The sequence below is a fragment of the Vibrio splendidus genome, from assembly GCF_002873455.1.
GTDB classification, from domain to species: domain Bacteria; phylum Pseudomonadota; class Gammaproteobacteria; order Enterobacterales; family Vibrionaceae; genus Vibrio; species Vibrio splendidus_J.
In genome coordinates, this window is the sequence record NZ_MCUN01000001.1 from 57,672 (window position 1) to 288,357 (window position 230,686).

187 protein-coding genes, 2 tRNA genes, 1 pseudogene and 2 riboswitches (2 of these 192 only partly in view) are annotated in these 230,686 nt (G+C 43.4%); of the genes and pseudogenes, 115 read left to right on the plus strand and 75 right to left on the minus strand.

The genetic code is table 11. The annotated features are described in order from the left end of the window. Positions 1-239, minus strand: partial view of a YchE family NAAT transporter gene (locus BCU75_RS00255; RefSeq protein ID WP_004734056.1) — the beginning only. 400 nt of this gene lie to the left of the window's left edge; 239 of the gene's 639 nt are visible here — the first part of the coding sequence; its start codon is at positions 237-239; the stop codon falls past the left edge of the window. A gap of 639 nt (positions 240-878) precedes the next feature. Between BCU75_RS00255 and adhE the strand changes: the two genes are divergently transcribed. After that, positions 879-3,584, plus strand: coding sequence for a bifunctional acetaldehyde-CoA/alcohol dehydrogenase (gene adhE / locus BCU75_RS00260; RefSeq protein WP_076678328.1), 2,706 nt, complete (start codon positions 879-881; stop codon positions 3,582-3,584). Between the two features lie 226 nt (positions 3,585-3,810). Here the strand turns inward: adhE and BCU75_RS00265 are convergent, their stop codons facing one another. The 3 genes from BCU75_RS00265 to sodB all read right to left on the minus strand — a co-directional run bounded on the left by BCU75_RS00265 (position 3,811) and on the right by sodB (position 6,112). After that, entirely contained in the window at positions 3,811-4,494 is a 684-nt protein-coding gene (locus BCU75_RS00265) for an SDR family oxidoreductase (RefSeq protein ID WP_076656923.1), read from the minus strand. 266 nt (positions 4,495-4,760) lie between these two features. Then, positions 4,761-5,264, minus strand: coding sequence for a VC2046/SO_2500 family protein (locus BCU75_RS00270; RefSeq protein WP_277868891.1), 504 nt, complete (start codon positions 5,262-5,264; stop codon positions 4,761-4,763). 263 nt (positions 5,265-5,527) lie between these two features. Beyond that, positions 5,528-6,112: a superoxide dismutase [Fe] gene (gene sodB / locus BCU75_RS00275; protein WP_004734050.1), complete on the minus strand. Its 585-nt coding sequence runs from the start codon at positions 6,110-6,112 to the stop codon at positions 5,528-5,530. A 269-nt stretch (positions 6,113-6,381) separates the two neighbouring features. On the opposite strand from sodB, the gene BCU75_RS00280 reads away from it, so the two are divergent. After that, a complete protein-coding gene (locus BCU75_RS00280; protein ID WP_017076187.1) occupies positions 6,382-6,720 on the plus strand; it encodes a Grx4 family monothiol glutaredoxin in 339 nt (112 codons plus the stop codon). Positions 6,721-6,817: 97 nt separating this feature from the next. Continuing rightward, a complete protein-coding gene (locus BCU75_RS00285; protein WP_102465526.1) occupies positions 6,818-7,447 on the plus strand; it encodes a DsbA family protein in 630 nt (209 codons plus the stop codon). A 183-nt stretch (positions 7,448-7,630) separates the two neighbouring features. Here BCU75_RS00285 and BCU75_RS00290 read toward each other — a convergent pair whose 3' ends face one another. Beyond that, complete coding sequence (locus BCU75_RS00290) at positions 7,631-8,956, minus strand: Na+/H+ antiporter family protein (RefSeq protein WP_102472638.1); 1,326 nt, start codon at positions 8,954-8,956, stop codon at positions 7,631-7,633. Between the two features lie 64 nt (positions 8,957-9,020). Further along, positions 9,021-9,665: a ribonuclease T gene (rnt, locus tag BCU75_RS00295; RefSeq protein ID WP_102472639.1), complete on the minus strand. Its 645-nt coding sequence runs from the start codon at positions 9,663-9,665 to the stop codon at positions 9,021-9,023. 188 nt (positions 9,666-9,853) lie between these two features. Between rnt and motY the strand changes: the two genes are divergently transcribed. Further along, a complete protein-coding gene (gene motY / locus BCU75_RS00300) occupies positions 9,854-10,735 on the plus strand; it encodes a flagellar protein MotY (RefSeq protein ID WP_076679086.1) in 882 nt (293 codons plus the stop codon). A 107-nt stretch (positions 10,736-10,842) separates the two neighbouring features. Here motY and BCU75_RS00305 read toward each other — a convergent pair whose 3' ends face one another. From BCU75_RS00305 to BCU75_RS00350, 10 genes are all read right to left on the minus strand, one after another. Further along, positions 10,843-11,277, minus strand: coding sequence for a DUF2753 domain-containing protein (locus BCU75_RS00305; protein ID WP_017076183.1), 435 nt, complete (start codon positions 11,275-11,277; stop codon positions 10,843-10,845). Between the two features lie 196 nt (positions 11,278-11,473). Next, the gene (gene gloA / locus BCU75_RS00310; RefSeq protein WP_004734046.1) at positions 11,474-11,890 is read right to left on the minus strand and encodes a lactoylglutathione lyase; all 417 of its coding nucleotides are present in this window, start codon (positions 11,888-11,890) and stop codon (positions 11,474-11,476) included. Positions 11,891-12,043: 153 nt separating this feature from the next. Beyond that, positions 12,044-12,679 (minus strand): endonuclease III, encoded by a 636-nt coding sequence (gene nth / locus BCU75_RS00315; RefSeq protein ID WP_076679085.1) that lies wholly within the window; start codon positions 12,677-12,679, stop codon positions 12,044-12,046. Positions 12,680-12,885: 206 nt separating this feature from the next. Continuing rightward, positions 12,886-13,578, minus strand: coding sequence for an electron transport complex subunit E (locus BCU75_RS00320; RefSeq protein WP_102472640.1), 693 nt, complete (start codon positions 13,576-13,578; stop codon positions 12,886-12,888). Further along, positions 13,578-14,207 carry an electron transport complex subunit RsxG gene (rsxG, locus tag BCU75_RS00325; RefSeq protein ID WP_076679083.1) on the minus strand — a complete coding sequence of 210 codons (630 nt, stop codon included), beginning with the start codon at positions 14,205-14,207 and terminating at the stop codon, positions 13,578-13,580. The genes BCU75_RS00320 and rsxG overlap by 1 nt, the downstream gene beginning before the upstream one ends. Positions 14,208-14,219: 12 nt before the next feature. Next, a complete protein-coding gene (gene rsxD, locus BCU75_RS00330) occupies positions 14,220-15,266 on the minus strand; it encodes an electron transport complex subunit RsxD (protein ID WP_102465534.1) in 1,047 nt (348 codons plus the stop codon). Beyond that, positions 15,266-17,818, minus strand: a complete 2,553-nt coding sequence (gene rsxC / locus BCU75_RS00335; protein WP_102472641.1) for an electron transport complex subunit RsxC — start codon at positions 17,816-17,818, stop codon at positions 15,266-15,268. The genes rsxD and rsxC overlap by 1 nt, the downstream gene beginning before the upstream one ends. 7 nt (positions 17,819-17,825) lie before the next feature. Continuing rightward, positions 17,826-18,419 (minus strand): electron transport complex subunit RsxB, encoded by a 594-nt coding sequence (gene rsxB / locus BCU75_RS00340; RefSeq protein WP_004734040.1) that lies wholly within the window; start codon positions 18,417-18,419, stop codon positions 17,826-17,828. Between the two features lie 2 nt (positions 18,420-18,421). Beyond that, entirely contained in the window at positions 18,422-19,000 is a 579-nt protein-coding gene (gene rsxA, locus BCU75_RS00345) for an electron transport complex subunit RsxA (RefSeq protein WP_004734039.1), read from the minus strand. A gap of 503 nt (positions 19,001-19,503) precedes the next feature. After that, positions 19,504-19,579: transfer RNA gene (locus BCU75_RS00350), tRNA-Asn, on the minus strand. Between the two features lie 509 nt (positions 19,580-20,088). On the opposite strand from BCU75_RS00350, the gene uvrB reads away from it, so the two are divergent. The 3 genes from uvrB to luxU all read left to right on the plus strand — a co-directional run bounded on the left by uvrB (position 20,089) and on the right by luxU (position 24,195). Further along, positions 20,089-22,119, plus strand: coding sequence for an excinuclease ABC subunit UvrB (uvrB, locus tag BCU75_RS00355; RefSeq protein WP_102472642.1), 2,031 nt, complete (start codon positions 20,089-20,091; stop codon positions 22,117-22,119). A 318-nt stretch (positions 22,120-22,437) separates the two neighbouring features. Continuing rightward, positions 22,438-23,826 carry a quorum-sensing sigma-54 dependent transcriptional regulator LuxO gene (gene luxO / locus BCU75_RS00360; RefSeq protein ID WP_017632950.1) on the plus strand — a complete coding sequence of 463 codons (1,389 nt, stop codon included), beginning with the start codon at positions 22,438-22,440 and terminating at the stop codon, positions 23,824-23,826. Between the two features lie 24 nt (positions 23,827-23,850). After that, on the plus strand, positions 23,851-24,195 hold the full coding sequence (luxU, locus tag BCU75_RS00365) for a quorum-sensing phosphorelay protein LuxU (RefSeq protein ID WP_102472643.1): 345 nt from the start codon (positions 23,851-23,853) through the stop codon (positions 24,193-24,195). 90 nt (positions 24,196-24,285) lie between these two features. Here the strand turns inward: luxU and BCU75_RS00370 are convergent, their stop codons facing one another. Beyond that, a complete protein-coding gene (locus BCU75_RS00370; protein ID WP_076679073.1) occupies positions 24,286-25,173 on the minus strand; it encodes a YvcK family protein in 888 nt (295 codons plus the stop codon). A gap of 195 nt (positions 25,174-25,368) precedes the next feature. Then, positions 25,369-25,521: riboswitch (molybdenum cofactor riboswitch) on the plus strand. On the opposite strand from BCU75_RS00370, the gene moaA reads away from it, so the two are divergent. The 11 genes from moaA to BCU75_RS00425 all read left to right on the plus strand — a co-directional run bounded on the left by moaA (position 25,510) and on the right by BCU75_RS00425 (position 35,854). Continuing rightward, a complete protein-coding gene (gene moaA / locus BCU75_RS00375; RefSeq protein ID WP_017632500.1) occupies positions 25,510-26,499 on the plus strand; it encodes a GTP 3',8-cyclase MoaA in 990 nt (329 codons plus the stop codon). Its footprint overlaps the riboswitch before it by 12 nt. A gap of 92 nt (positions 26,500-26,591) precedes the next feature. Then, positions 26,592-27,104: a molybdenum cofactor biosynthesis protein B gene (gene moaB, locus BCU75_RS00380; RefSeq protein ID WP_102472644.1), complete on the plus strand. Its 513-nt coding sequence runs from the start codon at positions 26,592-26,594 to the stop codon at positions 27,102-27,104. Between the two features lie 12 nt (positions 27,105-27,116). Next, positions 27,117-27,596, plus strand: a complete 480-nt coding sequence (gene moaC / locus BCU75_RS00385; protein WP_004734026.1) for a cyclic pyranopterin monophosphate synthase MoaC — start codon at positions 27,117-27,119, stop codon at positions 27,594-27,596. After that, positions 27,593-27,838, plus strand: coding sequence for a molybdopterin synthase sulfur carrier subunit (gene moaD / locus BCU75_RS00390; RefSeq protein ID WP_065103215.1), 246 nt, complete (start codon positions 27,593-27,595; stop codon positions 27,836-27,838). The genes moaC and moaD overlap by 4 nt, the downstream gene beginning before the upstream one ends. A gap of 2 nt (positions 27,839-27,840) precedes the next feature. Beyond that, positions 27,841-28,314: a molybdopterin synthase catalytic subunit MoaE gene (moaE, locus tag BCU75_RS00395; RefSeq protein ID WP_102472645.1), complete on the plus strand. Its 474-nt coding sequence runs from the start codon at positions 27,841-27,843 to the stop codon at positions 28,312-28,314. A 663-nt stretch (positions 28,315-28,977) separates the two neighbouring features. After that, the gene (locus BCU75_RS00400) at positions 28,978-30,609 is read left to right on the plus strand and encodes an ABC transporter substrate-binding protein (RefSeq protein ID WP_102472646.1); all 1,632 of its coding nucleotides are present in this window, start codon (positions 28,978-28,980) and stop codon (positions 30,607-30,609) included. Between the two features lie 116 nt (positions 30,610-30,725). Further along, complete coding sequence (gene oppB / locus BCU75_RS00405) at positions 30,726-31,646, plus strand: oligopeptide ABC transporter permease OppB (RefSeq protein ID WP_004734022.1); 921 nt, start codon at positions 30,726-30,728, stop codon at positions 31,644-31,646. Between the two features lie 15 nt (positions 31,647-31,661). Continuing rightward, positions 31,662-32,564 carry an oligopeptide ABC transporter permease OppC gene (gene oppC, locus BCU75_RS00410; protein WP_004734021.1) on the plus strand — a complete coding sequence of 301 codons (903 nt, stop codon included), beginning with the start codon at positions 31,662-31,664 and terminating at the stop codon, positions 32,562-32,564. A 42-nt stretch (positions 32,565-32,606) separates the two neighbouring features. Continuing rightward, entirely contained in the window at positions 32,607-33,578 is a 972-nt protein-coding gene (locus tag BCU75_RS00415; RefSeq protein ID WP_102436980.1) for an ABC transporter ATP-binding protein, read from the plus strand. Then, entirely contained in the window at positions 33,575-34,561 is a 987-nt protein-coding gene (gene oppF, locus BCU75_RS00420; protein WP_198593381.1) for a murein tripeptide/oligopeptide ABC transporter ATP binding protein OppF, read from the plus strand. The genes BCU75_RS00415 and oppF overlap by 4 nt, the downstream gene beginning before the upstream one ends. A gap of 354 nt (positions 34,562-34,915) precedes the next feature. Then, positions 34,916-35,854: a glutathione S-transferase family protein gene (locus tag BCU75_RS00425; RefSeq protein WP_102472648.1), complete on the plus strand. Its 939-nt coding sequence runs from the start codon at positions 34,916-34,918 to the stop codon at positions 35,852-35,854. Positions 35,855-35,946: 92 nt separating this feature from the next. Here BCU75_RS00425 and pta read toward each other — a convergent pair whose 3' ends face one another. Together pta and BCU75_RS00435 are read right to left on the minus strand one after the other, a co-directional pair. Further along, positions 35,947-38,112 (minus strand): phosphate acetyltransferase, encoded by a 2,166-nt coding sequence (gene pta, locus BCU75_RS00430; RefSeq protein ID WP_017088569.1) that lies wholly within the window; start codon positions 38,110-38,112, stop codon positions 35,947-35,949. 147 nt (positions 38,113-38,259) lie between these two features. After that, entirely contained in the window at positions 38,260-39,456 is a 1,197-nt protein-coding gene (locus BCU75_RS00435; RefSeq protein WP_004734016.1) for an acetate kinase, read from the minus strand. 342 nt (positions 39,457-39,798) lie between these two features. Here BCU75_RS00435 and yfbV point away from each other — a divergent pair, with 342 nt between their 5' ends. From yfbV to BCU75_RS00450, 3 genes are all read left to right on the plus strand, one after another. Beyond that, positions 39,799-40,251: a terminus macrodomain insulation protein YfbV gene (gene yfbV / locus BCU75_RS00440; RefSeq protein WP_076679067.1), complete on the plus strand. Its 453-nt coding sequence runs from the start codon at positions 39,799-39,801 to the stop codon at positions 40,249-40,251. A 348-nt stretch (positions 40,252-40,599) separates the two neighbouring features. Beyond that, positions 40,600-41,565 (plus strand): ABC transporter substrate-binding protein, encoded by a 966-nt coding sequence (locus BCU75_RS00445; RefSeq protein WP_102466617.1) that lies wholly within the window; start codon positions 40,600-40,602, stop codon positions 41,563-41,565. A 251-nt stretch (positions 41,566-41,816) separates the two neighbouring features. Next, positions 41,817-43,283, plus strand: a complete 1,467-nt coding sequence (locus BCU75_RS00450) for a sensor domain-containing diguanylate cyclase (protein ID WP_102472649.1) — start codon at positions 41,817-41,819, stop codon at positions 43,281-43,283. A 41-nt stretch (positions 43,284-43,324) separates the two neighbouring features. On the opposite strand, the gene dusC is transcribed toward BCU75_RS00450, so the two are convergent. After that, positions 43,325-44,281 (minus strand): tRNA dihydrouridine(16) synthase DusC, encoded by a 957-nt coding sequence (gene dusC / locus BCU75_RS00455; RefSeq protein ID WP_102472650.1) that lies wholly within the window; start codon positions 44,279-44,281, stop codon positions 43,325-43,327. A gap of 196 nt (positions 44,282-44,477) precedes the next feature. Here dusC and BCU75_RS00460 point away from each other — a divergent pair, with 196 nt between their 5' ends. After that, positions 44,478-45,098 (plus strand): YecA family protein, encoded by a 621-nt coding sequence (locus BCU75_RS00460; protein ID WP_076679063.1) that lies wholly within the window; start codon positions 44,478-44,480, stop codon positions 45,096-45,098. A 127-nt stretch (positions 45,099-45,225) separates the two neighbouring features. Here BCU75_RS00460 and dsbB read toward each other — a convergent pair whose 3' ends face one another. Then, positions 45,226-45,735 carry a disulfide bond formation protein DsbB gene (gene dsbB / locus BCU75_RS00465; protein ID WP_032545975.1) on the minus strand — a complete coding sequence of 170 codons (510 nt, stop codon included), beginning with the start codon at positions 45,733-45,735 and terminating at the stop codon, positions 45,226-45,228. A 412-nt stretch (positions 45,736-46,147) separates the two neighbouring features. Next, positions 46,148-47,740: a Na(+)/H(+) antiporter NhaB gene (gene nhaB, locus BCU75_RS00475; protein ID WP_102466551.1), complete on the minus strand. Its 1,593-nt coding sequence runs from the start codon at positions 47,738-47,740 to the stop codon at positions 46,148-46,150. A gap of 639 nt (positions 47,741-48,379) precedes the next feature. Between nhaB and fadR the strand changes: the two genes are divergently transcribed. Beyond that, entirely contained in the window at positions 48,380-49,219 is an 840-nt protein-coding gene (gene fadR / locus BCU75_RS00480) for a fatty acid metabolism transcriptional regulator FadR (protein ID WP_017084025.1), read from the plus strand. A 195-nt stretch (positions 49,220-49,414) separates the two neighbouring features. On the opposite strand, the gene BCU75_RS00485 is transcribed toward fadR, so the two are convergent. Together BCU75_RS00485 and metG are read right to left on the minus strand one after the other, a co-directional pair. After that, a complete protein-coding gene (locus BCU75_RS00485; RefSeq protein ID WP_102465482.1) occupies positions 49,415-49,894 on the minus strand; it encodes a DUF1456 family protein in 480 nt (159 codons plus the stop codon). Between the two features lie 221 nt (positions 49,895-50,115). Then, on the minus strand, positions 50,116-52,176 hold the full coding sequence (gene metG / locus BCU75_RS00490; protein WP_102472651.1) for a methionine--tRNA ligase: 2,061 nt from the start codon (positions 52,174-52,176) through the stop codon (positions 50,116-50,118). Between the two features lie 158 nt (positions 52,177-52,334). Between metG and apbC the strand changes: the two genes are divergently transcribed. From apbC to BCU75_RS00505, 3 genes are all read left to right on the plus strand, one after another. After that, on the plus strand, positions 52,335-53,411 hold the full coding sequence (gene apbC, locus BCU75_RS00495) for an iron-sulfur cluster carrier protein ApbC (RefSeq protein WP_102465484.1): 1,077 nt from the start codon (positions 52,335-52,337) through the stop codon (positions 53,409-53,411). A gap of 258 nt (positions 53,412-53,669) precedes the next feature. After that, positions 53,670-54,311: a uridine kinase gene (gene udk, locus BCU75_RS00500; protein WP_004734002.1), complete on the plus strand. Its 642-nt coding sequence runs from the start codon at positions 53,670-53,672 to the stop codon at positions 54,309-54,311. Between the two features lie 106 nt (positions 54,312-54,417). Then, on the plus strand, positions 54,418-56,544 hold the full coding sequence (locus BCU75_RS00505) for an AsmA family protein (RefSeq protein WP_102472652.1): 2,127 nt from the start codon (positions 54,418-54,420) through the stop codon (positions 56,542-56,544). 237 nt (positions 56,545-56,781) lie between these two features. Here the strand turns inward: BCU75_RS00505 and cobO are convergent, their stop codons facing one another. Then, positions 56,782-57,387, minus strand: a complete 606-nt coding sequence (gene cobO, locus BCU75_RS00510) for a cob(I)yrinic acid a,c-diamide adenosyltransferase (protein ID WP_048610567.1) — start codon at positions 57,385-57,387, stop codon at positions 56,782-56,784. An 84-nt stretch (positions 57,388-57,471) separates the two neighbouring features. Here cobO and BCU75_RS00515 point away from each other — a divergent pair, with 84 nt between their 5' ends. Next, positions 57,472-57,921: a low molecular weight protein-tyrosine-phosphatase gene (locus tag BCU75_RS00515; RefSeq protein ID WP_102472653.1), complete on the plus strand. Its 450-nt coding sequence runs from the start codon at positions 57,472-57,474 to the stop codon at positions 57,919-57,921. A gap of 114 nt (positions 57,922-58,035) precedes the next feature. Here the strand turns inward: BCU75_RS00515 and BCU75_RS00520 are convergent, their stop codons facing one another. Both BCU75_RS00520 and rne read right to left on the minus strand, forming a co-directional pair. Beyond that, positions 58,036-59,583 (minus strand): SulP family inorganic anion transporter, encoded by a 1,548-nt coding sequence (locus tag BCU75_RS00520; protein ID WP_102472654.1) that lies wholly within the window; start codon positions 59,581-59,583, stop codon positions 58,036-58,038. Between the two features lie 258 nt (positions 59,584-59,841). Next, positions 59,842-63,036 (minus strand): ribonuclease E, encoded by a 3,195-nt coding sequence (gene rne / locus BCU75_RS00525; protein WP_102472655.1) that lies wholly within the window; start codon positions 63,034-63,036, stop codon positions 59,842-59,844. 617 nt (positions 63,037-63,653) lie between these two features. Here rne and rluC point away from each other — a divergent pair. After that, positions 63,654-64,598 (plus strand): 23S rRNA pseudouridine(955/2504/2580) synthase RluC, encoded by a 945-nt coding sequence (rluC, locus tag BCU75_RS00530; RefSeq protein WP_017078123.1) that lies wholly within the window; start codon positions 63,654-63,656, stop codon positions 64,596-64,598. Positions 64,599-64,854: 256 nt separating this feature from the next. On the opposite strand, the gene BCU75_RS00535 is transcribed toward rluC, so the two are convergent. Continuing rightward, on the minus strand, positions 64,855-65,436 hold the full coding sequence (locus tag BCU75_RS00535) for a Maf family protein (protein ID WP_102472656.1): 582 nt from the start codon (positions 65,434-65,436) through the stop codon (positions 64,855-64,857). Between the two features lie 149 nt (positions 65,437-65,585). On the opposite strand from BCU75_RS00535, the gene yceD reads away from it, so the two are divergent. The 15 genes from yceD (at position 65,586) to BCU75_RS00610 (ending at position 78,697) form a co-directional block, all read left to right on the plus strand. Beyond that, positions 65,586-66,113: a 23S rRNA accumulation protein YceD gene (gene yceD / locus BCU75_RS00540; RefSeq protein WP_004733994.1), complete on the plus strand. Its 528-nt coding sequence runs from the start codon at positions 65,586-65,588 to the stop codon at positions 66,111-66,113. Between the two features lie 44 nt (positions 66,114-66,157). Continuing rightward, the gene (gene rpmF / locus BCU75_RS00545; protein ID WP_004737376.1) at positions 66,158-66,328 is read left to right on the plus strand and encodes a 50S ribosomal protein L32; all 171 of its coding nucleotides are present in this window, start codon (positions 66,158-66,160) and stop codon (positions 66,326-66,328) included. A gap of 9 nt (positions 66,329-66,337) precedes the next feature. Continuing rightward, positions 66,338-67,363, plus strand: a complete 1,026-nt coding sequence (plsX, locus tag BCU75_RS00550) for a phosphate acyltransferase PlsX (protein ID WP_076679054.1) — start codon at positions 66,338-66,340, stop codon at positions 67,361-67,363. Positions 67,364-67,368: 5 nt separating this feature from the next. Beyond that, positions 67,369-68,319 carry a beta-ketoacyl-ACP synthase III gene (locus BCU75_RS00555; protein WP_010437276.1) on the plus strand — a complete coding sequence of 317 codons (951 nt, stop codon included), beginning with the start codon at positions 67,369-67,371 and terminating at the stop codon, positions 68,317-68,319. Positions 68,320-68,398: 79 nt separating this feature from the next. Beyond that, positions 68,399-69,322 carry an ACP S-malonyltransferase gene (gene fabD, locus BCU75_RS00560; protein WP_102472657.1) on the plus strand — a complete coding sequence of 308 codons (924 nt, stop codon included), beginning with the start codon at positions 68,399-68,401 and terminating at the stop codon, positions 69,320-69,322. 25 nt (positions 69,323-69,347) lie between these two features. Next, positions 69,348-70,082, plus strand: coding sequence for a 3-oxoacyl-ACP reductase FabG (gene fabG, locus BCU75_RS00565; RefSeq protein ID WP_010437280.1), 735 nt, complete (start codon positions 69,348-69,350; stop codon positions 70,080-70,082). 166 nt (positions 70,083-70,248) lie between these two features. Continuing rightward, positions 70,249-70,482 (plus strand): acyl carrier protein, encoded by a 234-nt coding sequence (gene acpP / locus BCU75_RS00570; protein ID WP_012603569.1) that lies wholly within the window; start codon positions 70,249-70,251, stop codon positions 70,480-70,482. A 93-nt stretch (positions 70,483-70,575) separates the two neighbouring features. Next, positions 70,576-71,820, plus strand: a complete 1,245-nt coding sequence (gene fabF, locus BCU75_RS00575; protein ID WP_102472658.1) for a beta-ketoacyl-ACP synthase II — start codon at positions 70,576-70,578, stop codon at positions 71,818-71,820. A gap of 104 nt (positions 71,821-71,924) precedes the next feature. Further along, positions 71,925-72,803 carry an aminodeoxychorismate lyase gene (pabC, locus tag BCU75_RS00580; RefSeq protein WP_102472769.1) on the plus strand — a complete coding sequence of 293 codons (879 nt, stop codon included), beginning with the start codon at positions 71,925-71,927 and terminating at the stop codon, positions 72,801-72,803. Further along, a complete protein-coding gene (gene mltG, locus BCU75_RS00585) occupies positions 72,800-73,816 on the plus strand; it encodes an endolytic transglycosylase MltG (RefSeq protein WP_102466087.1) in 1,017 nt (338 codons plus the stop codon). The genes pabC and mltG overlap by 4 nt, the downstream gene beginning before the upstream one ends. Positions 73,817-73,826: 10 nt before the next feature. Next, complete coding sequence (gene tmk, locus BCU75_RS00590) at positions 73,827-74,459, plus strand: dTMP kinase (RefSeq protein WP_076679050.1); 633 nt, start codon at positions 73,827-73,829, stop codon at positions 74,457-74,459. A gap of 6 nt (positions 74,460-74,465) precedes the next feature. Then, on the plus strand, positions 74,466-75,431 hold the full coding sequence (locus tag BCU75_RS00595; RefSeq protein ID WP_102472659.1) for a DNA polymerase III subunit delta': 966 nt from the start codon (positions 74,466-74,468) through the stop codon (positions 75,429-75,431). Continuing rightward, a complete protein-coding gene (locus tag BCU75_RS00600; RefSeq protein ID WP_102472660.1) occupies positions 75,422-76,189 on the plus strand; it encodes a TatD family hydrolase in 768 nt (255 codons plus the stop codon). Before BCU75_RS00595 ends, BCU75_RS00600 begins: the two co-directional genes overlap by 10 nt. A 444-nt stretch (positions 76,190-76,633) precedes the next feature. Continuing rightward, positions 76,634-78,064 carry a PTS glucose transporter subunit IIBC gene (gene ptsG, locus BCU75_RS00605; RefSeq protein WP_004736562.1) on the plus strand — a complete coding sequence of 477 codons (1,431 nt, stop codon included), beginning with the start codon at positions 76,634-76,636 and terminating at the stop codon, positions 78,062-78,064. A gap of 228 nt (positions 78,065-78,292) precedes the next feature. Continuing rightward, positions 78,293-78,697: a hypothetical protein gene (locus BCU75_RS00610; RefSeq protein WP_102472770.1), complete on the plus strand. Its 405-nt coding sequence runs from the start codon at positions 78,293-78,295 to the stop codon at positions 78,695-78,697. Positions 78,698-78,807: 110 nt separating this feature from the next. Here the strand turns inward: BCU75_RS00610 and BCU75_RS00615 are convergent, their stop codons facing one another. Beyond that, on the minus strand, positions 78,808-79,401 hold the full coding sequence (locus BCU75_RS00615) for a hypothetical protein (protein ID WP_102472661.1): 594 nt from the start codon (positions 79,399-79,401) through the stop codon (positions 78,808-78,810). A 145-nt stretch (positions 79,402-79,546) separates the two neighbouring features. Between BCU75_RS00615 and BCU75_RS00620 the strand changes: the two genes are divergently transcribed. Together BCU75_RS00620 and BCU75_RS00625 are read left to right on the plus strand one after the other, a co-directional pair. After that, positions 79,547-79,636, plus strand: a complete 90-nt coding sequence (locus tag BCU75_RS00620; protein WP_102466665.1) for a YnhF family membrane protein — start codon at positions 79,547-79,549, stop codon at positions 79,634-79,636. Positions 79,637-79,677: 41 nt separating this feature from the next. Continuing rightward, on the plus strand, positions 79,678-80,889 hold the full coding sequence (locus BCU75_RS00625) for a patatin-like phospholipase family protein (RefSeq protein WP_102472662.1): 1,212 nt from the start codon (positions 79,678-79,680) through the stop codon (positions 80,887-80,889). A 218-nt stretch (positions 80,890-81,107) separates the two neighbouring features. Here the strand turns inward: BCU75_RS00625 and pyk are convergent, their stop codons facing one another. Beyond that, the gene (gene pyk, locus BCU75_RS00630) at positions 81,108-82,556 is read right to left on the minus strand and encodes a pyruvate kinase (RefSeq protein ID WP_102472663.1); all 1,449 of its coding nucleotides are present in this window, start codon (positions 82,554-82,556) and stop codon (positions 81,108-81,110) included. Between the two features lie 319 nt (positions 82,557-82,875). On the opposite strand from pyk, the gene mlc reads away from it, so the two are divergent. Then, positions 82,876-84,093 carry a sugar metabolism global transcriptional regulator Mlc gene (gene mlc, locus BCU75_RS00635; RefSeq protein WP_102466667.1) on the plus strand — a complete coding sequence of 406 codons (1,218 nt, stop codon included), beginning with the start codon at positions 82,876-82,878 and terminating at the stop codon, positions 84,091-84,093. Between the two features lie 169 nt (positions 84,094-84,262). After that, positions 84,263-85,204, plus strand: a complete 942-nt coding sequence (locus tag BCU75_RS00640) for a chemotaxis protein CheV (protein WP_004736572.1) — start codon at positions 84,263-84,265, stop codon at positions 85,202-85,204. A 348-nt stretch (positions 85,205-85,552) separates the two neighbouring features. Here the strand turns inward: BCU75_RS00640 and BCU75_RS00645 are convergent, their stop codons facing one another. From BCU75_RS00645 to BCU75_RS00660, 4 genes are all read right to left on the minus strand, one after another. Beyond that, the gene (locus BCU75_RS00645; RefSeq protein WP_102472664.1) at positions 85,553-88,630 is read right to left on the minus strand and encodes an error-prone DNA polymerase; all 3,078 of its coding nucleotides are present in this window, start codon (positions 88,628-88,630) and stop codon (positions 85,553-85,555) included. A gap of 113 nt (positions 88,631-88,743) precedes the next feature. Next, positions 88,744-90,213 (minus strand): Y-family DNA polymerase, encoded by a 1,470-nt coding sequence (locus tag BCU75_RS00650; RefSeq protein ID WP_102472665.1) that lies wholly within the window; start codon positions 90,211-90,213, stop codon positions 88,744-88,746. Positions 90,214-90,216: 3 nt separating this feature from the next. Further along, on the minus strand, positions 90,217-90,924 hold the full coding sequence (gene imuA, locus BCU75_RS00655) for a translesion DNA synthesis-associated protein ImuA (RefSeq protein ID WP_076679041.1): 708 nt from the start codon (positions 90,922-90,924) through the stop codon (positions 90,217-90,219). 155 nt (positions 90,925-91,079) lie between these two features. Then, positions 91,080-91,820, minus strand: a complete 741-nt coding sequence (locus BCU75_RS00660) for a YciK family oxidoreductase (RefSeq protein ID WP_076679040.1) — start codon at positions 91,818-91,820, stop codon at positions 91,080-91,082. A gap of 143 nt (positions 91,821-91,963) precedes the next feature. Between BCU75_RS00660 and sohB the strand changes: the two genes are divergently transcribed. Then, complete coding sequence (sohB, locus tag BCU75_RS00665; protein ID WP_009849001.1) at positions 91,964-93,025, plus strand: protease SohB; 1,062 nt, start codon at positions 91,964-91,966, stop codon at positions 93,023-93,025. A gap of 218 nt (positions 93,026-93,243) precedes the next feature. Here the strand turns inward: sohB and BCU75_RS00670 are convergent, their stop codons facing one another. The 8 genes from BCU75_RS00670 to BCU75_RS00705 form a co-directional block, all read right to left on the minus strand. After that, positions 93,244-94,824, minus strand: a complete 1,581-nt coding sequence (locus BCU75_RS00670; RefSeq protein ID WP_076679039.1) for a SpoVR family protein — start codon at positions 94,822-94,824, stop codon at positions 93,244-93,246. Between the two features lie 11 nt (positions 94,825-94,835). Beyond that, the gene (locus tag BCU75_RS00675) at positions 94,836-96,107 is read right to left on the minus strand and encodes a YeaH/YhbH family protein (protein WP_017078142.1); all 1,272 of its coding nucleotides are present in this window, start codon (positions 96,105-96,107) and stop codon (positions 94,836-94,838) included. Positions 96,108-96,234: 127 nt separating this feature from the next. Beyond that, positions 96,235-98,169, minus strand: a complete 1,935-nt coding sequence (locus BCU75_RS00680) for a PrkA family serine protein kinase (protein WP_102472666.1) — start codon at positions 98,167-98,169, stop codon at positions 96,235-96,237. 431 nt (positions 98,170-98,600) lie between these two features. Beyond that, positions 98,601-99,101, minus strand: a complete 501-nt coding sequence (locus BCU75_RS00685) for a YfbU family protein (RefSeq protein WP_017111072.1) — start codon at positions 99,099-99,101, stop codon at positions 98,601-98,603. Between the two features lie 400 nt (positions 99,102-99,501). Then, entirely contained in the window at positions 99,502-100,242 is a 741-nt protein-coding gene (gene pflA, locus BCU75_RS00690) for a pyruvate formate lyase 1-activating protein (protein ID WP_017111071.1), read from the minus strand. 164 nt (positions 100,243-100,406) lie between these two features. After that, positions 100,407-101,408 carry a lipid A deacylase LpxR family protein gene (locus tag BCU75_RS00695; RefSeq protein WP_102472667.1) on the minus strand — a complete coding sequence of 334 codons (1,002 nt, stop codon included), beginning with the start codon at positions 101,406-101,408 and terminating at the stop codon, positions 100,407-100,409. A 209-nt stretch (positions 101,409-101,617) separates the two neighbouring features. After that, entirely contained in the window at positions 101,618-103,894 is a 2,277-nt protein-coding gene (pflB, locus tag BCU75_RS00700; protein ID WP_102472668.1) for a formate C-acetyltransferase, read from the minus strand. Positions 103,895-104,201: 307 nt separating this feature from the next. Then, on the minus strand, positions 104,202-105,743 hold the full coding sequence (locus BCU75_RS00705; protein WP_016767646.1) for a DUF3360 family protein: 1,542 nt from the start codon (positions 105,741-105,743) through the stop codon (positions 104,202-104,204). Positions 105,744-106,535: 792 nt separating this feature from the next. Between BCU75_RS00705 and BCU75_RS00710 the strand changes: the two genes are divergently transcribed. From BCU75_RS00710 to BCU75_RS00725, 4 genes are all read left to right on the plus strand, one after another. Then, positions 106,536-107,306: an ABC transporter ATP-binding protein gene (locus tag BCU75_RS00710; protein WP_004736532.1), complete on the plus strand. Its 771-nt coding sequence runs from the start codon at positions 106,536-106,538 to the stop codon at positions 107,304-107,306. Positions 107,307-107,537: 231 nt separating this feature from the next. Then, positions 107,538-108,308, plus strand: a complete 771-nt coding sequence (locus BCU75_RS00715) for an ABC transporter substrate-binding protein (RefSeq protein ID WP_017078148.1) — start codon at positions 107,538-107,540, stop codon at positions 108,306-108,308. Positions 108,309-108,387: 79 nt separating this feature from the next. After that, entirely contained in the window at positions 108,388-109,128 is a 741-nt protein-coding gene (locus BCU75_RS00720) for an ABC transporter permease (protein ID WP_012603591.1), read from the plus strand. A gap of 2 nt (positions 109,129-109,130) precedes the next feature. Beyond that, the gene (locus BCU75_RS00725; RefSeq protein ID WP_004736535.1) at positions 109,131-109,808 is read left to right on the plus strand and encodes an ABC transporter permease; all 678 of its coding nucleotides are present in this window, start codon (positions 109,131-109,133) and stop codon (positions 109,806-109,808) included. Positions 109,809-110,247: 439 nt separating this feature from the next. Here the strand turns inward: BCU75_RS00725 and BCU75_RS00730 are convergent, their stop codons facing one another. The 4 genes from BCU75_RS00730 to emrD form a co-directional block, all read right to left on the minus strand. Next, a complete protein-coding gene (locus BCU75_RS00730) occupies positions 110,248-111,711 on the minus strand; it encodes a DUF4041 domain-containing protein (protein WP_241905336.1) in 1,464 nt (487 codons plus the stop codon). 668 nt (positions 111,712-112,379) lie between these two features. Further along, complete coding sequence (xthA, locus tag BCU75_RS00740) at positions 112,380-113,186, minus strand: exodeoxyribonuclease III (RefSeq protein ID WP_102472670.1); 807 nt, start codon at positions 113,184-113,186, stop codon at positions 112,380-112,382. Between the two features lie 169 nt (positions 113,187-113,355). Further along, on the minus strand, positions 113,356-115,521 hold the full coding sequence (locus BCU75_RS00745) for a S9 family peptidase (RefSeq protein WP_102472671.1): 2,166 nt from the start codon (positions 115,519-115,521) through the stop codon (positions 113,356-113,358). Between the two features lie 272 nt (positions 115,522-115,793). Continuing rightward, a complete protein-coding gene (gene emrD / locus BCU75_RS00750) occupies positions 115,794-116,999 on the minus strand; it encodes a multidrug efflux MFS transporter EmrD (RefSeq protein WP_102472672.1) in 1,206 nt (401 codons plus the stop codon). A 498-nt stretch (positions 117,000-117,497) separates the two neighbouring features. Between emrD and BCU75_RS00755 the strand changes: the two genes are divergently transcribed. Further along, positions 117,498-119,615, plus strand: coding sequence for a methyl-accepting chemotaxis protein (locus BCU75_RS00755; RefSeq protein ID WP_102472673.1), 2,118 nt, complete (start codon positions 117,498-117,500; stop codon positions 119,613-119,615). Between the two features lie 175 nt (positions 119,616-119,790). Here the strand turns inward: BCU75_RS00755 and BCU75_RS00760 are convergent, their stop codons facing one another. The 5 genes from BCU75_RS00760 to dinG all read right to left on the minus strand — a co-directional run bounded on the left by BCU75_RS00760 (position 119,791) and on the right by dinG (position 124,656). Then, positions 119,791-120,924, minus strand: a complete 1,134-nt coding sequence (locus BCU75_RS00760) for a cupin domain-containing protein (RefSeq protein WP_102472674.1) — start codon at positions 120,922-120,924, stop codon at positions 119,791-119,793. Between the two features lie 22 nt (positions 120,925-120,946). After that, the gene (rsmS, locus tag BCU75_RS00765; protein ID WP_009846328.1) at positions 120,947-121,117 is read right to left on the minus strand and encodes a pleiotropic regulatory protein RsmS; all 171 of its coding nucleotides are present in this window, start codon (positions 121,115-121,117) and stop codon (positions 120,947-120,949) included. Continuing rightward, the gene (locus BCU75_RS00770) at positions 121,107-121,655 is read right to left on the minus strand and encodes a primosomal replication protein (protein ID WP_076679027.1); all 549 of its coding nucleotides are present in this window, start codon (positions 121,653-121,655) and stop codon (positions 121,107-121,109) included. The genes rsmS and BCU75_RS00770 overlap by 11 nt, the downstream gene beginning before the upstream one ends. A 22-nt stretch (positions 121,656-121,677) precedes the next feature. After that, positions 121,678-122,457 carry a sulfite exporter TauE/SafE family protein gene (locus tag BCU75_RS00775; protein WP_076679026.1) on the minus strand — a complete coding sequence of 260 codons (780 nt, stop codon included), beginning with the start codon at positions 122,455-122,457 and terminating at the stop codon, positions 121,678-121,680. A 123-nt stretch (positions 122,458-122,580) separates the two neighbouring features. Beyond that, positions 122,581-124,656 (minus strand): ATP-dependent DNA helicase DinG, encoded by a 2,076-nt coding sequence (dinG, locus tag BCU75_RS00780; RefSeq protein WP_102472675.1) that lies wholly within the window; start codon positions 124,654-124,656, stop codon positions 122,581-122,583. A gap of 513 nt (positions 124,657-125,169) precedes the next feature. On the opposite strand from dinG, the gene BCU75_RS00785 reads away from it, so the two are divergent. After that, entirely contained in the window at positions 125,170-126,135 is a 966-nt protein-coding gene (locus BCU75_RS00785) for a porin (protein WP_076679024.1), read from the plus strand. 93 nt (positions 126,136-126,228) lie between these two features. Further along, complete coding sequence (locus tag BCU75_RS00790) at positions 126,229-126,891, plus strand: DUF2057 domain-containing protein (protein ID WP_198593382.1); 663 nt, start codon at positions 126,229-126,231, stop codon at positions 126,889-126,891. 64 nt (positions 126,892-126,955) lie between these two features. On the opposite strand, the gene BCU75_RS00795 is transcribed toward BCU75_RS00790, so the two are convergent. After that, positions 126,956-127,684 carry a pseudouridine synthase gene (locus BCU75_RS00795; RefSeq protein ID WP_102472677.1) on the minus strand — a complete coding sequence of 243 codons (729 nt, stop codon included), beginning with the start codon at positions 127,682-127,684 and terminating at the stop codon, positions 126,956-126,958. Positions 127,685-128,023: 339 nt separating this feature from the next. Here BCU75_RS00795 and BCU75_RS00800 point away from each other — a divergent pair, with 339 nt between their 5' ends. After that, complete coding sequence (locus tag BCU75_RS00800; RefSeq protein ID WP_102472678.1) at positions 128,024-130,249, plus strand: NADP-dependent isocitrate dehydrogenase; 2,226 nt, start codon at positions 128,024-128,026, stop codon at positions 130,247-130,249. A gap of 323 nt (positions 130,250-130,572) precedes the next feature. Here the strand turns inward: BCU75_RS00800 and cspD are convergent, their stop codons facing one another. Continuing rightward, on the minus strand, positions 130,573-130,794 hold the full coding sequence (cspD, locus tag BCU75_RS00805) for a cold shock domain-containing protein CspD (RefSeq protein ID WP_017105782.1): 222 nt from the start codon (positions 130,792-130,794) through the stop codon (positions 130,573-130,575). 585 nt (positions 130,795-131,379) lie between these two features. Between cspD and clpS the strand changes: the two genes are divergently transcribed. Next, complete coding sequence (clpS, locus tag BCU75_RS00810; RefSeq protein WP_076679020.1) at positions 131,380-131,700, plus strand: ATP-dependent Clp protease adapter ClpS; 321 nt, start codon at positions 131,380-131,382, stop codon at positions 131,698-131,700. A gap of 39 nt (positions 131,701-131,739) precedes the next feature. Then, complete coding sequence (gene clpA / locus BCU75_RS00815; protein ID WP_076679019.1) at positions 131,740-134,013, plus strand: ATP-dependent Clp protease ATP-binding subunit ClpA; 2,274 nt, start codon at positions 131,740-131,742, stop codon at positions 134,011-134,013. A 247-nt stretch (positions 134,014-134,260) separates the two neighbouring features. Here clpA and infA read toward each other — a convergent pair whose 3' ends face one another. From infA to aat, 3 genes are all read right to left on the minus strand, one after another. Continuing rightward, a complete protein-coding gene (gene infA / locus BCU75_RS00820) occupies positions 134,261-134,479 on the minus strand; it encodes a translation initiation factor IF-1 (RefSeq protein WP_001040192.1) in 219 nt (72 codons plus the stop codon). Positions 134,480-134,560: 81 nt separating this feature from the next. Next, positions 134,561-135,259 (minus strand): arginyltransferase, encoded by a 699-nt coding sequence (locus BCU75_RS00825; RefSeq protein ID WP_076679018.1) that lies wholly within the window; start codon positions 135,257-135,259, stop codon positions 134,561-134,563. After that, on the minus strand, positions 135,259-135,969 hold the full coding sequence (aat, locus tag BCU75_RS00830) for a leucyl/phenylalanyl-tRNA--protein transferase (protein WP_102472679.1): 711 nt from the start codon (positions 135,967-135,969) through the stop codon (positions 135,259-135,261). Before aat ends, BCU75_RS00825 begins: the two co-directional genes overlap by 1 nt. Positions 135,970-136,022: 53 nt before the next feature. Here aat and BCU75_RS00835 point away from each other — a divergent pair, with 53 nt between their 5' ends. Both BCU75_RS00835 and aroA read left to right on the plus strand, forming a co-directional pair. Beyond that, entirely contained in the window at positions 136,023-136,478 is a 456-nt protein-coding gene (locus tag BCU75_RS00835; protein WP_102472680.1) for a glycine zipper 2TM domain-containing protein, read from the plus strand. 162 nt (positions 136,479-136,640) lie between these two features. Further along, positions 136,641-137,921 carry a 3-phosphoshikimate 1-carboxyvinyltransferase gene (aroA, locus tag BCU75_RS00840; protein ID WP_102472681.1) on the plus strand — a complete coding sequence of 427 codons (1,281 nt, stop codon included), beginning with the start codon at positions 136,641-136,643 and terminating at the stop codon, positions 137,919-137,921. Positions 137,922-137,983: 62 nt separating this feature from the next. On the opposite strand, the gene BCU75_RS00845 is transcribed toward aroA, so the two are convergent. Continuing rightward, positions 137,984-138,229, minus strand: coding sequence for a YciN family protein (locus BCU75_RS00845; protein WP_009846345.1), 246 nt, complete (start codon positions 138,227-138,229; stop codon positions 137,984-137,986). Positions 138,230-138,668: 439 nt separating this feature from the next. On the opposite strand from BCU75_RS00845, the gene topA reads away from it, so the two are divergent. From topA to BCU75_RS00865, 4 genes are all read left to right on the plus strand, one after another. Beyond that, complete coding sequence (gene topA / locus BCU75_RS00850; RefSeq protein ID WP_102472682.1) at positions 138,669-141,299, plus strand: type I DNA topoisomerase; 2,631 nt, start codon at positions 138,669-138,671, stop codon at positions 141,297-141,299. Positions 141,300-141,824: 525 nt separating this feature from the next. Next, positions 141,825-143,054: a glucose-1-phosphate adenylyltransferase gene (glgC, locus tag BCU75_RS00855; protein ID WP_076648142.1), complete on the plus strand. Its 1,230-nt coding sequence runs from the start codon at positions 141,825-141,827 to the stop codon at positions 143,052-143,054. Beyond that, positions 143,044-144,498 (plus strand): glycogen synthase GlgA, encoded by a 1,455-nt coding sequence (gene glgA, locus BCU75_RS00860; RefSeq protein WP_102472683.1) that lies wholly within the window; start codon positions 143,044-143,046, stop codon positions 144,496-144,498. Before glgC ends, glgA begins: the two co-directional genes overlap by 11 nt. Positions 144,499-144,783: 285 nt before the next feature. Next, complete coding sequence (locus BCU75_RS00865; RefSeq protein WP_102472684.1) at positions 144,784-145,581, plus strand: alpha/beta fold hydrolase; 798 nt, start codon at positions 144,784-144,786, stop codon at positions 145,579-145,581. Between the two features lie 148 nt (positions 145,582-145,729). On the opposite strand, the gene BCU75_RS00870 is transcribed toward BCU75_RS00865, so the two are convergent. Then, a complete protein-coding gene (locus BCU75_RS00870; RefSeq protein ID WP_102464234.1) occupies positions 145,730-146,047 on the minus strand; it encodes a DUF2007 domain-containing protein in 318 nt (105 codons plus the stop codon). Positions 146,048-146,111: 64 nt separating this feature from the next. Continuing rightward, positions 146,112-146,792 (minus strand): TVP38/TMEM64 family protein, encoded by a 681-nt coding sequence (locus tag BCU75_RS00875; RefSeq protein WP_102472685.1) that lies wholly within the window; start codon positions 146,790-146,792, stop codon positions 146,112-146,114. 318 nt (positions 146,793-147,110) lie between these two features. Here BCU75_RS00875 and BCU75_RS00880 point away from each other — a divergent pair, with 318 nt between their 5' ends. Further along, on the plus strand, positions 147,111-147,470 hold the full coding sequence (locus BCU75_RS00880) for a DUF3316 domain-containing protein (protein ID WP_102464357.1): 360 nt from the start codon (positions 147,111-147,113) through the stop codon (positions 147,468-147,470). Between the two features lie 105 nt (positions 147,471-147,575). On the opposite strand, the gene BCU75_RS00885 is transcribed toward BCU75_RS00880, so the two are convergent. The 3 genes from BCU75_RS00885 to torD form a co-directional block, all read right to left on the minus strand. Further along, the gene (locus BCU75_RS00885; RefSeq protein ID WP_076679007.1) at positions 147,576-148,166 is read right to left on the minus strand and encodes a TfoX/Sxy family DNA transformation protein; all 591 of its coding nucleotides are present in this window, start codon (positions 148,164-148,166) and stop codon (positions 147,576-147,578) included. 127 nt (positions 148,167-148,293) lie between these two features. Then, positions 148,294-148,379: riboswitch (cyclic di-GMP riboswitch) on the minus strand. 170 nt (positions 148,380-148,549) lie between these two features. Next, positions 148,550-149,554 (minus strand): HTH-type transcriptional repressor PurR, encoded by a 1,005-nt coding sequence (gene purR, locus BCU75_RS00890; RefSeq protein WP_076679006.1) that lies wholly within the window; start codon positions 149,552-149,554, stop codon positions 148,550-148,552. A gap of 316 nt (positions 149,555-149,870) precedes the next feature. Beyond that, positions 149,871-150,518, minus strand: a complete 648-nt coding sequence (gene torD, locus BCU75_RS00895; protein WP_102464380.1) for a molecular chaperone TorD — start codon at positions 150,516-150,518, stop codon at positions 149,871-149,873. A 285-nt stretch (positions 150,519-150,803) separates the two neighbouring features. Between torD and torR the strand changes: the two genes are divergently transcribed. Then, on the plus strand, positions 150,804-151,517 hold the full coding sequence (gene torR, locus BCU75_RS00900; protein WP_076679004.1) for a two-component system response regulator TorR: 714 nt from the start codon (positions 150,804-150,806) through the stop codon (positions 151,515-151,517). Between the two features lie 162 nt (positions 151,518-151,679). Here the strand turns inward: torR and elyC are convergent, their stop codons facing one another. Further along, the gene (elyC, locus tag BCU75_RS00905; RefSeq protein ID WP_102472686.1) at positions 151,680-152,558 is read right to left on the minus strand and encodes an envelope biogenesis factor ElyC; all 879 of its coding nucleotides are present in this window, start codon (positions 152,556-152,558) and stop codon (positions 151,680-151,682) included. A gap of 115 nt (positions 152,559-152,673) precedes the next feature. On the opposite strand from elyC, the gene cmoM reads away from it, so the two are divergent. From cmoM to fdhF, 5 genes are all read left to right on the plus strand, one after another. Next, on the plus strand, positions 152,674-153,459 hold the full coding sequence (cmoM, locus tag BCU75_RS00910) for a tRNA uridine 5-oxyacetic acid(34) methyltransferase CmoM (protein WP_076679002.1): 786 nt from the start codon (positions 152,674-152,676) through the stop codon (positions 153,457-153,459). 125 nt (positions 153,460-153,584) lie between these two features. Beyond that, complete coding sequence (gene mukF / locus BCU75_RS00915; protein ID WP_076679001.1) at positions 153,585-154,922, plus strand: chromosome partition protein MukF; 1,338 nt, start codon at positions 153,585-153,587, stop codon at positions 154,920-154,922. After that, on the plus strand, positions 154,903-155,703 hold the full coding sequence (gene mukE / locus BCU75_RS00920; RefSeq protein WP_076679000.1) for a chromosome partition protein MukE: 801 nt from the start codon (positions 154,903-154,905) through the stop codon (positions 155,701-155,703). Before mukF ends, mukE begins: the two co-directional genes overlap by 20 nt. After that, entirely contained in the window at positions 155,700-160,160 is a 4,461-nt protein-coding gene (mukB, locus tag BCU75_RS00925; protein ID WP_102472687.1) for a chromosome partition protein MukB, read from the plus strand. Before mukE ends, mukB begins: the two co-directional genes overlap by 4 nt. 335 nt (positions 160,161-160,495) lie before the next feature. Further along, the gene (gene fdhF / locus BCU75_RS00930; RefSeq protein WP_102472688.1) at positions 160,496-164,725 is read left to right on the plus strand and encodes a formate dehydrogenase subunit alpha; all 4,230 of its coding nucleotides are present in this window, start codon (positions 160,496-160,498) and stop codon (positions 164,723-164,725) included. A gap of 111 nt (positions 164,726-164,836) precedes the next feature. On the opposite strand, the gene BCU75_RS00935 is transcribed toward fdhF, so the two are convergent. From BCU75_RS00935 to BCU75_RS00960, 6 genes are all read right to left on the minus strand, one after another. Then, complete coding sequence (locus tag BCU75_RS00935; RefSeq protein WP_076678997.1) at positions 164,837-165,817, minus strand: alpha-L-glutamate ligase-like protein; 981 nt, start codon at positions 165,815-165,817, stop codon at positions 164,837-164,839. A 3-nt stretch (positions 165,818-165,820) separates the two neighbouring features. Continuing rightward, complete coding sequence (locus tag BCU75_RS00940) at positions 165,821-167,326, minus strand: inactive transglutaminase family protein (RefSeq protein ID WP_076678996.1); 1,506 nt, start codon at positions 167,324-167,326, stop codon at positions 165,821-165,823. Between the two features lie 17 nt (positions 167,327-167,343). Next, positions 167,344-168,084: an ATP-dependent zinc protease family protein gene (locus BCU75_RS00945; RefSeq protein ID WP_076678995.1), complete on the minus strand. Its 741-nt coding sequence runs from the start codon at positions 168,082-168,084 to the stop codon at positions 167,344-167,346. 266 nt (positions 168,085-168,350) lie between these two features. Continuing rightward, positions 168,351-169,322 (minus strand): tRNA 5-methoxyuridine(34)/uridine 5-oxyacetic acid(34) synthase CmoB, encoded by a 972-nt coding sequence (cmoB, locus tag BCU75_RS00950; protein WP_102465792.1) that lies wholly within the window; start codon positions 169,320-169,322, stop codon positions 168,351-168,353. A 113-nt stretch (positions 169,323-169,435) separates the two neighbouring features. Continuing rightward, positions 169,436-170,164 (minus strand): carboxy-S-adenosyl-L-methionine synthase CmoA, encoded by a 729-nt coding sequence (gene cmoA / locus BCU75_RS00955; RefSeq protein WP_102472689.1) that lies wholly within the window; start codon positions 170,162-170,164, stop codon positions 169,436-169,438. 139 nt (positions 170,165-170,303) lie between these two features. Next, the gene (locus BCU75_RS00960; protein WP_102472771.1) at positions 170,304-171,209 is read right to left on the minus strand and encodes a DUF72 domain-containing protein; all 906 of its coding nucleotides are present in this window, start codon (positions 171,207-171,209) and stop codon (positions 170,304-170,306) included. Between the two features lie 312 nt (positions 171,210-171,521). Here BCU75_RS00960 and aspS point away from each other — a divergent pair, with 312 nt between their 5' ends. The 17 genes from aspS (at position 171,522) to nadA (ending at position 188,136) form a co-directional block, all read left to right on the plus strand. Continuing rightward, on the plus strand, positions 171,522-173,294 hold the full coding sequence (aspS, locus tag BCU75_RS00965; RefSeq protein WP_102472690.1) for an aspartate--tRNA ligase: 1,773 nt from the start codon (positions 171,522-171,524) through the stop codon (positions 173,292-173,294). 193 nt (positions 173,295-173,487) lie between these two features. Continuing rightward, positions 173,488-174,009, plus strand: coding sequence for a crossover junction endodeoxyribonuclease RuvC (ruvC, locus tag BCU75_RS00970; RefSeq protein ID WP_004736470.1), 522 nt, complete (start codon positions 173,488-173,490; stop codon positions 174,007-174,009). Positions 174,010-174,204: 195 nt separating this feature from the next. Beyond that, a complete protein-coding gene (locus BCU75_RS00975) occupies positions 174,205-175,665 on the plus strand; it encodes a methyl-accepting chemotaxis protein (protein ID WP_102472691.1) in 1,461 nt (486 codons plus the stop codon). A 92-nt stretch (positions 175,666-175,757) separates the two neighbouring features. Next, positions 175,758-176,369, plus strand: a complete 612-nt coding sequence (ruvA, locus tag BCU75_RS00980) for a Holliday junction branch migration protein RuvA (RefSeq protein ID WP_017076435.1) — start codon at positions 175,758-175,760, stop codon at positions 176,367-176,369. A gap of 103 nt (positions 176,370-176,472) precedes the next feature. Further along, complete coding sequence (gene ruvB, locus BCU75_RS00985) at positions 176,473-177,489, plus strand: Holliday junction branch migration DNA helicase RuvB (RefSeq protein ID WP_017105751.1); 1,017 nt, start codon at positions 176,473-176,475, stop codon at positions 177,487-177,489. Positions 177,490-178,041: 552 nt separating this feature from the next. Then, on the plus strand, positions 178,042-179,628 hold the full coding sequence (cydA, locus tag BCU75_RS00990; RefSeq protein WP_102472692.1) for a cytochrome ubiquinol oxidase subunit I: 1,587 nt from the start codon (positions 178,042-178,044) through the stop codon (positions 179,626-179,628). 13 nt (positions 179,629-179,641) lie between these two features. Beyond that, entirely contained in the window at positions 179,642-180,778 is a 1,137-nt protein-coding gene (cydB, locus tag BCU75_RS00995; protein WP_076678988.1) for a cytochrome d ubiquinol oxidase subunit II, read from the plus strand. A gap of 31 nt (positions 180,779-180,809) precedes the next feature. Then, positions 180,810-180,917, plus strand: a complete 108-nt coding sequence (gene cydX, locus BCU75_RS01000) for a cytochrome bd-I oxidase subunit CydX (RefSeq protein WP_000270284.1) — start codon at positions 180,810-180,812, stop codon at positions 180,915-180,917. Beyond that, entirely contained in the window at positions 180,910-181,212 is a 303-nt protein-coding gene (gene ybgE / locus BCU75_RS01005; RefSeq protein ID WP_017089569.1) for a cyd operon protein YbgE, read from the plus strand. The genes cydX and ybgE overlap by 8 nt, the downstream gene beginning before the upstream one ends. 172 nt (positions 181,213-181,384) lie before the next feature. Further along, entirely contained in the window at positions 181,385-181,822 is a 438-nt protein-coding gene (ybgC, locus tag BCU75_RS01010) for a tol-pal system-associated acyl-CoA thioesterase (RefSeq protein WP_076678987.1), read from the plus strand. Next, a complete protein-coding gene (tolQ, locus tag BCU75_RS01015) occupies positions 181,812-182,495 on the plus strand; it encodes a protein TolQ (RefSeq protein ID WP_004736480.1) in 684 nt (227 codons plus the stop codon). The genes ybgC and tolQ overlap by 11 nt, the downstream gene beginning before the upstream one ends. A 3-nt stretch (positions 182,496-182,498) precedes the next feature. Next, a complete protein-coding gene (tolR, locus tag BCU75_RS01020) occupies positions 182,499-182,942 on the plus strand; it encodes a protein TolR (RefSeq protein WP_102472693.1) in 444 nt (147 codons plus the stop codon). 13 nt (positions 182,943-182,955) lie between these two features. Beyond that, positions 182,956-184,023 carry a cell envelope integrity protein TolA gene (gene tolA, locus BCU75_RS01025; RefSeq protein WP_102472694.1) on the plus strand — a complete coding sequence of 356 codons (1,068 nt, stop codon included), beginning with the start codon at positions 182,956-182,958 and terminating at the stop codon, positions 184,021-184,023. Between the two features lie 12 nt (positions 184,024-184,035). Then, a complete protein-coding gene (gene tolB / locus BCU75_RS01030) occupies positions 184,036-185,388 on the plus strand; it encodes a Tol-Pal system beta propeller repeat protein TolB (RefSeq protein ID WP_102472695.1) in 1,353 nt (450 codons plus the stop codon). 111 nt (positions 185,389-185,499) lie between these two features. Further along, positions 185,500-186,042: a peptidoglycan-associated lipoprotein Pal gene (gene pal / locus BCU75_RS01035; RefSeq protein ID WP_076678983.1), complete on the plus strand. Its 543-nt coding sequence runs from the start codon at positions 185,500-185,502 to the stop codon at positions 186,040-186,042. Positions 186,043-186,075: 33 nt separating this feature from the next. Further along, on the plus strand, positions 186,076-186,864 hold the full coding sequence (gene ybgF, locus BCU75_RS01040; protein ID WP_076678982.1) for a tol-pal system protein YbgF: 789 nt from the start codon (positions 186,076-186,078) through the stop codon (positions 186,862-186,864). Positions 186,865-187,074: 210 nt separating this feature from the next. After that, a complete protein-coding gene (gene nadA / locus BCU75_RS01045) occupies positions 187,075-188,136 on the plus strand; it encodes a quinolinate synthase NadA (protein ID WP_102472696.1) in 1,062 nt (353 codons plus the stop codon). A 286-nt stretch (positions 188,137-188,422) separates the two neighbouring features. Here the strand turns inward: nadA and BCU75_RS01050 are convergent, their stop codons facing one another. Next, positions 188,423-189,625: an MFS transporter gene (locus tag BCU75_RS01050; RefSeq protein ID WP_102472697.1), complete on the minus strand. Its 1,203-nt coding sequence runs from the start codon at positions 189,623-189,625 to the stop codon at positions 188,423-188,425. Between the two features lie 133 nt (positions 189,626-189,758). On the opposite strand from BCU75_RS01050, the gene BCU75_RS01055 reads away from it, so the two are divergent. From BCU75_RS01055 to BCU75_RS01065, 3 genes are all read left to right on the plus strand, one after another. After that, positions 189,759-190,535 (plus strand): alpha/beta fold hydrolase, encoded by a 777-nt coding sequence (locus tag BCU75_RS01055; protein WP_076678979.1) that lies wholly within the window; start codon positions 189,759-189,761, stop codon positions 190,533-190,535. Between the two features lie 68 nt (positions 190,536-190,603). After that, positions 190,604-191,875 (plus strand): condensation domain-containing protein, encoded by a 1,272-nt coding sequence (locus BCU75_RS01060; RefSeq protein ID WP_102472698.1) that lies wholly within the window; start codon positions 190,604-190,606, stop codon positions 191,873-191,875. Between the two features lie 458 nt (positions 191,876-192,333). Next, positions 192,334-194,394 (plus strand): TonB-dependent receptor, encoded by a 2,061-nt coding sequence (locus BCU75_RS01065; RefSeq protein ID WP_102472699.1) that lies wholly within the window; start codon positions 192,334-192,336, stop codon positions 194,392-194,394. A gap of 100 nt (positions 194,395-194,494) precedes the next feature. Here the strand turns inward: BCU75_RS01065 and BCU75_RS01070 are convergent, their stop codons facing one another. Further along, positions 194,495-194,737: a phosphopantetheine-binding protein gene (locus BCU75_RS01070; RefSeq protein WP_241904462.1), complete on the minus strand. Its 243-nt coding sequence runs from the start codon at positions 194,735-194,737 to the stop codon at positions 194,495-194,497. A 211-nt stretch (positions 194,738-194,948) separates the two neighbouring features. Between BCU75_RS01070 and BCU75_RS01075 the strand changes: the two genes are divergently transcribed. The 4 genes from BCU75_RS01075 (at position 194,949) to BCU75_RS01090 (ending at position 199,030) form a co-directional block, all read left to right on the plus strand. Next, on the plus strand, positions 194,949-196,604 hold the full coding sequence (locus BCU75_RS01075) for a (2,3-dihydroxybenzoyl)adenylate synthase (RefSeq protein WP_102472700.1): 1,656 nt from the start codon (positions 194,949-194,951) through the stop codon (positions 196,602-196,604). 168 nt (positions 196,605-196,772) lie between these two features. After that, on the plus strand, positions 196,773-197,114 hold the full coding sequence (locus BCU75_RS01080) for an isochorismate lyase (RefSeq protein WP_102472772.1): 342 nt from the start codon (positions 196,773-196,775) through the stop codon (positions 197,112-197,114). Positions 197,115-197,268: 154 nt separating this feature from the next. Further along, positions 197,269-198,162, plus strand: a complete 894-nt coding sequence (locus BCU75_RS01085) for an isochorismatase family protein (protein ID WP_102472701.1) — start codon at positions 197,269-197,271, stop codon at positions 198,160-198,162. 52 nt (positions 198,163-198,214) lie between these two features. Further along, a complete protein-coding gene (locus tag BCU75_RS01090) occupies positions 198,215-199,030 on the plus strand; it encodes a siderophore-interacting protein (RefSeq protein WP_102472702.1) in 816 nt (271 codons plus the stop codon). Between the two features lie 66 nt (positions 199,031-199,096). On the opposite strand, the gene BCU75_RS01095 is transcribed toward BCU75_RS01090, so the two are convergent. Both BCU75_RS01095 and BCU75_RS01100 read right to left on the minus strand, forming a co-directional pair. Then, positions 199,097-200,716, minus strand: coding sequence for a (2,3-dihydroxybenzoyl)adenylate synthase (locus tag BCU75_RS01095; RefSeq protein ID WP_102466276.1), 1,620 nt, complete (start codon positions 200,714-200,716; stop codon positions 199,097-199,099). A gap of 11 nt (positions 200,717-200,727) precedes the next feature. Then, positions 200,728-201,909: an isochorismate synthase gene (locus BCU75_RS01100; RefSeq protein ID WP_102472703.1), complete on the minus strand. Its 1,182-nt coding sequence runs from the start codon at positions 201,907-201,909 to the stop codon at positions 200,728-200,730. Positions 201,910-202,180: 271 nt separating this feature from the next. Between BCU75_RS01100 and BCU75_RS01105 the strand changes: the two genes are divergently transcribed. Beyond that, positions 202,181-202,966 (plus strand): 2,3-dihydro-2,3-dihydroxybenzoate dehydrogenase, encoded by a 786-nt coding sequence (locus BCU75_RS01105; RefSeq protein WP_102466277.1) that lies wholly within the window; start codon positions 202,181-202,183, stop codon positions 202,964-202,966. Positions 202,967-203,012: 46 nt separating this feature from the next. On the opposite strand, the gene BCU75_RS01110 is transcribed toward BCU75_RS01105, so the two are convergent. Further along, positions 203,013-204,083 carry a 3-deoxy-7-phosphoheptulonate synthase gene (locus tag BCU75_RS01110; RefSeq protein ID WP_076678970.1) on the minus strand — a complete coding sequence of 357 codons (1,071 nt, stop codon included), beginning with the start codon at positions 204,081-204,083 and terminating at the stop codon, positions 203,013-203,015. Positions 204,084-204,418: 335 nt separating this feature from the next. Here BCU75_RS01110 and BCU75_RS01115 point away from each other — a divergent pair, with 335 nt between their 5' ends. From BCU75_RS01115 to BCU75_RS01150, 8 genes are all read left to right on the plus strand, one after another. Next, entirely contained in the window at positions 204,419-208,912 is a 4,494-nt protein-coding gene (locus tag BCU75_RS01115; protein WP_372200946.1) for an amino acid adenylation domain-containing protein, read from the plus strand. Positions 208,913-209,293: 381 nt separating this feature from the next. Beyond that, positions 209,294-210,259, plus strand: a complete 966-nt coding sequence (gene fepB, locus BCU75_RS01120; protein ID WP_102466280.1) for a Fe2+-enterobactin ABC transporter substrate-binding protein — start codon at positions 209,294-209,296, stop codon at positions 210,257-210,259. A gap of 39 nt (positions 210,260-210,298) precedes the next feature. Beyond that, positions 210,299-211,351 carry a FecCD family ABC transporter permease gene (locus tag BCU75_RS01125; protein ID WP_102472705.1) on the plus strand — a complete coding sequence of 351 codons (1,053 nt, stop codon included), beginning with the start codon at positions 210,299-210,301 and terminating at the stop codon, positions 211,349-211,351. Beyond that, complete coding sequence (locus tag BCU75_RS01130) at positions 211,348-212,409, plus strand: FecCD family ABC transporter permease (protein ID WP_102472706.1); 1,062 nt, start codon at positions 211,348-211,350, stop codon at positions 212,407-212,409. The genes BCU75_RS01125 and BCU75_RS01130 overlap by 4 nt, the downstream gene beginning before the upstream one ends. Before the next feature lie 188 nt (positions 212,410-212,597). After that, the gene (locus BCU75_RS01135) at positions 212,598-215,813 is read left to right on the plus strand and encodes a condensation domain-containing protein (protein WP_102466283.1); all 3,216 of its coding nucleotides are present in this window, start codon (positions 212,598-212,600) and stop codon (positions 215,811-215,813) included. A 198-nt stretch (positions 215,814-216,011) separates the two neighbouring features. Continuing rightward, positions 216,012-216,824: an ABC transporter ATP-binding protein gene (locus tag BCU75_RS01140; RefSeq protein ID WP_102472773.1), complete on the plus strand. Its 813-nt coding sequence runs from the start codon at positions 216,012-216,014 to the stop codon at positions 216,822-216,824. Between the two features lie 149 nt (positions 216,825-216,973). Next, positions 216,974-217,531 (plus strand): 4'-phosphopantetheinyl transferase family protein, encoded by a 558-nt coding sequence (locus tag BCU75_RS01145; RefSeq protein ID WP_241904464.1) that lies wholly within the window; start codon positions 216,974-216,976, stop codon positions 217,529-217,531. Positions 217,532-217,693: 162 nt separating this feature from the next. Continuing rightward, positions 217,694-218,725, plus strand: a complete 1,032-nt coding sequence (locus BCU75_RS01150) for a potassium channel protein (protein ID WP_102472708.1) — start codon at positions 217,694-217,696, stop codon at positions 218,723-218,725. 76 nt (positions 218,726-218,801) lie between these two features. On the opposite strand, the gene BCU75_RS01155 is transcribed toward BCU75_RS01150, so the two are convergent. Beyond that, complete coding sequence (locus BCU75_RS01155; protein WP_102472709.1) at positions 218,802-219,371, minus strand: UPF0149 family protein; 570 nt, start codon at positions 219,369-219,371, stop codon at positions 218,802-218,804. A 171-nt stretch (positions 219,372-219,542) separates the two neighbouring features. Between BCU75_RS01155 and BCU75_RS01160 the strand changes: the two genes are divergently transcribed. The 11 genes and pseudogenes from BCU75_RS01160 to BCU75_RS01205 all read left to right on the plus strand — a co-directional run. Further along, positions 219,543-221,996, plus strand: a complete 2,454-nt coding sequence (locus BCU75_RS01160; RefSeq protein ID WP_102472710.1) for a hybrid sensor histidine kinase/response regulator — start codon at positions 219,543-219,545, stop codon at positions 221,994-221,996. Positions 221,997-222,244: 248 nt separating this feature from the next. Beyond that, positions 222,245-222,694 (plus strand): L-alanine exporter AlaE, encoded by a 450-nt coding sequence (locus BCU75_RS01165; protein ID WP_076678960.1) that lies wholly within the window; start codon positions 222,245-222,247, stop codon positions 222,692-222,694. 180 nt (positions 222,695-222,874) lie between these two features. Continuing rightward, positions 222,875-222,965 (plus strand) — tRNA-Ser (locus BCU75_RS01170). A gap of 21 nt (positions 222,966-222,986) precedes the next feature. Continuing rightward, positions 222,987-223,993 (plus strand): annotated as a pseudogene (locus BCU75_RS01175) (sodium/glutamate symporter). Positions 223,994-224,693: 700 nt separating this feature from the next. Beyond that, complete coding sequence (locus BCU75_RS01180) at positions 224,694-225,677, plus strand: LPP20 family lipoprotein (protein ID WP_102472711.1); 984 nt, start codon at positions 224,694-224,696, stop codon at positions 225,675-225,677. 49 nt (positions 225,678-225,726) lie between these two features. After that, complete coding sequence (locus BCU75_RS01185; protein ID WP_241904407.1) at positions 225,727-226,731, plus strand: hypothetical protein; 1,005 nt, start codon at positions 225,727-225,729, stop codon at positions 226,729-226,731. A gap of 3 nt (positions 226,732-226,734) precedes the next feature. After that, on the plus strand, positions 226,735-227,346 hold the full coding sequence (locus BCU75_RS01190; RefSeq protein WP_102472712.1) for an LPP20 family lipoprotein: 612 nt from the start codon (positions 226,735-226,737) through the stop codon (positions 227,344-227,346). 80 nt (positions 227,347-227,426) lie between these two features. Next, on the plus strand, positions 227,427-228,950 hold the full coding sequence (locus tag BCU75_RS01195; protein WP_102472713.1) for a transglycosylase SLT domain-containing protein: 1,524 nt from the start codon (positions 227,427-227,429) through the stop codon (positions 228,948-228,950). Between the two features lie 90 nt (positions 228,951-229,040). Beyond that, positions 229,041-229,211: a hypothetical protein gene (locus BCU75_RS24310; RefSeq protein ID WP_198592510.1), complete on the plus strand. Its 171-nt coding sequence runs from the start codon at positions 229,041-229,043 to the stop codon at positions 229,209-229,211. A 2-nt stretch (positions 229,212-229,213) separates the two neighbouring features. Then, positions 229,214-230,008 (plus strand): ETEC_3214 domain-containing protein, encoded by a 795-nt coding sequence (locus BCU75_RS01200; RefSeq protein ID WP_102472714.1) that lies wholly within the window; start codon positions 229,214-229,216, stop codon positions 230,006-230,008. Positions 230,009-230,066: 58 nt separating this feature from the next. Next, positions 230,067-230,686, plus strand: the 5' portion of a protein-coding gene (locus BCU75_RS01205; protein WP_102472715.1) for a DHH family phosphoesterase. The gene runs 358 nt beyond the window's last position; only the first 620 of its 978 coding nucleotides appear in the window; it begins with the start codon at positions 230,067-230,069; its stop codon lies beyond the right edge, outside the window.

Here is a 230,686-nt window from a genome sequence, read left to right on the forward strand (position 1 = left end):
GCAACACGAAATGAGTCTAGCGAGATGCTAAACATATCAAGCAGCATTTGCCCCGCAACAAGCGATACAATCAGGATAACGGCAACAGCAATGTTTGCTTGTAAGGCTGTCCTGTTCCTCTCCTCTGGCGGCATATGAGCAGTAAGAGAAACAAAAACAGGCATGATGCCGATAGGGTTTACGGCAGCAACAAGCCCAAGGAAGAATTGCATAAAAATTGCGAGTTCTAAGCCTTGCATGAGAGCGATCTCCAGTTAGCGTACTTTAAGGTTGAAGGGTTGATCTGTGAATAGTCTAGGCGCGTAATGTAAGGGACAAACTGAATTTGCACGAATGAAAAAAACTAACCTGAAATAGGGGATTTTTTTTAGAAAAACTAATTGAATCTCACTTTTGTATTCGCCTTGTTGAAAGCTAGTTACCAGTGTTTCATTTTGTAACTTGTTATTGAGTAAATGTTAACCATCGCACGAATTTAATAAAAATTATGTCAGAATCTAGCCGATGCAACGGTATGGATATACTCTCAGTAGCACGAATATAGCTGTATACATGTAATTTAACGGACTAAAAATGAAACTTTTTTACAGTTTATGACGCTATGTAGAAAAAAGTTGTCTGTTTGCCTATTTTTTGCGCTAACGAGAAGTGTGATTTTAATCTATGTAAATCATGCTCTTAAGTTGATTTTTGCGATTGACTTACTACTTTTTGGTTAATTCTTTTTGGCTAACTGATCTGGGTCAATTTTTTTCACACAGTGAAATAATATACTCAGTCCTGAAAGCAATTTACTAAGAACGCTGATGTTTAAGGTTAAAGGCAAGCAGCGAATTTAATAAAAAGTTTTTAATATTTATTATTTTAGGAGATCCACCATGCCTGTAACTAACTTAGCGGAACTTGATGCTCTAGTAGCTCGCGTTAAAGCAGCACAAGAAGAGTTTGCAACATTCTCTCAAGAGAAAGTAGACGCAATCTTCCGTGCAGCTTCTCTTGCTGCTAACCACGCTCGTATTCCACTTGCTCAACAAGCAGTTGCTGAATCTGGAATGGGTATTGTTGAAGATAAGGTTATCAAAAACCACTTTGCATCTGAATTTATCTACAACAAATACAAAGACGAAAAAACATGTGGCATTCTTGATGAAGATGAAAGCCTAGGCACAATGACTATCGCTGAGCCTGTAGGTATCATCTGTGGTATCGTTCCAACAACGAACCCAACTTCTACAGCAATCTTCAAATCTCTAATCTCTCTTAAGACACGTAACGGCATCATCTTCTCGCCACACCCACGTGCAAAGAACTCAACTAACGATGCTGCTAAACTTGTTTTAGACGCGGCTGTTAAAGCGGGTGCTCCAAAAGACATCATCGGTTGGATCGACCAACCATCTGTAGAGCTTTCTAACGCACTTATGAAGCACGACGGTATTGCACTTATCCTTGCTACTGGCGGTCCAGGCATGGTTAAAGCAGCATACTCTTCTGGTAAGCCTGCTATCGGTGTTGGTGCTGGTAACGTTCCTGTTGTTATCGATGAAACCGCTGACATCAAACGTGCTGTAGCCTCTATTCTTATGTCTAAAACATTCGATAACGGCGTAGTATGTGCTTCTGAGCAAGCTGCAATCGTAGTTAGCGAAGTATATGACGAAGTTAAAGAGCGTTTTGCTTCTCACAAAGCTCACGTTCTATCTAAAACTGACGCAGATAAAGTACGTAAAGTTCTTCTTATCGACGGCAACCTAAACGCTAAAATCGTAGGTCAACCTGCTCCAGCAATCGCTGAAATGGCGGGTGTTAAAGTTCCTGCTGATACTAAAGTTCTTGTAGGTGAAGGTCTTGGTAAAGTTTCTTACGATGACGAATTCGCTCACGAAAAACTGTCTCCAACACTGGGTCTATTCCGTGCAGACGATTTCGAAGACGCTGTTGCTCAAGCGGTAACGATGGTTGAAATCGGTGGTATCGGTCACACGTCTGGTCTTTACACTAACCAAGACGTAAACGCAGATCGTATTCGTTACTTCGGTGACAAGATGAAAACGGCTCGTATCCTAATCAACATCCCTACTACTCACGGTGGTATCGGTGACCTGTACAACTTCAACGTTGCACCTTCTCTAACTCTTGGTTGTGGTTCATGGGGTGGTAACTCTATCTCTGAGAACGTAGGTCCTAAGCACCTTATCAACAAGAAAACTGTAGCGAAGCGAGCTGAAAATATGTTGTGGCACAAACTACCTAAGTCTATCTACTTCCGTCGTGGCAGCCTTCCAATCGCAATGAGCGACCTAGAAGGTAAGAAACGCGCATTCCTAGTAACTGACCGTTTCTTGTTCAACAACGGTTACGCAGATGACGTAGTGCAAATCCTGAAATCTCAAGGTATTGAAGTTCAAGTCTTCTTTGATGTAGAAGCGGATCCAACATTGTCTGTTGTTGAGAAAGGCGCTGAAGCAATGAAGAGCTTCCAACCTGACGTAATCCTTGCTCTAGGTGGCGGTTCTCCAATGGATGCTGCTAAGATCATGTGGGTTATGTACGAGCACCCAGAAACTCACTTCGAAGAACTTGCAATGCGCTTTATGGATATCCGTAAACGTATCTATAAGTTCCCTAAAATGGGTAAAAAAGCTGAGCTTGTATGTATCACTACAACTTCAGGTACGGGTTCAGAAGTTACGCCTTTCGCCGTTGTTACTGACGACAAGACTGGTGCTAAATACCCACTAGCGGATTACGAAATCACGCCAAACATGGCTGTTGTTGATGCTAACTTAGTAATGAACATGCCTAAGTCTCTAACAGCGTTCGGTGGTTACGATGCCGTAACTCACGCTCTTGAAGCTTACGTATCAGTTCTTGCGAACGAATACTCAGATGGTCAAGCTCTACAAGCTCTTAAGATGCTTAAAGAATACCTACCATCAAGCTACAAAAACGGTTCAGCAGACCCAATCGCTCGTGAAAAAGTACACAACGCTGCAACGATTGCTGGTATTGCCTTTGCGAACGCATTCCTAGGTGTGTGTCACTCAATGGCTCACAAAATTGGTGCTGAGTTCCACCTACCACATGGTCTTGCTAACGCACTACTTATCTCAAACGTTGTGCGTTACAACGCGAACGATAACCCAACTAAGCAAACTGCATTCTCTCAGTACGACCGTCCACAAGCACGTCGTCGTTACGCTGAAGTTGCTGACCACCTAGGCCTAAGCCAAGCTGGTGACCGTACTGCTCAGAAGATTGAACGCCTACTAACTTGGTTAGAAGAGCTTAAGAACGACCTAGACATCCCACTGTCAATTCAAGCTGCGGGTGTTAACGAGTCTGACTTCATCGCTAAACTAGACGAGCTAGCTGTTGAAGCGTTCGATGACCAGTGTACAGGTGCTAACCCACGTTACCCACTAATCACTGAGCTAAAAGAAGTACTAACAACGTCTTACTTCGGTACTCCTTACGTTGAAGGTGAAACTTTCGAAGGCACTACAGTGATTCTTAAGAAAGCTGACCAAAAGCCAGCTGACGCGAAAGCACCAAAAGCTAAGAAAGAAAAAGCTGAAGCATAAGTAAGATTCAGTTTTGAGATAAGTTTTCGCTAGCACGAACCTTATCTATCGGGAAAAGTTTAAAGCCCCAGTCGAGAGACTGGGGCTTTTTTTATGTTTGTTTCGTATGTCTAGTTGTTCTGAGTGAAAAGCTATTGTTCGATTAGCGTTTTAGCGTTTTGGCATTGGGCAAGCTCGACCTTCAATCGACTCCAAGCTTTTGTGCGGACATTGAATAGGGGAGAGACTAAACTTCGGCTGCCACCACGCGTCCACTAAAGTAATCATTAGAGACGATGTATTCCGTTGTTCTGGTCAGTTCATCTTGCAGCTGCGCCCAGTGGCATCGGTTGAGTTTGCCATCGGAATTATGGACAGCAGGGACAACACCGCCAACTCGAATACCAAATGGAGTCAGTTCTTTGGCCCAGCTATGGGTAAAGCCGGTAATCATTGAGTTCGCACTCTCTAAGCCGGACACATCATGAAAGTCATCATGAGATATCACATTCACAATCACGCCTTCTTTCTCCTCTTCTCGCAAGCGTTCAGCACTGATTTGCCCAAATGCGAAAAGAGTCGTAGCCATAGAAGAAAGATCATTGATAAAGCTACTGACAGGCTGATCGCCAATTAGGCTTGGCATAGGGGAGCTTATCCAATTATTGACCAATACATCGGGCGTAGTGTTGAAGGTGGTTTGAATAAAATCAAACACGCTGAGAATCGATTGGTTGTCATTACTTTTGAGTGTGTAATGGTAAACCGAGTCAGAAAAACGGGCACATTGTAAATAGGTCGCTTGAAGTGCTTCCGTGTCTTTATCACAGAGGATGACGGTGGCTCCAAGGTTAACAAAGTGGTTCGCAATTGTCCCTCCGAGGCGCGAACCTGCAGATGTCACCAATATGATTGAGCTTTTTATTTCCATCCCAACACCTAAATAAATCGTCCATGAAGGATAAGGATGGGTTAAATTTCATACAATGGGTGTGAAGAGGTTCAAACTAAGGCGTGCTAATAGATAAGTTTTTATGAACTTAGTGGCAGCTCACATTTCGCAGTAACTTCAAGTAGTAATCGGTAACTCGTAATTCATGTTCACCCAAGGCTGGTGGTTCATATTACTCATGTGAATACTTAAGAGGCGTGATCTAATTAAGAATATAGGGGAAAACGAGGAAAGGTAGATGACAGCTATACTTGAGCTTGTATTTGATACTGACGCTGGGCAGTTGATAGTTCATTGTAGAGCGTAGCAAGTGGCAAATCAGGTAACTGCTTGTTTGCCAATTTACGTCGATCATGACCTGAAAGGTTTTGGTAAACCTCTTCGGGTAAATCAGCTGTATCTTCAGGCATGAATGCAAGTGCTTCAGGTTTCAAGTAATGGCTGAGTTTTGCACTGGCAAGGCTAGCTTGATGAAAATGATTAGATTGCTGAGCTGAAATCTCATACGAAGATTGGTTCGAACGCAGCTGCTGCGGTTCTGCAACGCCGAAGTGTTTACGCAGGCGATCTTCAGTTGTCTCTGTGACTTCAATGGTGTCAATCGGCGTGCAATCACGAACGTCATTAGAAAACATAGATAACAGCAACGCGAAATCTGCACGGCGACCTTGCTCAACCGCTTGGCTGATCCCGATGCCGAACTTCAGTTCGTTGATGATTCCTGCTTTGTCTAAAGTATGTATTTGCATGCTGCCTCTCATTGGATACACCTTTAACGGCATGGAGTCGGCAAACTTTAGTGTTTAATTACAGGCAAATAGAGAATTTATGCAGGGCGGGGAAGAGTGCTAGGAGTTGGTCGAGAAGTAAGTTCTCTTGGCTGATCGGTTAACTGGCTATTAGGCTAAGAAAGGTCTAGATTTTGTGGAATACGACAGATACAAAAAAGCTCACGCCGAGGCATGAGCTTTCAATAGATAACTCGCTATAAATAGCGCAGCGTAAGTAATAATTACTTAGCTAGGTTCTCTTCTACGAAAGACCAGTTTACTAGGTTCCAGAATGCAGCCATGTAGTCAGGGCGAACATTGCGGAAATCGATGTAGTAAGCGTGCTCCCATAGGTCAACAGTTAGAAGTGGAGTAACACCTTCTTCTGTTAGAGGAGTAGCAGCGTTAGAAGTGTTAACGATGTCTAGAGAACCGTCAGCTTTCTTAACTAACCAAGTCCAAGAAGAACCGAAGTTGTTGATTGCTGAATCAGTGAATTTCGCTTTGAATTCTTCGAAAGAACCGAATGCAGCGTTGATCGCTTCTGCAACAGCGCCAGTTGGTTCGCCGCCTGCTTTAGGAGCAAGACAGTGCCAGTAGAACGTGTGGTTCCAGATTTGAGCAGCGTTATTGAAAACACCACCAGTAGAAGTCTTAACGATCTCTTCTAGTGTTTTGCCTTCAAACTCAGTACCTGGGATAAGACCGTTTAGCTTAACAACGTAAGTGTTGTGGTGCTTACCGTGGTGGAAATCTAGCGTTTCTGCTGAGATGTGTGGTTCTAGTGCGTCTTTCGCGTAAGGAAGAGCCGGTAGTTCAAATGCCATTGCTCAATTCTCCATTGATATGAAAGAGTTAACTCTTTCGATTGCTTCCAGTGATATTATTATTCATGGTTCGCTATGAGGCCAACCACGGTCAATTTGCTGACTTGCGATATAGTTTAGCAAGTTTTTACTTTATTAAAAGCTTATTTCATCACTTTTATGTGAATTGTTAGCTTAGCTCGTAAACCGCTTTTTTTATATGGTTTTTATTCTTTTGGTTTGGGGTAGAATAAAGGCAATAAAAGCCGTAATCCATTAACGAGGAAGCAATGGAAACTATCGATAAAATCAAACAGCAAATTGAAGAAAACACCATTCTACTTTACATGAAAGGTTCTCCTAAGCTGCCAAGCTGTGGTTTTTCTTCTCAAGCATCTCAAGCACTAATGGCGTGTGGCGAAAAATTTGCTTACGTAGATATCCTACAAAACCCTGACATTCGTGCAGAGCTTCCAGCTTACGCACAATGGCCAACGTTCCCACAACTTTGGGTTGACGGTGAGCTGATCGGTGGTTGTGACATCATTCTTGAGATGTTCCAAAAAGGTGAGCTTCAGCCAATCGTTAAAGAAGCAGCTGCTAAAGTAGCTGGCGACGACGCTGAGTAAGCTTTAAGCCTTTGCGCTTAAATATTGAATGGAAGGGGCCCTTAATGAGGCTCCTTTTTTGTTTGAATAGTTCGAAAGACTCGATAAGGAATGAATAATGGATGTAAAACTTCATTATGTGCATGACCCAATGTGCAGTTGGTGCTGGGGCTATAAGCCAACATTAGAACTTTTAAAACAGCAGCTACCTGCGAGTATTGAGTTTAATTACGTAGTGGGCGGTTTGGCTCCTGATTCTGATGAGCCAATGTCAGAAGATATGAAGGGCAAGCTGCAAGCTATCTGGAAGCAGATCGAAGCGAAGTTGGGCACTGAGTTCAACCACGAATTCTGGACAGAGTGTCAACCTGTTCGCAGCACTTACCCGGCATGTCGCGCCGTGATCGCGGCGGGCTTTCAAGACCACTACGAAGCGATGCTTGAAGCCATTCAACACGCTTACTACCTTCGTGCGATGTTGCCACACAGCCAAGAAACGCATTTGCAGTTAGCTGAAGAGCTAGGGATGAATGTACAACAGTTTGAAAATGATCTTTCTAGTAAGTTATTGGAAAGCGAATTAGATGACCAGTTAGGCTTTAAAGAAGCGATCGGTGTGCATTCTTACCCGACGTTAATGCTTGAAGTAAATGGTATTTTTACGGCAGTAGAATTGGATTACCATTCAACGGAAGCGACGCTTAAGTCTATTCGTGAAGTGCTTGTGAATAACGCTCCCGCAGCATAACTCAGCGAGAGCTGTCTGTATTAACACAAATTATGTCTAAGGCTTACTCATAAGAGTAAGCCTTTTCTTTTGTCTGATGTAATTGATTCATTTGAGAGGGTAAGAAAGGGGGAGTGAATTCTAGGAAAAAAAAAGACCGCACGAGGCGGTCTTTATAATGTCTTTCTTAGCTAAAGAACCTAATTACAGAACCATAGCTGCGATCCAACCGAATACGATCAGTGGAATGTTGTAGTGTAAGAAAGTAGGAACTACGGTTTCCCATACGTGCTCGTGTTGACCATCAGCATTAAGACCAGACGTTGGGCCTAATGTTGAGTCAGAAGCAGGAGAACCCGCGTCACCTAGCGCCGCTGCGGTACCCACTAGTGCGATTGTTGCCATTGGTGAGAAACCAAATGCTGCCGCTAGAGGAACGTAGATAGTCGCAAGGATTGGAATCGTCGAGAACGAAGAACCAATACCCATTGTTACCAACAGACCAACGATTAGCATAAGCAGAGCCGCTAGAGGTTTATTGTCGCCGATGCTTGTTGAAAGTGCTTCAACTAGAGACTCAACGCCACCCGTTTGCTTCATTACTGCTGCAAAACCTGCTGCTGCAATCATGATGAAGCCGATCATTGCCATCATGTGAACGCCCTTCGTGAAGACATCGTGTGTCTCTTTCCAAGCAATCACACCACCGAAGGTAAATACCATGAAGCCAGCGAGTGCACCGATGATCATCGAGCCCGTCGATAGTTGAACCGTAAGTGCTGCAACAATACCAACACCAGCTACTAGGATGTGCTTCTTGTTGATTTCTTTGAGTTCTGTAGAAACAACAGTATGTGACGTTTCTTTGTATTGGCGCGGTTTACGATAAGTAAAGAACACCGCCGTAAGAAGGCCGAAGATCATACCTGCTGCAGGTAATAACATCGCCATTGGTACTTGGCTTGCTACAACATTTTCAAGACCGTTGTCATGAAGATTTTTAAGCAGGATGTTGTTTAAGAAGATACCGCCAAAACCGATCGGTAATACCATGTAAGGGGTAATCAAACCAAAAGTTAGTACACACGCAACTAGACGGCGGTCTAGGTTCATTTTTGCGAATACGCCAAGTAGAGGTGGGATTAAGATTGGGATGAAGGCGATATGTACAGGAATCACGTTTTGTGAAGACATGGTCACTAAGATCAAAGACGCTAGAATGCCGTATTTAAGACCATTTGATGCCGCACTGTTCTCTTTGCCATGAATACGCTTAATAACGCTTTGAGCAAGTAGGTCTGTGATACCAGAACGAGAGATAGCAACAGCAAAGGTACCAAGCATAGCGTAGCTAAGAGCGATAGTTGCACCGCCACCTAATCCACTTTCGAAAGCCGCTACTGCGTCGTTCACACTCATACCAGAGGCTACGCCACCGATAATTGCACTGAACGTGAGAGCCACGACAACGTTTACGCGCATCAATGCTAAAACAAGCATGATGCAAACTGAAATTACAACAGGATTCATATTATTCTCGAGATGTTGTGTTTTTATGAAGGCAATACGAGTGTACGTTTACCGACTCTATTTTTTATTCTTCGTCAACAAGAGGCCAACCACCAAGGGCTTTCCATTTGTTTACTATGCCGCAAAATAACTCTGTGGTTTTTTGCGTATCATACAAAGCAGAGTGTGCTTCTTTGTTGTCAAATTCCATCCCAGCAGTGCGGCAAGCTTTAGCCAAAACGGTTTGACCGTAGGCAAGACCACTAAGAGCTGCAGTGTCAAAAGTTGCAAACGGATGGAAAGGGACGCGTTTAAGCTTACAGCGCTCACTTGCTGCATTTACGAAGTTCAAATCGAATGTAGCGTTGTGAGCAACCATGATTGCGCGACTGCAATCTGAAGCTTTTTGTTCTTTTCTCACTAGCTTGTAGATTTCTTTAAGGGCTTCTTGTTCTGACACAGCACCACGTAATGGGCTAAATGGGTCTTTAATTCCGTTAAAGTCTAATGCTGCCTGCTCTATATTTGCGCCTTCAAAAGGCTCAATGTGAAAATGAAGCGTTGATGCAGGGTGCAGATCTCCGTTCTCATCCATTTGTAATGTAATGGCACAGATCTCTAATAATGCATCGGTTTCAGCGTTAAACCCTGCGGTTTCCACGTCGATGACCACTGGAAAATAGCCACGAAAGCGTTTTTTTAGGGTCAGAGCTTCGTTTTCTACAGTCATGTTAGCCCAAATAAGTGTGATTAAGGCTGCATTATTGCAGATAATAGCGGTGATAAAAACTAGGAAAGGGCAATAAATCAAAAATTAGCCACCCCATCCCGGCTTGATAATTGCATATTTAAACGTGAGAGAAAAATGCGGCAATTGGCTGCATTGTTAAACGAATTGCTTAAGAGATACTCCACTTTATGAAGAAACAACTCATAACAGGTTCAATGCTATTTTCGCTACTTATGTCGCCATCGGTTTTGGCGCAAGAAAAGCGTTATGGAGCATCTCCTCAACAGTCGACATGGGAGATGGTGGCTAACACGCCACTAGAATGCCGCTTGGTTCACCCTATCCCAAATTTTGGTGATGCTGAGTTTTCATCTCGTGCGAGTAAAAAAATCATTTTGGACTTTGAGCTTAAAATGCGTCGGCCAATGGGTGCTACGCGTAATGTCAGCTTGATTTCTATGCCGCCACCTTGGCGTCCAGGTGAAAGTGCCGATCGCATGACGACAATTAAATTCTTCCAACAATTTGATGGTTATGTCGGTGGTCAAACGGCTTGGGGGATCTTGAGTGAGTTGGAAAAAGGCCGCTACCCGACATTCAGTTACCAAGAGTGGCAGAGCCGAGATCAGCGAATCGAAGTGTCGTTGTCATCGGTGCTATTTCAAGAAAAATACAATGTGTTTAGCGACTGTATTGCTAACTTGTTGCCTTACAGCTTTGAAGATATCTCTTTTACTATCTTGCACTACGATCGTAACAGTGATCAGCTGAACAAGTCGTCTCGTAAAAGGCTGAGCCAGATTGCTGATTATGTTCGCTATAACCAAGATATCGACCTTGTGTTGGTGGCAACGTACACCGATTCTGTAGACAGCAAAGGTATTAGTCAGAACCTTTCAGAGCGCAGAGCGGAATCGTTAAGAGAGTACTTTAAATCTTTAGGCTTGCCAGAAGACCGCATTCAAGTACAAGGTTACGGTAAACGTCGTCCTATTGCAGACAACAACTCTCCAATTGGTAAAGACAAGAACCGACGCGTTGTGATCTCTTTAGGTCGTACTCAGGTTTAAGTTGAATAGCTTGTCTAGATAAAGATAAAAATGCCCATCTGTGTGATGGGCATTTTTGTTTAAATAATATGTCGATTTGGATCTGATGTGGTTATTTGAGGCAACCATTAATTCAAGCGGAACCGAGCAATCATTTCACAGTTAGTTGCGGTATCAATTTTTTCCACCATAGAGGCAATTTTAGGGTTGGGATGGCGTTTCATGAAATCGATAAGCGCTTTCTTACAGCAACCAATAGAATCTATAAAGCTAGAACATTGCGTATTCGGGCACTGCGGAATCAATGTCAGCACTTTTTCTGAAGCAAGTTGTAGGTACTTGAGTTCGTAGTCTGTATCACCAGCCCATCGCCAAAATTGAGCGAGATTGTGGCAAGAAATCACCGAGATCAATAGGCGTTCGTCAGCCTGAATATCGGTACGTTCAGTAATTTCTTCGCTTAAGTTTAACGCTTGCTGATAGTGAAGAATACTTCGTACAGGATCGTCGAGCTGCAATGCAGTATCGGCAAGTAACGTGTGTTTTTCCCATTCGCTAATCATTGTGTTACCTCACTAATCAATAGGTGGTTAATTTAAATGATAATCATTATCATGTAAAGTTTCATTGGCGAGATTGTTAATAATAATTGGCGAAGAGTATTGGTCATAAGTGGAAACATAAAAAAGAAGCGAGCATAGTGCTCGCTTCTTTTTTTATTGTGCTATTAAGCTAAATATTGCAGAGGTTAATGAAGGGTTATCCTTCTAGACCTGCGCTTGCTTGTTTGTTCTGAATAAGCTCAATCATGTAACCATCAGGGTCTTTTACGAATGCGATATGAGTTGAACCACCTTTAACAGGGCCAGCTTCACGCGTCACATTACCGCCTGCCGCTTTAATCGCATCACACGTTGTGTAGATGTCATCAACACCGATAGCAACGTGACCAAAAGCTGAGCCAAGGTCATATTCAGTCGTACCCCAGTTGTACGTTAGCTCAATCACAGCACCTTGAGATTCGTCACCAAAGCCAACGAAAGCCAGTGTGTATTCGTACTCTTTGTTTTCGTTCTTACGTAATAGCTGCATGCCCATTACGTTTGTGTAGAATTCGATAGACTTATCTAGATCACCCACGCGCAGCATGGTGTGTAAAATACGACCGTTTGACATGATTTGCTCCTAGCTTTAACTATGTATACGTTTTGTAATTCGTTTTATGCCGCTAAAAAAGTACGGCATTGTTTAGCTTCTTAGCTTCTTAGCTTCTTAGCTTCTTAGCTTCTTAGCTTCTTAGCTCTTTAGTCCTTAGCTTAGACTGAGAGCTTAGACGTCTGTTTTTTCCTTGAACTCACATAGGTCTTCAATGATACAACTGCCACAGCGTGGTTTACGTGCGACACAGGTGTAACGTCCATGAAGAATGAGCCAATGGTGAACGTCTAGTTTGAATTCTTTTGGGATGACTTTTAATAGCTTTTGTTCGACATCGTCGACCGTTTTTCCCATCGCTAACTTAGTGCGATTTGATACACGGTAGATGTGAGTATCAACGGCAATGGTTGGCCAACCGAATGCAGTATTTAACACTACGTTGGCTGTTTTACGGCCAACGCCTGGAAGGGCTTCTAATGCAGCGCGATCTTCAGGTACTTCACCATTGTGTAGGTCAAGCAGCATACGACACGTTTTGATGGTGTTTTCTGCTTTTGAGTTAAATAGGCCGATGGTCTTGATGTACTCTTTTAGGCCATCGACACCTAGGTCGAAAATAGCCTGTGGTGTATTAGCAACTGGATAAAGCTTATCAGTGGCTTTGTTGACGCTGACATCGGTTGCCTGCGCAGATAAGAGCACGGCGATCAGCAACTCGAAAGGGCTGTTCCAGTTAAGCTCAGTTTCTGGCTTTGGATTGTTTTCTCTTAAACGCTCAAGTATTTCTACTCGTTTTACATTGTTCATAGCGACATTACTTTCAAATAGTTAGGGCTTGAGTTCCGGCGAAGTTCTTTCAAACTTACTCGTTTTAAAATAACAAGTTCCGCAATGGTTCAGGCTTTATCATCGGTTACGCGCTCTAATGAGCGTCATTATTATGTGTACTTGGTTAATCTATTTACCTGCTGAGTGGTTGAGTTACTCAGCAGGGTTTAAGCTACTGTAACTTATCAGGCATTGGTAACGCGAGCGCGTTCAATGGCTGGTTTTTCTTGTTTTGGCTGTCTAGATTTTAATTGGTTGTCGATGATATTTTTCAAAGCAATCAAGAAACCAACACCAATAAAGGCACCTGGTGGAAGTAGAGCTAATAAGAAGCTGTTATCAAATTGGAATATCTGGATTCGTAACACCGAAGCCCAATCACCAAGAAGCAGGTCTGCGCCATCAAAAAGGGTTCCGTTACCAATAACTTCACGCATTGCACCTAATACAACCAGTACCGATGTCATGCCAAGGCCCATCCAAAAACCATCTTGAGCAGCAGGCAGCACTTCGTTTTTAGATGCGAAGGCTTCAGCTCGCCCAATGATGATACAGTTGGTTACGATCAGTGGGATGAAGATACCCAAAGATAGGTAAAGGCCATAAGCGTAAGCGTTCATCAGAAGTTGAACACAGGTTACCAGTGACGCAATGATCATCACGAATACTGGGATGCGAACTTCTTTTGGTACATGGTTACGAACTAAAGAGACACAAATGTTCGAACCGACTAATACAAGCAAGGTAGCAATACCTAAGCCAAGTGCGTTCGTCACTGTTGAAGAGACAGCCAACAATGGACACAACCCGAGAAGCTGAACTAGGGCAGGGTTGTTTGCCCACATACCATTTTTAATTAATGTTTTATGGTCACTCATTATTCACCACCACAATTTAGAGGTTGAGCAAGCAATGCTTGGTTGTTTTGGTTAACGTATTGAACCGCTTGTTTTACTGATTTTACGACGGCTCTTGGCGTAATTGTTGCGCCGGTAAATTGGTCAAAATCGCCACCGTCTTTACGAACTTTCCAACGGTCAACGTTGGAATCAGTGACTTGTTTACCCGCAAATGAGAGTATCCAATCAGTCACTCGTAAATCGATCTTATCACCCAGCCCCGGAGTTTCTTGGTGGGAAAGAACGCGAGTACCTAAAATAGTACCGTCGATTTTCATCCCAACAATAACCTTAATAGCTCCGTTGTAGCCATCTGGCGCGATCGCCTCGATCGCAATCGCGCTAGGTTCACCATTAAGTTTAGCAATGTAAGCCGGCATCGCTTGTTCGGTCCCCAGTTCTTCTGATTGAACCAGAGTACAGGCTGAAAACAGTTCATTATCGTGTAGATCGTGCGGGATTACTTGGTTAAGCACAGACAGTAATTGAGCCTGTTCTTGTTGCTTAATCTGATCTTTGGTCAGGTAGTGAGTTACCGCGACCAACCCTGTCGAAGCACACGCAAAAATCGCGAGTACAAGGCCGTTTTTCTTAATTGCATTTAGCATGGTATCTGCTCCTTAGTGGCCGTATGTACGAGGTTTGGTATAGTAGTCAATCAATGGAACACACATATTGGCTAACAATACAGCAAACGCCACGCCATCAGGGAAGCCACCCCAACTACGGATAATAAAGACTAACCCGCCAATCAGGGCACCAAATACCAAGCGACCTTTTACTGTCGTCGAGGCTGAAACCGGATCAGTGGCAATGAAGAATGCACCAAGCATAGTTGCGCCAGACAATAGGTGAATGGTTGGAGATGCGGTTTCACCCGGAGTTAGGATCAAGAACACCAAGCTAAACAGCGCAAGGCTACCAATAAAGGCGACCGGAATATGCCACTGGATCACACGTTGCTTAATGAGTACTAGGCCACCGATTAGGTAAGCAAGGTTTACCCATTCCCAACCCACACCAGCTAACCAGCTGAATTGTGGCTGAGACAGAGCTTCAGAAGCCGTGTTGCCTGCAGTCAATGCCGTTTTGAATGCATCGAGTGGCGTCGCCATCGTAGTGCCATCAATACCAAGACGTGCTTGTTGAAGAGATAATCCTTCATTATTGAAACCCGTAAAGATCATCAAGAATGAGTCAACAAAGCTCGTTGCTTCAGCCGTTAAGCTAGTAGGTGCATTCCAACTGGTCATCTGAACTGGAAATGAGATCAGCAAAACAACGTAAGCCACCATCGCGGGATTAAACGGATTTTGCCCAAGGCCACCGTAGAGGTGTTTCGCAATAACAATCGCGAAAAACATACCTATGACTAGAATCCACCATGGAGAGTGTGGGGGAATCGCGACGCTCAGCAGCCAAGCGGTAACAACCGCACTGTAATCACGCAATGCCATCACTGGCGGACGTTTTCTTAGCAACATTACAGCGGCTTCAAAGGTAACAGCAAGTGCAATAGCAAATACTAATTGGATGAGCGTACCCCATCCAAAGAAGTAGGTTTGAGCTAGTAGACCTGGCAATGCACAAATAGCCACCCATTTCATGAGATCAGGGGTGCTTCTACGATTGTGCGCGTGCGGTGAGCTGGCGATAAAGAAGGCCACTACTCTTTCTCCTCATTATTCTTTTTGTCTTGCTCTTGCTGCGCCTTTCTTGCTTTAGCACGAGCAATTGCGGCAGCAACTGCTGCTTTTTTAGGATCGACTGGTTCTTGTTGAGTTTCAGCCTTTAATTCAACTACAGGTTCAACCAAAGATTCAGGTGTTTCTGCTGACTCATCTTGTTTCGCTTGCTGTGCCTTTCTTGCTTTAGCGCGAGCTATTGCAGCGGCAACAGCAGCTTTTTTAGGATCCACTGGTTCTGATTGAATTTCAGCTTCCACTTCTATTTCAGGAGCGATTGCTTCTGCTTCGACCTGCTTAGCTTGCTGTGCTTTCTTCGCTTTAGCGCGAGCAATAGCGGCAGCGACTGCATCTTTTTTTGCATCACCAGAGCTTTCTGCTGAAGCTGTGCTTTCTGCTTGAGTAGAAGATTCAGCTTGTTGTGCTTTCTTTGCTTTAGCGCGAGCTATTGCGGCAGCAACAGCATCTTTCTTGGCATCGCCAGTACTTTCAGCTGGAGCGTCAGGCGCTGATTCCGCCTGCTGAGCCTTCTTGGCTTTAGCACGAGCGATAGCTGCAGCGACTGCATCTTTCTTAGCGTCGTCAGTACTTTCAGTCGAAACTTCAGACGCTGATTCTGCTTGTTGTGCTTTCTTGGCTTTAGCGCGAGCTATAGCTGCAGCGACCGCACCTTTCTTAGCGTCACCTGATTTTTCAACCGGAGCTTCAGAAGCTGATTCTGTTTGTTGTGCTTTCTTGGCTTTAGCACGAGCTATAGCTGCAGCAACAGCATCTTTCTTAGCATCGCCAGAGCTTTCTGTTGGATTATCAGTAGCTGCTTGTTGTGCCTTGCGCTCTCGTGCTTGTCTCTTACGTTCTTCACGTAGTTTCGACATTTCAGAGTTATCTGGTTCAGCGTCATTCGCTTTTTGAGCTGCGGCTTGCTTTGCTTTTGCCTTAGCAATCGCAGCAGCAACCGCAGGTTTCACGGTTGGCTCTGCATTTTGTGTTTGGTCTGTCGCTGATTTTTGCGCTTTAACACGAGCAATCGCAGCAGCAATCGCATCGTCACCGTCGGCTGATTTCATGTCTTTACGACGATTATCCGCGGCTTTTTTGAAGCGATTTTCACGTTCTGCTTTGTCACGCTCCATACGAGCGTTTTTCTCTTCGAAACGAATCTTGGCGCGTTCTGCGGCCGTCGCTTCGTCTTTTCTCGTTTTGATTTCTGCTTTCGCTTGGCGATAGTACTGAACTAGCGGGATTTCACTTGGGCAGACAAACGCACAAGCACCACATTCAATACAGTCTTTAATATTTAGCTCTTCACACTTATCTAACTCGTTGGCTTTTGCATGCCATTGCAGTTGTTGAGGAAGAAGTGATGCGGGGCAAGCCTCGGCACAAGCACTGCATCGAATACATTCCATCTCGTAAGTGCTTGGTGAAATCTCACGGCGCGTTGGCGCTAAAATACAGTTCGATGTTTTGGTAATTGGCACATTAGCATGTGGCAAGGTGAAGCCCATCATAGGGCCGCCCAAAATCAAGCGCGGCAGTTTTTTATCGGCTTTGTAGCCAAACTCTTCAAGTAACTCATGTACTGGTGTGCCTAGTAGCGCCCAAACGTTACGAGGTTGCTTAAAGGTCTTACCGGTTAAAGTCACCACACGGTTAACCACAGGTTCACCGTCAATTACCGCTCGCTTAATAGAATAAAGAGAACCGACGTTCTGAACCAAAACACCAATATCTGCAGGAATACCGCCAGCTGGAACCTCTTTATTGGTGAGGATCTTGATCAGTTGCTTCTCGCCACCGGAAGGGTATTTGGTTGGGATAACACGAATGACGATATCTTTGTCTCTCGCAGCAATCTCAAGTGCTTTTATCGCATCTGGTTTGTTGTCTTCAATGCCGATAACCGTCAGCTTTGGTTGAAGGATGTGTTCAACCACTTCGATGCCTTTCAATACTTCTTCGGCATGCTCTTGCAGCAACTTGTCATCTGAGGTGATGTAAGGTTCACACTCAGCAGCGTTGACGATCAAAATATCAGTGCGACCTAGACCTGATTGAAGCTTCTTAGCCGTAGGGAAGCCTGCGCCGCCCATGCCTGAAATACCAGCTTGGCGAATTACATCAAGCAGTTCATCGGATGTCTTTGTAGAAAAATCGTCAACCAGGTGTTTTGCAACCCAAGCGTCGAGGCCATCAGGTTTAATAACCACGCACATTTCGCTCAGGCCTGAAGGGTGAGCTGTGGTTCGTGGTTCGATAGCGGTAATCACACCCGATGTTGGTGCATGTACTGGCAAAGTAAAACCAGTCTCTAAGGCCGTCAGTTGTTGACCTTTGAGTACGGCATCACCGACAGCAACCAACAAGTTACCAGGCTTACCGATGTGCTGTTTCACTGGAAGAACGATTTCTTCTGGGAGCCTTGCATGCACGATGTCAGTAGTATTCGACTGTTTCTTGTTTTCAGCAGGGTGCACACCGCCCGGGAAGTTCCAAATAGAGCCCGTGCGAATTTGTTCAATTAAAGAGATCATGCTAACCCTATGCCTTAGGCTCTGACGCGGTCGCATCAGTTGCTTGGTTAGTGATATCAGTAACAGGAATGATGTTCATCTGCCATTTCCAATTTTCAGTCGTTGTTGCCACTGGAATCATTTCGATACAGTCAGTAGGGCACGGTGCGACACATAGATCACAACCTGTACATTCATCTTTGATTACTGTGTGAAGTGCCTTGGTGCCACCAACAATGGCGTCGACAGGGCAGGCTTGAATACATTTGGTACAGCCAATACACATATCTTCATGAATGAAGGCAACGGTTTTTACTTTGTTATCTAAGTCATGAGCTGAGTCTTCAACTTCTACGCCCATCAAATCTGCTAGTTTTTCAATGGTTGCTTGGCCACCGGGAGGACATTTGTTGATCTTGTCGCCGTTAGCGATCGCCTCCGCGTATGGGCGACAACCAGGGTAACCACACTGGCCACATTGAGTTTGCGGTAAAATGGTATCGATTTGATCAACGATAGGATCGGCTTCTACTTTAAAGCGGATAGAAGCAAAGCCCAAAATAGCGCCAAAAACAGCGGCTAAAACGGCTAGCGCAATGATCGCAATTAAAATGGTACTCATGCTTATTTCACCAACCCAGTAAAGCCCATAAATGCCAAAGACATTAGGCCTGCTGTGATCATCGCAATTGATGCGCCTTTAAATGGCATTGGAACATCAGCAACCGCAATACGCTCACGCATCGCAGCAAATAGGATCAGAACAAGAGAGAAACCAACAGCCGCGCCGAAACCATAGATGATCGACTGAATGAAGTTGTGGTTTTCATTGATGTTCAAAAGTGCCACACCTAACACCGCGCAGTTGGTGGTGATAAGAGGCAGGAAGATACCCAACAGGCGATATAGAGTAGGGCTGGTTTTGTGAACGACCATTTCCGTAAATTGAACAACCACCGCGATAACCAAGATGAAGCTCATGGTACGCAGGTATTCAATACCCAGAGGGGTAAGGATGTAGGTTTCTACTAGGTATGCAGATACCGACGCTAACGTCAGAACGAAAGTCGTCGCGAGGCCCATGCCAATCGCAGTCTCCAGTTTCTTGGAGACTCCCATGAAAGGACATAGCCCTAAAAACTTCACTAGCACAAAGTTATTGACCAGCACTGTGCCAACCAACAACAAAAGGTATTCGGTCATAATGGATTAATTCTTGAGATTCCGATCCCGATATTATCCTGCTTTGCTCACCTAATAACAACCAAGGATCACTAGGGATTTAGACACTTGGTGAAAAAAACATCAGGTAATCGTTTGATTATTAAAGTTACGGTAAGTATAGCCGCCAATTTCTACTTGGTTAGACAAGTTTATCGGAGTGGTTGGGCTGGATCTTTCACAAGATCATTCTTGAATTGAACTCGATCTGCTTCCTACGAATAGGGTCATATTTGTGGGTTTTAGTACTCAGAACTATCAAAAAGAGAAGGAAAGAGGCGAGTCGAATACGCCCCCAAAGCACTAAAACGCAAAAAGCCGCATCGAGTTCTGATGCGGCTTCTTTAAATTTGGCCCCTTGTCGAGACTTGAACGCGGGCGGCTAGCAAGACCCGGCGATTCGGGTGTGACATTAACGTGGAACAAGTTAGTCTCAGTTATATACGAAAAAAGCCCAATCTTTCGATTGAGCTTTTTTCTGAATTTGGCTCCCCTTGCAAGACTTGAACTTGCGACATACGGATTAACAGTCCGCCGTTCTACCAACTGAACTAAAGGGGAATTGCTTGTTAGCGACGCGAATTCTAATAATAGTCTGAATTTCTGTCAATAAAAAATAGCAGAAAAAAACAATATAAAAAACTTTACTTTCTTGGACGCCTTACCGGATTTAGCTTTGCTTTAGTTATCCACCAAAATTGTGGATAAGTGTGTGTGTGAAACTTTAACAACAATAATTGGGATAAATCTGAAAATGTAAAAATCTAAGTTAATGTGATGTATTTAAAAGGCTTTTATCAAAATGTCATGATTGTATAACTTTTAAAGGTTATAGATTGAACAGTAAAACAAGTGCTATTTTTAGATTTTTTGGGGAAAAGTAGTGGATTAAAAATTGAGTAATTGAGCTGAAGAGATCTTGCAAGGGCACGGATAATACCAAGTTCTAAAAGTAAAAGCTATCACTGATATCTAATCTTAAGATGCATTTCTCTAGATAATAGTTGCAACGACATGGCTCCTAGAGTGACAATGACCTGATTAAATACACAGTATGGAAATGGCAACCTATGAGTAAACTCTTTGATTTGGTATCGGACTACAGCCCGTCCGGTGACCAGCCGACAGCGATAACCAGATTATTAGATGGATTAGATTCTGGTTTGGCACATCAAACTCTATTAGGGGTAACGGGCTCTGGTAAAACCTTCACGCTTGCCAACGTCATTTCCCAGTCGCAAAGACCAGCAATCCTGTTAGCGCCGAATAAGACGTTGGCGGCTCAGTTGTATGGCGAGATGAAGTCTTTCTTCCCAAACAATGCCGTTGAGTATTTTGTTTCTTACTACGATTACTATCAACCTGAAGCCTATGTTCCAACCACAGACACATTTATCGAGAAAGATGCGTCTGTGAACGCTCATATCGAACAAATGAGGCTGTCGGCTACCAAAGCTTTACTGGAAAGAAAAGACGCTATTATCGTCGCGTCTGTATCGGCTATCTATGGTCTTGGTGACCCAAAGTCTTATTTGAAGATGATGCTTCACTTGAGTCGCGGTGAGGTCATGGATCAGCGTGATATCTTACGTCGCTTGGCTGAGCTTCAATATTCGAGAAACGATGTCGCATTTGAACGTGGTCAGTTTCGTGTACGTGGTGAAGTGATTGATATCTTCCCTGCTGAATCTGACCAAGATGCAGTTCGAATAGAAATGTTCGATGACGAAGTGGACTGTATCAGTATTTTTGATCCATTAACTGGTGCTGTTAAGCAAAGAGACTTGCCGCGTTTTACGGTTTATCCAAAAACTCACTATGTCACTCCAAGAGAAAAAATCCTTGAAGCGATTGAGAAGATTAAAGATGAGTTGCGCGATAGGGCCCAATATTTAAAAGACAACAACAAGCTTCTCGAAGAACAGCGTATTTCTCAAAGAACTCAGTTTGATATTGAGATGATGACGGAGCTAGGTTTCTGCTCGGGTATTGAAAATTACTCTCGCTATTTGAGTGGACGTAATGAAGGGGAAGCGCCTCCAACGTTATTTGATTACCTGCCTGATGATGGTTTGCTGATTATCGATGAGTCACACGTAACTGTCCCGCAAATTGGCGCTATGTATAAAGGTGACCGCTCTCGTAAAGAGACCTTGGTTGAGTTTGGCTTTAGACTGCCTTCTGCATTGGATAACCGCCCAATGAAATTTGAAGAGTTCGAATCAATCGCGCCACAAACTATTTTTGTGTCGGCCACGCCGGGCAATTACGAAATTGAAAAATCAGACGGTGAAATTGCTGATCAAGTGGTGCGTCCGACGGGTTTGCTTGATCCTATTATCGAAGTACGTCCGGTTGCGACTCAGGTTGATGACTTACTATCTGAAATCAGAATACGTTCCGTGAAAGAAGAGCGCGTATTGGTCACGACGTTGACTAAGAGAATGGCAGAAGACTTAACTGAATATCTGAGTGAGCATGGCGTTAAAGTTCGTTATTTGCACTCAGATATTGATACCGTTGAGCGTGTAGAGATTATTCGAGATTTACGTTTGGGCGAGTTTGATGTGTTAGTGGGCATTAACTTACTTCGAGAAGGCCTAGATATGCCTGAAGTATCGCTAGTGGCAATCCTTGATGCAGACAAAGAGGGTTTCTTACGTTCTGAACGTTCTCTGATTCAAACCATTGGTCGTGCAGCTCGTAACTTGGAAGGTCGCGCGATTTTGTATGGAGATTCAATTACTAAGTCGATGAGAAAAGCGATTGATGAAACCGACCGTCGTAGAGAGAAACAACAGGCTTACAATGAAGAGCAAGGCATCACGCCGCAAGCGCTTAAACGTAATATCAAAGATATTATGGAGTTGGGCGACCTAACTAAGTCAAAACAACAGCGACAATCTAAGCAAGTACCGCTGTCTAAAGTTGCTGAGCCTTTTGAAAATTACACTGTGCTTACTCCACAGCAGCTTGATAAAGAGATCAGTAAGCTAGAAGCTGCGATGTATCAACATGCTCAAAATTTGGAATTTGAATTGGCGGCGCAAAAGCGTGATGAGATCGAGCAGCTGAGAAATCAGTTCATTACCAACAGCTAATCTCGCTTCAGCTAATCTCATTTCTTGCTCAAAAAGTTCATTCTCGAAAACACAATAGTTGAGAGTGTTTCAGACAAAAAAACAGCCAGTAGTAAATGATCTACTGGCTTACGTTTGTGAACACTCTGTCCACTAACAACGTCAGTTGGCTAGGTGACCCGAAGGTCATTTGTATCTTTGCATCGTTCGTGCCATATAGATAAAACATTGATTGTTTGAAGTAAGTAAAAAAACACACTACAAATATTGTGGCTAATTTGCATAATGCAAAGCGGAATGCGATTATAGTAAGAAATGCAAATTATAAATGGCTAGGATATGCAATCAAAAACGCTAGACAACAAATCGAAATATTTGTTGATGGTAGAGGATACCGCTTCGGTAGCAGCTTTATATCGCTCGTATCTTACACCGCTCGAAATTGATATCAACATTGTTGGCACTGGCCGCGATGCAATTGAGAGTTTGAATCATCGAATCCCAGACCTTATTTTATTAGATCTACGTCTACCTGATATGACGGGTATGGACGTGTTATTTGCCGTAAAACAAAAATACCCTGAAGTTCCCGTTATTTTTATGACCGCTCATGGCTCTATTGATACTGCTGTGGAAGCCATGCGCCATGGTTCCCAAGATTTCCTTATCAAACCGTGTGAAGCCGACCGACTCCGTATTACGGTGAACAACGCGATCCGCAAAGCCACCAAACTTAAAAACAGCTCGGAACATCCGGGAAACCAAAACTATCAAGGTTTCATTGGCAGTAGCCAAACCATGCAGCAGGTTTACCGAACTATCGACTCTGCAGCATCAAGTAAAGCCAGTATTTTCATTACCGGTGAAAGTGGTACGGGTAAAGAGGTATGTGCAGAAGCTATTCACGCGGCGAGTAAGCGAGGTGACAAGCCGTTCATCGCGATTAACTGTGCGGCTATCCCTAAAGATCTGATTGAAAGTGAGCTGTTTGGCCACGTGAAAGGCGCCTTTACCGGTGCTGCAACCGACCGCCAAGGAGCAGCTGAACTTGCTGATGGCGGAACACTATTCCTCGATGAATTGTGCGAAATGGACTTAGAGCTGCAAACTAAGCTACTTCGTTTCATTCAAACCGGTACTTTTCAAAAAGTCGGCTCTTCAAAGATGAAAAGTGTTGATGTTCGTTTCGTATGTGCAACCAACCGAGATCCTTGGAAAGAAGTGCAAGAAGGTCGCTTTAGAGAAGATTTATACTATCGTTTATACGTGATTCCACTGCACTTGCCACCATTGCGCGAGCGCGGGGAAGATGTCATCGAGATTGCATACTCATTACTAGGCTACATGTCGGTTGAGGAAGGTAAGGCGTTTGTGCGTTTTGCTCAGGAAGTACTTGACCGCTTTAATCAATATGAGTGGCCGGGTAACGTTCGTCAGCTACAAAACGTATTACGGAACGTGGTGGTATTGAATAATGGTAAAGAGATTACTCTTAACATGCTTCCGCCACCATTGAACCAGCCGATTGAAAACAGCCTGCGCTTGAAAGAGAAACAGAGCGAAGACATCACGGTAAAAGATATTTTCCCATTGTGGATCACTGAAAAGACGGCAATTGAACAGGCCATCAAAGCGTGTGACGGCAACATCCCTCGAGCGGCAGGCTTTTTGGATGTTAGCCCATCGACGATATACCGTAAGTTACAAACGTGGAATGCTAAGCAGTAATCACCAAACTATAAGAAAATAATAATGACGATAGTATTAAATCAGCAAAAGGTTGATGAGCTCGCCGGTGAAATAGGGCAAGAAAATGTGCCGGTATTACTGGAGATTTTTTTAGGTGAGTTGAAAGGCTACTACGAACACCTAGAGATAAATAAAGAGTCGGATACATCTAAGTACTTGGCTGATATAAGTCATGCACTTAAGAGTAGCGCAGCGAGTTTTGGCGCAGATTCTTTGTGTAGTTTTGCGATTAGCTTGGACGCAAAAGTGAAGCAAGCATTACCTGTAACAGAGGTTGATTTCCAAGATATGCAAGAACTACTGTTATCAACGTACACTGAATATCAGCAATTGATGACAGATCTCTAAAGCGACTAGTTGTTACGGAAACTAAAAAAGGAGCATGATGCTCCTTTTTTGTTTTTACTGGTCTCCGTCGTTTAGCCTAAGCTACAAGCATTAAGCCAGTTGAGCCCGAATCGCTTGTTGAAGCTTTAAACGGTCGTGCCGCCAATCTCGATTAGGAGAGGCAAGATCAGTGGTCACACAATTCCATTGCCCTTCTAATTCAGGGTGTGGTTCATTGCCCAGTACAATGTCTATTTTTCTTGCCTTACAGGTACGTTCACACCACTCCAATTGTTCTTGAAGCGTCATTTTTCCTGCAGGACCGTGCTCTGGCGAAAGGTTTTCGATGAAAATAACCTTAGCCTTGGTGTTCTCTGCGATGGCTTTCCCAATTTCTGGCAGAAGAAGTGGGGGCATAACACTGGTCAGAAAGCTGCCAGGGCCAAGAACGATACAGTCGGCTTGTTCGACGGCTGCAACGGCTTCTTTGGTTGCGGGCACTTCTGGAGACAGATCCATCATGCGCAGTTTTTCTGTCATGTCGTCAACGTTGGTTTCACCCGTAACCCAACGACCATCCATTGATAGCGCCGTGAGATCGGAAGGGTGCTCGGTCATCGGGACGATATTGACATCGACCTTGAGCATATTTCGAATTAGGTTAATTGCTTCCAATGGGCGAACGGAAAGGTTGTCTAAGGCAGTAAGCATCAGATTGCCGAGGTTATGACCATCCAGCTCACCTTGACCGCGGAAACGGTACTCAAACATCATCGAGCTGATGGAAGGTTCAGTGATCAATTGGTTGATACAGTTACGAGTATCTCCCCAAGCGATACCACCTTGGCAGTCTCGAATACGTCCGGTTGAGCCACCGTTATCTGTGGTCGCAACAATGCCAGTTGCGTTGTTTCCAAAGTCTTTTAATGCAGCAAGCATACGACCTAAGCCATGGCCACCACCAATTGCGACGACTTTCTTTGAAGAGTAAATGTTCATTTTTTGTTCTTGTTAGATTATTACCAACTATAATTTAGGTTAAATGCTTCTTGTCAGATACCCAACAAGAGTTAATTTGAGGGTTTGATGCGTTTTTTTTTGCCGATGTGACCCGTTTTTTGTCATCAAAGCTAGATTCACGTACAAATATTAAGTATTTTATTACGCAGCTACTGCACGTGTGAATATAACGCGCAGTTGCCATAACTCCGAGCTCTCGCATGCTAAGTCGCACAGTGGTATTTGCTGTACCGATACGCATCAAGAGCCAGTGACATGTTGTCACAAGGGCTTAATTGGAAATGATTATGCCTCCCGTGTTTGGAAAGGTGTTCCGTGGCGCAACAATTCGAAGATAGATTCCATCGCAAATTTTATTATTTGCGCTTGTCGGTTACAGACGTCTGTAACTTTAAATGTACTTACTGCTTGCCAGATGGTTATAAACCGTCAGGGCAAAAAAACTCGTCTTTTTTAAGTGTTCCCGAGATCAAACGCGTTGTAAAAGCGTTTGCAGATTGTGGTACCTCAAAGATCCGCATTACAGGCGGAGAGCCGAGTCTGCGTAAAGACTTTCCTGAAATCATACATACCGTTGCTTCTACTCCAGGCATCGAAAAAGTAGCCACGACAACTAATGGCTACCGCATGGAGAAACAAGTAGGGCAGTGGCGTGATGCTGGTTTAACCCATATAAACGTGAGCGTGGATAGTTTAGATTCACGTATGTTCCATCAGATCACTGGTGAGAATAAGTTTACTGAGGTTATGCGAGGCATTGATAAAGCGTTTGAGGTTGGCTATGAACAAGTCAAAGTCAACGTTGTATTGATGAAAGACCTCAACAGTCAGGAATTACCAGCCTTCCTTAATTGGATCAAAGACAAACCTATTCAATTACGTTTTATCGAGCTGATGAAAACCGGCGAGATGGACGAGTTGTTCGATAAACACCATGTATCTGGCGTTGCGATTCGCAATCAGCTTATTGCTAACGGTTGGCTGTTAAAAGTCAAAGCTGTTAACGATGGCCCAGCACAAGTGTTTGTCCACCCAGACTACAAGGGTGAAATTGGTTTGATCATGCCTTACGAGAAAGACTTCTGTGAGAGTTGTAACCGACTGCGCGTTTCTGCGACTGGTAAACTTCACCTATGTCTGTTTGGCGACCACGGTGTTGAACTGAGAGATCTGATTCAAGAAGATCAACAAGAGCAAGAGCTCATTGATCGAATTCAGGCTCAGCTTCAAACCAAGTCCGTTAGCCACTTCTTGCATGATGGCAACAGCGGCATGACTCCAAACTTGGCGTCAATCGGCGGTTAACCCGCTATACATACTCTAAAGCATTTTATCGCTCAGCTTCTTTAAGTTGGGCGAATCAGTCTAATCATTGAAAAATTTACATAGGTGAACAAATGGGTCACGCAGAAAGCAAATTCCAAGCAGCAAACATCGCAGTACTAACCGTTTCAGATACTCGTACTGAAGAAAATGACACGTCAGGTGGTTACCTAGCTGAGCATGCTAAAGAAGCAGGCCACAACGTGGTTGATAAGCAAATCGTTATCGATGACATGTACAAGATCCGTGCGATCGTATCTCAGTGGATTGCTGACGAAAGCGTTCAAGCGATTATGATCACTGGCGGTACGGGCTTCACATCTCGTGACAGCACACCTGAAGCACTTGAACCACTATTCGACAAAGAAGTAGAAGGCTTTGGTGAGCTTTTCCGCCAAGTGTCTTACGAAGAGATTGGTACATCGACGATTCAATCTCGTGCGATTGCGGGTTTTGCTAACCACACAGTAATCTTTGCGATGCCAGGTTCTACAGGTGCTTGCCGTACAGGTTGGACTAAGATCATCAAGCAACAGATGGATGCTAGCCACCGTCCTTGCAACTTCATGCCACATCTTTCTGTATAAGGTGGTTTGAGCATGAGCCAATTTACCCATATTAACGCGTCTGGCGAAGCGAACATGGTCGATGTATCGGCTAAAGCAGAGACAGTACGTGAAGCGAGAGCAGAAGCTTTCGTCCAAATGTCAGCAGAAACGCTAGAGCTGATTGTTTCTGGTAGCCACCATAAAGGTGATGTTTTCGCAACGGCACGTATTGCTGGCATCCAAGCGGCGAAGAAGACGTGGGACTTGATTCCACTGTGCCATCCTTTGCTGCTGACTAAGGTCGAAGTTCAGCTTGAGGCAATCGAGTCTGAAAACAAGGTTCGCATCGAATCAGTATGTAAGCTTGCAGGTAAGACAGGCGTAGAGATGGAAGCGCTAACGGCTGCTTCTGTCGCTGCGTTAACGATTTACGATATGTGTAAAGCTGTTCAGAAAGACATTGTCATCGAGAATGTACGCCTATTAGAGAAGACCGGCGGTAAATCAGGTCACTTCAAGGTGGAATCATGATTACTGTACTGTTCTTTGCTCAAACTCGTGAACTTGTCGGTGTTGATAGCGTTGAAGTTGATACGCAGTTCAAGACGATTGAAGCGATTCGCAGCCACCTTGTAACACAAGAAGGCAAATGGGATATCGCATTGGAAGAGGGCAAGCTTCTGGCTGCGCTTAACCAATCAATCGTACCTTTGACGACTGAAGTGAAAGACGGCGACGAAGTGGCTTTCTTCCCACCTGTTACTGGAGGTTAGCCATGAATGACTCTCGAGTTATTGATCCAAGAGTATTAGTTACTGCTGAAGATTTTTCTGTGGGTGGCGAATACGATTATCTAGCTCAAGGCACATCTGCGGGAGCGGTTGTGACGTTTGTTGGTAAAGTTCGCGACATGAACCTTGGCGACAACGTGATTGGTTTGTCTCTAGAGCACTATCCGGGTATGACAGAGAAGTCGCTGAGTGAGATCTGTGATCAAGCTGAAGCGCGCTGGCCTATCCAGAAGATGCGAGTGATTCACCGCGTTGGTGACCTAGATATCGGTGACCAGATTGTTTACGTTGGTGTATCCAGTGCACATCGTGGCGCTGCCTTCGAAGCGTGTGAGTTTGTTATGGATTTTCTGAAAACCAAAGCGCCGTTTTGGAAAAAAGAACGTACTACTGAGGCGACTCGTTGGGTTGACTCCCGAGACTCCGACGCGAAAGCAGCGGAGCGTTGGGAGAAATAATCCACTCCCTAGCGTGCTTCGCTCTTAACGTGAAAGTGTATTTCAGGTTGGGACGTAGATAGTAAGAAAGCCGACTATTGAGGTCGGCTTTTTTGTGGATGCTACAAAGCTATCTATAAATAAAAGGTGCATTAATAAATGGTTAATCACTCAAGTTGCATATAAATTCGGCGCGTGATTTTGTCTGTCTTGGTGCATTTCTAAATCTGTTTTGGTGCAGTGCATTATGCTGTTTTGTATAAAGTGATAACCCTCACAAATAGTGGAGTCTATTTAGGGGATATGTGATGTGCAATTAGATTTCATGTGGCATTAATGTTAATTTGCCGACAGTGTTCTAGCATAAGATGCTAAAAAAAAGTATCAACACAGATACATCAACACTAAAGGCTGTTTTTTAATTAATCCCTATGTGTAACTCACTATGCATTAGGTTTTTATTAGAGATTTACACTATTACCTTGAGTTAATCGGAGAATTATCCGATTTTTTGCGACTTGTTTATGGCAAATTACTTCAATGGTTGATAGTGTGTGCCTCAATCTTTGTAAGGTTTTAGATTTTCATGCTTAAATTTTGAGCTAAATAAATCTAAATCACTGCCGTTCAGTGAACTGAGCAAAGAAGTCATGGATGCAATACGTAAAACTTGGAGTTTATTAAATGTACAAGAATAAAATCACTCAGGCCCTTCTTCTAGGTGCTGGTTTGGCAGTGGCTGCCACTTCTACTCTTTCTATCGCTGCTGAAGTTCCAGCAGGTACAGAACTAGCAAAAGTTCAGGAACTTGTTCGCGGTAACGGTACTGAAGTTGCGACTATCGACCCACACAAATCTCAAGGTGTACCAGAATCTCACGTAATTCGTGATCTTCTAGAAGGTCTAGTGAACCAAGACGGCGAAGGTAATACAATCCCAGGTGTAGCCGAAAGCTGGGAAACGACAGACAACAAAACATTCACTTTCCACCTACGCAAAGACGCAAAATGGTCTAACGGCGATCCTGTAACAGCTGAAGATTTCGTTTACAGCTGGCAACGTGCAGTCGATCCTGCCACTGCTTCTCCATATGCTTGGTATATGGAATATACCAAGATGGTGAACGCGAAAGACATCGTCGCGGGTAAGAAAGACAAGAGTGAGCTAGGCGTTAAAGCTGTAGATGCGAACACACTTGTTATTGAATTAGAAACAGCGGTGCCATACTTCGTAATGATGATGGGCCACACAACAGTTAAGCCAGTACATAAAGCAACTGTTGAAAAGTACGGTGACCAATGGACTAAGCCAGATCACTTTGTTGGTAATGGTGCATTTTCTGTTGATAAATGGGTTGTTAACGAACGCCTAGTACTTAAGCGTAACGACCAATACTGGAACAATGATAAGACTGTTCTAAACAAAGTAACGTTCCTGCCAATCGAAAACCAAGTAGCGGAAATGAACCGTTTCCTATCTGGTGAAATCGATTTTACAGATGATCTGCCAATTGAGCATTTCAAGCGTATGAAAAAAGAACATCCAGAAGATCTATCCGTTGTGGGTAACCTTTGTAGCTACTACTACTCATTTAACACTAAGAAAAAGCCTTTCGATGATGTTCGTGTACGTAAGGCTATTTCTTATGCGATTGATCGTGACATAGTCGCTGGTGCAATCATGGGGCAAGGACAGAAACCTGCGTATTTCCTCACGCCGGAAATTACTGCTGGGTTCGAACCTGAGCTTCCTCAATACGGTAAAATGTCTCAAAAAGAACGTAATGCTGAAGCGGCGCGCCTTCTTGAAGAAGCGGGTTTCGGAAAAGACAATCCTCTTGAGTTCTCCCTCCTATATAACACTGATGAGAATCACAAGAAAGTTGCTGTAGCACTAGGTTCTATGTGGAAGAAGACACTGGGTCTTAAGGTTACACTTGAAAATCAAGAATGGAAAACTTACCTATCTTCTAAAGATACTGGCAACTTTGAAGTAGCTCGTGCAGGTTGGTGTGGTGACTACAATGAAGCGTCTACATTTTTGACCTTGATGGTAAGTGCTAATACGACAGGCGGCCAACATTGGGGAAATCGTGATTATGACACTTTGATAGACAAGGCTATTAACTCCACTTCAGAACAAGAACGTAACGAACTGTATTTAGAAGCAGAGAAGCTAATGGCGAACGATATGCCTATTGCTCCTATCTATCAGTACGTTAAAACGCGTTTACTTAACCCACATGTAGGTGGCTTCCCAACTAATAATGCGGAAGATAAAATCTACTCAAAAGATCTCTACATCAAAGCTGAATAATAAACGCTTCGATTCTAAAAAGTTAATATAACTATAACGATACAGACACTACATGCGCAGGGCGCGCATGTAGCGTCTTTCTAATTTTAATTGTCACAGACTGAAAGAGTGAGTTTATGCTTAAATTCATTATGAAAAGGATATTTGAAGCGATTCCAACCATGTTGGTGTTGATCACTATATCTTTCTTTCTTATGCGTTTCGCACCGGGTAACCCGTTTTCAAGCGAGCGTCCATTACCGCCAGAAGTTATGGCTAACATCGAAGCTAAATATGGCTTAGATAAACCTGTATTTGAACAGTACACCACGTACTTGACCAACATCCTTCAGGGTGATTTTGGTCCATCTTTTAAATACCAAGATTACACAGTAAATGAGCTGATTGCGGTTGCACTTCCAGTATCTGCGAAGGTAGGCTTTGTTGCCTTTATCTTCACATTATTGATGGGGGTAACGGTAGGAACCATTGCCGCCTTGAAGCACAACACCTGGATCGACTACACTATAATGTCGACCGCCATGCTCGGGGTGGTGATGCCATCCTTCGTGTTGGCACCAGCGCTTATCTACCTATTCTCTCTACACTGGCATATATTCCCAGCAGGTGGTTGGCACGGTGGTACGTACATGTACATCGTCCTACCCGTTATCGCGATGTCTCTTCTATACGTAGCAACCTTTGCTCGTATCACTCGCGGTAGCATGATCGAAACCCTAAACAGTAACTTTATCCGTACAGCTCGTGCTAAAGGTCTAAGTTACCGTTATATCGTTCTTAAACATGCGCTTAAGCCAGCAATGCTACCTGTTGTTTCATACATGGGGCCTGCGTTCGTAGGTATCATTACAGGTTCAGTTGTTGTTGAAACCATCTTCGGCCTACCGGGTATCGGTAAGCTGTTTGTTAACGCCGCGTTTAACCGTGATTATTCGTTAGTAATGGGTGTAACCATTTTGATTGGTTTCCTATTCATCTTGTTCAACGCAATCGTTGATATTTTACTAGCGCTTATTGACCCGAAAATTCGCTACTAGCAGGGACGCATGGTTATGTTGAAGAAAAAAGAAAACTTAGAAGCGATCGAAAAATTCTCTGAGAGTTTGGAAATTGAAGGCCGTAGCTTGTGGCAGGATGCGCGTATTCGTTTTATGCGCAACAAAGCCGCAATGATCAGTCTGTTCATTCTAATTGTTATGGTGCTGTCGGTAATCTTCTTACCTATGTTGGCACAGCATGCTTACGATGATACTGACTGGTACGCAATGCACGTAGGCCCAAATGCTGATCACTGGTTTGGTACTGACAGTTTAGGTCGTGACCTATACGTTCGTACGATGATCGGTGGCCGTATTTCTCTTATGGTTGGTGTGATGGGCGCATTCGTAGCGGTACTGATTGGTACGCTTTACGGTGCAGCTTCAGGCTTCATTGGTGGTCGTACTGACCGAGTGATGATGCGTATCCTGGAGATCTTATACGCGGTTCCTTTCATGTTCCTCGTGATCGTACTGGTGACGTTCTTTGGTCGTAATATCGTACTTATTTTTGTTGCTATCGGCGCGATTGCTTGGCTCGATATGGCGCGAATTGTACGTGGACAAACGTTGAGTTTACGTAGTAAAGAATTCATTGAGGCTGCGCACGTATGTGGTGTCAGCAAATGGAAAATCATTACACGTCACATCGTACCGAACGTATTGGGTATTGTTGCGGTTTACTCAACGCTACTTATCCCGAGCATGATCCTTACAGAATCATTCTTATCTTTCCTTGGTCTTGGTGTTCAAGAGCCTATGACAAGTTGGGGCGCGCTATTACAAGAAGGCTCGCAAACAATGGAAGTTGCTATTTGGCAATTGGCATTCCCAGCGGCATTCATGGTAGTTACGCTGTTCTGCTTTAACTACGTAGGTGATGGTCTGCGCGACGCGCTTGATCCAAAAGACAGATAAAGAAATAGCAATTAAAAGCTATAAAAGATTAAGGAAGCAATAATGAGCTTATTAGATGTCAAAGATCTGCGCGTCGAATTTACCACGCAAGATGGTACGGTAACCGCAGTAAACGACCTGAACTTCTCACTCAACCAAGGCGAAACGCTGGGTATTGTTGGTGAGTCGGGTTCGGGTAAATCTCAAACGGTATTTGCACTGATGGGACTGCTGGCTAAGAACGGCATCATCTCAGGCAGTGCAAAGTTTGAAGGTAATGAGATTCTCAATCTACCAGAGAAAGCACTGAACAAAGTTCGCGCTGAACAGATCGCGATGATCTTCCAAGATCCAATGACGTCACTAAATCCTTACATGAAAGTATGTGATCAGCTGATGGAAGTGCTTATGCTGCATAAAGGCATGGGCAAATCGGAAGCGTTCGAAGAATCAGTACGCATGCTGGAAGCGGTTAAAATCCCTGAGGCACGTAAACGTATTACCATGTATCCACACGAATTTTCTGGCGGTATGCGTCAGCGTGTGATGATCGCAATGGCTCTGTTATGTCGTCCAAAGCTATTGATTGCTGATGAACCAACAACGGCGTTGGATGTAACCATTCAAGCGCAAATCATGGAATTGCTGAACGAGCTTAAAGATGAGTTCAATACAGCAATCATCATGATCACCCATGATTTGGGTGTCGTTGCCGGTTCTTGTGACAAAGTTCTAGTGATGTACGCTGGCCGTACCATGGAATACGGCACAGTAGACGAAATCTTCTATGAGCCAAGCCACCCTTATGCGGAAGGCCTGCTTAAAGCAATTCCTCGTTTGGATACCGAAGGTGAAATTCTGCCAACGATTCCAGGTAACCCACCTAACTTACTTCGTCTACCAACCGGTTGTCCTTATCAAGACCGTTGTCACCGTGTAATGGACCGTTGTAAGCAAGAAGCACCGATTTTGCAGCCATTTGCAAAAGATCGTCAGCGTGCTTGTTTTTCTGATTGGGAGACTTGGACAAAATGAGTAAAGAATTACTATTAGATATTAAAAACCTTAAGGTTCACTTTAGCATCGCGGCTAAGTCTGCTTGGCCTTGGGCTAAACCATCAAACCTTAAAGCGGTTGATGGTGTGGATGTTCACCTTTACGAAGGTGAGACTCTGGGTGTAGTAGGTGAGTCTGGCTGTGGTAAATCAACATTTGCGCGCGCAATTATTGGTTTAGTTGAGGCAACGGAAGGCGAAGTGATGTGGTTAGGTCAAGACCTAACTAAAATGCAGGAAGTGAAGCGTCGTGAGACTCGTAAAGAGATTCAGATGATCTTCCAAGATCCGCTAGCATCGCTTAACCCGCGTATGTCAGTTGGAGATATCATTGCTGAGCCTCTACAAACTTTCTATCCAGAGCTTTCTAAACAGGAAGTGAAAGACAAAGTTAAAGAGATGATGGCAAAGGTTGGTCTTCTACCAAACGTAATCAACCGTTACCCACATGAATTCTCTGGTGGTCAGTGTCAACGTATCGGTATCGCACGTGCACTTATCTTGAAACCTAAGATGATCATCTGTGATGAGCCGGTTTCTGCTCTGGATGTCTCTATCCAAGCTCAAGTAGTTAACCTTCTTATGGAACTACAGAAAGAGTTAGGTTTGTCTTTGGTATTCATCGCGCATGATTTGTCAGTGGTTAAACACATCTCTGACCGTGTATTAGTGATGTACTTAGGTAATGCTGTTGAACTAGGTGAATCAGATGCCTTGTTCTCAGACCCTAAACACCCATATACCAAAGCATTGATGTCTGCAGTTCCGATTCCAGACCCACGCTTAGAGCGTAGCAAAACGATTCAGATGCTGGAGGGTGATCTCCCATCACCAATTAATCCACCATCGGGTTGTGTGTTCCGTACTCGTTGCCCTGAAGCAACCGAGGCCTGTGCGCAAACCAAGCCAACCATTCAAGGCGATGACGTACACGCAGTATCTTGCTTGCACGTACAAGTCTAGAACCCATTTAAAACGGTTCAGCCTGTGACAGGCTTAAGCGCAACTTTTTTATGAGTTGCGCTTTTTTTGTGTCCAAGATTCCTCTAAAACAACCTTCTTCAAATAATTTGAACAACTAAGCCAACTTCTTCTAGTTTTGAAAAAGTGGGCTTTTCTTATACTAATACCAATCGTAGTAAATAACTGCTCATCCTAGCTTGTTAAAACGCTCGATAACGGCGTTAGAATTTTTGATTGTAGAATAACTACTAACATAAAAATTCTTCCTTGTTCTCAAGCCTTTTCTCTGCGCTATTTCTGAACATTTACTTATTGTGATTGGTATAAAAAATTTTGGATGACAGAGGTTTGGATATGGGCAAGTTAGTTGAAGGTGTTTGGCACGATGTGTGGTACGACACCAAAGAAAGCGGTGGTAAGTTTGTTCGTGAAGATGCGGGCTTTCGCAGTTGGATCGAGAACAAAGCTGGTGCGCAGTTTCAGCCAGAAAGTGGTCGTTATCACCTATACGTATCGTTAGCTTGTCCTTGGGCGCACCGAACTCTGATCTTCCGAGAGCTAAAAGACCTAACCGATCATATTGACGTGACAGTGGTTTGCCCCGATATGATGAGCGAAGGCTGGCAAATGGGTTTGCCTGAACCTTTGTTTGGTCATACTCGTATGCACCAAATCTACACTCAAGCCAAACCTGACTACTCAGGCCGAGTAACGGTTCCAGTGCTATGGGACAAGAAAACCAATACCATCGTGAGTAACGAGTCCTCTGAAATTATCCGCATGTTCAACTCAGAATTTAATGAGTTAACAGGCAACACCGATGATTATTATCCGTGGGAGCTAGCCAAGAAGATTGATGAGTGGAACGACTATATCTATCCAAGCATCAACAACGGTGTTTATCGTACTGGCTTTGCAACTACACAAGAAGCTTATGAAGAAGCGTATGACGCGTTATTTGAGGCGTTAGACAAAGTAGATGCACATCTTAGTGAACATCGTTATCTCGCGGGTAATGACGTCACAGAAGCAGACTGGAGGTTGTTTACCACTCTGGTTCGATTCGATGCAGTGTATGTTGGCCACTTTAAGTGTAACAAGCAGCGAATTTCAGACTACGTCCATATTCAAGGTTACTTAAAAGAGCTCTACCAGATCGAAGGCATTAAAGAGACGACCGATTTTTACCACATCAAACGTCACTACTATTACAGCCACACAGGTATCAACCCAACCCAAGTTGTGCCAAAAGGACCAACGCTAGATTTAGAATCAGCCCACGGGCGAGGTTAGATAAATCTAAGATCATCAAATAACCTTATGCATTAGACATAAAAAAACCCTAGATAAGAATCTAGGGTTTTTTGCTTTCTACAAAAGAAAAATTAGTTAATCACTTTTTCTTCAGCTTGAGCCGCTTGGTCTGCTTGGATAGCCGTTAGAGCTACTGTGTAAACGATATCGTCTACTAGAGCGCCACGAGACAAGTCATTTACTGGCTTGCGCATACCTTGAAGCATTGGACCGATAGATACTAGGTCTGCTGAACGCTGTACAGCTTTGTAAGTCGTGTTACCCGTGTTTAGGTCTGGGAATACGAATACTGTCGCTTTACCAGCTACTGGAGAGTTTGGTGCTTTAGAAGCAGCAACGTTTTCCATGATAGCAGCGTCGTACTGAAGAGGACCGTCGATCACTAGATCAGGACGTTTCGCTTGAGCAAGTTTCGTTGCTTCACGTACTTTATCTACGTCTGCACCTTTACCAGATTCACCAGTAGAGTAAGAGATCATAGCAACGCGTGGGTCGATACCAAATGCCGCTGCAGAGTCAGCAGATTGGATAGCGATTTCAGCAAGTTGCTCAGCTGTTGGATCAGGGTTGATCGCACAGTCACCGTATACAAGCACTTGATCAGGCAAAAGCATGAAGAAGATTGAAGATACGATAGAAGCATCAGGAGCCGTCTTGATGATCTGGAACGGAGGAACGATTGTGTTCGCCGTTGTGTGAACAGCACCAGAAACTAGGCCGTCAACTTCACCTGCTTCAAGCATCATAGTGCCTAGGAATACTGAATCTTCTAGCTTCTCACGAGCAACAACTTCAGTCATACCTTTAGCGCCACGAAGTTCTACTAGACGGGCTACGTAGTTTTCGCGAACAGATGCAGAATCGATGATTTCAACGCCAGCGCCTAGCTCAACACCTTGTTGTGCAGCAACGCGACGGATTTCGTCTGGGTTACCAAGAAGCACACAAGTTGCGATACCGCGTTCAGCACAGATAGAAGCTGCTTTAACAGTACGTGGCTCATCACCTTCAGGAAGAACGATACGCTTAGCCGCTTTACGAGCAAATTCAGTTAACTGGTAACGGAATGCTGGTGGGCTTAGACGACGAATGCCTTGAGTCCCTTCAGATAGAGAATCAATCCAAGGGCCATCGATGTGGCTAGCAACGTGATCGTTAACGAACTCGATACGTTCTTTATCGTCTGCAGGTACTTCTAGGTTGAAGCTCTGTAGGTTAAGAGACGTCTGCCAAGTGTTACCTTGAGCCTTGAAGATAGGTAGACCTGAAGCGAATGCTGGTGCACAAAGGTTAGCAATGCTTTCTGGAATGTCGTAACCGCCAGTCAGTAGGATTGCGCCAATTTCAACACCGTTTTTCGCAGCAAGAGCCGCAGCAACGATAACGTCAGGACGGTCTGCAGAAGTTACTAGCAGTGAACCTGGCTTGAAGTGCTCAATCATGTGCGGTAGAGAACGTGCACAGAAAGTGATGCTCTTAATACGACGCGTTGAGATTTCGCCTTCGTTAACGATTTCAGCGTTAAGGTGTTTAGCCATATCAACCGCACGAGTAGCGATTAGGTCGATGCTCCATGGCACACAGCCAAGAACACGGATAGGGCTAGAGTTGAAGATTTGCATTACTTCAAGGTTCGCTTGTTGAGCGCTATCTGCATCATCGAAGATTTCAGAAAGGTCGGGGCGAGTACGGCCAGCTTCATCAACAGGTGCATTCAGTTTGTTAATAATAACGCCTGAGATGTTCTTGTTTTTAGTGCCGCCGAAGTTAGAACATGCTACTTCGATGTGCTCTTTAAGCTGAATAGGGTTGTATGTACCCGGAGTCGCAACGAATACGATCTCTGCGCCTAGTGTTTTAGCGATTTCCGCGTTCACTTGGTTAGCAAATGGGTGCTTACGAGTAGGTACTAGACCTTCGATAAGCGTTACTTCTGCGTCCTTGTTGATCTTGTTGTATTGCTCAACTACGGACTCTAGAAGCTCGTCCATTTTTTCGCTACCGATCAAAGCTTCAGCTTTAGTCATTGCGATTGGCTCACCAATCTTAATGTCGCTGTTTGCGCTGATGATAGTAGACGTTAAATCAGGTTGGTTACCACCGCTACGAGGTTGAGCGATTGGCTTGTAGAAAGAAACACTTACGCCCTTACGCTCCATAGCGCGAAGAACACCCATGCTAACACTAGTAAGACCAACACCAGCGCTTGTAGGGATAAGCATAATAGTACGGGACATTGACGAACACCTTTGACTATTGGAAATAAAAAAAGCTCAACTTCTGTTCCTACCGACATTTAAATTGGGGTAGGAATAGAAGTTGAGCCCCATTTTCGTAGTATGAAAAACTGACTAGCTTCGGGTGAAGCTAGTCAGAAAAATCAATTAAAGACCTGCTAGTTTCGCAGTGTCTTCAGCAATTACTAGCTCTTCATTAGTAGAGATAACCATTGCAGGGATACGGCTGTTAGCTGTAGTGATAGTACCTTCGCCGCCGAAACGTGCTTTAAGGTTAGCTTCGCTGTCAACTTCGATGCCGAAGATGCCTAGGCGGTTAAGAACCATTTCACGGATTGGGCCAGAGTTTTCGCCGATGCCGCCAGTGAAAGTGATTGCGTCTAGACGACCTTCTAGAGTTGCAGTGTAACCAGCAACGTATTTAGCTAGACGGTGACAGAACACGTCCATTGCACGAGTTGCTTCTTCTTTCTCACCGTAGTTGTCTTCAACGAAACGACAGTCAGAAGTCACTTCAGTTAGACCAGCTAGGCCAGATTCTTTAGTTAGCATGTTGTTGATTTCTTCAACAGAGTAACCAAGAGCGTCGTGTAGGTGGAAGATGATCGCAGGGTCTAGGTCACCACAACGAGTACCCATTACTAGACCTTCAAGAGGAGTAAGACCCATAGAAGTATCTACAGATTGACCGTTCTTGATAGCACATACAGATGCGCCGTTACCTAGGTGACAGTTGATGATGTTAACTTCTTCAACTGGCTTGTTTAGTAGACCAGCAACTTCACGAGTAATGAACAGGTGAGAAGTACCGTGCATGCCGTAACGACGGATGCCGTGCTCTTTGTACAGGTTGTACGGTAGAGCGTATAGGTAAGACTCAGAAGGCATTGTTTGGTGGAACGCAGTGTCAAATACAGCAACGTTTTGTAGACCAGGGAAGTTCTGTTGAGCCGCTTCGATACCGATAAGGTGAGCTGGGTTATGAAGAGGTGCGAAAGTCGCAGCGTCTTGAATACCCTTAAGAACTTCATCAGTGATAAGTGCAGAAGAAGTGAACTGCTCGCCACCGTGTACGATACGGTGACCGATAGCGCCAAGGTTAGCTTTAAGCTCAGGCTTAGAAGCAAGAATAGTTTCTACCATGAAAGACAGTGCTTCTACGTGAGCTGCGCCCGCGCCTAGTTGTGCTTCATGCTTGCCGTCAAGTTTCCACTTCATACGAGCTTCTGGAAGACCTAGACACTCAGCAAGACCAGTTAGGTGCTCTGCACCTGTTTCTGCATCAACAACAGCGAATTTAAGAGAAGAACTACCACAGTTTAAAACTAAAACTAGCTTAGACATTAATGACTACCTGTTTATTTTTCTGATCGAAATCAGTTAAGGATGAAAATTAATCTCAAGAATAGTCGAAGCACATGGGCTTGCGTACTAACCTTGGTCAAAAAAACGTTAATTTCCGTATAAAGTGAAAGCGCTCTTTATCAAAAAAGAGGCTTGTGCATTCCTTGCAGAAGTCTTCTCAAAGTTGCTTAAATTGTAAATAAGGGCAACAATGAGATTGAGGTCTGCAAATAATAGCGATATTGTGCAAATATAACAAAAAAATTTGAAAGAATATTATTTTTCGTCAAATTTTTGTGTTTTTAGTTGATGATTTCAACTTTTTTTTAACGGGAGACTCATATGAGTAATAGAGTTGGTTTAGCGAGTAGTTTAAAAGATGGCCAAAAGTACATGGATCTCTGGCCCGTCCGAAAAGAGTTAAACGCTATTTTCCCTGAGCAACGCATCATTAAAGCGACGCGTTTTGGTGTTAAGGTGATGCCTGCAATAGCTGCTATAAGCGTCCTTACACAAATGGTCTTTAATAATTACCAAGCGATGCCGCAGGCCGTGGTTATGGCACTGTTTGCGATCAGCTTGCCGCTTCAAGGTATGTGGTGGTTGGGCAATCGTTCAAAAACTCAGCTTCCGCCCGCCTTAGTATCTTGGTATCGCGAATTGCATGAGAAGATCAGCGAAACGGGTTTTGCGTTGGAACCGATGAAACCACGCCCTCGTTATAAAGAATTGGCGATCATTTTGAATCGTGCATTCCGCCAGTTAGATAAATCTTCCATGGAACGTTGGTTCTAAAAGCTCGTCTCATCTTCCCTTTAGTCTGAGAACAGTCATACATCATTGCTAGCTCGTTCTCAGATTTGATCCTCTTTTCTAATTGTTTCACCGCTCTTTATTTACTTCGCTTTTCCTTTATCCACTTAGCCTTGTCTTTATGTGCTCTGCTTATTTTGTATTCATTGAGTTTCTTAGCTTTTAAATCAAACAAACCTGCTTATCCCCGCATAATTCGAACCTTGTTGTATTTTTGTTAAATATCACTTCAACTTATCAGTAGTTACTGGTAATAGTATCAATAGTGATTTTTGATGTTGTTCTCTTCGAGCGATTAATAATGAGTAGAGCTTGATTTAGGGAGCGATAATGAGTTCTGTAAGAAAGGTATTGGCAGTGGTTTTAAGCTGTCTGTTGTTGCTGTGGACTGGCAACGTAATGGCGAACGTCGCTAAAGTGTCGGTTTCACAAGTTGTTGACCATCCAGATCTGAATGCGACACGCCTAGGACTTATCGAAGGGTTGAGAGCAAAAGGTTATGAAGCCGGTAAAAATTTAGAGTTCTCCTATGAAATGGCCAATGGCAGTCCAGTTCAAGCGGCCAAAATTGCGAGAGAGTTAGTGAGCGAAAATCCCCATGTGTTAGTAGGTATTGCTACCCCGACCTCACAAGCTTTAGTCTCCGCAACTCGTTCAATCCCCATTGTCTTTACAGCAGTTACCGATCCAATCGGCGCAAGGCTTGTTAAACAATTGGACAAACCGGGACGAAATGTCACCGGTCTTTCTGATTTGTCTCCGATTTCTCAACATGTATCTCTTATTAAAGAACTACTCCCTAATGCAGATTCAATCGGGGTGGTTTATAACCCCGCCGAGGCAAATGCCGTCGCGTTAGTTGGGCTATTAAAGAAGTCTGCACGAGACTTTGGTTTTACTTTGCACACTGAAAAAGCGTTAACCATCGATGACGTAGAAGAAAAAGCAGGGTCTGTTGCTAGGAAGTCTGATGTTATTTACGCATTGACAGATAACACTGTTGCAAGTGGTATCGAAGGGCTTATAGATGCTGCGAACCGGGCCGGAAAGCCAGTGGTTGCCGGAGCGACGTCTTACGTAGGTAAGGGGGCGATAGCTGGCTTAGGTCTAGATTACTATGACGTTGGGGTGCAAACCGCCGATTATGTAGCTGCTATTCTGAACGGACAAAAACCCGGAAAACTGAATGTTAAAACTGCACAGAGTTCGCAACTGGTTGTTAATTTGGATGCTGCTCGTGAGCTTGGTGTCACATTGCCTCAGTCTGTGATCGATCGTGCGATAGTTAGCCGTTGAACAACATTAGGTTTCAATTAACTATTATCTATAAGTTACTGTTGTTCACAGTGCTTTAAAACAATTAATGAACAAAACTAATCTACTCTAAATGCTATTTGCTCTCTATTTTATTCATTTTTAAGCAGTTATCTAACTATTAGTCATACCGTTAATATCAATTTACATTATTTTACATCGAGAGGATTGTTGATTAATGCCATAATATTAATGGTATAAATGAAAATAGTTGAGCGCTAAGAGCACATTATATGAAAGTAAATAGGCACTTTAGCCTTACCTTTGTCTTCGGATTTCCCGCAGTGATCGCCGCGATGTTACTTGGCCTAATAGGAAAGAATCACTTTGACGCGGTAGAAAAAGACATTAGCAGCGAATTCAACCGTATTGAAGAGGTGTTCAAAGGAACCACTAAAGTTGTTACCGCCTTGGACTACAGTTTCTCAAATTACTACAAATCCGGTAATCCTCTTTTCCTCGACCACAACAAGCAGGTGGTTGATGGTCTTTGCCGTATTTGGCCTATCGATAGCCTGCTTCTGGCCGATGGAAAAACTACCGACATTCCTTCTGTTGATATTGATTACATGCTGGTCGGCGAAGAATCTTTGTGTACAAAAACAAGTAGTGCCTATAAAAGTGCTTCCGAGAAAATAGCTCTCGCACCTATTCTTTCATTTCTCTCTCAACTTGATGAATACCACGATGGTGTCCACTTTATTGATAAAAGCGGGTACGTTATTTCGTCACCAGAAGATTTTGCCAAAGGGTTAGGGAAGGAATTACTTTCGACCATCAAAAGTCGTCCGTATTGGCAAAGAACTGCTAACAACCCCGATCTACTGACTTTATCTGGTCCTGCATATCGGTTTGATTCCTTTGACCGAATTATTAGCATGACGATTCCCGTATTCCATCAAGGAGTGCACCAAGGGATGCTTTCAGTTGATATTGATGCTGACAGGTTACTCGCGAGCTCCAATGAGCATCTAGCGGGTAGGATCGATATTATTGATACGATTTTAGCTAACCCGATTGATACGGCCGCGTTCTATCACGAAATTAAACTCGAAGGGGTCGCGTCTCATCATGCGATTTACTACGAGTTGGATCTTGCTAATGAAGTGGAGCACTTTTTCGTTTATGAAAAAGACAGCTTAATCGTCGCTATTATCGTGTATTTGTTCTCGGTTACGATTTTCTTTTATGTTAACTCCAATATTGAACGTGGTTACTTCAAAGAACTGGCAGCTAAAGACTCAATGACAGGGTTATTGAATCGACGAGGCTTAGAAGCGTTCTGGCGCAGCGTAGAGCACGATCAATTGTTTGCCTTAACGGTATTTGATATCGACGATTTCAAGTCAATTAACGATACTTATGGCCACGATAAAGGTGATGATGTGATTCGTTATATGTCACGTCAAATTAGTAACAGTGTTCGAAGTAGTGATGTGGCAGCTCGGTTTGGCGGAGAAGAGTTTGTCGTTTATTTGAAAGGCGATAATCGTGAGACGCTAATAAGGACATTAGAACGAGTAAAAAATGCGGTCTGCGCGAACTCGGCCGACATTGTTCCGAATGGGTTTACGGTATCTGGCGGTGTTTGTATTGTTGAAACAGAGCAGAACAAGCTTAACTTTGAAGAGATATTTAAATACGCCGATGAAAAACTGTACGTGGCTAAGACTACGGGTAAAGACCGGATCGTATTTTAGCCACACTATTGAGGCTCTATACCGCGATAGGAGGAACTAACTCAAACGGGTTGTCTGTGTTCTTCTTGATAACGTTGAAGGCGCTCTACAATGGGTGGCGCTTTCTTGAAAGTACGAATTTCTTTAAATAGCTCGTTCGCTTCAGGGTAGCCTTTACTTAAATAAACAAACCATTGCTTCACTCTATTGGGGTAGTACATGCCTTTGTCCCCTTTGATTTGAAACTCTGAATAGCGCAATAAAAGTTCAATGACTTTATCCCACGGCATTTTCTGGTGGTTGTGCTTAACGACGTTGCCAAGGTTTGGAATATTGAAAGCGCCGCGACAGACCATCAATGACTCGATGCCTGTGGCTTTTATGCAATCTTGACCATCTTGGTAGTTCCAGATTTCCCCATTAGCAATCAACGGCAGAGAAGTTTTCTCTCTTATTTGATTGATGTAATCCCACTTGATTTCGCTGGCTTTATAGCCGCCAACTTTGGTTCTTGCATGCACTGTGAGTTCGTCAGCTTTTGCTTGCTCGATAGCGTCGACAATTTCAAAGCATTCTTCCGGATGCTCCCAACCTAATCGAATTTTTGCGGATACTGGAATATGTGCTGGTACTGCTTCTCGACAGGCGTTCACCACTTGATAGATGAGTTCAGGTTCTTTTAATAATGAAGCGCCACCATTACTTTTGTTTACCGCTTTTGCCGGACAACCAAAATTAAGATCAATGCCTTTAGCGCCTAAGTTGGCCGCTTGAAAAGCATTTTCAGCCATCCAATTCGGGTGTTGCCCTAAAAGTTGCAGATGGATTGGTACACCTGCCATAGTTTGAGAGCCTTGATGCAATTCTGGGCAAATACGGTGGAACACATGTGGAGGAAGAAGTTGATCAACTACACGCACAAATTCCGTCACACAGAGATCGTAATCGTTGATCTCTGTAAGAATCTCACGCATTAGGTGGTCTAGTACGCCCTCCATAGGGCCAAGTATTACTCGCATGTTGCTTTACCTAAACTGAGTGGACCTAAAAATTCGAGGCGTGATTGTACGGTGTGCATACAGGATTGTCACTATGAGTATGGTTTGCCTGTCTTGAGTGTGCTTACCTGGCGCGATGATGGTTTCTCGCTTAATAGCGACATCTTGGTGAGTATGGCGTTATAATATCGAAAATGCCCCAATATTCAGAGCTTTCATGACATATCAATTATTAAGCCTACCAGAATCAATCACTGACATTACTCCACAGTTCATTGAAGGTTCAATCCTTGCTTCCAACTTAGCGACCAAGCCACTTGATCCAGAAGAGTGGTTAGCTATCGTTGCGCCTGAAACAGGTAAAGATCTTGTAACCATTGTGACTGAACAGATTAATCGCCAGCACAATTTGATTCAGCGTAGTGAGTACTTACTGATAGACGTACTGGTTGGTGGTGACTTTAACGAGCAATTTTCGGATTTTGCTGAAGGCTTTATGATGGTTTGGCCAACGGTTGAAGAGCAATGGCAAACAGTGACGATGGCTGATGGCACTCTACGTATGCTGCAAGCACTCCTAACAACCTTGATGCTTGGGATTGATGAAGAGCAGACTCAGCAACAAATGGTCGCAGCTGGACTTAAAAATCCACCATCGCTTGCCGATTTAATCGATCAGATAGATCTGATGATTTCAGAAGTAGCGTTGGCTGCGGACGAGGCAATGTTAGGGAATAAGTCACAGAGTGTGAATCCATTTAAAGGTATCGGTCGAAACGATCCTTGCCCGTGTGAAAGCGGAAAAAAATTTAAACAGTGCTGCGGCAAAAACAACTAATAAAGGTTTTTTGAGTAACTCAGCTTGAGTGAGTAACAGATTTCCTCTAAGTGATAAAAAGCTTAAGCGATAAAAAAGTCGACCTTGTGGTCAACTTTTTTGTTGTTCTAATTTAGATGATCTAGTGTTAATCGTTTTTCGATTTTACAAATTGAGATATAACCACAAAACCGAAAGCAACCAAGTTACCCGCAAAAATAATCACTAGCCATTGAGGCATTGAAAGCTCTAAGAACTGCCATACCACCTTGCTACAGTCACCGTAAGCTTCAAACATCCACGGAGCCCATTGGTTTAGAGGTGCCCAACTCGGGAAAGTAACGAATAAATCACAGGTTGCGAAAGGAGACGGATTAAACTGGTAATCGACGTGCTCTAAAGCCAACGTCAAACCTTTGTAGGCGCCAAATCCCCAACCAGCAAGGCCTAACCAACGTGATATCGGGTTGTTCGGAGCAATCGCACCAATCATTGCAGCGACACCGATAGCAAGCATAGCAACGCGCTCATAGATACACATCACACAAGGGCCGAGCATCATCACGTGTTGAAAGAAGAGAGCACATGCCTCAAAAAAGACAATAAAAGCCAGCAGTAAAAGCCAAGATAAACGTCCCTTAGAGAAGTCTTTGAGCATTGCAAAAAAGTTCACGAATTTAATCCCGTCTATAAAATAAAAAAGCTCTGAATACTCAGAGCTTTTTATCTTGGATAAGTTTCCTAATCAACTAATATTTTTGATTAGCTAGGGAGTGTTAACCTTTCGCGGTTAAATTTTGTTCGAGATAAAAGCGTTTTAATCGCGGCGAGGGGAAAGTAGCCTAGTTATTCTAAGCAAATTCCCCTCAACAAAGAGTAAAACGCTTTTAGCCGAACCCTTCGGGCAGCGTTTGCTGGTCATTTCTACTACGTTATCGGCTTCTCATGTAGGCTAGCTACACATCGACGCCTCTGCCTTGTATAAATACCCAGCAACTCGCTGCAAAAATCAGCTCGAAAGGTCAACACGCCCTAAATACACTTATTGTGCCTTGCAACACAAAATCGAATTAGTGACCACCAGAGATAACTGGAGCAATAACCTCACCAGTACGCTGAATGATCCAACCAGCATCATAGAACCATGCTGTCATCGGTTCGACTAAGAAGACAATACCTGCAAGACCAACAAGTGCTAATACGATGGTGTATGGCAGAGCCATGATAACCATGCGACCGTAAGACAGTCGAATTAGCGGAGCAAGTGCTGATGTTAATAGGAATAGGAATGCAGCTTGGCCATTTGGTGTAGCGACAGAAGGTAGGTTCGTACCTGTGTTGATAGCAACTGCAAGTAGGTCGAACTGGTCGCGAGTGATGATGCCTTCAACCAGTGCTGTTTTCACTTCGTTGATGTAAACCGTTCCGACGAACACGTTGTCTGAAACCATCGATAAGATACCGTTGGCTACATAGAATAGCGCAAGCTGTGCGCCTTTATCTTCAACGTGAAGTACTGCATCGATTACTGGCTTAAATAGTGCTTGATCGATGATTACAGCAACGACCGCAAAAAAGACGGCAAGAAGAGCAGTAAATGGCAATGCTTCTTCAAAGGCTTTACCCATAGAGTGCTCTTCAATAACACCAGTAAACGCCGTTGCTAAGATGATAACTGAAAGACCAATCAAACCAACCTCAGCGACGTGAAGTGCAAGGCCGACAATAAGCCAAACTGCGATTGCACTTTGAACCCATAGTTTTGCTACGTCTTGTTTTGTGCGGTTTGCTCGCTCTTTGTTGTCAAATTCAACTAAAATTTGGCGAACATTATTTGGCAGTTTCGCACCATAGCCAAACACTTTGAATTTTTCTACAAGTGCACAAGTTAGAATACCGCAGAAGAAAACAGGCAGTGTTACAGGCAGCATACGGATGATAAATTCACCGAATTCCCACCCTGCTTGTTTAGCAATAACTAAGTTTTGAGGCTCACCTACCATGGTCATTACACCACCAAGTGCAGTACCAACACCGGCATGCATAAGCAATGAACGTAGGAAAGCACGGTAGTTTTCTAAGTCGTCACGAGTCAGCTCAGAGATTTCTTCATCATGAGTATGATCGTGCGCTGACGTTGTGCCCTTACCTGACGCAACCTTGTGATAGATAGAGTAGAAACCAACCGCAACGCTAATAACAACGGCGATTACTGTTAGAGCATCTAAAAATGCCGACAAGAAAGCAGCTGCAATGCAGAAAGCAATAGAGAGTAAGACTTTTGATTGGATACCGAGCAGGATCTTCGTGAAAATGAACAGGAGCAGTTCTTTCATGAAGTAAATGCCAGCAACCATGAATACAAGTAAGAGTAATACTGGAAGGTTTGCTTGTAGCTCGTGATAAACCATTTCTGGTTTGGTCATACCAATGGCGACGGCTTGAATTGCCAGTAAACCACCCGGTTGAAGAGGGTAGCATTTTAGAGCCATAGCTAGAGTGAAAATAAACTCAACCACTAATAGCCAGCCCGCAACAAATGGGTCAACTAGGAAGAAAACAAACGGGTTGATGATTAAAAAGGAAATGATGGCAAGTTTATACCAATCAGGAGCTTTACCAAGGAAGTTCTTGATAAAAGCGTTTCCGAGAGACATCGGCATGTTAATACTCTTTTATGTTGATTATGAATAGACAAGCAATACAACATTTGAGAATCGAGCTATAGAGTTTGTTAAAAACTATAACTAACAGTGACTTAGAAAAACTACATTCCATGTAATGTTCTGTGGTCTTGCCAAGTCACTCCCTTAGAAACTCAAGCACTGCTAATTTTTGAGCGCAACTCTACTCTTAGATAACATTTAGTCAACAGGAAAACCCCTGTAGCCCTAAAAATACCTCTTTTTTGTTGAGAAACGCGATCAAAGTAGCGCAAGCATACCACTTAAAATGTGATAAAAACCGACTAGAATCAATATTTCAGCGAAATGATTGAAATTAACAGAATAACGACGGTTTATATATGATTATTACAACTTAATATTGCAAATTAGTAACTTTAAAATCATGACCAATCTCATTGATTTTAAAGAAAATTTGTTGTGTTAATGATTTGTTGAAATGGTGGTTTATCGATGCTTGCTTTTCAAACCTAGGGTGCAAACGTGTGCTGAACTTTAGAGTTTTAACTCTACTAGTGTTTTGGGGGAGTAAAATTTTTGAGGGTGTTTCCGCTAGGTGTGAACTAGTGGTATGATGAGTAAATTAGAACAGAATAATTAAATTGGATTGAAGTGTAGATGGTCATTAAGGCTAAAAGCCCGGCAGGATTTGCAGAAAAGTATATCATTGAAAGTATTTGGAATGGCCGTTTCGCTCCAGGTTCTATCTTGCCCGCAGAGCGTGAGCTTTCTGAGCTGATTGGTGTTACACGTACTACGCTTCGTGAAGTACTTCAGCGTCTTGCTCGTGATGGTTGGTTGACAATCCAACACGGTAAGCCAACTAAAGTTAACCAGTTTATGGAAACGTCAGGTCTTCATATTCTTGATACATTAATGACGTTGGATGTTGATAACGCAAGCAAAATGGTAGAAGACTTACTCGCTGCACGCACCAATATCAGCCCTATTTTTATGCGTTATGCATTTAAAGCAAATAAAGAAGCTTCTGAGCGTACGATTACTAATGTGATCGAATCCTGTGAAGCTTTACTTGCGGCACCGACATGGGATGAATTCCTAGAGTCTTCCCCGTACGCTGATAAGATCAAACAATCAGTGAAAGAAGACGCAGAAAAAGATGAAACGAAGCGTCAAACGATCTTAGTTGCTAAAACTTTTAACTTTTACGATTACATGCTTTTCCAACGTTTAGCATTCCATTCAGGTAACCAAATTTATGGTCTGATCTTCAACGGTGTTCGTAAATTGTACGACCGTGTTGGCAGCTACTACTTCTCTAATCCAGAAGCTCGTCGCTTAGCCATGGAGTTCTACAAAGACTTGTTTGTTATTTGTGAAAGTGGTGAGCGTGAAAACTTGCCACTTGTGATTCGTAACTACGGTATCGCAAGCGCACAGATTTGGAACGAGATGAAAACAACGTTACCAACAAACTTTACTGAAGACGACAGCTAAGTCTTTTCATTAAAGTCCTGTTAGGTTGGTTTACTTATTAAGTAAACGACGTAAAGAAAACGAAAAAGCGGCGAGATAATCAAATTATCTCGCCGCTTTTTATTTATCGATAGTTGGTGAAAACTTATCAATAGGCAGTAAGTTACTAGTGGCCAGCAACTTATCTACAAGTAGTCACTATCTATGATGAGTAACTCAACCTGCAAACTCTTCTGAGTCTGGACGGTTAGTAAATTGCACGCCATTTAGAAAATCGCAAAGTAGTTGGTCTTCACATACTTTGTAGTTCTTGTTCTCTGGTTTACGGAAGTAGGCACCAATCTCGTACTTACTTAGGCTGATGCCTACCACTTCTAATATATCTAATACATCTTCTGCTTTCATGTTCAACGCAATACGCAGCTTCATGAAAATCATGTTGTTCGTTAGTGCGACTTCAGGTTTAGGTTGCTCGCCTTCCTTTTTACCACGCTTAAGGTTGATGAAACCATTTAGGAATACCGCTAACTCTTTATCTTTCATCTTAGAGCATGACTTGTCGTTGTCGTCTTTTAGCCAGTTGATTACTTGGTCATGAGCAACGGTCACATCAGCTTGCTCGATAGCTTTGATGATTTGTGCATTTTTAAGGTTTAGCGCGTGTTGAATACGACGCAAAATTTCGTTGTTAGTCACTGGGGATTCCTAAAAAGGGTTTGGAGAGTAAAGAGGTGCTGGTTAGCCCGTTATCGTCGACAAACCAATTTCTACTCTACATAGCATAGTTGACGGCGACTCTAACAGAGAACGCTTATTTTCGGTAGATATAAAAAATCCCCAATGCTTGTTAACTCATTCAAGTTAAAAGTGCATTAGGGATTTCGTTATGAGTGCTCGTTATCTGACTGAAGCCAGAGTTACATTACACGCATACCAGGTTGAGCACCTTCGTGTGGTTCAAGGATCCACAAGTCGCTGCCGCCAGGGCCAGCAGCTAGGATCATGCCTTCAGACATACCAAACTTCATCTTACGAGGTTTAAGGTTTGCTACCATTACCGTTAGCTTGCCTTCTAGCTCTTCAGGTTTGTACGCTGACTTGATACCAGAAAATACTTGGCGAGTTTCACCGCCGATGTCCAATTGGAACTTCAGTAGTTTGTTCGCTTTTGGTACTTCTTCACATGAGATAATACGAGCAATACGCATATCGACTGCTGCAAATGCATCGAACTCAATCTCGTCTGCGATTGGCTCTTTGTCTAGCTCAGTTTGGCTTGCTTGCTCTTTTTCAGCTTCTGCTTTTTCTTTCGCAGCGGCTTCTGCGGCTGCATCTTCTTTAGAAGACTCGATCATTGCTTCCACTTTCTTCGGATCAATACGGCTAAACAGCGCTTTGAACTTAGTGATTTCGTGATCAGTGAGCGGTGTTGTAATAGCTTCCCACGTTAGCTCTTCGTTTAGGAAAGCCTCAGTGCGAGCCGCTAGCTCTGGCATAACAGGTTTCAGGTAAGCCATTAGTACGCGGAATAGGTTAATACCTACAGAAGAAACTTCTTGAAGCTCTTTCTCTTTGCCTTCTTCTTTCGCAAGAACCCAAGGTGCTTTTTCGTCAATGTACTGGTTCGCTTTATCAGCTAGTGCAGTAATTTCGCGGATAGCGCGGCTGAACTCACGAGTTTCGTATAGCTGACCGATACGCTCAGCAGCAGCAACGAATTCGTTGTATAGCTCAGGTTCTGCAAATTCAGCAGAAAGCTTGCCTTCAAAACGTTTCGTGATGAAGCCAGCGTTACGAGACGCTAGGTTAACAATTTTGTTTACTACGTCAGCGTTTACACGTTGAGTGAAGTCTTCAAGGTTAAGGTCAAGGTCATCAATACGGCTGTTTAGTTTCGCAGCGTAGTAGTAGCGTAGACACTCAGGGTCTAAGTGGTTTAAGTACGTACTTGCTTTGATGAATGTGCCTTTCGACTTAGACATCTTCGCACCGTTCACCGTTACGTAGCCGTGTACGAATACGTTGTTTGGCTTACGGAAACCAGCGCCTTCTAGCATTGCAGGCCAGAATAGGCTGTGGAAGTAAACGATGTCTTTACCGATGAAGTGGTAAAGCTCAGTTGTGCTGTCTTTCTTCCAGTATTCGTCAAAGTTTAGATCGTCACGCTTGTCACATAGGTTCTTGAAAGAAGCCATGTAGCCAACAGGTGCGTCTAGCCATACGTAGAAGAATTTGTTTTTCTCACCTGGGATCTCGAAGCCGAAGTAAGGTGCATCACGTGAGATATCCCACTGTTGCAGACCAGACTCGAACCATTCCTGCATTTTGTTTGCAGTTTCATTCTGTAGAGAGCCAGAACGAGTCCACTCTTTAAGCATGCTTTCGAACTGAGGTAGGTCGAAGAAGAAGTGCTCAGAATCTTTCATTACTGGAGTTGCGCCAGAAACCGCTGATTTAGGGTTAATTAGCTCAGTTGGGCTGTATGTCTCACCACAGTTATCACAGTTATCACCATACTGGTCTTCTGACTTACACTTAGGGCAAGTACCTTTTACAAAGCGGTCTGGTAGGAACATCTCTTTCTCAGGATCGAAAAGCTGAGAAATAGTACGGCTAGAAATGAAGCCGTTCTTTTTAAGTTCTAGATAGATGTGAGAAGCCAGTTCACGGTTCTCTTCACTATGTGTGCTGTGATAGTTATCAAAGCTGATATCAAAGCCAGCGAAGTCTTTTTGGTGCTCTTCACTAACAGCAGCGATCATCTCTTCTGGCGTGATACCCATCTGTTGAGCTTTAAGCATAATTGGCGTGCCGTGAGCATCGTCAGCACAGATGAAGTTTACAGTGTTGCCACGTAGACGCTGGTATCGAACCCAGATATCAGCTTGGATATGCTCAAGCATATGACCAAGGTGAATAGAGCCGTTAGCGTACGGAAGCGCACAAGTTACCAAAAGTTGTCTTGGATCAGTTGCCATACTTAATAATTCGCTTTTTTGATAGGTATAAATTTTGAGAGGTAATACTACTTTATAACGTGTGATACGCCAAGTTATCAGACAAAGGATTCCCCTAGTTTTTTAGGGGTTCAGTCTTCATCTCGTGGGTGATAGCATAAATAAAAAAAGGAGCCCCAATGCGTAACTTTACTTCTAAGCAAGATTTCTGTTCATGGTTGAATGAGTTTGAGTCACCAATCCTCATACCAGAGTGGGCGCTACACCAAAATATTGTATCGGTTGATCCTCGTGGGTCATTTGTTATTACCTTGCCTTTTGCTGCCAATCAGCTTGCGGTTGAACTGGAACAGTGGATCCACTCTCAGATTGAACAGCAACTTGTTAGCGCTTTTCAGTTTGAAGTAAAAGTGAAACCGTCTGCGCTAGAAACAACAGTCGCGACACCTTTGAAGGGCGTTAAGAACATTATCGCCGTGACGTCGGCAAAGGGTGGGGTCGGGAAATCCACAACCTCTGTAAACCTTGCGCTTGCGTTATCTAAGTCAGGTTCAAAAGTGGGCTTGTTGGATGCGGATATCTATGGTCCATCTGTGCCTATGATGCTTGGTCAACTAGACGCAAAACCAGAAGTACAGAATAACAAATGGATGATGCCAATCGAAGCTCATGGCATTTTTACTCATTCTATTGGCTATCTTGTGTCGAAAGACGATGCGGCAATCTGGCGTGGCCCTATGGCAGCGAAGGCTTTAGGTCAGCTTGTTAACGAAACCGTATGGCCTGATTTAGATTACCTTGTTATCGACATGCCACCGGGCACGGGTGATATTCAGCTAACGTTGTCGCAGCAGATCCCAGTTACGGGCGCGGTAGTCGTGACGACACCTCAAGACTTGGCTTTAGCCGATGCACGTAAAGGCGTAGCGATGTTCGATAAAGTGAGCGTGCCGGTTGCAGGCTTAGTGGAAAACATGAGCTACCATATCTGTAGTCACTGTGGCGAGAAAGAGCATATCTTCGGTGCTGGTGGCGCGGAAGCTATGTCGGAAGAATTCTTCCTTGATATTTTGGCGCAGATTCCACTGCATATTGATGTGCGAGAAGACATCGATGCGGGCTGCCCAACCGTTATACGTCGTCCGGACAGCGAACACACTCGTCACTACCTTGAATTGGCTGAAAATGTGGCTGCGAAAATGTTCTGGACGGGAAAAGCGAGACCGGACGCGATTAACTTTTCTATGGTTGATTAGAGTAGATCAGCCTTAAAGCCGTATAAATAATGTTTGGGTGAGATAAATAGCTTTTGTATTTGGTTAGATAGCCAATAGGTTTGTGCAAATAGTTGTACGCTAGTGATTCGAAAGCAAACGATTATATTCATTTAATGTATAGATAACATCAATTTGACTGTAATTAGCAAGAATGGCGACTAGAATCTATATTGTTTAGCCCCTATAATCAGGCGGTTTATCTCTTCCCACCACCAAACCATATCGGGTGCAAAATTAATGTCTGATAATAATCAATGTGTCATCGTAGGTATCGCTGGCGCTTCAGCATCAGGAAAAAGTCTGATTGCTAGTACAATTTATAATGAGTTGCGCGAGAAAGTAGGCGACCATCAAATTGGTGTTATCACGGAAGATTGCTACTACAGCGACCAAAGCCACTTGAGTATGGAAGAGCGTGTTAAAACTAACTACGATCACCCAAATGCACTGGATCATGACCTTTTATGTGAGCATCTACAGCAGCTAATGAGTGGTAATGCCGTAGAAGTTCCTGAATACAGCTACACAGAGCATACACGTACTTCTGAAACGACTACACTTACTCCTAAGAAAGTGATCATTTTAGAAGGTATTCTGCTTCTGACAGACCCGCGTCTTCGTAAACTGATGCACGCAAGCGTGTTTATGGATACACCGTTAGACATCTGTCTACTACGCCGTGTTAAGCGTGATGTAGAAGAGCGTGGTCGTACAATGGACACGGTACTTAAGCAATATCAAGAAACAGTACGTCCAATGTTCATGCAGTTTATCGAGCCTTCAAAACAACATGCAGACATCATCGTTCCTCGTGGTGGTAAAAACCGTATTGCGATTGACGTGCTAAAAGCGCACATTGCGAAGTTGTTGAAGTCTTAATCGAATAAAATTTTGCCTAAGTGACTCACTTAGCTTTATTTTTTACCGAATCAGTGGCACTTTTATAGTGCCACTTTCTTTTGGAATCTAAGCAAGGAATATGCGGATGAAGAAACTACTCATTTTCATAGCTGTACCAGTGTTTGTTGTTATTGCAGCAATTCTGGCACTAGTGCTGTTAGTGAACCCTAACCAATTTAAGCCACTAATTGTCGAACAAGCCCAAAAACACACAGGCCTAGAGCTCGTGATTGAGGGTGATATCAGCTGGCAATTCTTCCCATCTATTGGCTTCGAACTTGGTCAAACTGAATTACGTAACCCTGAAGGATTCACCCAACCAAACCTATTTAAGGTTGATACCGTTGGCGTTGATGTTTCGGTTACCCCGCTATTTAGCAACCAACTAGAGATCGGTAACATTACTCTAGATGGTGCAGAATTCTATTTAGAAACGCTTAAAGATGGTCGCAAGAACATTGATGCACTAACGCAAGCGTCAACGCCTCAAGAGTCTGATTCTGTAGTAGACACAAATTCTGAATCAACACCTGCGCCCCAAGAGCAAAGTACAACAGACGCATCTGGTTGGACGATCAACCTTGCAGGCGTAACTGTATCAAATGCATTGTTTGAAATGGACGACAAGCAAGCGGGTTCATTCACTAAGCTATACGATGTGTCTTTGAATCTTTCTGAGTTTGCTGTTGATACATGGACAACTGCCACGTTTGCTGCTTCTGGTGAAAACAACCAACAGAAGTTCTCTGCGGAAGGTAGTGCAGAATTCAAGTTAGCTGAAGGCTTCGCAAGTTACGCATTGCGCAATATTGACCTAAACGCTCAGTTCAATGATCCAGCAACCTCGATTGAGTCAGCAAAGATTGGCTTGAATACGTTTGAGTTCGATAAGGTAAACCAACTGACTTACGCTGTGGTTGGTAATGCGGCTGGCCTTGACCTTGATCTGAAAGGTGGTGGTGAACTTACCTTTGATAGCGCGATCTCAAAAGTCACACTGAATAAGCTAACGTTAGACTCAACATTCAAAGGCGATACGCTTCCTCAATCACCAATGAAAGTGGATATGCTGTCTGACTTAAGCTTTGATCTTAACAAGAGCCATCTGAGCTTTGTTTTAGAGAAGCTGCAGGCTAACGCTATCGCATTAGACGGTAAAGCTGATGTAACGTTATCTGAAATACCAAAGGTTCGTTTTTCTCTCCATAGCCCGAACATTGATTTAGATGAATTCTTAGGTTTAGGCAACTCAACAGAAACTGCGAGCACCGCGCCTTCAGATTCTGCTGGTGGCTCAACTTCAAGTGCTGGCAGCTCGGCTCCGGCGAAAGAAGTCGAACCTGACCTTTCTGCATTGAAAACGCTCGACGTGAAAGGTGATATCACGATTGATAAGTTCAAGGCGAGCAATGCGAAAATGCAGAACGTTAAAACAGCATTTTCGGTAAACCGTGGTATCGCAGAGCTAACATCATTCACATCGAATCTTTACCAAGGCTCTATTTCTGCTACCGCTAAGCTAGACGCTCGTAAAACACCAGCGACTTACACGGCTAAGAAGAAAATTAAAGGCGTTAAGGTTCAACCGTTACTGGTTGATGTAGCGAATAACGACATGCTGGAAGGTACCGGTAATATCGATGTTAACGTTAAAGGTAAGAGCCTGACGCCAACTGGAATCAAGAAGAACCTAGTTGGAACCATCGCGATTAACTTTGAAGACGGTGCGGTAAATGGCATCAACGTTGCTCAACTGATTCGAGAAAATTACGCTAAGATCAAAGGCGAAAAAGTCGAAAGCAAAGATGAGACTCAAAAGACTGACTTCAGTGCAATGAAAGCGACACTGAAAGTTGATAAGGGTTGGGTTTCAACGAACGACTTATCGGCACAGTCACCACTGCTACGTGTGACCGGCCAAGGTAAAGCAAACTTCATCAATGAAACGGTCGACTTCCTTGTTCGTACATCGATTGTTGGTTCGCTTGAAGGTCAGGGCGGTAAGAACATTGATGACCTGAAAGATGTGACCATCCCAATTAAGGTGACAGGCCAATGGGCTGACCCGAAATTTGCGCTTGTTTTTGATGATGTGTTGAAACAAAAAGCACAGAAAGAGATCGACCGTGGTGTGAATAAGCTAACGGATAAGATCAAAGACGAGAAGACCAAAGAAGCGGTTGATGGTTTGTTGAAAGGCTTCTTTAACTAAACCTTTCTAACTCGCATATAAACGAAGCGCCATTCCTGTTGAAGGAATGGCGCTTTTTTTTTGGGTTCTGATTATTATCCTGGCTTAGCAAGCAAAGAGATTCCCTATGAGACTCGCTCCTCGTTCTAGGGGCGCTCTTCGTTCTAGGGATTGAAGATAGGTGCTCGTCTTTTACTTAAGGGTGTGAGGCCCAATGAGCGGACGAGGACCGAGTCTAGAACCTCTGATTGAAGACTATTACCAATCCACGCCTTGCAGAGCTTTGACCCCAGATTCAAAAGCGTGTTTTACGTTACGTACTTCTGAAACAGTATCTGCCATGTCCGTTAAAGTGCGGTGCGCGCCACGCCCAGTAATGATTACTGATTGCATTTTAGGACGGTTATTCAGAGCTTCTACCACTTCATCCAGTTCGATATAGCCATAGCTCACCATGTAAGTCAGCTCATCAAACAGAATCACATCGATCGACTCATCGGCTAGCATGCGCTGACACTCTTTCCACACGCGCTGTGCGGCTTCGATATCTTGAGCCTTATTTTGGGTTTCCCAAGTGAAGCCTGTGCCCATGACTTGGAATTCCACATCCAGCTTTTGAAGAACGTTCTTTTCGCCGTTATCCCAAGTCCCTTTAACAAATTGTGCAACGGCACATTTCTTACCATGACCGACTGCGCGTGTAATGGTACCAAAACCGGATGTTGATTTTCCTTTACCATTACCAGTGATAACCAACAATAGTCCTTTCACTTCTTGCGCTGCTGCAACACGTGCATCGACTTGTTCTTTTACTTTCTGTTGTCTTGCTTTATGGCGTTGTTCTTTGTTGTCTTCGGTCGACATAACAAATCCTTTTAAGTTGTGATTGTGCCTATCATAGCCTAACTTAACGATAGCAAAAACCATCGGAAGAACAGGTGATTACGGATGAAAAAGATACTCGTTGTTTGCATGGGGAATATTTGTCGTTCGCCAACTGGTGAAGCGGTGCTCAGAAAGAAGGCCCAGCAGATGGATATTGATGTAACGGTCGACTCCGCGGGGACGATTGGCTTCCATCAAGGTAACCCACCAGATTCACGTTCTAAGTCAGCAGGTGAAAATCGTGGCTACAGCTTCAAAGGTATTACGTCTCGCAAGGTAGTGATGAATGATTTTGATGAGTTTGATTTAATACTAGCCGCAGACAAGGCGAATTTAGATGATTTAACGAATCAGTGTCCAGCCCACTTTCAATACAAACTTGCGCTATTCTTGAGCTTTGGAGAGTCACAATATCAAGAGATACCGGATCCTTATTATGGTGAGGGAAATGGCTTTGAATTAGCGTTGGATTTGATTGAAGAGTCTAGCGAAGCGATATTGCGCTCAATGTAGTATGGGGGCAATGTTTGTTGTTGGGTAATAAGTCTAAGGGCTGGCTTATAGGTATAAAAAAGGCCGACATTCAATGCCGGCCTTTCTAAATCTAGCTTTAAGTTATGACTAAGCTTACTTAGACATTACTTTGTAGATTGGGTCTTCTGCAACGTTCGCTTCAACTAAGCTACCGGCTTTGTGCAGCATAGCAACACAGTCCTGGCTTAGGTGGCGAAGATGAAGTGTTTTACCTAGTGCAGCGTAACGGTCAGCAATCGTGTCGATCGCTTCAATTGCGGAGTGGTCTGTTACGCGTGAGTTGGCAAAATCAACGATAACATCTTGTGGATCGTTGTATGCGTCAAACAACTCAAGGAAGTTAGCGGTTGAACCAAAGAAGATTGGACCATTAACTTTGTACTCTTTAGAGCCTTCAGCGTTAACTGATTTGTCTGCGTAGATGTGCTTAGCATGTTGCCATGCGAACATGAGTGCCGAAGCGACAACACCCACACCAACAGCGACCGCAAGGTCCGTTAGTACTGTTACCACGGTAACCAGAACGATAACAAAGAAATCTTGCTTAGGAACGCGACGCGCAAGCTTGAAGGTTGCCCATTCAAACGTACCTATAACAACCATAAACATAACACCCACTAGCGCTGCTAGAGGAATCATTTCAATCAGTGCAGAACCAAACAAGATGAACATCAGTAGTGCAACTGCCGCTACGATACCTGAAAGACGACCACGACCACCTGAGTTTACGTTGATCATCGATTGACCGATCATCGCACAACCACCCATCGCACCGAATACAGAACACGTTACGTTAGCCATACCTTGACCAACACATTCACGGTTAGATTGGCCACGAGTGTTTGTCATCTCGTCTAGTACCGTTAGTGTCAGTAGAGACTCGATCAGGCCGATAGCTGCAAGGATAATTGCGTATGGCAGGATGATTTGCAGTGTTTCGAAAGAAAACGGAACTGCAGGAATTGAGAAAGTTGGTAGAGAGCCCGCTAGCGTAGCGGCTTCGTCACCAGACATCGTACGTAGGAAGTCAACAACAGTACGAGTTTCGAGATCAAGTCCTACAACCAAAGCCGTTACCGTTACAATAGCAACCAGTGAAGAAGGTACTGCTGTAGTGATTTTAGGTAGGAAGTGGATGATACCCATAGTGAGTGCTACTAGGCCTAGCATCAGTGTCATTTGGCCGCTTGGTAACCAAGTTAGTGCTCCCGTTACGTCTGGCGCTTTAAATTGACCAAGCTGAGCAAGGAAGATCACAATCGCCAAACCGTTCACGAAACCAATCATGACTGGGTGTGGAACGATACGGATAAATTTACCTAACTTGAATACACCCGCTGCAATTTGCAGAAGACCAGCCAGCATAACGGCTGCGAATAGGTATTGAACGCCATGGGTTGCTACTAGGCTCACCATTACAACAGCCATTGCGCCAGTTGCACCAGAAATCATACCTGGACGACCGCCGAAGACAGAAGTGATTAAACCTACGATGAATGCTGCGTAAAGACCAACCATTGGGTCAACGCCAGCAACAAAGGCGAATGCTACGGCTTCAGGTACCAGAGCTAGGGCTACTGTAAGACCTGAAAGCACGTCATTCTTTACAGAGTGCTTTGAAAATTGTGGGAATTCGAACATGTTTGCTCAGCTATGCTAAAAATGGATTTACCGACACGAGTGTATTGCGTAGCCAAACAGTGATGGAAAAGAGCGGCAATAGCTAAGTGTCGAAAAGATAAGTGCGCGAATGCTACCCAAAAATGTGACTAAGTTCAAGGTTGAACCTAACTTTGAGTAATATATCTGTTAATTTTTATTCGATTAGTAGATATGAAAAAGGCTGCTTTAATAAGCAGCCTTTGATTCTGTTTACTTGTAATTATTTATTAGTAATCACTAGTAGTTTGGCTTAGTCATACCTGCGCCAGCTTTGTTCGACGCTGCCTGACTGCCTGCACCTTTCGATACAAAACGCTCAGTGCGGAACGGAGCTGCAACAACTTCAATCTCTTTGATCTCTTGTGGACCAGGAGCTTTAGTCATTGGTGAGCCTGCTTGCTTCTTAGCAACCGTTGCTTTTGGTGCAGCTTGAGGAGCTTCTGCTTTTACAACAGGCGCTTCTTCAACTTTTGCACTTTCAGCTTTAGGTGCTTCAGCTTCAACAACTGGTGTTGTCTCTTCTGCTGCAACAGGCGCTTCGACTTTCGTTGCTTCTACAATCACTGGAGCTTCAACTTTCTCAGTTTCAACGACCACGGGTGCTTCTGCAACGACTACAGGAGCTTCAGTTACCTGAGCTTCAGAGTGAGTTTCTTCAGCAACAACTGCGTTTTCACGAGAGATGATTACTTTACCCATAGCTAATTCAGGACAAGCAAAACCGCCAGCCATCACTACGTTGCTCTGAGGTGCATTCTCTTGAACTGTATTTTGTTCTTGAGTTTCAACAACAACTTGAGTTTCAACAGCAACGTCCATTTCAGGTTTTGCCTGATTATGGTGAGGTTTTGGAATGAAGCGAGGCATCACTTTACCCATAGCCATCTCTGGAGAAGCTACACCACCTTTACGCAGGCGGAATGGGTTAGGGCGACGATCACGACCGCGACGACGACGTTGACCACTTGCACGTAGGTGACGTGGAGAACGACGGTTACGACGTTGCTTCGGCTCTTCCTGTTCAGTTTGCTCTGAGTTTGCTTGAGTTGCTTCTACTTGTTCCGCAACTTTCTGCTCTTGTGCTACTGATTGGTCTTTAGCTGCTGCTTGTACTTGAGTCGCAGCTGACGCTTTCTGTTCATTTGATGAACTGTCTGCGTTGCTATCTGCTTCTGCTTGAGCTTGTTGGTCTTTAACTCGAACTAGTTTGTTCAGCTTACGACGTTGACGACGCTCTTTGATCTTAACAGCTTTAGCTTCAGGCTTAGCCTTCGGCGCTTCTGGTTTATCAGCTTGAGCTTCTGCCGCTAGCTGTAGACCTTCTTCTGCTAATTTAGATGGTACTTGCTCTTCTTGTTGCTTCTGCTCATCACGTGGCTTATTGCGACGATCTTGCTTAGGCTTACGAGGCTGACGAGTTTGCTGAGGAGCTGCTTCTTTTTGCTCTTCAGGTTTCTCATCACGTACAGGTTTACGACGGCGTTTGTTGTCACGGTTTTCGTTGCGATTGTCACCACGTTCGTTGCGTTGTTCGCTACGGTCACCACGCTCGTTACGTTGTTCGCCACGGTCACCACGTTGGTTACGACGGCGGTTGTCGTTACGATCACGGCGTTGACGGTTACCATTGTTGCGATTGTTCTTAGGTTTTTCTTCTTGCTTCTCTTCTTCTTTCTTCTCTTCTTGAGTTGAAGAGCCAAATAAGAAGCTACCGATAGCTTTGAAGAAACGACCAATTAGGCTAGGTTCTTGTGTTGCAGCTGGTTCAACTTTCTTCTCTTCAACAGCTTTAGGAGCTGGTGCAGGAGTAGGTGCTGATTGAGCTGGAGCCGCGAAACCTTTCAGAGCAGGCTCTTCGATCTTCTTAGGACGAATAGTCTGTTCTACTGGTTCCTTGCTTTCTGCTTCTTTTAAAGCTTCTAGTTTGGTAGGCAGCAAGTAAGAGAGTAGATCGAACTCTTCACCTTCACGAACACGGATAACCTCAAAGTGTGGTGTTTCCATGTCAGAGTTAGGAACAACAGTGATCTTAACTTCTTGGTTCTTCTCGATGTGGTTTACTGAGCGACGTTTTTCGTTCAGAAGGTAAGAGGCGATTGGAACAGGCACAACAGCAAGTACTTGTGCTGTGTTGTCTTTCAGAGCTTCTTCTTCAATCAAACGTAGAACAGAAAGTGCTAGCGATTCGTTATCACGAACAACACCAGTACCTGTACAACGAGGACAAATGTGGTGGCTTGCTTCTGCTAGTGATGGGCTCAAACGTTGACGAGACATCTCTAGAAGACCAAAGCGAGAAATACGACCAATCTGAACACGTGCACGATCTAAACGAACGGCATCACGTAGACGGCTTTCAACTTCGCGTTGGTGGCGAACCGGAGTCATATCGATGAAGTCGATAACAACAAGACCACCTAGGTCACGTAGACGTAATTGACGTGCAATTTCATCGGCTGCTTCTAGGTTAGTGTTTAGCGCTGTTTCTTCAATATCGCTGCCCTTTGTTGCACGAGCAGAGTTGATATCGATAGAAGTTAGAGCTTCTGTTGGGTCGATCACGATAGAACCACCAGACGGAAGACGAACTTCACGTTGGAAAGCAGATTCGATCTGGCTTTCAATCTGGTAATGGCTGAATAGTGGCACTTCACCATCGTATTTCTTAACGCGATTCATGAAATCTGGGCGTATTAATTGAATGTGCGCTTGTGCACGTTCAAAAATAGTATTGCTGTCGATTAGAATCTCGCCAATATCACGACGTAGATAGTCACGAATCGCGCGAACGATAACGTTACTTTCTTGGTGAATAAGGAAAGGAGCTGCATTTGAATCAGAAGCTTGCTTAATAGCGCCCCAGTGATTCAATAGAACGTTCAAGTCCCACTCTAGCTCTTCTGCACTTTTGCCAACACCTGCTGTACGCACGATTAAGCCCATGCCTTGAGGAAGCTCAAGAGTGCTTAATGCTGCTTTCAGTTGAGTGCGTTCATCACCTTCGATACGACGAGAAATACCGCCAGCACGAGGGTTATTAGGCATAAGAACTAAGTAACTACCAGCCAAAGAGATGAAAGTTGTCAGTGCAGCGCCTTTGCTACCACGTTCTTCTTTCTCAACTTGTACGATTACTTCTTGTCCTTCTCTTAGCACTTCTTTAATGCTAGGACGGCCTTGGTATGTATAACCTTCAGGGAAGTATTCGCGGGCAATTTCTTTAAGAGGGAGGAAACCGTGACGTTCTGCGCCGTAATCAACAAATGCCGCTTCTAGGCTTGGTTCAATACGGGTAATACGTCCTTTGTAGATATTCGCTTTCTTTGACTCGTGACCTGGACTTTCGATATCTAGATCGAACAGTCGCTGGCCATCAACCAAAGCGACACGCAACTCTTCTTTTTGAGTTGCGTTAATTAACATTCTTTTCATTTAGAAATTCTCATTGTCTTTTCTTATTTTCATCATTGGTCTTATCGCTTTATTCGTTTCTCATGGTGCCAGATCCCATGGCTTTATCGGTGCAGCCTCCCGGCTGGAGAGGGATGCTCTGGGGCACGTCAGTCATCATAGGGAGTTAGCCTATGATCCGCGATGTGGCGGTGAATACTCAACATGAGTGTACGTGAGTAGAGCGATAAGGAACTCAGTTGACCGTGTCTTACGCCGATTGCAGCACTGTCTAATCTGAGTCATCTACTCATTTACTTGCTTATGAATGGTTAGCTGTTTAAATATTAGTCAATCCACTGATAGCAGCTGTGAACTATAGCAGTGGTCGGTAAACACAGCAATCTGCTTTGTCGTAATGCGGTAAAAAAAACAGTTTTTGTTTGGGTTTTGATAGCTCTAACTCACTGTCTATAAATAATTTATCAATTGATATTTTAATTTGCAGGAAGTTTGGTGCTTTTTTGTTCGAAGAATCAAAGAAATATAGAACTTCAATGACCTTTTAAGGATAGATCGGCAGGGATTATAGATAAATAAGTTCAGAATAGAGTTAAGAAAATCTCAATTATCAAAAGTGACAGTGATACAATGGCCCAATGAGCGAAATTAGAACCCAAGTCCAATTTGTCGACATTGACGAAGATATGGCTGGTCAGCGTATTGATAACTTCTTACGCAACCAATTAAAAAACATCCCGAAAAGCATGATTTACCGAATCGTGCGTAAAGGTGAAGTCCGCGTAAACAAAAAACGCATCAAGGCTGAGTACAAACTAAAAGCAGGTGATTTAGTTCGTATCCCGCCAGTCACTATTGAAGAGAAAACAGAAGAGAACGTACCAAGCACGAAACTCAATAAGGTTTCTGAATTAGAACAGTGCATCATTTATGAAGATGATCACATGCTGATTCTTAATAAACCGTCGGGGACTGCCGTTCACGGTGGTAGCGGGTTAAAGTTTGGCGCGATTGAAGCATTGCGTGCACTTCGCCCTGATGCTCGTTTTCTTGAATTAGTGCACCGTATTGATAGAGATACGTCTGGCATTTTGCTTGTTGCTAAGAAGCGCTCTGCGCTAAGACACCTTCAAGCACAGTTCCGTGAAAAAACGGTTCAAAAATACTACTTCGCTTTAGTGATGGGCGAATGGAAGAACAGCTGTAAAGTGGTTAATGCCCCTTTATTGAAAAACGAAGTAAACAGCATTGTTCGCGTTAACCCGAATGGTAAGGCTTCTGAAACTCGTTTTAAGGTTTTGGAAAAATTCCAAGATGCGACGTTAGTTCAGGCAAGCCCAATTACCGGCCGTACACACCAAATCCGTGTACACGCTCAGTATACTGGCCACCCAATTGCTTGGGATGACCGTTACGGTGATCGTCGTTTTGATGCTTACACGGGTAAAGTAGGATTGAATCGTTTGTTCTTACACGCCGCCAACATTAAGTTTACCCACCCAGGTAGCGAAGAGAAGATGGATATCTCGGCTCCAATGGAAAAAAGGCTAGAGAGAGCACTTACTGGTCTACGTAAGCTCTAAGAAGATACGAGATAAGAAAGGGTTAGCTGTTTATAATCTTACCTATCTACTAACAAAAAAGGTTGACGAATTTCGTCAACCTTTTTTGTTTTTATCTGTTGTAGAAGATCCCCAACTCGCTCGTTCCTCGCTCTTGAGGATGACTTTTTTTAAAAGTCAGGTTTTACATCATGGGATGATTGGATAATGTAGCTATTTTCGTCATTCCTAAGACTGACGAAGGAGTAGGGAATCTCTAACAAAGAGAGGGTATCCGTTATAGTACGCTCATTCCTTGCGCTTCTAACATATCAACGAGATCGATCAGAGGTAAACCGATCAAGGTATTCGGGTCTTTACCTTCCATCTGTTTAAATAGCGCGATACCTAACCCTTCACACATAAAACTGCCCGCGCAGTAATAAGGTTGTTCTTTCTCAACATAAGAAATGATCTGCTGCTGTGTTAAATCACGGAAACGCACGATGAAGGTATCTAAGCGAGTGTCGGCTTTATTGGTTTCACTGTTCCATACGGTTATCCCAGTATAGAAAGTGATGCTTTTACCGCTTTGGCGAGATAGTTGCTCAATCGCTTTTTCACGAGTGTGTGGTTTACCAATGATTTCTCCATCAATCACACACACTTGATCAGAGCCGATCACTAAGCTTGGTTTTTCAATCACACAAGACTTGGCTTTCGTCTCAGCAAGACGCATTACCAATTGTTGAGGAGTCTCTTCTGGAAGTGGCGTTTCATCGCAGTCAGGCTTCGCTGTGATAAAGTCTAACTGTAGTTTTTTGAGGATCTCTTGCCTAAATGGTGAGGTAGAAGCTAAAACTAGTTGGTAATTTCTCATTTTAATTTACAATTCGTGTAAGCATTTAGTTCAGGATAACGTAACTTATCCTGCTATTCATAATGCTCTGAACAGGAAAGGTAGGAAAGTACATTTTTTTTGCTATTTCCTTTGACTAAACACGATTTGGAAGATAAGATTCGCGCCCTATGCAAAAGGAAAAAATACCGCGTACAGTTGATCCGGCAAGAACGGCTCAAAAACGACTCGATATGGATGGTATCATTCAAGTCAGTCTTTTGAAGCGTTTAACTGAAACAACTGAAGGCGTAAAACGTGACGCGCAAGTCTCAATGTCATTTGGGCTTGATGAACAACGATTAGTCGTTATCTCTGGTAAAGCTAACGTCGAAGTCGATTTAGAGTGTCAACGTTGTAATGAGGTTTTCGCACATGAGTGCGATGTCCAATTTACTTATACTCCTGTTTACAGCGAGAAAAGTGAAGAGGAAGCACCGGAAGAGTACGATTTGGTAGATCTGAACGAGTACGGTGAGTTAGACCTGATTCAATTAGTTGAAGACGAGTTCATCCTTGGATTGCCACAAATAGCAATGCACGACGATGCGAAATGTAGCGTTAACTCAAATAACTTGGTGTTTGGTGAACTTCCTGAAGAAATTGAGGAAGATAAAAAGCCGAATCCATTTGATGTTTTAAAAAACTTAAAGAAGTAACTTATTAGTAAGTATCTTTAAGAATTTACATAGGAGTAGGGTCAATGGCCGTACAAAAGAGCAAGAAATCACGTTCAATGCGTGGCATGCGTCGTTCACACGATGCGCTAACTACAGCTGCACTTTCTGTAGACGCAACTTCAGGTGAAACTCACCTACGTCACAACGTGACTGCCGAAGGTTTCTACCGCGGCAAAAAGGTTATCAACAAGTAAGGTTGACCTTTGCAAAATCTAACCGTTGCGCTTGATGCAATGGGCGGGGACTTCGGTCCTCGTGTAACAGTGCCTGCCGCCGTGCAGGCACTGTCGTATTTCCCAGAGCTAAAAGTCATTCTCATAGGTGATCGAAATGCGATCACATCTCAATTATCTTCATTAGGTCGAATGCCTGATTCTCGTTTGAGTATCCAGCATTGTGATCGAGTCATTTCCAATTCTGAAAAACCTTCACTAGCCTTACGTAATAGTCAGGGTAGTTCTATGCGTGCTGCTATCGATCTGGTTGCCGAATCACAAGCTGATGCTTGTGTGAGTGGTGGTAACACTGGCGCACTGATGGCGTTATCTCGTTTCAGACTCAAACTCCTTCCCGGTATTGATAGGCCTGCATTGGTTTCAGCTTTGCCCACCGCTTCTGGCAACCGTACATGGATGCTTGATTTAGGGGCGAACGTTTCCAGTGACGCAGATTCACTGTTTCAGTTTGCTGTAATGGGCAGTGCGTTAGCGGAACAACATTTAGGCCGCGCTCCACGTGTCGCTATTTTGAATATCGGCGCAGAAGAAATCAAAGGCAATGACCTTGTGAAACGATGCGCGGAAATGTTGTCTAATACTCAGTCTGTGAACTTCATAGGCTATATTGAAGGTAATCAATTACTTCAAGATGCTGCTGATGTCGTCGTATGTGATGGTTTTGTGGGCAATGTCTGCTTAAAAACGTGCGAAGGTACGGCCCAGCTCTTTATTGATAAGCTAAAAACGCGCATGATGGCTTCAACAATAAAGGGTTGGATTGCCAGAAAGTTGTTTTCTGAGCTATTTACTGAATTAAAAACCTTGAACCCCGACCAGTATAACGGCGCAAGTTTGTTAGGATTGCGCGGCATTGTCATTAAAAGTCATGGAAGTGCTGATGTGTCTGCAGTCGTCAACGCGATTGGTGAAGCAGTACACGAGGTCAAACGACAAGTCCCCAGCCGCATTAGCGATCGTTTGGAAGCGGTTTTACTCGAGAGGCATTATTAGTCTTCATGTATAGCAAAATTTTAGGTACTGGCAGCTACTTGCCATCTCAGGTGCGTACTAACGCAGACTTAGAGAAAATGGTAGAGACTAGCGATGAGTGGATCGTTGCTAGAACAGGTATTAAAGAGCGTCGTATTTCAGCGGAAAACGAAACCGTTGCGGATATGGCGTTTTACGCTGCTGAGAATGCCATTGAAATGGCAGGTATTGACAAAGAAGATATTGATTTAATCATCGTTGCGACAACCAGCAGTAGCCATACATTCCCGTCTTCGGCATGTCAGGTACAAGGTAAGCTTGGTATCAAAGGCTGCCCTGCGTTTGATTTAGCTGCGGCGTGTTCTGGCTTTGTCTATGCACTGTCTGTTGCTGATCAACACATCAAGACGGGTATGTGTAAAAACGTTTTGGTAATCGGTGCGGATGCGCTGTCAAAAACCTGTGATCCGACTGACCGCTCTACTATCATCTTATTTGGTGATGCTGCAGGCGCGGTGGTTGTAGGCGCGAGCGAAGAGCCAGGTATTTTGTCTACTCACATTTACTCTGATGGTAAATATGGTGAGCTTCTAAGCCTAGAAGTTCCAGAGCGTGGCGGTGATGCAGACAAATGGCTGCACATGGCGGGCAACGAAGTATTTAAAGTGGCGGTAACTCAGCTTTCTAAGCTAGTTAAAGACACATTAGCTGCGAACAATATGGATAAGTCAGAGCTTGATTGGTTAGTTCCACACCAAGCGAACTACCGTATTATCTCGGCAACCGCTAAAAAACTGACGATGTCGCTTGATCAAGTTGTGATTACTCTTGATAAGCACGGTAATACGTCGGCAGCAACCGTACCAACGGCCCTTGATGAGGCTGTTCGCGACGGGCGAATTAAACGTGGTCAAACACTTCTACTTGAAGCATTTGGCGGCGGCTTCACTTGGGGGTCTGCGTTAGTTAAATTCTAACCCCAAGCGATAATCAACAAACAAGGCACATAACTTATGTGCCTTATTCAATTTTTGCTTTGCTTAAAGGAAAATTACAATGAGCAAATTTGCTATCGTATTCCCAGGCCAAGGCTCTCAAGCTATCGGTATGCTTGCTGACCTAGGCGAACAGTATGATGTTGTTAAAAAGACATTTGCTGAAGCTTCAGAAGCACTTGGTTACGATCTATGGGCATTGGTTCAAGATGGTCCAGTAGAAAATCTAAATGAAACTTTCCGTACTCAACCGGCTCTACTCACTGCGTCTGTTGCAATCTGGCGGGTATGGCAAGAGCTTGGTCTAGAGCAACCTGCAAACCTAGCAGGCCACAGCCTAGGCGAATACTCTGCACTAGTGTGTGCGGGTGTTATCGACTTTAAAGAAGCGATCAAGCTAGTTGAGCTACGTGGCCAACTAATGCAAGAAGCGGTTCCTGCTGGCGTTGGTGCAATGTACGCAATCATCGGTCTAGATGATGAAGCGATTGCTAAAGCTTGTGAAGACGCTGCGCAAGACGAAGTTGTGTCTCCAGTTAACTTTAACTCTCCTGGCCAAGTTGTTATCGCAGGTAACAAGGCGGCAGTAGAGCGTGCTGGTGCTCTATGTAAAGAAGCAGGCGCGAAACGTGCTCTTCCTTTACCTGTATCTGTGCCGTCTCACTGTGCTCTTATGAAGCCTGCAGCAGACAAGCTAGCGGTTGCTCTAGAAGCTCTGGAGTTCAACACGCCGGCACTGCCTGTTATCAATAACGTCGATGTTATTGCTGAAACAGACCCTGCAAAAATCAAAAGCGCACTTGTTCGTCAGCTTTACAGCCCAGTTCGTTGGACTGAAGGCGTACAAGCGATGAATGAGCAAGGCGTTGAGAAGCTACTAGAATTAGGCCCAGGTAAGGTTCTTACTGGTCTAACAAAACGAATCGTAAAAACTATGACAGCTGCTGCAGTTAATGATACTGCATCACTAGACGCTGCTAAGTAAATAACCACTTAATAGAGAAGTTATGATGAATTTAGAAGGCAAAGTTGCACTAGTTACAGGCGCAAGCCGTGGTATCGGTCGTGCAATCGCTGAGCTTTTAGTTGAGCGTGGTGCTAAAGTTATCGGTACTGCTACGTCTGAAGGCGGCGCTGCTGCAATCAGCGAGTACCTTGGTGAGAACGGTAAAGGTCTTGCTCTTAATGTCACTGATGTTGACTCAATTGCTGCTACACTGAAAACCATCAACGATGAATTCGGTGCGATTGACATTCTAGTGAACAACGCAGGTATCACTCGTGATAACCTTCTTATGCGTATGAAAGACGATGAATGGAATGACATCATCGATACTAACCTAACGCCTATCTTCCGCATGTCTAAAGCTGTATTGCGTGGCATGATGAAGAAGCGCCAAGGACGTATCGTAAACGTTGGTTCTGTAGTAGGTACTATGGGTAACGCTGGTCAAGCTAACTACGCAGCAGCAAAAGCTGGTGTAATTGGTTTCACTAAATCAATGGCTCGTGAAGTTGCGTCTCGTGGTATTACAGTGAACACTGTAGCGCCAGGTTTCATTGAAACAGACATGACTAAAGCGCTAAATGATGACCAACGTGCAGCAACTTTGGCGAATGTACCAGCAGGTCGACTAGGTGACCCTCGCGAAATCGCTGAAGCTGTGGTATTTTTGGCGTCACCTGCGGCAGCTTATATCACAGGTGAAACACTTCACGTCAATGGCGGTATGTACATGGTGTAAATTATGTGCAACATTTGTGCATGATTTAAGTCAAGATCATACGTAATTTCGGTTAAAATCGTGAAAATTGTGGTTTGACCAGAAAAGTTGACCTTGCAACTTTCAATAGATTGAATAAACTACGGAAAACATCGCATAAAGCGAACTCTGTAAAGGAAAAGAAAAAATGAGCAACCTCGAAGAACGCGTAAAGAAAATCATTGTTGAACAGCTAGGTGTAGACGAAGCTGAAGTTAAAAACGAAGCTTCTTTCGTTGATGACCTAGGTGCAGATTCTCTAGACACAGTTGAGCTAGTAATGGCTCTAGAAGAAGAATTCGACACTGAAATCCCAGATGACGAAGCTGAGAAAATTACTACTGTTCAAGCTGCTATCGATTACGTAACTAGCGCTCAGTAATAATCTCTCCCAGGCGGTCACCTTGACCGCCTGTGTTTTATCTAACTTATCTATCCTCATCTTAAATCACCTCAATCTCCGGAGTGTAATATCGTGTCCAAGCGTCGTGTAGTTGTCACTGGCATGGGTATGTTGTCGCCGGTAGGCAACACTGTAGAATCTTCTTGGAAAGCCCTGCTAGCTGGTCAAAGTGGTATCGTTAATATCGATCATTTTGATGCAACCAATTTCTCAACTCGTTTTGCAGGTCTAGTCAAAGACTTTAACTGCGAAGAGTATATGACTAAAAAAGATGCTCGTAAGATGGACTTGTTCATCCAGTACGGCGTCGCAGCAGGTATTCAAGCTTTAGATGATTCAGCCCTAACTATTACTGAAGAAAACGCCCCTCGTGTTGGCGTTGCTATCGGTTCTGGTATTGGTGGTCTTGGTTTGATCGAAGCCGGTCACAAGGCTCTAACTGAAAAAGGCCCTCGTAAAATCAGCCCGTTCTTCGTACCGTCGACGATCGTGAATATGATTGCGGGTCACATGTCTATCATGCGTGGCCTACGCGGTCCAAACATCGCGATCTCTACAGCATGTACGACTGGCCTACATAACATTGGCCACGCGGCTCGTATGATTGCATACGGCGATGCTGACGCAATGCTAGCGGGCGGTGCTGAAAAAGCATCTACACCACTAGGTATGGGCGGTTTTGGTGCGGCTAAAGCACTTTCTACTCGTAACGATGAGCCTCAAAAAGCTTCTCGCCCATGGGACAAAGGCCGTGACGGCTTCGTTCTTGGTGACGGTGCAGGCATGATGGTTCTTGAAGAGTATGAACATGCTAAAGCTCGTGGCGCTAAGATTTACTGTGAGCTAGTTGGCTTCGGTATGTCGGGTGACGCTTACCACATGACATCTCCAAGTGAAGATGGCTCTGGTGGTGCACTAGCAATGGAAGCGGCTATGCGTGATGCAGGCATTACTGGTGAAAAAATCGGTTATGTTAACGCACACGGTACTTCGACTCCTGCAGGTGACGTAGCTGAAGTTAAGGGCATCAAGCGTGCTCTTGGCGAAGCAGGCAGCAAGCAAGTCTTGGTTTCTTCTACGAAATCAATGACAGGCCACCTTCTAGGTGCTGCTGGTTCTGCTGAAGCGATCATCACAGCGATGTCTCTAATTGATCAAATTGTTCCACCAACAATCAATTTAGATGATCCTGAAGAAGGCTTAGATATTGACTTAGTACCCCACACTGCGCGTAAAGTTAGCGGTATGGAATATGCTGCATGTAACTCATTCGGTTTCGGTGGTACAAACGGCTGTTTGATCTTCAAAAAGATTTAATCATCTTATTAAAGATGTAAACATTCGTAGATAGTCATAATTAGACTTGTTTTTAAACGGCTTGATGCTTTAGCATTGAGCCGTTTCTTTTTATGGGGAAAAACATGTTTTGGGTTGATGGAGAAAGCCAGCAAACAGTCGATATCTTGGATCGCTCGTTTCAGTACGGGGATGGCTGTTTTACCACCATGCTTGTCCAAGAGGGTCAGGTTCAACATTTTTATGATCATCAATGTCGTGTCGACGAATGCCTTAAAGCGTTACGTATTCCGACACTTGATTGGGATGTTGTTAGCCTTTGGATCGATAATGCACTTCAACATATCCAAGATAACGATCTTCACGGAACAAAGAGCCTTTATGGTTCAAAGATCCTCCATGATACAAACAAGCCTCATAATCAAAAAGCTGGGATTAAGCTACACGTTAGCCGTGGGGCCGGCGGTCGTGGCTACAGTGCCAAGAATATCGCCAAGCCAACGATAACCATCAGTACATTTGATTTCCCTCGTCATTATTCAGCGTGGCAAGATTCTGGTGTAGAACTCGGTATCTGCCAACAAGCATTAGGTTTGAGCCCACTGCTCGCAGGCCATAAGCACAATAATCGTCTTGAGCAGATCTTGATGAAAGATGAAATGGATCAGGCCGATGAAGCTGATGGTGTAGTTCTTGATATCTCGGGCAATGTGATTGAAACCACCATGGCCAATCTATTTTGGCGAAAAGGTCAGATGATATATACACCTCAACTCACGCAAAGTGGTGTGGCAGGGGTTATGCGTAAGCAAGTGTTAACCGCGCTGAATCAAGCTGAACTTTCCGTTACAATTAGTGACTACTGCTTATCTCAACTCATGCAAGCTGATGAGATTTTCATGACCAACTCCATCTTAGGGGTTGCCCCAGTTACCCGTATTAGTGATACCCAATTCAACATTGGAACCGTTACTCGTAGCCTTCAAGGACAACTAAACTCGTGATCAAAAAGTTATTTATTTTTATTATCTTGTGCTTAATCGCAGCCGCTGCTGCTGGTTTTTATGTTTACAACCAAGCGCAAGATAACCTGAAACAAGTTATTCAATTAGAAAAACCGCAGGTGGTTACCGTTGCTTCAGGCAGCAGCTTTAACCGTGTTCTAGCACAGTTGATTAACGAGGGGCTTTTTGAAGCTTCTCCTTACGAGAAATTAATCCGTAAGTTACATCCTGAGCTTGTAGACGTAAAAGCGGGTACATTCCTGCTTGAACCCGGTTTAACCCTAGAGCAGGCGCTACAAGTGCTTGTAGAAGGGAAAGAGCACCAATTTACCATTACCTTCGTAGAAGGCAGTCGTTTTGACGAGTGGCTTGTTCAGCTAAAAGACAACGAATTCATTCAGCAGACGTTGAATGATGTCTCTGAAAAAGAGATCGCACAAAAGCTTGGTATCGAAAATGAAAAGCTAGAAGGCCTTTTCTTAGCGGAAACATACCACTATACCTACGGCACAACGGATTTAGATTTGTTGAAACGTGCCCACCGAGATCTAATGAACGTAGTCAATGATGAATGGGAAAATAGAGCCGAGAAACTGCCTCTTAAATCGCCATATGAAGCCCTAATTCTTGCGTCTATCATTGAGAAAGAGACTGCAGTAGCATCAGAGCGTGAACGTGTGTCTTCTGTGTTCGTTAATCGCTTGAACAAGCGTATGCGTCTGCAAACTGACCCAACGGTTATCTACGGCATGGGCGACAGTTACAAAGGCAATATACGTAAGAAAGACTTACGTACTCCAACGCCATACAACACTTATACAATGAGTGGTTTACCACCGACGCCTATTGCAATGGCGGGCAAAGCGTCTATCAATGCTGCGCTGAATCCAGAGAAGAGCAACTACCTGTATTTCGTTGCGAGTGGAACAGGCGGTCACGTATTTTCAAAGAGTTTGACTGAGCATAACCGTGCAGTACGAGCTTACTTAAAGCAATTAAGAAAAAACAAATAAAGAAATAATTATGAATCAGTCGAAATTTATCGTAGTTGAAGGCCTTGAAGGTGCTGGCAAAAGTACAGCAATCAATGCCATCGTTGAGACATTAAAAGCATCGGGTGTTGAAGATATCGTCAATACTCGAGAGCCGGGTGGCACGGTCTTGGCGGAAAAAATGCGTTCATTGGTAAAAGAAGAACACGAAGGTGAGAAGCTTCAAGATATGACGGAACTACTGTTGATGTACGCAGCACGTGTTCAATTAGTAGAAAACGTCATCAAGCCCGCACTAGACTGCGGTAAATGGGTATTGGGTGATCGTCATGATATGTCTTCTCAAGCATACCAAGGTGGTGGTCGTCAGATAGCCCGCACTACGATGGAATCACTGAAAGCAACCACGCTAGGCGGCTTTAAACCAGATCTAACGCTATATTTGGACCTAGACCCTAGAGTAGGGCTAGAGCGTGCCAGAGGTCGTGGTGAGCTTGATAGAATTGAAAAGATGGATATCTCATTTTTTGACCGAACGCGTGAGCGTTATCTAGAAATCGCAGGGCAAGACGATTCTGTACTCGTGATTAATGCGCAGCAAGAAATTGAGCAAGTAGCCGCTGATATTAAAGTCGCGCTCAGTGCTTGGCTTAATAAACAGTAGGTATTTATGGCTGAAGTGTATTCTTGGCTCACACCGGTATGGAGTGAGTGGAAAAAAAGTCTCGATGCAGAGCGCTTTCCTAACTCTATGATTGTTAATGCACCGGAAGGGCTCGGCGTTGATGCGCTGATTAGCCAACTTACCGATGCATTGATGTGTACTAATTACGAAAGCGAGTCGTGCGGCTTTTGTCACAGCTGTGAACTGATGAAGTCGGGGAGTCACCCGGATTTCCATGTGATTGAACCTGAGAAAGAAGGTAAATCGATTACGGTTGACCAAGTGCGTGCGAGTAACCGTTGGGCTCAACAATCGTCTCAGTTAGGTGGCCTTCGTGTCATCTTGCTGAATCCAGCTGAAGCGACGAACGAATCGGCGTCTAATGCGCTGTTGAAAACGCTGGAAGAACCTGCGAGTAACTGTATTTTCATTCTTTCGACGCGCAATAGTAATCGTTTAATGCCGACTATTCTTAGCCGTTGTCAGCAATTTAATGTGGTGTGCCCACAATTGGATGCGGGATCGGCATGGTTAGATGGAGAAGTCGGTAAAACGGTTCCCCAGTACATATTGGCATTGAATGACAACGCACCTTTGAAAGCCAAAGCGATGTTTGAGCAAGGCGGTGTTGAAGCCTCAACAAAAGTGCTCGATGGCTTTGTCAATGTTATCAAAGGTGTCCAACCAGACATGCTAAAGTTCTCTGCAAATCTGAGTAAGGAGCCTCTGGTTCAACTAGGTTGGCTATGGCATTTATTGTCTGACGTGCAAAAGCTGCATTTTGGTTTAGCGAGCAAGGCGATCACCCCGAGTGCCAGCGCACTCTCTGAGGTAATGTCTTATCAAAGTGCTTACACAGCATCGAATAAACTGTTGATATTGATTGAGCAGTTAAAGCAACACCCTGGGCTCAATACGGAGCTGCTTATAATGAATTGGCTAATTGCTACTTGCGAGGAAACATGTTCGTAGATTCCCACTGTCATTTAGACAAACTGGATTACCAAGATTTACACACCAGCGTAGAAGACGTGGTTAATAAGGCGAAGGCAGCAAACGTAGACCAACTGCTTTCTGTCGGTGTGACATTAGACTCGTTTGAAAATATGCTTGAGATGATCTCGCCGTTCGATAACGTTAAAGCCTCTTGTGGCGTTCACCCTCTCGATGTAGAGAGCGATTTCTGTCTGGAAAGAATGCGTGAGTATGCGAGCAACCCAAAGGTTGTGGCGATAGGTGAGACAGGCTTAGATTATCACTACCAGCCAGAGACGGCAGAACTGCAACAGCTTAGGTTCAAGCAACATGTAGAGCTGGCAGTAGAGCTAAATAAGCCTTTGATCATCCATACGCGTAACGCGCGTGAAGATACGTTAGCTATTTTACGCGATGGTGGAGCAGAGAAGTGTGGCGGTGTGATTCATTGCTTTACCGAAGATCAAGCGTTCGCTGAAGCGGCAATGGAACTGGGTTTTTATATCTCGATTTCAGGTATTGTGACCTTTAAACAAGCCACAGAACTTAAAGATGTTGTGAAGAACTTACCTCTAAATAGGTTGCTGATCGAGACAGATTCGCCATATTTGGCTCCGATTCCATATCGAGGTAAACAGAATCAGCCTGCATATGTGGTCGAAGTAGCGGCTTATATTGCGCAGTTGAAAGGGCTGTCAATGAAAGAAGTTGCTGAACAAACGACCAGAAATTACCAAAAACTTTTTTTGCGATAAAAAACTAACTAAACAAACAAAAGGGAGCGAAAGCTCCCTTTTTGTGTTTTTGATCACCAAAAGTACGTTTTTTTTTAATGTTTACGAATTATGTTGAACTTGAGAGCACTATTTATAACATTTGTAATTTTGTTACTAAAAATAACATTAGCTCCTATTTTATTTACCCAGTAAAATAATACCCTAATTAAAAAATAACCATTATTTTCAATTGCTTATGGGCCTGTAAAGCATTGCATTTCTAGATTTGACATGTGATCCAAGACGTATTTTGAAACTAAATTTCGTAAGTGACTAGAAAGTTAGTTCCCCATCAATATATATTTAGCGGCAGAAAATATAATGCAATACATGGTTACATTTTCACTGGGTGCTAACATATAGGCTACGGGGGTGTGCCGTTAGAACCCATATAATTATTTTATCTTTATCAGGAGCATAAACATGTTTAAGAACCTTTTTGCTAACCTGCAGAAAGTTGGTAAGTCTCTGATGCTACCAGTATCAGTTTTACCAGTTGCGGGTATTTTGCTAGGTGTCGGTGCAGCAGACCTTCCTTTCATTCCAGAAATCGTTTCAAACTTAATGGAACAAGCGGGTGGTTCAGTATTCGGTCAAATGGCACTACTGTTCGCAGTAGGTGTAGCACTTGGCTTTACTAATAACGACGGTGTAGCTGGTCTAGCTGCTATCGTTGGTTACGGCATCATGACTGCTACACTTGGCGTAATGGCTGGTGTAATGGGCGTTGATAAAATCGATACTGGTGTACTAGGTGGTATCCTAGTCGGTGGTGTTGCTGCTTGGGCATTCAACCGTTTCTTCCGTATTCAACTACCAGAGTACCTTGGCTTCTTCGCTGGTAAGCGTGCCGTGCCAATCATCACAGGTTTCTCTGCGATTGGTCTAGCTATCCTACTATCTGTAGTATGGCCACCAGTTGGCGGCGCTATCTCTGCGTTCTCTGATTGGGCTGCTCACCAAAACCCACAAGTGGCGTTTGGTATCTACGGTATCGTTGAGCGTTCTCTAATTCCATTTGGCCTTCACCACGTTTGGAACGTACCTTTCTTCTTTGAAGCTGGTACTTGTGTAAACGCCGCTGGCGAAACTCAAAACGGTGTTCTTACTTGTTACCTAGTTGCTGATGACGCATCTCGTGCAGCGGGCAATGGCTTCGGTCAGCTAGCTGGTGGTTACATGTTCAAGATGTTCGGTCTACCTGCTGCTGCAATCGCAATTGCACATTCAGCTAAACCTGAAAACCGCGCTAAAGTAATGGGCATCATGGCTTCTGCTGCGTTGACTTCATTCCTAACGGGTATCACTGAACCAATCGAATTCTCATTCCTATTCGTTGCTCCAGTACTGTACGCAATCCACGCTCTACTAGCTGGTTCTGCTTACGTTCTTGCTAACACTCTAGGTTTTGTACACGGTACATCTTTCTCACACGGTCTAATCGACTTCCTAGTTCTATCTGGCAACGCGTCTAAGATGGGCCTAATGGTTGTATGTGGTATTGGTTACGCTGCAATTTACTACATCGTATTCCGCACTGTGATTAAAGCACTTGACCTTAAAACTCCAGGTCGCGAAGACGAGTCAGAAGACGACATCGTTGCAACTGGTACAGAGCTTGCTGGTGAGTTAGTTGCTGCATTCGGTGGCAAAGCGAACATCACTGGTCTTGACGCTTGTATTACTCGTCTACGTGTTGCAGTTGCTGATACAGAAGCTGTTGACCAAGACAAACTGAAGAAACTAGGCGCTGCAGGTGTTGTTGTAGTTGCTGGTGGCGTACAAGCTATCTTCGGTACTAAGTCTGACAATCTTAAAACAGACATGGATGAGTGGATCCGTAACAACGGTTAATTCACTGATTCAATAAATTAAAAGGAGGCCGAAAGGCCTCCTTTTTTGTTTTCTGCGACATAAAGATCTTTCTACGTTTCATCTTTTTTAACTCCGTGAGTTACCACTCAACTTGATGTGTTGATGCTCGTTTTTGAGCTTCTAATGGTTGCGATCTTTAACCAAGCGATGACATCTATAGCTATGATTCAAGTAATCTTCCGTTTTTCAAAACAGTCTGAGAATATTATGAAACATCGTTACTTGATCGGCCTTATGTGCTGCAGCGGGGCCTCGTTTGCTCATGCTTCTGAAGCCACAGATTTAGAAGTTGGACTAGCTATCGACCAAGACCTGAGTGTCGTTGTGGAATTTGATCAGAAATACCGGGCTACGATTGGCAATGACGGCGCTGCATTTGACTATATCTGGAAACGCGGTCAATTTGAGACTGAAGCTCCATTGAGCTGGTACGTGGGTGCTGGTGCTTGGGCTGAATGGAACGACGACTTTGGTTTGCGTTTACCGTTAGGCGTGAAAGTGAATTTCTACGAAGGTTGGAATGCTTACGCACAAGTTCACCCTGAGCTCGACATGTATAAAGGTGTTGAGTTGCAAGTGGGTGGTGCATTGGGTGTCACTTACAAGTTCTAAATTGAAATAAAACCGTTTTTATAATGAAAAAGCCAGCATCAAGCTGGTTTTTTCATTTCGTTAGAATACTTCTAGTCTAAAGACTTATTGATCCAATATAGGGACTCAACCTAGAAGGTAAAACTCAATCCAACATTGGCTTGGAATTGATTCATCCAGTCAGTATCAAAGCGGATGATGCAGTCTTGACCATTGCTCGGTACGTTACAAACACCAGAGGTGTCGTTGTCGACCACAGTACCTAGCCAACGCACTTGTGTATTTAACGCTAAGCGATTACTAAATTTGTACTCTAAGCCACCAAAGATAGAAGTTGAGAAGCCATATTTATCCTTTGCCCAGTCTACATCAACGTAAGAAGCCCCAAGGCCGAGCCCTAGATAGCCAGACAACACAGAGGAAGCAGGGTAGTAGATGCTGCTTTGAAAGTGAAGGTATTGGATGGAAGAGCTTAGGTTGAGCGTTTCTAATTCAGAGCTCTGGTTAGAATAGAAAAAGCCGATGCGCCCTTTTTCAAGTGGCGTTTCAATCGCAAAGGTGTAGTTCTCCGAACCTTTCATATCATACGTTTTACCATCCTGGTCTTCGACACTACCGCCTCCGGTATAACCCACCATTGGGGTTATGATGATCTCCGGAGAAGCATACACACTCGAAACGGAGAAAAATGCAATCAGTGCCATCATATTTGCTTTGTTATTCATGAGTATATCCTTGTCCATACACTTACTAATTGTGATGGTTACATCAATATTGTGCGACTAATTTCGACGATTCTTGAAGATACTTCACACACCTGATAAAACTTAAATAGAGACTCGACAAATTAATAATAAGCCAGAGGTGTCTATGGACCATAATCTGAAAAATGCTCTACAAATAACAGTGATCATCTATACCATCATTCTTTCATTTGGTTTTATTGCGATTGGTAGTTAATACCATCTATCGCGAGGCTGGGTTTTAATACTCAGGGAATAATGAATAGTGGGATTATAACCAATATTGATACAGCAATAGACTTGGGTTACTACGCTAAGTTTATTGCTGGAAAAACAGCACTGGTCGCTCAAGGTGGCGGACAGAGAAGTATTTTCACTTCTGGAGTGCTGGATGCCTTTCTTCTTTCTAATTTTGATCCCTTCGATGAATTTTTTGGCACTTCAGCGGGCGCTCTCAACTTATGCGCTTATCTGTGCCGCGATAAGGGCCTTGGCCGTTCTTTCGTTCTCGACCTCACGACTTCACCAGAATTCTTCAATCTCTTTTCTTATATACGGCACAGAAAGAACCTAGGATTAGAATGGGCCTTAGAGCAGATCATGGCGTACCCATACAAGCTTGATCTTGATTTGGGGCGACAAACCCTGGGCGATCGTCAACTCTTTGCTGCGGTAACCGACTCAAAAGATCTTCAAGACCATTACTTTCCTTTGCTGGGTGAAGATTGGTATAAAGTGATGATTGCAACGTGTGCCATCCCTCGTTTATACAATGATGAAATACTGATCGATAATGGAACATACGTAGACGGCGGTGTTTCGGCTGCTATTCCTGTGCAAGAAGCTTGGCGTCGTCAGGCACGATCTATTGTTGTTATTAGAACAGAACCTACCTTTGAGTCGAATGTTGATTTACCCATTCAGGATCAAAAGAAGCCAATTTTAGCGAAGAACAACAGGGCTTCTTTAGAAGAACTTGAATGGTTTCGTGACTCATTGAATAATGTTCAAGGTCATTGGCAACAAAAAGTAGATCAATGGAAAACCGATTGGAGCTCGTTCTTTCAACAACAAATTTTGAGTTCAAAAGAGCAAAAGCGCGACAGGGTGCATTTGGATCTTTTAAATGGTGGTCGATGGTTGTTTGGCGCAGATGATATCTATCGTTTAAGTCACTTGATTGGTGATAAATTTGATTCGGGCTTGGCTGATATGTTGATGGTCCATTACCAAACCTACTCGTTGACTCAGGACTTCCTCAACTCTCCTCCCGATGACGCCTTCGTGGTTCAGATAGCACCTAGCCAACCGCTAAAATCGAGCTCATTAATGAGTGATAAAGAAGACTTATTGCACGATTACCAATTGGGTCTAGAAGCTGGCTACCGTTTTGTAGAAACCTACACCTCTACGGAAAATGCTCGTAGCTCACATATGCCACAGTTGGCAAGCGTCGCTGCTGAGAAGTAATGCTTGATGTTGATAAGTAACACTTCAAGTTGATGAGTTAGCATGTCGTTAGTTTACTATGTCGTTAGTGTATTCTGCCGTTGATTGGTCATGCCGTTAATTGATCATGTCATTAGCGAAGAATGTTCTGAAATGAAAAAGGGTTATTGAACTTGGTTCGATAACCCTTTTTTGTGTACTTTGTTTTATGTATGAATCCCAACCTTAGTAGTAAGACGTTAGGTGACAGGTAGGATTCTCATGCAGTTGGTTGATCCCGCCACATCCATAATGTCGCCTTGAGTGACGATCACTAGGTCGCCAAACTTAAGGTGTCCTTTTTCTTTCAGGCAACTGAGCGTAGATAATGCAATGTCAAAACTATCTTCGGCTGCTGTTTCGAAATAGATAGGTGTCACACCTCGGTACAAGGTACAGCGATTAAGCGTTCCTTCGTTACGAGACAGCGCGTAGATAGGCATGTCAGCGCTTAGGCGAGACATCATCAGTGCGGTACGACCTGACTCGGTGAGAGTGACTACGCCCTTAATGCCTTCCATATGGTTTGCAGAATAGATGGTTGCCATCGACACGGTTTCTTCGGCGGTAACAAAGGTGCGGTCAATACGGTAATTAGATTGGTTATTAATGCCCGCCATTTTCTCTGCGCCAATACAGACTTCTGCCATCGATTTTACCGTTTCAACGGGGTAATCACCTGCTGCGGTTTCACCAGAGAGCATGACTGCATCTGTTCCATCAAGTACCGCATTGGCAACGTCCATTACTTCGGCACGGGTTGGCATGGGTGCTGAGATCATTGATTCCATCATCTGAGTTGCGGTGATGACTGTTCGGTTAAGCGCTCTAGCACGGCGTATAAGCTGTTTTTGCACTCCGACCAATTCAGGGTCACCAATCTCCACTCCGAGGTCACCACGAGCCACCATGACCACATTTGAAGCCATTATGATGTCATCCATGTTCTCAACAGTGGCTACCGTCTCTGCTCGCTCTACTTTTGCTACAAGGTGAGCTTCTAAACCTGCTTCTCGTGCGAGCTGACGAGCGTAGTGCATATCTGCGCCGTTGCGTGGGAAAGATACCGCGAGGTAATCCACCTTGATTTTGGCTGCGGTAACGATGTCGCGCTTGTCTTTATCTGTCAGCGCTTCTGCGGAAAGGCCACCGCCTTTTTTGTTGATGCCTTTGTTATTCGAGAGTGGGCCGCCAATGATAACTTCGGTATGAACGCGACAGCCTTCCACTTTGGTCACTTTCAGCTGAACACGGCCATCGTCAAGCAGCAGGATGTCGCTGGCTGATACGTCGTTAGGTAACTCTTTGTAATCAAGGCCAACGGCTTGTTGGTTGCCTTCACCTAAACCTAGGCTACTGTCGAGAGTAAATTGATCACCAACGGCTAATTGGATTTTGCCATCTTTGAATGTCGACACACGAATCTTGGGACCTTGTAAGTCACCTAGAATAGCGATTTGAGTGCCGAGTCTTTTTGCTATTGCTCGGACGTTTTCTGCGCGTTGTATATGGTCGTCGCTGGTGCCGTGAGAGAAGTTCATACGGACGACATTGGCACCGGCTTTGATGATTTCTTCAAGCACGTTACCTTTATCGGTAGAAGGGCCTAGCGTGGTGACGATTTTCGTTTTTCTTAATTCGGCTGTCATGAATACTCCTAGAGTGAGGCCAAGTAATCTTTTAAAAGACTGAATTAAGTATATGCATTAATTGATTATTTATTGGGAGCTAGGAGGATATTTCTTTATTTGGCTCTAATTATTGAATTCAGGGCTCAATAACGATGTTTTATTCAGAAAATTAAGTCTCAATTTATCGATGTGGGTGTTAATTTTTCTCGAACTATTTGACTCGATACACAAAGATTCATGTATATACGTGATACTGGTCACGGCGATATACCAAGTGACTTCACAATTACTTCGCAAAGTAAAAAAATTACCTCGTTGATGATTTCTGGAGCGTAAAATGTACATGGCTCAACCGGGCCATATTGATCATATCAAACAGGTCAATGCTGGTCGTGTATATAAACTAATTGACCTTAAAGGTCCTATTTCTCGTATCGATCTGTCCAAGCAAAGTGAGTTGGCTCCGGCGAGTATTACTAAAATTACCCGTGAACTCATTGAAGCTCACCTTATTCACGAAACGACGGTTCAAGAAGCCACGACTCGTGGGCGTCCTGCTGTCGGTCTGCAAACCAATAATGAAGGTTGGCAGTTTCTGTCGATGCGTCTTGGTCGTGGATACTTGACGATCGCGCTCCATGAATTGGGCGGCGACGTGCTTATCGATACTAAGATTGATATTCATGAACGTGACCAAGATGATGTGCTTGCGCGTCTTCTACATGAAATTGATGAGTTTTTCCAAACCTATGCTGAGCAACTCGATAGGGTGACAAGCATTGCGGTTACGCTACCGGGTCTTGTGAATTCTGAGCAAGGTATTGTGTTGCAGATGCCGCACTACAACGTTAAAAATTTAGCGTTGGGTCCTGAGATCTACAAAGAAACGGGTCTACCAGTCTTTATCGCCAATGATACCCGAGCTTGGGCATTGGCAGAGAAGTTGTTTGGTCACTCACAAGATAACGATAATTCTGTTCTTATCTCGATTCACCATGGTGTCGGTGCCGGGATCATTCTTGATGGCCGAGTGCTGCAAGGTCGCCACGGCAATATCGGTGAACTTGGGCATATCCAGATCGATAAGCAGGGCAAACTTTGTCATTGTGGTAACCGAGGCTGCTTAGAAACGGTCGCGAGTTCTCAGGCGATCCGTGATCAAGTGAAAGAACGATTGGCTAATGGTGAAGCATCGTCATTAACTGTGTTTGAAGATGTCACTATTGAACAGATCTGTGCTGCAGCGGCTGATGGTGATCCATTGGCTGTTGAAGTTATTGAACAGTTAGGTCGTTACTTGGGTGCCGCGATAGCGATTGTGATTAACCTTTTCAACCCTGAGAAAGTCTTGGTGGGTGGTGTTATCAATCAGGCTAAAAGCGTGTTGTACCCTGCGATTCAAAAGTGTATCGAAGAGCAGAGTTTATCGGTTTACCATCAAGATCTAGAGCTGGTTGAATCTCGGTTCTATAAACAAGCAACCATGCCTGGTGCAGCGCTTGTGAAGCAAGCCTTATATGATGGCCAACTGTTAATGAAAGTGATTGAAGGCTAACCCCTTTTTTCTCATCTTGTAGTCTTACCTTGAACCTTTCCATGCACTTAAGCTTTGTATAACATCATTTGTTGTACTTAGTTTAAGTATTCTGTGCATTGGCGCTTTGCTTTAACCTATTGAAGTAGGCTATTGTAGCCACAGTTATTATTTGTCACTAAGGTGTTGTATGTCTGGCGTTTTAAATTCGGTTGATCAGAGAACCAAACTGGTCGGTGAAAACCGTCTGGAGCTCTTGTTATTCAGCTTAAACAGTCGTCAATTATTTGCGATTAACGTATTTAAAGTGAAAGAAGTCCTAAAAGTGCCAGTACTCACTCGCTTACCGGGCTCTCACCATCATATTACGGGTGTTGCGTCTTTACGTGGTGAATCGGTGCCTGTTATCGATTTGCGCAGCGCGATTGGCTTTCCACCGTCACGAGATGAGACTCAAGAAAATAATTTGATCATCACGGAATACAACCGAACCGTACAAGGTTTCTTGGTTGGACAAGTCCGTAATATCGTGAATACGACGTGGACTGAAATTCAGCCGCCTCCAAAGACAACGGGTCGTGCCAATTACCTGACGGCTATCACGCATATTCAAGAAGAAGAGCAGCACAAGATCGTTGAGATCATTGATGTTGAGAAGGTACTCGCTGAGATCATCGATTATGACGTTTCAATTTCTGACGGTGTCTTAGATGAGCAACTTGCCAATGAAATGGTTGGACGCAATGTACTTATCGTTGATGACTCTTCGACCGCGCGTAACCAGATTAAAGGTACCTTGTCGCAACTGGGTTTGAACATTATCGAATGTTGTGATGGTTTAGAAGCTCTGACTTTACTTAAGGGTTGGTGTGATGAAGGTAAAGACATTAACCAAGAAATACTATTGATGATCACCGATGCCGAAATGCCTGAAATGGACGGCTATAAACTGACTCATGAAGTGCGTACGGATCCAAGAATGCATGACCTATTTATTACGCTAAATACTTCATTAAGTGGAAGTTTTAATGAAGCCATGGTTGAGAAAGTAGGGTGTAATCGCTTTATTTCTAAGTTCCAACCGGACCTCTTGGTTGAAGTGACTCAAGAGCGAATGCGTCAGATTTTGTAATTAATACTGCTGTACGGTTATTTTGAGTGACCTTATGGAAAGTGTTTGCTAATATTCATACAGCATATTTTTTTAACGAAATATGCTCAACTACTAGCGTAACTTTTCACACACAATTTAAGGTAGTTCCTCTTAATGATATGGTTGACTTCTAAAGTCGTAATGACTTTGAGCTTATTACTATATAGGGAATTTAAGAAAAGACGTACGGAAGCTGAAGTTGAGTCATAACTCAACAAATTGAATTAAAGGGAAGCTGATGCTTCCCTTTTTTGTTTTTCTATCTCAGTTTATTTAGAAGAGTGTTTAGAACAATAGCGGTGTATATCGCTAATGAAACTTACACTGCTAATGAAAATCCCGAGACTTGGTGTTTAAGCCAACAATGTCCTCGGTAATATCGATGAGCTTCCCCGCTATCACATGCACGACTTCCCCTTCTTTTTCTAATATCCCTTGTACTTTTAAAGCCTTGGCTGTGAGATAAGCTTGCTGTTGAGCGCGTGCGGTGGCTCCCCATACCACAACATTGATATTACCGGTGTTGTCTTCCAATGTGACAAAGGTGACACCAGCTGCGGTGCCGGGTGATTGCTTACCCGTGACCAACCCGACAACGGTGACCATGGATTTGTGCCTTTGTTGTGCTAAGTCTTTCATGTGTGTGAATCGGCCTAATCGATTGGCTTCTTCGAGCAAAGTGATTGGGTGTTTGTTCAATGAAATTCCGATACTGCTGAAATCTTCTAGTAAATTTTGCATCTCACTGGGCTGATGCCATGAGTGTTCTATGTCGTCGTGAACTTGACTAAATAACGGTAAGTCAGATGCAGAATCCATCATTGCCCAACGTGTTTGGAATCGGTTACCAGAAACATTGTGCAACGCATTGGCTGACGCGAGTAACTCAATGTCCTTTTTACTCATCGACAATTGCTTCACCTGACTCGGGTGGCGATAACCGGATTGTGGGCGATTGGCGAGCACACTATGAATACCATGTTCACTCAGGCCTTTTATCTGTCGTAATCCTAAGCGAATAGCTAAACCGTTTTGATGTTCAACGACTATGTGGTTGTCTTGTGAGGCATTGACACATACCGGAAGAATCACCACATTATGCCGTTGAGCATCTTGTACCAACTGTGAGGGGCTATAAAAGCCCATGGGTTGGCTATTAAGCAAAGAAGCGTAGAAACATTCGGGGTAGTAACATTTCAACCAAGCAGAGCAATACGCTAATACCGCAAACGAAGCCGAATGGCTTTCAGGAAAACCGTATTCGCCAAAGCCGCATATTTGCTTAAAGATCTGTTCAGCAAACCCTGTCTCATAGCCACGCTCTTGCATGCCTTCGATGAGCTTGTTTTTAAACTTAAAGACGTTGCCATTTTTCTTCCAAGCGGCCATCGCTCGTCTGAGTTGATCTGCTTCTCCGCCAGTGAACCCTGCAGCGACCATCGCGAGTTTAATCACCTGCTCTTGGAAGATCGGCACGCCTAAAGTGCGCGATAGTACCGATTCCACGTCTTTAGATGGATAACTGATTGGTTCAATGCCATCTCGACGTTTTAGAAACGGATGCACCATGTCGCCCAGAATAGGCCCTGGACGCACGATAGCAATTTGAATCACTAAGTCGTAATAAGTTCTCGGCCTAAGCCTTGGCAACATGCTCATTTGCGCGCGTGACTCAATTTGGAAGACCCCGACCGTGTCTGCTCGCTGAATCATGCCGTAAACCTGAGGATCATCCTTAAGGCGAGTGATCTCTGCGATCGTTAGTGAGCGACCATGGATGCGCTTGATCAGATCGAAACATTTACGAATCGCAGAGAGCATACCCAGTGCAAGCACATCGACTTTCAACAAGCCTAAGGTTTCTAGATCATCCTTATCCCATTGAATAATGGTTCGATCGTGCATCGCAGCATTCTCGATAGGAACCAGTTCATATAAAGGCCCTGAAGATATAACAAAGCCACCAACGTGTTGAGATAAGTGACGTGGGAAGCCGATGATCTCATTAACTAAGTGGATAAACTGTTGCCCCTTCAAGGAATCAGGTTGTAGCCCTAATTGAGTTAATTGGGCTTGCCAGCCTAGGCTTTTATCCCTGCGATTGGTGTTCTTAATGAAGTAATCGAGCTGAGTTTCTTGCAGTCCTAATGCTTTGCCTACATCTCTGACCGCGCTTTTAAAACGATAAGAAATGACAGTTGCAGCAAGCGCTGCGCGTTCTCTACCGTATTTTTGGTAGATGTATTGGATGACTTCTTCGCGGCGTTCGTGTTCAAAGTCGACATCAATATCAGGTGGCTCATTACGCTCTTTACTGATGAATCGTTCAAATAGCACCGAGATCTGTCTTGGGTCGACAGAGGTGATCTCTAGGCAATAACAGACCACCGAATTGGCCGCAGAACCTCGACCTTGGTAAAGAATGCCTTGGCTTTTGGCAAACATGACGATGTCATGAATAGTGAGAAAAAAGAAAGGGTAATTGAGCTTATCAATCAGTCCGAGTTCTTTATCTATGATTTGTTGAATATCATTAGGTACACCTTGCGGGAAGCGAGCTTGTTTTCCTTTCTCGACCAACATGCGCAGGTAACTCATGGGCGTCTCACCTTGAGGAATCAGTTCACTTGGGTATTCATAACGTAAGCTGTCTAAGTCAAATTCGCACAGCTCTGAGATTTGGTTGCTCTCTTCTAGCCACTCAGCTTTGAAGATATGAGAGAGCTTATTGATACTTCGTAAACAGCGTTCGGCATTCGCAAGTAAGTGACTGCCCACTTCGGTAATGGGTTTTTGGTACTTAATCGCAGTTAATGAGTGCTGCAAAGGTAAGCGGTTAGCATTGTGCATCAACACGCCCCCACAAGCCGTTATCGGCAGGTGGTGATGTTGAGACAGCTCGACACAGTAATCGATGTACTGCTGGTCGGTTTGTTTGAGGTGTCGTTGTAAGCCGATCCATAGCCGACCTGAGTGATGTTGGGAGAGCCATTGCCCCCAATGTGCATCTTCATTTTTTTGTTGAGGAAGCCAAAGAATGAAGCAGTGTTTAGCCGACATGATATCCCACTCAGAGAGTTGGTAATGTCCCTTACTGCTACGACGTCTCGCGTTAGTAATGATACGGCACAGCTCTGCGTAGGCCTTTCTGTTGGGGCACAACAAGACTACTTGGCACTCTTCATTTAGCCAGAACATGCTCCCGACAATTTGCTTGAGCGACAACTTATGTTGTTTGATAGCAGAGTGAACCTTAACGATGCCCGCCACCGAGCACTCATCAGTAACAGCGAGTGCTTTGTAACGTAAGAAGTCGGCCTGTAAAACAAGCTCTTCTGCGTGTGAGGCTCCCTCAAGGAAGGAGTAATTACTTTGGCAAAATAGCTCTGAGTATTGCTGAGACATAACGTAATCTCACTTAACCATTGCGAGTGAACATGATTGAAAAGGGATGTTGAAATTGAACAAGTAGAACGGACGAGCTAACGAAATTTCTTACGGACTTACTTTCTTACAGACTAGCTAAATAAGCCGTGTAAAAACCATTGTTTATCTGGCGTTCTAAATACCCATAGCCACCGACCGTTTTCACTGTGAGCAATAAAGTAGTCACGAATGATTTTCTCGCCATCCCACCATCCAGAAACAATGCGTTCAGGGCCTTGAGATAGGGTGACACTCTCGGTTAAGGCTTCGGGCTCGGGCAGTAGAATACTCGGCCTGAGTCGTTTTTGGTTGATGTTGAGAGTTGCTGTTTGTTGCACGATTTCTGGGTAAACTTGCGTCTTTGCCACAGACTTACTTAGTGCTGGAAGCGAGTACTGATTGGCTTTTTCTGGCCTTGGGTCATGTTGTATTTTCGGTGTTTGAATGCAGGCTTGCCCTAACTTGGCTTGCAGTAGTGAGAGCAAATCTAACGCAGCAAGCGTTCCGGTATTTCCATCAAAAAGATCATGGTAGGCCATTTGAGGCTCACCATGACGAGTTAACGAGAGAGTGAGTCCTTGAACGGGTGCTGTGATCTTCAGTGACTCTAAGGTGAGATGCGTAAGGTTCGCCCATTTGCTGGCAAGATAATCGCCCTGCGCTGAATAAAAAGAGACATGATGATCGTCTTTATCCCTTAGATGCAAAGTCAGCGTTAACTCGAAAGCCACTCGGTCACGTAACCTCAAAAAGCACTCGAGCTGATTCAACAATTTCAGCAAAGGCTTTTCGATGAAAAGGATGTTTTCAATATCAAACAACAGCTCCAAATATTGTTGGAAACTCTCTGGTGGGTGATAGAAATCAATTGGGTGCTTGAACTGTCCGTTAAGACGACCTACATAATTCACCAAGTCGATATCAAAGCGACGTGCGACCTCTTGCAAAGGCAGCTTTAATAGATCTTCCACTAAGTTAATGCCGACACGGTTCAGACGCTCCACTTGCTTAGTTGGCAACTCACTAGAACTCAATGCTTGTTGATTGACCCATGCTTTCATTTGCTCAACATTATTAGTGACTTGGTTGATGGATTGCTTGCCCAAAAGGATCGCAGAAAGTGGCGAGTAGCTCGTAGCGAAGCTGAACTGGATATTGAGCGTTTCTAAGTGGCTTTTGAGCTCATGCCAATAGTTATCTAGCCCATCGTAAAGTGACAGCATATTAGAAGCTTTAATCAACAAGCCATTGGGTGGTAGTAAAGCCATGTCGGAAGTGATCAAATAAGCCCATTGAGCGATCTCTTTCAGCTTATTTTTTTCTAGCTCAATACTGTAAGGGTGGACGTGTAAGTTATGGCAGATCGCCGCCGCAGACCCTAATCCCATGCCAAGCAAAATTCCCGATTGTAGTGCAGCTTGGTTAGCTTGCAGCACACGGTGATCTTTTTCATCCACGATGATAATAGGTTGATCGTGTGATTCTTCGTTCGAACTCAATTCATTAGAGCTAAACAATGTATCCAACTGCAGAGATGGAAAGTGCAGATAAAGCCACAACATACGTTAGCCTTGTTTCGCAATAGGGAAAGTAAGCACAGTGTTATCCGACAAAGCACGATTTGAGCTAACTTCCTGAGTAACTTTTTGTGTGAGTAACGGCCAGTTGTGGCTCATGTCTAGAATAAAGCTGCCGTATGACCAACTGCCTTTTCTTTTCGTGACCTCAACTTTTAATCCTTGGGCGTGAGCAGATAGCTTCATGCTTAAAGAAACAGGTAGGGACAACTGATTATGATTGGTGGCCTTAAAGTGAAATTGCAGGCACTTACCGGTTTCGCTTGCTGCTTGTAGGCGCTTGGTTTGGTGAATTTCTAAATCGGCACCCCATAGCAATACAGAGTGACAGGCACCGCTTTTAAGACACTGCTCTGCTGCCCATAATGCATCGAGGTCACGTTGAGGCTGGATAACGAGAATATTCTCTAGTTCAATACCTTGGCTGTTAAAAAACTCGGCACAGACCTTCCCCGGTGGGTTAATGAATATGGCCAATTTTTGTGAGTTTTGTTGAGCTAAATAAGGCGTAAGTAGGCGAAGTTCACCGATCCCTTGCTGAGATTCAACCTCAATAACACCGTGTGTTGGAAAGCCACCATCAAGCTGTTTATCCAATTGAGGATAGCCTGTTGAAGTGGTACTTCCTTGCGCTGTTGATTGTAACCCTGTCCAGATTAGCTGGCGGTCTTGTAAGTTTTTTATTAGTTCATGCATAATTAAATACCTGTATATCTATACAGTATATTTAACAATAAAAAAGATGCAAAGCAAAATGATTAAAAATAGCGGAAGTAAGCGTTAGTTGATTGATTTAGATACAAAAAAAGTCGCTATGGAAGCGACTTTTTATTATTGGTTAATGATATCAGTTACTTAGGTTGGGCATCGATACATTGACCATTAATGTCTGTCACACTTGGGTTCATTAAGTGTAGGTACAGTGGAATGATGTCGAGTGGCGTTTTCAGCTTGTTCGCATCTTCACCTGGGTACGCTTTTGCACGCATGCGTGTTTGAGTACCGCCGGGATTGATCGCGTTTACGCGGATGTTGGTGTCTTCAAGCTCGTCAGCTAGAATTTGCATCATGCCTTCGGTAGCAAACTTAGAAATCGCGTAAGTGCCCCAGAATGCACGGCCAGAATGACCAACCGTTGAAGAGGTAAATACGATGCGACCAGCTTCGGCTTTCTTAATGACAGGCAGTAATGCTTGAGTCATTAGAAACTCAGCTTTGACGTTGATTTGCATGACGCCATCAAACGTTTCTTCATCAATCTGCTCAAACGGACTCAGAGTGCCGAGAACACCAGCGTTATGAAGTAGACCATCTAAACGACCGAACTGTGATTCAATGGTTTCCGCCATATCAATGTAGTTCTGTTTTGTTGCCCCTTTGAGGTCTAGCGGAATGATCGCAGCCTGAGGGTAACCAGCACTTTCAATTTCATCGTAAATAAATTCAAGATTCTTTACGTTACGGCCTAACAGAATGACAGTTGCACCATGTTGAGCGAAGCTTAGTGCGGCTTGGCGACCAATGCCAGCACCGGCACCTGTAACCAAAATTACTTTATCTTTGAGGGCATCTGTAGAGATTGGGTAATCCACTGTGCTTATCCTTCTTTCTTTTATTATGTTCGTCATTCCATTGGTGTTTTATCACACAGATAAACGCAGGAATGATGAGAAATTCTTGGTAATCGTGACAAGATGGTTACAATACACTAATTCATACAATAGGGGATATGACATTGGAATTTTTGTTGGACTACGGCTTGTTTTTAGCCAAGATTGCGACCGTTGTAATCGCCATCATTGCAATTTTAGTGATTGCTAAATCGGTGGGTGGAAAATCAAGCGCGATTAAAGGTGAGCTGGAAATCACGAACCTATCTGAACACCATAAACAAACGATTGAACAATTAGAGCACCATCTACACGATGATGCTTTCATCAAAGCCCGTGATAAAGCAGAAAAGAAAGCGGAAAAAGAGAAAGTGAAATCACGTGGCAAAGAAGTGAAGAAAGCAGCGAAAGAGGGTGAACTTGACAGCAAGCGTGAACCACATCTATTCGTTCTCGACTTTAATGGTAGCATTGATGCGAAAGAAGTGGCTTCGCTACGTGAAGAGGTAACGGCTGTGCTGGCCGTGGCTCGTGAAGGTGATGAAGTATTGCTTAAGCTTGAGTCTGGCGGTGGCATGGTTCACGGCTATGGTTTGGCGTCTTCTCAACTTGACCGTATTAAAGCAGCAGGTTTACCTCTGACAATCTCGGTAGACAAAGTCGCGGCGAGTGGCGGTTACATGATGGCATGTATCGCAGACAAAATTGTATCTGCACCTTTTGCTATTGTTGGTTCTATTGGCGTTATCGCTCAATTACCCAACTTTAATAAACTGCTTAAAAAGCACGATATTGAGTTCGAACAGCTAACGGCGGGTGAGTACAAACGCACGTTAACTATGTTTGGTGAGAACAGCGATAAAGCACGTGAGAAGTTTAAAGAAGAACTAGAAGAGACGCATGGCTTATTCAAAGATTTCATTCGAGATCACCGCCCAGCACTAGACCTTGAGAAGGTTGCTACGGGTGAACATTGGTTTGGTACACAAGCACATGAACTTGGGCTGGTGGATGAGATTAGCACTTCTGATGATTTAGTCGTAGCGGCATGTAAGGACAAGACAGTTCTAGCGATTCACTACGTACAGAAGAAAAAGCTGTCAGACAAACTAGCGGGCGTGGCGGGTAAATCTGCAGACAGCGTGCTGATGAAGCTGATTGAACGTGGTCAAAAGCCGATTGTTTAAGCTTACTTAGTTTTAGTTTTAGTTTTAGTTTTAGTTTTAGTTCTAGGTTCAGCGCCTTACGTTTATTAAAGACGTTTGAGCTTTAAAAAGAAAGCGCATCAGTCATCAGACTTATGCGCTTTTTTATTACTCCACTTCCGAGCGGGTTTAACCACTATGTTGTAGGGGGAGCGGAGTTTTATACCAGTCACTTACATATTTACTTACTGTGATTGGTATTAAATCTTGGCTCCATAATCATTACGTTTTGGACAAGTGGTCAGAATTTCTCTATGACCTGTGTCCTTAAGTTCCTCCAAAATGACATCAAAACCCCATAAGCGATAGAGATGTTTCATCACTTCGTCGTAGCCTTTATCAAGCGGGATTCGGCCGTGAGGCACATACTGCAGTGTCATTGAGCGATCACCACGAACATCGACGTTAAACACCTGAATATTCGGTTCAAGGTTACTTAGGTTGTATTGCGCCGCAAGTTTTTCACGAATCAAGCGATAGCCCGGGTCATCGTGAATAGCGCTTATCTCAATCGTGTTTTTACGGTCGTCGTCTAGCACAGAGAACAGTTTAAAGTCTCGAATGATCTTTGGTGAAAGGTATTGGCTGATAAAGCTTTCATCTTTGAAATTGTGCATCGCAAAGTGCACCGCCTCTAACCAATCACTCCCGGCTAACTCAGGGAACCACTCTTTGTCTTCATCGGTTGGTTCTTCACAGATGCGTCGGATGTCTCTAAACATCGCAAAGCCAAGCGCATAAGGGTTTATCCCGCTGAAATAAGGGCTGTTGTAGGCGGGTTGTGCGACTACGCTGGTGTGGCTGTGTAAGAATTCTAAGATGAACTTATCACTGACCAAGCCTTCGTCGTAAAGGTGGTTAAGAATGGTGTAGTGCCAGAAGGTTGCCCAGCCTTCATTCATTACTTGAGTTTGCTTTTGAGGGTAGAAGTATTGGCTCACCTTGCGAACAATGCGAACACACTCGCGCTGCCAAGGTTCAAGCAGTGGTGCGTTCTTCTCAATAAAGTAGAGGATGTTCTCTTGAGGCTCACTAGGAAAGCGGATTTTGGTCTCTTTTTCCTTATCTTGATTTTTAGGCACGGTTCTCCACAACTCATTGACTTGAGATTGCAGATACGCTTCCCGCTCTTCTTGTCTTGCGGTTTCTTCTGCGATTGAAATCTTCTCTGGGCGCTTGTATCTGTCTACGCCGTAGTTCATGAGGGCATGGCAAGAGTCGAGAAGTTGTTCGACTTCGGCAACACCGTATTTTTCTTCACAGTCGATAATGTATTTCTTAGCGAATAATAGGTAGTCGATAATGGAACTGGCATCGGTCCAAGTTTGGAACAGGTAGTTGCCTTTAAAGAAAGAGTTATGGCCGTAACAGGCATGAGCCATTACGAGCGCCTGCATCGTGACGGTGTTCTCTTCCATCAGATATGCGATACAAGGATCTGAATTGATCACGATTTCGTACGCTAATCCCATCTGACCATGCTTGTAGTTTTGCTCGGTTTGAATGAATTTTTTGCCAAATGACCAGTGATTGTAATTGATCGGCATACCGATGCTCGAGTAAGCATCCATCATCTGCTCAGAAGTAATCACTTCAATTTGGTTCTGGTAAGTATCTAAACGGTAATGCTGCGCCACACGCTTGATTTCTACGTGATATTGTTCCAAGAGGTTGAATGTCCAATCTGGACCATCAGGCAGCATCTTGTCGTTTCTCTTCTGTGTCGCTTTATCTCTATCTGCAATGTTTGATTTCTCTGCAACGTTTGATTTCGCTGTCATGGCAAGCCCCCTTACGCTGTCTCTTTCTGGAACAGTTCTCTAAACACAGGAAAAATATCATCCACCGTTTTAATATTTTTCATGGCGAAGTTGTCAAAGCTACTCTCGAGTTTTTCGTATTCGTGCCAAAGTGTTTGATGAGAGCGGCGTGTTATTTCGATGTAAGAGTAATATTGGCAAGTTGGCAGAAGTGTATTGACTAATAGCTCTTTACAACGAGGAGAGTCATCAGCCCAGTTATCGCCATCAGAGGCTTGTGCTGCATAGATGTTCCACTCATTAGCAGGATAACGATCTGCGACAATTTCTTTCATTAGTTTCAGTGCACTAGAAACGATCGTGCCGCCAGTTTCTTGTGAGTAGAAAAACTCATGTTCGTCGACTTCTTTAGCCTGAGTATGGTGACGAATAAACACAACATCGACGTTTTCGTAGGTGCGATTTAGGAACAGATACAGAAGGACATAAAAGCGCTTCGCAATGTCTTTCGTGGCTTGATCCATTGAGCCAGATACATCCATTAGGCAGAACATAACGGCTTGGCTAGATGGAATAGGGCGCTTCTCGTAGTTTTTAAAACGTAGGTCGAAGGTGTCAATAAATGGCACGCTTTCAATTTTTTTACGTAATTCGGCAATCTCTTCTTTTAAACGACTTTCTTCAAAGGGTTGTGCTGGTTCCGTCATTTTAACTTGGTCAAGCTGCTCCATCAGTAGGTTAAGCTCGCGCTTTTTACCTGCTGTCATCGCGGTTCTACGAGCCAGAGATTGCTGCAGTGAACGCACGATTGCGATGTTGGAAGGAATCCCCGCGCTTTGATAACCAGAGCGATGTGTCTTCCATTCGGTGATTTTGTTGACCTGATTCTTCTCTAGATTAGGAAGAGCTAAATCTTCAAAGAGAATATCAAGATATTCATCTTTTGAAATTTGGAATGTAAATTCATCTTGGCCTTCGCCATCAGGGCTTGCGTCACCCTGGCCTGCGCCACCACCTTGACCGCCACCTTTAGGACGTTCAATTTTATCGCCCGTGATGAACTGGTCATTACCTGGGTGAACGCGTTCTCTTACGCCGCCTTGACCTTGGTGAAAGCTTGGCTCTTTGATGTCTTTATGGGGAATAGTGACGTCTTCACCGGTTTCAGTATTGGTGATTGAGCGTCGGTTGACTGCATCGGCCACAGATTCTTTGATTTGCTCTTTATGGCGTCGTAAGAAACGCTGTCTATTCACAGCACTCTTATTCTTGCCATTGAGCCTCCGATCGATAAATTGTGCCATAAGAACTCCCTCTCAGCTGATGTCGCGATCCTACTTTTTATACGGGTATAAGAGTTATTGGTTTACTAAGGTATAAAAGTTATTGGTTTGTACGAGCTGCCCAATTGAGCAGCTCAGTACGGTTTGGTTATGAGGATTTACGAACTCTTAGGTACCACTCGGATAGCAATCTCACTTGTTTCTCTGTGTAGCCTTTTTCCATCATACGAGCAACGAAGTCGTCGTGTTTTTTCTGATCATCCGTTGAGGTCTTAGCATTGAATGAAATAACAGGAAGCAGCTCTTCTGTGTTAGAGAACATTTTCTTCTCAATCACAGTTCGCAGTTTCTCGTAGCTCGTCCAAACTGGATTTTGACCGTTATTGTTGGCTTTGGCACGAAGCACAAAGTTCACAATCTCATTTCGGAAGTCTTTAGGGTTACTGATACCGGCTGTTTTCTCGATTTTCTCTAGTTCACCATTCAGAGAAGCGCGGTCAAATAGCTGGCCTGTTTCTGGATCGCGGTACTCTTGGTCTTGAATCCAGAAGTCTGCGTAGGTGACATAGCGGTCGAAGATATTCTGACCGTACTCAGAGTAAGACTCTAGGTAAGCGGTTTGAATCTCTTTACCGATGAACTCGACGTAACGAGGTACTAGGTATCCTTTTAAGAACTCAAGGTACTTCTCAGCGGTCTCTTGAGGGAACTGCTCACGTTCGATTTGTTGTTCAATCACGTAGAATAGGTGTACCGGGTTCGCGGCTACTTCGGCTTGGTCGAAGTTAAACACACGAGACAAGATCTTAAAGGCGAAACGCGTTGATAGTCCAGACATGCCTTCGTCAACACCAGCGTAGTCTCGGTACTCTTGGTAGCTCTTTGCTTTTGGATCGGTGTCTTTTAAAGTTTCACCGTCGTAAACCCGCATTTTAGAGAACAGAGAAGAGTTTTCAGGCTCTTTCAGTCTCGACAGGATGCTAAATTGAGATAGAAGATCGAGTGTGCTTGGCGAACAAGGGGCTTTGGATAGCTCACTGTGCTCAAGCAGTTTTTGGTAGATCTTAACTTCTTCAGAGACACGTAGACAGTAAGGGACTTTTACAATATACACACGGTCGAGGAAGGCTTCGTTGTTTTTATTGTTACGGAAGGTCTGCCACTCGGATTCGTTTGAGTGAGCCAGAATCATACCGTCAAATGGTAGTGCAGAAAGTCCTTCGGTACCGTTGAAGTTACCTTCTTGCGTTGCCGTTAGAAGTGGGTGCAAGACTTTGATTGGCGCCTTGAACATCTCCACGAATTCCATCACACCTTGGTTTGCTTTACACAATGCACCAGAGTAGCTGTAGGCATCGGGGTCATCTTGAGAGAAGTGCTCAAGTTTACGAATATCGACTTTACCAACCAGAGACGAAATATCTTGGTTGTTTTCATCACCAGGCTCTGTCTTGGCGATCGCAACTTGGTCGAGAATAGAGGGGCGCAGCTTGATGACTTTGAATTTGGAAATATCACCACCAAAATCGTGGAGGCGTTTCGCTGCCCACGGGGACATAATTGAGCGTATGTAACGTTTCTCTATTCCGTACTCTTGCTTCAAAAGATCGCCATCTTCGTTTACGTCGAATAGACAGAAGGGGTGATCATTCACAGGGCTTCGTTCACCATCTGCAGAAAGCACATAGATTGGCAGCTTTTGCATCAGTGCTTTTAGCTTTTCAGCAAGAGAAGATTTACCACCGCCCACAGGGCCTAGTAGGTAAAGGATCTGTTTGCGTTCTTCTAAACCTTGCGCAGCATGTTTTAGGTAAGAAACAATCTGTTCAATCGCATCTTCCATGCCGTAGAAATCTTTAAATTCACTGTAGCGCGATATGACACGGTTTGAGAAAATACGACTTAGGTGGGGGTCTTGAGCGGTGTCTATAACCTCCGGTTCGCCAATAGCCAGTAGTAAGCGCTCAGCAGCGTTAGCGTAAGCACTTTTATCGTCTTTACACAGCCCTAAGAACTCTTGCAATGACAGCTCTTCTTCCTTGGCTGCTTCATAACGTGATTGATAGTGGTCAAAAATACTCATAGTCACATTCCCCTTGTAAACTAGTCAAAACTGACGAGCGGTTGAATTAGGCTCTCCCTACATTTTAAGATTAGACCCGCTTCCACAATTTTGCTTAACAATTATGCATTTATTTACAATTTTGGGTATGAGAAGCATCGTCAAAGCAATGCGTAACTTGAGCTGAGTCGAATGAAATTATTTTGTATTCGAGGGGGCTGGGCGTTTGTTTTATGATTTTAGGAAGCTTTCCAATTTCCGTACTGGATTTATGTGGATTAGATGATAATTGAGCCTTATGGATTGGCCTTAAATAAAAGGCTATATAACGCACTTAATTATTAAAAAATCGAGCAAGAAAAAGGGTTACTCATTATGAGTAACCCTTTTTGTAAAAACGGATTTTTTACATCAATTTTCGTAGTTGAAACCTTATGCGGTTAGCACAAAGCTTAAGCACTAAAGATTTGAGATAGCTCTGTCGCACATAGGTGATACTGGCGAGGGCAATTACGCCATGTTGTTAACATGCGGCGGTATTTCTCTAGCATTGGCATTTGGCTGTTGAAGTGGTGATCAGCTTTGTCAAATTGAGGGTAAAGACCTTCAGAGTCAACAAGGAAACGTACGTAATGTACGATCTGCGCTTCAGAAGCGATATCGAAACCTAGGAATTGCAGGCGGCGTTGATCAACTTCAGCACGTTCTTGTTCTGCTAGCATTTTGTTTGACTCTTGCATGGCATGGTACATCTCCATGATGTCGATAACTTCTCGACATTCGGCTTCAGTCAAACAGCCAAATTCTTTGTTAAGTTCACGCATTTGAAGTTCGTAACCACGCTCTACAACCGTTTGTAGACGTTGGTATTTAGCGGAGTTCTCAGGATCCATTTGAGACATTAGGTAGTATTGATTTGATAGAATTAGACGCTGAGCATTGGTCATTTCCATGGGAGGAGCCTCACTAAAAACTAAATGTTATATTCTTTTGTTGCAGTAAGAGTAACAGCATTCCTACGAGTGGAAACATGATCTCAACACGGATTTAATATGATTTTTTGAATTGATAAACAAAAGTTGTAAAGAAAAGTGAAAGGGTTGTTTTAATCCCAATCACAGTAAGTAAGTGATCATAAATAGCGCAGGAAAAAGCTTGAGAACAAGGCAGAAAGTTTCGATAAGTGGTTATTCTACAATCAAAATTTCTAACGAAGTTATTGAGCGTTTTAACCAGCTAGGATGACCTATTATTTACTACGATTGGTATAACCATAAAAGAAAACGCCCCAATCGAAATTGAGGCGTTTGAAGTGGAGGTTTAACGTCGTCAGTATTCGTATTCTAGCCAGTACTAATACTTTACATTTGAATGGTACTGACTTAGAACTGCCACAATCTCGTCCATTTTCTCTTTGCTTGGCGGGTTTGTGCCTTCAAGCGGGTAGTCGTAACCCAGAGCTTCCCATTTATGAGCACCAAGCTTGTGGTATGGAAGAAGTTCTACTTTCTCGATGTTATCCATGTCTTTGATGAATTCACCAAGAAGGTGAGCATCTTCAGGCGTATCCGTGTAGCCAGGAACAATCACATAACGAATCCAAGTCTTCTTACCGATTTTGTGCAGGTAGCGTGCAAAATCCAGAGTACGTCTGTTTGATACACCAATGAAATCGTGGTGTATCTCGTCTCGCATATGTTTTAGATCCAACATGACTAGATCAGAGGCCTCTAGTACTTCATCGACCACTTCAGTGTGCTTACGAATGTAGCCATTTGTATCAAGACAAGTGTGAATGCCTTCAGCTTGAGCTGCTCGGAAAAAGTCACGAACAAACTCAGGTTGTAGCATCGCTTCACCACCAGAACAGGTGATACCACCACCAGAGGCTTTCATGAAATGACGGTATGATTTTGCTTCGTTGATGATCTCTTCGACCGTTACTTCCTTTCCGTCGTGAAGATCCCATGTATCGCGGTTATGACAGTACATACAACGCATTAAGCAGCCTTGAAGAAACACAATGAAGCGGATACCAGGGCCATCGACGGTACCACAAGATTCGAATGAGTGAATGCGACCAGTTGTAGACATGAGCTATTCTCGTAGAGGAATTTATATCGTTTATTTTATTACAAAAACGGTACATAAAATAGGGTCAAATGGTAACGAGACCTTTAAAAATAAAGGCAATCATCGGTGAAGATGATTGCCTTTATTAAACTTGAAAAGTAAAGGACAAAAGCCCTTGCTAGTGGCTAGAAGAAAGCAAACATTGTGATACCGCCAGTGGTGTACACCGACTCTTTTGCTTCTTCGTAATCAGGTGTTTTTGCGGTTAGCGCGAAGGATGCACCGACGTATTGGTTATACCAAGCCACACCAAGCACAGCAGTAGCCTGAATGTTCTCTAAAGTCACATCGTAGATAGCCGGGTCTAGGTCTTCTTTATTTGCGTACTCGTCAACGCCTGAGCGATCGCCTTCAATAGTCAGGTCGTTGAATCGGTAACGACCCTCAAGGCCAGCATAGGTAAACCAACCGCTGTTTGATGCGCCGATCATGCCCGGTTTGAATGGGTTTTCCGTGGTTATGTTGGCTGCACCAAAGTTGCCGCCTAAGTCAGTACCCCAACGGAACATAAAGCCAGTCGAGATATCACTTCTAAAGTTACCCACGTTGATCTCTGAAACGTTAGAGATCTCGAAGTCAGTATTTGCTAGCGCTTGATTACGCATTAGGTTGAAATGGCTCAAATAGCCAACGCTACCTGCGTACTCATCATCAATTTGGTATTCCCAACCCATAGGCTCGTCTGATTTAGTGATCGAGTGAACCAGCTTTTGAGCGTCTTCAGAAAGTGCGCGCTCGCCCGTTGTACCAAATGTAATGTTAAAACGTTGGGCTTGCTGTGGGTTCAAGCTGATGTAGTTGAATTCCGTGTGCAAGTAACCTGCGTATGGACGATCATTAGCCGATGGCGTTTCTAACTCAATGTCAGAAGGCGTATACATTTTGTGGCCAATCGTGATTTCCCACTTATCTAAGGAGCTTGCGCCCCAATAGGAAAGACTTAATGGCTTGACCCAATCGTATGGGGTAATACTTGATGATGTGTAACCCAGGAATAAACCGTTGGTATAGTCTTGGTCGACACCAAAGATGCCATCGTTGTCTAACGCAAAAGTTAACGTAGAGCGTTCAGATGCCAATGATGAAAAAGAGAGAAGAATCAGTGGTAAACAACGAAGGTATTTCATGTAGCGGTTACTCTAAAATTATGAACCGAGATAGTACCGTAGTTTGCGCAAATTTGTGGAAAAAAAGTGAATAGAGGAGGGATTTTTCTGCTCAATCTAACATTTTGAGAGACTGGTGAAGTCAGTTCGATTTATGTCAGATATAAAAAAGCCCCGCACATTGGCGAGGCTAATTATTATTACTGAATGGTCAGCTTAAGCGTTTAGGCTTATAGAGATTCAGTAAATGTACGTGCGATTACGTCAGCTTGTTGCTCTGTAGTTAGAGAGTTAAAGCGTACAGCGTAACCAGAAACACGGATTGTTAACTGAGGGTATTTCTCAGGGTGCTTAACTGCGTCTTCAAGAGTTTCGCGGTTAAGAACGTTAACGTTAAGGTGTTGACCACCTTCAATGCCAGCTTCGTGGTGGAAGTAACCATCCATTAGGCCTGCAAGGTTAGCACGTTGGCTGTCTTGTTCTTTACCTAGTGCGTTTGGCACGATAGAGAACGTGTAAGAAATACCATCTTGCGCGTCAGCAAACGGTAGTTTACCTACAGACGTTAGTGAAGCTACAGCACCTTTCTCATCACGACCGTGCATTGGGTTAGCACCAGGAGCGAAAGGAGCGCCAGCACGACGACCGTCTGGAGTGTTACCCGTTTTCTTACCGTATACCACGTTAGACGTGATAGTAAGAACTGACTGTGTCGGGATAGAGTTACGGTAAGTCTTAAGCTTACGGATCTTGTTCATGAACGTAGAAACGAGTTCACAAGCAATGTCATCTACACGAGAGTCGTTGTTACCGTATTTAGGGTAATCGCCTTCAATTTCGAAGTCAGTTGCGATGCCATCTTCGTCGCGGATTGGTTTAACAGTCGCGAATTTGATTGCAGACAGTGAGTCAGCTGCAACAGATAGACCAGCAATACCACAAGCCATAGTACGACGAACGTCACGGTCATGAAGAGCCATTAGAGACGCTTCGTAGCTGTACTTGTCGTGCATGTAGTGAATGCTGTTTAGTGCAGTCACGTATTGCTTAGCTAGCCAATCCATGAAGTGATCTAGACGATCCATTACTTTATCGTAATCAAGAACAGAGTCAGTCATTGGAGCTTCTTTAGGACCAACTTGCATCTTAAGCTTCTCATCAACGCCGCCGTTGATTGCGTAAAGCATAGTTTTTGCAAGGTTAGCACGAGCACCGAAGAACTGCATTTGCTTACCAACGATCATTGGAGATACACAACAAGCGATAGCGTAATCATCAGAATCAAGGTCAGGACGCATTAGGTCATCATTTTCGTACTGGATAGAAGAAGTATCGATAGATACCTTCGCACAGAAACGTTTGAAGCCGTCAGGTAGTTGCTCAGACCAAAGAACAGTGATGTTTGGCTCTGGAGAAGGACCCATAGTGTATAGAGAGTTTAGGAAACGGAAGTTTGAACGCGTTACTAGCGTACGACCGTCGATACCCATACCACCCATAGACTCTGTTGCCCAGATTGGGTCGCCAGAGAATAGCTCATCGTACTCAGGAGTACGTAGGAAACGAACCATACGCAGCTTCATTACGAAGTGGTCGATCATTTCTTGTGCTTGGTCTTCTGTGATTTTGCCAGCAGCGATATCACGCTCGATGTAGATATCTAGGAAAGTCGAAGTACGACCTAGAGACATTGCAGCACCGTTTTGAGATTTAACAGCAGCTAGGTAGCCGAAGTAAGTCCACTGGATAGCTTCTTGAGCAGTTTGAGCTGGCTCAGAGATATCGAAACCGTATTTCTCAGCCATTTGCTTGATTTGACCTAGAGCACGATGTTGCTCAGAGATCTCTTCACGCAATTGCATTGTTTCAGAAAGATCTTCGCCGTTCTCGAAACGCTCTTGTAGAGATGCGAATTGAGCCGCTTTGTCTTTCATTAGATGATTAATACCGTAAAGTGCAACACGACGATAGTCACCAATGATACGACCACGGCCGTAAGCATCAGGAAGACCAGTCAGAACACCAGACTTACGACATTTTAGGATATCAGGAGTGTAGATATCGAAAACGCCAGCATTGTGTGTTTTGCGGTATTCTGAGTAGATTTTTGAAACCATTGGGTCAAGAGTTTCACCGTATGCTTTACAAGAACCTTCAACCATACGTACACCACCGTTAGGGATGATTGCACGTTTTAGTGGCTTCTCAGTTTGTAGACCAACGATAGTCTCAAGATCTTTCTCAATGTAGCCTGCATCGTGAGCAGTGATGGTAGAGATAACAGAAGTATCGAAATCTACAGGTGCTTTAGTTGCGTTTTCCTGTTTGATACCTTCCATTACCGAAGACCAAAGCTTGTTAGTTGCTTCAGTACCCTCAGAAACTAGGAAAGACTCGTCGCCTTCATACGGCGTGTAGTTCTTTTGAATGAAATCACGAACGTTTACTTCGCTTTGCCACTCACCTGCAGCAAAATCTTCCCAAGCTTTAGCAAATTGCTCTGCCATGACATACCTACCTTTTTAGTAGAAAAAATACGTACATTAACACTGTTGAGCCAGCGCCCCTCGTAAGGGTAGTACACTCTTATTAATAACAATATATATGAGCATATTCGCATCATATGGTTATATATATTGTCACTACCTTTTATATGTTGTCTTTACTCTATGTATTCAAGACTACGCTAAAAAATTTCTGTAAACCTTAAACTAAATCAATAAATGCCAAAAAAAGTTGAAAAAAAATGGGTGACAGGGGTTGCCACCCAAACTTTTTTTTAATCCTAATACTACTTTTGTGTAGTTAGAACCATTATAGCCAAGCTTTTAGGCCATATTGACTTTCTAGCATACCAACTGCAAGCATTGCTACTAAACAGATAACTAAAACGCCAACTGGGATAACAATCTTGTCTACAAATGATAGACGCTTCGCACGCTCTTTATCACCAATTAGACCGTTATTATCTAGAAGCATAGTTAGTGCCCATGCTAATACTGGGTTAACAACCGCTGAACCGAAGATACAGATACCCGCTGCTTGAGAATCTTTTGAATCCTTAACCATTTGCATACCTGCTTCAAGTAGAGGTAGAGATACACCTACAAGCAGCGCAACACGCATCACTGGTGGCCATACAGCTACGTCCATTGGGAAACCAAGAATCGCAACAATAATACATAGAGAACCAAGCAAGATTGCGCCGCCAGGAATTGGACGTTTCGCGATTGCTGCTGGGATCATGTAAGTACCCCAAGAAGAAGTGATGTTACCACCACCAACAGCAGTTCCGACCATTTGGCGTACAGAACACATAGTCATTGTGTCATCAACATCCATCAGAACTTTTTCAGAACGTTTAGGGTAGTTCAGTTCTTGGAAGATACGGTGACCTAGGAAATCTGGCGACCACATTGCTACGGCAAGAATTGCGAATGGTAAAGAAGCAATGAAGTGTTCAACGTTTGGCAAGCCAAGCATCCAACCTTCAGAAGTAGAACCCCACCAGTAAACTGGGTTTAGGTTTGGAATGCCCATTTCAGTTTCGAATACGATATCGAAACCAGCACCTAGTGCTAATGCAATAGCAAGGCCTGTGAATGCACAAACTGGGATAGCCAACCAACGCTTGTTCACTTTTGCTAAGAAAGCGTAGATAGCAATCGTAATAGCAAGAACGATTAAACCAACATAACCCATGCTGCCCGCTTCAACAGTAGAAGATTGAAGACCAACCGCCCATGCTTGAATAGAGTTAATTTGGCTCATGGTGCCTGTTAGGCCTAAGAAAATGAGCAAGCCACCAGCGGTACCTTCAGAAGTCAGGTTAACCAGCTTGGAGCCGCCTTTTAGGAAACTTAGGATTAGACCGAAGACACCGATAAGGATTGCCAATGCAAGAGGGTGAGCACCAGCGAGAGCGATGGTACCAATAAGAGGAATCATTGGGCCGTGGTTACCGGCAAGGTTTGCTTTAGGGTTAAAGAAACCAGAAGCAAGAATACAGAATAGCAGTGCAGGAATAAGCATTTCTACACGAGCAACTTCAATTGCGAAGTCTTTACCTAGGTTTACGTGGTCCCAAGCTTGAGTTAGGCCATCAGCCCAAGACATCATTACTGCTGAATACATCGCGATGATACCGATGGTACCAGCAAGTGCAGGAACAAGGTCTTCAAGTTCGAAGCGGAAGTCACGACCTGGAAGGTTTAAACCGAAGCGGCGAGGCTTCATGATTTGAAGTTCGTGATCTAGATAATCTGAGCGGCTTTCAAATTCCGAAGCAGGACGATGTAGCTCTTTATAGCTTTTCTCTTCTACTTCAGAGTTCGCATTATTCACAACGTCTGACATAGATTCCTCATATTTTTATGTTAGTAATTCTAAAATTGAATTAAATAAGATCGCGTAATTGCGTTATTTCTTAGTTATAACTTATTAACATTATGTTGCACGGTTTTAATGTGCCTTATGCAGCTAAGTTAAAAGAAATGTTTGGCATTTTTAATGCCTTATTTTGTATTGAGGAGTCTAACAAGCTTACCCTTTAGGGTGATTGATCTTGATCACTTTATGAGTGTATGTGAAAGAAAGCTACAAAACGCAGCGATTCATTAACGTACCGTTGATAAAAAGTGTAATTTGTTTTCACAAATTGACGTTTTCCAATCTTCTTTGGGTCTCTCCCGTTATGGTATGAGCTGAATGCTTAAAGCCTACTGAGTTATTTCACTATTATTCGATTGTCATTCATTCTTTTTGAAATACCTACAATGTAATAACGTCAAACATAATTGTGATTGATGGTGAGAGGATGTGCTGAATGCTCTCGCTATATCTCTTCGACTGCGATGTTTCTAAGTTCACAAAACATGTTTTTCTTGTGAGGCATCAGGCTACGAGAATCTCATTTTGATTAACTTTATTTAAACAATGTAAGAGTGGTAATTACGACTTATTGATAGAACTCATTCATTAAATTGAGGTGAAAACGCTACCTTTTGCATAATAAGTCAGAGTGAATCGCTATTTATTCCAAATTATTAGGTTAATAATTTGTTGCATGTTATTCCGTGTGGTGCTAATTTGTATCGCATGAAAAGGTCGGAGTACCTTGCATTTTCACAAACTTGGGAGAGAAAGCGCATGAAAGATGTACCAGCGCTGGATATAAAGGATTTACACAAAACGTTTGGTCAAAATGAAGTTTTAAAGGGAATTTCACTTTCTGCGCATAAAGGCGATGTAGTCTCGATTATCGGATCTTCTGGGTCGGGCAAAAGTACTTTCCTTAGATGTATCAACCTTTTAGAGACTCCTACCGCAGGCGAAATTTGGGTTAATGGCGAATTAATTCAAATGAAAAACAACCGCCAAGGTGTTTCTGTTCCTGCCAATGAAAAACAAGTACAGCGAATCCGTTCTCGCCTGGCGATGGTTTTCCAGGGTTTCAATCTGTGGTCTCACCTGACCGTTCTCGAAAATGTTATCGAAGCGCCTGTTCACGTCTTAGGTGTACCTAAAGCACAAGCGATTGAAAATGCAGAATTACTACTGAAAAAAGTAGGCCTGTATGAGCGTAAAGATTACTACCCAGGGCACTTATCCGGCGGACAACAACAACGTGCTGCTATTGCGCGAGCGCTAGCGGTTGATCCTGAAGTTATGCTGTTTGATGAACCAACATCGGCACTAGACCCTGAGTTAGTCGGCGAAGTGCTTGGTGTAATGCGCGATCTAGCAGAAGAGGGCAGAACCATGCTTGTGGTAACACATGAAATGGCTTTTGCTCGTGACGTATCGAACCATGTGATGTTCTTACATCAAGGTCTAGTGGAAGAACAGGGCGATCCAGCTAAACTATTTACAGAACCTGAATCTGAGCGATTACAACAATTTATCTCTTCTATCTATTAATGTTCTAAACGTTAGATGGGCTTCTAGCAATAGAGCGCAGTAGATCAGAAGAAAATAGATAGCTTCTTAAAGACAAAGCAAAGCGTTCAGACGAATCAAGATTGAAATACCGTCGCTAAGGAAAATGGCGACGGTATGAACAATAAAACACAACAAGTAAGTTAATAAGCAACAACAAACACAATATTAAAATTAGCAAAACATAAAAACCTAAATCACAGGAGTAGGGATATGAAAAAGTGGTTATTAGTCGCGGCACTTGCTGCAACTGCTGCAACGGGCGTAGCTCAAGCAAAAGAATGGAAAACAGTACGTTTCGGTATTGAAGGTGCTTACCCTCCATTTAGCTGGACAGAAGCTGACGGTTCACTAAAAGGCTTCGATGTTGATATGGCTAACGCGCTTTGTACCGAAATGCAGGTGCAGTGTAAGATCGTCGCACAAGATTGGGATGGCATTATTCCTTCTCTACTTGCTCGTAAATATGATGCGATCATCGCGGCAATGTCTATCACGGAAGAGCGTAAGAAAAAGATCGATTTCACTGGTAAATACGCACTTATCCCAAACAAGTTCATCGCTAAAAAAGGTGCAGGTCTTAACTTCGATGATCTAAGTGGTCAAAAGATTGCTGTGCAACGTGCAACAACTCACGATAAGTACCTAACAGACAACTACGGCGACACAGTAGAAATCGTTCGTTACGGTTCATTCGATGAAGCTTACCTTGATCTAGCTAACGGTCGTGTTGCTGCTGTATTGGGTGATGCATCTGCTCTAGAAGAAGGTGTACTAAACAAAGCGGGTGGTGAAGACTACGAGTTTGTTGGTCCATCATTGACAGATCCTAAATGGTTCGGCGATGGTTTTGGTATTGCTCTACGTAAGCAAGACAAAGATCTGACTAAGCAATTAGATGCGGCAATCCTTTCACTACGTGAAAAAGGCATCTACCAAGATATCGCGGCTAAATACTTCAACTACGACGTATACGGTCAGTAATATCTAGCGTCAATTCTTAAGGGAGAGGTTCTCTTCTCCCTGTCTTACCAACTTTTTCGCAGTTCTGTTGGAATTCATTATGTTTGATTTACAAGGATATGAAGCTTCGATCCTGAAAGGGGCGGTGCTTACAATCGAAGTTGCCTTGCTGTCGCTAATTTTAGCTATGGTTCTTGGTATGCTAGGTGCCTTAGCAAAACTTGCGCCTTATCGCTGGGCTCGTGCTATCGCAACCCTCTACACAACCGTTATTCGAGGCATTCCTGACCTCGTCTTGATGATGTTGATTTTCTTTGGTGGACAAATCCTTTTAAACAACAGTTTGTATTCCATCAATGAGTGGCTAAATGAATGGTTCACATCAAGTGATCCTAACCACGAATGGACCGCTTACTTACCAGATTATATTGATGTCAGCCCATTTATAGCTGGTGTCTTAACCATTGGCTTCATCTTTGGCGCTTATATGGCTGAAACTTTCCGTGGTGCAATCATGGCTGTCGACAGCGGTGAGATGGAAGCGGCAAAGGCCTACGGTATGGGGCCCGTTTTAGCGTTTCGCCGTATTTTATTACCTCAAATGATTCGTCACGCACTGCCGGGTTTTGGTAACAACTGGTTGGTTCTACTTAAGACCACCGCGTTGGTTTCGATTATCGGTCTAGAAGACATGGTACGTGTTAGCGCGTTGGCTGCAGGTTCAACCAAAATGCCATTTACCTTCTATATGACAGTGGCGATTATCTTCTTATTTTTCACCAGTGTTTCGACGGGCTTGCTTAAGTTGGTTGAACGTAAATTCAGTATCCACGCGAGGTAGTTATGGACTTTTCATTGATAATTGAAAGCCTGCCGATTTACCTTAGTGGTTTATGGACAACGGCTTGGATGGTTTGCGTCGCTTTGATCATTGGCTTATGTGTAGCCATACCATTAGCTATTGCTCGTAACAGCCCAAATATGCTGATTAACGCTCCTGCTTGGTCGTTCATCTATTTCTTCCGTGGTACGCCATTATTGGTGCAGTTGTACCTGATTTACTACGGAATGGATCAGTTCTTCCCGGTAAAAGACACACTTTGGGAAAATGCATGGTTTTGTGCTTTGGTGGCATTCATTCTTAACACATCGGCTTATACTGCTGAAATCATCCGTGGTGCGATTAACGGTTTACCAAAAGGCGAAGTTGAAGCAGCAAAAGCATATGGCATGAGCACACCGAAGACATACCGCCGTATCATTCTGCCAAGTGCATTACGCCGAGCATTACCGGCTTACAGTAATGAAGTTATCTTTATGCTTCATGGCTCAGCGGTAGCAGGTATCGTAACCATTATGGATCTAACGGGTGCTGCCCGTTTGGTTAACTCACGTTACTACGCACCATTTGAATCGTTCCTAACGGCAGGCCTGTTCTACATGGGGTTAACGTTTATCATTATTGCGATTTTCAAATTCGCAGAGAAACGTTTCCTAGCTTACCTAAGACCACTTAGTTAATTTTCTGAGAAGTTAATTCTTTGATACAAAAACGGCGCTTTCATAGCGTCGTTTTTAATAGCATTAAACAAGTCGTGTGCTTTTGAATTCCACGAACTTTCGAGAAGCTACATCCCAACGAAATAGTTACCTTGCTTCAAATTAAACTCACGCATTCATGAGATTGATTGCTTTAGGTTTGGCGATAGATAGACTCATCGAAATTTTGTTCTTTGTGTTATCGCCCTATCACTTTTAGGATGCGGAGGTGGTAGCGGCGCTGAAAGTGCCAAACTGGTTCTGGTGTTAAGTGGCTCGTTCTATGTGTTGTTTTATTAGAGCTATCTTATATTGGTCTTAGCCCTGACCTCCGTGCTAGCTGGCTGACACGATGAACTAGAATTTAAAAGGTACCTGGGTGAGGTACCTTTTTTGTTAACTAGATAATAGAAACTATTGGTTAAGCCACGGCTTCAGCTTGTTGCTCTTTCTCAATAGCAATACTTTCACGATATTCAGCAGCTTCAGCTTTCATAGTCCAGTGAACCTCATTTAAACCTTGTTGCTCTACGGCTTGCTTCACTTCCGCTACTGTAGTTCTGAAGAACTCTTTACGTGGGTTAATCTTGTTAACTGACCGCTCGTTGAATTTTCTATGGAGTTCTTTCTCAAGGGTTGGAGCGTCATCGCTGTAAATCATTGCATGGACATCAAACGAGAAAGGAACTGATGCATCACCCAACTCTTTCACGCGATCCATTGGTTCCAAACGACGAGTCATACCAATCTTAAATACTTCTTCGCCGAAGCTACCTACGTTACTGATTATGTATACGTGGCCACGGCGCGTTTGTTGCGCCATTGATAGGGCGCGTTGACCTTTCTCTTCGGCTTCTTGTAATTTGCTTTCAAGTTCTGCAAGTTGAGCCTCAAACTCAGCTTTCTGTTCTTCGCTTGCTTGGCCTAGTTCAGCTCGTGCTTTTTCTAATGCTTTTTGCAGCATCTTTTCTTCTTTCTCTGCTTCCTTACGTGCTTTTTCCATTTCACGGATAGCACGCTCTTCTTCTCGAATCTGAGCTTTAATTTCGGCTTGTTCTTCTTTTTCTATCTTTCTAAGTTCGAATGCTGCAACTGCCCATTTTAATTCAGTTAAACGAGCATCTAGGTATTCTTGGTTAATGCGAGCATTTCGGAAAGGTGCACCGTTGTGGTTTACCAGTGCAAAAGCGTCAATGATTTCTTGTTGAATCTTTCCAAAATTGTCGTGCTTTGTTTTTGACAGGGCACTGTCTACTTTTCCGTTGAATGCATCGACAGCAAAATGGATTGCATAGGTCTTGCGGTGAGCTTCTACGTAATCACATGCACCAGCATAGTTATCTTTAACCATCTTTTTTACACGCTTACGTGCAGCTTTTAGCTCTTCGCCCGCTTCTTTGAAGCTGAACTCTTCAGCAAGGTCATCGAGAACGGATTGGTTAGGGACAATGTAATCGTCTTTGTAGCCTTCTATGGTGTTTTTCATCGCCTTAATCGCTGTTTCATAAGAGTCAGCTTTTGCTTTTGCCTCGTATGCATCACCAGCAATTTCTTTTGCATTGGCTTCTGCATAACTAATGACTTTGCTTGCCTCTTCACGAGCTTCTAACTTGATCTCTTCAGCTTTCTCTTTTGAATTGGCTAGCTTTACACGGGCTTCCGCTGTAATGTTTTTTGACTCAACCTTAGCTTCATCCAAAATTTTGATTCGTTCATCATTAGCCGACATTTTAATGTTTTGAGCTTCTCGTTTAGCTTCTGACACTTTTAGAATCGCTGACTCTTCAAGCTTTTCGGCTTTTTCGATGGTTCTTGCTACTTCAGCTTTAGATCGCTTAATTTTTTCCTCGGCATCATTTAATAGTTCATTGGCATGCGCTTCCATATCTGTGATAGGAGAGTACTTTTCGTTTAGTTTTGAGTTTTCTAGTTTCTGCTTGTTGCTCTCAATTTCTATTTTCCTAAGTAAATGCTCTGTTTCTTTTAATTTTGAATTAAGATTTTGTTGTGTTTTTTTGCTTTTTGAACGAGAAATGAGAAGCAAAACTAAGGGAAGAAAAAATATTATGAGAGCTATTATTACGTTTGTATCCATTACATTTACCTAGCCAATTTTAGTTATTTTAACGTTGCGCTTTGAGCCACTTCTGCGAGTGGTTTTGCACTGTTCATACTGAATAGAGTTATGCTTACGAAAGAACTGCAAGCACAACGAATTTGTTTTTAGCTCTACGCTTCAAGTTCTCCTTCAAAGAGGTGTTCTAAATTGAAGTGATCTCGCCAGTACTTTTGTTCTTCTAAGCTCATGTTATGTTCATTTGATGAATGCTACCCAGTTTACGGGATCGTTAAGGTGTTTCTGAAAGCAAGACTTCATACCAACTAATTCTGTAAACTGAGTCATGATTAACGTTTCCTTGTCTCGGTCACTACTTTTCCAACCACTTCAATATCACCGTCTTGTGTTTCGATGGTTGTTCCATTGAACTCGACCAATAGCTTACTTAGCAACCTCTGTACTTCGTTTACAGAATGGTGGCTATTAATAGGTAACTACTCAAACGTCGACCAAATCGGAGCATGGTCAGACGGTTTTTCAATGCCACGCAGTTCGTAGTCGATGCCTGCTTCAGTACATTTATCAGCAAGTTTCTGAGTCGCCAGTACCACGTCAATGCGTAAGCCGCGGTTGTCAACGAAACCTTTCGAGCGGTAATCAAACCATGAGTATTGGTCGTTCACTTCTGGATGTAGTAAACGGAAGCTGTCCACAAAACCCCAGTCCATCAATGTTTTCAACCATTCACGCTCTTCTGGTTGGAAAGAGCACTTGCCTGTTTTCAACCAACGTTTCGCGTTAGGCTCTCCGATGCCGATGTCTGCGTCGATAGGGCTGATGTTAATGTCGCCCATTACGATCACTTGTTCATCTTTGTTGTGGTAATCGTTCAGGTACGCCATTAAGTCTTTGTAGAACTGGCGTTTGTATGGGTATTTAGTCTCGTGCTTGATATTATCCCCTTGAGGGAAGTAGCCATTAAGCACGGTAACTTTTTCACCGTTTTCGTCTTCAAACGTCGCCATGATCATGCGCTTTTGATGGTCTTCATTGTCAGTAGGAAACCCTTTCTGCACAGAGATAGGTTCTTGCTTACACAACATTGCCACACCGTAGTGTGCTTTTTGGCCGTGGAAGTAAACCTTGTAGCCCATCGCTTCAACATCAGCGAGCGGGAAGGCTTCATCGTGTACTTTTATCTCTTGAAGACCAATCACGTCAGGTTGGTGTTTGTCGATAATTGCTTGCAGTTGGTGAAGGCGGGCTCTAAGGCCATTGATGTTGAAACTAATTACTTTCATTTGTTTTTATACCTCTCGGAAACCTTTGTCACTGCTTGTTCTAAAGGTTTTTTGATTTGGTTGATTTCATGGTTCATCGTATTTAACCATGCTTAATAATTTCTGTCGCCATTTTGTAGTGACTAAATGGCGACGTAAAATTGTTTGAATACGTACATTTACGCTGAGTCTACTGAGTTTTTAGTAAGTCTAAAAAGAAGGCGTATTCAAGTGCGTCTTCCTTCAATCGTTTAAATCGACCAGAAGCGCCGCCGTGACCAGCTTCCATATCGGTTTTGAACAGCAGTACATTGTTGTCTGTTTTCATTTCACGCAGTTTCGCCACCCACTTCATTGGTTCAAAGTACTGTACTTGTGAGTCATGCAGGCCTGTTGTTACTAACATGTTCGGGTAGCTTTGAACTTTCACATTGTCATATGGCGAGTAACCTAGCATGTAATCGTAGTAGGTTTTATCGTTGGGGTTGCCCCATTCGTCATATTCGTTTGTGGTTAGAGGAATTGATTCATCAAGCATGGTTGTTACCACGTCTACAAACGGAACGTGTGCACCAATACCACGGTACAGTTCTGGTGCTTGGTTGATGATTGCGCCCATCAATAGACCGCCAGCAGAACCACCAACGGCAAATACTTTATCTTTTGCGCCGTAGCCTTCTTCAACGAGCCCTTTGGTTACATCTATAAAGTCGTTGAACGTGTTTTGTTTGGTCAGTTTTTTGCCATCTTCATACCAAGGGCGACCAAGCATTTCTGAACCGCGGATATGTGCGATTGCATAAACAAAACCTCTATCCAGTAGGCTTAGGCGAGTTGAGCTGAAGGTCGGTTCAATAGTAGATCCGTAAGATCCGTAACCATATTGGTAGATTGGATTAGTGCCGTCTTTCTTGAACAAGTCTTTGCGATAAACCAAAGAGACAGGTACTTGCTTACCATCGCGAGCCGTAACCATGATTCGCTCTGATTGATAGTTACCTGCTTCGAAATCACCCAATACTGGTGTTTGCTTCTTGATTTCGGATTCACCTGTACTTAGGTCGAAATCATAGTAAGTACCCGGTGTGGTTAAGCTGCTGTAATAGATGCGAACCTTTGAGTTATCTAATTCATAGTTACTCGTTAGGTAAGCGGCAAAGGCGGTGTCGTTGAAGTCAAGTTGGAACTCGTTACCTGTAGATAGTTGGCGAACTTTCACGGTAGACAAGCCATTCTCACGTTGCTCATAAACAAGATGGTCATTAAACAACTCGAAATCGACAAGTTGAGTATTATCATTGGCTGGGATGACATCGACCCATTTTGAACGGTCATGCATGTCTTCGGTTTTGACTTTCATTAAGCGGAAGTTGACCGCTTGGTAGTTGGTGTAGATGTAGTACCAGTCACCCAGTTTAGCGATGCTGTACTCAATGCCCGTTTCCTTTGGGTAAAAAAGTTCTGCTTTCGCGTTTGGGTTGCTGGCATCGATGACTGAAACACCGCTGGTTTCTGTGCTCGAGTGCCAAATGTATACCTGTTGGCCATCTTTACTCTTACTTAAGCCAGTGTAGTAAGCTGTGTCGGTTTCTTCGTAAATCAACTCATCGTTTGTCTGAGGTGTGCCTAAGACATGGCGGAAAACTTGGTAACCCAATAGCGTTTGTGGATCTTTCTTGATGTAATAGAAGGCTTGGTTGTCGTTTTGCCAGGCAATTGAACTCGAGGCACCTTCAATTTCATCAGTTAGATATTCACCGGTCGTGAGGTCTTTAATCTTAATGGTGTAAACACGGCGGCTCAGCGTATCTTCGCCATAGGCCAACAAGTTTTCGTTTGGACTGATCGTCAAGCCGCCAATACTGAAGAATTCATGTTCTTTTGCCAGTGCGTTAACGTCTAAGATGACTTGCTTGTCTGTGCCTGCAAAGTCTTTTGCACGCAAGTGAACTTCGTATTCGTTGTCACCCGTGACTTCATTTGAATAGAAGTAGCTGCCTTTACGAACCGGTACCGAATTGTCGTCTTTCGCGATTCGGCCTTTGATCTCATCAAATAACTGTTCTTGTAATGCATTAGTGTGTTTCAACACGGTCTCTGCGTACTGATTTTCTTGCTCAAGGTGTTGCAAGATCTCTGGATCTTGGCGTTCGTCATCGCGCATCCAGTAATAATTATCGATTCGGGTGTCACCATGAATCGTCATTGCATGAGGGACTTTCTTAGCAACGGGGGCTTTGGTTTGCTGAGCGATAAGTTGCGATTGAGAGTACTGGTTCATGGTTGGTATTCCTTGATTGCTGCATCCGGCGACAAGCGTGACCGATACGGCTAATGTGGTTAGAACGAAACGCATCTTTATATCCTTAGTGTGTACCTTACTCGTTTTAATGCCAGCATCCTTTGTTGTGAGAGTTCTGGTACGTTGGTGTTCTTCCAGTGATGTTATTTATAATTAGATTCTGGATATGCACTTTCAGCGTAAGTGTCTGTTATTGTTTTTAAAAAATCAAAGTAATGTTAAATGAAATTGGTGGTAGACACTAGGCGAGGGTAAACGGGTAATAAAAAAGGGACACACTTTTCAGCATGTCCCTCAATTTGTGTAGTCAAGATTTGCGTTTTACTTTAAATAGCCAATGGCATTTCGTTTGAATGGTCAGGTTTACGATTAACCCAACGTAAACCAAGCATGGCGATGAATGACATTGCAATCATCAAGCAACCGAGTGGCAATTGGTCTTGAGCAGGAAAGAACGATGCTAATAGTGTTGCGATGCCTGCACCTAGGTTCTGCATGCCACCGAGGATCGCGCCCCCCGTACCTGCGTGGAATGGGAATGGCGAAAGCGCTCCCGTTGTTGCTGCTGGAAATAAGATACCAGCGCCTAAGAAGTAAATGGTTGCACCGCCAATCAAAGTTAATGCTGTTGTTTGACCGAATAGACCCGGTATCAACACCACTGTTGAGCCTGCCAAGATAGCAACTAGACCAACATTCAGTACGCGGCGCTCACTACGACGTTGTGCGATGTAACTAGATAGGCCTGCACCTACTAAGTAACCGGGAATGGGTAAGACAAACAACAAGCTTACTGTAGTCGCAGGTAAGCCAAGTACGCCGCCAAGCAGCACGCCTGCCGCTGCTTCGAATACGGCTACGCCAGCAAAGGTTGCGACCAATACCAATAAGAAACCTTGGAAACGTTTGTCAGACAGAACGAATTTGTAACTGTTGGCAACCGATTCATGTTTGCGTCGTTCTTTCGGCAGCGTTTCCATCATGCTTGTCATCATGGTGATTACAACAGCGATACCAAACAGCGCAAGGAATAAGTAGCTAGAACGCCAGCCGAAAGCTTCTGTTAGGTAACCACCCAATACAGGAGCCATCAATGGTGAGAAAATGACACACATGCTTATCAAGCTGTTTGCACGGTGCAGTTCAGCGCCTTCAAAACAGTCACGAGTTAATGTACGAGACATCGCACCACCACAACCGATACCTAAACCTTGGATAAAACTACCCGCTAAAAACCATTCATATTCATGAGCGAACAATGCTACTAAAGTACCGATGATATAGATGATCAAACCGACAACGATGATCGGTTTACGACCTAGGCGATCAGAAAGCGGGCCGTAGGCAAATTGTGACAGACCGTAAGGGATTAGGTAACACGCCATCACAGCTTGAAGTGAAGACGCAGAAACCAAGAACTCACCCGCCATATGACCGATAGAAGGCACGTACATCGTTTGAGTCATTTGACCTACGGCTGTCAGAATAGCGATTAAAAAGGTAAGTTTCGCTAATGGAAATGAGGCGGACATTTGCGTATCTCTCCAAAAATTAAGACGTAAAAAATCTTAGCGCTCCATTGAGGAGAGCCAAACAAATAAAGTATTCAGGGAATCTAGGCGCGAGATATTAGAGCTTGAATAGCGACTTAGCAATCAAAAAGTGTGAAGTTGATCAAGATAAAAATCTATAACTTGGATTAGAAAAACTAATCTAAATTTATTGCGATTTAGAAATAAAAGGGGAGAGTCGGCTTCCTTGAAATATCGATGCGATGGTTATGCTTAAAGTGCTAAGTCAATAGTCACATAACCCATGGTTGTATGAGCATATTATTTGAAGTCGCATAAACAAAAGACAAATGACACGGCTTATTAACATTTATATAAACTTTCGTTTTATATGGGGGCAATTTGTGCTGTAATTATCCGCTAAGCTATTCGTCAAACTTATTTACATTGTGTTATTCAATTCATATCAATGTGGTAGTTACGGTTATGGAAGTCTTTTGGCTTAAATAAGGATATTAAATGCGCTCACTATCAGTACAGTGGAAAATCACCCTGCTTGCAGGCTGCTGTCTAATCATTACTTCACTGTCTCTTATTGGTTTCTCGATCTACAACGCGACGAGTAATCAACAAGTCATAAAATCTCAAAGTTCAGAATCGGTTATTAATAAAACCCAGCAGTTGTTAGCGTCTGTTTCTCAGTTGAATGCTCAAGAAACCCAACGCTATGTAGACGAAGCTGTTTATCGCGCAGAGATGTTAGCGGCCAGTGCTCAGTTTCTAAAAAACAATGCAGACGAAAACTTTACGCCAAGTGAAGAGCTTCGTACCGCATTAGATGAAATGGTTCGTCGCTCAGTTTTGAATTTTGATTCTATTCAAGGGGCGTATTTAGTCTTCCAGCCTGATTTACTTGATGGTGAAGATGCTAATTATGTCGATGCTGACTATGTTGGATCCAATGAAAAAGGTCGTTTTGCTCCTTATTGGAAGGTGGCAGATAATGGCGAAAATGTTCTAGCGAACGTTCTGTCAGAACCTATCTTGAGCGATGATAGCAATAGCGAACGCTTTTATTGTCCTTTGTCTTCAGGGCAAACGTGTATTAGTACCCCACGAGTCGTGAATAGTGGTGGAACTGCATTACTTACCTCTTCAATTTCGGTACCTATCTTAGTTGACGACGTTGCTATTGGTTTTTTGGGTATTGACCTAAGGCTAGATGGCTTGACCAATGTTGTAACTCAATCTGATCAAAGCTTGTTTGACGGTGTAGGTGCCGTGTATGTGGTTAGCTTAGACGGATCGGTTATTGCTTCAGATGACTCAAGTATTGCGGTTGGTTCAAGCTTCCAAAGTGACAATACAAACAGCGATTTGATGACCGACTTTATCTTTGGTGGTGAAGTGACGACCCAGTGGAGTGAGAATGGTGAGTGGTTACTCGCATTTGCTCCTGTTACCGCGGCAAACCAAACTTGGGGCGTGCTGTTTGAGATCCCGCGTGAGAGTGTGATTGCCGATGCTAACCGATTGGATTCAATCATTAGTACTAAAGTAAGCGAAGGTATCCAAACGGAAGTCATTGCTGGCGTCATCTTTATTCTTTTTGGTTTAGCTATTATCGCGTTTGCTTCATTGTCTATTGTTAAGCCTATCCGACAGGTAGTCGAAAGGCTCAATGATATTGCTTCTGGTGAGGGGGACCTTACTCAGCGTTTAGAAGTGAAGTCTCAAGACGAAATAGGTCAGTTATCGCAAGGGTTTAACCTATTCTTAGACAAGCTTCAGCACACGATTAAAGAAGTGATTCAAACCACTGAACAAGTAGCGAGTACAACCAGTCAAGCTAAGGCATCGGCTTCAAGCACTCGAGAAAGCAGTGAGTCTCAATTTAAAGAAGTCGATCTTGTGGCAACAGCCGCAGAAGAGATGACTCAGACTGCCGGCTTAGTGGTACAAAATGCAGAAGTTGCAGTTGATGCTGCTTGTGAAGCGAACCGTTCTGCTCGACAAGGGCAACAAGTCATCGAACTCTCAGCTGGAGAAATGAGAAAGCTGGTGGAACGTATGTCGAGCGCTGTTCCTATTGTTGAAGAGTTAGCTAAAAATAACGGTAACATCACCGAAATCTTAAGTGTTATTGAAGGGATCTCTGAGCAAACCAACTTACTAGCATTGAATGCGGCGATTGAAGCGGCGAGGGCGGGTGAGCAAGGGCGAGGTTTTGCTGTTGTAGCTGATGAGGTAAGAAACTTAGCAAGTCGTACGCAATCATCGGTTGGTGAAATCAGAGCGGTGATCGACAAGGTTCATGCTGGAACTCAAGATGTTGTCGAAGCGATACAAGAAGGTAATATCTTAGCCAACGATACTGCGTTACATGTTCAAAATGCAGTTGAAGATCTTGGTTCGATTTTTACTTCAATTGAAGAGATCAGCGATATGAATAGCCAGATCGTGAGAGCAGCTGAAGAGCAGCAATCGGTTTCCGGTGAAGTGAATCAAAGTGTGGTTAACATTCGCGACTTAAGTGCGAAGATTTTGGAACAAGCTGCAGCTTCTGAGCAAGTGGGCAGCGAAATCGAGCAACTGTCTCAACAGCAACAGAAATTGGTGAATCAGTTCAAGGTCTAGTAGTTCAAGGCCTAGATGGTCACGGTTTAGCTATTTAAGTTTAGTTAACGGTTGAATCGAAAAAGGGACAAATGAAGATTTCATTTGTCCCTTTTCTGTTTTTCTAAGGTTATTAGGTTGTTTGGCTATTAGATTCTAGGGTTCGATGATATCCCCCGAAAACCGATTAACCAAGTTAGTCTTCGATAAACCAGTAACCTTTGTTTACCAATTCAGTCACGACAGTGACACCTGAAGGAGTAAGATTTGTTGCTGAGTTAATCAACGTGTCATCACACAGTACGTTAAGTAGCGATGAATCAGCCTGTTCAACTTTAACGACTTCACCATTGATGTAAGCCGTGTTGCTTTCATTCTCATGATATAGCGCTTTTAAGCCCGATACTCGACAGATCTCGCCTTCTGACTCTAAGTGCTGAGCGATCTCTTCTTCTGTCCATAATGGCTCAGGAGCGACGATATCAAGCTGGTGGCGTGATTGGCTTAGTAAACATCCCATGAATTCGCTGATGGTTTCAGGTTGCTCTAATGCAGATTTCAACATGTCAGTTAGATTGCTTAAATCCGATGAACGAATCTTGCCGTAACCATCTTGCGTTTTGAACTCTGGATCGTGCAGATGAACGTCACCCATATCATGAGCAAGTACAAAGTCGGCGAAGTTGCTGATCAGCTCTTGCTCTTTAGGAGAGCGGTAGCCAATGGAGTAGCTCATTGACGGTTCTAAGGTGTTGCCTTCATGTGGGAAGCCCGGTGGGATATAGAGAATATCGCCTGGCTCTAAGGTTTCATCAATGATTGGCTCAAAGCCTTCTATTTGACGAAGTGCAGAAGCTTGGACTGTCTCTTTGTATTGGCCAACATCTTTCGCGCCAACCTTCCATTGTCGTTTACCTTGACCTTGAATGATGAATACATCGTATTGATCAATATGTGGGCCTACGCCACCTTCTGGTGCTGAGTAGCAGATCATTAGATCGTCGAATAACCAGTTTGGTAACGTTTGGAACGCTTCAGTTAGCTGATTTGCACCTTGGTGCCAGTGGTTCGCCGCTTGAACGATCAATTGCCAATGTGTTTCAGTTAGCTCGCCAAATTTCTCTTCGGAGAATGGACCATGTTCTGCAGTCCATTGGTTGTCGAGGTTAGAGACAAAGCGAGAATCCACTTCTTCTTCCATCGATAAACCAGCAAGTTCTTCCGGCGAAATTGGGTCGACGAAGTTTTGGAAGCCACCTTTTAAGATGGTTGGTTTTTTATGCCAGTAGTTTTCAAGAAACTCGGGCATAGAAAAGCTAAGTTGGTACATGTGAATCCTGTATGTTTTTATGCTAGATGCTAGATGCTAGTTTGGCTTGTAAATCTTGTTGGACAATCTTAATTGCTTCTAACGCTACTTTTGGGTCGATTTCGTTGCTTTCGAGTAGATAGATCAGGTCGACAGCTAACTTAACTTCTTCTGGCGCATTATCCAGTGGTGATGATGGGTTATCAGTGTTCATTTCGCTTAGGGTTCTCTAAGTTAATCAGTCTCTCAATATTTTTCATTGAGTCTTCACAGCGTTCTAATCGTTCTTTTGCTAATTGCCAAGCCTCATCCGCTTTTTTCTTACTGTGGCGAGGCGCAGAATCAAACGCTAACTTTCGTACTCGTACTAAATCGATTAATCGCTTTTGCCAATCTTGGTGCTGAGCGAGTTCGTTGTATAGGTCGTTAAGGCTTTTTTCTGACTTACTTTTTCTATCTAGGCGTAAATCATGGTTGGCAAGCTCTCTTTGGATTGCCGCTATCTGGTTAGTTAGTTTTTCCGTCAGGTAGTTGGCCCGAGATGCTGTGAGTTGATTTGTCGCTTGTTCGCGCAATACGGTGTGATAAGTGGTCTGAGCTTCGAGCGCATAAGGAAGCAAAATAAATGCCCTAGACTTGAATAGAGTCCGGTCGAACAAGGCTTGATGATAAGCGCCGCGTGCTTTATCAACCTGAGAGCAATGACCAACCAAGGTATCAATGACGCTTTTTAGCTTTGAAAATTGATTCATTTCGCTTCCCATTGGCTGGTGGCTATAAGTTTACAAACCACGCTTCGTAGGCCAGTTTAATCGCAAGGACACTTACAACCGTCACAAAGACAGGTCGTATAAATGTAGCACCAAAGCGAATAGCAGAATGTGCTCCAACAAATGCACCAGCCATCAAACAAAGCCCCATGGTTAAACCTAGAACCCAATCAATATGACCAAGAATCGCAAAGGTCACCAAAGACGTAAAGTTACTGGTAAAGTTCATGGCTTTAGATAGACCAGAAGCAAGCAAGATATTGAGACGATAAAGTGCCATAGAGCTTACCGTCCAAAACGCGCCGGTTCCTGGACCGGCAACACCATCATAAAAGCCAAGAATAAAGCCTTGATATTTTTGTTTTCTCTTAAGTACCGGGCATGGTTTAGGAGACACATCATGGCTCACGTCTGGAGTCTTATGAAAAATGGTATAGACAGCAGCGGCAAGAATAACTAATGGCAATACCTTCTCTAACCACTCTGTGCTGATGGCATCAACAGTCAGGGTGCCGATTGTTGCACCTATTAATGTCGATATGAATGCATTGGTCCAACATTCAGGTTTGAACAGTTTCTTACGATAGTAAGTAAAAGCGGCAGTTGATGAGGCAAACGTTGCGGCCAGCTTATTAGTTCCGAGTGCAATGTGTGGCGGTAAACCAAGCGATAGCAAAGCTGGGACGGTTAACATCCCTCCGCCACCGGCGACAGCATCAATAAAGCCTGCTGCAAATGCAACCAAGGCAAGTATGACCAACATGGTTGGCTCAATCATTTCCATAAATAGCAAGTGTTCTCGTTGTCGGCTGTTAGGGCAGCCACATGAAGAATCGATGGATTAGTCATGTTGTGAATGCAAGGGCCTAGCGATGACAGGCCCATAACTACCTTGAGGGCAGTAAAATTAGTATTTTATTGTTCTTTTAAAAGGTGGTAGCGAATCGAGTAGGGATTTCCCGTATCGCTTCGTGACTATGCGTCTATCAAGGATCGTGACTCTACCAGAATCTCGTTCTTTACGCAGCAATCTACCCACAGATTGAATAAGCTTTTTACTCGCTTCTGGAACAGTAATCTGCATAAAAGGATTACCGCCGCGTGATTCAATATATTCTGAATGTGCTCGCTCTACAGGAGAGGTAGGAACACCAAAAGGAATCTTGGTAATAACGAGGTTTTCAAGAAGCTCACCAGGCAGATCAAGACCTTCAGAGAAGCTACCCGTTCCAAAAAGGACGCTGGTTTTACCCTGGTCTATCAGCTTTTTATGTTTTTTTAGGATTTCGGTTCGTGAAGTATCACCTTGAACCTGCAATGCCCACGACTTTTTAACGAAATCTGTTGCTAAAGCTTCTGCAACTTGATTCATTTGCCAGTAAGAAGAGAATAAAACGAGATTGGCTTTGTTGTCTTCTATTACCTTAGGCAATATTTCGATAAGATATTCAGTAAACTGAGGTGCTTGTGGTTCGTACTTCATTGCTGGAACAATCAGCTCAGCTTGGTTCTGATAATCAAACGGCGATGCCAAAGCCAGAAATTGTACTCCATTTTCGGCTTTTTGACTGATACCAGCTTGATGACAGAAAAAGTTGAAGGAGTTGAGTGCTCTCATTGTCGCTGAAACTAACACAGCTCCAACACAACGGCTCCAGATCTGCTGATCCAGTTGCCAACCCACTTCCAATGGCGAAACATTTACAACAAAATCGCCTTCACTTTCTTTATTCAGTTCAAGCCAACGCGCCAAAGGTGCACCTTTTTCTCTCTTAGGTTCAGCCATTAAGCGCCAAACCTGAGCAAGGTTTTCTGTCCTTTGTATATAGAAGCCAATTTCGGCGAGCGCAGGCTCTGCAAGTTTGGCAGAAAGCTCTCCGTCTTTAACTCGCTCTGCAATCAGGTCGGCAATTTTTGCAACGGCTTGACTCACTTTTTGTGTGAGTTGCTTGAGATCTTTAGATTCATTCTCTAGCCACTCAGGCAAGTCGCCATGTTCGAAGCGATACAAACCATCTTCAAAGTGGCTAGCGTCAAACTGTTTGCTCATTTGAGTAAGAGTAGGGATCAGTTGTTGCACTGAGTCTTGCAACTCATTTCTAAATCGATGAACGCGCTTTTCGTCTGCCAACCCCGAAAGCTTAGTGATCGATTGATTCAAACGTTCTAACCAAGAGGCGGCACCTTTTAAGCTTGCGGCAGCAGAGGAATGATCTCTGGCTACATGCGGTAAGTGGTGAGCCTCATCGAATATATAGATGCTATTTTCTGGCTCGGGCAGTATCACGCCGCCACCAAGGTCTGCATCAGCCATCACTAAACTGTGATTGGCGATAATCACGTCTGCTTTATCTAGCTCTGAGCGAGCTTTTTGGAAAGGGCAGTCTCTATGCGTAGGCATACTGTTATTACAGCTATGCTTATCACTGACAATCATCTGCCAAATCATATTGTCGATTGGTTTAGGCCATGAGTCACGGTCGCCATCCCACTTACCTTGAGCCAAACTACGATACATGGTCTGAAGTTGTTCAATGTCTTTCTTCTTTGGCTTAGATTCGAACATAGCCATTTGTCCACCATCAACACCACAAGCCGCTGCTAATTTCTCTGAGCAACAATAGCGCTGTCTACCTTTCGCTAATATAAAAGAGAACTCTCTGTCGGTAAGTCTTCTATATAGAGGGAGATCTTTATTGATGAGCTGTTCTTGTAGCGCGACGGTTGCGGTCGAAATGATGATTTTTCGATTATTTAAAACCGCAACGGGAATAGTTGCCATTAAATAAGCTAGAGATTTTCCGATCCCTGTCCCCGCTTCAGCAACAATTATGCGATTACTTTTGTGGTATTGACCACAAAGTGTTTTCGCGATCTCGGCAACTAGATAGTTTTGTGCACGTCGAGGTACAAAGTTATCCAACTGATCTTGGAGGTTTTGATAACTGGTGCGAATAGAATTTTGAATTTTAGTAGTTAGCATACTGTGACCTACGTAACGGAGCGAGGATAGTAGCACATATCACTAGTCGGTACATTTACGGCAAAATAGCTTGCTTTTGAATCAAAGGTAGATCTCGTTCACAAAAAAAAACTGAACCATCAGGAACTTAACGATTTTATTTATCTTGTGAAATATACATATCAAAAAAGACTGACCTACAGGTGTTAAATTCTATTTTAAGGTTGCCTTTAGTGTTTTTATTGGTTTTATATTCTGTTTTGGTGTTTTTTATAGTTATTATATTTCCTGATAAAACTAAGGATAAGCTGCTCGTAAAATGATGAAAAAAAATGTAAGTGTTTGATTTTGAATTGTTTGTGTTTTTTTTAGGTGTATTTTTAGTTTATTTGACACGCAGGATAATCTTTTGCAATCTAGACCTCGAAATTTAGTGACGGTGATTAACCAACAAAGAGTGGTAATGACCAGTCATAAAAATAAAAGGGAACCGGGCAAGGATCTCCCATTCTTAGAAAAGGCAGTGGATTTATTATGAAAAAGACTCTATTAGCGCTAGCAGTAATGACTGCAGCAGGTTCAGCAAACGCAGCTATCGAAATTTACAACCAAGATGGCGTATCTGTTGATCTTAAAGGCGACATTGAAGTTGTTTACAGCAACGAATTCGAAAAAGGTTCTTCGATGGAACAAAAAATCGAAGATGCGGACTTCGGCTTCGATGTAAAATATATGGTGAACGATGAGTGGAAAGTTGGCGCTTACTGGGAATTTAACGGTTCTACTAACGCAAACGCTGAAAACACTAAAAACGGCGATACATACGTAGCGGCATACCACAATACTTTTGGTTCAATCAAGTTTGGTCGCCTATGTACTGCTGTTGATGATCTAGGTATCGGTAGCGATGAAGCATTTGGTATTTCTACGCTTCTAGACAACGAAACTAAAGAATGTGCTGACGAAGCTGTTCGTTACGATTTCGATAATGGTGATCTTTACGCTACGCTAGGTTACGTTCAAGATAAAGTTGACGGTTCTAATAACGCAGAAGCTGAAGGTTCTAACGTAGAATATATTGATGCTCGTATCGGCTACCGTTTGACTGATTTCGATATCTCAGCATTTGTGGCTAACCTTAACGCTGAGGGCGCAGACGCTGATCACCAAGGTTACGGTGCTGAGCTAGTATACTCTGGTATTGAAAACGTATACCTATCTACAGCATATTACGGTGTAGCTTCTGACGCTGACAACGATGACAATTCTGTGATTGCATTTGCTGCTGGTTACACTATGGGTCTTTGGGGTTTCAACGCTGGTTACTCAATTGGTGACCACGACGTAGACGTTAAAGACGAAGACCGTTGGTTTGTTAACTCAACTTACGCAATCGCACCAAACACTAAAGTATATGCAGAAGTGGGTGGTATCGATTCAGACAACACTGATTACAAAACAGACTCTGGTCTAGCTATTGGTGTTGAAGCATCATTCTAATTGACATCTTAGTCGATTCTTAGTAAAAGCCACCTTAGGGTGGCTTTTTTGTTAGAATAAATAACAGTTTATTAGATTTTAAAGGGAGATGCGGTGATGAAAGTATGGTTAGTTTTGGGCTTATTTACTACGCTTGTAGGCAGTGTAAGTGCTGCGACTTTAACTCCGCAGAAAGGGGTGTCAATTTTATTCATTAATGGACAACAAGCTGAAAGCAAAATCAGTGAGAATCAAATCAATGAGGGTTTTAACCAAGTCGTTGTTCGTTTTGATAAAAAGTTTGGTAATAGTGGAGTCTACTCTTCGGCACCTTATATATTGAGCTTTGATGTTACTGGTGATGGAGTGAAAATTAAGTCCCCAAAAGCACGTAGTTATATTGAAGCAGAGAAGGTCTTCGAAAGTGGAACTCCTTCATGGAATGTTATGCAAGATGAAGTGGCAATCAAATATCAACAGGATATCATTGAGCGTAAACCTGGTTTTGTACCTTTTGGCGGGCTAGACTCCCGGTTGGTTGAGTATAATGAAAGTAATGCGATCTACTTCAAGGATGGTGTGTTGCTTGATAAACCGGCCGACGCCGTGGTTTTAGTTCCTGTGGCAACAAGAATGGTTGTAGAAAATGAAGCTAAAGCTCAAACGAAAACTGCGTCAACAGAAGCTCAAAGTGTCGAGCAATTGAAAGCTTGGTATCTAAAATCTTCTAAAAAAGAGCGCAAAGAATTCCGTAAATGGATGATTGACCAAGAGTAATCATCCTTCAGGTACAAAAAAGCGAGACTAAATAACTGTCTCGCTTTTGTTAAATTGCTATGAGTTAAATCTCTTTCCACTCCCCAGGCTGAAGCTCACCGACATTCATGTTGCCCATTGAATAGCGAATAAGTCGCAGGGTAGGGAAGCCGATGTTTGCCGTCATTCGTCTGACCTGACGGTTGCGCCCCTCGATAATTGTGATAGCTAACCAAGTTGTCGGTATCGCGGCTCTGAAGCGTACTGGGGGGGTTCTTTCCCACACAACAGGTTCAGACATCACTTCAACCTGAGCAGGCCGTGTCATGCCGTCTTTTAGCTCCACGCCTTTTCTCAATTTATCTAAATCTTCCTCAGAAGGTGCGCCTTCAACCTGTACCCAGTAAGTTTTTGGTGATTTTGAGTTTGGTTGAGTCAATTTGGCTTGGAAGATGCCATCATTGGTCAAGACCATTAACCCTTCACTGTCGCGATCAAGTCGACCCGCCGCGTAAACATCTTTAACAGGAATAAAGTCTGCGAGTGTTTTCCTGCCTTCGCCATCAGTGAACTGGCTGAGAGTATCGAAAGGCTTGTTGAACAAAATCACTTTGCGATCTTCAAGTGATACCCTGGGCTTTGCGTTAGTAGGTTTACCTTTGTAACGGTGTTTACTTGAGTGAGGTTTCTTGTGCGAATTGCCAGTGCTATTTTTATCACTGCCTCGGTTCTGCCTATTACCGCTTTGTTTTAATATTCCTTCAGAACGAGCTGGTTTGTCTGAGCGAGATGCGCTGCGTGAGCGAGTAGACATGTTAACTACCTTGCAAAAATGTAAACGAAGTGTGCTGAAAAGTTTTCACTGAAACGGAATTGAGCTATCATTTGCGCGCCTAAAAGACACAAAATAGAACAAGTTGATGGACTCTTAAGCCTGATTTGTTTAATTATACTTTCGTGTTTTATTATAACTGGCTCTTTTATTAAAACAATGCACTCACGGATTTGGTTCATGCTGTCATCAAGATTGCATGAAAAATAAGATAGAGTACGACTTTCGAGTAAGCAGTTTTCACTCTTTGAGTGGCTTACTGGTCAATTTATAACATGCTCACTACTTTATATGAGCTTGTAAGAACTATAGGGAAATTTCATGCCTACTGAAAAACCAACGATCATCTATACCATTACAGACGAAGCTCCGGCGCTAGCAACTTACTCTCTGCTGCCAATCATTCAATCTTTTACAGCTTCTTCTGGTATTAACGTTGATACTCGCGACATTTCACTTGCAGGGCGTATTATTGCCAACTTCCCTGACTATTTGAACGAAGAGCAACGTATTGGTGATGCATTAGCAGAACTAGGTGAATTGGCTAAGACACCAGAAGCGAACATTATCAAGCTTCCAAACATCTCGGCATCTGTACCTCAGCTTCAAGCAACGATCAAAGAGCTACAGTCAAAAGGTTACGCACTTCCTAATTATCCAGAAGAAGCAAACACTGACGAAGAGAAAGCCGTTAAAGCGACTTACGATAAAATCAAAGGTAGTGCAGTAAACCCTGTGCTGCGTGAAGGTAACTCGGATCGCCGTGCTCCACTTTCTGTTAAGAACTATGCGAAGAAGAACCCACACTCAATGGGCGCATGGTCTGCAGATTCTAAGTCGCACGTTTCAAGCATGGATGACAAAGACTTCTTCGGTAGTGAAAAGTCAGTAACGATTGAAGGTGCTACAGAAGTGAGCATCGAATTCGTTGGCAAAGATGGTGCGAAGAAAACACTGAAGCCAGCTTTTGCACTGCAAGATAAAGAGATCATTGATGCGTCAGTGATGAATAAAGCTGCTTTGGTTGCGTTCTTTGAGAAAGAAATCGCATCGGCTAAAGAGCAAGGCGTGCTGCTTTCACTTCACATGAAAGCAACGATGATGAAAGTGTCTGACCCAGTGATTTTTGGCCATGCGGTTAAAGTTTACTACAAAGACGTATTCGCTAAGCACGGTCAACTGTTCAACGAGTTAGGTGTTGATGTAAATAACGGCATTGGCGATGTATACGCAAAAATCGCTGCACTTCCTCAAGAGCAAAAACAAGCAATCGAAGCTGACCTACAAGCAGTATACGAAACTCAGCCTCCACTAGCGATGGTTGATTCGGACCGTGGTATTACTAACCTACACGTTCCAAGTGACATCATTGTTGATGCATCGATGCCTGCAATGCTACGTTCTTCAGGTCAAATGTGGGATCCAGAAGGTAAGCAAAAAGACACGAAAGCAATGATTCCAGATCGTAGCTACGCGAGCATCTACCAAGCGGTTATTGATTTCTGTAAAGAGAACGGTGCTTTCGACCCTACAACGATGGGCAGTGTACCAAACGTTGGCCTAATGGCTCAAAAAGCTGAAGAGTACGGTTCTCACGATAAGACTTTCATCCTTGAAGCAGCTGGTCAGGTTCAAGTTGTAGACGCTTCAGGTTCAGTGCTTCTTGAGCAAGACGTAGAGGAAGGTGATATCTTCCGTATGTGTCAGGTTAAAGATGCACCAATTCAAGATTGGGTTAAGCTAGCGGTTACTCGTGCTCGTGCATCGGGTGTTCCTGCGGTGTTTTGGCTAGACGCTTCTCGCGCACATGACGCTCAACTTATTGAGAAAGTAGAAGCTTACCTTCCTGAATACGATACTGATGGTCTTGAAATTAAGATCCTTGCTCCACTTGAAGCAACTCAATACTCACTGGTTCGTATCAAAGAAGGTCTAGATACTATTTCGGTTACAGGTAACGTATTACGTGATTACCTAACAGATTTGTTCCCAATTCTAGAGCTTGGTACATCAGCTAAAATGTTATCGATTGTTCCGCTAATGAACGGTGGCGGTCTGTTTGAAACAGGTGCTGGCGGTTCTGCTCCTAAGCACGTGCAACAAGTAGAGAAAGAAAACCATCTACGTTGGGATTCTTTAGGTGAATTCTTGGCATTAGCGGCATCTCTAGAGCACCTAAACGTAGTCACTGGCAATGCTAAGGCACAAGTTCTCGCTGACGCGCTTGATAAAGCGACGGGTGAGTTCCTAGATAAAAACAAATCTCCTTCACGTCGAGTTGGTGAGCTTGATAACCGTGGTAGCCATTACTACCTAGCAGTATACTGGGCTAAAGCGCTTGCTGAGCAAACGGTTGACGCTGACCTTGCTGCTGAGTTTGCAGGTGTGGCAAGTCAATTGGCTGAAAGTGAAGAAGCTATCGTTGCTGAGCTAAACAATGCTCAAGGTCCAGCAGGTGATTTAGGTGGTTATTACCTACTTGATGATGCATTGGTTTCATCACTAATGCGCCCAAGTTCAACACTGAACGCATTCATTGACGCATAGTGATTAGACTCACCGTTAGCAAATTATGGTCATGATTTACTAACGAGTTGCTTGGTCTGACAGTCAGTCATAGACCAAGACAAAAAGAAAGACGCTTTAACGATAACGTTAAAGCGTCTTTTTTTTATTCATAATGCTTTCCTAGACCTACCTTGGGGGCAAACATCCTCGATCGAATCTATTGTGAGCAACGTTATAGCTTCTAGATCGAAAAACCGCTCATTTAATCCTGTATTAAAGGTATCAAATGAGCGGTTTCAATATTCTGCTTACCTGTCAGCCGTTAATTAAGACTGATGGAGGTTACATGATTTGGCAATCGCCTATTTAGCGGCGCTGCCTTCGACAGGAACAACGGAACTAGCATGGGAGCCTTTAGGTCCACTTTCTACTTCATAGTCGACTTGCTGACCCGCTTTTAAGGTTCGATAACCATCCATCTGTATTGTGGAATAGTGCGCAAAAATATCGCCGTCTTCACCTTCTGGACAAATAAAGCCAAACCCTTTGGCATTGTTAAACCATTTTACTGTACCTGTAGCCATGCTATACATCCCTCATGCATTTTGTTACTAACGTTGTTATATCAATTGTTGTAAGTGCGATTGATATCATTCCTACCAACTAAAGAATTTCAGCTGATAGCTTGAATCTCATACATTGCTTACGGAAATTAACGCTACCCTGCGTAATTATTCCTTATTGTTCATTCTTAACGCGTATTACTCGGTTTTAAATCTTGTTATAAAGTTGTATCAGAAAACCTTTTAGCTCCAATGTAGCTAATGATTGAGCGCAGTCAATAGTAAATTGGTATAAAAGTGATCAATTTTAATAACAAATCACATTCGAGATTAACTGCAAACTATTAACTAAATAGTAACTTAGCGGTAATCTTATCGTTAGCATCAATAGTTATGGTGTCTTTTTAATCAATCACATATGTTAATCTTGTTAATAGAGATCTTTTATTTGCAGCGATGGAAATGGTGGATTAGGCTCAGTATAGAGGAATATTTTTTGGTACTGTTTCTCGGTGCAGTTTCTTAGTACACCGTAATGCGTGAATGTGGTAAATTTGAATGGCGTAACACTCACGACTTCCGAAAAATAACTCTTAGCAAAGCGATATGAGCAAAAACTTTGAATGGGCATCTCCAGGCTCAGATTTACTGGAGAAAGAAGAGACAAAAGTAAAGCCACCGGCGATGTATAACGTTGTATTGAATAACGATGACTATACGCCTATGGACTTTGTAATCGAGATCCTAGAGCGATTCTTCTCACTAGATATCGAACAAGCAACGGAAGTGATGCTCAAGGTTCATTATGAAGGTAAAGCTATATGCGGCACATACAGTGCTGAAATAGCGGAAACAAAGGTAGCGCAAGTAAAGATGTACTCAAAGGAAAATGAGCATCCGCTACTATGTACAATGGAGCAAGTATAAATTGCTCGAACAACACTGTTGTTCCCTTAGGAGGTACTTATGCTAAATAAAGAATTAGAGACGAGTTTAAATGGTGCATTTGCTCGTGCGCGAGACAAGCGACATGAATTCATGACTGTCGAACACCTCCTACTAGCATTATTAGAAAATGATGCGGCCAAGGAAGCGCTCCAAGCTTGTCAGGCTGATCTCGATGCTCTTCGCAATGAGCTCGATATTTTTATCGATCAAACAACCCCACTTATCCCAGAAAGTGACGAGACTCGTGAGACTCAGCCTACGCTGAGCTTCCAACGAGTACTTCAACGCGCTGTTTTTCATGTTCAGTCTTCAGGTCGTAGCGAAGTTACAGGTGCAAATGTACTTGTGGCTATTTTCAGTGAGCAAGAATCACACGCGGCATATTTACTCAAGAAGAACGACATTAGTCGCTTAGATATCGTTAACTTTATTTCTCATGGTATTACCAAAGCCAGTAACGAAGGTGATAGTTCATCACCGTCTGATTCATTTGGTGGTGCAGAAAGTGCAGAAGAAGCTAACTCTGAAGATCGTCTAGAAAATTTTGCAACTAACCTTAACGAAGTAGCGAAACAAGGTAATATCGACCCACTTATCGGGCGTGATAAAGAACTCGAACGTACGGTTCAAGTTCTATGTCGTCGTCGTAAAAACAATCCTTTGTTAGTGGGTGAAGCGGGTGTGGGTAAGACCGCAATCGCTGAAGGCCTTGCATGGCGTATTGTTGAAGGGCAAGTACCTGAAATTATTCAAAGTAGTGTGATTTATTCTTTAGATATTGGTTCACTTCTCGCTGGGACTAAATATCGTGGTGACTTTGAGAAACGTTTTAAAGCGATTCTTAAGCAACTAGAGAAAGAAGAAGACGCAATTCTATTCATTGATGAGATCCACACCATTATTGGTGCAGGTGCAGCATCGGGTGGTCAAGTTGATGCGGCAAACTTAATTAAGCCACTACTAAGCAGCGGTAAATTACGTTGCATCGGCTCAACGACATACCAAGAGTACAGCAGCATTTTTGAGAAGGAGCGTGCTTTAGCTCGTCGCTTCCAGAAAATTGATATTATTGAACCATCGTTAGATGACACAACCAAGATTCTGATCGGTTTGAAACCAAAATACGAAGCTCACCACGAAGTGCGTTACACCAACAAAGCGTTGCGTGCCGCTGTGGAGTTGTCAGCTAAATACATTAATGAACGTCACCTTCCAGATAAGGCAATTGACGTGATTGATGAAGCCGGCGCTCGTAGTCGTTTGGCACCAGCAAGCCGTCGTAAGAAAACGGTAAGCGTGGCTGATATTGAGTCAATGGTTGCGAAAATGGCTCGTATTCCTGAGAAGTCAGTATCATCTTCAGACAAAGATACGCTGCAGAAACTGGATGACCGCATGAAAATGTTGGTATTCGGACAAGATCCTGCGATCGATGTATTGAGTGAAGCGATTAAGCTGACTCGTGCAGGATTAGGTGCAGACAATAAACCTGTTGGTTCATTCCTATTCGCTGGTCCTACTGGTGTAGGTAAAACAGAGGTGACTGTACAGCTGTCTAAGTTGATGGGGATTGAACTGTTGCGCTTTGATATGTCTGAGTACGGCGAGCGTCACTCAGTGAGCCGTTTGATCGGTGCTCCTCCTGGTTATGTTGGTTATGATCAAGGTGGCCTTCTGACCGATGCTGTTATCAAGAATCCACACTCAGTTGTGTTACTTGATGAGATCGAGAAGGCTCACCCAGACATCTTTAACTTGTTATTACAAGTGATGGACAACGGCACGCTAACTGACAACAACGGTCGTAAAGCGGATTTCCGTAACGTGATCCTAGTGATGACGACCAATGCTGGTGTCGCTGAAACTGAGAAGAAATCGATCGGTTTGATCCAACAAGATCATGCGCCAGACGCGATGGGTGAAATCAAAAAGGTGTTTACACCTGAGTTCCGTAACCGTCTTGATAATGTCATTTGGTTCAACAGCCTTGATCCAAGTGTGATTAACCAAGTTGTCGACAAGTTCATTGTTGAGCTTCAGGTTCAGCTGGACGCCCGTGGCGTATCTTTAGAAGTTTCTGAGGATGCTCGTCATTGGTTAGCTGAAAGAGGTTATGACAAGACCATGGGTGCCCGTCCTATGGGACGTGTGATTCAAGAGAAGCTTAAAAAGCCTCTTGCCAATGAGTTGCTGTTTGGTAGTTTGGTTGACGGCGGTACGGTTAAAGTATCCCTGATAAAAGACGATCTAGATTTCATCTATGTTGGTGCTAAAGAAGAGGTTATGCATTAAGCCTATTTCTTAACAGCTTAAGCTGTTGCTGACTGCTTATTGAGAGCGCGGTACAGCTAATTCACGACAATAAACGCATGACTTCGGTTGTGCGTTTTTTTATGCTTGCGAGATGCGAGATGCGAGATGCGAGATGCGAGATGCGAGATGCGAGATGCGAGGTTGGTGTTGTTGGAGTGGTAAAAAGTTCAGGCGATAAAAAACGGAGCATCAAGCTCCGCTTCTTATCGTATTCGATAATTAAAAATTAACGAGCACGGAAGACGATGCGGCCTTTAGAAAGGTCGTATGGAGTCATCTCAACAGTTACTTTATCACCAGTAAGAATACGGATGTAGTTCTTACGCATTTTACCAGAGATGTGTGCTGTCACTACGTGACCGTTTTCAAGCTCAACACGGAACATTGTGTTTGGTAGAGTATCAAGGACAGTGCCTTGCATCTCGATTACGTCTTCTTTAGCCATCTAATCCTCTTTCGAAATTTGGCGGTTTTCAACGGCTTGATTGTGCCGTTAAAATCAAAATATGTAAAGTTGTCGCGTATTCTACCCTTGCCACCGCTGATTTACTAGCCTTTGATGACGTTGAAATCGTACTTTATAGTTCATCGCAGGGCATTCATCGATTTGATAACCCAAATACAACCACTGTTTCTGTTCTTTCTGTGCGTGCTGTATTTGAAACAGAACACCTAGTGTTCCCATTGAGATGTCGATATCAGGATCGAAGAAGGTATAAAATGCGCTTGTGCAGTGAGACATCACATCAGTGACGGCGATGCCTACTAACTGACTATCATCATAGATGTGCATGAACTTTGTGGCAAGCCATTCATTTTTAGAGAATTGTAGAAACTCTTCTTTTTTTGGGGGATACATGGTTCCCGAACGGTGACGTGCGGTTATATAGCGACTATATAAGTCAAACCAGTTGTCATCCATCTCGTCTTTCAATTCCCAACGTAGTGATTTGGCTTTGTTGAGGACCCGTCGCTGGCTTTTGGAGAACTTGACCTCGGGAATCGAAAGTCGAATCGCTTGGCACGCTGAGCAATTATCGCAATGCGGCTTATAAATGGTTGCTCCACTGCGACGAAACCCATTCGCGAGCAGAACTTCATAGTTATCTGAGGTGTGCATGTGTTCATCAAGCGTAACTGCCACCCTTTCTTCAAGGTGAGCTAAATAGCTACAAGCGTGATTGTCTGTCAATCCAATTCTGATTTGTTGTAAATCTGGATTCATTAAGGCATTTCCTTTAGCCATTGTGATTTAAAACATCCATCGCTAAGTTGATTTTCTTTAAGTATTTTCAAAGCACTAAGGAACTCATCTCTTTCTACTTCGATAGCGCCCAAGGATTCCAAATGAGGGTTCATGACCTGGCAATCAATCAGTTGTCCGCCGAATTGTGTAAAGTGTTCACAAAAGTACCACAGCGCAATTTTAGAGGCATTGGTCTTCAGGCTGAACATCGATTCACCACAAAAGACTTGGCCTCTTTGTAAGCCGTAAAGTCCGCCGATAAGCTCGTCGCCTTGCCAAACCTCAACGGAGTGGCAGAAGCCTAATGAAGCAAGTTCGCGGTACGCTGACTGCATGTCACCGTTTAGCCAAGTTTCTTCTTCGGGTCTTAGCGAGGAGCAGTAGCCAATCACTTTGTCTGTCGCTTGGTTGATGCTGACACGGTAATTATGCTTTCTTTGAAACTTTTTAAGACTTTTTGACGGTTCGAATGTCTTAGGATTAAATACCGCTCGTGGTGCAGGGCTCCACCAAAGTATAGGCTCCCCTGGGCCGTACCATGGAAATATACCTTGGCTATAAGCGTTTAAAATTCGCATGGGTGACAAATCACCACCGAAGGCGAGCAGACCGTTGGGTTCATCAAGCGCGTCGAAAGGCGAAGGAAACTCTATACTAGTAGTATCAAGTTCGGTTAGGTATATAGTCATAAGTACCGCGTTACAGATTAATCACTGACCAAGAGGTCTTTAGGAGTTTTACCATGAAAAAGTTGCTTTGGATTTTACTTGTTTTACCCATGTTGGCAAATGCAGCTTACAACAGAAACCAAGCTCGACCAGTCAATGAGGTCGTTTATGGTGAGATTGATACGGTCAGATACATTACCCCGCAAGAGATCGTAGAGTCGAAAGCGAATGGTTGGGAAACCTTGTTAGGTGCGGCTATTGGTGGCTTGATAGGCAATCAATTTGGTGGCGGTACCGGTAAAGAAGTCGCTACGGCCGTCGGTGCTGTGGCGGGGGCCGGGATTGCTCGCAATCGAGGTAACACACAATACAAAGTGGAATATAGGCTCGTTGAATTGTTGGTCAAAACTAAAGATGACAAGTTGGTTAACATTATTCAAGACGTCGATAACTCGATGTTGTTTAACCGAGGTGATGATGTGCGAATTCTCTATTTTTCAGATGGTGTAAGAGTGGATCTCGTGTACTAGTATATAAATATGTTTGGTTGGCTAATTAATCACCTTTATCGAGGGGATTAGCTCTGGAGTTCATTGGGAAAGTTCGTTAGTCTGCAAGTACGAAGAATTATTCATCACCCGAAAATAAATACGCGCCAATGACTTCGGGTGGTACAAGGACTATAAGATTTAATGGAAAGCCTTACGTTACAACCAATTCAAAAAGTGAGCGGGGAAGTTAACCTACCTGGCTCAAAAAGTGTCTCCAACCGTGCGCTTCTTTTGGCTGCACTTTCAACTGGAACCACGCGTCTAACAAACTTACTAGACAGTGATGACATTCGCCATATGCTGAATGCTTTGACGCAATTAGGTGTTGATTATCAGCTGTCTGCCGACAAAACTGTTTGTGAAGTGACGGGAGTGAGTGGTGCATTCTCAAGTGACAAAGCCCTAGAGCTTTTTTTAGGTAACGCGGGTACGGCGATGCGTCCGCTGGCTGCTGCACTTTGTTTGGGTCGTGGTGAATACGTTCTGACTGGCGAGCCTCGCATGAAAGAGCGACCAATTGGTCACTTAGTGACTGCACTGCAAGAAGCTGGCGCCGACGTTGAATACCTAGAGAACGAAAATTACCCTCCGTTGAAGATCACGGGTACTGGGCTCAAGAGTGGTACGGTTTCAATCGATGGTTCTATCTCTAGCCAATTCTTGACGGCATTTTTGATGGCAGCGCCTTTAGCTGAAGGTGAGGTAACAATCAAAATTGAGGGTGAATTGGTTTCTAAACCTTACATCGATATCACGCTACACATTATGAAACAATTTGGTGTGGATGTGATCAACAACGATTACCAAGAGTTCGTAATTCCTACTGGGCAATCTTACTCAGCACCGGGTGATTTCTTGGTTGAGGGTGATGCATCATCTGCGTCATACTTTCTTGCTGCCGCAGCGATTAAAGGCGGTGAGATTAAAGTAACGGGTATTGGTAAAAACAGTATCCAAGGTGATATTCAATTCGCTAATGCGCTTGAGAAAATGGGTGCCGAAATCGAATGGGGTGACGACTACGTTATCTCTCGTTGTGGTGAGCTGAAAGGCATTGATATGGACTATAACCATATCCCAGATGCAGCGATGACTATCGCGACAACGGCTTTGTTTGCGAAAGGAACAACGGCAATCCGTAATGTTTACAACTGGCGCGTTAAAGAGACAGACCGTTTGGCAGCAATGGCAACAGAGTTACGTAAAGTAGGTGCTGAAGTTGAAGAGGGGGAAGACTACATTATTGTTACCCCCGTTGCTGAATTGACACACGCGGCGATTGATACTTACGATGATCACCGTATGGCGATGTGTTTCTCGTTGGTTGCCTTGAGTGATACGCCGGTGACGATTAACGATCCAGGTTGTACGTCAAAGACATTCCCTGACTACTTCGATAAGCTGAAAATGCTAAGTATATAAAAATACTCAGGATATAAAGGTTCAAGAACTTAAAAAGCTTGCCAAAATGGCAAGCTTTTTAATTATTGCTGAATTGTAAATTCTTTCGAAAGGTGATGCGCTAAGTATTTAAACATGTTAAACACCGCGGTTGTATTTTCTGTCGGCATTCCATTGTTGTCTAAGAAGTATTCACCTTTGAAAATGAGTACATCGTCTTTTTCTACTACGCTATTTGCGCGCATGCCTTCAATGTAGTCATCATGTGATTGGATAATTTGGTTTGCGATAAGCAGTAAATCAAATTCTGCTATTACTTTTTTTGTCATGAGTTTATCTCTGATAACTGAATATAACGTTGAGTTTATGGTGTCGAACTAGAAATTCAATGATTTGACAACCAATTAAGAGAGTCTTTTCAAACATCCACAATTTATTTTGTGATTTATGACAAAAATAATTGAATGGGGCTCGCGTTAGATTCGCCGACAAGCTTAGTATGAGCGCGTTTAGACGTAATGCCTGATGAATAGGCTCTTGCAAGTATTCTCAGTGAGTACTTTATAGCTTCTTTATATTGTGACCCTTTTCTCTATGAGTCGTCGAATTGTCGAGCGATCAGATCCAATTTTGAAAAAAGCGGTTGATCTTCTAGTAATCTCGCACAATAGTAAAAAAAGAAGCAATGAATTTAGAATATCATGCGTAAAAGCCCACAAGCTAAATTGTTGGTGCTGAAGCATCGTGATTAAGGACGTTAGAGTCAATATGGGTAAATCGCTCGTTATAGTGGAGTCGCCAGCCAAGGCTAAAACTATCAATAAATATCTTGGCAAAGACTTTGTCGTTAAGTCGAGTGTAGGTCACGTACGTGATTTACCAACGGCAGGTCAAAGTACTGGTCAAAAGGCTGCTGCAGTTTCAACCAAGGGTATGAGCCCAGAAGATAAAGCTCGTATCAAGAAAGAAAAAGATCGCAAAGCGCTTATTAAAAAAATGGGTATCAACCCATATCAAGAATGGGAAGCGAACTACCAAATTCTACCTGGTAAAGAAAAAGTCGTTGCTGAATTGCAAAAACTGGCTGAGGACGCAGACCATGTTTATCTCGCAACCGATTTGGACCGCGAAGGAGAAGCTATCGCATGGCACCTTCGTGAGATCATCGGTGGTGATGAAACGCGATACAAACGAGTGGTTTTTAACGAAATCACCAAAAATGCTATTCAACAAGCTTTCGAAACTCCAGGTGAGTTAAATATTGACGGCGTAAACGCGCAACAAGCACGACGTTTTATGGACCGTGTTGTGGGCTTTATGGTGTCACCTCTGCTTTGGAAGAAAGTAGCACGAGGCCTATCCGCTGGCCGTGTTCAATCAGTCGCTGTAAAATTGTTGGTTGAGCGTGAGCGTGAGATCAACGCTTTTATCCCTGAAGAGTTCTGGGATGTGCATGCTGATACAAAAACGGCAGAAAAAACAGATTTCAGACTACAAGTCGCTCAAAAAGACGGTGTTGCGTTTAAACCTGATAATGAAGCGCAAACACAAGCTGCAGTTAGCGTTTTAGAAAAAGCACAATACGAAGTATGTAAACGTGAAGACCGCCCAACCAAGAGTAAGCCGTCTGCACCTTACATCACGTCTACGCTGCAACAAGCAGCGAGTACGCGTCTTGGTTACGGCGTAAAGAAAACCATGATGTTGGCTCAACGTTTGTATGAAGCGGGTTACATCACTTATATGCGTACTGATTCCACCAACTTGAGTTCAGAAGCTGTAGAAGCCGCTCGTGAATACATTGGTTCTGAGTACGGCGCGCAATATCTTCCACCTAAAGCACTTGTATACGGCAGCAAAGAGGGCGCTCAAGAGGCCCACGAAGCGATTCGTCCTTCAAGTGTAGATGTTAAGTCGGAAGACCTAAACGGCGTAGACGCAGACGCACATAAGCTATATTCACTGATTTGGAATCAATTCGTTGCTTGTCAAATGACACCTGCGCAATACGATTCAACGACAGTAAGTGTTAAAGCGGATGAGTACACGTTAAAAGCGAAAGGCCGTATTCTTAAGTTTGACGGCTGGACTCGCGTTCAACGTCCAATGGGCAAAAATGAAGATACCATTCTTCCAGCTGTACAGGTTGGTGAAAAGCTAGACTTAATCGCACTCGACCCTAAACAGCACTTCACTAAGCCACCGGCTCGTTTCACTGAAGCCGCGCTAGTTAAAGAGCTTGAGAAGCGCGGCATCGGTCGTCCTTCAACTTACGCATCAATCATCTCGACGATTCAAGATCGCGGTTATGTAAAAGTTGAACAGCGTCGTTTCTATGCTGAGAAGATGGGTGAAATTGTTACTGACCGTCTAGATGGCAGTTTCAATGATCTAATGAACTATGACTTTACTGCTCGTATGGAGCAGAAGTTAGACCAAATTGCAGAAGGCGAAGCAAGCTGGAAAGGCGTGCTAGATAACTTCTTCGAAGACTTTACTGGCGACTTGGAAAAAGCGGATTTAGACGAAGACGCTGGTGGCATGAAGCCAAATCATATCGTGGAAACCGATATTGAGTGTCCAACTTGTAGCCGTAAAATGGGTATTCGTACGGCTTCGACAGGCGTATTCCTAGGTTGTTCTGGTTATGCACTTCCACCAAAAGAGCGTTGTAAGACAACAATCAACCTTGGTGATGAAGAAGGTATTATCAACGTTCTTGAAGAAGACGTTGAAACAGCAGCACTTCGAGCGAAAAAGCGTTGTCCTATTTGTGAAACGGCAATGGATGCTTATCTGATTGATGATAAGCGTAAGATGCACGTGTGTGGTAACAACCCTAACTGTGAAGGTTATGTGGTTGAACATGGTGAGTTCAAAGTCAAAGGCTATGATGGTCCACTTGTTGAGTGTGACAAGTGTGGTTCTGACATGGTTCTGAAAAATGGTCGTTTCGGCAAATACATGGACTGTACGAGTGAAGATTGTAAGAACACTCGTAAGATTCTGAGAAATGGCGAAGTAGCGCCACCTAAAGAAGACCCAGTGCATTTCCCTGAACTTCCATGTGAAAACTCAGATGCATACTTTGTGCTTCGTGACGGTGCCTCTGGTCTATTTATGGCTGCGAGCAACTTTCCTAAATCACGAGAAACTCGTGCGCCATTAGTGGAAGAGCTGGTGCGTTTTAAAGACCGTATTTCACCTAAGTTCCAGTATCTGACGTCAGCACCGGTTGCTGATCCTGATGGCAAGCCAACAGTCGTTCGTTTTAGTCGTAAGACAAAAGAGAACTACGTTCGTACTGAAGCGGATGGTAAACCATCTGGTTGGACTGCTTTGTACATTGATGGTAAGTGGGAAGTTACGGACAAACGTAAAAAGCCAAAAGAGAAGTAATTGAACGTAATTTGAATGAAAAGCAGCCATTAGGCTGCTTTTTTTTGACTAAAATACGACTAATTATGCAACTGATTGATTTGGTGGGTCGATTGCGAGAATTTATTAAATTCACTACGTAAAATAAATGAAAGCAATTAATTATATCTTCTTATGCAACTTTAACGAGAATGTAACTTTATTAAAATATTGTAATTCAAAGAACAGTGTTTAGTTGTATACCTGATGTGTGACGGGTGTTAATGTAATGTTTCGCCCGAACGGTGTAGTGTGAGCTGCTTTAAGTCTTAGGAAAGCAATCAGCCTACATAGCACAGAATGGCGTATTAAAAATTGAAATCGACCGAAAAGTCGATAACGTATATAAAACCAAGTGCAAAGAATAGTGCACGCATAACAACGTTTGGCTTAGGATATTGTCACTGTATGTGAATGAATATTCGTTAAGTACCGAAATAAGTGTTAGTGCTCATCCCCCAGAGGAAGATACCTCTACGAGTACTGACATCGACAAGCTATAGATATATGGAGAATAAAATGGCTGGTGTATTGGGAATGATTCTTGCTGGTGGTGAAGGCTCTCGCTTAAGACCATTGACTGAATCTCGCAGCAAACCCTCGGTTCCTTTCGGTGGTAGTTACCGCTTAATTGATTTCGCTTTGAACAACTTCGTTAATGCTGATCTGATGAAGATCTACGTACTAACACAATTTAAGTCACAGTCACTGTTCCACCATATGAAAAAAGGTTGGAATATCAGTGGTATAACAGACCGTTTTATCGACCCAATTCCTGCGCAAATGCGTAAAGGAAAGCGTTGGTATGAAGGCACAGCAGATGCTATCTACCAAAACATGGGTTTTATGGAGCTGGAAGAACCTGATCAAGTTTGTATTTTTGGTTCTGACCATATCTATAAAATGGACATCAAACAGATGCTTGATTTCCATAAAGAGAAGAAAGCAGCGTTAACCGTTTCTGCACTGCGCATGCCGCTTGCTGAAGCATCAGAGTTCGGTGTTATCGAGGTTGATGCTGAAGGCCGCATGATTGGCTTTGAAGAGAAGCCTGCAAATCCTAAGTCGATTCCGGGAGACCCAGAGTCAGCGCTTGTGTCAATGGGCAACTACGTGTTCGAAGCAAAAGAACTTTTTGCTGAACTAACGGAAGATGCAGATAAACCTGAATCTTCACATGATTTCGGAAAAGACATTATTCCAAACATGTTCCCACGTGGTGATGTGTTTGTTTATGATTTCAGCACCAACCGCATTACTGGTGAGAAAGAAGAAGTTTATTGGCGTGATGTAGGTACGATTGATGCGTACTGGCAAGCGCATATGGATCTTCTTAAAAAAGATGCGCCATTCTCGCTATACAACCGCAAATGGCCTCTACACACTTACTATCCGCCACTACCACCAGCTACGTTTACTGACTCGGCTAATGGTCGAATTCAGATCATTGATAGCCTTGTGTGTAGCGGTAGTTATGTGCGTGGTTCGCGTATTGAAAAGAGTGTACTAGGCTTCCGCAGCAATATTGCATCAGCATGTGATATTAGTGAGAGTATTTTATTAGGTGATGTGAAGGTGGGCGAGGGCTGTATACTTCGTCGCGTTATCATTGATAAAGATGCGGACATTGCACCTGGCACACAAATTGGCGTAAACCTGACAGAAGACAAAAAGCATTACCACGTATCTGACGATGGTGTAGTTGTGATTTCTAAAGGAGCGCGAGTTGGTTACTAAAACTCTCTCGGTACTTTTTGTAGCGTCTGAAGTTGAAGGCTTGATTAAAAGTGGTGGCTTGGCTGATGTAGCCAAGGCACTGCCGAAAGCGTTACAAACACTCGAACAGGACGTTCGAGTGACTATCCCCGCGTATAAAAACATTTCAAACATTGATTCAGCTGAGGTCATTTTATCGACCGAGCTCGATCATTGGCCTCATACCGCTTACCAAGTCAAAAAACTGAGTGTAGAAGGTGTTCAAGTTTTTGGTATTGAATGTGCCAAATATTTCGACCGTCCAGAAATGTACGCAGAAAATAATCAAGCTTACGCTGATAACGGAGAGCGCTTCTCGTTCTTCAGTGCTGCCTGTCTTGATATGCTTCCTAAGCTTGGCTTCCAACCTGATATCATTCATGCAAATGACTGGCATACAGGCTTTGTTCCTTTTTTGCTTAAATCACGTTATCAACAACATAATTTCTTTGAAAATACACGCAGTGTTCTCTCGGTTCACAATGCGGTTTTCAAAGGTGTGTTCTCATACGATGAGCTGCAATTCCTATCAGAGATGCATAGCTACAATGTGTCTGAAGCTTCAGTGAGTGACACGCATGTCACTATGCTGAGAGCCGGCGTTATGTGCGCTGATAAGGTGAACGCAGTAAGCCCAACTTATGCCGAAGAGTTGAAAACGGAATTAGGCAGTCACGGTATGGCAGCCGAATTCCAACACAGGTCAGCGGATCTTTTGGGTATATTGAATGGTTGTGATTACGGAGCTTGGAACCCAGAAACGGACGCTTTCCTTCCTCGTAAATTCAAAGCGACGAAGCACAGCATGGTTCGTGGGAAGTCAGCTTGTAAGCAAAAACTGCAACAAGATGTTGGACTGCCCGTCACCGATTGTGCGGTTTATGGCATGGTTTGCCGTTTGACTAATCAGAAAGGTGTTCATTACTTACTGCCTATCATCGAACAGTTCTTGAAAAACGATCTTCAGATAGTGATTGTCGGTACTGGCGACCCAGTGTTAGCGAGCCAATTGAAAGAGCTGTCGGCCCTTCACTCAGACAAGTTCTCGTTTGTAGAAGCGTATGATAATGGGCTTGCTCACTTAGTTGAAGCGGGTTCTGATTTCTTCTTGATGCCTTCTGAATTCGAACCTTGTGGCTTAAACCAAATCTACAGCATGGCTTACGGTACGTTACCGATTGTTCGCTCTGTGGGCGGTTTAAAAGACAGTGTGAATGATTACGATCAGGATCCTGAGGTAGCGACTGGCTTTGCTTTTGAAGAGCCAACGCCGGAAGCGTTACTGGCAGTATTGCATCGTTCATTATTGCTTTATGCGCAAAAGCCCGCAGAAGTTAAGCGTGTTCAACTTTACGCGATGCAGCAAGATTTTAGTTGGGAAGATGCGGCAAAAGAATACCTTGCGATGTACCATTCAGCATTTTAACGTACTGAATTAGCTTTAAAATAAGCTGATATGTAACAACCTAACTTAATAGTAGAAGGCGCTCTGATAGTAGAGTGCCTTTTTGTTTTCTGGTCAGATTACATCACGTTTAGGAAGACAAAACTTGCAAACTCATTTTAGTCAGGTAGAAAAGGTGGGGTAGGTATTCACATGACTAATGTTAGGTTTGACACTATTATCACTTAAATTTCTTGATTGCGTGATATCCTTAGCCATTGCCTTGTGATGAGGCAGAGCTACATTCCAATAATTAAAGCGATAGGTATGTCTGAGAGTTTACTATTTCATAAAACATTTACTCACCCTACGAGCGATGAGTGGGTTGTATTTGTGCATGGCGCAGGAGGCAGTTCTTCCATTTGGTTTAAGCAGATCAAAGCGTATAAACAGCACTTCAACTTGCTTCTCATTGATTTGAGAGGGCATGGTAAATCAGACAACATCCTCAAAGAGTTGATTTCGAATCGTTATACGTTCAAAGCAGTAACGCTCGATATTCTTAAGGTGTTAGACCATCTGAAAATTCGTTCTGCACACTTTGTCGGCATGTCTTTGGGCACGATTATTGTCCGTAATGTCGCAGAGTTAGCTGCTGGCCGTGTACGTTCAATGGTGCTGGGCGGTGCCGTGACTAAGCTAAACACTCGCTCTCAAATCTTAATCAAGTTGGGTAACTTGAGTAAGCACGTCATTCCTTATATGTGGTTATACAGCCTTTTTGCTTACGTTGTGATGCCACAAAAAAGCCAAAAAGAATCACGTCACCTGTTTATACGCGAAGCCAAAAAGCTGTGCCAAAAAGAGTTTAAACGCTGGTTTATCCTCACGGCTGATGTAAACCCATTGATGAAGTATTTCAAAGACCGAGAGTTGCCGATTCCAACTTTGTATTTGATGGGCGAGCGTGACTACATGTTCATCAAGCCAGTAAAAGAAATGGTAGAAGCGCATAAGTCGAGTGAGTTGGTAGAAATAGCCAATTGCGGGCATGTGTGTAACGTAGAAAATCCTGAAGAATTCAATCAACGATCTATCGCTTTTATTCAAAAGCAAATTCAGTGATTCTCTCTATTCTTTACCAGAACAGATGCTCGAATAGAATTGAAATAAAAATGGGAAGCTAATTTTAGCTTCCCATTTTTGTTTGGAGGAGGTATCTGACCGAGTTGTTTTATAAGGCCGTTGGAGCCACTTTTCCTTTCAAAACCTGCTATTCAGGTGAAGCAGCACCGCATTGCCAACAAGAGCCGAATTGTGCTTCGTTGACCTCATGACATTCTCCGCAACGCCACTCTTCATAAATGATCGAATCTTGCTGTTTCTGGTAGTCATTAACAACTGCTCGGGCTTTGTTCGCCAATTCCGGGTCATATAACCATATGTAAGGGTCAGTTTCTTCGGTAAATGGGATTTCCCCTTTTAAACCGAATAACCCCTCACCACGTACTTCACAGGCAATATTCACACTTTCTAACAATCCACAGATGATATGAGCTTCTGTCGGATTCGACGCACTGAAGATTTTCATTGAAATAGAACCTTATTTGGCTATATGCGTTATTTAGTTATTATAAGTTAGTCAGCTATATACTTTATTCAGCTACAGGTGCTGAACGAAACTTATTCATTAACCATTTAGCAACAATTGGGAATATCCCCAATAATGCAAATGACAATAGTACTGAAGGGGAGACGATGCCCGAAAGTGAATCAATTTCTGCGAGTTGAGTACCAGCATTCAAGAAAACCGCAGTTCCCGGTAACATCCCAATTTGACTCGTAATGTAATAACGACTCACCGACATAGGTGTTAGCCCCATCAACAGATTGATAAGGAAAAATGGAAATACAGGAATCAGACGCAGAGAAAACAAGTAAAATGCTCCGTCTTTTTCAACGCCCTTGTTAATCGTTGCTAATTTGTCACCAAACTTAGTTTGGATCCAGTCACGCAAAAGGTAACGGCTACTTAAAAATGCGAGGGTTGCACCAATGGCGCTGGCGAAAGAGACCAACAGTAAACTATTCCAAAACCCAAATAACGCAGCCCCTAACAGGGTCACAACAGCAGCTCCGGGAATTGAGAAAGCAGTGATCATTACATACGCGACAAAATAGATAGCAGCGGCAGCAATGAAGTTGCTATCAATGTAGTCATTTAAAACGGCTTGTTGGGCCTTGGCATTTTCAAGCGTTAAATATTGGCCGAAATTGACGCCCAATAAGACGATGGTTACGACCAATACAATACCTAATATCATTTTCTTACTCATTGATACTTCCTCTAAATTTTCAATGCATACCATTAGTATAGTTAGACAGGCAAAGCATAGATTAACTTTCAACAGATATAAAAAACTGTCAGTTTGCTTATTTACTACTTCGTCATAAAGCGTACAGAATCAGATGTATTTTTCTTTCGAGGGTAGGAGATTGTTTTGTTTGAACAAATTCTATTGCAGAAATTTAAATAGTACAAAAAGTGATAAAAAATTGAAATACATTTGGTCTTGGTTCGTTCTGTATACTTAACAATCTAGGAGTATCGATTGTTAAGATAATGATTCAAGCAGAGAACTAAGGAGTTAGCTATGAAAAATTTATCGTTGATTGCTGCTATTGCTACTGCAAGTCTTATCTCCTTTCAGGCGTCAGGAGCCGGCTTTTACAACAGCACAGCTGTTGAATCCAAGATGATTAAAGGGGAAATCGTATCTACACAAAGTCAAGCTTATGCAGATGGCAAAAAGATGTGGAGTGACTTAAGCGACAAAAAGTCTTTCGAATTGAGTCAAATTCTTCTCCAATCCAATGACAGAGTAGACGTCAAGTCGTTTGAACTAAGGAATGGCTCTGTTGAAGTGAAAGAGTTCTTGGATTCTTCGGGTACTATAAGCTTTGTTCCTATGGTTAAAGTTGATTACAGATACAATTACCGTCCGTCTTTATAATGTTCATTACGTTAGCTCTTTAGGTCTGTAGAGAGCTAGATTTATCTTATAAAAAAAGCCGCAGTAAATGCGGCTTAGTTATCTAAATAGTTTGTACTGACAATGTTAATTGACGCGATTGATAAGCTCTTCACGACGCTGCTGCGGTATAACAGACCAATGTGTACCATTAATCGCGCCTTCTAACGCCCAAAGTAGTTCAATACTGACAGAAGACGCATGTGATTCTTTAATGGCGTTAAATGCGTTTACAGAGCCAGATTCATATAAACGCTCTACGGAATCAATCCCTGCTTTTTTCAACATACGCTCAGTGGCGAGTCGAAGGTTGGGCAGATCTTTGAGTCGAGTAGGCTTAGCTGAAGATTGCTCAGCTTTTTCTTCTTTAGCAAAACCCAGAGACGTAGTTGCGAGCTGCAAGATTTTCTCTTGGTCTCGCCACAGGCCTTCAGGTAAAGCGAAATATTTAGTAACGACAGGGAAACCACGTTTTTTGTAAACGTACGGTTGAAACCCTTGTTGTTCGAACTGTTTCGTTGTGCATTTGTCTGCTCGTATGTGCAACTGGTCATTTACAACCAGAGCAAACATAGTGTCATCAGCAAAAAGACCGAAGCCACCAAACATCGAGCGTGATTTTATTTTTCCTAGGGATTCAAATAATTTCATTGAATCCTTTAGTATCGGTTTATCCATGTTATTTATCTCGGTGTATTTGAACTACGCCACCAAATAAGCAGGTCCGAGAGATTAGCAAAATGTTGCAATTAAATTGTCAATAAGCCGTAAATTACTAAATTATTAGTAGTTACTGCATTTTGCCATCGGTAACCCCGCTACCATACCAACGAGTGGTTTAGGCCGGAAGCTTTGCGTCTCACTCTTTCAAGTGATTTGCCCTGTGCGTGACTGATTGAATAGGATAAAGTTTTTGTTGAATGAGGCTCACACTTGTTATTTCAAAATGTGATATCGCTTCAATTAATGATCTTTCTAGTATGATACTAGGTTCATTAATGTTGTTGATAAAAAAAGCGCACCCAAAGGTGCGCTTAATTAAATTAAACTGAATTTATCAATTAATTTAACGTTTTAACTGTGCTTCGCTCAACAATTTCAGGATGCATTTCGAACACACGTTTTTCATGGTCTTTATCTTTAATTCGTTCCAACAAAATTTCGAATGCATTCTTCCCAACACGACGCTTAGGTTGGTGGACCGTTGTTAACGGCGGAGAGAAGTATTCAGCCAGCTCGATGTTGTCATAGCCGATCACTGAAATATCTTCAGGAATACGAATTCCTTTCTCTTGCAGTCGGCTCATTAGGCCGAGTGCCATCGTGTCGTTAAAGCAGAATACTGCCGTTGGGCGATCTACCATCTTAATGATTTTCTCTGCAGCAAGAACTGCTGTATCACACTCGAAGTTACCTTCAATGATCATATTATCATCGGCTACAATCTTAGCTTCGTTGAGTGCGCGTTTGTAACCCGCGATGCGTTCAACACATGCAGCTTTGTCTAAGTGGCCACTTAAACAAGCAATTTTGGAGTGACCGTGCTCAATGAGGTATTTGGTTGCTAGGTAACCGCCTTCTTCAGAGTTATCGATGATCTTATCCGCTTGAGAACTCTCAGGGCCCCAATCCATAATCACTTTAGGGATGTCAGCGTGACGGTCTAACATGCCTCTCAGTTCTTCAGTTAGGTCAGAACACATGACTAAGATGCCATCTACACGTTTCTCTGCAAGCATTCGAATGTAGTCACGTTGCTTCTCATAGATACCGCCCGTATTGCACAGGATCAAAGTGTAGCCTTGACGGTAGCAGTAGCTTTCAACACCATCGATAACTTCAGAGAAGAACAGGTTGGTTGATTGAGTAACTAGCATGCCGATAGTGCGGGTTGTATTGCACTTCAAACTACGAGCAACGGCACTTGGTGCATAGTTCAGTTCGTCTACGGCTTTATTTACTTTTTCTTGAGTCGCTTCTGCAACAAAGCGAGTTTTGTTGATTACGTGAGAAACGGTTGTTGTTGATACGCCTGCTAAGCGAGCGACATCTTTTATAGTGGCCATGGTTTTATCCTATTAGAAGCTACTTTCCCAAAGTACGGAATGAAGTAGCCGTTAAGCTACCTAACTAAGAGCTTAAATTTGTAGGGCTCTTTGGGTACTAAAGTGCTAAAAAACAAAAAACCGCTATTGAGCGGCTTGTCTTAACACCGAAATGCTCAAAACTATAATAAGCATAGCATTTCGTGAATGTTTCATATTTTATCGTTTGCGGTCACAATTTTAGACTGACTAGAAATTACTCGCAATAAAATTCACCCGGAAATCCGGGTGAATTGTCACATTCTTTTGAATTTATTTAACGAGTCATCCAATAAGCTTATTCACCAGCGAGGTATTGGGTGTCCAATTTGCAGAATGCGAGCAGAAAGGATGAGACTGAAGCGTAGAAACCGAATTCGTCAACGTCATGACATTTAACGTCGAACTTTGGTACCCAAGTAAGAAGGTGTTGTTCGATAAATTGCTGTTGAACAATGAACGATTTTTCTAGATCTTCCTCAAGCTCAGTTTCATTAGAACGGATGATCAAGTTACCAAGGAAATCGAGTTCGATAGCGATGTGGTCAGCTGGCTCTTTAAGATCTTGGTTCACCACTAAGTTGTGCTTAGCCATGATCTCTTCCATATCTTTTGCTGGCTTATCATTCAACAGACCAGTCTCACCGATATACATAGAAGCGTAAGGAAGTGCGCCATGCTTATCTGTTTTTAAAAATAAGTCACAGAAGTCAGCAGACAATTCTAGTTGAGCATCTTCACGTGTTTGTAGGCGGTTTAGCGCATCCACTAAGCTATCGATCGCTGGCTTGAGTGTTTCATTTTCGCCTAAACCAGTTAGGAAAGAACGAATTTCAACAGAGTGGTAGTGATCGAGTTCTTCTTGAGTGAGCTCTTTAGCGAATAAGCTTGATAGCCACCAGTATATTTCTGCTCTTTGCTCGTTGAACGCTTTCGTATCTTTCATTTCTTAGATCCTGATTTAGTCTTGTGGTGTTACTTATATGCATCTTGAAGTCACTTGGACATAAGCACACCAAGTCTGAATAACAAGGTTATTTGCGAAACGCAAAGTTACTCGTTAGTAGTAATGTCTATATTGAATTGCGATGGACGATAAATAGCAAGGTTTAAGATTGTCTTGTATCAAAAAACATCCATGTTTCTGGCTTTTATCTTGTGTACCACTAGAATTGTTACGAGTTATGAATAGAATAGTCACTGAAACTATTAAATAAGAAAAGTGGTGTAGATGAGCTATCACGTATTAGTCGTAGAAGATGATGTGGTAACCCGCAGTAAACTGGTTGGATACTTCCAGAACGAAGGTTACACCGTAAGCGAAGCTGAAAGCGGCGCTCAAATGAGAAACGTGTTAGAAGAAAACAACGTTGATCTCATTATGCTGGACATCAACTTACCAGGCGAAGATGGATTGATGCTAACTCGCGAATTACGCAGTCAATCAGACATTGGAATTATTTTAGTTACTGGACGCACGGATAGCATCGACAAAATCGTTGGCCTTGAAATGGGCGCTGACGATTACGTTACTAAACCCTTCGAACTTCGCGAGTTATTGGTTCGAGTTAAAAACTTACTTTGGCGTATTGCTGCTGCTCGTAAAACAGCGACGGGAGTGGTGGAACAAGCAGAAGATGAGTCTGTTGTTCGTTTTGGTGAGTGGACGTTTGATATTCCTCGCCGAGCGCTAAGCAAAAATGGTGAGCCGGTTAAACTGACTAAGGCTGAGTATGAGTTGCTAGTCGCACTCTCTTCTTACCCCAACCAAGTATTAAGTCGCGAACGTATTTTGAACATGATTAGCCACCGTGTGGATGCGCCTAATGATCGCACTATCGACGTGTTAATTCGCCGTATGCGTGCGAAGATGGAATTTGACCCTAAGAATCCACAAATATTTGTAACGGTTCACGGTGAAGGTTATATGTTCGCTGGTGACTGATTCCCTTAGGGAGCTACAACAAGTTGAACTAAAAAAGCCGAGACATCATTGATGTCTCGGCTTTTTATTATTTGGTGTTTTTACAGTTAATGAATTGAACACCTGCAACTTGCTAGGTTACTCAGTTTTACTTACTCGGCAGAGTTACTGATTCGCTTGCATTTATTGAGGCTGCGCCGCAGAAATACCACCGTCACCGTCACCGTCACCGTCACCGTCACCTTCAACTAAGCGAGAAGTTTCAGGAACAACAATTGGTTCTTCAATATTGTCAGCACTGGTATCTAGCCAATCTCGCAGGCTTTGCCACATCAACCCCATAGTTTCGTGCCAGTAACGCTCAGTCTGCTCAAGATAAAGAGCTTTCGGCATGTACTTATTCCAAGGTTCAACAATGCCTTCTTGTGCAAGGTAGTTGGTTGGGGCTGGTAATGGCTTCATACCAGCTGCATGGAATTCATTCAATGCACGAGTCATATGGCTAGCGGAAGTTACCAGTATCATTCTTTTATTTTTAACGAACGCAGCGGCTTGGCGGGCTTCTTCCCACGTGTCTTTTGCTGTTTCAAGCAGAATGATATCGGGTTTTGCGACACCTAGTGCTAACGCAACTTTTGCCATCATTCTAGCGTTGCTCACTTCAGTGCCTGCGCCATAGCCAGACAAAATGAGTTTTGCACCAGGATAAAGACGTAGAATACGAATTCCTTCACTTAAACGCATCAGGCCGGTGCGGCTAAGCTCTGATGTGGGTGGGATTTGGTCGTCGACGACGTGACCACTTCCGAGAACCATCACGTAATCTACGTTTTCGTCGACGGGTAAAAAAGCGGTGTGTTGCCTTTCCATTGGCATTAAAAGTTGACTAGAAACTGGCTGGAAAGCGATTAAGAAAATACCACAGAGGGCTGAAAGGGTAATTAGGCAACCCGTCTTCCTTTTGGTAGTAAACATCACTAGGGCTAAACCCAGAAAAGCGAGGATTAACATTGCTGGCAGTGGCATCAGTAACGAAGACACTACTTTTTTCAGCTCAAACATATCCGAATAGTCCGAAAAAACATCACTTAGTAGTAAAAAGAGACATCGCCTCTTTATTCCTGAAATTCCTGTGACAGAATAGCAGGCACGATAGGACATAATAACTCAAGTAGCCGTGACTGAAGACCGTAATTTCGACGATATTGCCCACAAATTTGCAAAAAATATTTACGGCTCTGACAAAGGAGAGATCCGTCAGATCATCGTATGGGAAGATTTAGAACAAGCTTTGAGAAAATTTGAGCAATCAGCTTCGCCGCTGCATGTGCTTGATGCCGGAGGTGGCCTTGCGCAGATGTCGCAAAAAATTGCGTCGCTTGGGCATAGAGTTTCTCTGTGTGACCTCTCTTCTGAAATGCTGAAGCTAGCAGAACAAAGCATCAGCGAGGCGGGTTTACTAGAACAGTATCGTTTTATCCATTCTCCAGTTCAGAATGTGGCGGAACATCTCGATGAGAAAGTCGATTTTGTGATGTTTCATGCTGTGATGGAGTGGTTAGCGAACCCTAAAGAGGCGCTTGATTTATTGTTGGAACAAGTAAAACCCGGTGGCGTTGCCTCGATAATGTTTTACAACCACCACGGATTAGTCCTGAAAAATGTGATTTGTGGCAACATTCCTCATGTATTGAATGGGATGCCACATCGAAAACGGTTTAAGCTGCAACCACAAAAAGGCTTAAAGCCTGAAGAGGTTTATCAATGGATAGAAGACGCTGGTCTAGAAATCTGTGGTAAATCAGGCATTCGCTCTTTTAGTGACTACATAGGTAATATGGAGTACATGGGCGATTACCAATTTGAAGATGTATTGGAACTAGAAAAACAGCTATGTCGCCAAGAGCCATATCTGTCGCTAGGCCGTTATATTCACGTTTGGGCTCAAAAACCTGCGCAATAACAGCGGTGAATGTGGTAAAAGAAGCCACAACATGCGCTATGCAATCGTAACAAGCCCGCGTCATAAAGAAATAGGCGTCATATCTAATACGTTCGATATGACGAAGAACAGTAACAGGAACCACAATGAGTGAAATGACTCAAACTGCCGAAGAGCAGCCAATTGATGAGTTGGTGGGCTGGGTCAAGCAGCATGATTTTTCATTAAACTTGCCACCAGAACGCTTAGCCTTTTTGATTGCTATCGCAGTACTAAGCAATGAAAGGTTCGATGAAGAGTTAGGCGAAGGTGAACTGCACGATGCATTTACCATTGTCACTCGACTGTTTGAAGATACTGGCGAAGCGTCTGCGTTTCGTGCCAACAATGCTATCAATGAGCTAGTTAAACAGAAGTTGATCAGCCGTTTTACTAGTGAAATTACTGATGGTGCGAGCATCTACCGCTTATCACCGTTGGCCGTTGGTATCTCAGATTATTATTTACGCCACCGTCAATTCTCTAAGTTAAAATTGTCGATTCAACTTTCGATGGTTGCAGATGAGATGGCTAAAGCGATTGAAGCTGCGCAAAAAGGCGGAACACCTGGTCACTGGCAAAAGAACGTTTATGGCGTTTTGAAATACTCAGTGGGTGAGATCTTCGATCAGATCGATTTAAACCAGCGTGTGATGGACGAGCAGCAACAAACCGTCAAACAGCAAATCGCTGATCTGCTTAATAAAGATTGGCGAGAAGCGATCAATAACTGTGAATCTTTGCTATCGGAAACCTCCGCCACGCTAAAAGAATTGCAAGACACCTTGCAAGCGGCTGGTGACGAACTGCAAACACAAATCCTCGATATTCAAGAAATTGTGTACGGTGATGATGAACTGGAGTTTGTTGGCGAAACCTTATTTGGTTTGCAAATGAAACTTGATCGAATCACAAGTTGGGGCCAACAAGCGATCGACTTATGGATCGGTTATGACCGCCATGTACATAAATTTATCCGTACCGCGATTGATATGGATAAAAACCGTGCCTTTAGCCAACGCTTGCGTCAGTCGGTCACTGACTACTTTGATGCGCCTTGGCTGCTGACGTATGCCGATGCTGACAAGCTGACCGATCTTCGTGACGAAGCCTTGGTGCTCCGTGATGATGAGGTGATGGGGCAAGCGCCAATCGACGTAGAGTACGAAGAATTCGAGCAAGTGAACGACCTGCTTTCAGACCGAATAGCAGAGATGTTAAAAGCTCACAAACAGCAAGGTGCGCCAATTGATCTTGGTCTTGTGTTACGCGATTACCTCGCAGCACACCCTCGCACACACCATTTTGATTTAGCCAGAATTGTTGTCGACCAAGCCGTGCGCTTAGGTTACTCAGCGTCTGACTATCAGGCTATTCAGCCAGATTGGCAGGCAATCAACGATTTCGGTGCAAAGGTACAAGCAAATGTCATTAACAAGTACTGATGATTACATGCCAGAGAAACTGGTAAAAGCGATAGCGAACCCGTTGTTTCCTGCGCTAGACAGCATGCTGCGCTCAGGTAAGCATGTTTCAACAGAAGACCTAGACAACCACGCGTTGCTTTCTGATTTCGAAGTTGAGCTTCAGCATTTTTATCAACGCTACAACACGGAACTCGTGAAAGCGCCGGAAGGTTTCTTCTACCTGCGTCCGCGTTCTACGTCTCTGATTGGTCGTAGTGTGTTGTCTGAGCTAGACATGCTTGTTGGCAAGGTATTGTGTTTCTTATACCTAAGCCCAGAGCGTTTAGCCCACGAAGGTATTTTTACCAATCAAGAGCTATTTGATGAGTTGATTTCGCTAGCGGATGAGAAAAAACTCATGAAACTGGCGACCAACCGAGCTTCGGGTTCTGACTTGGATAAAGAAAAGCTCTTTGAAAAAGTACGCACATCTTTACGTCGTTTACGTCGTATCGGCATGCTGATTGCGATTGGTGAAACGGGCAAGTTTCGAATCAGTGAAGCGGTATTCCGTTTTGGTGCTGATGTTCGTGTTGGCGATGACATGAAAGAAGCTCAGTTACGTCTTATCCGTGATGGTGAAGCCGTGGTTCACACACAAGAGCCAAACCAAGGCAGCTTGCTAAATGAAGAGCAAGCAGAAGCTGTATCTGAACTAGACGTAGACGAAAACGGTCAGCAAGACATTTTTAACGATCAAGCCGGCTTTGATGATGAATCAAACCTTGGCGAACAGAACAAAGTAGAAGGTGATGCATGATTGAAAGAGGTAAGTATCAATCATTAACCATGATCAACTGGAACGGCTTCTTTGCGCGTACTTTTGATATTGATGGATTGGTTACAACGCTTTCTGGCGGTAACGGTGCGGGTAAGTCGACCACAATGGCGGCATTCATCACGGCGTTAATCCCTGACCAAAGCCTTCTGCATTTCCGTAACACCACGGAAGCGGGTAGCTCACAGTCATCTCGTGATAAAGGCCTTTACGGTAAACTTCAACCTGGCGCATGTTACGCCGCGCTAGATGTGGTGAACTCTCGTAATCAACGCTTACTGTTTGCAGTAAAACTGCAGCAAGTAGCGGGTCGTGATAAGAAAGTCGACATCAAACCGTTTGTGATTCAAGGCCTTCCAAGCCATGTCAAGCCAACGGATGTATTGATTCAGAACGTTTCAGACAGTCACGCACGTGTATGTCAACTGAACGACGTGAAAGCGGCGGTTGCACAATATGAAGGCGCGCATTTTAAAGCGTTTTCTTCGATTGTAGATTACCATTCACAAATGTTTGAATACGGCGTAGTACCGAAGAAACTGCGTAACAGCAGCGATCGTTCTAAGTTCTATCGTTTGATTGAAGCATCGCTTTACGGTGGTATTTCTAGTGCAATTACACGTTCTCTGCGTGACTACCTTCTGCCTCAAAATGGTGGTGTGAAGAAAGCGTTCCAAGACATGGAATCAGCACTTCGCGAAAACCGCATGACACTTGAAGCGATCAAAACGACTCAGTCGGATCGTGACTTGTTCAAACACTTGATCACAGAATCGACCAATTACGTGGCAGCTGACTACATGCGCCATGCGAATGATCGCCGTAATAAGCTTGATCAAACCATGAAGTTCCGTGGCGAATTGTTTGGTTCGCGTGAAACCTTGCTTAATCAAAACAACCTGTTGAATCAAGTTCAAGAAGAGTTGGAGCAATTGGTTGATCAAGAATCTGCACTTGAGCAAGATTATCAAGCGGCTTCGGATCATCTTCAGTTGGTTCAAACTGCACTTCGTCAGCAAGAGAAAATTGCTCGCTACAGTGAAGATCTAGAAGAGCTTAACGAGCGTCTAGAAGAACAGATGATGGTGGTTGAAGAAGCTCAAGAACGAGTACTTCTTGCTGAAGAGCAGGCAACCATTACTGAAGAAGAAGTGGATAGCCTAAAAACTCAGCTTGCTGACTACCAACAAGCGTTGGATGTTCAGCAGACTCGTGCACTTCAATACCAACAAGCCGTTCAAGCGTTAGAAAAAACTAAGCAGTTGCTGGGTGATGACTCTATTACCGCAGAAAGCGCATTAACTCTGGTTTCTGAGCTAAAAGCACAAGAAGAATCAAGCACTCAAACGCTACTGTCGACTAAACACAAGCTAGACATGTCTTCTGCTGCGTCTGCGCAGTTCGACAAAGCGCTAGCTCTTGTTAAAAGCATTGTTGGCGATGTTGAGCGTAAAGACGCTTCTCACAGCGCTAAACAAGCGTTAGAGAAAGGCCGTAGCGCAAAACATGTTGTTGAAAACGAACAGCAATGGCGTGCACAGCACCGCGATATGGCTCGTGATGTAGCGCAGCAGCGTCAAGCTAAAGAGCTTGCAACCGAATACCAAAAGCAACACAACGTGTTACTCTCGGATGAAGCGATCTTTGATGAAGAACGCGAACGTCATGCTATGCAGATCGAGTCTCTTGAGTACGCTCAAGAAGAACTGCGTGAAGCGAAGAGTGAGCAACGTCGTGTGCAACAAAACCACGATCAAGAGATCCAAAAACTTGAGTCAATTGCTCCTGCATGGATTACAGCGAACGATGCCCTTGAAGCACTAAGAGATCAAACAAACGCTGAGCTAGAAGATAGCCAAGCGGTGATGACTCAAATGCAACAAGTGCTGGAAGACGAAAAGTCTCAATCAGTCGCTAAAGATCAATTGGCGACTCGTCGTGCGCAACTTGAGCAAGAGATTGAACGTTTAGCGTCTCCGGGCGGTTCTAATGATCCTCGTTTGAAAGGTCTAGCGGATACCCTTGGTGGTGTGCTGCTTTCTGAGATCTACGATGATATTACCATTGGTGATGCGCCATATTTCAGTGCGATGTATGGCCCTGCTCGTCACGCGATTGTCGTCTCTGACCTGGATGGTATCAAAGAGAAGCTGGTGGATCTTGAAGATTGTCCAGATGACCTTTACATCCTTGAAGGCGATGTCGATGCGTTTGATGATAGCTCATTCAATGCTGATGAGTTAGAGGGCGCAGTCTGTGTTCAGCTAAACGATCGCCAAATGCGTTATTCTCGTTTCCCTGAGATCCCACTGTTTGGCCGTGCGGCTCGTGAACAACGATTAGAGAAATTGCGTGAAGAGCGTGATGTTGTGGTTGAGAATCACGCGAAAGCAGCATTCGATTCACAGAAACTGAATCGCCTATACCAAGCATTCAATAGCTTTGTTGCTAAGCACCTACACGTTGCATTCAATGCAGACCCTGAACAGGCGTTAGTGTCTATTCGTGACAAGCGTAACCAGATTGTACGTTCTTTGGCTGAATTAAACTCTAAAGAGCAACAACAACGTAGCCAGCTTCTACAAAGCAAGCAGGCAATTGGTGCGCTAGACAAATTAGCACCAATGGTTCGTATTTTAGAAGACGAAACATTGGTTGAACGTCTTGCTGAATTGGAAGCGCAACTAGAGCGCTTGAGTGAAGCGAAGTCGTACTTGAACAACCATGGTAAAGCATTGGCTTCGCTAGAGCAGATCGTTTCAGCACTCGACGCTGACCCTGAACAGTTCGAGGCACTAGAAGCGCAATACCAACAAGCCGACCAAGCTCTACAAAGCTTGAAAGGCAAAGTGTTTGCTCTGTCTGACTTAATCGAACGTCGTCACTACTTTGCTTACGCGGATTCTGTTGATCTTCTAAACAAGAGCAGCGAACTGAGCGAGCAATTGAAAGCGAAGTTGGTTCAAGCAGAACAAGCAAGAACCAAAGGCCGTGATGGCTTGAAGCAAGCTCGCGAACAGATGAACCAGTACAACCAAGTATTGGCAGCACTGAAGAGCTCACATCAAGCGAAACAAGAAACGGTTCAAGAGTTTAAACAAGAGCTTCAAGAGTTTGGCGTAAATGCAGATGAAGGCGCTGAAGAACGTGCTGTACGTCGTCGTGATGAATTGCATGAGCGTTTGCACACTTCACGTGGTCGTAAGAGTGAATACGAGCGTACCATTACGTCGACTGAACTTGAGATGAAAGCACTGGCTAAGCGTCTTAAGAAAGTACAGAAAGAGTACACCGAGCTTCGAACCTTCGTTGTTGCAGCGAAAGCGGGTTGGTGTTCAGTACTTCGTTTAGCGCGTGAGAATGATGTTGAACGTCGTCTGCATAAACGTGAGTTGGCTTACCTAACGGCAGGCGAGCTTCGCTCTATGTCGGATAAATCACTGGGTGCACTGCGTTTGGCTGTGTCTGACAATGAAGACCTACGTGATTCGCTGCGTCTATCTGAAGACAACGCGCATCCAGAGCGTAAAGTTCTGTTCTACATTGCGGTTTACCAACACCTTCGTGAGCGCATTCGCCAAGACATCATTCATACGGATGATCCGGTTGAAGCAATCGAAGAGATGGAAGTTGAGCTAGCTCGACTAACAGAAGAACTGACGCAGCGTGAAAACCGCTTAGCGATCAGCTCTGAGTCAGTAGCAAGCATCATCAAGAAAACGATTCAGCGTGAGCAGAACCGTATTCGTATGCTGAACCAAGGTCTGTCGAACATCTACTTTGGTCAGGTTAAGGGCGTGCGTTTGAACGTTAAGATCCGTGAAAGCCACGAGATCTTGCTATCAGGGCTAGCGACTCAACAAGAGCAGCATAAAGACTTGTTTGAATCAACGCGCTTTACCTTCTCAGAAGCGATGGCGAAGTTGTTCCAACGAGTGAACCCGCATATCGATATGGGTCAACGTTCTCCGCAAGTTCTTGGTGAAGAGCTACTGGATTACCGTAACTACCTAGAGCTGAGTGTTGAAGTTAACCGTGGTTCAGATGGTTGGTTGCAAGCGGAATCGGGCGCACTGTCTACGGGTGAGGCGATCGGTACGGGTCAGTCAATCCTATTGATGGTTATTCAGAGCTGGGAAGAAGAATCTCGTCGACTTCGTAGTAAAGATATCGTTCCATGTCGTTTGTTGTTCCTTGATGAAGCAGCACGTTTGGATTCTAAGTCGATCTCTACGCTGTTTGAACTGTGTGACCGCTTAGGCATGCAACTTCTGATTGCAGCACCTGAAAATATTAGCCCAGAGAAAGGTACAACCTACAAACTGGTTCGTAAGGTCTTTAAAGACCACGAACACGTTCATGTAGTTGGCTTGCGTGGTTTTGCTCAAAATAAACCAGTATCTCCAGTTCAAGAGCTTATCGAAGAAACTGAGCAATAACTTTGATAGCCGAGCAATAACCTTGATAGCTGAGCTATAAGCTCGAAAGCGACTCAATGATATTTATTCAAAGCCCCTAATCATTAGGGGCTTTTTCGTATCTCGAATCTAATTTTCTGCATTCAAACTCTTCATCCAATCCACTCTCATAGTTACTGATAAGACCACTCATACCTTATGGTTATTATCAGTGGAACTTGTTTGAGGTCACACGCACAAAACCACAAATAATGTATGGTAATGACATAGATTTAATAATATTAATAATATTGTATTACTTGAATTTTTAATTATTGATAACTCGCGTGTGCGAAAGGTAAAGGTAGGACTTAGGTATGATTCAAATCGTTATTGATGGGAAATATCGAATTGTCGAACAAGGACAAACCGTTCTTGAGGCGGCAAAAACATGTGGTTTGGAGATCCCATCTTTATGTGGTTTGAATAAAACAGCGGATAAAGTACCGTGTGATTTATGTGTTGTCGAAGTCGAAGTCGATGGCGTTACTCGTTCTTGTGAACTTGAAGTGTCTAACGGATTAAGTATTACGACTCAGTCAAAACAGCTAACGAATCATCGACAAGAAGCGCTGAACCGTATTATGACAGACCATTACGCCGACTGTGAAGCGCCATGCCAAACAGCGTGTCCAGCTGGGGTCGATATCCAATCTTACCTACATCATATTGCTCAAAATGATCACATCAAAGCGATAGAGGTGATCAAAAAGACGCTACCGATGCCGCTTTCAATTGGTCGTGTATGTCCTGCTTTCTGTGAAACCGAATGTCGTCGTAACTTGGTCGATGAATCCATCGCGATTCGCCAACTCAAACGACATGCAGCGGACGCGGATCTAGCCGCTCAAGAGAGCTACATGCCTCCTAAGAAGCCAAATAAAGGCAAGCGCGTAGCAATCGTCGGTAGTGGCCCCGGTGGTCTTACGGCAGGCTATTATTTGTCGAATGAGGGCTATGACGTCAGTGTTTATGAGTCGATGCCTAAAGCGGGTGGTTGGCTGCGTTACGGTATCCCTGAATATCGCTTACCAAAGTCGATTCTAGATAAAGAAATTGAGCTGATGTGTCGTAACGGGATGGCCGTTGAATGTGACAAAAAGTTGGGCGTTGATTTTACATTGTCGGATTTAAGCAACGACTTCGATGCGGTTTGTTTGGCGGTTGGTGCATCGCAAGCGGTTGAAATGAACTATCCAGGTAGCGAGCTTGGCGGCTGCTATCTAGGTGTGGATTATCTAAAAGATTACGTGACCGATCAGCATTATGTCACTGGCAAGAAGGTTGCAGTGATCGGTGGTGGTAATACCGCCATTGATTGCGCTCGAACTGCGGTGCGTGATGGCGCTGATACTACGCTGATTTACCGCCGTACTCGAGATGAAATGCCTGCAGAAGATTACGAAATTGAAGAAGCTGAACATGAAGGCGTTAAGTTCCACTTCTTGACTAACCCAGCAGAAAACATAGCCGATGGAAACGGCCATGTTTCAGAAATACGACTAGAACGTATGGCTTTGGGGCCGGCTGATGCTTCAGGTCGTCGCAGCCCTAAACCAACTGGCGAGTTCTTTGTTGAAGCGTTTGATACGGTTATTGCTGCCGTGTCGCAAAAGCCTGATCTGAGCTTTATGGACAATGAAGCGATTGATATTCCTCTTACTCGTTGGAATACCGCTGATGCCGATCCGCAAACCATGCATACCGGTACCGGCAATATCTTCAGTATCGGTGATTTTCGACGCGGCCCTGCAACCGCAGTGGAAGCTGTTGGAGATGGGCGTATTGCTGCACAGGCGATAGATCGCTTCTTCCACGGTGATATGGAAAATATTCCGGCCAAACCGTTTAACTCAAGAAAGCACAAGCAGCTTAAAGCGGTGGATCCTGAGCAATACAAATCCATACAGCGTATGGCGCGTAAGATCATGCCAGAGTTAACGCCCGAGCAGCGTGAACAAAGCTTCGATGAAGTCGAAACAGGTTTTGATAATGCCGATGCAATTGCGGAAGCTGCAAGATGTCTAGAATGTGGCTGCCAAGCCAACACCGATTGCGATCTACGAGACTACTCGACCGAATATAAGGCAACGCAAACACATCCAGAATACAAAATCGATGTGGCTTCGAATGATAGCTGGCAGGCGATATGCGTAGAAGAAGCGAAGGTCGGTTTAACAAGACAAAAATTTTCAGTTGATGACAGTTCAGAGTTTATTATCTTTGATGCCAACCGCTGTATCAGTTGCGGGCAGTGCATCCAAGCGTGTCGCGAACAGAATGTTCATGGCGTTTTAAGCTTCATGAATCAATCTGATGGCAAGCCTGCATCAAGACCTGAATGTCGTCCTAATTTTGGGGCAGACAAGACCTTAATGGGCGATTCAAACTGCGTTCAATGTGGATCTTGTATTCAGGCATGTCCAACTGGTGCAATGGTGGATGCTCGTGATAGAAAGCAGGGAGACACAGACCTACTCAAGAAAGTCGATACCATCTGCACCTATTGTGGTGTGGGCTGTAAGCTAACGATGCATATCGATGAACAGAAAAACAAAATCCGTTATATCGAAGGCGGTGACTCTCCGGTTAATGAAGGCATGTTGTGTGTTAAGGGGCGATTCGGCTTCGATTTTGTGGGCAGTGAAGCGCGTTTAACTACACCATTAATTCGTAAAGATGGCTGGTTGCAACCTGCAAGCTGGGAAGAAGCGATTAAGCTCATTGCTGATAAATTTACCGCGATTAAACAGGGCTTTGGTAGCAATGCTTTGGCGGGCTTCTCGTCGGCGAAAACCACCAATGAAGATAACTATGCTTTTCAAAAATTCATACGCCGTGAATTAGGCACCAATAACGTCGATCACTGTGCTCGTCTTTGTCATGCTTCTACTGTTACAGGTTTAGAGGCTTCGCTAGGCAGTGGTGCAATGACCAATGATATTCCAAGTATCAAGCACTCAGATGTGATCTTTATTATTGGTTCAGACACTACTTCAGCACACCCAATTATTGGCTCGCACATCAAACAAGCGGTGAGGCATAGTGGAGCGCGATTGATCGTTGCTGATCCAAAACGAATCGATATTGCTGACCATGCTGAGCTTTACTTAGCGCACCGACCGGGCACCGATGTGATGCTGATTAACGGCGTGATGCAGCAGATCATCAAACACGGTTGGTACGATCAAAACTATATTGATGATCGTGTTGACGGCTTTGATACCTTATTGCAAGAAGTCATGTCACCAAGCTACTCACTTGATAAAGTTGAATTAGTGACTGGCGTGAAAGCGGAAGATATCTTCGCGATGGCTCGCTTGATTGGTACTGCAGAACGCACCGCAGTGTATTATTCGATGGGTATTACGCAACACACTACAGGTCACGACAACGTACGTTCAATCGCTAATCTACAACTCTTGTGTGGCAACATTGGTATTGAAGGCGGTGGTATAAACCCGTTACGTGGTCAATCCAATGTTCAGGGTGCGTGTGATATGGGTGCATTGCCGAACAACCTTCCAGGTTATCAGAAAGTGTATAACCCGATAGTTCGTCAAAAATTCGCGATGGAGTGGGGTGTTTCTGACTTACCAGCGGAAGCGGGGTTAACGCTCACCGAAATTATTGATGGAGCGTGCCATCGAGATGTTCGTGGTCTGTATGTCATGGGGGAGAACCCAGTGTTGAGTGACCCGAATCAAGCGCACGTGATTGAAGGCCTTGAAGCGTTGGATTTCCTCGTCGTTCAAGACATCTTCTTAACCGAAACCGCTCAGTATGCCGATGTGGTTCTGCCTTCTTGTTCGTTTGCCGAAAAGTCTGGCCACTTTACTAATACCGAGCGCCGTGTTCAGCGCATTAACCCGGCGGTTAATCCTCCTGGTGAAGCGAAGGAAGACTGGGTGATTATTCAAATGCTAGCCAACGCAATGGGCGGCGGTTGGGATTATAACACTGTTGCCGACATCACCAATGAGATAGCAAGAGTGACTCCACAATACGGCGGTTTACGTTGGGAGAACATTACGGTTAATGGTGTTCAATGGCCAAGTAACAAGAATAACCCTGACGGTACGCGTATCATGCACCAGACTCAGTTCACTCGCGGGCGTGGTCAAATGGAAGCGATTCCGTTTAGATACGCAGCAGAGCTTCCTGATGCTGAATACCCGCTAGTGTTAACGACAGGTCGCATCCTAGAGCAGTTCCACACCGGAACCATGACACGTAAAACCAAAGGTCTTGATAACTTAGCAGGACCGCGTGCGATGGTGAGTGTTCATGATGCCGAAGCGTTAGGTATCTCAAATGGCCAGATGCTCAAAGTATCAACCCGTCGTGGAGAAATTGAAATCGCGGCATTTGTGACCAAACGAATGCAAAAGGGCGTGGTCTTTATTCCATTCCATTTTGTCGAATCTCCAGTGAATCGCTTAACCACGACTGCAACCGATCCGCACGCTAAGATCCCAGAATTTAAAGTGGCTGCAGTGCGCATTGACCCGATTCTTGAGTCTGAAACAGAAGCAATAGAAGCTTAGTTCCGAGCGTTAAGCTAATTAACGACAGGCATTAAAAAGCCGCGTAACTCTCAAAGTTATGCGGCTTTATTGATTGAGCTAGACTCGATGTCAAATGACCTAGGTAGTCACCTAGTTTGAAGCGAGTTCGTTACCGTGAACACCAAATTGCTTAGCGGCGTAAGCAACGCGCTCTGCAGGTTTTGGATATTCAGCTGGCGTGCCTAGGTTTTCAATATGATGCAAGCGAGGTAATAAACCCGCACCGTTTGCAATCTGTATTGCTAGTCCTGGACGAGCGTTTAGCTCTAGTACCATTGGGCCTTCTTCTTGGTCTAAAACCATGTCAGTACCCATGTAACCAAGGCCGGTCATTTCCCACGCGCTTGATGCTAGCGTTAGCAGCTTTTCCCAATGCGGTACTTGAAGTTGTGCCAACTCTTTGTCCGTGTCTGGGTGGTGAGTCACAGGGTGGTCAAATTGAACTGCACGAACGGCTTTACCAGTAGCGATACAGATGCCCACACCCACAGCGCCTTGGTGCAAGTTTGCCTTGCCGTCAGAAGCTGAAGTAGAAAGACGCATCATAGCCATCACTGGGTAGCCTTTGAATACGATAATTCGTACATCTGGCACACCTTCATAACTGAAGCCATCAAAACACTCGTCAAACTTGATGAGGTTTTCAACCACAGCTACGTCGTTCTTACCACCCAGTGAGAAAAGACCCGCGAGAGCGTTACTGATGTGACGCTCTACGTCTTCTTCATTGATAGTCGACCCTGATGGCTTGGTATAAACACCATCCTTGTGAGAAATAACAACAAGGATACCTTTACCACCACTGCCTTGAGCGGGTTTGATTACAAACCCCGGCCACTCTTTAACCATCTTGTGGATTGTTTTTACTTCAGCTTGGTGACTAATAACGCCAATCAGTGTTGGTACAGTTGCACCAGCTTGTTCAGCAATAATCTTAGTCTTAAGCTTGTCATCAACGAGTGGATACTTGGAACGATCATTGTAGCGACCAATATAGCTATGGTTACGCTTGTTCATTCCCATTATGCCTTTGTCTTTCAACTTAAACGGCGAAGTAAATTGATCAAACATAACTTAGTCCTCCGCTAGCGGTTTAAAGCGACGAAGCTCGGTTAGACGGTAGCCTGTGTAGTTACCTAGTAGCAAGATGGTCGCTAGAATAACAAGCTGTAAACCAATAAAGTTAAACGTTAAGTGTTGGATGAACGGGTTAGTCATGCCTAAGTAAACAAGTACCGCGGTAAATAGCGAACCACCACCTTGTAGCACGACTTCTTTCGCACCTTCTTCTTCCCATAGGATAGACATACGTTCGATAGTCCAAGATAGGATAATCATTGGGAAGAACGTAATAGATAGACCTTCAGTTAGACCGACTTTAAACGCCACTACAGTAAACACAGAAATAATCATGATTACCGTGATGATTACGGCGGATATCCTGGCGACCAGTAGCAAGTTGAGCTTGGACAGGTAACTTCGAATAATAAGCCCGGTACCTACGATAAGTAGGAAACCGACAATACCCGTTACCAATTGTGTTTGTACAAAAGCTACCGCAATCAGCACTGGCATGAACGTACCAGACGTTTTCAATCCGATGATGACACGCAGGAACACTACAATCAGAGCACCGATAGGAATCAGCATGATGGTTTTAAACATCGCTTGCTCTTCTAGCGGCAGACTATGAATGGATAGGTTTAACAGCTGATCGGCAGAGACTTTACTGTTGGTTGCTTCAGTGGGAGTAACCTCTTGAGCAATCATAGAGAAGTGAACTTTACTGTTCTGACCGCCAACCACGTCTAATAGAGATACATTTGACTCATCCCAAATTAGCAGGTTTGGCTGAACTTGCTGTTCGCTTGATTCAGGAGAGAATAAAACCCACTGGTCGTTATCCCAGATTTGGTTCATTTGCTGGATAGATTGACGACGACGTCCATCTTCTAGCTCGATAACGCCAACCACTTTATTGTGGATATTTGCTGCTGAAAGTAGCTTGTGTGTCGCTTCAACTTTGCTCATGTTATTCAGAATCAACGCAGAGTTTTGGCTGTCTGGATCATTAAGCGTTTTGATAAGTTCGCGAGTGAAGGTGATGTTGTCTGCTGAGCGTTTGGTTGCTCGGTCAATCAATGCCAACGCTGCCGCTTCTTCTGGGCCATCAAAACTTGGTTGCGTAATTTCACCTTCTGGTGGGATCGCATCAATTTTTGCTTGGTTATCGACTAGGAATTGAGTCTTGTAGTAGATGGTTTGCGGGCCATCTGCGTGGCGAATAGACCATTCTGCACGGCGACCTGAATCTGTATTCAAGTAAGAGATGCCGTAACCTGGTGACGAAGCTGACTCACCAATAAGGGTGTAATTAGACTGAGTGTGAGGAGCCGCTAATGAAACTTTTGCTTCTTTACCAACCGCATTGAACTCGATTCGAGCTTCAACGTCCCAAACCTGCCTGGTTTCCCCTGGAGTCCAAGGTACACCGTAGGTGGTATGTCTGAACATACTCAGTGTTATACCTGCCACGATGAGCAGGAAAATAGAGATATAAAATGGAATTCTTGACGTCATAGCTTACCCTACTATTGTTATTTAACTTCCGTTTGTACGTACTTTTTACTTACATCTACTAGCGCTATGTCTTTGATAAATTCGCGCCCTAGTAATACAGGGTGACTCATTTGAGAGCGATCCGCCAATGTAAATTGCGCTTTTTCATGGATTTTTCCAACTTTTACCCATAATTCGATCACAGCTCGACGTTCTGTCTGGTCATTCGTTGACTGACGGATTTTTACATACCGCACAACGGGCGCTTCAATCCATTTTTGGTCTTCTACAGCTTGTGCTTTATCAGCCAAATGGAATCTCACCCAGTCTTTACCGTTACGTTCGAATTCTTTGATATCGACAGCATTTAAAGAAGAAGTGGTTGCGCCAGTATCAACGCGTGCATCAAAGCTTTGTTTGATCGAGTCGATAGACACTTTTTCGATTCCGCCAAGGATGGTCGGTTGTAACGTAGTCGTGATAGGAGTCGCTGCTACGACGACGGGTTCTTTTTCCTCTAGCTCTTCAATAACCTTGTGTTCCATACTGGTTAGGTGAACATCTAATTGACTAGAAAGAGTGGTGATTTCGTCTTCTAAGCTTTCAATATAATCACTTTGATTACTTAGTTGTAGTTCAAGATTTTGAACCTTATTTGCGATGTTTGTCTCTGAGCGGGCAATAGCGTCGAGAGTTTCTTGGTGGTAGGTAGCACCGTTCGTGAGGGTACAACCAGAGAGCAAACCAACCGCCACGATAGGCGATAATCGCTTAAACATATAAAAAACCTTTGAGAATTAGAGAATAGTTCAGACTATTTAGTAGTTTATCCCACAAAAAAGGACGCGTGAAGCATCCTATTGTAAGAGTCTGGTCATATTGAATCGCTATGTGAGCGCTACGAAAATTATTGTGATATTAGTTCGTTTATTTGTTAAACATGAGCGTAACTTTTATACAATTCATGCTCTTGCTAATCAAAACTTACACATATAAATAACTAAGACTTCGTGACCACAGAATTTATGACTTGGTTCTATAGAAATTACGGTTTCGTTGCTACAAGAACGGCACGTCTTGGCGCAGGGTGACCTTCAACCGTTTTACTTGGATCGTTCGGATCGAGGTAATCTGGAAGAGAGTTGTGTGTCATCCATTCTGTTGTGCGTTGTTCGCCAATAGTCGTGACATTTTCGTCAACGATACGCACGTCTTCAAAGCCAACTTGTTCAAGCCAGCGTTTCAGTGCGCGAGCAGAAGGGAAGAAGTACACATTTCTCATTTGCGCGTAACGGTCAACAGGGACCAATACCGCATTCTCGTCACCTTCAATTACCAAGGTTTCAAGAACCAACTCACCGCCAGATGCCAATTGGTCTTTCAGCTGAATCAAGTGATCCAGTGGTGAACGACGGTGGTACAGCACACCCATGCTAAATACAGTGTCGTAGGCCTCTAGTTTTGGCAGTTGCTCAATACCTAAAGGTAATAGGTGAGCTCGTTGGTCATCGCCCATTAGCTTACGAATCGCTTCAAACTGAACTAAGAATAGGTGAGAAGGGTCGATACCCACCGTTAGGCGAGCGCCTTCACCTAGCATGCGCCACATGTGGTAACCATTACCACAACCCACATCAAGCACAGAGCGGTTTTTCAATGGAGAAATATGTGGAAGGACACGGTCCCATTTCCAGTCACTGCGCCACTCAGTATCGATATGAATATCGTGAACGGTATAAGGCCCTTTTCTCCATGGGTGGAAGGTCTTTAGTAAGCTTTCTAACTTTTTAAGTTCACCTGTGTGAAATGGTGTCGAGCTGCCAATGGTTACTGAGTTTTTCAGGTCAACTTGGTCTGGTAAAGCTTGTGGGATTTTGTTTAGCGCACGTAACCAACGGTCGAAGTCGCCGTGCTCTGCATTTTGCCAATCTGTCAGTTGTTGTGGCAGAACATTTAACCACGGCTGAAGGCGAGTATCTTGGGCAATAAGTTGATAAAAATTAGCAAAATTAAACATGGGTAATATTAACCGTTGTGGAATTCATAATGTGTACAGCTTTATAGCCATAACACAGGAAATTAATGGCTAAAGTATGAAAGCTTCAGACTTTGGCCAATTGTGGTTCAGCGCTATTTAATAGCGAACATCGACCCAAAGTTAAAGCATTGGAACCAGACTTCGCTGCTTGAGAAACCAATCTTTTCAAAGCGTTCCTTGTGGACAGGGATCGAGTCTGGACGCATCACGTTTTCGATCGCACTACGTTTTTGGCTGACTTCAAGCTCGCTGTATCCATTGGCACGTTTGAAATCATGGTGCAGGTCGATAAGCAGTTCATTTGAACTCTCATCTTCGAATACGTATTTTTCTGACAGGATTAAGATCCCACCCGGGCGCAAACCTGCGTAAATTCTCTCAAGCAAAGCGTATCGGTCGTCTGGAGACAGAAACTGCAGCGTAAAGTTAAGAACCACAACTGAGGCGTCTTTAATTTCTACTTCACGGATGTCGGCTTCAATGACTTCTACTGGCGTGTCACTGCGGTAAGCATTAACGTGCAGCTTGCAGCGTTCAACCATTGCTTGTGAATTATCAATAGCGAAAATGGTACAGCCTTCTTGCTTAATATGGCGACGCATCGAAAGTGTCGCCGCGCCAAGAGAGCAGCCAAGGTCGTAAATATTTGAATGTGGCTTTACAAAGCGCTCAGCCAGCATGCCGATTGCGGAGATAATGTTGCTATAGCCAGGTACCGAGCGTTGAATCATATCCGGAAATACTTCAGCAACTCTTGCATCAAAGGTGAAGTCTCCAATTTTATCAATAGGAGCGGAAAAGATATTGTCTGTATTGCTCATGGCATTTTCTCTCGACAGTCAGCGTAATTGGTACAAAACTCATACCAAATAAAAGGGTACGTATTTTACGTAAAAAAAGCGCGGCTGTCACGAAAACTGAGATTTAGCTCAAGGTTCGAAGTCACTGATAGGTGAGGGGTTAAAACATCGAGATTTGGTGATTGCCTTTTTGTGCTGGAAATTGAGCGAGATCAGGCAATATAAGTGATGTATTTTCAGACACTTGCTTTTGCAGCTGCTTATAAATAGCAATAGCGAGTTCAGGTGCGTGATTATTGTCTGGGGTGTGGATCATTAAATAGGGTTGTTTGCCTTCATTAAGCCAGCTTGGAATTTTGGCAAACCAAGGTTTAAAAAACTCAATATTAGGTTCTTGATCTGGGTGACCAATAAATCGAATCATAGGGTTATCGGCGGTCGCAATCGCATGAACGGGAACACGTGGTTTTTTTTGATGTGCGTCGATCACCGCTTCTGTGGTTGGTGGTGCGGAGAAAACAGGACGGCTATCCATAATGATACGATTGATGCCTTCTTCTATTAACCAATGATTGAAACGTTTTTCGGTATCGCCTTTATCAAAGAAACCAAGGTGACGAACTTCAACGCCGAGCTGCATGTTTTTTGGAAACCAGGTACAAAACTTTTGCAGGGCAGGGAGCATGCTGGGCTCAAAGCTGTGTGGCAGTTGAATCGTCCATTGGCCAATGCGGTCGTGCAGTGGTGACATCGTCATTAAAAACTCTTTGAGCTCGGCTTGGCAGTGCCTAAGTTGTTGCTGATGGGTGATGAACTTTGGCAGCTTGAAGGTGAACCTAAAATCATCGTGACTGGCTGTTTTCCAGTTGTGAACGGTCGACATACTCGGTGTGGCGTAAAAGGTCGTGTTGCCTTCAACCGTATGAAAAACTTGTGTGTACTTCTCTAAGCGTTCAGCAGGTTTTGTTCCTTTACCATAGAACTGACTTTGCCACTCAGAATGCGACCACATGGTTAATCCAAGTCTTAGAGGTAAAGTTGCCATCGTTATTTCACCGTTAGTCATCACTCTATTTGTCATCGCGTCGTTAGTCATTACAAAAAAAGTTTTATAGTTGAAGCGCAAATCTACTTTACGAGAGTTTTGCTGATTAAGGTACTTTCGAGATATAATTATCGCAATTTTTTCGGTTTTGATGAATCTTTGCGCACTTGATGGGCTAAAAAGCAGCAAAGCCAGATAAAACACAATAAATTCGAATGTGGAAGGTCGATTTTAAGCGAGTTTCCGCGTATAAATGTTCCTTTGCTCTGTTGTGTGGAATGACCACTGACAGCTTGGAAACTAGTAAACAATTAAGAGATTGGGAAATTCATTATGCGTACCCATTACTGTGGTAACCTGAACAAGTCCCTGGCGGGACAAACTGTAGAATTGTGCGGCTGGGTAAACCGTCGCCGTGATTTAGGCGGTCTTATCTTTATCGATATGCGAGATCGTGAAGGCGTCGTTCAGGTTGTTGTCGATCCAGATATGAAAGATATCTTCCCGATCGCTAACCAACTGCGTAATGAATTCTGTATCAAATTTACTGGTGAAGTACGTGTTCGTCCTGACAGCCAAGTAAATAAAGATATGGCAACGGGTGAAGTTGAGCTTTACGCGACTGGTCTTGAGATCATCAACCGTTCAGAAGCGCTTCCACTAGATTTCAACCAAACGAACTCTGAAGAACAGCGTCTTAAGTACCGCTACATCGATCTTCGTCGTCCAGAAATGAGCGATCGTATTAAGCTGCGTGCACGTGCTTCTAGCTTCGTTCGTCGTTTCCTAGACGAGAATCTATTCCTAGACATCGAAACACCAGTGCTAACGAAAGCGACACCGGAAGGCGCGCGTGACTACCTAGTACCAAGCCGTGTTCATAAAGGCAGCTTCTACGCACTTCCTCAATCTCCTCAGCTGTTCAAGCAACTGCTGATGATGTCTGGTTTTGACCGTTACTACCAAATCGTTAAATGTTTCCGTGATGAAGATTTACGTGCTGACCGTCAGCCTGAATTTACTCAAATCGATATCGAAACATCTTTCATGACTTCTCAAGAAGTGCGTAACGTGACTGAGAAGCTTGTTCACGATATGTGGAAAGAACTTCTAGATGTTGAACTAGGTCAATTCCCAGTAATGCCTTTCTCTGAAGCGATTCGTCGTTTCGGTTCTGATAAGCCAGATCTACGTAACCCACTAGAGCTAGTTGACGTTGCTGACTTGGTTAAAGACGTTGAGTTCAAAGTATTCTCTGGCCCTGCGAACGACGAAAAAGGTCGCGTAGCGGTTATCCGTGTACCAGGCGGTGCTAAGCTAACTCGTAAGCAAATCGACGGTTACGCTGAACACGTAGGTATCTACGGCGCGAAAGGTCTAGCTTGGATGAAGGTTAACGACCGTGCTGCAGGCATGGAAGGTATTCAATCTCCAGTGGCTAAATTCCTAAGCGAAGATGTGATCAACGGTATTCTAGACCGCACTCAAGCTGAATCTGGTGATATCATCCTATTTGGTGCGGATAAAGCGAACATCGTTGCTGAAGCAATGGGCGCTCTTCGTATCAAGCTAGGTGATGACCTAGAGCTAACAGATAAGAAAGCGTGGGCTCCTCTTTGGGTTATTGATTTCCCAATGTTCGAAGAAGATGGTGAAGGCAACCTACACGCTATGCACCACCCATTTACATCACCACTTGGTGTGAACGCGGAAGAGCTAAAAGCAAACCCAGCAGCAGCTAATTCTGATGCATACGACATGGTAATCAACGGCTACGAAGTAGGCGGCGGTTCGGTACGTATTCACAGCGCAGAAATGCAAACGGCTGTATTCGGTATCCTAGGTATTGAAGCTAAAGAGCAACAAGAGAAGTTCGGTTTCCTACTTGAAGCACTTAAGTACGGTACGCCACCACACGCAGGTCTAGCATTTGGTCTTGACCGTCTAGCAATGCTTCTTTGTGGTACAGAGAACATCCGTGACGTTATCGCATTCCCGAAAACAACAGCTGCAGCATGTCTACTAACAGATGCGCCAAGCCTAGCAAACCCAGCATCACTGGAAGAGCTAGCAATCGCTGTTAATTTAGCGAAGAAAGAAGACTAATCAAGCGATTAAGCTCAACTTTCTAATTAAGCTAATAGTTTTGATAGAGCTTGAGTCTTTGATAGAGATTAAGCTTCAGATAAAACTTTAGCTTTCATAGAACAACGAAATGCCCGTTAATTTGACGGGCATTTTTTTTTGCGTTCGATATACTAAGCTCATAAAGCATGTATAAATAATCAGTATTAAAGTTATGTCTATTATCTTAGGGATTGACCCTGGTTCTCGTATTACCGGCTATGGTGTGATTCGTCAAAATGGCCGCCACCTATATTATTTAGGTAGCGGTTGTATTCGCACCTCAGAAAAAGAGTTGCCAGGTCGCTTAAAGCAGATCTATGCGGGTGTGAGTGAGATCATTACTCAGTTTCAGCCAGACGTGTTTGCGATCGAACAAGTGTTCATGGCGAAGAATGCCGATTCAGCACTTAAGCTTGGTCAAGCTCGTGGTAGTGCGATAGTGGCAGCTGTGAACGCTGACTTGCCCGTACATGAATACGCGGCAAGACTAATCAAGCAAGCGGTAACAGGTAATGGCGGTGCTGATAAGTCGATGGTTCAGAATATGGTGATGAGTATGCTCAAGCTACCCGCTAAGCCACAAGCCGACGCAGCGGATGCTCTAGGCGTAGCAATCACTCACGCCAATACCAATAAAACCTTGGTCGCACTGGCAGGTAAAGCAACAGGTGCGAGAAAAGGGCGCTACCGTTAATCTCACCCACCGATTTCTAGACGTTTTCATTCGATGAGCCTTACGCTCTGTTTGGCTCATATCATAACAATACGCGCCTAAATCCTTGATGAAATGAGATCTTTCGAACAGAACCCAGATAATAATATTGCGCATTATTTAACATGTTATTAACATTGGTCGGAGGTCTAACAAGTTAATCAAGGATGATCACTGATGAACCCTATCAAGCTGTGGCGCGCGTTGTTTCTACCCAAAACTAATGGATGGAATAGTAACGAAGTCAGACAAGCGGATATCTTACTCCTATTCACTTTTATCGCATTCTTTGTAGGTGTATATAGTCTGATCAAGTGGACTAAGCACGAAGAGCAACTGCTAGTCGCCACATCTATACTTCTTATCGTATTTGAACTGGTATCTGCACTTTTATTGCGCATGACACGCAACCCCAGCCTGGCATTGAACTTTGGCTTTGTTGGCATGGCGGTACACGCACTCAACATTATTTATCAAAGTGGTGGTGTGGTTGAGTCTACTCAGGCTTATTGGGTTCCTTTGTTAGTGGTCGCTTTTTTCTTATCAGGAACACGAATTGTCGCCTTAGTTTGGAGTGGGTTAGTGATTGGCGTTTCATTGATGATGACGTCGGCTCATCTTGAAGGCTTTGAATTTCCGCAGTTATTGCTTACTCCTGAAGCCGTGGTGGTTGAAACGTGGTCCGGTGTGATCATGCCGCTGGTGGTGATCTGCATTGCTCAAGCGTTTACAGCCAAGCAAAAAGAGGTCGCGATTGAAATGGCAGAGGATGCGATTTCAGAAAGCCAACAAGTTGCCAACCAAGCGATGCAAAGCGAAGAACGACTTTCGGTGGTGCTTGACCAAGCTAACTCAAACTCTGAAAGCTTACAGGGCGTATCTGTTCATTTAGACCAGCAGTCGCAAGACCTGCATGCTCAAGTTGAGGTGTTGAATATCAATTGCGAATCTCAGGCAAGTGCAGCAGAGCAGATGAGCCAACAACTCCATCAAATGACTCAAGGCATCGAAGAATCCAATTCATTTGTAGGTGAACTGAAAGAGCGTAGCGAAGCGGTTGGCACTAAAGCGCAAAAGAGCTCTGAGTCACTAGAAGCTTCAACAGATGCAATCAGTCAGATCATTCAAAGTAATCAAGAGATCATGAAAGTCGCTGATTTGATCACTTCGGTTGCTGAGCAAACCAATCTATTAGCACTCAACGCGGCAATCGAAGCAGCACGTGCAGGTGAACAAGGACGAGGCTTTGCTGTGGTAGCTGATCAGGTAAGAGAGCTATCTGCAAAAAGCAGTCATTCCGCGATAGAAATTCGAACTTTGTTAGACCGCAGTAAAGAAGAAGTGGAAAACGGTAGAGCAATCATCGAAACCACGGCGAGCGAGATGAACGGTATTATCTCAGAGGTGCAAACCATCTCAACAGATGTTAATCAGCTCACCAATATTATGGCAATGCAGATGAATTCGTTGAAAGAGCTGGATCTGGCCAGTTCAGAAGTCGCCCAAAGCGTTGCGGAAACTAAATCGGTGTCAAGCTTAGTCGCGAATTATGGTTCTGAACTAACAGGTCATGTAACTTCGGTTAAAGAACTGGTCGCGAGCTTGAACAGCGTGGTCTCGCAAGCCAAGCAAGCCTAAATAATTCACTTCAAAAAACACAAAGAACTGGATAAGCATCCAGTTCTTTTATATTCTGTCCCTCAAATTAAATTCCATCAAGAGAGTGAATTGTGATCGGACGTCTCCGCGGTACATTAATAGAAAAACAGCCACCAGAATTATTGATTGAAGTCAGTGGTGTTGGTTATGAAGTACAAATGCCAATGAGCTGTTTTTATGAATTACCAAACGTTGGCGAAGAGGCAATTATCTACACTCACTTTGTCGTACGTGAAGATGCGCAGTTACTTTATGGTTTCAATACGGTAAAAGAGCGAGCTCTGTTCCGTGAAGTCATCAAAGCAAACGGCGTTGGTCCTAAACTTGGTCTTGGGATTCTTTCAGGCATGACCGCTAGCCAATTCGTTCAGAGCGTTGAACGCGAAGATATCTCAACATTGGTTAAACTGCCGGGTGTGGGTAAGAAAACGGCAGAGCGTCTGGTTGTTGAAATGAAAGACCGCTTGAAAGGGTGGGGCGCAGGTGATCTGTTTACGCCTGCAACGGATGCAGCGCCAATGGACTCGATGCCAACGGTTCACGATGCTGAAGAAGAAGCCGTAAGCGCACTACTTGCTCTGGGTTACAAACCAACTCAAGCCTCTAAAGTTGTTGCTCAAGTGGCTAAAGATGGCATGACAAGTGAACAATTGATTCGCGAAGCACTGAAGTCGATGGTTTAATACCTCATATACTTTTTCTACAAAATAGACTCATTCACTTTGCCTTTACACAGAGTCAAGAAGCGCAGAACCAGGAAGAGCAGAGTTAGGAATAACAGAATTTATGATTGAAGCCGATCGCCTGATTGCACCTGATAATCCGGTCTTTAAAGATGAAGATGTCATTGATCGTGCAATACGCCCTAAAGCACTTGCCGACTATCAAGGCCAGGACCACGTTCGTAACCAGATGGAGATTTTCATTCAAGCAGCTCAAATGCGAAATGAAGCTCTGGATCATCTGTTGATTTTTGGCCCTCCGGGTTTAGGTAAGACCACGCTTGCGAACATTGTTGCCAATGAAATGGATGTGAGTATCCGCACCACTTCAGGTCCTGTTCTCGAGAAAGCAGGTGACCTTGCGGCGCTACTGACTAACCTTGAAGAAAATGATGTCCTGTTCATTGATGAGATCCACCGTCTAAGCCCTGTGGTTGAAGAGGTGTTGTATCCAGCAATGGAAGATTACCAATTAGATATCATGATTGGTGAAGGTCCCGCAGCACGTTCTATCAAGATTGATCTTCCTCCTTTCACTTTGATTGGTGCAACCACTCGCGCTGGCTCATTGACGTCTCCGTTACGTGACCGTTTTGGCATTACCCAGCGTCTTGAATACTACAAAGTTGAAGATTTGCAAAATATCGTTCAGCGCAGTGCTGATTGCCTTGGACTATCACTGGAGTCGGATGGGGCATTAGAAATTGCTCGTCGTGCTCGTGGTACACCGCGTATTGCTAACCGTTTACTACGCCGTGTTCGTGACTATGCGGAAGTGAAAGCCGATGGACATATTTGCCCAGATGTCGCTGACAAAGCACTAAATATGCTAGATGTCGATGCGAAAGGTTTTGACTACATGGATAGAAAGCTTCTGCTCGCGATTATGGAAAAATTTGGTGGCGGGCCGGTTGGTATCGACAACATGGCAGCTGCGATTGGTGAAGAGAAAGACACCATTGAAGATGTGTTGGAACCTTACTTGATTCAGCAAGGTTACCTACAAAGAACGCCAAGAGGTAGAATCGCGACCGACAGAGCGTATTTACACTTTGGAATAGATAAACCGTCTAATCGTTAACTTATTCATTTCTAAAGATCCCAGTTGCATAAGCGCTGGGATTTTTTGCGTTTTATTGAATAACAACTCTTTGAGCTATTCGATAAAAAGGCCGAATAGCTGCTGTCAAAAATGAAAACTTTGATTGCGGGTTTGATTTGGCTAGCAAAAAATGAAATAAATTGTCATATTTTTTGTTAACACTTTATAGGTAGTTGTAATTCATATGTTGAGGTGGTGCTGAGCTTTTGTCACAGATATCATGCACTGTTATTAACAGGGGCTAAATTGGTGTGATTTCAATCATAACTGTACAAAAATAACTCTAATTTGCTCGAATAAAATTGATACAAATCAACGCAAGGTTCTCCTATAAACCTTTTGAAACATACTGATTTTACCAGTAATATTAGCGCCAGCTATATTAGCTCATGCTTAACAATAATCTAACTATAACGGTACGTTTTTGCTACAAATTTCAATTTGTAATAACAATTGCACAAATTGTTTTAACATGGATTTTTGCGGTGAATTATCACACAAGTGTCATTCAGCCGACACAAAGGAGTTACCATGATTGATGTTGTTGATCTGTCGCGATTGCAATTTGCATTTACAGCGATGTATCACTTCCTATTTGTTCCACTGACTTTAGGTATGGCATTTCTTCTTGCCATTATGGAGTCAGTATATGTAATGACTGGCAAACAAATTTACAAGGACATGACCAAGTTCTGGGGTAAATTGTTTGGTATTAACTTTGCTCTTGGTGTAGCGACAGGCTTAACCATGGAGTTCCAGTTTGGTACTAACTGGTCTTACTATTCTCACTATGTTGGCGACATCTTTGGTGCTCCGCTGGCTATCGAAGCGCTTGTTGCATTCTTCCTAGAGTCTACTTTTGTTGGTCTTTTCTTCTTCGGTTGGGACAGATTGTCAAAGCGTCAGCACTTAGCGGTAACGTGGTTAGTAGCACTTGGCTCTAACTTCTCAGCGCTTTGGATCTTGGTAGCGAACGGCTGGATGCAAAACCCAGTGGGTGCGGAATTTAACTTTGAAACCATGCGTATGGAAATGGTGAGCTTTGCTGAAGTTGTACTAAACCCAGTAGCACAAGTTAAATTCGTACACACAGTGGCGTCTGGTTACACAACGGGTGCAATGTTCATCCTTGGTATCAGCTCATACTACATTCTTAAAGGTCGTGACCTTGCCTTTGCTCGTCGCTCTTTTGCGATTGCAGCATCTTTCGGTATGGCGGCGATCTTGTCAGTAATCGTACTAGGTGATGAATCTGGTTACGAGCTTGGTGAAGTTCAAAAAGTGAAGCTCGCTGCGGTAGAAGCAGAGTGGCACACTGAAGAAGCTCCAGCAGCATTTACTGTTTTTGGTATTCCAAACCAAGAAACAATGAATACTGACTACGCAATTAAAATCCCTTACGTAATGGGTATCATCGCAACGCGTTCGCTTGATACTGAAGTAACGGGCCTGCGTGACTTACGTGATGATCACGTTGATCGTATCCGTACTGGTATGTACGCATACGAGCTGCTTGAAAAGCTACGTTCAGGCGACAAGTCTGAAGAAAACATGGCAGCGTTCGATGAAGTAAAAGGTGACCTAGGCTACGGTCTGCTTCTTAAGCGCTACACAGACGAAGTTGCTGATGCAACAGAAGACCAAATCCAAATGGCTGCGGATGATTCTATTCCAACAGTTTGGCCTCTATTCTGGTCATTCCGTCTGATGGTTGCTTGTGGCTTCATCATGCTGTTTGTATTCGGTGCGGCGTTTGTTCAAACGTGTCGTCAGAAGATCGAACAGAAACCATGGATACTTAAAGCAGCGCTATTCTCAATCCCATTACCTTGGATTGCGATCGAAGCGGGTTGGTTCGTTGCTGAATTTGGTCGTCAACCATGGGCGGTTGGTGAAATCCTACCGGTTAACGTTGCTGCATCAGCACTAACTATTGAACAGCTTTGGACTTCACTATTCGCTATTCTGGCACTGTACACAGTGTTCTTAATTGCTGAAGTTTACCTAATGCTGAAATTCGCACGTAAAGGTCCAAGTAGCTTAAAGACAGGCCGTTACCACTTCGAACAAAACGATAACTCTGTTGAAGACAAAGTTAGCCGTTCAGTCGAAGTATAAGTGAGGGAATATTATGTTTGATTACGAAAGCTTACGACTTATTTGGTGGGTATTGATCGGTGTTCTACTGGTTGGGTTCGCCGTAACTGATGGCTTCGATATGGGCGTTGCTGCTCTTTCACCTGTTATCGGTAAGAACGACACTGAACGTCGTATTATGCTCAACACGATTGCTCCTCACTGGGATGGCAACCAAGTTTGGCTGATTACGGCTGGTGGTGCACTGTTTGCTGCATGGCCTTTGGTTTACGCGACGTCTTTCTCTGGTTTCTACTTCGCAATGTACGCGACGTTAGCAGCGCTTTGGTTACGACCACTTGCTCTTGATTACCGTTCTAAGATCGAAGACCCAAAATGGCGTAAAACTTGGGACTACGCGCTTTGCTTTAGTGGCACAGTACCTCCAATCATTTTCGGTGTGGCATTTGGTAACCTGTTACAAGGTGTACCCTTTGATCTGAACGAATTTATGATGTCTAAGTACCATGGTACGTTCTTTGCCCTACTAAACCCATTTGCATTGCTTTGTGGTGTGTTGGCTCTGATGTTGTTCGTGATGCAAGGTGCAACATGGCTTCAAATGAAGACAACAGAAGAACTGCACAATCGTGCTCGCAACGTTGCTCAGATTACTGGCCTAATTGCTATTGCTCTGTTCGTTATTGGTGGCTTCTGGGTTCAATCTATCGAAGGCTACGTAATTACAAGCACGATGGACACGTTTGCTGATTCAAACCCACTAAACAAAGAAGTATCACTTCAAGTTGGCGCTTGGATGACAAACTTCGAAACGTATCCAGCAATGTGGGCTGCGCCGATTCTTGGTGTAGCAATGCCACTGCTTGCTGTAATTGCATCTCGCTTTGAGCGTGGTGGTTTCGCATTCTTGTTCTCAAGCCTATCTAACGCTGGTGTTATTTTAACGGCTGGTTTTGCAATGTTCCCATTCGTAATGCCATCAAGCCTGAACCCTAGCCATAGTTTAACTATGTGGGATTCAACAGCGAGTGAGCTGACGCTTGGTCTTATGACTGGAGTTGCGGCGGTAATGGTTCCTGTGATTCTTGGCTACACCACTTGGACATATTACAAAATGTTCGGTCGTCTAGATAAGAAACACATCGAAGATAACGACGTTTCAGCTTACTAAGCTAGAAGTTAAATAACTTAGGAGAAATTTTATGTGGTATTTTGCATGGATTTTGGGTGTACTTCTAGCATGTGCATTCGGCATCATCAATGCTCTATGGTTAGAGCATTCAGAAATGATGGATAAAGACAGTGAGTAATCTCGCGGAGCAAATCGCTAAACTGCATCAACCAATGGATAAGACTCTGTTACGAGTTTTATCCCTCGTATTGGGTTTCATGCATGTTGGTTTAGTGATGTGGGATCCTGAAGCGTATGCGACAAGCATCGGTGGCTTTAACGCGATCATCGGGCCAATGTTCATTTGGGCAGTATGCTCAAGCATGGTTTATGGTATCGGATTTAAGCCGAGAGCTTGGATGTGGCAGCTACTGTTTAGCCCATACGTTTCACTCACAATTTTGCTCTACCTAACAGTGTTACGCCTTTTATAAAAGGTAAAGGATCTAGGTTCATAACGACGTGAACCTATATACTTGTTGGGTTTTTAGTCAAAAAGAGGTCATCTTATACAGATGGCCTTTTTTTTCGTCTCTTAAATCAAAAAATTCACAGCGATATACTATTAATGATAAGGAGTTAGGTTATAGTGAGATCTTTATCGTTTTGAATTGTGGTATCAAATTGCAGGGATTATCTAAGCCATTTACATGGCCAGTGACAGTGTATTACGAAGACACCGATGCTGGTGGTGTTGTATATCATTCAAACTATCTTAAGTTTTTCGAACGCGCTCGAACTGAGATGTTGCGCTCAATTGGCGTATCTCAGCAAGTCTTGTTAGAACAAAACATCGGCTTTGTGGTCCGACATATGGACATTGATTTTGTTCAAGGTGCACGCCTTGATGATTCTTTACAAGTCATTACAAATATTTACGAGTTGAAGCGAGCTACCTTGGTCTTCTGTCAAGAGATCGTAAATCCTGATGGCAAGGCATTGTGTAAAGCAATGGTTAAGGTAGCATGTATCGATAATCAAAAAATGAAACCCAAAGCGATGCCAACATTTATTCTCACGGAGCTAACGAATAGTGACTGCTGAAATCTCAATCTTAGGCCTAATTTTAGAAGCTAGCTTACTAGTTAAGATGGTCATGCTGATTCTTATGGGCATGTCTGTTGTTTCTTGGGCGATGATCATAAAAAGAAGTAAAGTATTATCTCAGGCTTCTAAACAAACTGACGTATTTGAAGACAAGTTCTGGTCAGGCGTTGATCTTGCAAAACTGTACCAAGAGAGCAACAAGCGCAAAGACGAGCTTTCTGGTACTGAAGAAATTTTTTACGCAGGCTTTACGGAGTTTGCACGCCTTCGTAAATCGAATGCAACATCACCTGACTTCATTATGGAAGGCACTGGTCGTGCAATGCGTGTTGCGGTTGCTCGCGAAGTTGATGAGCTAGAAACCAATTTACCTTTCCTAGCAACCGTTGGTTCTATCAGTCCATACATTGGCCTATTTGGTACAGTTTGGGGCATCATGCACTCATTCATCGCATTAGGTGAAGTGAAGCAAGCGACATTAGCAATGGTTGCTCCTGGTATTGCAGAGGCGTTGATCGCAACAGCAATGGGCCTATTTGCAGCGATTCCTGCTGTTATGGCTTACAACCGCTTTAGTAGCCGAGTCGGCAAGCTAGAACACAATTATGCGACTTTCTCTGAAGAGTTCCACAGTATTCTTCACCGTCAAGCGATGGCTGGCAGGGAATAATAGATGGCCGGATACCAACCTAAAAAACGCAAAATGACAGCAGAGATTAACGTTGTACCTTACATCGACGTTATGCTCGTTTTGCTGATCATTTTTATGGTGACTTCTCCCTTCGTTACTCAAGGCGTAGACGTCGAATTGCCCCAGGCTTCAACGGCTAAATCTGCACAAGATCTATTGGGTGACGACAATGCGAGCTTTATTATCGTTGAAGTGAACAAAGACGGTGAGCTTGGTTTGAGTGTGAATAACGAAGAAGTACAGCGTGGTTTATCAATGGAAGACATTATCGTCCGAGTGAAAGCCGAATTGTCTCTTAAGCCAAACTCTCCAGTGGCGGTTGGTGGTGATGCCGCAACGCCTTACGCTGAAGTAGTTTTATTACTTGATGAATTAAGCCGTGCAGGTGTGCCAAAGGTTGGCCTATTAACGGATATAAGGGAATAGCTCCGTAGCATTCATGAAAGCGAATAATAAAAAATCCAATAATTTCAGATCACCGCTTTTTATTTCACTTGGGCTGCACGTCATTTTATTCGTTGCGCTTATTTGGGGGGCGGATTTCACGATGTCGGAACCAAAGCCTACTGGGCAGATGGTTCAAGCCGTGGTGATTGATCCTCAGTTGGTTCGCCAACAAGCTCAGCAGATTCGCCAGCAAAGAGAAGCGGCGAGCAAGAAAGAGCAAGAGCGTCTAGACAAACTAAGACGTGAAAGCGAACGACTTGAAAAAAATCGTAAAGCTGAAGAAGAAAACATTCGAAAGCTGAAAGAAAAGCAAGCTAAAGAATCGAAAGCGGCTCGCGAAGCAGAAAAGCGTCGAGTTGAAAATGAAAAACAACGTAAAGTTGAAGAGGCTCGTTTAAAGCAAGAACAAAAGAAAGCCGCTAAAGCAGAAGCTGATCGTAAATTGAAAGAGGCAGCGGTTGTGAAAGCGGAAAGTGAACGCAAAGCAAAAGAAGCGGCGATAGCTAAAGCTGAACAAGAGCGCGTGGCAAAAGAAAAAGCTGCGAAAGAGGCTGCAGATAAAGCCCGCAAAGAAAAAGAAGCCGCTGAACGTGCTGAAAAGCAGCGTATAGCGAAAGAGAAAGAAGCGGCAGCAGCAGCGGAAAAGGCCCGTAAAGCAAAAGAAGCTGCAGCAAGAGCCGAAAAAGAGCGTAAACAACAAGAGGCGGCATTGAACGATATCTTTGCTGGGCTCGAAACTGAGACGACTCAAAACTCTTCGGCTAAACAACAATTTATTAGTGATGAAGCACAGCGTTACGGCGCTATTTATACTCAACTGATTCAGCAGAATTTGTTGTTAGAAGACAGCTATAGAGGACGCTCATGTCGAGTAAACCTAAAGCTTATTCCAACAGGCTCAAATGCTATTTTGGGTAGCTTGAGTATCTTAGATGGTGATAGCCGTTTATGTGCAGCAACGAAGCGTGCGGTGGCACAAGTACAATCTTACCCACTGCCGAAAGATCCAGATATTGTGAAATCATTGAAAGACATTAACTTAACTGTATCACCAGAGTAAAAGGACGAACTTGTGTTAAAGAAACTATTACTGAGTTTTGTTTTCTTAATAGCTACAAGCAGCCAGTTTGCACATGCAGCGCTGGAGCTGGTTATTACAGATGGTATTAACTCCGCAAGACCGATCGCTATTGTACCTTTTCGTTGGGAAGGTGCAGGACCTTTGCCACACGATGTATCAGCGGTTATTGCTTCTGACCTACAACGTAGTGGGAAATTCAGCCCAGTTGCAACAAGCAAAATGCCTCAAACGCCTTACAGCGAAGCAGAGGTCGACTTTGATGCTTGGACTGACTTAGGCGTTGATTCACTGCTAACTGGTAGCATCACTAAGAACGCCGAAGGGCAGTATGTGGTTAACTACCAATTGATCGACATTGTTCGTGGTCAGTTAACCAAAGGGCAAAGCAGAGCGCTCAGCGATGAAGGCCAACTGGTACTTTCTAAAGACCACGTTTTGTTCAATAAGAAAGCGACGGTTCCGGGCAAACGCTTGAGAGAGTACGCTCACCGCATCTCAGATTTAGTGTATGAAGAACTGACTGGTGAGAAAGGCGCGTTTTTGACTCGTATTTCTTACGTGGTAGTGAACGACAAAGATAAATACCCATACCAACTTCGTGTTGCTGATTATGATGGTTTCAATGAGCGTTTAGTACTTCGTTCTAAGCAGCCTCTTATGTCACCAGCATGGTCTCCAGATGGTAAGAAACTTGCTTATGTAAGCTTCCAAAATGGCCAAGCTGAAATATTCATTATGAATATTTACACCGGTGAACGTGAGAAGGTGACGTCATACCCTCGCCACAATGGCGCGCCAAGATTCTCTCCAGACGGTAAGACATTGGCATTGGTATTGTCGAAAACAGGCAGCCTTCAAGTGTACACACTTGACCTTGCTAGCCGTAAGCTGACTCAAATTACCCGCGGTCGTTCTAATAATACTGAACCGTTTTGGCACCCAGATGGCAAGTCTCTTATTTTCACATCGGATCGTGGTGGTAAACCTCAGATTTATAATGTAAATTTGTCCAATAATTCGACTTCTCGTATTACTTGGCAAGGTAGCCAAAACTTAGGTGGCCAGATCACCCCTGATGGTCGATTCCTTATCATGGTGAATCGTAGTAACTCAGGCTTTAACTTGGCTAAGCAAGATTTGGAAACCGGTGCAGTTCAGGTGCTAACAAAAACACTGTTAGATGAATCTCCAAGTATTGCACCGAATGGAGGTATGGTTATCTATAGCTCTATTTACAACAAAACAAACGTATTATCGATGGTTTCTATCGATGGCCGTTTCAAAGCTAGATTACCGGCAACTAACGGACGTGTAAGAGCGCCTGCATGGTCACCGTTCCTCTAGTCAAAGTGATACATTCTTTTAGCTATTGATAGTGTTAACTATTGTGGCAATTAACTATCTATAGCACTTAGTCGCTGTAGAAACTAAGTTTGATAACGTAAGGAAAAAAAGATGCAACTTAACAAAGTTCTTAAAGGCTTGATGATTGCACTACCAGTGATGGCAGTAACGGCATGTAGCTCAACTGATGAAGCGACATCTGCAACATCTGGTACTGAAAGCAACCAAACAACTTCAGGTTCAGAAGGCAACGTAGACACAACTGTTGTAACGCCAATTGACGCTAACGGTCAACTGTCTGAGCAAGAGCTTAAAGAGCAAGCGCTACGCGAAACTCAAACAATCTACTTTGCATTCGATAACTCTACTATCGCTGGCGACTACGAAGAAATTCTAGCAGCTCACGCAGCTTACCTAAGCAACAACGTTGACATGAACGTTACTATCGAAGGTCACGCTGACGAACGCGGTACTCCTGAGTACAACATCGCACTTGGCGAGCGTCGTGCACAAGCTGTAGCGAAATACCTACAAGCTCTAGGTGTTCAAGCAGACCAAATCTCTATCGTAAGCTACGGTGAAGAGAAGCCACTTCTTCTAGGTCAATCTGAAGATGTGTACGCTAAAAACCGTCGCGCAGTACTAGTTTACTAATTTTAGTAGGCTATATAATTGAGGAATTGCCTCATGTTCAGTAACACAAAGCGAGTCATTTTGCTTTCGTTACTGGCAAGTGCAGCGAACACAACGTTCGCTGCACCAGCTCCAGTATCCGATCTCAATAGCACCGCAACCAATTCATCATCTTCCTCTCGAGCAGCGTCTGCATCTAACGAATCAGATATTGAGCGTTTAGAGCGCCTGCTTCAAAATCGAAATCTCGTTCAGCTTCAGATGCAACAGCAAATCGACGACATGGCACTGGAGATCAGTGAACTTCGTGGTGAGCTGGAACGAAACAGCTACGATATGAAGCAAATGCTAGAGCGCCAACGCGAACTGTTCATTGAACTGGATCGTGTGAGAGGCGAGGTGAAAGCAGCAGGAACAGCAACGGTAGCAGTGGCGGCGAGCGAAGGCTCTAAAGACGCTTCTGGTACGTTCAGTACTGATGTGGATGAGCAAACCGCTTATCAAAATGCTGTAGATATGATTCTAAAGCAACGAGACTACACGGGTGCTATAGCAGCATTTCAAAAGTTTCAAAAAGACTTCCCAGATTCAACCTTCACACCTAACTCACATTACTGGTTAGGTCAGCTTTATTTTGCTAAAAAGCAAGATAAAGAAGCCGTGAAGAGCTTTGCCGCTGTTGTGTCATACAAAGATTCAAATAAGCGAGCAGATGCACTGGTTAAGCTTGGTGACATAGCTGCACGCAACAACAATGCGACGCAGGCTAAGAAATATTACCAACAAGTCGTTACCGAGCATCCAAACAGTGCTTCGGCTAAAGTGGCTAAAACCCACTTGTAAAACAAAATAGGGGTACTTAGGTACCTCTTTTTTATACCTGATCACTTCCGTTTAGTATTTACTTGTCTGCTTTTTGATGCCAATGCATCACCTTGTTTATACGTTTTAAGCATTAGCTAGTCACCGCTTGCAACCAATCCTTTTTGATCCCAATCGCTGTCCTGTGTAGAATACTCTAATCCTCGGAAGAAGTTGCGTAGAGCAAGAGCAATGAGTCATATACTAGATAAAATCGATACAGTTTACCCGTTTCCGCCTAAGCCAGTTCCATTGAGCGACGCTCAGAAACAGGCCCACATCGCGAACATCAAAAAACTACTTCAAGAAAAAGATGCAGTTCTAATTGCACATTACTACACGGATCCTGAAATTCAGGCTCTGGCTGAAGAAACTGGTGGTTTCGTTGGCGATTCTTTAGAAATGGCTAAGTTCGGTAACCGCCATTCAGCAAGCACTTTGATCATCGCTGGTGTTCGTTTTATGGGCGAATCTGCAAAGATTCTTACTCCTGAAAAACGTATTTTGATGCCAACGCTTGAAGCTGAATGTTCACTTGATCTTGGTTGTCCGGCTGACAAATTTGCAGAATTTTGTGATGCTCACCCTGACCACACAGTGGTTGTATACGCGAACACCTCTGCGGCTGTTAAAGCTCGTGCAGATTGGGTAGTTACGTCGAGTATCGCTTTAGAAATTGTTGAAAGCTTAGATGCTGAAGGCAAACCCATTATTTGGGGGCCAGACCGCCACCTCGGTTCTTACATTGCAAATCAAACCGGCGCTGACATGTTGCTTTGGCAAGGTGAGTGTATCGTTCATGATGAGTTCTCAGCTGATGCTCTGAAGAAAATGAAATCGGTATATCCAGAAGCCGCTATTTTGGTTCACCCAGAATCACCAGCAAGCGTGGTTGAGCTGGCTGATGCTGTGGGTTCAACAAGCCAACTGATCAAGAAAGCGAAAGAGCTTCCTCATCCACAGATGATTGTCGCGACCGACAAAGGTATCTTCTTTAAGATGCAGCAACTGGTTCCTGAAAAAGAGCTGATTGAAGCGCCGACTGCGGGTGCTGGTGCAACTTGTCGCAGCTGCGCACACTGTCCTTGGATGGCAATGAACGGCCTTGAAGCGATTGAAAATGCACTTGAACATGGTGGTAAGCAACACGAGATCTTCGTTTCTGAAGAACTGCGCGTTAAGTCTCTTATCCCACTGAACCGCATGCTAGATTTCGCTGAACAACTTAACCTACAGGTTAAAGGCAACGCTTAATTTAGTTGCCTAGTTGTCGTGATGATATAAGCAGTCCAGCTTAATCACTGTTTTGCTTTTACCATCAAGAGAAAAACCAGCCGATAGTGCTGGTTTTTTTGTACCTGAATACTAGCTTTAATATAATCTCATTAGCTGTTGCTGTTTGCACTAGATACTACCAATCGTAGTAAATAACTGCTCATTTTAGCTTGTTGAAACACTTGATGACGCCGTTAGAATCGTAGAATAACTACTTATCGAAACTTCCTGTAGAAAATAGCTGCCTTGTTCTCAAGCATTTTTCCTACGCTATTTCTGTATCAATGTGTTCAAATTGGGAATTGAATTTAGATTGATTCATGAGTACGAACAGAAACAGCCCGGCCATCAGCGAGGCGGCAAACCAATATGGGAGGCTTTGGTTGTATTGGTAAAGTAGCGTCGCGGTGATCGGCCCCGCAATGGAAGATAGCCCTTGGATAGCCGAAATTGTACCAGCAGCAGCACCTTGTTCGTTCATTCCCACTGAATTGGCGGTAATAGCTTGTATAGCAGGGAACAAGAGTCCTAATCCTATTGCCATGAACATATAGCCTGTAATAAGAGCCTGAGCAGAGTGTGCTACTGACACAATACAGAGGCCGGCACATGCCGCAATTGGACCCATCATGAAACTTTTTAGTAATACGTTGTTTTTCAGTTTGGCTAAGAAACCTTGTGTGATGCCTAGTGTGATTCCAGTGATAGTCAAAACGATACCAGACAGTTGAGCTGCTTGCTCCGATGTCTCTCGGATGCGATCGAGTATTAAAAAACCAATGATGATTTGAGCTGTTATAACCGAAAACATACAAGTGAACATAGCGAGGCTTGGGAAACGAAGCCGTTGGTCAAAAAAGCTGAGGGTGTTCTCGAGAGGCTCATGGTTTCTCGGTGTGTCTGGTAAGCGGAGCTTGATAATAACCCAAGTTATGAATGGGAATACTGACAATACGTATAAAGGGAGTGTCAGAGAGTATTGAGATAACACTCCACCTAAAGCTGGCCCTGCAACGAGCCCTATGGCACTAGCCGCACCAATACTTGCCATGGCACTTTGTCGTTCTTTGGGCGTGGTAATATCTGCTAATAGCGCACTGCTAATAGGAGTGATAGCGGCTAAAAAGAAACCTACTAATGTGCGTGCAACGATCATTCCTATGAGTATGATGAGTGAATGAAAGGTTGTATTCAGGGATAGGTCTAGCCATATCGTCATGAGAATAAACGAACACGCATAGCCTAAAGTAGCGATCAGTAATACAGGTTTTCGTCCCTTTTTATCACTGGCATCTCCCCATTTTTTTGCGCTAAGAAGCCAAGCTATCCCCGACATAGCGACCACCAAGCCACCATGCCATTCCATTAAACTAACTTCGCGAATAATCGGACCGATCACTGGAATGATCGACATCATTGCTGTCATACAGACAGCGTTTAATACAAATAACTGTTTAATAGTACTCATAAAGTGGCTTTTTAGTTTGGCTACAATGCACGGGACATCAAATATACAACTGATATAAATTCAATAAAAGCATTAATGGAAAAGATTCTCATTATCAGTTAAATTAATTGAAAGAGTTTGAAGTGGAAGAAAAATGATAAATGCAAGTAATTATATAAACGTCAATGGCTCAACTATATATTACGAAATATCGGGTAATCTTAGAGGGGAACCGCTGTTGATGCTTCATGGTGGCCTCGGATCAATCCATGAATTAGAGCCGTTACATAAATACTTACTCGACAACTATCAATTAATAAGTCTCGATTTACGTGGACATGGTAAGTCGGAGTTAGGGTATTTACGACTCAGTTACAGCCAGTATCAACAAGATGCTCATTCCGTACTAGGCGCTTTAGGAATTGAGCAATATTCGATATTTGGTTTCAGTGATGGCGGTATTGTAGGTTACCGCTTGGCCGCTCAAGAACCGGGTAGGGTTTCTTGTTTGGTGACTCTCGGTTCACAATGGCAGGTGAATATTGATGATCCATCTATGAAACTATTATCCAGTTTAACTCCAGATTTTTGGCGCAACAGGTTCTCTGACGACGTTTCTTTGTACGAAGCTACGAATCCGAAACCAGATTTTCCTAAGCTGGTCGATGCGGTTAAAGAGGCTTGGTTTGATAAGACGGCATCAGGTTACCCTTGTGATTTAGTGGCACAGATTCGTTGTCCAACATTGATTATTAGAGGGGATAACGATTTTATATTTTCTCTTGATGAGGCTGTGGCTTTAAAAGGCAAAATTTCTGGCAGTTGTTTTGCCAATATTCCACAGACAACACATGCGTCACATCAAGAAGCCCCTGACATTGTAGGTTCAATGATCAAGCGCTTTCTGTCGCAACATGGCAATAATAAGTAGAACGCACTTCGCTCTTTAAGCAGATGCGTGCGGCTAACGAATAATTTAATCTATTGGGTAAATGAATAATGACTAGCCAAGATTGGTATCCGCTGACTAATGCGCAGGAGGCATATTGGGACGAATTCGTTCAACATCCAGATAGGCCTTTATCGACAGTAGCCCATTGTTTGGAAATTTCAGGCTCTATTGACCTCAAAAAATTAGCCGATGCCATTAATCAAACTATTTCAGAAGCGGAAGCTTTGTGTCTTCGGTTTCGACGATTGGAAAATCAGCACTATCCAGTTCAAACGGTTTGTTTTGACGGAAAACCTACAGTGGAGGTCATCGATCTACGCGGTGAAGAAGACGTACAAGAACAAGTAAATACATGTTTACGTTCTGACGTAGAAAAGGCTATTGATTTAGAGAATGATGTGATTACAAAATCACAGCTCTATGTTGCTGGATCACAGAAGGTGCTTTGGTATCTGAGAACTCATCATATTGCGGTCGATGGTTACAGTATGAGTTTAATTGAACAACGTTGTTCGGAGCTCTATCTGTGGCTAGTGAATAACACTGAGCCAACTCACCGCTTTAAGACGTTTGATGTTTACCTCAAAGAAAATACTGATTACTTACAAAGTAAACGTTTTGATGTTGACCGATCTTATTGGAATAATTATCTCGACTTAGCCAATTTGAAAATTAGTCAGGATGATATTTCGGTCTCTGATACCGTCTATTGTGAGAAGGAGGTTCCTGAGTCGATTGGTGGTTCCCTTATTACTGTATCCAAGCAATTAATGATTGGTTGGAGTGACATTCTCACCTTGCTTTGTACTGCGTATCTTTATAAGCATTGGAGCCCGAACGAACAAGCGTCTTTTCCTTTGCCAGTGTGGTTACCGTTTATGAATAGAATGGGTAACCCTTGTGCAAACCTACCTTCATTAATGGTCAATACTATCCCTTATATAGGGGAGATTAACGATGATGAGTCAGTGGGAGCCTATCTTAAAAGGGCAGTAAAAGACCTTAGGGGGAATTATTGCCATGGGCGGTATCGAGTAGAGAACAAATGCACATCAGAGGGACATTATTTTCTTTCACCATTTATTAATATTTTGCCCTTTGAGCCTACAGAATTTCACGGGTGTTCCACGAGACGTCGAATTATTGCTGGTGGAATTGCGGACGGTTTTAACGTGACCTTTCGTAGCTCAAGGCAAGCACAAAACATGTTTTTAAAGATAGAGGCAGAAAGCCGCCTCTTTGAACAGCATGAACTAACTCAGCATGCCAATCATTTACTAAAGTATCTCTCTAAAGCTCTTAAATCTGTCTTAGATTAACTTTGCATAAGCTTAACTCTGTCTTATTTTTCAAATTCTGTCTCAATCCCCCTTCATGAATAGGGCACTCATGAGCTGTCCTAACCATCAAAAATCAGAACTCTCGGCTCAAGAGGGTAATTATAATGATAATTACTATCAATATTAAAATGAGAATGCTTTACATTTAAATATGCAACCGATAAAGTACGGTTGAAAATTCGTCAGGTCATTGAAAGGATAATCATTTTTCAGCTTATTCGTTGAGTGATTTCAGGGCTTGTCCAATGTGACGATTTTTAGTCGGAATTTTGGCTCATGTATTAAAAGCAGTGATCGATAAGGAGCTAAGGAAGTACAGCTTATACTCGTTTTGAGTTGTTGCATTTTCAACCTTTTGAATGTCTTCCCTCGTTCTCCTTATAAATGCCGTTACATGAGTCCACCTAAAGTTAATGCTTAATCAAGGAGAATTTTAAATGGCAGCATTACGCCCCGCGGCAGTGAATGAGCTAGGAAATAGCAGATTCAAGCTACGCACTTTATCTGCAATCATCATGGGACTTTGTGTAGGTAGTCAATCTTTTGCAGCGACAAACAATAATAATGAAATTACCGCTAGCGAAGACAAAACTATTTTTGAAGTCACCGTGTATGGCGAAAAAATAGAACGTTCGATTTATGATACGGGCTCAAGCGTGCATGTGTATGATGAAGATCGTATCGCGAGTACTCCTGGCGTATCTGAGGTCGATGACTTGTTACAGCTAACACCAAACATTGTAGATTCAGGTCAGGGTAATAACCTACCTTCTGTTCGTGGTGTTGATGGTTCTGGACCTTCTATTGGCGGGTTAGCTGCTTTTGGTGGATCTGTACCAAGGTTGAACTTATCAGTTGATGGACGATCGCTCAGCTATTCTGAAGTTGCATTTGGCCCTCGCTCTTTGTGGGATATGCAGCAAGCGGAAATTTACCTTGGACCACAAAGCTACGTTCAGGGCCGAAATGCGTCTGCGGGTGCTATCGTTTTAAAATCTAATGACCCGACTTATGACTTTGAGAGCAAAGTAAAAGCGGCTATTGGTCAGCAAGACTATTCTCAAACCGCTGCGGTTATCTCAGCGCCAATACTAGAAGATCAACTGGCCTTCAGATTGAGTGTTGATCAACAAAAACGCAGTAGTTATGCAGACCTTACCGCTTATGAACCTGTTGGCGACCCTAATCGCATTGAGATGACGACAGCTCGTGGTAAGTTTTTATACGAGCCAGTAGGTTTCCCGGGGTTCAAAACCACTTTAGCGGTCGCTCACATGGATACCCGCGGACCTCAATCAGAATCTCAGCAATCCCTTTCTAATAGAGCTATCTACGAAACTCAATCAACAAGCGGCATTTGGGATGTATCTTATGACATCTCCGATACGTTAGTGTTTGAAAACAATTTGATTTATACCGATCGTACGTATGATCGAATTACCGATCCAGCAGGAAGAAAGCAGGATGTCAAATCCAAGGGTAAAGAGTTCCAAATAGAGCCTTTGGTTCGATTTAATTCGCTCAGCGAAGATGTGTCGGGTTTGTTTGGTTTACGTTACTTTAAATCTGAAGATGACGACGTATTTGAACAGACTGGTTCATCTACGCCAATGGAAGGCAAAAATCGTTCTATGTCGGCATTCGCTGAAGTGACGTACTTGGTGATGCCGAGCATTGAAGTCGTAGCGGCAGGGCGATTCGAGCGCGAAGACAAGAAACGTTATGTTGCCCCAGGTCCTTTCGGCTTAGATTATGATGAAACATCAAATGTATTCCTTCCTAAGCTTGAAGTTGCCTATAAGCCAGAATCAAATCAAACCGTGGGTATACGAGCTGCTAAAGGCTTTAACTCTGGAGGTGGAGGCGTTGGTTTTAATAATCAAACGTGGGCATTTTCTTCATATACGTATGAAGACGAATACGTTTGGAATTATGAATTCTTCACTCGCCATAGTCTGCTAGACAATGAACTTGAGTTAACCACTAATGTCTTCTATAACGACTATGATAATTTCCAAGTATTGGAGACTTCATCGCAAGGTGATGTGAAAGTTGATAATGTTGATGGGGCATATACTTATGGTGCAGAGCTAGGAAGCCGTTGGTTAACAACATCTAACCTAGAGCTATTAGCTTCTCTTGGTTTGTTAAAAACAAGCTACAAAGATCATGCTAATGACTCAAAAGAGCTCGCTCGTGCTCCTTCATTGACTGCAAGCTTCGGTGCTTTATACATGTTTGCTGAGAATTTCGAGTTGAGTGGTAATGCGAATTATACTGGAGATTACTTCAGTGACGTTGAAAACTCAGCGAATCAAAGCATTGATGCTTACTGGGTTGCGAATGCACAAATTGCCTACGTATTTAGTAATGGACGTATGTCTTTATTCGCTACAAACTTGTTTGATTCTCAGAAAGAAACCTTCAATTTTGGTGGCGACGACATTACGAAGCAAGCACCTCGCCAAATTGGTGGTTCAGTAGAATTGTACTTCTAATCGGTTAGATATAATAAAAACGCCTTGCTCAAAGCAAGGCGTTTAATGATCTAAAAACGGTTGTCGAAATGTTTAAGGTACTAGAAGTCAGAACCTTAACTTAGGCACAAGCTTCAGTAGAAGCCATAATCGTTTGCCAAGATTCTAGTGTTGGCGTCGCCATTAATTGGGCAAAGCTAATGTTTATCCCTGCATTTCTTAGTTGGCCTGTTAGGCGCATCATACTGATTGAATCCAAACCGAGTTCGATGAGGTTAACGTCCGGCTTTACCGCTTCGACTGGAACACTTAATACCTGACTGATTATCTCTACCAGATCAATATTTGCTTCTTGCTTAGACAAAATAATTTCCTTTTCTTTCGGAAGTTTATCTTCTACTTCCAATATTTCACTCAAATTCGCTATACACCATATCACCACTTGATTGTTACATACAAATGATTATTATTAGCATTTGAGTGTATTGATAGGCGTCAATTGTGCTGAATCGATTTGGATATCTTAATACTTCCAAGCGTTGCTCTTAGCACTTCAACATACAATAAGGAATGACATGGAAACTGTGCTCAAGGAGAAGCTTTGTCAAGATGGCTTGTTATATGGCTTTGTTGATCAACCAGCTCGTCAATCTGAGAAGTTTGAACAGAACAACTTATGGTTAAACACACCTTTATGGGCAATTTTGAGTGAAGGGGTTGATCTGCATCCAACTAAACCCGCATTAGCCGATCCGATGGGTAGCCTTACTTATGAAGAGCTATTGTCTGAAGCAGACAGAATAGCCGCGGGTTTAAAAGAGGTCGGGTTAAAAGCTGGAGACCGGGTCGTATTTCAGGTGTCTAACAGCATTTATTTCGCAAAAGTGTTTTTTGCTTTACAAAGAGCTGGCTTGATTCCGGTATTGGCACTGCCGGCACATGGTATTGTTGAAATCCGCCATTTCATGAAAGTATCTGGCGCAAGGGCCTACTTCGGTTCTAACTTAGAAAACGATGGAAGAGCGCTACACATAGCAGACTCACTGTCGGAAGAGTCCCTCTCATTAAACCATATCTATATCGTGGGAGACTCTGGGAAGTATCCGTCTTTACCTCTGGGTAATAATGACCAGTTTGTTCCTGAACGGCCGAACCCAAATCATCCTGCTCTATTCTTAGTCTCCGGTGGAACTACGGGACTGCCTAAGCTCATTCCTAGAAGTCATAACGATTATCGTCTCAACATCCAAAGTTGTGCAGCAGCAAGTGAGTTGTCGTCCGAGGAGGTATACCTCGCAGTGTTACCTGCCGCGCATAATTTTACTTTGGGTTGTCCCGGTTTATTAGGAGCGCTTGATGTTGGAGGAAGTGTTATTTTCAGTTCCAACCCCAGCCCTGATTACTGCTTTGATGTTATCGAGAAAAATAAAGTGACGGCGACAGCTTTGGTTCCTGCGCTTGCGCAGCTATGGAATGCGGCTAAAGAATGGGAAAGTGCGAATACATCTAGCCTAAGGCTGATGCAAGTCGGTGGTTCGAAGCTAGCCTATTCTGATGCTCTTGATGTACAAAAAACCTTTCCCGGCGCACTCCAACAAGTTTTTGGTATGGCAGAAGGCCTGATCGCCTGTACTCGGTTAGGGGATGATGAAGCCTTGGTTGCGACGAAACAAGGTCGACCTGTAAGTAGCTGGGATGAGGTTCGCATAGTCAATGCTGAGGGGAACACTGTTCCAATGGGTGAAGAAGGCGAACTACTCACTCGCGGTCCCTACACCTTAAGAGGATATTATCGCGCAGAGGAACACAACCAACGCTCATTTACTCAAGATGGTTTCTACCGAAGTGGGGATCGAGCCATTGTTGATGATAAGGGATATATCGTTGTGACTGGCAGAATTAAGGACGTAGTAAACCGAGCCGGTGAGTGTATTGCTACCGATGAAATTGAAGAGCATTTACTTATGCATCCTAATGTTGCACAGGTCGCCGTGGTTGCGGTGCCTGATAAACATTTAGGCGAAAGGATCGGAGTCGCTGTCGTGAAAAGGGGGCTTTCCCCAAATTTGCAAGAGCTACGCACCTTCCTAAAAGACCAAGGGATGGCTTCTTTCAAACAGCCAGACGAATTGCTCATTGTCTCTAATCTACCCAAAACAGCGGTAGGTAAAATTGATAAAAAGCGAGTGCTAGGTCCAAGCGGTGAACCTTGGGTTAATACGCCAGTTTAACTAACGCGAGCTGCTTACCGTAGCTCTATATTGTCGATAAACAACGTCCTATTGATTGAATCGAGAGTGCTTTAGAAGGATGACTTGTCGTCGAGCCTGAGAAAGGTGCTTCTATTATTACACTCTTCAATGGGTCATTACAGGGAACAAAGACTAAAGGAAATCAACGTGTCATCTATAAAGAAGCCAGAAGTTTGCGAAAGTCTCAATGATATACGAATCGGAATAGATACCCTTGATAAGGAGATCGTTCATATTCTTTCTAAGCGGTTAGGGTATGTCAAAGCCGCCGCACAATTTAAGCCCAGTGAGCAGAGTATTCCGGCACCAGAGCGTGTCGCTGAAATGCTAGAAGACCGAAAAAAATGGGCAGAAGAGGCCGGGATGAGTAGTGAGTATGTCGAAACGTTATTCTCCAGTATCACTCATTGGTACATTAATCAGCAAATTAAACATTGGCGTACCGAAAGGGGGCTTTCAGCAGAAGAACCCGAAAATACGGCAATGTGATAAGAGTGTTTTGAACTTATCCGTTGAGTATGTATTAGAGGGTTACACATGTTCATGTTGGAGCACCACTTTGATTACTAAGCGCCAAAGATTTAATTGATCAGATGACAGAAGAGAGCGTCAGTGCTGATTAGAGTATTAAGGACAATTACAAATGACTATACCGAAAATAGCGAGTTACGACTTGCCGGAACACCATGAGTTTCCAAACAACAGAACGAACTGGACGATCGAACCTAGTAAAGCCGTACTTTTAATTCACGACATGCAAGAGTATTTTGTGAGCTACTATGAGGCTGATTCGTCACCTATGGCGGACATTTTAACGAACATTCAGCAATTAAAACACGTAGCGAAACAAGCGGGAATCCCGGTTGTGTATACCGCACAACCCGCGAATCAAGACCCAAAAGATAGAGCCTTGTTAACTGACTTTTGGGGGCCAGGGCTAAACGGCGATCATACTCCTGTCGTATCAACGCTCGCTCCAGAAAGCGATGATATTGAGTATGTTAAATGGCGTTACAGTGCATTTAAGAAAACCCCATTACTTGATTATATGAAAGACAATCAAAAAACTCAGCTGATCATCTCTGGTATTTACGGTCACATTGGCATTTTATCGACTGCTTTGGATGCATTCATGTTGGATGTTCAGCCCTTTATTATCGGTGATGCGATCGCGGATTTTTCGCGTGAAGACCATATCCACACTCTCAATTACATATCAGGCCGAACGGGAAGCATTAAAACACTCGATAAAGCTATAGCGGAAATCAACCCAAATGAAGAGAGTATTCTTAGCCTCAATGTTTTGCAGTCTGACGTGGCCGAAACATTAGGTGTTTCTTATGAAGAGATTGATGTGAATGAAAATCTAATCTTCATGGGGCTAGATTCGATGCGAGCGATGACACTTGTAGAGAAGTGGAATAAGCAGGGCGCAAATATCTCATTCGCTCAGCTCATTGAAGCGGTTTCATTGCAAGAGTGGTGGCAAGCAATCGAAGCGACACTGAAAAACCACGCAGAAGAAGTACCAGCATAACTGCTCGCAAGTTAGCGCCAATTATTTATAGAATTTCTTAAGAGGTAAATTGATGAGCGATCAACCAGTGCGTTTACATCCGATGTTGTTGGACTTTGTTCGTAAGGAGAAGATCTCAAAGCATCTACTGCGAGTGACTGTTACGGGCGACTCTTTAAAAGGGTTCCCTGAAGATCAAAATGGTACACACATAAAAGTGTTTTTTCCTAATAGGGAGAGCGGGATATTGCAGTTACCTTATCGAGAAGGTGAAACTGTGATTTGGCCTGAGCATAAACCCGAGCCTCGAGCCTATACCGTCAGAAAGTATCGAGCCGATGTGAATGAGCTTGATATCGATTTCGTTATCCACGGAACCGATTCTCCCGGCGGTGGGTGGGCGATTAAAGCAGAACAAGGTTTCCAAATTGGCCTTGTAGGCCCTGCTGGGCCTGAGCCATTAATTGAACCTGCAGATTGGCATATTATTGCGGGAGACCTAACAGCAGTACCAGCCATTAGTGCTATTTTGGAGAGCCTTCCCTCTGACACTCAAGGCTATGTATTTATCGAGATAGAGGATGCTGCAGATAAACATGATATGAAGCATCCGCAAGGTCTGGTTTTGAAGTGGCTAATAAGAGACGAAAAGAGTGATCAATATCTATTGAGCAAAGCTATTTCCGACTTAATTGCACCTAATGGCTCTCACTCGCTTTCGGCTTTCATTGCGGGTGAAAATGAAAGCGTGATTGCGTGTCGTAAAGCGCTTAAACAAGAGTACAAACTGTCTAGAAAAGATATGTATGCGATTCCTTACTGGAAACGAGGTAAGGATGAAGAAGCATACCATGATGAACGCCATGAAGTTATGGATGAAGAGTACTAGCCTGGCTGTTCTAGAAAACAAAAACCGATCTCATGAGATCGGTTTTTGTTAGTACCTTCTGGGTGCTTAAGCATACGCCTCTCGAAGGCGTTTCTTATTCACTTTGCCGACAGGTGTCTTGGGCAATGAATCGACAAATTTGATTAAATCTGGGATTTTGTAATCAGCTACGCCACAATCACGTAGGAAATATTTTAGTTTGAAGGGATTTATGTCTGCCCCTTCGACTTTAACGATTACAGCGCAACTTCGTTCTCCTAAGTAGTCGTCAGGTATCGCGATGAGAGCGGCATCATGAACCCCATCGTGTCGAATTAGGTGGTTTTCGACCTCTTCTGCTGCAATCTTTTCCCCCCCTCGGTTAATCTGGTCTTTATCTCGCCCTGTTACAATGATATTACCGTCCTTAGTCTGTTTAACTATGTCACCAGTGTGATAAAACCCTTGCTGGTCGAATGAAAGATGGTTGTGTTCTTTTGCTTGGTAATAGCCGCGAATGGTGTAAGGACCTTGAGTGAGAAGAAAACCTTCCTCTCCGCAGGATACTGACTCCCCCTCTTCATTCACGATTTTAATCCGATCATGTTGTGAAATAGGGCGTCCTTGGGTAGAGACAATAACTTCCATAGGATCATCTAATCTAGTGTAGTTCACTAGCCCTTCAGCCATACCAAAGACTTGTTGAAGCTGACAACCTAACTTGTTTGGTAGGTCTGTAGCCGCCGTTTGGCTAAACTTAGCGCCACCGACTTGAACTAACTTTAAGCTTGAAAGATCATGAGTAGTGGATTGAGCCTGCTCCATCCACAGCAGTGCTAGTGGGGGAACTAAGCCCGAAACGGTAATTTTATGCTCTTCAATTAGTTTAAACGCTGATTTTGGGGTAGGGTCATGCGTAAGAACAACCGTACCTCCAGCGAAAAAGACCCCTAAAGCTCCCGGTGAACTTAATGGGAAATTATGTGCAACCGGCAGCGCACATAAGTAGCGAGTGTTTTCAGTAAACTTACAGATAGTGTTACTGCCAATCACGCTATAAGCATAGTCATTGTGGGTTCGAGGTATCAGTTTTGGAGTACCGGTTGTTCCACCTGACAATTGGAAAAATGCCAGTTCAGATGCTTTTGCTTCTTGCTTATCGTCGGGTTGTCCCGTGACATCATCAAGCGATGTGAACCTTGGGTCTGCCAAGTCCGTAGCATCACAGCGAACGATGATATGTTCTAATTCATTACTTTCATCTAACACTTGCTTAGCTAAGGCTTGGTAATTAAAGCCAGTATGTTTCCCATCTACAATGTAAGCTTTGGCTTTGGCGTGTTGGCAAAAATAAGATACTTCCGAGAAGCGATGAGCGGGAAGAGCTAAAACGGGTCGAATACCTTTCTGTAACAAGGCAAAGTAGCAGAAATAGAATTCGGCTACGTTTGTCATTTGTAATACGACATTGTCGCCTTTCATTAACCCTAAAGACTGAAAACCTGAAGCCATTTGAGACACTCTCTCTGCGGCTTGTAAATAGCTAAATTGACGCTCACCACAGATCAGAGCCATGTTGTTACCACACCGCTTAACTGAGTGCTGAAAATGATCGAAAAGAGTTCTGTCTTGCCAATAACCTAGCTCTCTATACAAAGAAGCTTGGGGTGTTGGCCAATCTGTATAATCCATATGTTCATTCGACATTATGAGTCTACCTATGCCGTCAACATATCTTTAAGTTGGATACCTGCTGCCGTTAAGATGGTGTTCATTTTGGCACCAGTTTCATCCAGTTCGCTTTGTGGATGTGATTCATCAACAATACCTGCTCCAGCAAAAACTTTCATTTGTCGTTTTTGTACTTCAGCACAACGGATCGTCACTACCCACTCCCCATTACCTCTTGAATCACACCAACCAACCATACCGGTAAAATACCCTCGGTCGAATTGCTCCAATTTTCGGATAGCTTCATACGCTTTCTGTCGCGGGTAACCGCAAACTGCAGGGGTAGGGTGTAATTCAGCAGCGACTTCCAACACATTAGTTTGAGGGTTATTGACTTGACCCTCTAGTACCGTGGAGAGATGAAGCATAGTTTTTGTTTCTATGACTGATGGAATCATAGGTGTGTACAGGTTGTGGCAATACTTGCTCATCACACGCTCAACTTCTTCTACAACCAGGCCATGTTCGTGCAGATCTTTGTTGGTATTGAGCAATGAATTTGTAGAGCTTTTATTCTGTTCGTCCAGTTCAGAGCGTGGGCGCGATCCTGCGAGTGGGTTAGAGGTGAGATAACTGCCTTTTTTTGCAACAAGGAGTTCTGGACTCGCCCCCATTAGCTTTTGGTTGTCATTAATATTCGCTGCGAACGTATAGCCTTTCGAGTTGATTGATAACAGATTACGAAGCAAAGTTTGCTGCTGAATATCAGCGTCTGTTTCTACTTCAATAGCCCGAGAAAGAACCACTTTAGAAAGCTCTGTGTTGGCAAACATGTCAAGAAGGTCGGATACCCCTTGCTTATAATGGTTACCGGTTGGGGAAGAGATGACGTGCGCATCGGCAGAAGAAAGCGGATTTGAGTGTAAGGATCTTGTACTACTAGAGATGAATAATTGCTCTGGGATAATAAATTTAGTTGGGTTTTCTTCGTTAAATGGGACGACACCAAATAACACTGGATTATCGGCTTCTGATTTTTTAGCCGCCTGGAGCATTTCGTTCGCCTTCTCGGCTAGCTCTGAAAATGCAATAGGCTGGTGGAACTCATTTTCAATACCTTTACCCATCATCGTATTACTGGGAGAAGCGAAGAAAAATGGAGATGACAATAGCTCTCTATCTAGCAGAACACTTGCCATTTTTGAATAGCCAATGACTTCACGTTTCATAACAGGTCCCTCTTTATGTATAGATCGTTATGACGATGTGCAATTACTTACATTGATGTTCTTAAAGGAACTCATTTGTCATGCACTTCATCGGGTTGCTTATTTTGGTCAGTAAGATTACATTTACATTTATTTAAATGCTAATGATAATGATTTCTATTTAATATAATTCATCATTATTGAAGGCTGCTCACATTCTTCGATTTTTGTTTTATGTAAATGTATACAAAAGTCGCAATTTTGATCGTTTATTATTCGGTTGTTTAGGTATATGGAAAGATTTCTTGAAGGACAATTAGTGTTATTAACGGGTGCTGCAAAAGGTATTGGTTTTAGCACGTTAGAGAGTTTGTTGGACTCGGGAGCTAAGGTGCTCGCTACGGATATTGATAGCCAACTCCTCGCGACTAAATCTGAATCTCTAGCGAGAAAGTATCCAGATCAGCTCTGGGTTGAACCGTTGGATCTGTCAAAACCTGAGTTAGTAAAACAGAGTATTTATCATTGGGTAGCAGAGTACGGTGAGTTTGACCACTTAGTGAGTTGTGCTGGTATTCTTCATTTAGGTGCGCTATGTGATATGTCATTCGAGCAGATAGAAAACACATTTATGGTCAATTCGTTTGGTGCTCTAGCCACAATGCAGGCGGTATCTAAGTGTATGAAAGCTCGGGGGAAGGGGAATATGGTTGTTGTCGGTTCGAATGCTGCTAATACTCCTAGAGCAAATATGGGGGCTTATGCAGCATCTAAGTCGGCGTTACACATGTTTGTAAAATCCATTGGTATTGAACTCGCGCCTTTGGGGATTCGTTGCAATATTGTGAGCCCAGGGTCTACACGTACAGAAATGCAATTGCAACTTTGGAATGAGAATTATGGTGAGGAGCAGGTCATTGCTGGTGATGCAACGCAGTTTCGTCTAGGCATTCCGCTCAACAAGATTGCTGAACCCAAAGATATTGCTCAATCGATATTGTTTCTGATGTCTAATGCAGCTAATCATATCACTATGCATGACTTGCGAATTGATGGTGGTGCAACGCTCGATAACTAGACATCATAGAGTTATATGGCGCGCATGCGCCATATAAAATTTTAGGTTAAGCGACCGTCGATAATTTCTTATGAGTTGCCTCTACCATTGCATTTGCAAAGACATCGAGAATTGCAACGGTATCTGCCCAGTTTAGACATTCATCAGTGATGGATTGACCTCTGATTAGTGGCGTCGCATCAATATTTTGCGCCCCTCCGACTAAGAAGCTTTCAGACATAACGCCGGCGATGTACTGCTCTCCTGAAATGATTTGCTCTGCAATGTTTCGGGCTACATTGAGTTGATTTTTGGCAATTTTCAGACTGTTCCCATGACTACAATCAATGATGATTCGGGGGTTAAGGCCGTTTAATTCTAATTGTTTTGTTACATCACAGACGTGTACGTTAGTATAGTTTGGCTGTTTTCCGCCACGTAAAATGATATGTCCGTTAGGGTTGCCATGTGTCATTGCAGACATGGGTGTATTACCAAAACCAGAGACATAAACTAGGTGAGGAGATTTCGCGGCGTGAATTGCGTCAATCGCGATCGTTACATTGCCATCCGTTCCATTCTTAAACCCAATAGGGCACGGGATACCTGAAGCCATTTGTCTGTGTGTTTGAGACTCAGTGGTTCTTGCTCCAATAGCGCCCCAACAAATTAAATCAGATACATATGGGTACACGGTGGTGTCTAAAAACTCGGTTGCCGTTGCAAGCTTTAGATCAACAACATCTTTTAAGAATTTTCTTGCGACAAACAGCCCCTTGCTCATCTTATGGCTATTGTCTAAATCGGGATCGACAATGAGCCCTTTCCAACCGACGCGGGTTCGTGGTTTTTCAAAATAGGTTCGCATGACGATCAAGAGCTGGTTACGATATTTGTTCTGTAGTTCGGCCAACTTACGAGCATACTCTAAAGCAGCCTCTGGGTCGTGGATGGAGCAAGGTCCAATGATAACGAGCAGACGGTTATCTTTCCCATTTAAAATTTCTGTGATTTCGAATCTTTTATCACGGATAAATCGTTCACTTTTTTCGTCTAGAGTGATTTCACTCGTTACATCAATCACACTCGGCAGTGGCTCTATCGTGGTTGAATTAAGTTGCTTCTCTAATTCTTGCATCCTTCCTCCTAAAACAAGTGTTCCTTGATGTTATGGCTTCATCAAATGCGCGATCCAGGTATGATTTGGAAAACATTTAATTTCAATAAATGATAATTATTATCATTTGATTTTGAGGATTATTGAAATAGGAGCTAGGTGTTGTCAAGCTTATTGTTGGGTGATGTAGTGAGATCACCCCCAATACAATCAGTACATCAACTCATATTATTTGGTATTAAATAAAAATGATAACGCTTATCATTAATGTTTGAGTTTATTCTTAAGCTGGTGTATTACATTAGTTTAATAAGCCTCGTGGCACATTAAATGGATGAATGAGTGTGGAAATGAAGATGAGAGAATTGACGACTGTACAGGCTGCTTATTATGTCGGTAGGCAAACAGGCCAATCGATGGGAGGCGTAGCGGCTCATATTTATGCTGAATTTGATGGTGAAAATATCGACTCAGAAAAATTGGCAAGTGCGGTGAGGAAGTTGTACATCAATCATCCTATGTTACGGATGAAAGTTACTTCTGGTGGTCAACAAACCATCGCTCCTTTATCTTCTGTTCATCAACTTATCATTGATGATATTGAACACCTTTCACCATCGGCTACCCGTGACTTTTTAATAGAGAAGCGCACTGCTATTACTGACCAGAAACTGGATTTAGACAATGGGCAGGCCGCGCAGATCGGTATCACACGTCATTCTAAAGTGCAGTGCCGTTTGCATATAGACGTAGACATGATTGCTGTGGATGCACAGAGCTTCCGAATCTTAGTCGAAGAGTTGGCTAAGCTCTATAGCGATGAACATCAAGGCAACGAGACACAAGAGAAGAATTCGTTCTTTGAATATTTAGATAAACAAGCGGCGGACAATTACCTCGTAGCTAAACGACAGTCTGATAAGACATGGTGGCAACAACGATTACCAGACATCGCTGGAGCACCTGAGTTTCCGTATGTTAATGGGGATATTGATCGTCAGCATGGGCACAGTCAGCGGTTCACACATCAGTTGACTCAAGAGCAACGGTCTTCGATCGAAGAGTTAGCCAAGAAACACCACTTAACCTTAACCCAACTTTTTCTAACGCTTTTCTCTCAAGCCGTAGGTAGCTCTTGTAACAGCCCTAATTTTCGATTGAATGTGCCGACTTTTCACCGCGGTTTCTATACGAACGATGCAGAGACAACGATAGGTGATTTCTCGAACTTGCTGATCTACAGCGCTAGCTTGAAAGCTCAAGAATCAACGCTTAATCATTGTCGTCGTACTGCCAATCAACTGAACCAATTACTCAACCATGAAAGCTATTCTGGTGTAACGGTGATGCGAGATTTATCGCGTTACTATGGGACCGTGCAAGCATCGCCTATCGTATTTACATCGGGAATGGATGTTGAAGGTGATGATTTATTCTCTGAGGCAGTCACAAAAGTCTTCGGAAAAATGAACTGGGTAATCTCTCAAGGTGCTCAGGTTACATTAGATGCACAAATCGCGCCTGCGTACGAAGGTATTTTTGTCAATTGGGATGTGCGAATGGACGTGTTCCCTAAAGGCTTTGTCGATACCTTGTTTAACAAGTTTATTGCGATTGTTCAATCTTTAGCTGATGAACCTAATAGCATACATAACTCTTTGGAAAGTACGCTCGCTCAGTTAGGTTATGCATGTCCTTCGTTACCCTTAGTTACCTCTTGTCCAAAGCCTTTAACAGAGCTACAAAAATCTTACCTACTCGGTCGCTCTACTCATATCCCTATGGGTGGCACTGCGATGCATGAATTCCGGGAATACCGAGGGAAAATAGAATCGAGCTTAGTTGAGTCTCGCCTCGAATCATTGGTAAAAAAGTACGATGCGTTACGGATGCACATCGATGAGAACAAGCTTGTTCAGCAGGTGTCGTCTAAGGTGACTTTGAATTTTGACTCCCATGACTTTCGACACTTGTCGATTGAGCAAGCGCTAGAGAGAGTTGGTAAAATTCGTCAAGTGAGTAATCACACGATGCACGACCTGTCGAAGTCGCCATGGCGTGTTTCTGTTATTCAATTGCCTGACTCTGATATCGGTTATCAGACCATTGTCTTTACCAGTTTTGATGCATTAATTGTTGATGGTAGAACACACTCCCTGATTCTTTCTGAATTATTGAAAAAGAATAGCGGGCATTTGCATGAGCTCTGTGCTAACAGCGCTGAGACCAATCACTTTGATAGTGAACATGACACTGCCAAAAGGGAGGCAGATATGTCGTTCTGGCAAAGTAAGCTTGACCCAGAGTGCGCGCCACCTTCACTTCCATGGAAACAGCGATTGGATCATATAAAGGCTTCGCGTTACCAGCGAGAAAGCATTGTTATAGACAAAACTGCATTAACTCAGTTAACGATGGCGAGTGCAGCCAACAGCTTGTTTTTGAACTCAGCACTTTCTGCTCTTGTTCTTGAAGGGATGTCGTATTGGACGACAGAACAAGAGATGAGAGTTGGTTTTCCGGTAGCGATCCCACAAAGCGATCAACCTCTTGGTAATGGTTCGACGTTCGTGATTTTGGAGTACCGAAAGAATAAAGGCAGCTTGCTAGAGCGAGCACAGGGTATGCAAAATGATATGTTTGAGGCGCTTGATCATCTCGACTTTTCTGGTGTTGATATCAATCGTCAGTTAATGACTTCGCGAACCAGTTCATTGGCTTTACCTGTTGTAGTGACGAATGGTCTAACTTGGGATGCATTATCCGATGACGATGAACTCGTCTTCTTTGATGGTATAACCCAAACCCCTCAAGTCGCGTTAGATATCCGCCTTAATTTTGATGAAAGGCGAAATCTAGTATTGAGTTTTGACTATGCGGTTGACGCACTAGATAAACGAGTGGTTGTCTCCATACTTGAATCGATAGAGCGTCACATTGAGACCGTATGTGAGACCCATGATTTTGACATCCCTTCACATAAGGTACTCAACCTTGAACACTATAAATTGAACTGTGATGTAAAAGAGTTTGAATGCTCCAAGTTCTTATCCAAGATAGCGCGTAATCTTGCGGAAAATGCGAGTGATGATATCGCGGTCATTTGTGGTGAACGGCATATCAGCTACAAGGCATTTGGGGAGGACGTCCATAAGGTGATGCAGCATATTGCTCACCTTGGCTTGAAGCAAGGTGATGTGTTGGCCATCTGTTTGCCAAAGAGCCCTGAGCATTTAGTGATGACGATTGCCTGTTCATTGTCAGGGATTATATGGGTGCCTATCGATGCTTCATCACCAGAAGAGCGTTTGGATTACCTACTGAGTAATTGCAATGCCAATTTAGTGGTAACTAACCAAACGTCACAGCGTAAAAATTCAGTGCTCTATCAAGCACTATTGCAACCTGTTGAGCAGGCTTATCCATCACTCTCCAATACGGACTTAGAGGTGCTTAGTCAAAGTGAGCATGGTGCTTATTATCTGTATACATCGGGAACAACAGGTAAACCTAAATGCGTTGTAGTGAACAGCAGAGCAACTTCCAATGTCATCGGGGAAACGTGTAAAGCTTGGCAAATAACGTCTGAAGATGTGTTGATGTGCGTAACGCCGTTCCATCATGATCTCTCTGTGTTTGATATTTATGCTTCGTTTACTTGCGGGGCAACCATTGTATTACCAGAGGCTGGTGAAGAAAAAGACGCGATTCGTTGGAATCAATTGGTTGAGAAGCACCGTATTACTATTTGGCAGTCAGTTCCGGCATTGATGGAAATGTTGTTGTCTTGTATGCAGGGTGAAAAACTCAAATCTCTACGCTTAGTTTGCCAAGGGGGGGATTACGTTAAACCTAAAACGATTGATGAACTTAGAGCGCTGGAGCAAGATATTCGCCTTGTCTCAATTGGTGGTCCTACCGAAACCACGATATGGAGTATCTGGCACTTTGTCACCGACGAAGACAAATCGGTTATTCCTTATGGCAGGCCTTTCCCTGCAAATCAGTACTTTATTATGGATGGATTGGGTAAACATGTTCCACAAGGAGTAGCAGGTCGGATCATGACAGTAGGAGTAAACCTTGCGTCAGGGTATTTATCTGATGGAGAGCTTACACAAACTGATTTTGTGACGATAATTGATGATCTAGGTAGTGAGGTCAGAGCGTTTAGAACCGGTGATCTAGGCTATTATCGTGAAGATGGCACCATTATTTTTGCTGGTCGGGTTAATGGCTATGTGAAGGTTAGGGGCGTCCGTGTGTCGTTACCCGATATTGAGAAAGAGTTAAATCGCTGCCCACTGATTGAGCAAGTTTTGATTGTAGACTATACCGAACGTAATGGAGACGTAGCGTTAGGTGCGATCTATAAAGTGGCGGATGGCCAAGTCGCTAATGCTGCTGCTCTTCGTGATTTTGCACAGCAATGCTTACCAAACTCCCATGTACCTTCTCAGTTACTTGAATTAGAGAAACTGCCTCTCTCTCGAAATGGAAAGTTTGACCGGATTCAAGCGCGGGAAGAGTTGGTTAGTTCAATGACTCAGATGGTGAGCTCTCCACAACACGCTTCTGCTTCTGTTACTCAGAACAATGAGAAACAGAACAACGTTAAAACGACGTTAACGACATTAGAATTTGGGGTGATTATCGAAGCTTATGAGCAAGCAACGGGAAAACATTTAGAAGGTTTCAGTGAAGAGAGTGCGTTTCTGTCACTTGGTCTAAAGCCATCGCACCTAAAAGACGTTGCAGAGAAACTGAGTAAAACGTTTGAGCGTAAGGTGTTTACACGCAAGTTGATTAAATGTCGGAACGCTAAAGAGGTTGCCGACGAGATTTTATAATCACTCTAATAAGCCTCCCAGAGAAAGCCGAGCGTATAAAGTTCGGCTATTTCATTTATACGGAGAGAGTGTTGTCCTGTTAGCCCGTTAAGTTAATTTTTTATTGGTCACGAAATGCAAAGGTTACTACATGTCGATTTAACAGTGCGACGTACGCTAGTTGGATTGTTTAAGTTATTTATTTATCAATCACTTAATATGAAATTATGTTAATGTATCCGCTAGCGAGAACAGGATTTATCTTGATTGTTCTATATGAATATAGTTAGCATATGCTTAATGGCTTAATGGCTTAATTCAGAAAAATTATTCAGACTCAAATTCCCAGTAGCAAGACCATTTAATTCACTAAACGCAGACCAAATGAAGTGTAAATAGTAAATGAGAATCAATATAATTTTTAAAATCATTGTTGTTTTTTTGATTTCAGATTCGGCTTCTGTTTTCGCAGAAACCGAAATGACATCTCAAAATACTTATCCCAAGACTTTCGTTAATGCGGATGGGTCACAGACAGTTATCCCATCTAAACCGACTCGAATCCTGTCTACCTCGGTGACAATTAGTGGGACGCTACTGGCTATTGATGCTCCATTAGCCGCTACTGCACTCACTTATGAAGGGGAGTTTTTTAGTCAATGGGCAGATATTGCTGAACAGAGAAGCGTGGAAAAGGCGTGGCCAGCCGGCAGCGTTGATTTAGAGTCTGCCTATATCTATGAACCTGATTTGATTGTTGTAGCATGGCGCGGTGGTGATTCGGCGAGAGACCAAATAGCTGAATTTAAGCAAATAGCACCAACCATTATTTTGGATTACACCGCACAATCATGGCAAGACTTGGCTTTGAGGCTTGGACAGGCGACAGGGTTAGAAGAACAAGCCCAACAAAAAATTAGCCAGTTTGAGTCGTTCGTTAACCAGAGTAAAAATAAACTACAGATACCCGAAGGCGAAACAAATATTGTGGCGTATTTTGGACCTGGAGCTACCAATGCTATCGCTTTAGAGGACGGTGTTCATGCGAACTTGCTCACTGACCTCGGTTTCAAAATGGAAGTGCAAAATCGTCAGTGGCATGACAACACAGTGCCTTTATCAGACTTTATGCGCGTCCACTTTGAACTGCTGACTCAACTTAAAGCCGATACGACATTTTTGCTAGAAGCGAGTGACGATAGCGCTAATCGATTCATGCACGACCCAATCCTGATCAACCTTCCGTCTGTCCAGAATAAACAAGTCTTCGGTTTAGGTGAGAATTCGTTTCGTATCGATATGTATAGTGCCACTGAAATCGTTAATGACATTGTTCAGATTTTTGAACGAGATAAAAATGCAGGCTAATGGTTAATACCAATGGTAAATAGGTAAAGGATGTCCGGAATGACAAGTATTGTTGGCCCTGCCGAAGCATTTGAACAGATAAGAAATGGACAACGACAACGACAACGACGACGATGGCTGATGGCGGGAATCGTGTTGTTATTTTTTGCATCGTGTTTTAGCCTTTTCATCGGCACACATTACATATCGCCGGTAGTGACTCTGGATGCGATTTTTTCTTTTGATCCAACCAACAGTGATCATCTATTGGTTGTCCACCTTCGAATTCCACGCACCTTGTTAGCTTTAGTTGTTGGCGGTGCGCTTGGTGTTGCAGGTGTTATCATGCAAGGCTTAACTCGTAACCCATTAGCTGACCCTGGAATACTCGGTGTAAATGCGGGGGCGACAGTTGCCATAGTCTCAGCGATAGCCTTTCTGGGCATCCATGATATGGCCTATGTGATGTGGTTTGGTTTATTTGGGGCAGCTGTTTCTGGAACGGGTGTTTTTGCCCTTGCTGGGGTAAATAAAGGTGTTAACCCTGTAAGAGTTGTATTGGCAGGAACAGCTTTGTCGGTTGTGTTGCTTGCACTGACTCATATGATCACAATAAACAGCAATGAAATGGTGTTTGAACAATATAGACATTGGGCTGTGGGGTCATTTCAAGGGCGAGGTTACGATGTCTTGATCCCGGCTGCCATGTTAATAGCCATTGGATTAGTAATCGCATTTTCATTAAGTAAAGCCTTAGATACTGTCTCGTTAGGGGACGATATTGGTCACGCCTTAGGTGTTAACCCGATCAAAATATGGTGTTTTGCTTCTATTGCTATTGTGGTTTTAGCGGGGACCTCTACTGCTGCGGCTGGCCCTATCAGCTTTGTTGGTCTTACTGCCCCTCATATTGCAAGGATGGCGGTGGGGCCGGATCATAAATGGTTGATGCCTTTCTCTTTACTGATTGCATCCATTCTGGCGGTTATCGCCGATGTGCTAGGCCGGATCGTTGGTTATCCCAATGAGATCAGTGTAGGCATTATGATTGCTCTAATCGGCGGGCCATTCTTTGTATTCTTAGTGAAACGTTGGAAGATATCTCTCCTATGATGATTGAGCCTTATACTCTTCAAAACTCTGGCTCGGGAAGTGTTGTACGCTTCGGTCAGTTTTCTTTCCGTTATCAACCGCCTCATATACTTGTCGCTTTAATTTTGTTGATATCAGTTTGCGCTATTGCAACTTATTCCATGACACTGGGTAAGTTTAATATCTCGTTGCCTCAAGTGGCCGATATCATTCTTGGGGTTGGAGAGGGGGGCGTAAAAGATCGAATAATTCTTAACATAAGACTGCCTAAGGTTCTTACTGCGGTCTTTGTTGGGGCTGCTTTAGGCATTTCTGGTGCGGTATTTCAATCGGTATCAAGAAATGCTCTTGGTTCTCCAGATGTCATTGGCTTCACTACGGGGGCTGCGACCGGTGCAATTGCTCAAATAGTTTTGTTTGAGCAAGGGGCTATCGAAGTGGCGATAGCGGCGATAGTCGGCGGAGTAATCACGGCCGTTATCGTTTACTTACTTGCGGTAAAAGCAGGAGTGGTTGGAGGGTATCGCCTAATACTCACTGGTATTGGGATCGGGTCCATTTTGAGTGCGCTGAACAGCTTGATGTTAGTTAAGGGTAATTTGGACAATGCCATTTTGGCTAATCTATGGCTTGCAGGATCACTGCATGCTAGGACATGGACACATGTTTATCCTGTACTCATAGGTGTATTTCTCCTCCTCCCTTTTATGGTGATGTTAAAGCGTGCGCTTGTCATGATAGAGATGGGGGATGACATCGCAACCCAGTTGGGTATCCGAGTCGAGCGAGTCCGTCTTTCTATGATTTTCTTTGCTGTGGTCTTAGCCGCATTCGCGACAGGGGCTGCGGGGCCTATCGCCTTTATTGCCCTTGCTGCTCCGCAATTAGTTGGCCGATTGAGAAAATCGCGAGCATTATCGTTGTTCTCCTCAGCTCTTATGGGCGCGTTGTTGGTTTTGACTGCGGACGTTTTAATTCAATGGTTGCCTTTTCAAGCAAGCGTGCCAATAGGCCGGATGACGGGCATTGTTGGTGGCATATATTTGATTTGGCTATTGACTCGATCTCGCCAGTTTTAAGCATAGGTACACATATCTCAATTAATGCAAATGAGAATGCTTTACATTAAGTTTTATTGAGAATAAAGTAAGCCACTGATTTTAATAAGCGTAGAGCTTAGAGCCCCCCCCCAGAATACTTGTACTTTAAAGCCAGCTTTAGCTTCAAAAAGGACAGTTCTGAATTCTTTCAGACAGGAGAAAGGAACATGATATTTAACTCGCATCACTCGAAGGAAAAGAGTGGATTTGGCAACGCAGTGACAGATTTTGAAGAACGAGTTTGGATGCACCATCAGCAGCATGATGATTCTGCTCAATACTCAGCTGCGTACCGTCTAACAGGGGAAGTCAACATTGGTCGATTGGTTTCTTCGTTGAGTAAACTTTCTCAATTCGTGCCATCTCTTAATATTTGTTATCAATTTGATGAGAATGCAGGTTTAGTTAAATTTCAAGATAATGCGTTTTCTCAATCGATTCATATTGAAGCTGTTGATTCGGTTCAAGACGCAATTTCTCACCTGCAAGCTAATCAATCAATCCCTATAGCGCTGGAATCTCAGTCAGGAATTCAATTTACCGTTTACATTTGCGCAGAGCAAGATGTGGTATTGGGTGTTGTTTCTCACCAAATCCTGAGTGGTGAAGTGTGCTGGAAAGAAATATTCGAAGTTGTGAGTGCTCTATATAATCATGGCCTTTGTACCGTAGACCAGAAAAAGCAGCCTACAAATATGGGCGGCTTCACGCCTATTCAAAAGTTTGAAGCTCTTTCGACATCTTGTTTGCCATGGATTAAGCGTTCTACACGGGATATTGACTTAGTACAAACCGGTGTCAGTGAAAATGTTTGTTCGTATTTACAGGCATCAGTACCACGTAAGTTTACGACTTCTATTCAAAGAGAGATCTTCGAGGATCGCCTCGGGAGGACGATGAACGAAGTAGAAATCCTCTCAGCTACTGCGGTGCTGTTCGCTCGTTACATCACAGAGTCTAATGATCTCGATAGTCTTGATGTGTTCATGCCGGTTGATATCAGTCAGAAAAATCGAGAAATCAATGGCGCGATGATTGAGACCGATTTGACTTATCTCCGTTTAGGGCAGCCAATTTCAGACTTAGGCCAAGCTGTTGGCGACCTTACTATGAAGCTAACCTCTGCTCAGTCTCAGACCATCGAGTCAACAGAGTTTTCTAAATCAGCAGCCTTAGTTACTTGGCTTGTAGACCCAGCTGACTATTTGTCTCTTGACGATGTGGAGGCAGAGAAATTACCGACCGCACCGCTTTATCCGAAGTTTGAAATCTCTCTTGCGGTTGGCATTGACCGACAAGGTGCCCTGTCATTTGAGTTAGTTACGGGGGCAACGGTTTCTCCTCACTTAGGAGCGTTTCTATTTGAGCAGTTTATTGCCTATATTGATGGTCAAAAAGTCACTAAACCAGCATTGGCAAAGCAGGATGTAAAAGCGGCACCGTTGGTGAATGAAAGAGCCGAGCCAGTTTCAATTTTTAAAAAGACAATACTCGCTGAGTTTAGAGATGCACTTTCGATAGAAAGCATGAATGAAGACGATGACTTCTTTGATTTTGGTGGTCATTCGCTTATTGGTACTCGAGTCATTGGTCGTTTGTTGAAGGATCATGGGGTTGAAGTGAGCATTGAAGACTTATTTACCTACCGAACTGCGGCAGAGCTGGCGAAGCGCGCTAAGCCTACAAATTCCCCGGTTGTGCCGGCATCAGTTGAAGTATCAAGTCCCGTTTCTGAGCTAAATTCTACGGCTGAACTTATTTTGGTTGAGTTTAGAGAGGCTCTGGCTTCGGAGACAATGACAGCAACGGACGATTTCTTTGACTTCGGCGGGCACTCATTGATAGCAACTCGAGTTATTGGGCGCTTGCTGACTCATCATGGTATTGAAATCAGTATTAACGATCTTTTTGGCAACCCGACGGCTCAATCGCTTGCCGAACAAGCTGTGCCGAAAAGTACCGAGTTTCTTGAGCCCGCGACATCTCTTACCGATGTTGGTTCTCCGCTTGCTCCATTGTCACTCGCTCAGAACTCTCTGTGGAAGGCGATCCCAAAATACGCCAAATTTGGACTCAATACGATTTTTAACTTGCCGTTTGTTTTACGCTTTTTCGATGAATTGGATGAAGTGGCTTTTGGGGAAGCTTGCCGCGATATTCTAGTTCGTCATGCCACTCTAAGAAGCCATTTCTATGAACATGATGGTAATCCATGTCAACAAGTGGTTGATGTCAGTGACATTGGCAATTACAAATGGTTTTGGACTTCAGATGAATGTGAAACCGAAGATAGGGATGAGTTTCTTAAACAAGAGGCAATCCATCCCTTTGATTTAGAGAAGGAGTTCCCTCTTCGAGTTAGGTTCATCCGTTGCAAGGAGACGGGGCAGCAGTTCTTGTCCTTCTTATTCCACCATATTGTACAAGATGAATGGTCAGTGAATTTGATGATGGATGAGCTTAGTTTAGCTTATAAACTACGTGTTCAAGGTCAACCACCAGCATGGAGACATGAAGCTCTTCCAATGCACGAGTATGCTCGCATGCAGAGAGGTTCTGGAACACATCAGAAGCACCTCGATTATTGGTTGGATAATCTAAAAGGTGTGCCGTGGTCTACTCCTATCTTCCCAAAGAATCACCCTTTATCAGAGAAGGCCGATCCTCAAGGGGCTAAAGGTGGTTGGGTCATCATTGAAATTGAAGATAACGTAAGGGATGGGCTATATGCACTTGCCAAGCAGCAAAGCGCATCGCTATTCAATGTCGTTTATGCATCTATCGCAGCGGCACTCAATGCTGTTGGTGCGCCCAATAAGCTCATAGTAGGAACCTCGGCTTCGGGCCGACAAGACGTTGAGTATTACGACACGATAGGTTACTTCACCACCGTAGTGGCGCATTTAGTGAATTTTGAACGCGTCCGTACGGTGGCTGAACTGGTAGCCCAAGTGAAACATACGATTAATGATTCTATGCCATATGGAGATATTCCTATCGACCTTATTGAAGAAGGTTTGGTTGGGGGGGATCCCGATGTGGACGGGCACATGTTCGAAGTCTTTATTCAACTTCACGCCAAAAGTAAATTTAGTGGTGCTTTCGAATTGTCTAATGGTGACAAAATCAACTTCCAGCAGGTTGATTCAGATCGAAGCGAATCTGGTTTAGGACTTCAGTTCGAAGTGTTAGAAGAAACCGTCAATGATGAGCAGGTGCTACGTGTAATGATGAGCTACCTTACTGAAAACTACAGTCAAGCTCAGGTTAATCTTCTGTGTGACACACTAAGAGCTCTGTTTGCAGAATTTGCTCTAAGCTCAAAGGGTGATCAGTTGCTCGACGCAATCAAAGACTGTGTGGTTGAACCCGCAATATTATAAAACTGTCGGTAGATTACTTGTGTAAGAAACCAAGCGTAACCTTGAGCAGCATCAAGTCTATTCTTGATGCTGCGCTTTCCCAAGTAACTGAATAGCTAGAGCTAATTAGTTAAGTAATCAAACAGCTAATTAGCTAAATAAGAAAATAGCTAAAGGTTACTTAGGGGATATTGTTTAACTTAAATGAATCAGAAGCTTATGAGCCTATCGACACCGGTTAAATCCAACATTACCTCTCGACTAAACGGAAATAACCTTAAACTTGCATACGAGAATCGCGTTATTTGTGAAAATCTCGAGCTTTATATTCCTGAAGATAAATTTACGGTGATTGTCGGACCTAACGGATGCGGAAAGTCTACCTTATTGAGAAGCTTATGCCGCTTGTTGAAGCCTTCTCAAGGTCAAATTTGCCTTGATGGTCAGAATATTCAAAAGTTGCCAGCTAAAGAGTTGGCGAGAGAGTTAGGGTTACTGCCGCAAAGTTCACAAGCACCTGAAGGGATTCGAGTCGTTGATTTGGTGGCAAGAGGTCGCTACCCGCATCAAAAACTGTTTAAGCAGTGGAGCTTAGATGATCAAGAGGCGGTCTCCCAAGCGATGGAAGATACTAGTGTCACCGATTTGGCCGAGAGGCAGGTCGATGAACTCTCAGGAGGTCAGAAACAACGAGTTTGGATCGCCATGGTATTAGCACAAAAGACACCGATAGTATTACTTGATGAGCCGACAACTTATTTGGACGTCGCACACCAGATTGATTTGTTGGAGTTGTTCCGTAGCCTCAATAGAGAAAAAAAACACACCATCGTTGCCGTGCTGCATGATTTGAATCAAGCCTGTCGTTATGCGGATCATCTGATTGCATTTGCTGGTGGAGAAATTGTCGCACAAGGCGAACCTAAGTCTTTAATTGACGCAAAACTCGTTAAGCAAGTGTTTGGCTTAGATAGCGTTATTATTGATGATCCTGTAAGTCATACTCCATTGATTGTGCCTCTGGGGAGGTAACTCATATGACTTTTTTGTCAGGTTTGCAATTACTCACTTTTGGTTCGAAAAATGTAAAGGTTTGGCAGTACCACTTTGATCGACAAAGGTATACAGATTGCCTTTTTCAAGAACTTGACATCGCGTTACCAAATGAAATGAAGCGTGCAATGACTAAGCGAAAAGCTGAGTTTATTGCCGGTCGAAGGGCTGCATTGCACGCATTACGCATTGAAGGTTGCGATTGTCTTGAGCTGCCCATCGGTAAACACCGATCGCCGGTTTGGCCCGCTGGTTGGATTGGAAGTATTTCTCATACTGATGATCTAGCGGTAGCGACTGTTAGTTCACTAGGTGACGTGAGCCTTGTTGGTTTGGATGTTGAAGAGCTCATCAATGAAAACCTGGTTATGTCACTGATGCCTATGTTTGTTAGTCCTCAAGAAAGAAAGCACTTAGCCGGGACTCACCTTCCCATTCAATGGTTTGTCACCTTAGTGTTCTCCGCTAAGGAGAGTATTTTTAAAGCCATCTATCCCTATGTTAAGACCTATTTAGAGTTCAGCGACTCAAAGTTAATGAGTGTCGATATGGATAAAGGCGAGGCACATTTTAAACTGTGTGAACGCGGAGAGAAAGCGTTTGGTGAAGCACTAAATCTATGTGTGTATTTCTTTTTTAAGCAAGGTAAAGTTTATACATTGGTACGCGAACCTCGCCAAGCTTGATTAACTCCAGAAATTGTTTGTATATATTTCTAAGTCTTTTTGTACCTAAATGTGGACTATTGGCATTATTTGGGGCTCATGTGCCTTTTTCTTAAGATACATCTTGTTGATATCATTTATTTTTTCTAGCATGTAACTAAGAGAAATGGATTAGAGGCTCTAATGATAATCTGGTTACAACTCAAACGTTGGGTCAAAGCGAATATCTTTGTTTTGAATGGCAAAAACCTACTGTTCACTTTTCTTGGCTACATAGTTCTATCGTGGTTGATGCTGTATTTGGCAGGTGAAACAGATTTAACCAGTTCGGTTACCATATTCGCTTACTACTTGGTGGTGACGGCTTCTACAGTTGGTTATGGTGATTTGTCACCGAGCACGGCTGCGGGGCAGTGGATAGTCATTCTATTTGTGATTCCGGGTGGGTTGAGCCTTTTTGCTGCGTTACTGGGTAAGGTGGCGACAGAAGGTGTTGAATATTGGCGAGCGGGCTTGCTAGGGAAAAGGAGAGTTAGAGTGGACAACCACATTTTGATGTTGGGGTGGAATGAACAAAGAACTATTCACCTCATCCGCATGCTGCAACACGAGGAAACGGGTAAGCGACCAATCGTATTATGTACTCGTTCAGATATCGAAAACCCGTTACCCGGTGAAATCAATTTCGTCAAAGTAAACAGCTACACAGATGGCAAAGAGATGGAGAAAACGGGTATTGAGTCTGCGAGTTGCATCCTGATTGATAACCCAGAAGACGACATTACCCTGTCTGCAGCACTTTACTGTGCTAACCGAAATCCGAAAGCTCACTTACTGGTTTATTTTAAAGATGAAGCGTTGAGCGACCTACTACACAAACATTGTCCAAACTCTGAATGTATTCCGGCTGTGGGTGCAGAGATGCTAGCAAAGGCTGCGGTAGACCCAGGTTCAAGTGCGCTTCATCAAGAGCTATTGAGCTCAACAAGAGGTATGACACAGTATTCAACGTATTTCCCTGAAGGCGCCGATCCTGTCACCGTCGCGCCTATTTTCTCTGTGTTTAAAGAGAAGTACAAAGCAACGCTGATCGCGATTGATACGGGGGATGGTATTGAACTTAACCCAGAACTAGACCAAGTTGTCAGCAGCGGTACTAAACTATTTTATATCGCCGACGAGCGAATTGATGACTTCGATTGGAAAGGTTTTTAAATCTATTATTTTAATCTCGCCCAACAACGAAAAAGGCCTCATTGTGAGGCCTTTTGGGTCTGTATAAAGCTAACTTTTATTGAGTTTCAGCCAGTGCAATACCACGCTGCGTTAATCCGCAAAGCATTACAGGAACAGCGTTAAAGATCTCTTCAAATTGCTCAAGGCCTTCGATGCCTTGTTCAGCAAGTGTAGCAATGGAAGTTTCTGGATCGTAAAGCATGCTTAGTGAAAGCAACACGCCGCCGATTAATGCGTTGTCTTCGCTGTCTTCTGGCATCAGTGTTTCCCAATCATCACGGGCGATCTGCCAGCCTTGAAGTAAGCCTTCACAGAAGTCGCGAGCCGCGGTATTCACCACTTCTGCATCATCCAATTGGCAAGCTTCAGGCCAAACCCACGTTCCTTCAATTAGCTCAGGACGCGTTTTATTCCAAAGCGTGATGATAACTTCAATGTAGCTCTCTAGCTGCTCACCGTCCGTAAAAGGCGCGACTTCTTCGCCACCCCATAAGAACGGTAGCCATTCATGAGGGGTTAACACATTAGGTGCAGCTGCCATTGCAGTGACAAAGCCCATTGTTTTGTGTTCTGTGATTAGCTTTCCTTCCAACTCTGGAAGCGCAAGAATATCTTGTAAAGTCAAAGTGAGGTACCGTAAAAGGGAACATATTTGCGCTTATAGTACCAATGAACTTGTGCCAATCAAGCTTCAATCTAAAAAGGCTTGATGTCATGGATGATAAACACTAGGTTTAACAGAAAAGAAAACAATAAAAGAATTATGCAGATACGGTCGTCTTTAAAGAAAAAAAGTATGGTAGCGCTTGGGTTCTACCTTGCGATGTTTATTGCCATTGTCGGTAGTGTGACGTATTACGTCGTAGAATCCCCTGTGCGTGGGAAATTACAACAAAACCTCGACTTACGTACCCAACTTTTATCCGCATTGATTACAGAGCCACTCAGCAGCTCAGAAGGCTTTGTAGATAGTCTAGTTGGCTTTGCTCAAGCACATCGCAACGGTGATGACGTTGTTCCGCTCTTCAAGTCCATGTTAGCGGCGAGCGATGATACGATCGTCAGTGCCGGAATTTGGCCTGAACCTTTTGGGCTTGACTCTAAAAAGCGTCTTAACAGCCACTTTTTCAATAAAGCCGACGATGGAAAAATTGATCAGCTGTTCTCTTACAACAATCCTAAGAATACCCCTTATCAAGAAGAGTATTGGTACACCTCTGTCGTCGAAAAAAAACAAGGAACGATCTCTTGGAGCGATGTGTATATCGACCCATACACACACGTTCGAATGATTACTGCTTCATCTCCTTATTATTACGACGGCATTTTTGCTGGCGTTGCGACGGTGGATCTCTCGCTCGAAGAGTTACTAGGTTTTATCAAGAACCACGCCGAAGAATACAATCTTGGCATTACGCTCAGAGATAAACTCAATCAAGTGTTGGTTTCTCATAACTTCAATCTCGTTGAAGGGATCTACATCAGTAGCAACCAATTTGGTGACTTTGGTTGGCAAGTGGATGTGGTGAACTCCAAGTCACTTGTAGCAGACGAAGTATTTCGTCAGGTGATGAGCATTGAAGGCGGTATTGTGCCGCTACTACTGTTGTGTGTGATGGCGGGCTATTACTTATTGAACCGCTATTTGATTAACCCAATTACAACGATTGCCGTCAAAGTGGATAGTTCGAAAGCAGGCGAAATCATAGATGTTGACTACTCAAGTGATGACGAGATTGGTCATTTGATTAAAACGTTCAACGAAAAGACTATTTACCTTGAAGCGGAAAAGGTTAAAGCTCAGGCATCCACCAATGCTAAAACTGCTTTTCTTGCTACTCTCTCACATGAAATCCGCACCCCTATGAATGGGGTATTGGGTACTGCTCAGATCCTATTAAAAACACCTCTAAATTCTGAACAAGAGAAGCATCTTAAGAGTTTGTATGAGTCTGGTGATCACATGATGACCTTGCTCAACGAGATCTTAGACTTTTCGAAGATCGAGCAGGGTAGATTGGATCTTGATGAGACCCGTTTCCCATTAGATTCGATCATCGGCAGTATCAACAGTGTTTACTACACACTATCTTCCGAGAAAGGGCTTCAATTCAAAGTGTACTCTGAGGTGCCTTCTGGTCGTTGGTACTTCTCAGATAAAGCACGTCTACGACAAATCTTGTTTAATTTATTGAACAACGCGGTGAAGTTTACCTCCAGAGGGTTTGTCGAGGTGTACCTGAAAGAAGTCGTAGAGGGCAGTGACACCTACCTTAGTATTCGAGTTCGCGACACCGGAATTGGTATATCTAAAGAAGCTCAAAAGCGTATTTTCAAACCTTTCGAACAAGCGGAGTCTTCCACAACAAGGCGCTTTGGTGGTACAGGCCTTGGCTTGGCGATTGTGAAGAAAATTGCCCAACTAATGGATGGTAGTATCACCGTTACCAGTGAAGAGGGAATAGGCACGAGCTTTGATGTACGTTTGAAGATTCAGCCATGCCAACCTGGAGAAATAGAGAGCTTGCCACACAAGAAGTTAGATTACTCTGGCTTAAAAGTACTAATTGTGGAGGACAACCGAACCAATACGGTCATAATTGAAACCTTCATGAGCAGTAAAGGCTTCACCTGTAAGAGCGTTGAGAATGGTGAGCTAGCGATACAGGCCGTGGTGGCCGAGCGTTTTGATTTGGTACTTATGGACAATCATATGCCGGTGATGGACGGTGTTGAATCAACCACTGCGATTCGTGCTTTGATAGGCGATGTATCATCGGTACTTGTATTTGGTTGTACGGCTGATGTCTTTAAAGAGACTCGCGAACGTATGCTTGGTGCGGGCGTGGACTATATTATCGCTAAGCCGATTGATGAACGTGAACTCGATGATGCGTTGTTTCGCTATTCAAACAAGCTCTACCAATACCATGAAGTAAAAGAGCATGATCTTGAAAGCCAAGAAGTAGAAAAACATGATTCAAAAAGTAAAAGCGAGTCACTGCCTAAGCCTGATCTGCGAAACAAAGACAATACAGAAGAACTTCTAGTCACGCTTTACGTGGCACTCGAAGACAATAATCTAGAGTTGATTCAATTTGCGTTAGAAAATCTGCGCGTTCACGTCAAGCCTATGAACAATACAGAACTTACCTATCAAGTTGATAAAGCATTAGAACAGGTATCTCTGGGACGGCGTCCTTCTCAAGATGTTATCAATATCATTACTGTAAATATACCCATGGCCTAGATGTTGTTTAATTACAGAAAGTAAACAACGAATTGTCCAACATTTGACCTCGACAATGTTTTTTGGTTGAAGTAACTGCTTTTTAAGTGGTTTTTGGTTGTTAATTTACAACTTGATTTTTAATTTAGAATGTATGACTGCTAATCTTGTGGTTTAATGGCGACATTAACTGGTAGGGCGTGAATATGCCTTGTTTATGTGTTACTAAATCACTCAATAAGCAGTGATATATTTTAGGTTTAGCATCAATGAAGTCTCGTGGTCCATTTTGTATTCGAAACGCAGCGGCGGATACATTTGCTATGGTCGTTTTCTGCTTTATATCTGGCATGATCGTAGAAGTGTTTATTTCTGGTATGACGTTTGAGCAATCTCTTGCTTCTCGAACGTTATCTATTCCGGTAAACATAGCTATCGCTTGGCCTTATGGTGTTTTTCGTGATTGGTTCTTGCGCAATGGTGCAAAGCTTTCACAAAGTTCATTGATGAAGAATATATCTGACCTCTTAGCTTATGTACTGTTCCAATCACCTGTGTATGCCGGTATTTTGTTGGCGGTAGGTGCTTCAGGCGACCAGATCGTTACGGCTGTAACCAGTAATGCAGTTATCTCGTGTGGAATGGGCGTACTTTATGGCTACTTCCTAGATATGTGCCGTAAATGGTTTCGAGTTCCGGGCTACTATCAACAAGCTTAAGAAAAGCAACAAGCGTAAGTGCAGCGAAAGAATGAAATTTGGTTTGTTTTTGATCTAATGAGTTAATTTGTAATCGAACAAACTGAAAAAGGCACTTTTTTTGATAATGCCTCTTGACCAAAGCAAGCAGAATCAATAAAGTAGCGCCTCGTTGAGTAACAAGCTCAACACACAATTTGTGGAAGGATGGCTGAGTGGCTTAAGGCGCTCGCCTGGAAAGCGAGTATACGTTTATAGCGTATCTGGGGTTCAAATCCCCATCCTTCCACCACTATTCAAAACCCTAGCAGAAATGCTGGGGTTTTCTCGTTTCAGAGCCCCTCATATTCTACTTCATTTGCATCCATCCCTAGTTTCTCCAATGTTCAATTTTACTATGGCGATTTCGTTACTGTTTATTGGTAAAGGTTTGATTGAATGATCTGAAGTATTCACTACCAGAGTCTGTTATTGGTGGCTTTATTTATGCTAAGACCATTATATTTTTGAAATCCAAATCACCTTTAGCCTAGATGTCAGAGACTTTTTACCTCTCTGCCTCTCTACTTTTTTTCTGGCATCTGGCTCCAAGCTGACATTAAAACACTGATTAAAGGCGTGCGACCGTTGTTCTCTCTATTGTTTCTTGCTGCCGTCTTTGTCGTGTTGCAAAACGTGATTGGATTGGCTGTTGCTTCTGGCTTTGAATAGACACTAAAGCTGGTTTGTTGTCGGGCTCTATGAGCTCAATAGGTGGCGTAGGTACAACGTTGGCTTGGGCACCAATGTTTGTGGAAGAGTTTGGTATTGCTAACGCGTTCGAGATCGGTGTGGTGTCAAATACGGTTGGTTTGATAGCGGCGTGTGTTATTGGTGGCTCAATTTCCAACGACTTGTTTAATAAACATAAAATTAGCCCGTCGAATGAAGAAGATGTGACGGTTGGTGCATTTCAAGAAAGCGAAACACGCACTGAATTGAGTCACTATGGCGTTTATGGGGCTGCGGATCTGGGATCTCGATGGACTGTTTGGTTATATCTCTGTGGTGATGGATATCTAAATCCTCCTTTCGCTTCTGTTTACGCTATTCGTCGTTTATTACCTGATGGGGTGCAACTATGACACGGTAGTGATATGTTCAGGCTTCGGTGCTATTTCTCTTGGTTTGACAGCAACAGCAATTGTTAACATGACCGCAGTAACTCATCGTTATGGTGAAAGCCTACAAGCTTTCATTGTAGTGCCTTTGCTGTGTGGTTTCTTTGTTGATTTGATTAATGCACAGGTGATTAGCTATTTTTGTAGGGATGTAAGTTAAACAAGTGATTCGCAAGAGTCGATGACTAGTAGCTTGTTCAATAGAGTAAGCTACTTATTGCCTTGTTACAAACCCTTCAAATACGATCATACCTTTCATTACCCCATCTGCTTCTCATCGAGTTTTGCCTCAATTGATATCTTAAATGAAGAGGTGAACCTATTCTACTACACCGCTTAATTATTCCTTTCTATTTTTTTACCCGTAATATTTAAACGAGGTTGACTTGCCTGTGATAAAAGTCTTTGACAACCATATTTATAATATCTGTGATTTTTACTGTATGTAAATTAATTTTAAATTCCGATGATCATCAGTATAAATAATTATCACAAATTAAGTCTTTAGTATAAATATTTCAGTTAAATTTCTGTTCTGGTTTCTTTTTTTAGGACATTGAAATAGTTTGTTTTTCAACCATGTTTCTATTTATTATGTTTCTTATCACACTTATAAAAAATATAATTAATTAAATTTTACGGTTTTTTTTATTTTCTGCTTGAGAAATTAAATTAGTTTTAACAGTTGGTTATATTGTTGTTTTTGTCATTTGTGTTTCTTGATGAGTGTTAATTGAACAGGAGAAAAATTAAAAGTATAAATTTTCGATCGAAAATTAACCATTCTACCGGTGTGGTGATTTGAATGTTATTAAATGAAGATATAACATGCCGGCAAATTTATTAGACCTTGATTCCATATGTTTACAAATTTAAAAAGATATCTTGCATTTTTTGTATTTTTTGCAATTGCTTTAACTACTGGCTGTCAGTCAACTAAGCCAACTTGGTATTCGAAACCTCAAGCAGATGCTAACGAGTATATCTATGCGGTGGCACAGGCAAGAACTTTGTCTCACGCAAAAAAAATTGCAGTGAACAACATTAATGAGAAGCTTTGGACTCAAGTTGAATCTTCTTTCTATATGCGTGAAACCGCGCGCGAAACGAATGGTACCGGGTTTTCAAATAGCCTAGTAGACAACAAAGTAAACACAAAAACCGAATCATTGACCCTCAATGGTATTGAATACGCACATATGGAAGAGAATGATCTCGGTGCATTTGTCGAAGTTAAAATTAAGAAGTCTTTGGTCACTCAGCAGTTAATACGTGAGATCCAAGATTTTAACCGAAAATCTCAAAGAGAAATCGCAGCACTGCAGCATGAAGACAAACTGCTCTGGTGGCTTGATAACCATAATTCATATCAAATGCAGCATGAAGCTTCTGTACGCATTGCGATGTTGTCGTCTTTAAAGCCGAGCTATCAAGTCGACGTCAGTTCTATTGAAAAACTGGTTATTACACATGAAAAAGTAAGTAGCGAGATCAATATTCGCCTTTCATCTGATCGAGAATCGCGCAAGGCCGTCCAGTTACTAGGCAACCAACTTTCTGGTTTTAATATTGCCACATCGATATCTAAGAACAAAAATCAAACGCATATTCTAAAAGTTGCATCTGAGCGCCGTAGAAACAAGGTTGGTGATGCATTTATTTCTACACTGGTATCGAATGTTGAAGTCGTAAATATGAAATCGAAAACAGTATCTCGTAGTGAAATTATATCGACGGGTAATTCGGTCACTAGCTATAAATATGCTGATGAAGGTGCTGCTCGTCACTTCGATGAGCAAGTAAAAGAACAAGGGATTTGGACAGCATTAGGCTTAATTAAATAGCAAACCCCAGATCTGAGAAAAATAAAATAAACATGTTCGGAGAGAATATATGTTAAAGAAAACGTTAATGGCTAGTGCTGTACTTGCAACTTTGTCTGGTTGTGCGTCAGTGAGCGAAGTATGTACACCTGATACACGTGTAGAAATTGAAGCGGCTGAGATCCAGCTCCCGTCTTCAGACGACACCAAGGTGGTTGTTCTTCCAGTTGATCTTGAGTTTAAAAACTCGGCATCGAAAAAAATGCAGTCAGCGATGCGAAATGCGTTAGAAACACAAATTGATGAAACCGGCGCAAATCTCGTTGATCGTAAAATTGCCAACAAAGTAAAAGGCGAAATCAAGCTAGCAGAGCAAAGTGGTCGACTAAGCAGCAAAGGCGTGCCAATCGCAGACTACGCAATTATCACAGAAATTACGCGTGCTGATTTGAGTACTTCATTCAGCGAGCGTCGTACTTACGAGAATGATGAAGGTGAAACTAAGGTAGTTCCAGCGTCATGTAGTTACGACTTCGATGTAGAAGCGATTGCAAAAGTCGTCGCGTTACCAAGTATGGAAGTGATGAAGCGCATTAAACTTGAAGGCGATTTTTATTCATCTTCAGAGACTAGTAATTCTCGTTGTCCGGTAAGTGAGTCAGGCTACGGTTCAATGGCAGCTAAAGCAGCCGCAGAAGCAGTAGATCATTCTACTGATTTGAGCAAGATGTTGGCGGCAAGTGCACCGGTTTTAGAGATGCGCCAATGTGCAGCTGGTACTCAAGTACGTGTTGCGATGGGTAAACAACAAAAAATTAAACCGGGAACGGACATATTATTTTCGAACGCGATGAAATCGATGGAAGGCGAAACCGAAATTTACCCAATCGGCGAAGGCTACGTTGTAAACAACGAGATTAATGCCGTAACTGACAAACATTCTTGGATCGTGATCGATGAAGAACTTTCACTAAAAGTGAAAAAGGGCACTATGGGTAAGGTAGATGCATCAAGCATCCAATGCGACTTTACCGATTTAGAATGCCACGAAAAAAACCTTAGGAATAGCATCTAATTTATGAAAAAACTACTTATTGCAACATCACTAGTGACGATTTTAGTTGGTTGTCAGAGCAACAATGTGACAGTTAAGGAAGCGCAAAACTTTGCGCCATGTACTTTCCCTGATGCACCAACCGTATCGGCTCCGGGTTGGATTTGTGATGTGATTCCTACAGATATAGCTACAGCTGCCAAGGGCTATGCCAAGAAAAGCGCTGCGGGTATGAGTGTGATGCGAAAAATTGCGGTCAACGATGCTCGTGTGAACCTTGCTTCTGAGTTTGAAACTGACGTAAGCAACTTGTTCCAAGCGGCGACAGAGGGCGTAACGTCAACTTCAGCTGCTGGGGGGGTAACTGTTGTCACTGAAGATGTTAAAGAGACATTCGAAAACATCACTAAGTCGGTTGTCAACAAAACACTAACCAACAGTCGTGTCATCGTGAGCCAAGCAAGCCCAACGGGTGGTCTGTATGTTCTAGTCGGTATGGACCAAGCAGCATACGATGCAAACATGAATAAAGTTATCGACGAAGTTGCTGGTGAAGATTCTGCACTGTGGGATCAATTCAACAACGAAAAAGCGGCTGCAGACCTTGCAGCAGCGTTCGAAGCATTGAAAAAGTAACCGCTTAATTGCAGTGAGTAAAAGTGAAAAAGGCCGCCAATTGAGTGGCCTTTTGTTTCTCTACGCTCTTGGAGTGAACTATGCACAAAATGATCAATAAGACAGTATTGGCTGTAGTCATCTCAGCCGCAGTCAGTACTCAAGCTCTGGCTGTATCAGAAGACCAAAAGCAGCAACTAGACAACGCGATTGTTAAAGTCAGTCAGTCTCAAGAAGACAAAATCAAAGAGTTCCACGCTTACGTAAATGCTTACTTAGATGAGTACGAAGCATGGCGTGACGAATACACCAACAAACTTGATCAGCGCCGTAGCGATCTGATTAAGAATTGGGGTGAAGGTGAGGTTTCATCTCAAACCAAACAGGTCGAGTATTCACAAGATGATCAAGTGAAGACTGCCGTCGACTATGAAAGTAATACTGCGACGGTATCTGTGTTGGTTGATGAAGACAGCACACCTGAAAAGATAAAAGCGCTTGTAAAAGATATTCCTGTTGAAGTGGAAGGCCAAAGTGTTGAACTGGCCGAATTGAAAGCTGAAGACCATGCTGTTCTATATTCGTTGAAAAAAGAGCAACAAGAAAAGGACTTTGTAATCGAACAGACACAAAGTCAAATGAATGAGCTTGATGTTCAAGCTGAGCGTCTTATTCAATCAAATACAGGCATTCCAGATTCATTCATTTATCAGCGTGCTCACAACAAAAAACTGGCACTCCTGAGCAAAGCGCAACAGCGTATTGCAGCACAGACTGAGCTGTACGACGAAATGCGTGCTAAATACGGAATTGAAGTGACACGACCAGAGCCTAAGGTAGAAGTCGTTGAACCGGTTGAAAAGGTAGAATCTCCTAAGGAAGTCGCTAAATTAGAGCCAGTTGCAGAACCAAAGCAGCCTTCGAAAGTGGTTGAAAAGACCATAGAGAACGCAGCTGAAAAAGTACCTGAAACTAACGCTGTGAAACTTGAGGCAGCCGTAAAACCTGTGCCTGCAGTGGAAGTGGCTGCTATACCAGTGAAACCGAAAAAGGTGGTGACCTACAAAGTTAAACTTCCTGAAAACAGCTTAAAAGCGCGCGCAAGCAAGTACAGTGCTTTAGCTGAGAAAGAGAGTAAAAACTGGGAAATTGATGCGGCATTGATCATGGCGATCATGCACTCGGAATCGGCTTTCCGTCCTGATGCGAAATCGCACGTTCCAGCATTTGGCTTGATGCAAGTGGTACCAACCAGTGCAGGGCATGATGTGAACAAGCAAGTTCGCAATATTGATGCGCCGATGAAAGTGGCTGATTTGTATCAACCTGTGATTAACGTAGAAACCGGAACGGCTTATCTAGATATCTTGAACAGCAAATACCTACGTAAGGTCAAGAATGACGAAAGTCGTTTGTACTGTGTGATTGCGGCGTATAACACGGGCGCGGGCAACGTGGCGAGAGCATTTAATAAAGACCGCTCTACCAGTATTGGTAAAGCTTCTAAGGTGATTAATGAACTGACGCCACAAGAAGTCTATGACCAACTGGTTGCTAACCTGCCATACGACGAAACCAAGAACTACTTAAAGAAAGTAAACAGTCGTATTGCATTGTATAAGTGATAATTAAGTCATAAATGAGATAACTAGAGCAAAAATAAGTACATGTTGTTGGCATGTACTTTTCTATTAGTGGAAGAGTAGAGAGTAACTATGTTAAAAATTTTCGCGTTAGCGTTTATCGGTGTTGGTATTTACCTTGGTCTTAATTACAGCGATGAAATTGAAAGCATCATGGATACCGATGCGTTTGAGCGAGTGCAAGAAAAAGCCGAAGACGGCACAGACGCTTTAATGGGTAAAATCGACGAGATTAAAGGTTAATAATGTCTCAAGAACAAAGCACAAGTATTCAAAAAGATATACAAGAACTTCAGGATACGCAAGAGTCACTGTTAGAAGAGCAAAAGAAGGGAGGGATAGCGCGCACCATTGGTTTGGTCTCAGTTATTTCAATTGCTTTGGGCGGTTTTAATGATAGCTTCGATGCATTAGAAAAGATGTTTGATTTTGGTCTTTCTCAAATGACGGATATTCCATCACATAGAAAGCTGGATAAGATTTATATTCGTTCATCTGCTGAAACGTTAGATCAAACATTTGGTGCACCTGTATATATTAAGCGCGCAACAACGAACGATGTGATCAAGTATTATCAAGACGACAACTTCATTCTTTCATCTATTACTAGGGATAACGCCATTGTCGCTTATCTTGTGTTCCCAGATGAAGGTTTTGTGCCTGAAACATTAGAGCATGCTGGTGGTAGTGATTTTTTCAATCAGCCTTTTAATGCTATCGAAAGTGTCAATGACATACGAGCGTCGTTCGCGAGAACGGGTAACTATTATATTGAAGAAAATAACGGCGGTGAATTCGGCTATTTATATTCTTCAATCAGTGGTGCGAGTGAATTCATTTCATCAATGACAGAGGGTAATCGAAAACTGCTTGCCGAAGTTGTTGAATCGTTAACTATGGATGAAAATGTAGTAGAGAGCGTACAGTCTTTACGTTTGAATGCTAAACCTAATTTCTATGGTTACAGTACGCTAGGTGTTGATGCTTTAGAAGAAGCTATTTTGTCTAACACAGAATATCGTTTAATTCATAAGAGTTAACCATTAACACATCAGTTCTAGCTTTTTACGAAGCTAGAACCTTATTAGCAGTTGGATTATGGCAAATTTAAAGTTCGAAAGCTTTCTAGAGCGGCTTAAGGGTGATAAGAGAATCATTATTCAAGCTCATGACTTCCCTGACCATGATGCGATCTCTTCCGCATACGCTCTTGCATATTTATTAAAAAAGAAAGGGTTGCGCCCGTTTATTACGTTTCATGGTTATATAGATAGAGTGTCACTCAGAAATTTAATAGATTGGATAGATATTCCAATCTACGAGCCAAAAGATTTAAAATTGCAACCGGATGATAAGATTATTGTTGTTGATGGTTGTATTGGTGAGAAAAATGTTATCGATTTTCCTGGGATAGAGGTGGGAGTCATAGACCACCATCAAGTGAAAGCGCCTGATTTTGTATGGTATTCCGATATACGCTCAAACTATGGATCAACTGCAACCATTCTGGTTGAATATTACCGCTATTTTTCTTTGTCGATGCCACAGAATATTGCAACAGCACTGCTGGTTGGTTTGAGCTTTGATACCGCAAACTTTACCCGAGGAGTAGGAACTGCAGACCTAAAAGCACTGTTGTATCTTCAGGTGAAGGCCAACAATGATATGGTTAACAAAATTTGTCGTAATCAAGTAGAGTTTCACGAATTAAAACTTTT

Excerpts from the sequence above, each read along its gene's own strand:
- adhE (WP_076678328.1), top strand. The coding sequence starts at position 879 with ATGCCTGTAACTAACTTAGCGGAACTTGATGCTCTAGTAGCTCGCGTT.
- BCU75_RS00265 (WP_076656923.1), bottom strand. The coding sequence starts at position 4,494 with ATGGAAATAAAAAGCTCAATCATATTGGTGACATCTGCAGGTTCGCGC.
- BCU75_RS00270 (WP_277868891.1), bottom strand. The coding sequence starts at position 5,264 with ATGCAAATACATACTTTAGACAAAGCAGGAATCATCAACGAACTGAAG.
- sodB (WP_004734050.1), bottom strand. The coding sequence starts at position 6,112 with ATGGCATTTGAACTACCGGCTCTTCCTTACGCGAAAGACGCACTAGAA.
- BCU75_RS00280 (WP_017076187.1), top strand. The coding sequence starts at position 6,382 with ATGGAAACTATCGATAAAATCAAACAGCAAATTGAAGAAAACACCATT.
- BCU75_RS00285 (WP_102465526.1), top strand. The coding sequence starts at position 6,818 with ATGGATGTAAAACTTCATTATGTGCATGACCCAATGTGCAGTTGGTGC.
- BCU75_RS00290 (WP_102472638.1), bottom strand. The coding sequence starts at position 8,956 with ATGAATCCTGTTGTAATTTCAGTTTGCATCATGCTTGTTTTAGCATTG.
- rnt (WP_102472639.1), bottom strand. The coding sequence starts at position 9,665 with ATGACTGTAGAAAACGAAGCTCTGACCCTAAAAAAACGCTTTCGTGGC.
- motY (WP_076679086.1), top strand. The coding sequence starts at position 9,854 with ATGAAGAAACAACTCATAACAGGTTCAATGCTATTTTCGCTACTTATG.
- BCU75_RS00305 (WP_017076183.1), bottom strand. The coding sequence starts at position 11,277 with ATGATTAGCGAATGGGAAAAACACACGTTACTTGCCGATACTGCATTG.
- gloA (WP_004734046.1), bottom strand. The coding sequence starts at position 11,890 with ATGTCAAACGGTCGTATTTTACACACCATGCTGCGCGTGGGTGATCTA.
- nth (WP_076679085.1), bottom strand. The coding sequence starts at position 12,679 with ATGAACAATGTAAAACGAGTAGAAATACTTGAGCGTTTAAGAGAAAAC.
- BCU75_RS00320 (WP_102472640.1), bottom strand. The coding sequence starts at position 13,578 with ATGAGTGACCATAAAACATTAATTAAAAATGGTATGTGGGCAAACAAC.
- rsxG (WP_076679083.1), bottom strand. The coding sequence starts at position 14,207 with ATGCTAAATGCAATTAAGAAAAACGGCCTTGTACTCGCGATTTTTGCG.
- rsxC (WP_102472641.1), bottom strand. The coding sequence starts at position 17,818 with ATGATCTCTTTAATTGAACAAATTCGCACGGGCTCTATTTGGAACTTC.
- rsxB (WP_004734040.1), bottom strand. The coding sequence starts at position 18,419 with ATGAGTACCATTTTAATTGCGATCATTGCGCTAGCCGTTTTAGCCGCT.
- rsxA (WP_004734039.1), bottom strand. The coding sequence starts at position 19,000 with ATGACCGAATACCTTTTGTTGTTGGTTGGCACAGTGCTGGTCAATAAC.
- uvrB (WP_102472642.1), top strand. The coding sequence starts at position 20,089 with ATGAGTAAACTCTTTGATTTGGTATCGGACTACAGCCCGTCCGGTGAC.
- luxO (WP_017632950.1), top strand. The coding sequence starts at position 22,438 with ATGCAATCAAAAACGCTAGACAACAAATCGAAATATTTGTTGATGGTA.
- luxU (WP_102472643.1), top strand. The coding sequence starts at position 23,851 with ATGACGATAGTATTAAATCAGCAAAAGGTTGATGAGCTCGCCGGTGAA.
- BCU75_RS00370 (WP_076679073.1), bottom strand. The coding sequence starts at position 25,173 with ATGAACATTTACTCTTCAAAGAAAGTCGTCGCAATTGGTGGTGGCCAT.
- moaB (WP_102472644.1), top strand. The coding sequence starts at position 26,592 with ATGGGTCACGCAGAAAGCAAATTCCAAGCAGCAAACATCGCAGTACTA.
- moaC (WP_004734026.1), top strand. The coding sequence starts at position 27,117 with ATGAGCCAATTTACCCATATTAACGCGTCTGGCGAAGCGAACATGGTC.
- moaD (WP_065103215.1), top strand. The coding sequence starts at position 27,593 with ATGATTACTGTACTGTTCTTTGCTCAAACTCGTGAACTTGTCGGTGTT.
- moaE (WP_102472645.1), top strand. The coding sequence starts at position 27,841 with ATGAATGACTCTCGAGTTATTGATCCAAGAGTATTAGTTACTGCTGAA.
- BCU75_RS00400 (WP_102472646.1), top strand. The coding sequence starts at position 28,978 with ATGTACAAGAATAAAATCACTCAGGCCCTTCTTCTAGGTGCTGGTTTG.
- oppB (WP_004734022.1), top strand. The coding sequence starts at position 30,726 with ATGCTTAAATTCATTATGAAAAGGATATTTGAAGCGATTCCAACCATG.
- oppC (WP_004734021.1), top strand. The coding sequence starts at position 31,662 with ATGTTGAAGAAAAAAGAAAACTTAGAAGCGATCGAAAAATTCTCTGAG.
- BCU75_RS00415 (WP_102436980.1), top strand. The coding sequence starts at position 32,607 with ATGAGCTTATTAGATGTCAAAGATCTGCGCGTCGAATTTACCACGCAA.
- oppF (WP_198593381.1), top strand. The coding sequence starts at position 33,575 with ATGAGTAAAGAATTACTATTAGATATTAAAAACCTTAAGGTTCACTTT.
- BCU75_RS00425 (WP_102472648.1), top strand. The coding sequence starts at position 34,916 with ATGGGCAAGTTAGTTGAAGGTGTTTGGCACGATGTGTGGTACGACACC.
- pta (WP_017088569.1), bottom strand. The coding sequence starts at position 38,112 with ATGTCCCGTACTATTATGCTTATCCCTACAAGCGCTGGTGTTGGTCTT.
- BCU75_RS00435 (WP_004734016.1), bottom strand. The coding sequence starts at position 39,456 with ATGTCTAAGCTAGTTTTAGTTTTAAACTGTGGTAGTTCTTCTCTTAAA.
- yfbV (WP_076679067.1), top strand. The coding sequence starts at position 39,799 with ATGAGTAATAGAGTTGGTTTAGCGAGTAGTTTAAAAGATGGCCAAAAG.
- BCU75_RS00445 (WP_102466617.1), top strand. The coding sequence starts at position 40,600 with ATGAGTTCTGTAAGAAAGGTATTGGCAGTGGTTTTAAGCTGTCTGTTG.
- BCU75_RS00450 (WP_102472649.1), top strand. The coding sequence starts at position 41,817 with ATGAAAGTAAATAGGCACTTTAGCCTTACCTTTGTCTTCGGATTTCCC.
- dusC (WP_102472650.1), bottom strand. The coding sequence starts at position 44,281 with ATGCGAGTAATACTTGGCCCTATGGAGGGCGTACTAGACCACCTAATG.
- BCU75_RS00460 (WP_076679063.1), top strand. The coding sequence starts at position 44,478 with ATGACATATCAATTATTAAGCCTACCAGAATCAATCACTGACATTACT.
- dsbB (WP_032545975.1), bottom strand. The coding sequence starts at position 45,735 with ATGCTCAAAGACTTCTCTAAGGGACGTTTATCTTGGCTTTTACTGCTG.
- nhaB (WP_102466551.1), bottom strand. The coding sequence starts at position 47,740 with ATGCCGATGTCTCTCGGAAACGCTTTTATCAAGAACTTCCTTGGTAAA.
- fadR (WP_017084025.1), top strand. The coding sequence starts at position 48,380 with ATGGTCATTAAGGCTAAAAGCCCGGCAGGATTTGCAGAAAAGTATATC.
- metG (WP_102472651.1), bottom strand. The coding sequence starts at position 52,176 with ATGGCAACTGATCCAAGACAACTTTTGGTAACTTGTGCGCTTCCGTAC.
- apbC (WP_102465484.1), top strand. The coding sequence starts at position 52,335 with ATGCGTAACTTTACTTCTAAGCAAGATTTCTGTTCATGGTTGAATGAG.
- udk (WP_004734002.1), top strand. The coding sequence starts at position 53,670 with ATGTCTGATAATAATCAATGTGTCATCGTAGGTATCGCTGGCGCTTCA.
- BCU75_RS00505 (WP_102472652.1), top strand. The coding sequence starts at position 54,418 with ATGAAGAAACTACTCATTTTCATAGCTGTACCAGTGTTTGTTGTTATT.
- cobO (WP_048610567.1), bottom strand. The coding sequence starts at position 57,387 with ATGTCGACCGAAGACAACAAAGAACAACGCCATAAAGCAAGACAACAG.
- BCU75_RS00515 (WP_102472653.1), top strand. The coding sequence starts at position 57,472 with ATGAAAAAGATACTCGTTGTTTGCATGGGGAATATTTGTCGTTCGCCA.
- BCU75_RS00520 (WP_102472654.1), bottom strand. The coding sequence starts at position 59,583 with ATGTTCGAATTCCCACAATTTTCAAAGCACTCTGTAAAGAATGACGTG.
- rne (WP_102472655.1), bottom strand. The coding sequence starts at position 63,036 with ATGAAAAGAATGTTAATTAACGCAACTCAAAAAGAAGAGTTGCGTGTC.
- rluC (WP_017078123.1), top strand. The coding sequence starts at position 63,654 with ATGAGCGAAATTAGAACCCAAGTCCAATTTGTCGACATTGACGAAGAT.
- BCU75_RS00535 (WP_102472656.1), bottom strand. The coding sequence starts at position 65,436 with ATGAGAAATTACCAACTAGTTTTAGCTTCTACCTCACCATTTAGGCAA.
- yceD (WP_004733994.1), top strand. The coding sequence starts at position 65,586 with ATGCAAAAGGAAAAAATACCGCGTACAGTTGATCCGGCAAGAACGGCT.
- rpmF (WP_004737376.1), top strand. The coding sequence starts at position 66,158 with ATGGCCGTACAAAAGAGCAAGAAATCACGTTCAATGCGTGGCATGCGT.
- BCU75_RS00555 (WP_010437276.1), top strand. The coding sequence starts at position 67,369 with ATGTATAGCAAAATTTTAGGTACTGGCAGCTACTTGCCATCTCAGGTG.
- fabD (WP_102472657.1), top strand. The coding sequence starts at position 68,399 with ATGAGCAAATTTGCTATCGTATTCCCAGGCCAAGGCTCTCAAGCTATC.
- fabG (WP_010437280.1), top strand. The coding sequence starts at position 69,348 with ATGAATTTAGAAGGCAAAGTTGCACTAGTTACAGGCGCAAGCCGTGGT.
- acpP (WP_012603569.1), top strand. The coding sequence starts at position 70,249 with ATGAGCAACCTCGAAGAACGCGTAAAGAAAATCATTGTTGAACAGCTA.
- pabC (WP_102472769.1), top strand. The coding sequence starts at position 71,925 with ATGTTTTGGGTTGATGGAGAAAGCCAGCAAACAGTCGATATCTTGGAT.
- tmk (WP_076679050.1), top strand. The coding sequence starts at position 73,827 with ATGAATCAGTCGAAATTTATCGTAGTTGAAGGCCTTGAAGGTGCTGGC.
- BCU75_RS00595 (WP_102472659.1), top strand. The coding sequence starts at position 74,466 with ATGGCTGAAGTGTATTCTTGGCTCACACCGGTATGGAGTGAGTGGAAA.
- BCU75_RS00600 (WP_102472660.1), top strand. The coding sequence starts at position 75,422 with ATGTTCGTAGATTCCCACTGTCATTTAGACAAACTGGATTACCAAGAT.
- ptsG (WP_004736562.1), top strand. The coding sequence starts at position 76,634 with ATGTTTAAGAACCTTTTTGCTAACCTGCAGAAAGTTGGTAAGTCTCTG.
- BCU75_RS00610 (WP_102472770.1), top strand. The coding sequence starts at position 78,293 with ATGAAACATCGTTACTTGATCGGCCTTATGTGCTGCAGCGGGGCCTCG.
- BCU75_RS00615 (WP_102472661.1), bottom strand. The coding sequence starts at position 79,401 with ATGAATAACAAAGCAAATATGATGGCACTGATTGCATTTTTCTCCGTT.
- BCU75_RS00620 (WP_102466665.1), top strand. The coding sequence starts at position 79,547 with ATGGACCATAATCTGAAAAATGCTCTACAAATAACAGTGATCATCTAT.
- BCU75_RS00625 (WP_102472662.1), top strand. The coding sequence starts at position 79,678 with ATGAATAGTGGGATTATAACCAATATTGATACAGCAATAGACTTGGGT.
- pyk (WP_102472663.1), bottom strand. The coding sequence starts at position 82,556 with ATGACAGCCGAATTAAGAAAAACGAAAATCGTCACCACGCTAGGCCCT.
- mlc (WP_102466667.1), top strand. The coding sequence starts at position 82,876 with ATGTACATGGCTCAACCGGGCCATATTGATCATATCAAACAGGTCAAT.
- BCU75_RS00640 (WP_004736572.1), top strand. The coding sequence starts at position 84,263 with ATGTCTGGCGTTTTAAATTCGGTTGATCAGAGAACCAAACTGGTCGGT.
- BCU75_RS00645 (WP_102472664.1), bottom strand. The coding sequence starts at position 88,630 with ATGTCTCAGCAATACTCAGAGCTATTTTGCCAAAGTAATTACTCCTTC.
- BCU75_RS00650 (WP_102472665.1), bottom strand. The coding sequence starts at position 90,213 with ATGTTGTGGCTTTATCTGCACTTTCCATCTCTGCAGTTGGATACATTG.
- imuA (WP_076679041.1), bottom strand. The coding sequence starts at position 90,924 with ATGCATGAACTAATAAAAAACTTACAAGACCGCCAGCTAATCTGGACA.
- BCU75_RS00670 (WP_076679039.1), bottom strand. The coding sequence starts at position 94,824 with ATGACAGCGAAATCAAACGTTGCAGAGAAATCAAACATTGCAGATAGA.
- BCU75_RS00675 (WP_017078142.1), bottom strand. The coding sequence starts at position 96,107 with ATGGCACAATTTATCGATCGGAGGCTCAATGGCAAGAATAAGAGTGCT.
- BCU75_RS00680 (WP_102472666.1), bottom strand. The coding sequence starts at position 98,169 with ATGAGTATTTTTGACCACTATCAATCACGTTATGAAGCAGCCAAGGAA.
- BCU75_RS00685 (WP_017111072.1), bottom strand. The coding sequence starts at position 99,101 with ATGGAAATGACCAATGCTCAGCGTCTAATTCTATCAAATCAATACTAC.
- pflA (WP_017111071.1), bottom strand. The coding sequence starts at position 100,242 with ATGTCTACAACTGGTCGCATTCACTCATTCGAATCTTGTGGTACCGTC.
- BCU75_RS00695 (WP_102472667.1), bottom strand. The coding sequence starts at position 101,408 with ATGAAATACCTTCGTTGTTTACCACTGATTCTTCTCTCTTTTTCATCA.
- pflB (WP_102472668.1), bottom strand. The coding sequence starts at position 103,894 with ATGGCAGAGCAATTTGCTAAAGCTTGGGAAGATTTTGCTGCAGGTGAG.
- BCU75_RS00705 (WP_016767646.1), bottom strand. The coding sequence starts at position 105,743 with ATGTCAGACGTTGTGAATAATGCGAACTCTGAAGTAGAAGAGAAAAGC.
- BCU75_RS00710 (WP_004736532.1), top strand. The coding sequence starts at position 106,536 with ATGAAAGATGTACCAGCGCTGGATATAAAGGATTTACACAAAACGTTT.
- BCU75_RS00715 (WP_017078148.1), top strand. The coding sequence starts at position 107,538 with ATGAAAAAGTGGTTATTAGTCGCGGCACTTGCTGCAACTGCTGCAACG.
- BCU75_RS00720 (WP_012603591.1), top strand. The coding sequence starts at position 108,388 with ATGTTTGATTTACAAGGATATGAAGCTTCGATCCTGAAAGGGGCGGTG.
- BCU75_RS00725 (WP_004736535.1), top strand. The coding sequence starts at position 109,131 with ATGGACTTTTCATTGATAATTGAAAGCCTGCCGATTTACCTTAGTGGT.
- BCU75_RS00730 (WP_241905336.1), bottom strand. The coding sequence starts at position 111,711 with ATGGAAGCGCATGCCAATGAACTATTAAATGATGCCGAGGAAAAAATT.
- xthA (WP_102472670.1), bottom strand. The coding sequence starts at position 113,186 with ATGAAAGTAATTAGTTTCAACATCAATGGCCTTAGAGCCCGCCTTCAC.
- BCU75_RS00745 (WP_102472671.1), bottom strand. The coding sequence starts at position 115,521 with ATGCGTTTCGTTCTAACCACATTAGCCGTATCGGTCACGCTTGTCGCC.
- emrD (WP_102472672.1), bottom strand. The coding sequence starts at position 116,999 with ATGTCCGCCTCATTTCCATTAGCGAAACTTACCTTTTTAATCGCTATT.
- BCU75_RS00755 (WP_102472673.1), top strand. The coding sequence starts at position 117,498 with ATGCGCTCACTATCAGTACAGTGGAAAATCACCCTGCTTGCAGGCTGC.
- BCU75_RS00760 (WP_102472674.1), bottom strand. The coding sequence starts at position 120,924 with ATGTACCAACTTAGCTTTTCTATGCCCGAGTTTCTTGAAAACTACTGG.
- rsmS (WP_009846328.1), bottom strand. The coding sequence starts at position 121,117 with ATGAACACTGATAACCCATCATCACCACTGGATAATGCGCCAGAAGAA.
- BCU75_RS00770 (WP_076679027.1), bottom strand. The coding sequence starts at position 121,655 with ATGAATCAATTTTCAAAGCTAAAAAGCGTCATTGATACCTTGGTTGGT.
- BCU75_RS00775 (WP_076679026.1), bottom strand. The coding sequence starts at position 122,457 with ATGGAAATGATTGAGCCAACCATGTTGGTCATACTTGCCTTGGTTGCA.
- dinG (WP_102472675.1), bottom strand. The coding sequence starts at position 124,656 with ATGCTAACTACTAAAATTCAAAATTCTATTCGCACCAGTTATCAAAAC.
- BCU75_RS00785 (WP_076679024.1), top strand. The coding sequence starts at position 125,170 with ATGAAAAAGACTCTATTAGCGCTAGCAGTAATGACTGCAGCAGGTTCA.
- BCU75_RS00795 (WP_102472677.1), bottom strand. The coding sequence starts at position 127,684 with ATGTCTACTCGCTCACGCAGCGCATCTCGCTCAGACAAACCAGCTCGT.
- BCU75_RS00800 (WP_102472678.1), top strand. The coding sequence starts at position 128,024 with ATGCCTACTGAAAAACCAACGATCATCTATACCATTACAGACGAAGCT.
- cspD (WP_017105782.1), bottom strand. The coding sequence starts at position 130,794 with ATGGCTACAGGTACAGTAAAATGGTTTAACAATGCCAAAGGGTTTGGC.
- clpS (WP_076679020.1), top strand. The coding sequence starts at position 131,380 with ATGAGCAAAAACTTTGAATGGGCATCTCCAGGCTCAGATTTACTGGAG.
- clpA (WP_076679019.1), top strand. The coding sequence starts at position 131,740 with ATGCTAAATAAAGAATTAGAGACGAGTTTAAATGGTGCATTTGCTCGT.
- infA (WP_001040192.1), bottom strand. The coding sequence starts at position 134,479 with ATGGCTAAAGAAGACGTAATCGAGATGCAAGGCACTGTCCTTGATACT.
- BCU75_RS00825 (WP_076679018.1), bottom strand. The coding sequence starts at position 135,259 with ATGAATCCAGATTTACAACAAATCAGAATTGGATTGACAGACAATCAC.
- aat (WP_102472679.1), bottom strand. The coding sequence starts at position 135,969 with ATGACTATATACCTAACCGAACTTGATACTACTAGTATAGAGTTTCCT.
- BCU75_RS00835 (WP_102472680.1), top strand. The coding sequence starts at position 136,023 with ATGAAAAAGTTGCTTTGGATTTTACTTGTTTTACCCATGTTGGCAAAT.
- aroA (WP_102472681.1), top strand. The coding sequence starts at position 136,641 with ATGGAAAGCCTTACGTTACAACCAATTCAAAAAGTGAGCGGGGAAGTT.
- BCU75_RS00845 (WP_009846345.1), bottom strand. The coding sequence starts at position 138,229 with ATGACAAAAAAAGTAATAGCAGAATTTGATTTACTGCTTATCGCAAAC.
- topA (WP_102472682.1), top strand. The coding sequence starts at position 138,669 with ATGGGTAAATCGCTCGTTATAGTGGAGTCGCCAGCCAAGGCTAAAACT.
- glgC (WP_076648142.1), top strand. The coding sequence starts at position 141,825 with ATGGAGAATAAAATGGCTGGTGTATTGGGAATGATTCTTGCTGGTGGT.
- BCU75_RS00865 (WP_102472684.1), top strand. The coding sequence starts at position 144,784 with ATGTCTGAGAGTTTACTATTTCATAAAACATTTACTCACCCTACGAGC.
- BCU75_RS00870 (WP_102464234.1), bottom strand. The coding sequence starts at position 146,047 with ATGAAAATCTTCAGTGCGTCGAATCCGACAGAAGCTCATATCATCTGT.
- BCU75_RS00875 (WP_102472685.1), bottom strand. The coding sequence starts at position 146,792 with ATGAGTAAGAAAATGATATTAGGTATTGTATTGGTCGTAACCATCGTC.
- BCU75_RS00880 (WP_102464357.1), top strand. The coding sequence starts at position 147,111 with ATGAAAAATTTATCGTTGATTGCTGCTATTGCTACTGCAAGTCTTATC.
- BCU75_RS00885 (WP_076679007.1), bottom strand. The coding sequence starts at position 148,166 with ATGGATAAACCGATACTAAAGGATTCAATGAAATTATTTGAATCCCTA.
- purR (WP_076679006.1), bottom strand. The coding sequence starts at position 149,554 with ATGGCCACTATAAAAGATGTCGCTCGCTTAGCAGGCGTATCAACAACA.
- torD (WP_102464380.1), bottom strand. The coding sequence starts at position 150,518 with ATGAAAGATACGAAAGCGTTCAACGAGCAAAGAGCAGAAATATACTGG.
- torR (WP_076679004.1), top strand. The coding sequence starts at position 150,804 with ATGAGCTATCACGTATTAGTCGTAGAAGATGATGTGGTAACCCGCAGT.
- elyC (WP_102472686.1), bottom strand. The coding sequence starts at position 152,558 with ATGTTTGAGCTGAAAAAAGTAGTGTCTTCGTTACTGATGCCACTGCCA.
- mukF (WP_076679001.1), top strand. The coding sequence starts at position 153,585 with ATGAGTGAAATGACTCAAACTGCCGAAGAGCAGCCAATTGATGAGTTG.
- mukE (WP_076679000.1), top strand. The coding sequence starts at position 154,903 with ATGTCATTAACAAGTACTGATGATTACATGCCAGAGAAACTGGTAAAA.
- mukB (WP_102472687.1), top strand. The coding sequence starts at position 155,700 with ATGATTGAAAGAGGTAAGTATCAATCATTAACCATGATCAACTGGAAC.
- fdhF (WP_102472688.1), top strand. The coding sequence starts at position 160,496 with ATGATTCAAATCGTTATTGATGGGAAATATCGAATTGTCGAACAAGGA.
- BCU75_RS00935 (WP_076678997.1), bottom strand. The coding sequence starts at position 165,817 with ATGTTTGATCAATTTACTTCGCCGTTTAAGTTGAAAGACAAAGGCATA.
- BCU75_RS00940 (WP_076678996.1), bottom strand. The coding sequence starts at position 167,326 with ATGACGTCAAGAATTCCATTTTATATCTCTATTTTCCTGCTCATCGTG.
- BCU75_RS00945 (WP_076678995.1), bottom strand. The coding sequence starts at position 168,084 with ATGTTTAAGCGATTATCGCCTATCGTGGCGGTTGGTTTGCTCTCTGGT.
- cmoB (WP_102465792.1), bottom strand. The coding sequence starts at position 169,322 with ATGTTTAATTTTGCTAATTTTTATCAACTTATTGCCCAAGATACTCGC.
- cmoA (WP_102472689.1), bottom strand. The coding sequence starts at position 170,164 with ATGAGCAATACAGACAATATCTTTTCCGCTCCTATTGATAAAATTGGA.
- BCU75_RS00960 (WP_102472771.1), bottom strand. The coding sequence starts at position 171,209 with ATGACTAACGGTGAAATAACGATGGCAACTTTACCTCTAAGACTTGGA.
- aspS (WP_102472690.1), top strand. The coding sequence starts at position 171,522 with ATGCGTACCCATTACTGTGGTAACCTGAACAAGTCCCTGGCGGGACAA.
- ruvC (WP_004736470.1), top strand. The coding sequence starts at position 173,488 with ATGTCTATTATCTTAGGGATTGACCCTGGTTCTCGTATTACCGGCTAT.
- BCU75_RS00975 (WP_102472691.1), top strand. The coding sequence starts at position 174,205 with ATGAACCCTATCAAGCTGTGGCGCGCGTTGTTTCTACCCAAAACTAAT.
- ruvB (WP_017105751.1), top strand. The coding sequence starts at position 176,473 with ATGATTGAAGCCGATCGCCTGATTGCACCTGATAATCCGGTCTTTAAA.
- cydA (WP_102472692.1), top strand. The coding sequence starts at position 178,042 with ATGATTGATGTTGTTGATCTGTCGCGATTGCAATTTGCATTTACAGCG.
- cydB (WP_076678988.1), top strand. The coding sequence starts at position 179,642 with ATGTTTGATTACGAAAGCTTACGACTTATTTGGTGGGTATTGATCGGT.
- cydX (WP_000270284.1), top strand. The coding sequence starts at position 180,810 with ATGTGGTATTTTGCATGGATTTTGGGTGTACTTCTAGCATGTGCATTC.
- tolR (WP_102472693.1), top strand. The coding sequence starts at position 182,499 with ATGGCCGGATACCAACCTAAAAAACGCAAAATGACAGCAGAGATTAAC.
- tolA (WP_102472694.1), top strand. The coding sequence starts at position 182,956 with ATGAAAGCGAATAATAAAAAATCCAATAATTTCAGATCACCGCTTTTT.
- pal (WP_076678983.1), top strand. The coding sequence starts at position 185,500 with ATGCAACTTAACAAAGTTCTTAAAGGCTTGATGATTGCACTACCAGTG.
- ybgF (WP_076678982.1), top strand. The coding sequence starts at position 186,076 with ATGTTCAGTAACACAAAGCGAGTCATTTTGCTTTCGTTACTGGCAAGT.
- nadA (WP_102472696.1), top strand. The coding sequence starts at position 187,075 with ATGAGTCATATACTAGATAAAATCGATACAGTTTACCCGTTTCCGCCT.
- BCU75_RS01050 (WP_102472697.1), bottom strand. The coding sequence starts at position 189,625 with ATGAGTACTATTAAACAGTTATTTGTATTAAACGCTGTCTGTATGACA.
- BCU75_RS01055 (WP_076678979.1), top strand. The coding sequence starts at position 189,759 with ATGATAAATGCAAGTAATTATATAAACGTCAATGGCTCAACTATATAT.
- BCU75_RS01060 (WP_102472698.1), top strand. The coding sequence starts at position 190,604 with ATGACTAGCCAAGATTGGTATCCGCTGACTAATGCGCAGGAGGCATAT.
- BCU75_RS01065 (WP_102472699.1), top strand. The coding sequence starts at position 192,334 with ATGGCAGCATTACGCCCCGCGGCAGTGAATGAGCTAGGAAATAGCAGA.
- BCU75_RS01075 (WP_102472700.1), top strand. The coding sequence starts at position 194,949 with ATGGAAACTGTGCTCAAGGAGAAGCTTTGTCAAGATGGCTTGTTATAT.
- BCU75_RS01085 (WP_102472701.1), top strand. The coding sequence starts at position 197,269 with ATGACTATACCGAAAATAGCGAGTTACGACTTGCCGGAACACCATGAG.
- BCU75_RS01090 (WP_102472702.1), top strand. The coding sequence starts at position 198,215 with ATGAGCGATCAACCAGTGCGTTTACATCCGATGTTGTTGGACTTTGTT.
- BCU75_RS01095 (WP_102466276.1), bottom strand. The coding sequence starts at position 200,716 with ATGTCGAATGAACATATGGATTATACAGATTGGCCAACACCCCAAGCT.
- BCU75_RS01100 (WP_102472703.1), bottom strand. The coding sequence starts at position 201,909 with ATGAAACGTGAAGTCATTGGCTATTCAAAAATGGCAAGTGTTCTGCTA.
- BCU75_RS01105 (WP_102466277.1), top strand. The coding sequence starts at position 202,181 with ATGGAAAGATTTCTTGAAGGACAATTAGTGTTATTAACGGGTGCTGCA.
- BCU75_RS01110 (WP_076678970.1), bottom strand. The coding sequence starts at position 204,083 with ATGCAAGAATTAGAGAAGCAACTTAATTCAACCACGATAGAGCCACTG.
- BCU75_RS01115 (WP_372200946.1), top strand. The coding sequence starts at position 204,419 with ATGAGAGAATTGACGACTGTACAGGCTGCTTATTATGTCGGTAGGCAA.
- fepB (WP_102466280.1), top strand. The coding sequence starts at position 209,294 with ATGAGAATCAATATAATTTTTAAAATCATTGTTGTTTTTTTGATTTCA.
- BCU75_RS01125 (WP_102472705.1), top strand. The coding sequence starts at position 210,299 with ATGACAAGTATTGTTGGCCCTGCCGAAGCATTTGAACAGATAAGAAAT.
- BCU75_RS01130 (WP_102472706.1), top strand. The coding sequence starts at position 211,348 with ATGATGATTGAGCCTTATACTCTTCAAAACTCTGGCTCGGGAAGTGTT.
- BCU75_RS01135 (WP_102466283.1), top strand. The coding sequence starts at position 212,598 with ATGATATTTAACTCGCATCACTCGAAGGAAAAGAGTGGATTTGGCAAC.
- BCU75_RS01140 (WP_102472773.1), top strand. The coding sequence starts at position 216,012 with ATGAGCCTATCGACACCGGTTAAATCCAACATTACCTCTCGACTAAAC.
- BCU75_RS01145 (WP_241904464.1), top strand. The coding sequence starts at position 216,974 with ATGACTAAGCGAAAAGCTGAGTTTATTGCCGGTCGAAGGGCTGCATTG.
- BCU75_RS01150 (WP_102472708.1), top strand. The coding sequence starts at position 217,694 with ATGATAATCTGGTTACAACTCAAACGTTGGGTCAAAGCGAATATCTTT.
- BCU75_RS01160 (WP_102472710.1), top strand. The coding sequence starts at position 219,543 with ATGGTAGCGCTTGGGTTCTACCTTGCGATGTTTATTGCCATTGTCGGT.
- BCU75_RS01165 (WP_076678960.1), top strand. The coding sequence starts at position 222,245 with ATGAAGTCTCGTGGTCCATTTTGTATTCGAAACGCAGCGGCGGATACA.
- BCU75_RS01180 (WP_102472711.1), top strand. The coding sequence starts at position 224,694 with ATGTTTACAAATTTAAAAAGATATCTTGCATTTTTTGTATTTTTTGCA.
- BCU75_RS01185 (WP_241904407.1), top strand. The coding sequence starts at position 225,727 with ATGTTAAAGAAAACGTTAATGGCTAGTGCTGTACTTGCAACTTTGTCT.
- BCU75_RS01190 (WP_102472712.1), top strand. The coding sequence starts at position 226,735 with ATGAAAAAACTACTTATTGCAACATCACTAGTGACGATTTTAGTTGGT.
- BCU75_RS01195 (WP_102472713.1), top strand. The coding sequence starts at position 227,427 with ATGCACAAAATGATCAATAAGACAGTATTGGCTGTAGTCATCTCAGCC.
- BCU75_RS24310 (WP_198592510.1), top strand. The coding sequence starts at position 229,041 with ATGTTAAAAATTTTCGCGTTAGCGTTTATCGGTGTTGGTATTTACCTT.
- BCU75_RS01200 (WP_102472714.1), top strand. The coding sequence starts at position 229,214 with ATGTCTCAAGAACAAAGCACAAGTATTCAAAAAGATATACAAGAACTT.